This is a genomic window from Streptococcus sp. Marseille-Q5855 (assembly GCF_946901985.1).
In the GTDB taxonomy this organism is placed as follows: domain Bacteria; phylum Bacillota; class Bacilli; order Lactobacillales; family Streptococcaceae; genus Streptococcus.
In genome coordinates this window covers 122672-314467 of the sequence record NZ_CAMPPR010000002.1, presented here as the reverse complement: position 1 = coordinate 314467, position 191796 = coordinate 122672, and the positions used below count along the sequence as shown (strand labels likewise).

Here is a 191796-nt window from a genome sequence, read left to right as displayed (position 1 = left end):
CGAAGATGAATACGATTTTAAAAAACGATGGAAATTAGTGTAAATGATTTTAAGGAAAAATAAGTAAAAACTCAACTATTTACAAGTGATGATAACTATTTGTAAACGTTTTTCACTTATGGTATAATAAGCATTGTATTTATTGTATATGAATCTGGAGAAAAAATCAAAGATATTTTTGACGGATAATATGAGAACAAGGGAGAATATATGACCTTAGAATGGGAAGAATTTCTAGATCCTTACATTCAAGCTGTTGGTGAGTTAAAGATTAAACTTCGTGGTATTCGCAAGCAATATCGTAAGCAAAATAAGCATTCTCCGATTGAGTTTGTGACGGGTCGGGTCAAGCCAATTGAGAGCATCAAAGAAAAAATGGCTCGTCGTGGCATTACTTATGCGACCTTAGAGCACGATTTGCAGGATATTGCTGGCTTACGTGTGATGGTTCAGTTTGTAGATGACGTCAAGGAAGTAGTGGAGATTTTGCATAAGCGTCAGGATATGCGAATCATACAGGAGCGAGATTACATTACTCATCGAAAGGCTTCAGGCTACCGTTCCTATCATGTGGTAGTAGAATATACGGTTGATACCATCAATGGAGCCAAGACCATTTTGGCAGAAATTCAAATTCGTACCTTGGCCATGAATTTCTGGGCAACGATAGAACATTCTCTCAACTACAAGTACCAAGGGGATTTCCCAGATGAGATTAAGAAGCGACTGGAAATTACAGCTAGAATCGCCCATCAGTTGGATGAAGAAATGGGTGAAATTCGTGATGATATCCAGGAAGCCCAGGCTCTTTTTGATCCCTTGAGTAGAAAATTAAATGACGGTGTAGGAAACAGTGACGATACAGATGAAGAATACAGGTAAACGAATTGATCTGATAGCCAATAGAAAACCGCAGAGTCAAAGGGTTTTGTATGAATTGCGAGATCGTTTGAAGAGAAATCAGTTTATACTCAATGATAGCAGTCCGGACATTGTCATTTCCATTGGTGGAGATGGCATGCTCTTGTCGGCCTTTCATAAGTACGAAGACCAACTTGATAAGGTACGCTTTATCGGTCTTCATACAGGACATCTGGGCTTTTATACCGATTATCGTGATTTTGAGTTGGATAAGTTAATGACCAATTTGCAGCTAGATACCGGAGCAAGGGTTTCTTACCCTGTTCTAAATGTGAAGGTTTTTCTTGGAAATGGAGAGGTCAAGATTTTTCGTGCCCTCAATGAAGCCAGCATCCGCAGGTCTGATCGAACCATGGTGGCAGATATTGTCATCAATGGTATTCCCTTTGAACGTTTTCGTGGAGACGGGCTAACAGTTTCAACGCCGACTGGTAGTACGGCTTATAACAAGTCTCTTGGCGGTGCAGTGTTACATCCTACCATTGAAGCTCTTCAGTTGACGGAAATTGCCAGCCTTAACAATCGCGTCTATCGAACGCTGGGGTCGTCCATTATTGTGCCTAAGAAGGATAAGATTGAACTCATTCCAACGAGAAACGATTATCATACTATTTCGGTTGACAATAGTGTCTATTCTTTTCGTAGTATCGAGCGAATCGAGTATCAAATTGATCATCATAAGATTCACTTTGTCGCGACTCCTAGCCATACCAGTTTCTGGAACCGCGTTAAGGATGCCTTTATCGGCGAGGTGGACGAATGAGGTTTGAATTTATCGCAGATGAGCATGTCAAGGTTAAGACCTTCTTAAAAAAGCACGAGGTTTCTAAGGGGCTTCTGGCCAAGATTAAGTTTCGAGGTGGGGCTATTCTGGTCAATGACCAACCACAAAATGCAACCTATCTATTGGATCTTGGGGACCGCGTTACTATCGATATTCCCGCTGAGGAAGGCTTTGAAACTCTGGAAGCTATCGAGCGCCCACTGGATATTCTCTATGAGGATGACCATTTTCTGCTCTTGAATAAACCCTATGGAGTGGCTTCTATTCCTAGTGTCAATCACTCCAATACCATTGCCAATTTTATCAAGGGTTACTACGTCAAGCAAAATTACGAAAATCAGCAAGTTCACATTGTGACCAGGCTTGATAGGGATACTTCTGGCTTGATGCTCTTTGCCAAGCACGGCTATGCCCATGCACGATTGGACAAGCAGTTGCAGAAAAAGTCCATTGAAAAACGCTACTTTGCTTTGGTTAAAGGTGATGGATACTTGGAGCCAGAGGGGGAAATTATTGCTCCGATTGCGCGTGATGAAGACTCTATTATCACCAGACGAGTGGCAAAAGGAGGAAAGTATGCCCATACTTCCTACAAGATTGTAGCTTCTTATGGAAATATTCATTTAGTTGATATTCACCTGCATACTGGTCGAACCCACCAAATCCGAGTCCATTTTTCTCATATTGGTTTTCCTTTGCTGGGAGATGATTTGTATGGTGGTAGTCTGGACGACGGCATCCAACGTCAGGCTCTGCATTGCCATTACCTATCTTTTTATCATCCATTTTTAGAGCAAGATTTGCAGTTAGAAAGTCCCTTGCCGGATGATTTCAGTAACCTTATTAAACAGTTATCAACTAATACTCAATAAAACATATTAGAGTATAATTTATTATTTTAAAGGAGAAAACTCATGGAAGTTTTTGAAAGTCTAAGAGCCAACCTAGTTGGTAAAAATGTTCGCATCGTTCTACCTGAAGGAAAAGAACCTCGTATTCTTCAAGCTACGAAACGCTTGGTAAAAGAAACAGATGTTATTCCAGTCTTGCTTGGTAAACCAGAAAAAATTAAAATTTACCTTGAAATTGAAGGGATTCACGAGGGTTATGAAGTCATCGACCCTGACCACTACGCTAAGTTTGACGAAATGGTTGCTGCGCTCGTTGAACGTCGAAACGGTAAGATATCAGAAGAAGAAGCTGCTAGACTCTTACGTGAAGACGTTAACTACTTTGGTGTGATGCTAGTATATATGGGCTTGGTTGACGGTATGGTTTCAGGTGCACTTCACTCAACTGCTGCAACAGTTCGTCCAGTCCTTCAAATCATTAAAACTCGTCCTAATGTTACTCGTACTTCAGGTGCCTTCCTAATGACTCGTGGTTCAGAACGTTATCTATTTGGTGACTGTGCTATCAATATCAATCCTGATGCAGATGCCTTGGCTGAAATTGCAATTAACTCAGCAATCACTGCGAAAATGTTTGGTATAGAACCAAAAATTGCTATGTTGAGCTATTCAAGTAAAGGTTCTGGTTTTGGTGAGAACGTTGATAAGGTAGTAGTAGCTACACAACGTGCGCACGAACTACGCCCAGACCTTGAAATAGATGGGGAATTGCAATTTGACGCTGCCTTCCACCCTGAAACAGCAGCTTTAAAAGCTCCAGGAAGTAAAGTGGCTGGACAAGCAACTGTATTCATCTTCCCAAGTATCGAAGCTGGAAATATCGGTTACAAGATTGCAGAACGTCTCGGTGGTTTCTCTGCTGTAGGACCTGTTTTACAAGGTTTGAATAAGCCAGTTAATGACCTTTCACGTGGATGTAGTGCAGAAGATGTTTACAATTTAACCCTTATCACAGCAGCTCAAGCTGTTCATCAATAGTGAAAACTATAAAGCGATATACTATGCTATACTGTAGTTATGAAACTATGTACGAAAAGCACTACAATTAACTCCTGAGAACTAAATTACTGATTGGTGTCAAAAAGGACAACTTCCAAGCGATGATATCCTGTCTATATACGACCTATAGAAATCTGTAATATACATGTCCGTAAAACGATAAATTCCCTTTTGGATTTTATACTCAATAAAAATCAAAGAGCAAACTAGCAAAGATAGGCGCAGGCAGTACTTGAGTACGACAAGCCGACGCTGATATGGTTTGAATTTGATTTTTGAAGAGTATTAAATGAGTATGAAAAGAGAATTTTTTCATGAGAAAACGCATAATATTGAGTGTTTTGACACCTGCTATTATGCGTTTTTTATAATTTTTGCACCTTTCTTAGCCTTTGTTATCGACAAGTATTGTTCTAGCTCCTTGTTTTTAGAATGGCAATTTCCCAGCGAAAGCACCTAGTTTTTTCTTGGTAGTTTCATCGATTTGTTCAAGAGCAGAGTTGATGGCTTGAACGGTCATATCAGAAAGAGTTTCAAGGTCCTCTGGGTCAACGACAGCTGGATTAAAGTCAATGCTGATAACTTTCTTATCTCCAGTTAAGGTCGCTTGGACAAGGTCTTGAGCAGATTTGCCAACAAATTGCATGGCAGCAAGTTCGGCCTGTCTTTGTTCCATTTGTTTTTGAAGTTTTTGTGCTTGGCGCATCATGTTTTGCATGTTCATCATAAGATTTCTAAAGTTCCTTTCATCTCAAGGGGATAATCCTTGTTGTTAACAAGTGCCTGATTTTCTCTCCTAATTGTTATTAGTAGCATAGCCATCAAGCCCAAGTATTGATTTTATTATACCATTTTTTTAAGACATAGTCTTTTATTGGTGAGAGTTATTTATGTCAAGGAGTGATTAGAAATAAATTAAAATAATGATTTTTGCTAAGAGGGGCTCTATTCTAGTTTCATGGAAATGATTTTACTAAAGGTTCGTATGCTTTGTTTACCAATATGTTACCTCTATCTATTTTTGGAAAAATAGTTGTTTATTATTTTTATGCTAATAGTAAAATCTAAATGGTAGTCTACGATTTTTTAGAAAGAAAATGGTACAATATTTCTAATAGAAAATACAATGGGAGGTAAAATGAGGTTATTACCTATAAGAAAAATATCACGTCAGTCTAAAAGATTAGCACTTTTTTTGACGTTTTGTGCTGGATATGTGGATGCTTACACTTTTATTGTGCGAGGGAACACTCTTGTAGCTGGACAAACTGGGAATGTTGTCTTTCTTTCGGTAGAGCTAATACAGAATAATGTTTCGGATGTTAGGGATAAGCTTTTAACCTTAATAGCGTTTATGCTGGGAGTTTTTTTACTAACCATTTATAAGGAAAAATTGAGAATTGTGAAAAAGCCAATTCTGTCACTGATTCCTTTGGCAATCTTATCAATAGTTATTGGTTTTGTGCCTCAGACTGTGGATAATATCTATCTAGTACCTCCCTTGGCATTCTGTATGGGACTGGTGACAACTGCTTTTGGAGAAGTGTCGGGTATTGCTTACAATAATGCCTTTATGACAGGGAATATCAAACGGACCATGCTGGCTTTTGGAGATTATTTCCGGACCAAGCACACTCCTTTTTTGCGTGAAGGGTTCATATTTGTTAGTCTGCTTAGTAGTTTTGTCCTTGGCGTTGTCTTTTCAGCCTATTTGACGATTTTCTATCATGAAAAGACTATTCTTGGTGTTCCTATTATGATGAGTATTTTTTACCTCAGTATGCTTTTTGCCTCGTGGCGGAAAAAAGTCAAAGAAAAAGTTTTATTTTAGGTGTTATTACTTGTAAGAAAATAGGAGATATGCTATACTTGAAGAGTTGACTATGCACGATCCTGTGCAACCGCACGAACATCGTTGCTTGATTATTCAAGTTTAAGTGGTTCGTCCCACGATGCTAGGCGAGTCTTCACAAAAAAATCGGGGAAACCCATAAAAATCATAGGAGGTGCATAATGAGCACATACGCAATTATCAAAACTGGCGGAAAACAAGTTAAAGTTGAAGTTGGTCAAGCAGTTTACGTTGAAAAATTGAACGTTGAAGCTGGTCAAGAAGTTACTTTTAACGAAGTTGTTCTTGTTGGTGGTGAAAACACTGTTGTCGGAACTCCACTTGTTGCTGGAGCTACTGTAGTTGGAACTGTTGAAAAACAAGGAAAACAAAAGAAAGTGGTTACTTATAAGTACAAACCTAAAAAAGGTAGCCACCGTAAACAAGGTCACCGTCAACCATATACTAAAGTTGTCATCAACGCAATAAACGCTTAATTTTAAGGAGAACACATGATACAGGCAGTCTTTGAGAGAGCCGAAGATGGCGAGCTGAGGAGTGCGGAAATTACTGGACACGCCGAGAGTGGCGAATACGGCTTAGATGTCGTGTGTGCATCGGTTTCTACGCTTGCCATTAACTTTATCAATTCTATTGAGAAATTTGCAGGCTATGAACCAATCCTAGAATTAAACGAAGATGAAGGTGGCTATCTGATGGTTGAAATTCCAAAAGACCTGCCTTCACACCAAAGAGAAATGACCCAGTTATTCTTTGAATCATTTTTCTTAGGTATGGCAAACTTATCGGAGAACTCTTCTGAGTTCGTCCAAACCAGAGTTATCACAGAAAACTAACACGGAGGAAAACATTATGTTAAAAATGACTCTTAACAACTTGCAACTTTTCGCCCACAAAAAAGGTGGAGGTTCTACATCAAACGGACGTGATTCACAAGCGAAACGTCTTGGAGCTAAAGCAGCTGACGGACAAACTGTAACAGGTGGATCAATCCTTTACCGTCAACGTGGTACACACATCTATCCAGGTGTAAACGTTGGTCGTGGTGGAGACGATACTTTGTTCGCTAAAGTTGAAGGCGTAGTACGCTTTGAACGTAAAGGACGCGATAAAAAACAAGTTTCTGTTTATCCAATCGCTAAATAAAAAGGTTCAGTGAACCTTTTTATCCTGAGCCTTGAAATGTAAAGGCGAGGAAGCTAGAAATAGCATTAAATAAGGCTTTCCGAGTTTTCGGAGAGCCTATTTTTTTGTTTTGGTACCCATACTTTTTAATATGTATAGTGGATTGAATCTGGAATAGAACACTGCTAAAAATTGATTTGAGTTTCCTAATCGATTTCTTCAGATTCTCTATAAGAACTGTTATCTGGTTTCAAATATTGGCTTGTCGTCCCTTCACTTGTCTGAATGGCTTGAGCCGTTCCTTCTGATAAGGGAAAAGATATTCTTTAGCTGAAACTGTCTGAGAATCCAAGCTAACAGATGGAGAGAAAAATAGCGCCAGCCTGAAGCATACTAGATGAGAGTTGTTGGAAAGCAGTCATCTAGTTTTTCTTTACTGCTTTGGCTTTTTTCTTTGTCATCAGGGAAAGTGACTTGCTTCAAATCAGGGAGTTTAGGAAACTCTTCAAACATCTTGCCCAAGTTGTCTTGTTTTGTAAATTTTACAGCCATAGGTGTACCTCGATTCTAAATTCTACCTTTTCAGCACCAACTAGTAATTTAAAGTTCTCAGGAGTTAGTTGCATTGCTTTTTCATACATAAGCATAGTATGACACTTTATGGTTATTGAACAAGTCTAATCACTCCTTTCAAACTTTTGAAGATGTCCTACAAGTTTTTGAGAAGAATATTGCAAAGTTCATAGTTGAGCAACGATAGAATGAAGTGCTTTTTGAAAACAGCTACACTTCAGGTTAAAAAAATGACATTTCAGATTTTCTGTTCCAGAAATAGCTATCGCTATGATATAATTAGTTTATGATTATTACTATTCCTATAAAAAACCAAAAAGATATTGGCACACCATCTGATTCAGTCGTAGTCCTTGGCTATTTTGATGGTATACACAAGGGGCATCAAGAATTATTTCGTGTTGCCAATAAGGCTGCGAGAAAAGATTTATTACCTATCGTCGTTATGACCTTTAATGAATCTCCAAAGATCGCTTTAGAGCCTTATCATCCGGATCTGTTTTTGCATATTTTGAACCCTGCTGAACGTGAAAGAAAATTAAAGCGCGAAGGTGTAGAAGAATTATATCTCCTTGATTTTAGTAGTCAATTTGCTAGTCTTACGGCAGAAGAATTTTTTGCAACTTATATCAAGGCTATGAATGCCAAAATTATTGTTGCAGGTTTTGATTATACATTTGGTTCTGACAAAAAAACAGCAGAAGATTTAAAGGATTACTTTGATGGAGAAGTTATCATTGTTCCACCTGTAGAAGATGAGAAAGGAAAGATTAGTTCAACTCGTATCCGTCAAGCTATTTTAGATGGAAATGTGAAAGAAGCAGGAGAACTTTTGGGGGCACCGCTTCCATCAAGAGGTATGGTGGTTCATGGCAATGCTCGTGGTCGTACGATTGGTTATCCAACAGCTAATTTGGTGCTTTTAGACCGTACTTATATGCCAGCAGATGGCGTTTATGTCGTTGATGTTGAGATTCAAAGACAGAAGTATCGTGCTATGGCTAGTGTCGGGAAAAATGTGACCTTTGATGGAGAAGAAGCACGTTTTGAAGTCAATATTTTTGATTTTAATCAAGATATTTATGGGGAAACCGTCATGGTTTATTGGCTTGATCGCATTCGAGATATGACAAAATTTGATTCTGTTGACCAATTAGTGGATCAGTTAAAGGCTGATGAAGAAGTCGCTCGGAATTGGTCTTAAGAGCATAAGTAAATAAAAAAGAGGTTGTTTGTAACCCAAAAGATAGATGATTTAGTCTAACTTTTGAGGTCACGACATTACCTCTTTTTATTCTTTTTCAAAGGTAAATCCTTCTCCAAGGATTTCGTGAGCTTCTGTAATAGTTATAAAGGCTTGAGGATCAATTCGATGAATCATTTCCTTCATTTTCACAATCTCATTTCTACCGACAATACAGTAAATGATTTTCAAATCTTTTTGACTATAGTAGCCTTGACCTGAGATGAAAGTAACACCTCTTCCTAGGTCATCATTGATCGCCTTAGCAAGTTGGTCAGGACGTTTTGTGATAATCATAAAGCCTTTACCTGCATAGCCACCTTCTCCAATCAAATCAATGACACGAGAAACGATAAAATCAAATAAGAGCGTGTAGGAAACCAATCTCAAGTCCTTGAAGATAAGGAGAATGAGCATGAGAATACAAAAATCTAAGATAAAAAGTAGTTTCCCCATAGATATATGAGTGTATTTATTGAGAATACGAGCTAGAATATCAGTTCCGCCAGTTGTACCTCCAGCATTAAAAATAATTCCAAGGCCAATTCCCAATAGGATTCCTGCTATAAGGGCTGTGATTAGTAAATCACCTTGAAGATCAATATGAAGGGGAATACGCTCAAAAAAGGCTAACCAGGCGGATAAGGCTAAGGTTCCTAGTAAACTAGAGTAGAGGGATTTTGCTCCAAATATTTTCCAAGCTAGGATGAAAAGGGGAATGTTAATCAGCAGGTTCATGAGGGAAACAGGGATTTTAAAAAGATAAAAGGTGATAAGGGTAATACCTGTCGCCCCTCCTTCAAAGAGATGATGAGGAACTACAAAATAAGTCAGCCCAAAAGCATAAATAGCAGCACCTAGTAAAATGGTAAAAATGGGGTAAATTTTTTTAATCATAGGAAACCTCTTTTCTTATAAGTTGATTATATCAAATTTTTACGGAAAATTTGATTGACTCCATTAGGATTTTTAATCTTTTTTTGATATAATTAGAAGTAAGAAAACCAATCTGAATCCTAAAATAGAAAGATTGATACTATGACAAAAATTAAGATTGTAACCGATTCATCTGTTACTATTGAACCTGAACTCGTAAAACAATTAGATATTACAATTGTTCCATTATCTGTAATGATTGATAATGTTGTTTATTCTGATGCTGATTTGAAAGAAGAAGGTAAATTTCTTCAGTTGATGCAAGCAAGTAAGAATCTTCCTAAGACAAGTCAACCGCCTGTAGGTGTCTTCGCTGAAGTTTTTGAAGACCTATGTAAGGATGGTAGCCAGATTCTTGCTATTCATATGTCCCATGCCCTTTCAGGGACTGTAGAAGCAGCTCGCCAGGGTGCTAGTTTATCTACTGCCGATGTGACAGTTATTGATAGTTCCTTCACTGACCAAGCCTTGAAATTCCAAGTTGTTGAAGCTGCGAAGTTAGCACAAGAAGGTAAAGATATGGAGACGATTTTAGCTCATGTAGAAGAGGTTAAAAACCACACAGAACTCTATATTGGCGTTTCAACTTTGGAAAATCTTGTCAAAGGTGGACGAATTGGCCGTGTAACTGGATTGTTGAGCTCCCTTCTAAATATCCGTGTTGTCATGCAAATGAAAGACCATGAATTGCAGCCAATGGTTAAAGGTCGTGGAGCTAAAACTTTTAAAAAATGGTTAGATGAGTTGATAACATCGCTTTCTGAACGTTCTGTAGCAGAGATTGGAATTTCATATTCTGGTAGTGATGATTGGGCAAAAGAGATGAAAGAAAGCTTACAAGCTTATGTTGAAAAGCCAATTTCTGTTTTGGAAACGGGTTCCATTATTCAAACTCACACGGGTGAGAACGCTTGGGCTATTTTGGTACGTTACTACTCCTAAAAAAATAAAGAAAATGGGAAGAAATAGCGTTTTTAACTTGACCTAAAAGGGATTTTAGGATATGATTATATTTGTTAATTAGAAATTATTTGGAGGAATCGTTAACATGGCAAACAAACAAGATTTGATCGCTAAAGTAGCAGAAGCTACAGAATTGACTAAGAAAGACTCAGCAGCAGCAGTTGAAGCTGTATTTGCGGCGGTAGCTGACTATCTTGCAGCTGGTGAAAAAGTTCAATTGATCGGTTTTGGTAACTTTGAAGTTCGTGAGCGTGCAGAACGTAAAGGTCGCAACCCACAAACTGGTAAAGAAATGACAATTGCAGCTTCTAAAGTTCCAGCATTCAAAGCTGGTAAAGCTCTTAAAGACGCTGTTAAATAATCAGCCTTTAAAAAGCCTATCATATCAAGCATTTGAGCTTGTATGACAGGCTTTTCTTTTGGTTTTGGGGCATTTTTGGGGCATAGACTAATACTTTTCCATGACATCTGCTACCGTTGATTTCATTTGTTTTGTGATGTGAGTATATATTTGAGTGGTTGTTTTTGCATCGGAGTGCCCCACACGATCCATAATAGCTTTAAGAGGTACATTGTTTTCAGCAAGTCGACTTACCAGCGTGTGACGGAATATGTGGCTAGTAAGGTTTTTCTGGATTGGTGTTTCAAGTCTTTCATTAGCTTTCTTTAGAGCTAGATTAAAAGAGTTTGTTTGCAAAGGAACTCCATTCTTTGTGGTGAAGATGAAGCCCATGTCTTTATAACGAGGATTGATATTCTTCTCCAGTTCATTCATGAACTCCATCTCTTCTAATATCTCTTTTTCACGGGTGGTCATGACGGTTTCGCGATAGGATGCCAGGGTTTTCGGTGAAGTCTTTTCACCTTTCTGATATCCATTTGTGTGGTCGTAGGTTCCGTGAAGCTGCAGGGTGTTAGATTCATAATCAACATTATGAGGCTCTATCCCCACAGCTTCCCCAATACGACAGCCATTTAGGCTCATGAATTCAGAGAGTAGTCCGATTCGATAGGTGCTTGGCCTACGATACAACTCTTTCAGCAGTAGTTTGATTTCATCTTCTTCAAGATATTTCTGTCCTACCTTTTTCCAATCTTCTAATGTCTTTTGAACTCTTGGAAGCTTAGCTCTCCTAGCTGGATTATCCTTAATAATGCCAAGGTCTATTGCATAATCAAAAGCAAGATTTAGCATGGACTTATTTCGCTCTTTTTTATTCCTTGAGCAATCGAGTTTATCTAGATATGATTGAACATATTTTGGATCAATTTTAGAAACTTTGATACCAATTCCGAAGTCATCTTTTATCTCTTTGATATTTCCGCTTAATGAAGCGATAGAAGAACGTTTAATCTCTTGTTTGTAGAATGACCACCACTGGTCGAAAAGTTCCGTAAAAAGCATTTCTGAGCTTTCTAGTTCACTCAGAATATTTGCTATCTTTATTTCAAGTTGTTTCTGAGCTTCTTTTCGAATACGAGGAGTATCTTTTTCCATGAGAATCGATACTCTGGACCATTTTTCAGTGTATGGATTTTTGTACCTCTCAATAAAATTTACTTTTCCGCTTTTATGTTGTTCCATCCACATTGATTTTCACCTCATTTCTTGATAAAATAGGTATAGTAAAACAGGCTTTTTAATGCCTTTTACTATACATGATTTCCTCACGCTCAGACTCGCCAAAGTTTTGAGAGCGTGGGGCTTTTTTAGTTTTTAAAAAGGGAAGCAACGGTTAAGTTACTTCCCCTGGCACGCTAAGGTGCAAAGTCTAAAATTATGAGGGCTTGCCTCTAAGTAACTTAATTATATCATAGACTCAAACTTATTCCAAGCCGATGCCAACTTTGGCAGTTAATAAGTAAGCACCATCTTCTTGTTTGCTAAATGTCAAAGTAACGCTTCGGAGTTTTGTTCCTGCTGAAGAATATGAAACCGTTCTGCTTTCATGGTCATTGACAGTAGTAGTGTTTATATTGTTTGGCTCTCCATGAACGCTAACAATATCGTCGTAGTTAGTTCCGCCAGCTCCATAATTCATGATGTCGCCCATCTGAAGAGCGTCAAACTGTTCTTTTGTCCAGTTAAATTTAGCATCCTCTTCTTTTTGTGATGATTCGATAGAAGAACTTACTGAGCTGACAGTTTCTTCAACATTTTTAGCAGCGTCGTTCAAAGCACGAGCATACATCAATTGAGTAGCGATAACAATAACCATTGACACAACTGCTAAAACTGTACCAATGATAGCCAACATTTTTGGTCTTTTTCTGTTAATAGCTAGACCTATCAAGCCCAATATAAGCGCTAAGATAGCAATAACAAAAGATAGATTATTAATAATAGGCATCCAAGACCCAAATAGAGCGATTGCTCCGAAAATAATAGCCAAAATACCTAAAACTTTGCGTTCTTCATTCATAATGAAACCTCTCCCAGCTTTTAATGTGGATCAGTTATTGCACATTTTTTATTTCCATTTTTCGCAACTATTTCCAAAATGGAAACAGTTTCTAGATAAAAAGAAAAGTAGCCGTATCAAATACGGCTACCATCACGTTATGGATCTAAAATCCAAATGTAAACTTTATGGAGCTAAACTCCTAATAGCTGTATTGTAATATAATTATTAAAAAATGTCAAGAGATTAGAAAAGGTATAATTCTTTTAACTTTTCGTTAATTTTGTCCAATGTGTTATCAGATACTTTCATTTTTCCGATTGGATCTAATCTATTTTTCTTTAAAATTCTATCTTTGCTGATTGTTTGAAGGTTATTACACTTGGCATAAGAACGCTTAATGTATTTTTTGTAGTATTGAGTTAATTCAATAATGTCAGTTATTTCTGATTGTGTCTGTTTAAGGTTATCATCGTCTATTATCTTAGGTTGAATTATTTCGTTTGAAAATTGTTCTGTATAAGCTTGGTAGACATCCGATAAGGCAGCTTCAGTAATTGCATTATTGGAATCTAAATATTTTAGGTAGGCAAATAATTCTTTGTGTAATTTTTCAATATATTCATCAAGCAAAATAGAAGGATATTCCGCAATGACTTCGTCTATGAGTACAGTATCTATTTGATTTTTAGATGTTAGAGGAATTACTGTAAGTGTTTTTTTATAGGGACTATCTACTTTGTCTAAGACAATAGCCCAATGATTATTTGATAATTCTCCGCCTATATTTACACCGAACTCTACGAATATCAGAGAGCCACGACTGAATTTCCAATATTTTCTTTTTTGAGTCTTAGCTTCAAATAAGAATTGTTCAGATTGTCTTTTAACTGCTGGTGCAAGAAATCTGTATTTAGAAGATGTATGTTTTGCTTTACCAAGTTTATAGAGTTTTTCAACTTCTATGTAGTTTTGTTTGGTTTGTTCAAAATATGGATTTTCTTTGTTCATTTTATTCCCCTCTATACACCCCGACAACTGCATAGATCTTGATGTGTGTGTCTTCGGCTGGTGGGAAGTCTAGGATGATGTCCTCGTACTTGTCATTGAGCGATACGAGGCGTAAGCGTCCGTTTTCGGTATATATCTTCTTAAAGTAAGAACGGTCTCCGTATGCGATAACTGCTAGGTCTCCACTATAGGTAGTCAGTCCTTTGTCTACTAAATAGAGAATGTCTCCGTCTTGGTAGTCAGGTTGCATGGAGTCTCCGCTAACTTTAGTCGCAATATCGTAGCGTGGTGGTCGCTCGTCAACCTCTATAGTCTCTCTGTCTGTATCGTCGTATCCGAATCCATAGTTGAATCCACAAGCTGCTGCCGTCTCAGATACTACCTCAACTTTGTACAAACTGATAACCTCCGATACTTCGTTTATCTTCGTTTCTTCTTCGTTTTTCTGCTCGTTCAGTTGCCTCTCAGCATAGGTTAGGACTTTGCCTTGTCTAGGCGGTTCTAGTTGGTCGTAGATGGATTGGATTGGGGAAGTGGTGGGTGCAGGAGAATTTGATAACCTTGGGTCAATAACTTCAATAGGAACTTCAAAGAAATCAGCAAGTATTTCTGCATTCTTTTTGGAAGGTAATCTTTTTCCTGCAAAATATTGGCTTAGTGTGCTTTGAGATATACCTGAACCCTTAACAATATCTTGCTGATTATATCCTTTTTCTTGTTTTAATTTGTTCAAATTATCAGATATGTCTGTTCTCAGTTTCAACTCTAATGGAGTAAGCGTTCCTCTTCCTACCATAGTAATCCCCTTCCTATATTCTTTTAATGAGATTGTATCACATTTTTAAAGAAAATCAAAATTATTTTAAAAAAAATCAAAAAAATTATTGACAATATCTCATTAATGCGATATAATTAAATCAAGCTTAAGGAAATAACAAAAACAAAGCGGAGGGAAACACAATGAATAAAGGACTTACAACACAAGAACAAATCGCACTAGCAAAAGAAATCTTACAAGTTAAGAACCGCAGAGAACGCTCACTTAAACTAGGAGAAATCCTAGATCGTGAAAAACTATCATCAGATGATATGTACGCATTGTACAACACAATACTAACAGCCATCAGAGTTTACGGCGATGTCATCGGATTCGATGATAAAGACTTTCAAGAAATGGCTCTTACAATCTTAGTTCTTGAAAAGGTTGAAGAGGCTAAACAAGCTAGGGTAGCGTAGAGAGGTGCAATTCCTCTCCTAGCTATTGCTCTAAGAGCAAAATAAAAAAGGAGGTAAGGCAAATGATGGAACACATCATAAAAAGCCTAGCAACCAAGGACACTGCAACCGTCATCTTGGCACTAGGCTTAGTCAGAGAAGCACGTTTGTGGCACAAACAAATTTTAGAACACAAACGTAAGCTTCAAAACAAAAAGTAGAGAAAGGGGCAGAAGCCCCAACCTCTACTTGATAGTGTACCATCATTTGCCGTGAAAAGCAATGGATGAAAATACAGGATTGATAATCCTAGCAGGATTTGTGATTGTATCTTTCACTATTCGTAAGATAGTGGAATACCGATGTGATAAAAAAGATAAGGAGTAGGAAAATGGAAAGTGTTTTTTCAGCGGTTCTCGTATCAGTAATTACTTCATTTTTGGTGACGGTAATGCTATTGCGAGGATATTCGAATAGATTGACCGAAATGCTTGAGAATTTCTTTGACAATGAATTGCAAGCACGAAAAGAGATACAAAAACTTACTTTAGATACAATGGATAGAATTGCTAATAAATACAAATAGAGCAAAAGTTTTTACCAAAAGGTGTCATCGAAACGCTTTGTTTTGTAATATCTAATTCCAAGTTTTTTTCGTGGAGTAATTCTTTATAAAAATCTACCAATTGATTGTGTTCTAAATTGTGATATAAAGAATCATCTGCTAATGGATTGATGCGATCAACAAATATTAAACCTAGGCGTTCTAAATTTGAAATTGAAGATGAGTTATTATCTATAATTTTGATTAACTCATTTGATAAAACATCGTGTTCTGGTAAAAATACATTTGTCTTTAAATCTTTGTAAGAATATGTTCCAGGAGTGTTGCTTGAATACTTAGCTATAGGATATTTTTTATTATCAAAAATAAACCTGAGGTTTTTAGCATCTAGTGGGGATAATTGTTTAATGATCTCAATATACGAATGGTGTAAAATATCATTTTTTGAACTATCAAATGATGCAGCTAATAAAGACGCGAACATTTCTCTGATTTCTTCTTCATCAATATAAAACTTTGAAGCTTCTAGAGCAGGACCGATTATACTAAGCTTTGGTTCTTGTAGTTGTTCATCAGGGATTTTGAAAGCTTTATCTATAAAGGATTGTGCGTATTTCACGTCATTGACTTCACGTTTTAAATTAGCTCTCATCAAGAAGCTATTTACTCCACCAAAAAAATACTTCCACGCTTCATTAAAAGTGTGAGCGGGAGCTTCCGCCCCTTTTGTAGCCATAGTAGTTGCAAAAGAAGTTAATATTGTTGGTAATAAATCATCCATTAGGAATTCCTCGTTTCTTAAAATTACTGCTAATGTAGCAGTTTATATAAAACAACGCATCGGTCTTGAGACTGATTTTTGGAGACAATCATGGAAGACAAAATCATCGAACTTGCTGATTACTTTATCAGTGAAAACACAACGTACAGAGAAGCTAAAATAGCATGTGAGAAGCTATTGAAACAAGTTAGCCATGAGATAGAACTCAGGGCGTTGGAAAGTAAGACGAGGGTATAAAATGAGACCAAGACGATATCCGTATAGTTTCAAACCGAATCTGATGAACATTTTAGATAGTCGCTTCTATACACGGCTAATTGTTGAAACAGAGGATGGAGCAAAAAAAATAGCAGAAGTCACACTAGATGATGTAACTTCTGCTGCAGGATATGTTGTAAGGTTAAGACCAAATTATGACTAGCCTTTGGGTGGGAATGGATCTTTACCGTGGCTGTCACGACTTTGAATTTTCCCATCTTTGCCATGAATGATAAGTTCGGAACCTTGATTTCGTGAAATCTGTCTAGCAATATTTTCAGCTTCACTCTTTGTAGTAGTATGAACAGTTGCTCTTGAATTGCCAGCACCTTTCACGTTCCAACCACCATTTTTGGCAGGGACAACATGCTGATTTTTACCCATGATTAAATCTCCTTTCTTCTGAAATTTTGACTAAAACGGGAGAGGTCTTAGTCAAGATATATTATAACTCAAACATTTTTGTTTGTCAACATATTGTATAAGAGAGGGTGTAATGTGCTTGAAAAACACAACATATGGTATTTTCGATGTGGGATAAAATTGAAAAACAATTAAAAATAAAAGGCTGGTCGATGTATCGTTTAGCTAAAGAATCAAATGTCCATCCATCTAATTTTTCTAACCTAAAGGCTGGTAGGATGAAAGAGATGTCGTGGACGAATATGTGCAAAATCGCTGATGCACTGGAAGTCAGCTTGGATGAATTAAGATAAGGGGGTGAGTGCGTGCAGGAAATGAATCTTAAAAAGTGGATGGTAGTTAAAGATTTAACTGTTGCAGAATTTGCTGAAAAGATTGGGGTGTCACCTCAGACAGTCACAAACTGGCGAAAAGGTCATACGATGCCAAATAGTAAATATATTCCAATTATCGAACAGATTCTCGGAATTAAATATCAAGATATTACATGGACAGAAACGTCTTAATTTTTTCAAAAAAATATCTCAATAATGAGATCGAAGGAAGGCTGAATGAAAATAAGCGAAGAGAAAGGAGAGCGTATGACAGATTTTAAAAACTTGAATGTCCAACTAATCTTTCAGAAATGCAACGGATGATTACACAGCGGTTAAAAATGATTTTCTGAGAGATCCAAAACTTGAACCTGCGACAATTGGGATATTGATGGTTATTCTCAGCAATAAAGAGAATTGGCTTGTATATCCAGAGGAAATAGCCAGACGGTTGAATATTAGCCGCGAAATGGTTTTAAGGCATTTCAAAAAGATTGAAAAAGCTGGATATTTACGGACTGTCAAAAAAAGCCTCGGCAGAGGGAGAGGAGTTCAGACTTTCAGATTCTTCTCAGATACAAAAATAACTGATTTTCAATTTGAAATTATGTTGCAACGTCTTGATGAAGCGATAGCTATGAAGAAGTCTGAGTTATCCACAATTACTTAATACAAAGTTGCATTTTACAACATTGTATTTTACAACATTGTATTTTACAACATTGCATTTTACAACGTTGTAAAATAAGGCACTAATAAATATTAACTAACAACAAGTATTAAATAACAATAAATATTAAAAGACAACAAGTCCTACTTCTCTAAATAAATGAAAGAGAGGGTAGAAAAAATAAATACAAAGGAGAAGGAAATGAGACCAAGACGATATCCATATAGTTTCAAACCAAATCTGATGAACATTTTAGATAGTCGCTTTTATACACGGCTAATTGTTGAAACAGAGGATGGAGCGAAAAAAATAGCAGAAGTCACACTAGATGATGTAACCACTGCTACAGGATATGTTGTAAGGCTAAGACCAAATTATGACTAGCCTTTAGGTGGGAATGGATCTTTACCGTGGCTGTCACGGCTTTGAATTTTCCCATTTTTGCCATGAATGATAAGTTCGGAACCTTGATTTCGTGAAATCTGTCTAGCAATATTTGTAGCTTCACTCTTTGTAGTAGTGTGAACAGTTGCTCTTGAATTGCCAGCGCCTTTCACGTTCCAACCACCATTTTTGGCAGGGACAACATGCTGATTTTTGCCCATGCTTAAATCTCCTTTCTATTGGAATTTTGACTAAAACGGGAGAGGTCTTAGTCAAGAATGATTATAACATAGATAGCAGAAAAGCACAACATGTTGTTAATCATATATGTGTGTTAAACAACATATAGTGTTTTTGGAGGTATAACATGTGGGAACAATTAAACAGAATTATGCAGGAAAGAAATTTGAACGGACATCAATTATCTAAGATGGCTGGAGTCAATCGAAGTTTCTTTTCTGACCTGAAAAGCGGAAAAGTCAAATACCTTTCTTGGCCGAATATATGCAAAGTCGCTGATGCGTTAGGCATCAGCATAGATGAACTAAGATAAAATAAAAAAGCACCTGACGGCAATCAGGCGCATACTTAAATATTCAACATGATTATAACACGAAAGAGAGGAAATTGCATGCCGAAAACAGAAATTACTTATAAGCCAGTTGATGTGGACGAAAAAGCTACGCATGGTGATTACAAACATCTTTGTCAGAGGTGGGAAGGGTTGACTCCAGGGACTGCAAAAGTCTGGGCAGGTGAAATGCGAGAACATCCAGACTTCAAGCAGTTCATCGATAATCCAACTCATAAGATTGTATTTATTGACTACGAAGGATTTCGCATGTTTGTCAAATGGAAAAGTCGTAATCGCTATCGTACGAAGAAAGAAACTTTATCAGAAATGCTTGAGAATATGAAAAAAGAAAAAATGTTAGGAGTATAAAAATGTTTGAACCACCATTAGTTAGCCAATTATTAGGAACTGGCGCAGTGATTTTAGGATTTATCAGCGCAGGAATCCTAGTTCATCAGATGGAGAAACAGGAAGAGGAAGAAAGACGTTTGCAAGAAGAATATGACACGCAAGTGGTTAGAGCTTGTAATGAATTGCTTGAAATGGGTCGTGAAATTGAAAGAGAACAAATCCGCAAGAATATCCGTCGGGAGTTCAAAGGCTTTACCTACGACAATGAACCGCCTGTAGGATTGCGCCCTGAGCCACTAGCCTTGCCAGAACCACGAAGAGCACGCCATGCAAAGTATTTGGGATAGAGCAAAGGAGACGCTGATGACTAGAATTGAACTTGAAAACCGTGTATGGCTTTTGGCCAATCATGAAGAAAAAAACGAATTGCTGGATCTTGGACTAACATCCAAGGCCAGATATGTGAAACGAGTGCTGGAACTTGGAAAGGTGTATGCTCATGTTTGATTATGACAGAGATATAATGCAACCGCCTGAGGAGCAAGAAGAACTTGACCCTAGCCAATACATCTATGTTGGATGTGGGCAGTATCGATATGTGGGTGATGAAGTATGATTGAGGAATTACTTGCAGAAATCGACAACTGGCGAGCTGAGTATATTCATCTTGGCCGAGAGCTGGGGCAAATCATCAACGACCAACAGGACATTATTTTGAAATTGCAAAACGAAAATCGACGCTTAAAGCGTGAAAATTGGAATTTGAAGAAGACGAAAGGAAGAAAATGACAAATAATCAATTAGCAACGCAGACAAAACGTGATATTACTATTGACCCAAGTTTACTGACCGGAGCAGACATCAAAAAGTATTTTGACCCACAAAACCTGTTGACTGAAAAACAAATAGGTCAGGCTCTAGCCTTATGTAAAGGTCGCAATCTTAACCCATTTGCTAACGAGGTCTACATTGTGGCTTACAAAAATCGTAATGGAGGCACAGAGTTCAGTTTGATTGTCTCTAAAGAGGCTTTCTTGAAACGTGCCGCTCAATGTAAAGACTATGAGGGATTTGAGGCTGGAGTAGTGGCGGTAGATAGCGAGGGTGTTATACACGAACGCAAAGGGGCAATCATGCTCCCAGGAGACACATTGATAGGCGGATGGGCAAGAGTGTACCGTAAAAATTTCAAGGTACCGGTGGAGATTTTCGTTAGCCGAGAGGAATATGACAAGAAACAAAGCACCTGGAACTCTATGCCGGCTACCATGATTAGAAAGACGGCTCTGGTAAATGCTCTTAGAGAGGCTTTTCCTGAGGATTTAGGCAATATGTACACAGAGGATGACGGCGGAGAAACATTTGACCGTATCAAAGATGTCACGCCTCAAGAGAGCCGTGAGGATGTCGTGGCACGCAAGATGGCTCAGATTGAGCAATTTAACAAAGAGCAAGAGGCAAATCATGCAAATCCCGAACCTGCTCAAACTGAGGAGACAATCCAGGGCGAGTTGCTAGACGGTGAACTTGAATATTAGGAGGACAACATGCAAGAATTACAGGTTATTGATGATAAGAAAATCAATAAAATTTATGAAATGATTACAACGGATGAGCTTACTAGAGAGTCTTTTGAAAAAGACCTCATAGAGGCTACTGAAAAGTACAAGGACTATATTCCTACAGCTAGTACTCTCAAAGATGACAAGGCAAAGCGAGCTGAATTTAATAAGCTAATTGAGTCTAAAAATCGTATCCGTATCGACACTAAAAACTTGCTATCAGAGACAGCTAACACATGGGATAGTTATGCAAAGTCAATTATTGAACCATTTGCAACCGTAGTTAGTGAATTTGATAAAGGTATCAAGGAAATTGAAGAACATCAAAGACAACTAAAAATAGATACGGTTAAGAGTTACATAGCCAACAAATCAGCTGAGTACATGCTGGACCCTCGCCTATTTGATGAAAAGGCCCTTGAGTATGTCAAGGCTAGCGATTTCATGGCTGACGGCGTGACGCTTAAAAAAGCCACAATGAAATCACTTGACGACATGGTCACATTTGAGTTTCAGAGACAGCAAGAATTTGAAAAGGCTAAGTCAGCTATTTCAGGGTTATGTGCTGAGTATGGCATGACTGACTCACCTTACATTAGACAGCTGAAAGACTTGACTCTTGCTGGGGTCTTTGAACAAATCAAAGCTGACTATGAATTTGAAAAGCAAAAGGAAGAGCTCAGGCAGACTCAAGAACGAGCAGAGCGAGATAATCAGGAGCTTTTAGCAGCTCAACAAACTAAACAGCAGGAACAAGTTCCAAAATCAACGGAGACCCCAAGTTTTGACCCAGAGACAGGCGAAAACTTGGACGGTGAGCAAATCCCCCAAAATGAGCCTAACGCTCTTAGAGGGGCTGAAAACAACCTAAAACGATATACTCAAAAAATGACTTTAGAGGTGTATTTTGTAGACACAGCCGAAAAAGACCGTTTCAAGGCTGGTCTAAGTCAACTCGGATTTGATTTTAAAAAGAACTATCAAGTCAGCGGTTATCAACGTATTGAGCCATTGACTCAGGCTGAACTCAATGAGCAATGTGGGTGGTAAGTATGAGTAAACAAGTAAAAGATATACTAGAAACTCATGACACAGGCTGCCCACATGGTATTACATTCGCTATACATCAAAACAAAGAGGAATGTATTGCGTTATTTGGTCGTTCTGGATGGCCTGGTCTCAAACCTCGATTTATTTGTTGGAATGAAAGTGTTGAAAACCAAACAACATACAAAACTGAGGAATCCTTACTTAATGCCTATGTTTGTGATGTTGAAAAAATATCGGAAGATTTTATTATCATTCAATTATTGCCCTTTTAAGAGGGGAAAAATAATCAAAAACCAACTATTTCCATTTGGGAAACAACTCAAAAACCAACAAGCCGTGCATTCTTGTAAAACTGCGAACTAGAAAATGCGTCAAAAAAACGGTCGTGTGACCTTGGATGAATGGCGCAAAGAATTTCACTCACGCTTGCCTTGCTCACAATTTGGCAGGCGTGGGATTTTGGTAGGAAGTATGGCAGAGAGGAGATTATGAAACTGAATGAGGTGTTTTGATGAACAGACTAAAAGAATTAAGACAAGAAAAAAAGCTAACTCAAAAGGAAATAGCAAAAGAAATGAGCATATCAGAAAAGACTCTATCACGCTGGGAAAACGGAGAAAGCCAAATTAAACCAGAAAAAGCCCAGCAACTAGCTGACTACTTCGAGGTAAGCGTTGGATATCTGTTGGGGTATGAAAGTAACCCATTGGAACGATTGGAAAGCTTAGTTGATGAACTAAAGGAGCACAAGGACTTGTTAGGAATTCTGGATTGGTACACAGCTTTTGATTTAGCTAATGACATTCTTGCAATAGCAAGCGTGGAAAAAGCTAGATGGCTAGGGAGGTTGAATGCAGGAAAGATTGATTCTTAAATTTGAGTTAAACAGAAAGCAGATGATTAACTCAAATGATAGACCGCACTTTCATCAAAAGTCTAAAATCACTAAGTTTTTACGGCAGTTGGCCGAATACGAGGGCAAGAATGTACTGAGAGATTACTTTGGGTTGCCTTACAGCGAGGACAAGCCTTGCAAGGTTAAGGTTCGGATATATCCTCCGACAAATCGGAAGTATGACCCACCGAACTGGTCGCCTACAAGCAAGGCTTTGTTTGACGGTTTGACGGACGCTAATATTTGGACAGATGATAACTACAATGTGATAGTATCGACTGAGTTTATGCACGGTGGCAAGTCTGGAAATAAGAATTATAGGATTGAGCTGGAGATTTACGAATATCACGAGATATTGCAGAGGATAGTGGATGGGATTTGATAGGAGGATAGAAATATGATTGGAGTAACCTATCAGGAAATTCATCTCTTTGTTGAATTTTTGAAAGAGCAGTACGGGCAAGGTCGTCCAGACTATATTGAAGCACTGAACGACTTAGACGGCTTGGCGAAAGTCTCCTACAGAGAAGCTATTGAAAGATTTTTAGAAGATGAAGTACGATAAACAGATTGTGATTGACGGATTGAAACGCACAATCGAGCAAAACGAAGAGAAGATAATCGAGTATTCGAAGCCGTGCGATGAACGGAAAAGACGCATTAGAGAGCTGGAGCGCGATTTGTTGAAGAAAAAGAATAAAGAATTAAGGCAGAAAGTAGAGGAGTTGAAAGATGAATAAGCAGGAATTGATTGAGAAATACGAAGCGGTTGAATGTCTTGTAGGTATTGTTAGCGGAAAAACTATTCTAAAAAGCGTTCTAAGAGACTTGCAACAACTAGACGAACCAGAAAAAGTCAAGGTTCCGCAGTTTGTGGCTGAATGGATTGAGGAAGCTAGAAAAGCTTGTAAAGACGTGGCAGAATTATTCGAATTTGATTTCACGAACGATGAAGTTAGGAAATGGTTTATGCAAGAAAGACCATTTGATTTAGTAGCTAGAGCTTGGCTTAACGGCTACGAGGTCGAGGAAGAGAAGCGGTATAAGGTTGTAATGCCTAATGTTTCTTCGAGCGGAGGTGTTTTGACCTGTATCAAACATGACGATAGCTGGATTTGGATTGATACACTCGGGACCATCGTCGAAGGGCGAACTCACACTCGCAAAGAACTAGAAGAAGCTGGATTCGGCTGGGTTTTCAATTGTGAAGGTATTGAGATTGAGGAGGTGGAGTGATGATTATCAAGAATTATAAATATGATTTTTCGAGTGGCAGAATACGCTACACAATTGATGTTGATGGCTATGAACAAGCCATGGAACACACAAAGACAGAATACGGAAGTGTACAAAGAAATGATATTGATGATTTCTTAAGTATGGTTGAGGAATACGACTTTCAAGAAGCTGAAATGGTTGAAGAATTTGTGGATTTTCAAAGCCATTTGCTTATGTATGGAATTGATTTTGAATTGGAAAATGAGGTGCAGTGATGAAACGACCAAACAGATATCCTTACACACGAAGTCAATGGGTTGAAGAAACCGTTGATCACTATACATATAAAAGCGATATTTGCTATACAAGTCACATTTTAGAAAATAGACTTACTGGAGAAATTAAGGACAAGGAGGTGAAGTGATGGCAGATGAGCAAAATATTTTAGAGACGCAATTGATTTTAGGTAAGCAAGTTTTAGAAATTGTATTGGATTTGCTAAAAGACGATTCAAAAACAGGGGGAGTTCTACCTTTAAACATAAATGACCATGAATTTACGATTACTATAGAAAAGGAGGTCACAGATTGAAACGTTTTATCGCAATCTGGATATTATTATCTGCTGGACTAAACATCTGGCAGATGGACAGGATTCGAGATTTGGAAGAGAAGAAGCCGTTGGTTATCTACAAGGCGGATAACGTAGGCGCTGAGATATTTGGTAAAGTCGTCGAGAAAGGACGACACGGCAAGCTGTACACGATAACCATTCGTGACTACGGTGTGTTCGTGGTTACGAAGGACGTGTATGAGAAAGTGAAAGTTGGGGATGAGGTGTTACTATGACAGAAACTATTAAACTACCAGACTATTATGAGCCTGATTGGAAAAATGCAAGGTACGGGTCGTTGGAAGAACTTAAAGAATTGTTGCTCTTTAAGCGTATTGTGAAATGGGATAAGGACTTTTTGCTGCTTGAAGACGGCACAAAGGTCACTATTGAAATGTCTGAAAGTGATTGCTGTGCCTCAGCAGGTGGGGAGTTCCAAGATGTATTACTTGACGCTGTGATTACTAATGTTGAAATTGGAGAACCGGAAGAAATCCCCGACCATTGGGGAACTGGTTATAAAAACAAAGTAACTATCTTCCATAATCAGAACCCTGTAGCTATTGCCAATTGTGAAGCAGAGCATAACGGCTATTATTACAGCGTAGGCTCTTTAGTGATTGGTGATATTCATTTTCCAGTTGTTAATGCTTAGGAGGATTTAACATGATTCCAAAATTTAGAGCGTGGGATACCACAAATAAAGAGATGTTTAAAGACACTTTCTCAATAACAGAAAGTGGGCAAGTTGTAGTGGTTGAACAGGAGGATGTCATGTGCCCTCCAGATTATGTTTTTGTTGATAATCTAGTCATCATGCAATCAACAGATATGGTTGATAGGGATGGCAATATTATCTTTGATGGCGATATAGTCAAAATGTCTAAGGATGTCTATTCTGAACCGACTTATTACGAGGTTGTAAGGCATTATGGAGGAGCCTATCGTCTTGAATCAAAACAACACGGATGTGAATTGTGGTTACGCCATACTGATTGTGAGGTTGTAGGCAACATCTACGAAAACAAGGAGTTGCTAGATGCCTGACGTAGAATGGATTATGGAGAATTGCCATATGATGCGTGACAATGGTATCTGGGCAGGAGAGAAGCAGATTTCCTACGCTAGTCCAGATGGGCAATATACGTATTACGTAAACAAGCGTAAAGATGGCACTTATTATTTACATGGAGCGTCTAAACATTATGGCAGGACGTAGATGGACAGAAGATGAGGTTGATTATCTGGAGTGGTACGTCTTGTCCAGAGAAGAGCATGATTTAACACAGGCTTGCAAGTTTTTGGATAGAAGTTACCAAGCAGTTCGGTCAAAATTAGCCAAACTCCAGAAATACAATCCTAACTTGCAATTTCAGCCCAAATGGTCAGACGCAGATGATAGCTATATCCTGAAATACTACCAACGCTTTTCGTACAAGACCTTGGCTCGTATCTTAGGACGTAGTGAGAAAGCCATTCGAGACCGTATCCGAAAATTAGGGAAACGAAAAATTTTAGACTTGACTATATTTCACAAAGATGTAGTTTCGCTAGCCAATCAAGGTATAGCTGTAAAAGATATCGCACAAAAATTAGGACTACATTACAATCAGGTATATTACTACTTGAATAAACATCATATTCCTTACAAAAAGCGAGAGTTTAGAAATCAAAGTAACAATTTCGCTTGGAGGAATTTGAATGATATGATTTTTATGAGGAGGACTTAACATGACAGACAACATAAACAAACCAAGCCACTACCAAGGTGCAAACGGTCTTGAGGCTATCGATGTTGTGCATAACTTCGTTGGGAGCCTTTCCGGAACGTCTGCTTTCTTTTGGGGCAACGCAATCAAGTATATGTTACGGTTTCAAAAGAAAAACGGTCTGGAAGACCTGAAGAAAGCCAGAAAGAACCTTGATTGGTTGATTGAGGAGATGGAGCATGAGAATTAAAACATCAATGGGAACAATCATCAATGTTAACAAGATAAAGCGCAGTATCACAGTTGAGGGTATTGAATTGGGCTCAGATTGTCGCGCTTTAGTATCTAAACACAAAGATGGTACAGGTACAATAACACTAGTTTTTGATGGGAAAATAATTTAAAAAAGGAGTAAAAACAATGTTTACACAATACAATCATGAAACAGGAAAAACGACACTTACAAAACTTGCTAAGGGCGGTATCATTACAGTTGCAGCAATTGCTTCACTTGGTATTTTTCGTCTCACGGCCGTGAAGCGTATCTCAGCTAATACAGTTGGAGTTAAAGTTAGCGCAATTGGAGGTGTGCAAGAAAATACCATGCAAACAGGATATCATCTAAAAATGCCATTTATTGACAAAGTCTACACCTTATCTACGTCTGTTCAAACAAAAACAATGGAGAAAATCACGACTCAGACAAAAGACGGTCAATGGTTGAATACGAATATCGATGTGAAATATCGTGTCAATAAGGAAAAAGCTATGACGGTATTCTCTAACTACACTACTTTGGAAACAGTAAATGATAGTGTAGTATCTCCAGCAGTTCAACGTGCTATAGAATCGGTAACAGGTAATTATGATATCTATGATGTGCTGGGTGACAAGCGTACTGAGGTCTATGAGGCAATTGATAAGGCTCTTAAAGAAAAATTTGAGTCTTACGATTTGGAGTTTGTTTCTTTTACAATCACAGACCAAGATGCAGGAGACGAGATTGAAGCAGCAATCAAAAATGAATCGGTCAAACAAAAGGAAATCGATACAGCTAAACAGGAACAAGAAAAAGCAAAAGTTGAAGCTGATACTAAAAAAGTTCAAGCTCAAGCAGAAGCAGACGCAGGTATCATTAAAGCAGAAGGTGAAGCCAAGGCCAACAAAGCTAAGTCAGACTCAATCACAGATAATCTTATCCGGATGAAAGAAGCAGAAGCCAGAGAGAAGCATGGCTGGGTTACTGTTAACGGTGCAGGTAGTGTGATCACGAATAAAGAATAAAATAAAAAAGCCAAGACACCCTCTGTCTCAGCTAATAGTTCTCGCAAAGACTATTATATCACAAAGGAGATAGAGAGTGAACAAGGCTAAAGAGCTATTGAAAGAATTACAAGACCTTGACATGGACATCCAAAGCCGTATAGATGAAATCAAAGAGCTTGAGGCAGGTTTGCTTTCAAGTCCTAAGTGGTCAGGTGTCAAAGTCCAAGGTGGACAGACTAGAAAAGTTGATGATGTCTATACTCAGTTGGTAGTGATGAAAGAGGCTATAGAGCAGGATACTAAAGAGGTTATTAACAGAAAACTTGAATTAGGTCGAATGATCAACAGGCTTAAAAATCCCAAACACAGGGCGGTATTAAGAATGACTTACATCAACAAAGGCACCGCTGATAGCGTTTGTTATGATTTGAAGATGAGTCGTACAACCTATTACAGGTTAAAAAATGAGGCGGTTTTAGCTTTGGGAGAAGTCATCTAACCTCATAGTGATCGTATGGGACTTTTTGGAACAGCACGGTTCTAAAAATCTGTTAGAATGGTAGTGTCAAGAATTGAAAAGAGAGGTACCTGAAACCAGAGTGTCGTAAAGGGCATTGATGGTTCGAGTCCTTCCCTCTATTTCGTTCATTGATGTCTCCTTTATAACTTTTATAATAATTTTGAGGTTTCGGCCTCTCAGACAGTAAGGACAGGTTAGCAGGTTGTTTGGGTCTCCTTAATTTTTTTACCAAGCGTGCGTTTTACTGCTAGACCAGTTGGTTCGATTCCAGCTACTGTCATTTGAGTGTTTGTGTCCCAGAATGGGGTAGGCAGTAGGCTTAGCATTCATATATCACTCATTAACTTAAAAATGGTTGCGGAGCGACTAGACCTTGCATGATTGCGTAGCTACTTATATCCTAGGTAAGTTATAAGCTAGAGGGTTTGATTCCCTCAGAGGTTGTAAAGACTACAAAAAAATAAAAAAAGGAAAACTCTCAAATTGATTACTAATTAACACGCAAGGTTGTAGTCGTCTTGCAAGAAGGTCGCACATCGTGTGGCTTTTTTGATTTACAAAACGGACAAATAGGAGGTAATAGGTTGGGCAGAGCACGAGACCCAAACCGAGATAAAGCTTTTGAGATTTATAAGCAGAATAACGGAAACATCACTAACCGCAAGATTGGTGACATGTTGGGTGTGCCTGAAAAAACTATCTCAGTTTGGAAGTTAAGAGATAAATGGAGTGAATGTAGTACTACAAAAGATGAATGTAGTACTACAAAAAGGAAACGGGGAGCGCCGAAAGGCAATACGAATAGTAAAGGCGGAAGTATAGGTAATCAAAATGCCCTTAAACACGGTCTGTTTGCTAAGAATCTACCTCAAGAGGTATATGAGATAGCGCAAGAGCTTTCAGGAAAACAGCCTATCGACATTCTTTGGGAAAACATCACGTTGACCTATGCTAATCTGCTACATGCTCAGCGCATTCTGTATGTGCAAGATATTGAGGACACTACTAGCCTGCTTATAGCTAGTACAGCGAAAGGCGGAGAAAGCTATGAAGTTCACACTGCTTGGGATAAGCAAAATAAAGCTTTGGTGTCGTTAGCGAGAGCGCAAGGAGAACTTAGAAATATGATTAAAACATATGATGAAATGACTCGCTCAAGCCTCGCTACAGAAGAGCAGAGATTGAGAATTGAGGTAATGAAGTCTAAATTATCTGAAGACGAGCCTGAGAATGTACACGATGATGGCTTTATCAAAGCATTAGAAGGGATAGTCGAAGAAACGTGGCGAGAAGAAAAATAAAGACCAATACATTCGAATTTCAACCTTTTAGCAAAAAGCAGAAGAAAGTGCTAACTTGGTGGCTTTGGAACTCTCCGGATTATGAATCGGAAGGCATTATCGCTGATGGTGCTATCCGTTCTGGTAAGACTGTCTCTATGAGTCTAGCCTTCGTTATCTGGGCGATGACATCATTCAACCATCAGAACTTTGCGATGTGTGGTAAGACAATCGGCTCTTTCAATCGTAACGTCCTGAAACTGTTGTTAGTTATGATACAGTCAAGAGGTTTTAGCTACGTCTATCATCGGACGGATAACTTGATAGAAATCACAAAAGGCGACGTGTCGAATGATTTTTATATCTTTGGTGGTAAGGACGAAAGTTCACAGGATCTTATTCAAGGTTTGACGCTGGCAGGAATCTTTTTCGATGAAGTGGCGCTTATGCCAGAGTCGTTTGTTAACCAGGGCACAGGTCGGTGCTCTGTGACAGGCTCTAAGTGGTGGTTCAACTGCAACCCAGACGGGCCTTATCATTGGTTTAAAGTTAATTGGATAGACAAAGCAGAAACAAAGAATATGCTTTATCTGCATTTTGATATGGACGACAACCTTTCTCTTTCAGAGAACATCAAGAAGCGTTATAGAAGTCAATATCAAGGTGTTTTCTATCAGCGATATATCCAAGGTCTTTGGACGGTTGCAGAAGGTATTGTCTACGATATGTTCAGTAAGGATAAGCATGTTGTATCAACCTTGCCAGAAATGAGTAAGCTGGGCAAATATGTTTCGGTCGATTACGGTACGCAGAATGCGACCGTTTTTCTTTTGTGGGAAAAAGATATCAATGGCAAGTATTACTTGACAAGAGAATATTATTACTCAGGTCGTGACGAGAACGTACAGAAGACCAATGCCGAGTACGCTGATGATCTAACTGCTTGGCTAGGAGATACGAACATCGAACGTATTATTATTGACCCGTCTGCTGCTTCATTCATTGCTGAATTGAAGAAGCGAGGATATAAAATCAAAAAAGCTAGAAATAATGTTCTTGAAGGCATTCGTTTTGTTGGGTCTATGTTAGGCCAAGAGAAAATAGCAGTACATGAGAGTTGTGTGAATACGCTGAAAGAGTTCCACGCTTATGTCTGGGACGAGAAAGCTTCGGCAAACGGCGAGGACAAGCCTATCAAACAATTCGACCACGCAATGGACGCCCTGCGTTATTTCTGCTATACAGTATTATTCAAGTCAGGAGGTATGACTGTTTGGAAATAGAAGTAATTAAAAAAATAATCTCGTCGCAGATGGTTAAGCACGGAAAGTTTGTCTCACAAGCAGCTGAAGCCGAGAAATACTATCGTAACGAGAATGATATTAAACGAAAGCGTAAGCCTGCCGATAAAAAAGGAGCTGAGAACGAAGCGAAAGCAGAAGATAATGCGTTTCGTAATGCTGACAACCGTATTAGTCACAACTGGCACCAGTTATTGCTTGACCAGAAAAAGGCTTATGCGTTGACCTATCCGCCTACCTTCGATGTGGACGATAAAAAGGTAAATGATATGATCGTGGATGTCTTAGGAGACGATTATGAACGTATCAGCAAGCAGCTTTGTGTGAATGCAGGAAACGCTGGCATCGCTTGGCTTCATGTTTGGAAAGACGCTAGTGATAACTCGTTTAGATATGCTTGCGTGGACTCAAAAGAAGTGATACCAATCTACTCAAAGTCTTTGGATAAAAAGTTGATTGGGGTACTGCGAGTATACTCTAGTATTGATGAAACAGATGGTAAGAATTACACTGTTTACGAATACTGGAACGACAAAGAGTGCTCTTTCTATCGTCACGAAGAAAATAAGCCGCTGGAAGAATTAGAGACATTCCAGGCAATCTCTTTGGTTGATACCATGAATGGCGACCGCTCAAGTGACAATAGTTTCAAGCATGATTTTGGCCTTGTTCCTTTTATTCCATTCAAAAACAATGAAATCGAGACCAACGACTTGAAACCAATCAAAGACCTAGTTGATGTTTACGACAAGGTCTTTAGTGGGTTTGTCAATGACACAGACGATGTCCAAGAGGTTATCTTTGTTCTTACAAATTACGGTGGGCAGGACAAGCAAGAGTTTCTTGAAGATTTGAAACGCTACAAGATGATTAAGATGGACAACGATGGTATGGGAGACCAGTCAGGAGTTACAACCATTGCGATTGACATCCCAACAGAAGCTAGAAATCTGATTTTAGAGCGGACTAAGAAACAAATCTTTATCAGCGGCCAAGGGGTTAACCCTGAAACAGATAAACTAGGGAACAGTTCAGGCGTTGCTTTGAAGTTCCTTTACTCTCTTTTAGAGTTAAAAGTTGGGAATATGGAAACTCAGTTCAGAAGTGGATATGCCACGCTTGTCAAGATGATCTTGAAACATCTAGGGTTATCCGATAAACTCAAAATCAAGCAAACATGGACACGGAACTCAATCAATAACGATACAGAAATGGCTCAAGTAGTTTCTACTCTTGCAACTATCACATCAAGAGAGAACGTAGCTAAATCGAATCCAATTGTAGAAGATTGGCAGGATGAACTACGCTTGCAGAAAGCTGAACAAGAGGAACAATCTGAAAAACTCTACGACATGGAAGAGGTAGAGCATGAGTCGGAAACTGAATAAAAAAGAGAAGATTGCTTTCATCGAATCTCTTGATGACCTCAACCGAGAAGAGAAAGACAGATTGCTATATGAGCTGGCTCAGATTGACGACCTCAGCGAGATAATAGACTACATCGATAATTTATACCGCAGAACACTAAAACGCATTGCAGGTCGTTTAGAGTCGTTCGAGAGGGTATCTAAAAATCGTAGCGACTCATTACCATTTTATCTGTTATCCCTGACTAAGACTGACCAAATGAAAACCAAGCAAGAGATTGCTAGCTTTGTTAAGAAACATCCTGATTTAACAGAGTGGTCAAGGTCAATAAAGGTCAAAACAAATGCAGATGCCTTGTTTGCTGGTGTTGAGATGGATATCGCTGAAATGACTGGTAAAATCAATAAGCGAATAGAAACACACCTCAAACAAACCTACCAAGAAACCTACTTAAATCGTGCTTACAACTACCATAGACAGACCAAAAGAGAACCGAATTTCAAGCCTGAGCGCCTAGAAGAAGAGTATCTTCAAAAGGCAATCACCGAAAACTTCAAAGGTAAGCGGTTCTCTGAGCGTGTTTGGGGCAGCAATATGGATGAATTGGTTAGTAGAGTAGAATCGCTTGTAACCAATGATTTAAACCGAGGCTATCCGATAGACCAGTCTAGTAAGCTTCTAGCAATTGAGTTCGAACGTGCTCGTAATCGTGCAGTTACTGTTTTGCAGACGGAAACGAACGGAATTCAGGCTCAGGCAACATTAGATGAATACCAAGACGACAATATCAAGAAGTACAGGTATCTAGCGACCTTAGAGGTTCACACATGCCCTATTTGTGGCGAGTTAGACGGTAAGGTATTTCTTGTTAAGGATGCAGAAAAGGGTGTGAATTATCCTACTATGCACCCTCATTGTCGATGTACAACGGTTCCTGCCTTAGAAAAAGGCGGGAAACGCTATGCAAGAGATATTGAAACAGGAAAAGGCTATGAGGTTGAAAGTGGTCAGACCTTCAAGGATTGGCGAAAGCAACAACTTGATAAGTATGGCCAAACTGCTATCAAGGACAAGCTACAAGCTGAACGATTGGAAAAGGACAGAGTCCGCAGAACCAAGGAACAGTTCATAGCTTATAGGCAGGTTTTAGGCCCTCAAAATATACCCAAAACATTTGCAGGTTTCTATGATTTGAAGTATAATGATGCTGAGGGATATAAGGATCTAAAAGACCGCATCAGATGGGCAAAGTCCAAGTTTCCTACTGAGAAATCTTTAAATGGACATTTCAAAAGTCATGGGAAAGAGTTCGGAGCGGAAAGCCCTGAAGAATATCAACAATTGGCTAGAAATTTATTATCTTCTGTTGTCTCTAAAAATATTATAGGTTATGATACTGGAGAAAGAAGAGTTCGATTTAATCGAGAAACGGGGACAATTGCGATTGGGAAAAGAAATGCCTCAGGAAAAGCGAGAATAACAACTATGTTTAAGCCAGATGATGGAGAGGAATATTACCATGACGACTATAAAAAAGAATATAATAATGATTGACGGATGGGAACATGTGCATTGCCCCGTATGTGGAAATTTAGTAGAAACTTATGATATTTGTGATGTTTGTCATTGGCAAAATACGGGAGCATTTAATATCGATGGCGGTCCTAATAAAATGACACTTGCGGAGGCTAAAGAAGCTTACGCAAAAGGCTTACCGATTAGATAAACAAGCACCTAGAGAAATCTAAGTGCTTTTCTTATGCTTAGAAAGGAGCAAAGATATGGAAGATTGGAAAGAACGCTTTAAAAAAGAATACTACGAATTGAAAGAACGATTCCAGAAGTTAGACATGATGATTGGTCGATACGAAAAAGGGAAACTTGAGTTTGAACCTAGATGTCCTATCGATTTGTTAAAGAGGCAACGTTCGGTTATGTGGGATTACCTTTCAACTCTAGAACAGCGTGCAAAAATTGAAGAAATTAAACTATAAAATCTAACCGCATCGAAATCGAGGCGGTTTTCTTATGCCCTGAACATGGCGTTAAAAGGTTCAACTATTGGACAAGTCCGTAGTCCTAATAAAAGCGGAGCGACTGGTGATGGAGAACACCTAAAAAGCCTAGCGTAGAGGAAAGGATTTTCAAAATGAAAAAAGAACAACTGGCAAACATCGGCTTAACTGAAGACCAAATTTCTCAAGTCTTCGCTTTGTATGGTGCTTCTGTCCAAAAATTAAAGGATGATGTGGCAAGTAAAGAAAGCGAATTAGAGAGCGTGCGTGGACAGCTGACACAACGTGATAAAGACTTGAATGATTTGAAGAAAAAAGGCGCAGATGTTGAAGATATTCAGCAAAAGCTAGAGGACTTACAGGCTAAGTACAAGCAAGATACAGAAGCGCTTGAGACGAAACTAGCAGATGAGAACAAATCTCGCTTAATCGATGCTGAATTGACAAAAGCTGGCGTTCGAGACGCAGAAATTTTTGGAAAAATCTTAAACAAAGACGAAATCTCTGTAAAAGATGGCAAATTGATTGGCTTGACTGAGCAAATCGAAGCTCAGCGTGCTAAGAGTCCATATCTCTTTAACGGGGAGAAACAAGCCCAATATACGCCAAACCAAGGCGATGGGCAAGGTGCTAATTTAGGGGATTGGGACACTGCTATGAGCAATCCTAACTTCAACCTAACTCAATTTTTAGAACAACAAGGAGAAAATAACTAATGGCTAATGAACTTACAAAAATTCTAGACGCGATTACACCTCAACGGTACAATGCATACATGCAACAGTACACGGCTGCTAAATCTGCTTTCGTTCAAAGTGGTATTGCAGTATCAGACGAGCGTGTCTCTGAAAACATTACATCTGGTGGTCTTTTGGTCAACATGCCGTTTTGGAATGACCTTACTGGAGATTCTGAGGTTCTAGGCAATGGCGACAAAGCGCTAGAAACTGGAAAAATCACTGCTGGAGCAGACATCGCCTGCGTTCTTTACCGTGGACGTGGTTGGGCTGCTAACGAATTGACTGGTATTGTAGCCGGTTCTGACCCAGTCCGTGCTATCTTGAACCGTATCGGTGCTTACTGGTTGCGTGAAGACCAAAAAGCCTTGATTGCTACCTTGAATGGTATCTTTGCTACTGGAACTGGTGGAGAGAAAGGTGCGCTTGAAGAAACTCACGTATCAGACCAATCCAAAGCATCTACTGGTATCGATGCAGCTATGGTGCTTGACGCCAAACAATTGCTTGGAGATTCTGCTGATCAAGTTACTGCTATTGCTATGCACTCTGCAGTTTATACTAAACTACAAAAAGACAACTTGATTCAATACATCCAGCCAACAACTGCGACTATCAACATTCCGACTTACCTTGGTTACCGTGTCATTATCGATGATGGTATTGCACCAACAGGAGATATCTATACTTCATATCTTTTCCGCACAGGTTCAATCGGTCTCAATACAGGAAATCCATCAGGATTGACTACATTTGAAACTTCTCGTGAAGCTGCTAAAGGCAACGACATGATTTACACTCGTCGTGCCCTTGTTATGCACCCTTACGGTGTGAAATGGACTGGCGCAGAAGTGGACACTGGAAACATCACTCCATCAAACGCTGACTTGGCTAAATTCAAGAACTGGCAACGTGTTTATGAGCCTAAGAACATCGGTATTATCGCTTTGAAACACAAAATTGGCAAATAGATTGGGTGACAGAATATGATTCAAGAATTGAAACAAGACAACACAATGTACTTGATCTCATGCGTTCGGAAAATGCGTCAGGATAATTATTTCAAAGATATGGAAGTACTCCACTACGCTTTAACCCAAGCAGAAAACGAGATTTTGAATTATATTCACCAAGACAGTGTGCCTGGACGTTTAGAGAACGTATGGATAGACATGACCAACGACTTACTGGACAAGGTCAAGGAGCAAAGCGTGCTTGCTGAAAAAGCTGCTGCAGACGACTTTTCGGTTAAGAGTATCAAAATGGGTGATACGACAATCGAAAAGGTTAGCCCTTACGAAATGATTCAACGAATGAAACAAGTGCCGTCATCACTTGAGCGCTACAAGCGTCAGTTGAATCGTTTTAGGAAGCTACTATGACCGAATATGCTAAGACAGTCTTTGATTCCTTGTATGACTGTAAAATGACGGTTAAAGGTTATACAGAGCAAGAGATAGACGGTTTGACCAGTATGTCAGAAAGCGTGCTATTAGAAGACATTCCTTGTAGGATTTCGCAAATGAGTAATAGTTCAACGAACGGGAGCGACTATCAAGCCAATGGCTACGATATGAAACTCTTTTGCTCAGTTGTTTATGATATCCCAGCAGGTTGCAAGATTGAGGTGACTGATAGAAATGGGCACGTTAAAGTGTTTACACGGTCTAATGTGCCTATTGGTCAGTATTGGTCACATCAAGAAATTGCTATAAAGCTAGAGGGCAAGTCATGAGTGGCAGTTTTGATTATCGCAGTTTTGCTAAGTTTGCTAACAACTTCAACAGGAATGCAAATCAAGCGAAAGTAGACCGATTTATGAGACAGACCTTGAATTATGAAGGTACAGAACTAAATTCCAAAGTGAAAGAGAGAACGCCTGTTGGTGTTTATACGGATCATTGGGTTGAGTTCACTACCAAAGATGGCAAACACGTCAAATTTTGGGCAAGTGCTCATGGTAAACAAGGCGGAACCTTGCAAAAAGGCTGGTCTAAAAGCCATATTGAAGTATCTGGACGGACTTATAAGCAGAAAGTCTATAACAAGGTCTACTATGCCCCACACGTTGAGTACGGGCATAAGACGGTTAATGGTGGCTTTGTTCCAGGGCAATTTTTTCTTCATAAAACGGTTGAAGATACTAAAAGCGATATGGAAAATCGTGTCCGTGATAAGTATGATAGCTTTATGAGAAAGGTAGTGTTAGGAAATGGCAAATAAAGGCTTTCGGTTAGTCGAGGAGTTAGTTAGTCACATCAAGGGGTTATATCCTGACATCAGGATTTATCTGGATGAAGTAGAGCAAGGTTTTAAAGAGCCTTGTTTTTTTATCCATGTGGTTGATACTAAGTACACTCCAGAGGCCAACAAGTATGTGAAAGTACGTTCTAAAGTGGATTTGTCTTATTTTCCTTCTAAGAAAAAGCGTAGCGAGTGTTTAGCAATGCAGGAAGAATTGAGTTATAAACTCTTACACTTACCGACGATTCATTTATTTGACCGTCAGTATGAAGTGGTTGACAACGTTCTGCATTGTATTTTTAACGCAAGTACACGCTTGAAGTTAGAAGAGGAAGATATCAAACAACGTGAATTGAAAGTGAAAGAAGAGGTAAAAGATGGATAATGTAGACGGAATTGTGTTCCCTACTGCGGACATTTTGGAAAGTAGCGCTTTTACCAACGGAGAAAAAGACATTTTGGGGGCTATTTTAGATCCAGAAGAGTCTTATAGCTTGGAAGAAGCAAGAGCAAAACTAGAATACGAACTAGGAAGGAAGATTAAGTAATGGCAGGTGGAATTTGGAAACGCCAAAATAAAGTAAGACCAGGTGCTTACATCAACGTCAAATCAAAAGACATCGCAATGACTCGCCTTGGCGGTGACGGTGTCGTAACAGTACCGTTGGCACTCAGTTTCGGTCAATCAAAGAAATTGATGAAAATTCGACGTGGTGAAGACCTATTTAAGAAGCTAGGTTATGAGCAAGAAAGCCCACAGCTTTTGTTGCTGAATGAAGCATTCAAACGTGTTAGTGAAGTCTTGCTCTATCGTCTGAATACAGGCGAAAAGGCAAACGTAAGCCTTTCAGACAACGTAACGGCTCAAGCTAAATATAGCGGTGTCCGTGGGAATGACATCACAGTAACAGTCAAAACAAACGTAGACGACCCAAGTTCATTTGATGTTGTCACATTCCTTGATACTGTTGTTATGGACTCGCAGACTGTAAAAGTCTTGGCCGATTTGAAAAACAATGATCTAGTTGAATTTTCAGGAATTGGCGAACTGCAAGCGGTGGCTGGTGCTAAACTTACTGGCGGTACTGACGGTGCAGTCTCAACCCAAGACTACTCAGAATACTTCAAGGCGCTTGAAACAGTTGAGTTTAACTATATGGCTTTGCCAGTAGAAGATGCTTCTATCAAGAAGGCAGCTATCAACTTCATCAAACGCATGCGTGAAGACGAAGGGCTTGGTGCTCAATTGGTTGTGGCGGACTCAGATGCAGATAGCGAAGCAGTTATTAACGTTAAAAACGGCGTTATCTTGTCTGACAAGACAGTTATTGATAAGACTAAAGCGACTGTATGGGTTGCAGCAGCAAGCGCAAATGCTGGCGTTGAGAAATCGTTGACTTATGAGAAGTACGAAGACTCTGTTGATGTTGTGGGACGTTTGAGCCATACAGAGACAGAAGATGCGCTCTTGAAAGGGCAATTTGTCTTCACTGCTCGTCGTGGTCGTGCGGTAGTTGAACAAGATATCAACTCACACGTCAGCTTCACGATTGAAAAGAACCAAGACTTCCGTAAGAACCGTATCTTGCGTACCTTGGACGATATCGTGAACGATACTCGTTACGCTTTCTCTGAGTATTTCCTTGGAAAGGTAAGCAACAACGAAGATGGACGTCAAGCGTTTAAAGCGAACCGTATTCGCTACTTCAAAGACCTTGAAGCTCGTGGTGCTATTGAAGACTTCAAAGTAGAAGACATCGAGGTGCTACGTGGTGAGTTGAAAGAGTCTGTAGTGGTTAACGTAAAAGTGAAACCAGTGGACAGCATGGAAAAACTGTACATGACAGTTACAGTAGAGTAGGAAAGGAGATAGTATGGCTTTTTTAAAAGGTCGTGACGTAATCAGCGGTCAGGAAGGTACCGCTTTTATTCACATCGACGGAAGAAACGAGTTCATGTTCTATATCAAGGAACTTGAAGCTACAGTTAAGAAAAACAAAGAAGAAGTCCGCACCCTTAACAAACGTGGTACGCAAGTAAAAGCGACTGGTTTCAAGGGAGAAGGTAAGATGACTATTTACGGTGTAACTTCAACATTCAAGGAAATGATGTTGGACTACATGAAGAATGGTCGGGATACATTCTTTGATATCCAAGTGACCAATGACGATGCGACAAGTTCAATCGGTCGTCAAACAACTATCTTGCGTGAATGTAACCTTGATGAAGTTGTGATGGGTCAACTAAAAGTTGAGGAAGATTTCTTGGAAGAAGAAGTCAACTTTACTTTTGAAGATGTGGATATCTTGGAAAAATTTAATGCGCCTAAATTAGGTTAGAAAGAGGATAGATAAATGGCAATTTCAGACTTTTTACTAGAAAACGTTCAGCAGGAAGAAACAAAGGAAGTACACCTTAAGCGCTTCAAATCTCCTTTTGTCATTCGAAGTATTGACGAAAGTCTAAACGATACGTTGAAGAAACGTGCGACAATCAAGAAGAAAAACCGCCAAGGTGTGGCTATTCCTGAGTTCAACAACGATAAGTACATCGACTCTTTAATGTCTGCCTGCGTTGTTACACCAGACTTGAAAGACGCTCAACTACAAGAGTCTTATCGTACTGTCGGGGATGAAGCGGCAACCTTGAAAGCTATGTTGAAGATTGGGGAATATGCTACCCTAATGCAAGAAATCCAGTCGCTTAACGGATTTGATGAAGACATCAATGATCTTGTCGAAGAAGCAAAAAACGACTAGAGGACGGGGACGCAGAGTTGAGTTATGCTTACTACTGTTTGCATCAATTCAACTGGACTCCGTCCTTTTTGGATAGCTTATCTAAACGTGAAAAAGCCTTGATTTTTGCCTTTATCGATATCCGAGTAGAGGCAGAAGAAAAGGAACACAAAGAAATGGAAAGAAAAAGCAAAGGAAGGAGGAGACGGTAGAAGATGACCACATTAATGCAAACACTAGCGCTTAGAGATAATTTCTCAAGCCCTTTAAACCGAATTAACAGTACGATTAACAGGACTATTGCTAAGTTCGGCGAGTTGGACAGACGTGTTAAGAAAATGACGCAGACTGCAACGATTAAAGTCAAAGCAGATATGCCTAAGAATTTAACTGCACCTAAAACTACTAGCCCTGTAGCGCCTAAAATGGCGACACCTATCGCTCCCAAACTTCCTTCGACTGGGCCTCTTGTTGGTGGCTTAGGCGCTGCTACATCCATGCTTGGTCGAATGACCTCTATTTCTCGTGCTTTAAATTTCATGGTTGCTATTCAAGCCTTGAGGCAAATGGCTAATTTAATGAGCGGTCTGATTAAGTCAGGCGATGATTATATTCAGACCATGGCAAGGCTTAAGACGATAGAAGACGGATCTAAGACAGGCCAAGAACTCCAAGACGGTATCATGGCGGCAGCACAACGCTCAAGGACTGGCTTCGGTATCATGGCAGACTCAGTGGCTAAACTACGCTCACAAGCTGGAGAAGCCTTTAAAAGCAATGATGAAGCTATTGCATTCGCTGAACAGTTGAATAAACTTTATAAAATCGGTGGTGCAAGCTTAGAGCAACAAAAAGCAGGGACGCTTCAAATCACACAGGCACTTGCTTCAGGGGTTCTTCGTGGTGATGAGTTTAACTCTATGATGGAGAACGCTCCGCTTGTTGCCCAAAAACTAGCTAGACACCTTGGTGTCAGCGTTGGTCAATTGAGGGCGATGGCTAAAGATGGCCAACTAACAGGAGATATCCTTAAGAGTGCCTTGCTTGGTTCAGCAGTTGAAACAAACGCTGAGTTTGCGAAAATGCCGATGACCTTTGCCGACATGATGACTCAGGTTGGTAACGTTGCTTCATACGCATTTCAGCCTTTAATTCAAGCATGGCAAGAGTTTATTAATAGTACCGCTGGTCAAAACTTCATGGCAGGTTTAGAAACCGCTATGTTTGCGATTGGCCAGATAGCTTTGTGGCTCTTTAATCTCTTTGTTGCAGGTTGGAACTGGGTTACTGAGAACATCGACTTTGTAATTACTGCTTTAGAATTATTAGCAACGGTTGCAGCATGGGCTGGCTATGTTGCATTTGTCGCATGGGCATTAGCAAATTGGCCCTTGTTGCTCATGATAGGAATTGTATTATTGATTTCTAAAGTGCTGGCAGACATGGGGGGTTCTTTTGCGGATGTTGCTGCAACAATTATCATGATGATTGTGTACATAGCAGAAGCAGCTTATAATAACATACAATTCGTCATCAACCTGTTTGTATTCTTAGGTTCTGTGGTTATCAATGTCTTTACATGGCTTCATAATGCAGGGATCGATGTTTCAGATGCAATTGGAAATACATTTGTAGCAGTAGTTTGGGCGATTAAGAAAGCATTTTATGATTTTGCTAAAGGTGTGTTGAATGGTTTCGCAAAAGTCGCAGATGGCGCAGCTAACGTAGCGAAAGAAATAGGTAACGCCTTTATAGCAGGTGCCAATATGGCTATTAAGGCTATAAACTGGATTATTAAAGCATTGAATAAAATCCCTGGAGTGAACCTTGGAACTGTCGGCGAAATTGGTGCAATGTCATACAATGGAGGACTCGGAAACTCAATTCGAGGTCTAGCTGATGGTTTAGATCCTGGTCCTGTGCCTGTAAAAGCTTCTTTTGGTGGTATAAAAAGAAAAGAATTGGAACTTCATAACCCAACAGAAGGATTGAAGGATCCTATGATTGATTCTGTGGCAGCATACCAAAAAACAAAGAATTTCTTTAATGGCATCGGTGACGCTATGAAGGGTTTTGGAGACAAAATGAAGAAACAAGACGAACTTGCTTCTAAATTTGACCAAATGAACCAAACGCCTGCAGGGGCTGGTGCTCCTTCTGGTGGTGCTGGTGGTCTTGGCGACAAGCTAGGCAAAGGCAAGAACATTGGTAACGTCGGTAAGATTGAAGATGAAGTCAAGCTGAAAGACGAAGATATTAAGATGATGCGTGATGTTGCAGAACGTAAGTACATCATTGATTACCAAGTTTTAACACCTCAAGTTAGTGTTAAATATGAGTCTAAAAATAGCGCTACTGAGCAGGATATCAATGATCTAGTTGGTAAGATTGAAGAAAAGATTATCGGACTGGTCGATAGCGACCTAGGAATTGCGTAGGAGGTACAAAGAAATGGCGATTGGTATTTTCGTGGAGTACAAAGGTCAGGTCACACAACTTCCTGTCAATCCTGAAGAACTGAAAACAAAGAATAGCGCAAATAATGAGTCAACAACGAGTATTGCGCTAGGAGAAATAACCCAGATGAGTTTTCCAAAACTCTCTGAGGTTACTTTCACTTCATTCTTCCCTAGAGACACTTTTCGCTCTTATGTCCTGAATAAATCAGGGACGCCTGAAACCTATGTCCGACTCTTAAAGAAAATCATGGACGGGAAAGAACCTTGTCGCTTGATTATCTCTGGCGTGGGTATCAATATGCTTGCGACAGTTGAAAGTTTTGAGCAACAAAGAAAAGCTGGTATTCATGAGGATGTTTACTACGACATCACTTTCAAAGAGTACAAGATGGCCAAGGCTCGGTTTGTAAAAATCGAGAAGAAGGTATCAGAAGAGAAGAAAGCTAGTCAGCCTCAGAAAGAACAGGCTCCCTCAACTAAGAAAGAAGTGACTATCGGTGCAAAGGTGCTTGTTAATGGGCAACTTCATAGAGATAGCTATGGAGAAGGGCCTGGTCAAACTGAGTCAAACGCAACTAGACTTGTCAATTATATCAATATGAAAGGGTCGCATCCTTATCACGTTACTATGCTTGATGGCGGTTGGCGTGGTTGGGTTACTGCTGATTCGGTGCAAGTCCTATGATGGAATTTCTGATTCAAGATGTGAATGACGGTAAAGTCTTTGATATCACTGAGTTGGTCGGAGGTGTCAAATGGGAAACTAGCATTGATTTTCAGCCGGGGAAACTTGAGTTTGATATGATTATAGACTCGCAGGTCGCTTGTAACTTTGGGGATGTTATCCGCTTCAAGGTAGATGATAAGGGCATTTTTTACGGTAAAGTTTTCAAGAAAAAGCGGAAATCAGCCAAGAAATGGTCTGTTACTGCTTATGACAGAATGAGGTACCTGAAAAACACTGATACAATCGTGTTTGAAGCCTCTAAAAGTCATGAAATCTTTAGTAAGATTTGCGAAATCTCAGAACTTGAGTACAAAGTTGTTGACGAGGGAAACTGGACGTGTCCTGAGAAAATCGAAGATAAGAAAACTTATTTTGCGATGATCCAGAACGCTTTGGACTTAACATTGATTCATGGTGGCATGTGGTACATCATCAGAGATAACTTTGGTACAGTCGAGCATATAGCCTTAAATTCGCTGATTACTGACTTAGTGATTGGTGATGATAGCGTAGCGACAGACTTTGACTATGAAGGCTCTATCGATGACAGTTACAACTATGTGAAGCTGACTAAAGACAACAAGCAGAGTAATAAGCGTGAAGTTTACGTTGTGAAAGACTCTAAAAATGTGGCTCTTTGGGGCAAGTTGCAGTACCACGAAAAAGTGGATGAAAAAATGAATGAGAGTCAGATTCAACAGAAGGCTGAACTCTTATTGAAAGCTAAAAATCATCCTAAAAAGACTTTTAAAGTCCCTTGTTTAGGACATCTTGGAATCAGTGCAGGCAACAGTGTTGTGTTGGATTTTGCTGATTTAGAGTCTGAAGGGATTAAGAAGAACAGTCTTGGCATCATCTCTAAATGTACCCACAAGTGGGACAAGGTGCATACAATGGATTTAGAATTGAGGACACTGGAATAATGGCAGGAGAGTTATTGGCACGCCTTTTGGCGCAAGGAGTAGATGATGGGACAGACAGAACAGATATTGTTTTTGGCTCTGTCACATCTGTTTCTCCTTTAACAATCAAGGTTAATAATAAACTTGAAATCCCTGAGTCTTTTTTAGTTCTAAGTCCGATGGTTAAAGAACTACGCACTGGAGATACTGAAGGGGACAACAAGAGATGGATTGTTTTTCGTGATCTTGAAGCAGGAGACAAAGTCTTAATGATTAAAGCCCAGAACGGGCAATTATACTACGTTTTACAAAGGATGGAGTGAAGATGGTAGATATACGAAACATTGAAGAAGTTGTTTTGCCATCCTACACTTATCAAGTGAAAAATGGCAGAATACACGGATATATTGACGGCTTAGAAGCCATGAGGCAAGCAGTTGAAAAGATTTTGCTTACAGAACGGTTTGAGTGGGTTATTTACTCTTCGAACTACGGAGTAGAATTGGAGCGCTTGATAGGAAAGCCTTATGATTTTGTAAAAGCTGACCTTGAGAGAACAATTTCTCAAGCCTTATTAGTTGATACAAGAATTAAAAGTGTCCAAAATTTCTTCATCGAGCAGCAAACCAAGGACAGCTTGCTTTGTGTCTTTGAAGTCCATACTATATCCGGTTTATTTAAAGTTGAAAAGGAGGTGACGCTGATTAATGATAGGTGATTTCTTAGAAAAATACACGTTTGATTATCTGATGAATGACGCTCTTTCTCGTGTCAATGAAAATATTGATACACGGGAAGGTTCTATCATCTATGACGCATTAGCGCCTGCTTGTTACGAGTTAGCTGGTTTTTATTTGCAGTTGAAAAATCTACTGCTAGATACATTTCCACAGACTGCTATTGGTCAATACCTAGACTACAAGGTTGAGGAGTTCGGTCTACATCGTTATCCGTCCAAGAAAGCGGTACGCTTTGCGGAGTTTAAAAACGAGAGAAAAGAAGGCGTACAAATCGCTTTAGGTTCTCGTTTTGCGACAATTGACGATGCTGCACTCATCTACAAGGTAGTTCGTGCAACTAATGTAGCTGGCAAGTATGAAGTAGAGTGTGAGACGACTGGCGTTGTCGGAAACCGCTACTACGGCAATATCTTACCCTTGGAGAACTACAGGAACCTCGCCACTGCAGTCTTAGGGGAAATCGTTACATCTGGGCAAGATGAAGAAACTGACGATGAATTGCGGAAGCGTTTCTTGATTTACGTCAATGAGAAGCCGTTTGGCGGTAACTTCATCGAGTACGTTCAGCGTGTTCGTGAAATTGACGGTGTTGGCGCAGTTCAGGTCTATCCAGTTTGGAACGGCTCAGGAACGGTTAAAGTGGTTGTTTTAGACAACGACTTAAACTTGGCGTCTACTGAGACAATTAAGAAGGTGCAAAATGTTCTGGATCCACTAGAATATACTGGAAAAGGAGTTGGACTAGCTCCTATCAACCACCGTGTGACGGTTACGACTGCGACACGATTCCCGATTGATATTGAGTTTAAACTTGAGTTGATGACAGGATATCAGCTAAATCAAGTGAAAGAACTGGTAGACAAGACACTAGACCAGTATTTCTTAGACTTGAGAAAGAACTGGGCGCAATACTCAGATGTCAACACCTACAGCATGAAAATCTATCGCTCGCAGTTAATGGCCAAGCTACTGACCATTACAGGTATCGCAAACGTTGATAAGATGAAATTGAATAACCGTGAAGCTGATTTAGCACTTGTTTTTACAGGACAATTACAACAATTGCCGTATAAAGGAACAGTGAGGACAGTTTAATGGTGAAAGAGGTAAACTTATCTGAATACGTTCCAGATTACTACGAGGGCGTCAAGGATATGAAGGAACTTGTTCGAGTTGAAAACGCTCTGTTTAAAGACGGGACTGTCTCGTTAGAGCAGTTCATCAAGAACCAGTTTATTATGCTCTGTGATGTCCCTACCTTAACGAAATTTGAAGAAGTCTACGGTATTGTTGCTCATGCTGACGATACGTTGGAGTGGAGAAGAGAGCGTGTTTTGTTGCGGATCAATATGAGACCACCGTTTTCTTGGTGGTTTTTAATTCGCAAATTGGACGACCTTTTCGGAAAAGGAAAGTACAAGGCTTCAGTAGATTTCGCTAATCAGGTATTACTGATTGAGTCCGGTGCAGAAACGAGCGGACTTTTCAGAGAGTCAGTTATTTTTGTCAATGCAATAAAGCCAGCAAATATGGGATATACGCATATCCCAACAGTAACAGAACGAGTCAAGCTGAAAGAACGGTTATTCAAGACGTCAGTAGACTTTGCTAGAGCAGGTTATGCAGTTGTAGGTGTGACACCTTTTGAATACGAAGGACCGCAAGAGGAGGTTTTATTCAATGATTAAAGAAACGTTACTAAATACAGTTACAGAAACCGTACTAGCTAAAATCAACAAAGCAAGGTTGAATGATAATCAAATTGTGACGATACAGAAACAACGAGAGCAACATTTTGTTTTGATTGATTTCTTGGTACCAGACTCAATCAGAGAAATCAATAAGATTGAGTTGTTAGACGCTTCAAATGTCCCTCAGTCTGTTATTGATGTATACGTTCCGATTGAAACAACGACACGATTCAAATATAGACTGGAGGTGCTAACAGATGGCTAAAATCTGGAGGTCAAGAGATATCATCGGCGCTGAGGATGCGCAACGATGGGAAAACAAAGCCGATTCAAGTCACAGGCACAAGGTTGCAGACATTGACGGTCTGCCTGAAAAGATTGACGAGTTCACCAGAAGTAAGGCTGAGAAGGTTGACCTAACTGGTCACATCAACAACCGCAACAATCCACACAATGTGACAAAGGCTCAGGTAGGCTTGGGGAATGTAGACAACGTAAGACAAGCCAGTTACACAGATCATGAAGCTACAAAAAGAGAAGTCGCCGAGCAAGAACAACGATTGTCATTGCTAGAAGAAATGGTATTACAGAATCGATTCTATGTACCAATCAAAGCGGAAGATAATGATGATGTATTGTTAGGAGACGAAAACAACAATCTAGTCGTAGCTGATTGGAAATACCAAGTAGTAGAAAGGGAGGAATAGATGAATGGTAATTATGAGTAACCAAGTTAGAAAAGCTACTGATTTGCCCACATTATCCAATGTATCAGACGGAGATGTGGTGCTAGTTCATAGTGGAGCAGGTTTAAAGAAAGTTCCTGTTTCCACTTTAAAACGAACATTTGCAACACCACAATCAGCTATATCAGTGGCTACGTCAAACTCAAACGGGATTGTCAGGCCGGATAATCAGACGACAGAAGTGTCAAATGGTGTGATGAAAGCAAAGACTGCCACTAGTGGGCAGGCTGGTGTGGTGCGACCTGACAACTCAACGATTACAGTCGATAGTTCGGGTGTTTTACGAGTAAACAGGTCAGCGCTTGGAATTCCAAGTACACCGTCCGAAGTGATAGCAAATAAATTTGTAAACCAAAACGGAAACCAGCAAATGAAGTATTGGTATGGCTCAAAAGCCCAATATGAAGCAGTCAGAACTAAAGATCCCAACACAATCTATGATGTGTATGAGTAGGTGATTTTATGACTACAAGAGAAGGAATTTATGTCGGAGGACATGAGATTATAGAACGGTATGTTGGTAATCGTTTGGTTTGGGAGAAATGGGTCTATGTTGGATATTTCCAGAATCTAAGAACTCCGTTTGAATCACAAGGCTATTTGGTTTTTGATTCAATAGCTTTAAGTGATTTCAACAATAAATATCGTGACGAGAGCAAAGTAAATGATGTTAAAGTACGGATTAAGCACCAGAACAATACAATTACAACTGTTTATGCGAAGTATGCGCGGTTGTACGATAGGGATACAAGGCCAGATAATTTCAGTAGAGGAAGTGCGCTCTATATCTCATTTAAAGACGATAATCAAAGACAAGTATTCAAAAGTAATGTCACTAGAAACGATTCACTATACTTTTATTTTAAATAATCAGGAGAACATTAAACATGGAATTTGTATTAGTAAATAAATTTTTTAGAGTTGACAAGACGGAAGTCTCTATTCAATGCGACAAGCCGTTTACTTTTTTCACTCGTGAGTTGGAGGGTGACCGTTTGGGTGACACGGACGAAACGCTCATTGAAGCAGTCAAAGAGATTCTACGTACCGAACTTGACCCAACTAGCGCCATTGTCAAAAACCAAGAACAATTGGCTAAAACGCAAGAACAACTGGCTAAGACGACGGAAGCGCTGGAGAGAGCCAACCAGCTCATGGAAGGCATGCAGAAGGTCAATCTCCAGAATGCTCAGGATATTGAGGATATCTTAGCACGATTGGAAGAGCTGGAAGCTCAAGGAGAGTCTGACCGGGAGGAGAAAGAAGAGGCAGAGGAGGACACCCCTCAGGTTACGGACACAGAAAACCAAGCTGATGAACCAGCCCCAGCGCAGCCAACTACTGAACAACCAGTAGCAGAAGCACCTACACAACCAACCCCAGCGGTAGAAGATAACAAAGAAAGCGAGAAAGAAGATGACATTTCTGAAACGACAAACCAAGAGAGCCCTAGTGAAGACAATGGAGGTAGCAACAATGAGTAAGATTACACTAGACCAAGCAAAAATCGACATGTACATCAACCTACTGGAACGTGGAGCAGTTGACTTTTCATGGGTACATAAACGCTGGAAAGACAGTGTGCGCAAGGAATTGAAGCGCCGTGGTTTGAGCCATCTGGCAAACTAGCGAGGTGTTTATGGACGTCTTTGAAAAAATAGAACACTTTTTCACTAGCGTAATGCCAGTGCTAACTCCAACAATCATTGCTTGGATAAGCTATCGGTTACCGAAAAAAGCCAAAGAAGAAACAGATAAAATTGTCTCGGAACTAACCGATGTCAAGAAACAGATTAAAGATGTCCAGACTACCGCTAAAGATAGCAATTCCAAAATCGATGAAGTACAGGAAAAGCTAAAAGTGCACGACGAGGCGCATCTAAATACTATGAAGTTGCGCCTTGACCGTGATATGCGACGGGCTATTCGTAGAGGGTTCACTTCAAAAGACGAATTTTCACTAGTGGAAAGTCTGCACAAAAGCTACAAGGCTTTAGGAGGTAATGGCTACATAGACCGCTTATTCAACGATTTTGGAAAATTGGAGATTAAGGAAGACATCTTGGTTGAAGATGAGAAAGGGGCGCAGAATGGTCTGTAATCTCAATACGACCAATCTCGCACAGATCGATGGCGGTTACCTCATTAAACAGGGTGATGTGGCTTCCACCTTTGGATTTGTCCTCTTAGACGAAGATTATCGAGCCGTCCCCTCTCTGGAGGGGGAGGTGGCGGTCGTTAGTCTGACCATGGGCAAGTACCAGTGGAAGAAGAGCGTAACTGTCACGAACTCAAGCGTGAATTTTAATCTGGACGCTATCTTTCCAATTGGGAAATACCGCTTAGAGATTAGCGCTGGCGGATATGTTTTTCCGAGCGACAAAACGACGCATATCAAGATAGTGGCTTCAGATAAGGAATTGGTCACAGAAGAAGTCCATGCTCTTAAGGAGCTGGATATCGCAGAAGAAGTAAAAAAACAACTTGCAGAAAGGCCTGCAAGCGAAGGTGGAGTATGTCCGGAATTTCCCGATCTACTCTTCTTTTATAATATTGGAAAGGTATGAAAACAATGGACACAACAAAATTAACAGCATTCGCACAAGCAGTAGGAGCAGATATCAAGGAAGTGAAGCAAAACGTCAGCACTAAAGTGGAGACTTCAGCAATGACGCAAGCTATCTCTCAGGCAGTCACTCAAGCTAAATCCGAGGTTAAGGCTGAAATCTTGGGTGAGGGAACGCCTGAAAATCTGGATACGCTGAAAGAAATCGCAGAAAAAATCACGAGCATGGGGCAAGACGAAAACGGCGCACTTCTTGGCAAAGTAACTGAAGTCAGCGGACGTGTAGACCAGATTGCCAATGTTGACTTGGTAGCGACTTACAACGCAGCGAAAGCGTGATAGCTATGAGTAACCTTGAAAATCTAGCAAGAGCAATCGGTGAGGATGTCAAGGCAATCAAAGAAGATTCAGAGTTAAAGGATAGGGAGGTTCAGGGAAGGCTGGACTCTCTTGAGAGTAGACCGAGAGTTAATCCAGAAACCCTCGTTACAAAAGCGGAGCTGGAAGAGAAAGGCTACTTGACCTCCCACCAAGACTTGTCTACTTACGCTCAAAAATGGGAGTTGTACAATGATATCCCCATCAAGGCTAGGATTTCCGCCTTGGAAAATCGCCCGTCATTTGACAATCTGACCTCCAGCCAGAGAGAAAGCTTAAAAGGGGAAAATGGGCATAGTTTGAATGCCAGCGTTCGTATTGAGGGTTCTTATAAGAATGGCTCTACTAGCCAATTGAATCTGTTTGCGGATGTATTCTACGATGGCGAAGCAGTCACGAGCGGCTATACTCTTGATTATTACTACCGTGGTTTTGGGAATAATAGCTGGGGTGTTTTGAGAAATCAAACGCCTGATGCAAATGGTAAATTTGGTCAGTGGAATGCTACTCAGCGCTCTGGTGGCTGGTTCGAAGTCCGCATTGAAGTGAATTACAGAGGTTTAAAAGCCTCTGCTTTCACTCATTTGGATAATATCAACGATGGCGAACGAGGAGCGACGGGAGCTCCTGGTCAGAACATTGTCAATCAGAACGGTTCGCAGGCACTCAACTATTGGGCCGGTACGCAAGAGCAGTACGATGCTATTACTACCAAAGACCCTCACACGATTTACGATATTTTTAAGTAGGTGAAGCTATGAGAGATAGAGTAAGAATCATGTTAGGAAGTAGAGAGATTGTCAAGCGCTATATTGGCGATAGGTTGGTGTGGTCGAGTGGACCGTCATTATTATTGGAAGTGTTAAACACAAGAATGTGGCAGTACTGGGGTGGGTACAATATTGATATTAAAGGTAATGATATTAAGGTTGCTGCTATACGATATGTACAACTCAATAATAGCAGATTAATAAGAATTCAGGCTGATATGTATAACCGAGGAGTCATATATCTAACTGGTACAAACTTAAGGGAGTATATAGGTAGCGTTAATGTTAAGTTTTATAGAGAATAGAAAGGAAACAACACATGACACAATTTAATGAATTTATTATCGCTTTTGCGACAGGCTTTTTAGCAGTAGCAGTAGGCAGTATCGTGAAAATAGTGAAAGACTATCTTTTGCGAAAAGGCGGAGAGAAAGCGGTGATTATCGCTGAAATCCTAGCCAAGAATGCAGTGAATGCCGTGGAGCAGGTGGCTGCTGAGACAGGTTATAAAGGTGATGAAAAGCTAGAGCAAGCTCGTGATAAAGTTAGAGCTGAGCTGACCAAATATAAGATCAGCATGACCGATAAGGACTTGGATACCTTTGTGGAGTCCGCAGTGAAGCAGATGAACGATGCTTGGAGGGAGTAGGTATGGATATCGATACAAGCAGACTACGTACAGGCTTGCCACAAGTAGGCTATGCGCCATATCGACAAGTGCACGCTCACTCTACGGGGAACCGTAATTCTACCGCTCAAAATGAGGCAGACTACCACTACAGAAAGAACCCTGAGCTTGGTTTCTTCTCTCATGTGGTTGGTAACGGTCGTGTCCTGCAGGTCGGTCCTGTAAATAATGGTGCCTGGGACGTTGGGGGCGATTGGAATGCGGAAAGCTATGCGGCAGTTGAATTGATTGAAAGCCATTCAACTAAAGAAGAGTTCATGACAGACTACCGTCTCTATATCGAACTCTTACGCAATCTAGCAGATGAAGCAGGTTTGCCGAAAACGCTTGATACAAGCAGTTTGGAAGGTATCAAAACACATGAATACTGTACCAATAACCAACCAGACAACCATTCAGACCACGTTGACCCGTATCCTTATCTTGCCAAATGGGGCATTAGCCGTGAACAGTTCAAGCAGGATATTGAAAGTGGATTGACAATTGAAGTAGGTTGGAAGAAGAACGATACAGGCTATTGGTATGTACACTCAGACGGCTCTTATCCAAAAGACAAGTTTGAGAAGGTCAACGGCACTTGGTATTACTTCGACGGCTCAGGCTACATGCTTGCAGACCGCTGGAAGAAGCACACAGACGGCAACTGGTACTGGTTTGATAACTCAGGCGAACTGGCGACAGGCTGGAAGAAAATCGCTGAGAAGTGGTATTATTTTGACACAGAGGGCGCTATGAAGACAGGATGGGTCAAGTATAAGGACACCTGGTATTATCTTGATAGTAAAGAAGGTGCCATGGTTTCAAATGCCTTTATCCAGTCCGCAGACGGAACAGGATGGTACTACCTCAATGCAGACGGAACAATGGCAGATAAGCCAGAGTTCGCAGTTGAGCCAGACGGCTTGATTACGACTAAATAAAATGTGATATAATGGTTATGAAATAACGGAGGAATTTATGAATCACGAAAAAATCGGTCAGGTTACCGATGAAGTAAAAGAAATTTTTAATATTGTTCTTGAAGCAAGTGAAATCAAGGTCAACAAAGAAGGTTTGAGAAGCCATATGTTGAAACGCCATCATAATGATGTGATCCATCATATTGAAGACTTGGAACTCATACTAAGAAATCCAGATTTTGTTGGAGTCAATCCGCGAGAGAAAGACGCTAGTTTTGAATATGTGAAAAGATTTGATGATAATGTTCTCGTTGCCATCAAGTTACATAAAAGTGGTGATTTCTTTTATGTTCCGACCATGTATCGCTTGCAAGATTTCAAGTTACAAAATCGTATTAAGTCTGGTAGATTGAGAAAACTTGACAAAAAAAGTAGATAGTGCTAGAATAACATTAACGAAAGACATTTGAGGGCAGAAAGGTTCCTGCCGCACCTTGAAAAAGGTATCTGAGATGCTGGGTACACCGACCAGCCAAGTGTCCGTTATTTCAAAGGAGGGAGCTTAAATGCTCCTTTTTTGTTTAAAAATTTCAAAATAGATTACACCAACCGCAGGCTCAGGCTTGCGGTTTTTTATTTTGCAAAAACAGGCATTTTGAACGATTAGAAACCAAAATCACAATCCTATTGTTCAAAAAAGCGTTTTCTTGAAGAATAGAGGGGTAATATGCCCCAAAAATTTAAAAATTAGATTTGGGGCATTTTTAGGGCATAAGTTTAAAACTTATATATCTTCTCCCCTAGAACTAAACTTATTTTTAAACGTATTTATACTTATTTTTCGAAACTTTCTTCTATTATATAGCTATGAAGTATATCCTTTATAAAAAGACGCTGTTAAATAATCAGCCTTTAAAAAGCCTATCATATCAAGCATTTGAGCTTGTATGACAGGCTTTTTAATTATGAAATCTAGTAATAAATAGAATTAAAAAGTTGAATGCTCCGAAAATATTGTATATATAGTAGTTGAATCTAAAATAGTACGAAACAATTTCTAAAACATTTATAGAAATTAATTTTACTTTCCCAATCGATTTGTTCTCATCTTATTTCAATTTGCTATACGTACGTATATAATGAAAAGAATTAAATAATAGACTTGTGCGATAACTATTTGAAGCAAGATTAGCTGGTTAGAAAATCCAACAAGATAGCGAAGGAATATAACACAAATTTTACATAATTTATTTTATGTTGCATATCCTTCGCTAAAATACTTACCATTATCTTGAATGCCTTAGGGAAACATGCTATACTACTTGTATGATTATTTTACAAGCTAATAAAATTGAACGTTCTTTTGCAGGAGAGGTTCTTTTTGATAATATTAACATACAAGTTGATGAACGTGATCGGATAGCCCTTGTTGGGAAAAATGGTGCAGGAAAGTCTACTCTTTTGAAGATTTTGGTTGGAGAAGAGGAGCCAACTAGTGGAGAAATCAATAAGAAAAAAGATATTTCTCTATCTTACCTAGCCCAAGATAGCCGTTTTGAGTCTGAAAATACCATCTACGATGAGATGCTTCATGTCTTTGATGACTTGCGTCGGACTGAGAAACAACTGCGTCAGATGGAGCTGGAGATGGGTGAAAAGTCTGGTGAGGATTTGAATAAACTGATGTCAGATTACGACCGCTTATCTGAAAATTTTCGTCAGGCAGGTGGCTTTACCTATGAAGCTGATATTCGAGCGATTTTGAATGGATTCAAGTTTGACGAGTCTATGTGGCAGATGAAAATTGCTGAGCTTTCTGGTGGGCAAAATACTCGCTTAGCTCTAGCCAAAATGCTCCTTGAAAAGCCCAATCTCTTGGTCTTGGACGAGCCAACCAACCACTTGGATATTGAAACTATTGCCTGGCTAGAGAATTACTTGGTAAATTATAGCGGCGCGCTCATTATTGTCAGCCACGACCGTTATTTCTTGGACAAGGTTGCGACAATTACGCTAGATTTGACCAAGCATTCCTTGGATCGCTATGTGGGTAATTACTCTCGTTTTGTCGAATTAAAGGAGCAGAAGCTAGCTACTGAAGCAAAAAACTATGAAAAGCAACAAAAGGAAATCGCTGCTCTGGAAGACTTTGTCAATCGCAATCTAGTCCGAGCTTCAACGACCAAACGTGCTCAATCGCGTCGCAAACAACTGGAAAAAATGGAGCGTTTGGACAAGCCTGAAGCTGGTAAGAAATCTGCTAACATGACTTTCCAGTCTGAAAAAACGTCGGGCAATGTTGTCCTGACTGTTGAAAATGTGGCTATTGGTTATGACGAGGAAGTCTTGTCACAACCGATTAACCTAGACCTTCGTAAGATGAATGCTGTTGCCATCGTTGGTCCCAATGGTATCGGAAAATCAACCTTTATCAAATCAATCGTGGAGCAGATTCCTTTTATCAAGGGTGAAAAGCGCTTTGGCGCTAATGTTGAGGTTGGTTACTATGATCAAACCCAAAGCAAGCTGACACCAAGTAATACTGTACTAGATGAACTCTGGAATGATTTCAAATTGACACCGGAAGTTGAAATCCGTAACCGTCTGGGTGCCTTCCTTTTCTCTGGTGATGATGTTAAAAAATCAGTTGGTATGCTGTCTGGTGGCGAGAAAGCTCGTTTGCTTTTGGCTAAATTGTCCATGGAAAACAACAACTTCTTGATTCTGGATGAGCCAACCAACCATTTGGATATTGATAGCAAGGAAGTGTTGGAAAATGCTTTGATTGACTTTGATGGAACTCTTCTATTCGTCAGCCATGACCGTTACTTTATCAATCGTGTGGCAACTCATGTACTGGAATTGTCAGAGAATGGCTCAACTCTCTACCTTGGAGATTACGACTACTATGTTGAAAAGAAAGCAGAAGTAGAAATGAGTCATACTGAGGAAGCTTCAACTAACAATCAAGCAAAGGAAGCAAGTCCAGTCAATGATTACCAGGCTCAGAAAGAAAGTCAAAAAGAAGTTCGCAAACTCATGCGACAAATTGAAAGTCTAGAAGTTGAAATCGAAGAGCTAGAAAGTCAAAGCCAAGTCATTTCTGAACAAATGTTGGAAACAAACGATGCCGACAAACTCATGGAATTGCAGGCTGAGCTGGACAAAATCAGCCACCGTCAGGAAGAAGCTATGCTTGAGTGGGAAGAATTCTCAGAGCAGGTGTAAAGATGGAACATCTTGGAAAAGTATTTCGTGAATTTCGAACAAGTGGAAATTATTCTTTAAAGGAAGCAGCAGGGGAGTCCTGTTCAACTTCCCAGTTATCTCGCTTTGAGCTTGGGGAGTCTGACCTAGCAGTCTCACGTTTTTTTGAGATTTTGGATAACATTCATGTCACAATCGAAAATTTTATGGATAAGGCTAGGGATTTCCATAATCATGAACATGTTGCCATGATGGCACAAATTATTCCGCTTTACTACTCAAATGATATTGTAGGTTTTCAAAAGCTTCAAAGAGAACAACTTGAAAAGGTTAAGAGTTCGACGAATCCCCTTTATTTTGAGCTGAACTGGATTTTGCTACAAGGTCTGATTTGTCAAAGAGATTCGAGTTATGAGATGAAGCAGGATGATTTGGATAAGGTAGCAGATTATCTCTTCAAAACAGAAGAATGGACCATGTATGAGTTGATTCTTTTCGGGAACCTCTATAGTTTCTACGATGTGGACTATGTCACTCGGATTGGTAGAGAAGTTATGGAGAGGGAAGAATTTTACCAAGAGATTGGTCGCCATAAGAGATTAGTGTTGATTTTGGCCCTCAATTGTTACCAGCATTGTTTAGAGCATCTTTCTTTTGGCAATGCAAGCTATTTTGAGACTTATACAGAGAAGATTATTGGTAAAAATATTAGTCTGTATGAACGGAATATTTTACATTACCTCAAAGGCTTTGCCTTATATCAAAAAGGAAAGTGTAAAGAAGGTTGTAGCCAAATGCAAGAGGCCATGCATATTTTTGACGTGCTAGGTCTTCCAGAGCAAGTAGCCTACTATCAGGAACACTACGAAAAATTTGTCAAAGATTAATTTTCCCAAATAAGGGAAAAAATAAAAAGCTCCTTTCAGTTTTGATACAATAGTTTCAAAATTTGAGAGGAGTTTTTATATGAATCGCTATGCCGTACAGTTGATTAGTCGCGGAGCTGTTAACAAGATAGGGAATATGCTCTATGATTATGGAAATAGTGTCTGGTTGGCTTCCATGGGGACTATCGGACAGACAGTTTTAGGAATGTATCAGATTTCTGAACTGGTCACATCTATTCTCGTAAATCCCTTTGGCGGAGTCATTTCAGACCGTTTTTCTCGTCGTAAGATTTTAATGACGACAGACCTTGTTTGTGGTATTCTTTGTCTGGCTATTTCTTTTATAAGAAATGACAGCTGGATGATTGGCGCTTTGATTGTTGCCAATATTGTTCAGGCTATTGCTTTCGCATTTTCTCGTACAGCCAATAAAGCCATTATAACTGAGGTTGTTGAGAAAGATGAGATTGTGATCTATAACTCTCGCTTAGAGCTGGTTTTGCAGGTTGTAGGTGTTAGCTCTCCTGTTCTTTCCTTCCTTGTTTTACAGTTTGCAAGTCTCCATATGACGCTATTGCTAGACTCGCTGACTTTTTTCATTGCTTTTGTTCTAGTGGCTTTCCTTCCAAAAGAGGAAGCAAAAGTTCAAGAGAAAAATGCTTTTACTGGGAGAGATATTTTTGTAGATATCAAGGATGGGTTACACTATATCTGGCATCAGCAAGAAATATTCTTCCTTTTGCTGGTAGCTTCCAGCGTTAATTTCTTTTTTGCCGCTTTTGAATTTCTACTTCCCTTTTCAAATCAGCTCTATGGAATTCAAGGTGCCTATGCTACTATTTTAACAATGGGTGCTATTGGGTCTATTGTTGGGGCTCTTCTATCTAGTAAAATTAAAGCCAGTATGAAAATGCTTCTGTTTTTATTGGCTCTGACTGGACTTGGGGTGATGATAATGGGATTTTCCCTCCCATCCTATCTTACTTTTTCAGGTAATTTCGTTTGTGAATTGTTTATGACGATGTTCAATATTCACTTTTTTACTCAAGTACAAACCAAGGTTGAAGGTGAATATTTGGGTAGAGTTCTCAGTTCGATTTATACCTTAGCTATACTTTTTATGCCTATAGCAACAGGTTTAATGACCTTTCTTCCAAGTGTTCATCTTTATTCTTTCTTGATTATTGGACTTGGAGTTGTAGCCTTATCTTTCTTAGCTCTCGGATATGTTCAAACTCATTTTGAAAAAGAGACATAAGTTTGCTTGGACTTCAAAAATAATTCCAATCTAAGTGTTTTTTCCGCCCTTCTCGTTTGTGAGGAGGGCTTAGTTTATGGTAAAATGGTTTTATGAATAAAAGAATGAATGAGTTAGTCGCCTTGCTCAATCGCTATGCGACTGAGTACTATACCAGCGACAATCCGTCGGTTTCAGACAGTGAGTATGACCGCCTTTACCGTGAGTTGGTCGAGTTGGAGTCTGCCTATCCAGATCAAGTGTTAGCAGACAGTCCGACCCATCGTGTTGGTGGCAAAGTCTTAGATGGTTTTGAAAAATACAGTCATCAGTATCCTCTTTATAGTTTGCAGGATGCTTTTTCACGTGAGGAGCTTGAAGCTTTTGATGCGCGTGTTCGTAAGGAAGTGGCTCATCCAACCTATATTTGTGAGCTGAAAATCGATGGCTTATCTATCTCGCTGACTTATGAAAAGGGGATTTTAGTTGCGGGGGCAACGCGTGGAGATGGTTCTATTGGGGAAAATATCACAGAAAATCTTAAGCGTGTTAAGGATATTCCTTTGACCTTGCCAGAAGAACTAGATATCACAGTTCGTGGAGAATGTTATATGCCACGCGCTTCTTTTGACCAGGTTAACCAAGCTCGCCAAGAAAATGGAGAGTCTGAATTTGCTAATCCTCGTAATGCGGCGGCAGGCACACTACGTCAGCTGGATACAGCAGTAGTAGCCAAGCGCAATCTTGCAACGTTTCTCTATCAAGAAGCCAGCCCGTCAACTCGTGATAGTCAAGAAAAAGTTTTGAAGCACCTAGAACAGCTCGGTTTTGTGGTCAATCCTAAGCGAATTTTGGCTGAAAGCATGGATGAGATTTGGAATTTTATCCAAGAAGTAGGAGAGGAACGGGAGAATCTGCCTTATGATATCGATGGGGTGGTGATCAAGGTCAATGACCTAGCAGGTCAAGAAGAACTTGGCTTTACCGTTAAGGCACCAAAGTGGGCAGTAGCCTACAAGTTTCCTGCTGAGGAAAAAGAAGCTAAACTCTTATCAGTTGATTGGACAGTTGGCCGTACTGGTGTTGTAACCCCAACTGCGAATCTAACACCAGTACAACTAGCTGGTACAACTGTTAGCCGTGCGACCCTACACAATGTGGATTATATTGCTGAAAAAGATATCCGCAAAGACGACACAGTTATCGTATATAAGGCTGGTGACATCATCCCTGCTGTTTTACGAGTGGTAGAGTCCAAGCGGGTTTCTGAAGAAAAACTAGATATCCCTACAAACTGTCCAAGTTGTAACTCTGACTTGTTGCACTTTGAAGATGAAGTGGCTCTCCGTTGTATCAATCCACGTTGCCCTGCCCAAATCATGGAAGGTTTGATTCACTTTGCTTCTCGAGATGCCATGAATATCACAGGCCTTGGGCCATCTATTGTTGAGAAACTATTTGCTGCCAATTTGGTTAAGGATGTGGCAGATATTTATCGTTTGAAAGAGGAAGATTTTCTCCTTTTAGAGGGGGTTAAGGAAAAGTCTGCTTCTAAACTGTATCAAGCCATTCAAGCATCTAAGGAAAACTCTGCCGAGAAGCTCTTGTTTGGTTTGGGAATTCGTCATGTCGGAAGCAAGGCCAGTCAGCTTTTACTTCAACATTTTCACTCGATTGAAAATCTGGCTCAGGCAGATCCAGAGGAAGTGGCGAGTATTGAAAGTTTAGGTGGCGTGATTTCCAAGAGTCTTCAAACTTATTTTGCGACAGAAGGCTCTGAAATTCTCCTAAGAGAATTGAAAGAAGCTGGGGTCAATCTGGACTATAAAGGTCAGACAGTAGTAGCGGATGCAGCATTGTCAGATTTGACCGTGGTATTGACTGGAAAATTGGAACGGCTCAAGCGCTCAGAAGCTAAAAGCAAACTCGAAAGTCTGGGTGCCAAGGTAACAGGCAGTGTTTCTAAAAAGACCGACCTCGTCGTGGCAGGCGCAGATGCTGGAAGTAAACTTCAAAAAGCACAAGAACTTGGTATCGAAGTTCGAGATGAAGCTTGGCTCGAAAGTTTGTAATGATCTTTTAAAAACAGAGTTTGGATAATTTGACTATGTTTGTTAATCTGGACGTGATTGGTCAAGAATTTATTAGTGAAACAGAAACAAATTTAAAAAAGGAAAAAAATAAAAATGTATACCTACCCTATGCGCATTCATTACCATCGCAAGAATGGTGAATATGACACTTGCTCTTTTGTAAAAAGCCAGGATCAACGAATTGATTTACTAACTTACCAAGAAGATTATTTTGGTGCCTTATTTAGCTTTGAACACCCAAGTGTTCATCCCTTAGAAAGCTTGAATTTTGTGGTTCATACCGGCCAAATCAGTAAAGAATATGCTATCCGTTTTAATCACTATCCCCTCTTAACAGAGGTCTGGATTTTGGAAGGCGATGATCGGATTTATTACTCTGAAAATCCTGCTATTGCCAGTCCTTTCTATAAAAATCAAAATCCTTTTGCCTTTGATAAGGCCATTAACAGCGCTAGTTTTGACCATCATTGGGGTTACCAAGGGGAATTGGGTTGCCATGTAGAGGACAATCAGGCTCATTTTTCCCTCTGGTCACCAACAGCGACAGCAGTACAGGTTGTGGTTTATGAATCAGCTACTAATGATGCACCTGTTTGGAAGACTTTTGATATGGAGAGAGGCAATCGCTACTCTTATAACCATAAGGACAATACTATTGGTGTCTGGAGTTTGGATGTTGAGGAAGATTTGACTGGTAAGGCTTATCAGTATCAAGTCCAATTCCCTCATCACGAAACACTGACACGTGATCCTTATACAATAGCGACCAGCCCTGATGGCAAACGTTCTGCTATTCTGAGCCATGCAGAAAAACAAGTCGAAAATTTCGAGGTCAAGCATGGTTCTGATGCTGCTTGGCGTTTGGAAAATCCATGTAAGGCAGTTATTTGTGAAATGCATATTCGTGATTTGACCCAATCACCGACCTCAGGTGTGGATGAACATCTTCGAGGAACGTTCTTGGGTGCTGCTCAGACTGGAACGGTTAACCAGTACGGTCAGTCAACTGCTTTTGATCATATCAAGAAGTTGGGCTACAATTATGTTCAGTTGCAACCAATTGCAGACCGTCACAAAGAATACGATGAGGACGGGAATGTAACCTACAACTGGGGTTATGATCCACAAAACTATAACGCACCAGAAACTAGTTTTTCAACTAATCCAGATGATCCAGCTCAGGTCATTCGTGATTTGAAGACCATGGTTCAAGCTTACCACGATGCGGGTATTGGTGTCATTATGGATGTGGTCTATAACCATACCTTTTCAGTTGTTGATGCACCTTTCCAAACAACTGTCCCTGATTACTATTATCGTATGAATCCAGACGGTACCTTCCAGAATGGAACGGGTGTTGGAAATGAAACAGCCAGTGAACACGAAATGTTTCGCAAGTATATGATTGATTCTCTTCTATACTGGGTGCAGGAATACAATATTGACGGATTCCGTTTTGACTTGATGGGGATTCATGATGTCAAGACCATGCAGATGATTCGTCAGAGTTTGGATGAAATTGACCCTAACATTATCCTCTATGGAGAAGGTTGGGATATGGGAACAGGTCTTGCCCCTTATGATAAGGCTAAGAAAGACAACGCCTACGAAATGCCAAACATTGGTTTCTTTAATGACAATCAGCGTGATGCTGTCAAAGGTGGAGAAGTTTACGGTGCAATTAAATCAGGTTTTGTCAGTGGTGCTGCGACAGAGCCAATTCTAGCTAAAGCAATCCTAGGAAGTCGTGAATTAGGAACCTATACACATCCAAATCAGGTGCTTAACTATGTAGAAGCCCATGACAATTACAATCTTCACGATTTATTGGCAACTCTTCATCCAGACCAAAGTTCAGAACAAATCATGCGCAAGGTTGAGACAGCCACAGCCATGAATCTGCTCATGCAAGGAATGGCCTTTATGGAAATCGGTCAAGAATTTGGTCGTACCAAACTGGTTGCGACTGGTGAGAATGGTGAGTTGACCCATGATGATAGAGAGCGTGCGATGAATAGCTATAATGCTCCTGACAGTGTGAACCAAGTCAACTGGGATTTGATCAATGAGCGTCAAGATAGTATTGAGTTTATCCGTCAAGTCATCCGATTGAAGACAAAAACTGGTGCCTTTTCTTACTCTAGCTATGATGAAATTTACCATCATGTCTTTGTGCATTCTGCGATTGAACATAGCGGCTGCCTTATCTATGAAGTTCATGGGAAAGAACACCTCTTGGTTGTTGTGAATGCTAAATCCGAACCCTATCAGTTTGAGAATGCAGGAAATTTAGCCATGTTGGTAACCAATAGTCGTTCAAAAGAAGATAATGTTTTAGATGATATTAGTCTAGCCGTCTTGAGTGTTTTATAAAGACCATCTATCTCGCTATTCTAACACATTATTGGAAGTGAACGAATAGAAAGAGCTTAGCTAACAACTCACTTGTATAGAAAAGTTGATAAATATTTTCATCAAATGTGTAAAATCAGGAAATTGTTTTCCTGGTTTTATTTTTTTGCTATAAAACAATAATAATCATAGAAAAAATCCGAACTTTTTGGTATTATAGTAGAGAAAAGAAAGGCGTTTTCACATTTTTTTGAAAAAATATTGCTTTACAATTGAACGAGAAAGTGAACTTTTTGTAGATTTTCAAAATAATTTTAAATAAGTATAGTAATTTACTTGAATCTTCTCTAAAAAGGTAGTATAATAAAAACATAGAAAACGCTTACAGAAAAGAGGGGGTATTATGGATAAAAGAGAAGCTTTGCGCACCTTTATGACAGGAGAGAATTTTCACCTTCAGCATTATCTAGGAGCACATAAAGAGCAAGTGAATGGAGAGTATGGCTATACTTTCCGTGTTTGGGCACCTAATGCTCAGGCTGTCCACTTGGTGGGGGATTTTACCAACTGGATTGAGGGTCAGATTCCAATGGTAAGAAATGACTTTGGGGTCTGGGAAGTCTTTACCAATATGGCTCAAGAAGGGCATATTTACAAATATCATGTCACACGTCAAAATGGTCATCAACTGATGAAGATTGACCCTTTTGCTGTCAGATATGAGGCGCGTCCAGGAACAGGGGCAATCGTAACAGAGCTTCCTGAGAAGAAATGGAGGGATGGACTTTGGCTGGCACGAAGAAAACGTTGGGGCTTTGCTGAACGTCCTGTCAATATCTATGAAGTTCACGCTGGCTCATGGAAAAGAAATCCTGATGGTAGTCCTTATAGTTTTGCCCAGCTCAAGGATGAACTCATTCCTTATCTCGTTGAAATGAACTATACTCATATTGAGTTTATGCCCTTGATGTCCCACCCTTTGGGGTTGAGTTGGGGTTATCAGCTTATGGGTTACTTCGCTTTAGAGCATGCTTATGGTAGACCAGAGGAGTTTCAAGATTTTGTCGAGGAGTGTCATATCCATAATATTGGGGTTATCGTAGACTGGGTACCAGGTCACTTTACCATCAATGATGATGCCTTAGCCTATTATGATGGGACACCGACTTTTGAGTACCAAGACCATAATAAGGCTCATAACTATGGTTGGGGCGCTCTCAATTTTGACCTTGGAAAAAATGAAGTCCAGTCCTTCTTGATTTCTTGTATTAAGCATTGGATCGATGTCTATCATTTGGATGGTATTCGTGTGGATGCTGTTAGCAACATGCTTTATTTGGACTATGATGATGCTCCATGGACACCTAACAAAGATGGGGGAAATCTCAACTATGAAGGTTATTATTTCCTTCAACGCTTGAATGACATTATTAAGTTAGAATATCCAGATGTGATGATGATTGCAGAAGAAAGTTCGTCTGCAACCAAGATTACGGGAATGAAAGAGCTTGGTGGTCTAGGATTTGACTACAAATGGAACATGGGCTGGATGAATGATATCCTCCGTTTCTACGAAGAAGATCCGATTTATCGTAAATATGACTTTAATTTGGTGACTTTCAGCTTTATGTATGTTTTCAATGAAAACTATCTCTTGCCATTCTCGCACGATGAAGTGGTTCATGGTAAGAAGAGTATGATGCATAAGATGTGGGGAGATCGTTACAATCAATTCGCAGGCTTGCGCAATCTCTATACGTACCAAATTTGTCACCCTGGTAAGAAATTGCTCTTCATGGGTAGCGAATATGGTCAATTCCTAGAATGGAAATCTGAAGAACAGTTGGAATGGTCTAACCTAGAAGACCCAATGAATGCTAAGATGAAGTATTTCACTTCTCAGCTAAACCAGTTTTACAAAGACAACCGCTGTCTGTGGGAAATTGATACCAGCTATGATGGTATTGAAATCATCGATGCGGATAATCGAGACCAGAGTGTTCTTTCCTTCATCCGTAAGGGTAAAAAGGGAGAAATGCTAGTCTGTATCTTTAACATGGCACCTGTTGAACGGAAAGATTTTATAATCGGGCTACCTGTTGCAGGGATTTACGAAGAAGTCTGGAATACTGAGTTAGAAGAGTGGGGAGGCGTTTGGAAAGAACATAATCAAACTGTGCAAACGCAAGAAGGACTATGGAAAGATTATGAGCAGACCTTAACCTTTACCCTACCGGCTATGGGGGCTAGTGTCTGGAAAATCAAACGTCGCTTGAAATCTGCAAAAACCGTCACAAGTAAAAACCAAAAAGGAGTAGAAAATGAAGAATGAAATGTTAGCTTTGATTCTTGCTGGTGGGCAAGGAACTCGTCTCGGTAAACTCACTCAAAGCATCGCAAAACCAGCTGTGCAATTTGGTGGGCGCTACCGTATCATTGACTTTGCCCTTTCAAACTGTGCCAACTCAGGGATTCACAATGTTGGAGTCATTACACAGTACCAGCCACTTGCTCTCAACAATCATATTGGGAATGGTTCAAGCTGGGGACTAGATGGTATTAATTCTGGTGTTTCTATTCTCCAACCTTATTCTGCCAGTGAAGGAAATCGTTGGTTTGAGGGGACTAGTCACGCTATTTACCAAAATATCGACTATATCGACAGTGTCAATCCTGAGTATGTCTTGATTTTGTCTGGGGATCACATCTACAAAATGGACTATGATGATATGCTCCAGTCTCATAAGGATAATAATGCCAGCTTGACAGTAGCAGTTTTAGACGTCCCTCTTAAAGAAGCAAGCCGTTTTGGTATCATGAATACTGATGCCAACAATCGTATTGTTGAATTTGAAGAAAAACCAGCTCAACCTAAATCTACAAAAGCTTCTATGGGAATCTACATTTTTGATTGGCAACGCCTTCGTAATATGTTAGTCGCTGCTGAAAAGAGCAATGTAGATATGTCAGACTTTGGTAAAAATGTCATTCCAAATTACCTTGAGTCAGGTGAAAGTGTTTATGCTTACGAATTTAGTGGTTATTGGAAAGACGTCGGTACGATTGAGTCACTTTGGGAAGCGAACATGGAGTACATTTCTCCAGAAAATGCCTTGGATAGCCGTAACCGTCAATGGAAGATTTACTCAAGAAACTTGATTTCACCACCAAACTTCCTCGGTGCAAATGCTGATGTGGAAGACTCATTAGTTGTAGACGGATGTTTCGTTGATGGAACTGTTAAACATTCTATCCTTTCAACAGGCGCGCAAGTTCGCGAAGGAGCAGAAGTCCTTGATTCAGTTATCATGAGTGGAGCTATCATTGGTCAAGGAGCTAAGATTAAACGTGCCATTATTGGTGAAGGTGCGATTATTTCTGACGGTGTCGAAATTGATGGAACAGAAGAAGTACAAGTTGTAGGATATGATGAAGTAGTGGGGGTAGCAACAGATGAAGATTGATAAATATTCTGCCATTTTAGGAAATACAGTTGGTTTTCATGATATGTCGACATTGACGGACCACCGTCCAGTAGCAAGTTTGCCATTTGGTGGGAAATATCGTTTGATTGACTTCCCGCTTTCAAGCCTTGCTAATGCAGGTGTTCGTAGTGTCTTTGGTATTTTCCAGCAGGATAATATCAGCTCAGTCTTTGACCATATTCGTTCAGGACGCGAGTGGGGCTTATCAACTCTTCTTAGCCATTACTATCTAGGGATTTACAATACCCGTGTAGAAAGTAGCACAGTTGGAAAAGAATACTACCAACAGCTTCTTACTTATTTGAAACGTTCTGGGTCAAACCAAACAGTTTCACTCAACTGTGATGTTTTGATTAACATTGATTTGAACCAAGTTTTCCACCTACATAGTACAACAAAAGGGCCTATCACTGTAGTTTATAAAAAACTAGCTAAGAAAGATATTTCAGAAGTAAATGCAATCTTAGAAGTGGATGAAACAGACCATGTTCTTTCTCATAAACTCTTTGATAGCAAGTCAACAGCTGAAACGTTCAATATGTCTACAGATATCTTTGTCGTTGATACACCTTGGTTGATTGAACGCTTGGAAGAAGAAGCTAAAAAAGAACACCCAGAGAAGTTGCGCTATGTTTTACGGGATTTGGCTGCAAAAGAGGGAGCTTTCGCCTACGAGTACACAGGTTATCTGGCAAATATTCACTCTGTAGAGTCTTATTACCAAGCTAATAAAGATATGCTTGAATCGCAAAAATTCTATTCTCTTTTCTCACCAAATCAAAAGGTTTATACAAAGGTTAAGAACGAAGAACCCACTTACTACGCTAATACATCTAAGGTAAGTACTTCTCAGTTTGCTTCTGGTAGTATCATTGAAGGTCAAGTGACTAATTCTGTTCTATCACGTAATATTCATGTCCATAAGGATAGCTTGGTTAAAGATAGCCTGCTCTTCCCTCGTGTTGTGATTGGAGAAGGTGCACAGGTCGAATATGCTATCTTGGACAAGGGTGTTGAAGTTGAGCCTGGTGTTGTGATTCGAGGAACTGCAGAACATCCTGTTGTAGTTAAGAAAGGTAGCAAAGTAACAGAGGATATTCATTCATGAAAATTTTATTTGTAGCAGCAGAGGGTGCACCCTTTTCAAAAACAGGTGGTTTGGGAGACGTCATTGGCGCTCTTCCTAAATCACTGGTAAAAGCGGGACATGAAGTTGCAGTGATTTTACCCTACTATGACATGGTAGAGGCTAAATTTGGAAATCAGATTGAAGATGTTCTTCATTTTGAGGTGAGCGTCGGTTGGCGCAGACAGTACTGTGGGATTAAGAAAACCGTCTTAAACGGTGTAACCTTCTACTTTATTGACAGCCAATATTATTTCTTCCGTGGTCATGTTTACGGTGATTTTGATGATGGGGAACGTTTCGCTTTCTTCCAACTGGCTGCCATTGAGGCTATGGAAAGGATTGACTTCATTCCTGACCTTCTCCATGTTCATGACTACCATACAGCTATGATTCCTTTCTTGTTAAAGGGAAAATACCGTTGGATTCAAGCCTATCAAGGAATAAAAACTGTTTTAACCATTCATAATTTGGAATTTCAAGGACAATTTTCAGAAGGAATGTTATGGGATTTGTTTGGAGTCGGCTTTGAACGTTATGCTGATGGTACCCTTCGCTGGAACAACTGTCTGAACTGGATGAAGGCTGGTATTCTTTATGCTGACCGTGTTTCAACCGTTTCACCTAGCTATGCTCATGAAATTATGACCAGTCAGTTCGGATGTAACTTGGATCAGATTCTTCGAATGGAATCTGGCAAGGTGTCTGGTATCGTGAACGGGATTGATGCTGATCTGTATAATCCTCAGACGGATGTCCTTTTAGACTATCATTTTAATCAGGAAGATTTGTCTGGGAAAGCCCAAAACAAGGCAAAATTACAAGAAAGAGTTGGCTTGCCAGTTAGAGCTGACGTTCCACTGGTGGGAATTGTTTCTCGTTTGACACGTCAAAAAGGTTTTGATGTGGTGGTAGAAAGTCTGCACCATATCTTGCAAGAAGATGTCCAGATTGTTCTTTTGGGAACTGGAGATCCAGCCTTTGAAGGAGCTTTCTCATGGTTTGCTCAGATTTACCCAGACAAGCTATCAGCAAATATCACTTTTGATGTCAAACTTGCTCAAGAAATCTATGCTGCTTGTGACCTCTTCCTCATGCCAAGTCGTTTTGAACCATGTGGCTTGTCTCAAATGATGGCTATGCGTTACGGAACCTTGCCATTGGTTCATGAAGTTGGTGGTTTGCGAGATACTGTCCGCGCTTTCAATCCAATCGAAGGAAGCGGTACTGGCTTTAGCTTCGACAATCTATCTCCTTACTGGTTAAATTGGACTTTCCAAACAGCATTGGACTTGTATAGAAACCATCCTGATGTTTGGAGAAACCTACAAAAACAAGCTATGGCGTGTGATTTCTCATGGGATACAGCCTGCAGGTCATACCTTGACTTGTACCATAGTTTAGTTAATTAATAGATAAAATCGTATGATGACTTCATACGATTTTTAGGCTGTTTAGAGAGGAGAACTGATGTCTCAAGTAAAAGGTTTGTGTGTTATGGATGTGGATGGAACCTTAATCCTAGAAGAAGTGATTGATTTATTGGGAAGAGAGGCAGCTTGTGAGGAGGAAATTGCGCAGCTTACAAGTCAGGCAATGCGAGGAGAGTTGGACTTTGAAAGCAGTTTACGAGACAGAGTGTCCTTCTTGGAAGGTCTTCCTGTTTCGGTTTTTGATAAAGTCTTCAACACTATTCATCTATCGCCAAATGCCCAGGAATTCATCTCCATTCTCCAAAAGAATGGTATCCTAGTTGGTCTGGTGTCCGATGGCTTTACACCAATAGTTGAAAGATTGGCAAAATCTCTTGGAATTGCCTATTTCTCTGCCAACCAACTTGAAGTCAAAGGTGGCTTTCTAACAGGGAAATTAGTTGGACAAATTATTAGTCCCGAGGTTAAAAAAGAGACTATGGAACAATGGAGAGAGGAACTAAAACTTTCTAAAGAAAGAACGATTGCAATCGGTGATGGGGCCAATGATTTATTGATGTTGAAGTCAGCGGGACTAGGAATCGCCTTTTGTGCAAAAGAAGTACTCAAAAAAGAAATACCAAATCATGTTGACAAGAGGGATTTTTTAGAAGTTCTACCTTTGATTGACTGTTTAGAATGAGGGAAAATATGAAGATTGTAATTGCACCAGATTCGTTTAAGGAAAGCTTGTCTGCTCAACAGGTGGCTGAAGCTATTAAAAGAGGTTTCCAACAATCGATAGCAGATGTAGAATATCTCCTCTGCCCTGTTGGTGATGGGGGAGAAGGTACTGTAGATGCTATCCGACATTCTCTTGACCTAGAAGAAAAATGGATCCAAGTGACAGGCCCTTTTGGCCAAAAAGAAGCCATGCGCTATTTTCAAAAAGGGAAACTGGCACTATTTGAAGTTGCTGATTTGGTTGGCCTTGGAAAAATTCCGATAGAGAAACGAAATCCACTTCAAATCCAAACTCGTGGTATCGGAGAGTTGATTCGCCATCTCATTGCTCAAGGGATTAAAGAAATCTATATCGGCGTTGGTGGCACGGCTAGTAATGACGGAGGAATTGGGATCGCTGCTGGTTTAGGTTATCGATTTTATGATAAGGATGGAAATGTCTTGCCTGCATGCGGTCAATCCTTACTAAAATTAGCTTCTGTTTCAACAGAAAATCGCTATGAACTTCCTGAAGATGTGCAAATTCATATTTTAGCAGATGTTGTGAGTCCCTTATGTGGTCATCAAGGTGCGACCTACATTTTTGGCAAACAAAAAGGCCTACAACCTACTATGTTTGCAGTCGTAGATCAAGCGATCCAAGATTTTTATGAAAAAGTCTCACCTGCAACATTAGAAATTAAAGGAGCAGGAGCTGGTGGAGGCATTGCTGGCGGTTTGTGTGCCTTTGCTCAGGCAAATATCGTGTCTGGAATTGATACCTGTTTAGATTTGATTGATTTTGATAAGAAAGTTGCATATGCTGACTTGGTTATCGTCGGCGAAGGTAGACTGGACAGTCAAAGCTTTGCTGGGAAAGCGCCGATAGGCGTAGCAAAAAGAACCCCTGTCGGAGTTCCTGTCATTGCTATTTGTGGTAGTCTTGCTGAAGATTTACCTTCCCTACCATTTGAAAATATTCAAGCTGCCTTTTCAATTTTGGAGAAAAGTGAATCTTTAGAAGAGAGTTTGAAAAATGCCAGTCTCTATCTGGAGCGCACGGCTGCCAATATTGGGCACTTATTAAATATGCACAAGATTTAGCCAAACCATTTCTTCCAGAAGGATGTTTTGACTGGTTCTTCCTTTTGAACTTCCCAAAGTTTTGCAAAAGCAAGTCGAAGGTCCTTTTCTTCTACTTGTACTGGTGTATCGGTATGGATAATCAGTCCAAAAGGAGAAGAAGTGTGCTCTTCAGATACTATGGTAGCTTGGCTATCAGTTTCTTTTGCTTCTTTTAAGTAGAAAACTTGTTTGTCAAATTCGATAGTTGGTGAAATCTTCACAAATAGTGGCTCTGCTTTTTCTTGAAGATTTTCTAAAATAGATAAAAAACCTTTTTCTAGCTGAGGGCTATTTGCTGTGTCAATATCTGCATATCCAAGAACTCTTTCCTCAAAGGTACCAAGATAGCGTCTTTGCTCATCCGGATTTAATTTTGGCCCACCATGAGCTTTTTCAAGTAATTGTTTTGATAAATCTGTCATGAAAACAGTATATCATAAAAGTTAGAATAAAACAGACAAAAGAAAGCGATTACTTTATAAAGTTAAGGAAAATTTGCACAAAGATAACGTTTTTTCTTGAAAAAGGTGGGTTTTTAAGGTATTATAGAGGTGTAAAAAATTTAACTCATAAGGAGAGTAAAAAATGTCAATTATTACTGATGTTTACGCTCGCGAAGTCCTAGACTCACGCGGTAACCCAACACTTGAAGTAGAAGTTTACACTGAATCAGGTGCTTTCGGACGTGGTATGGTTCCATCAGGAGCTTCTACTGGTGAACACGAAGCAGTTGAACTTCGCGACGGTGACAAATCTCGTTACGGTGGTCTTGGTACACAAAAAGCTGTTGACAACGTAAACAACATCATTGCTGAAGCTATCATTGGCTACGATGTACGTGATCAACAAGCTATCGACCGTGCTATGATCGCTCTTGACGGTACTCCTAACAAAGGTAAATTGGGTGCAAACGCAATCCTTGGTGTGTCTATCGCTGTAGCTCGTGCTGCTGCTGACTACCTTGAAATCCCACTTTACAGCTACCTTGGTGGATTCAACACTAAAGTGCTTCCAACTCCAATGATGAACATCATCAACGGTGGTTCTCACTCTGACGCTCCAATCGCTTTCCAAGAATTCATGATCGTACCTGCTGGTGCGCCATCATTCAAAGAAGCTCTTCGTTGGGGTGCTGAAATCTTCCATGCTCTTAAGAAAATCCTTAAATCTCGTGGTTTGGAAACAGCCGTAGGTGACGAAGGTGGATTTGCTCCTCGTTTTGAAGGAACTGAAGACGGAGTTGAAACTATCCTTGCTGCTATCGAAGCTGCTGGATATGTTCCTGGTAAAGACGTATTTATCGGATTTGACTGTGCTTCATCAGAATTCTACGATAAAGAACGTAAAGTTTACGACTACACTAAATTTGAAGGTGAAGGAGCAGCTGTACGTACTGCTGCAGAACAAATCGACTACCTTGAAGAATTGGTAAACAAATACCCAATCATCACTATCGAAGATGGTATGGATGAAAATGACTGGGACGGTTGGAAAGCTCTTACTGAACGTCTTGGTGGTAAAGTTCAATTGGTTGGTGACGACTTCTTCGTAACAAACACTTCTTACCTTGAAAAAGGTATTGCAGAAGGTGCTGCTAACTCAATCCTTATCAAAGTTAACCAAATCGGTACTCTTACTGAAACATTCGACGCTATCGAAATGGCGAAAGAAGCTGGTTACACTGCCGTTGTATCACACCGTTCAGGTGAAACTGAAGATTCAACAATCGCTGACATCGCAGTTGCAACTAACGCAGGACAAATCAAGACTGGTTCACTTTCACGTACAGACCGTATCGCTAAATACAACCAATTGCTTCGCATCGAAGACCAACTTGGTGAAGTAGCTGAATACCGTGGATTGAAATCATTCTACAACCTTAAGAAATAAAATAGTTCAGTGAACTATTTTATCCCGAACCATGAAATTCAAAAGTTCGGCCGTTGATTTAACAACGTTTCTAGCCCCTCGGATTTTATCCGAAGGGCTATTTTTGTATTTAGGGGGCAAAAAAGGGGCAAAACTTTTTAAAAAATCTTTTTCATAACTTTATCCAGTACATTGATTGCTTCATCTTTCATGTTCTTCGTGATGTGGGTATAGATGGAATTAGTAACATCAGAATCAGAATGTCCAACCCTATTCATGATTGTTTTTAGCGGAATTTTATTTTCAGCTAAAATGCTGATGGTAGTATGTCTAAAAATGTGAGGCGATAGATGTTTGGGAATTGGTTTCTTTAGGCGTTCATTTGCTCGCTGGAGAGACTTGCTTAGGATGGAGCTATGAACGGGCTTTCCCGTATTTGTAACGAAGATGCGTTCACTTTTCTGCCAATTCTTATCGGTTGTTTCGCTTAGACGATTTAATTCAATCATTTTATCAAGTATTTCAATCTCTCTTTTTGTGAGGTGTGTCGTCCTGAAGCTGGCAAAAGTCTTAGTTCCATCATCATCTGGAATGTATCGATTGAATGTAGTATGGATATCCAATGTCTGCCTATCTTTGTGATATTTATCTAACATAAGACTAGCCAATATCTCCAAACAATTGAGGAGGATAGAAGTTTGATTAGTAGCTGACTAGTCCTTGTGTTATCTTGCTATATCGTGCAGAAATATTTCTATGTACAGGGTTCTAATACCTATATTTTTGACAATAATATAAGAAAATAGTATACTAAATAGACAGTCATTTATTGTAGTGATAACGGTTAGGAGAAAATAGTGTTAAAACGTATTTTAAATATAGCATTAGCTTATGTCGGTGTTGTTATTGGTGCTGGACTATCTTCAGGCCAAGATTTAATGCAATACTTTGTTAGTTTTGGTAAATGGGGTATCATTGGAACGATTGTTCTTGGAATCATAAGTATTATTTTTGGTAAAATTATCATTACCTTAGGAAGCTATTTCCGTTCAAATGATCATTTTGAAGTTCTTTCCCAAATTGCCGGGCCTATTACTAATAAGATTCTTGATTTTGCTTTAATTGTTTCCTGCTTTGTAATTGGTTTTGTTATGATTGCAGGAGCTGGTTCAAATCTTAACCAACAATTTGGTTTGCCATTTTGGTTGGGAGGATTGATTTGTGCTATCTTGGTCATTATTGTCAGTTTTCTTAATTTTGAAAAGATTACCAGCGTTCTTGGGATATTTACTCCTTTGGTCTTTGTCATGATTATCATTATGGCAGTCCATACGTTCGTAGGGAAAAGTTTTGATTTTGAAGAGTTAGAAGCAATCACAGCTACACTTTCTTCTCCGATGCCCAATGTATGGGTTTCTTTACTAAATTATTTCGCACTAACTGTTATGACTGGTGTATCCATGGCATTTGTCTTAGGAGGTTCTGTCATGAGAATTGGTGTTGCAGAAAAAAGTGGTCTCTTAGGTGGACTTGTAGTTAGTTTGATTATTACCGTAGCAACTGGTATTTTATACGCCAATATAAAACTTGTTTCAACTGTTGATATTCCTATGTTAACAATTGCGGAGCAAATTCATCCTCTATTTTCTTTGCTGTATGCTCTAATTATTTTTGGACTCATTTTTAATACAGCTTTCAGTTTATTTTATGCCTTGGCAAAACGTTTCTCTTCAAACCAACCTAAGCGCTTTTACCCTATTCTAATTGCTACGGTCGCTATAGGATATGGTTTATCTTTTATGGGGTTTAAAGAATTAGTCTCCATTATGTATCCTCTTTTAGGTTATGTCGGTTGTCTAATGCTGGTCATTTTAGCAGTGGCATGGATAAAAGAAAGAGGAAACATCAAAGGGGAAAAATCTTTAAGACGAAAGATGATTCGATTGATAACCAAAAAATATGACGATGAACAAGAATATACTATTAGAGATAAAGCGACATTTCACCAACTAGGTGAAGATTCTATTATAGATACTAAAAGTATCAAAAGTGATATCAAGGATTTGGTAAAAGAACAGTTTATTGATGATGATGAAGAGCCATAATGAAAGTGTCTTATCTTAACCGTTAATAAAACTGGCAAAATCTTTAAAATCAGAAAAGTGCATGTTATCAGGTGTCAAAAACACTTGATAATATGCCTTTTATTGTAATACTAGATACTTCAGCTTTTCCTAAAATTAAGTTTTTGCTATGCTTAGCTGAACTGACTTTTGAAGTATTTTCATTTTCAGATTAGTAGACAATGAACATTAACTAATCTATCTGCTAGTAGCTAGTCAGACAAAGACTGACTTATATATGGGGAAAATATTCTTTCAAGTGAGTTTTATCTTTATCCGGAACTAGAAAATAGCAATAATATCTACGAACTATATTCCATCGTGTGGAGGAGAGAGACTAATTTGGATGATTAAGAATAACCTACTATTAAAAAATAGATCATTTTTTAATATGAGATAAAAACCGATATTAAAAGCAATTTATTTCTATTTTTTAACATTTCATTGTATAATAGCAATATACGCAAATATCATGTGTCATCAGGTTAATACTCTTAGAAAATCTTTTTAAACCACGTCAGGCTAATATACAGACTCAAAACAGTGTTGTGAGTAGCCTACAGCTAGTTCCCTAGTTTACGCTTTGATTTTCATCGAGAATAACCTTTCTATTTCAATTTTAAGGAGAAAATGCAGAGTGAAAAAAATAATGCTAATTATCAATCCAACTTCTGGAGGAGAAAAAGCTTTAGATTACAAAGAGAAGCTGGAGAATAAAGCAAGAGAGTATTTTGATGATGTGGAAACTAAAATTACTCAAAAAGCCAAAGATGCTACAAATTTCGCAGAAGAAGCTGCTAGAGAAAGATATGAATCAATTCTAGTTTTTGGTGGAGATGGTACAGTCAATGAAGTTATTTCAGGGATTGCTGAAAGGGACTATATTCCTAAACTGGGAATTATACCAGGTGGTACTGGTAACCTTATTACAAAACTTTTAGAAATCAATCAAGATATTGACGGAGCTATTGAAGATCTGGATTTCAATTTAACTGATAAGATTGATATTGGAAAAGCAAATGGTCACTATTTTGGATATATCTTTAGTATCGGGTCTCTCCCTGAAGCCATTCATAATGTTGAAATTGAAGATAAAACGAAATTTGGTATCTTGGCTTATGCAGTTAATACCATGAAGTCCGTCATGACAGATCAAGTCTTTAACATTAAAGTTGAAACCGAAAATGGAAATTACCTTGGGGAAGCAAGTCATGTTTTAGTACTTCTAACAAATTATTTTGCAGATAAAAAAATCTTTGAAGAAAACAAGGATGGATATGCAAATATTCTAATTTTGAAAGATGCTTCTATATTCTCTAAATTATCTTTGATTCCGGATTTGTTAAAAGGAGATCTTGTAGAGAATGAAAATATTGAATATATAAAGGCACGTACTATTAAAATTTCTTCTGATATCGAATTAGAGTCGGATGTTGATGGCGATAAATCAGATAATCTACCAGTCGACATCAAGGTACTAGGACAACACATTGAAGTGTATTCCGTACCTAAGAAACAATCATAAAACTCAAAGCCTTGTTACCGAGGCTTTTTTCATTATGTGATTTTCAGTAGGCAGATTTATTCTATCTATAATACAAGTAAAATTAAGTATTTAAGATCTAGCAGATTTAGCAGATGATGAATAAAAGAAAGGATGGCCTAAATATTTTAACAGATTTACGAGACTAATCATGGTATAATATAGGGTAATGAAAAATTCCAACGAGGCAGAGATGAAATTACTTTATACTGATATTCGGACTTCTTTGACCGAGGTTCTAACTAGAGAAGCAGAAGAGCTAGTTGCTGCTGGCAAGCGAGTCTTCTATATCGCTCCTAACTCTCTTTCTTTTGAAAAGGAACGCGCCGTGCTGGAATGCTTGTCCCAGCAGGCTTCTTTTGCGATTACCGTCACGCGCTTTACTCAAATGGCTCGTTACCTGATTTTGAATGATTTGCCTGCCAAGATCAGTCTTGATGATATTGGTCTTGGGATGGCCTTTTACAAATGCCTTGCCGAACTTGATCCTAAGGATTTACGTGTTTATGGCGCTATCAAGCAAGATCCTCAATTTATCCAGCAGTTGATTGAGCTTTACCACGAGATGACCAAAGCTCAGATGAGTTTTTTGGACTTGGAGAGTTTGACGGATGAGGAAAAGAGGGTCGATTTACTCTTGATTTTTGAGAAGGTAACGGCCTACCTCAATCAAGGTCAGTTGGCTCAGGGAAGTCAGTTGTCCCACTTGATAGAGGCTATTGAGAATAACAAAGTTAGCAGTAATTTTACTCAAATCGCCTTGGTCATTGATGGATTTACCCGTTTTTCTGCCGAAGAAGAACGAATTGTGGACTTACTTCATGGCAAGGGAGTTGAGATTATTATTGGGGCTTATGCTAGTAAGAAAGCTTATACCAGTCCATTCGCTGAAGGCAATCTCTATCAAGCCAGTGTGGAGTTTCTCCATCATCTAGCCTCTAAATACCAAATTCCTGCTCAAGACCGTTCTCAGACTCATGAGAAGATGGATAGTTTTGATAAGGCCTCTCGTTTGCTGGAGTCTTCTTATAACTTTTCAGAATTAACATTGGATGTCAATGAGAAGGACCGTGACAACTTACAAATCTGGTCTTGCTTGACGCAAAAGGAGGAGTTGGAGCTAGTAGCCCGTAGCATTCGTCAGAAATTACATGAGAACTCAGACCTGAGCTACAAGCATTTTCGTATTCTCTTGGGGGATGTAGCTTCTTACCAATTATCTCTTAAAACCATTTTTGACCAGTATCAGATTCCTTTCTATCTTGGTAGAAGCGAATCCATGGCTCATCATCCCTTGACACAGTTTGTCGAGTCTATTTTAGCTTTGAAACGCTATCGTTTCCGTCAGGAGGATTTGATTAATCTCCTCAGAACAGGTTTGTATACAGATCTTAGTCAAGCTGATATTGATGCTTTTGAGCAATATATACGTTATCTTGGTATCAATAGCTTGCCAGCCTTTCAGCAAACCTTTACCAAATCCCACCATGGAAAATTTAATCTGGAACGTTTAAATGCTCTTCGTCTGCGTATTTTAACACCTCTTGAAACCCTCTTTGCCAGTCGAAAACAAAAGGCTGAAAATCTCTTGCAAAAGTGGAACTCTTTTCTAAAAGAAGGAGCTGTGACCAAGCAGTTACAAGATTTGACAGCCACTATGGAAATTCTTGAACAGGGAAGACAGGACGAAGTTTGGAAGGCATTCTGTCATGTTTTAGAACAATTTGCGACCGTTTTTGCTGGTTCGCAAGTTAATCTAGAGGACTTCCTTGCCTTGCTTCATTCTGGGATGAGCCTATCTCAGTATCGCACCATTCCAGCAACAGTGGACACCGTTCTGGTGCAGAGTTACGATTTGATTGCTCCTCTGACAGCTGACTTTGTTTATGCTATTGGGCTGACTCAGGACCATTTACCAAAAATCGCGCAAAATACTAGCCTTTTGACAGACGAAGAAAGACAAAATTTAAACCAAACGACTGAAGAGGGAGCACAATTGCTGATTGCCAGCAGTGAGAACCTCAAGAAAAATCGCTATACTATGCTTTCCTTGGTCAATTCTGCCCGTAAGCAGTTGGTTTTGTCGGCTCCAAGCCTTTTTAATGAAAGTGAAAGCAAGGAATCAGCCTATCTTCAAGAGCTAGTCCATTTTGGATTTAGTCGGAGAGAGAAGAGGATGAATCACAAAGGGCTGTCTAAGGAAGATATGGGGTCCTATCACAGTCTTTTGTCCAGTCTGGTTGCCTATCACCAGCAGGGCGAGATGAGTGAGACTGAGCAAGATTTGACATTTATTAAGGTTCTGGCGCGTGTCATGGGTAAAAAGTTAGATCAGCAAGGTCTGAAAAATCCTGCCCTTCCAACCAGTCCAAGCAGTAAGCCCTTGGCCAAGGACACCTTGCAAGCTCTCTATCCAACTGATCAGGAGTTTTACCTGTCTACCTCCGGTTTGACGGAGTTTTACCGCAATGAATACAGTTATTTTCTTCGCTACGTGTTAGGCTTGCAGGAGGAATTGCGCCTGCGTCCAGATGCCCGTAGTCACGGGAATTTCTTACACCGTATTTTTGAACGAGCCTTGCAGTTGCCTGACGAAGATTCTTTTGACCAACGTTTAGAACAAGCTATTCAAGAAACCAGTCAAGAACGCGAATTTGAAGCTATTTATCAAGAAAGTTTGGAAGCCCAGTTTACTAAAGAAGTTCTGCTTGATGTGGCGCGGACGACTGGACATATTCTCCGACACAATCCAGCCATCGAAACCATCAAAGAAGAGGCGAACTTCGGGGGTAAAGAGCAGGCCTTTATTCAATTGGATAATGGGCGCAGTGTCTTTGTACGAGGTAAGGTTGACCGGATTGACCGTTTGAAAGCTGATGGAGCGATTGGAGTGGTAGACTACAAGTCGAGTTTAACTCAGTTCCAGTTTCCTCATTTCTTTAATGGGCTCAATTCCCAGTTACCAACCTATCTTGCTGCCCTAAAAAGAGAGGGGGAACAGAACTTTTTCGGTGCCATGTACTTGGAAATGGCTGAGCCTGTCCAATCTCTGATGGCCGTTAAAAGTCTGGCAGGTGCAGTAGTAGAAGCTAGCAAGTCTATGAAATACCAAGGCCTCTTTTTAGAAAAAGAAAGCAGTCATTTGGGCGAATTTTATAACAAAAACAAGGCTAATCAGCTGACGGATGAGGAATTCCAGCTCCTACTGGACTACAATGCCCATCTTTATAAAAAAGCGGCTGAGAAGATTTTAGCAGGCCAGTTCGCCATTAACCCTTATACTGAAAATGACAGAAGTATTGCACCGTATGTTCAGCAACACCAAGCCATCACTGGATTTGAAGCCAATTACCACTTGGGCCAAGCCCGTTTTCTAGAAAAGTTGGACTTAGCTGATGGCAAACGACTGGTCGGAGAAAAACTTAAGCAAGCTTGGTTTGAAAAAATAAGAGAGGAGTTGAATCGATGAAGCCTATTCCCTTTTTAACTGAGGGGGAAATTCAAAAACTGCAAGAAGCAGAAGCGCATTCGAGCAAGGAACAAAAGAAAACTGCCGAACAAATTGAAGCCATCTACACTTCTGGTCAGAATATCCTCGTTTCAGCGTCGGCTGGTTCTGGTAAAACCTTTGTCATGGCAGAGCGCATTCTAGATCAATTGGCGCGTGGTGTCGAAATTTCTCAACTCTTTATCTCAACCTTTACCGTCAAAGCTGCGACCGAACTCAAAGAACGTTTGGAAAAGAAAATTAGCCAACAAATCCAAGAAAGCGATGACGTTGACCTCAAACAACACTTGGGTCGTCAGTTGGCAGACCTACCCAACGCAGCCATCGGAACCATGGACTCTTTCACACAAAAATTCCTTGGCAAACATGGTTATCTGATTGATATTGCGCCTAATTTCCGTATTTTACAAAACCAGAGCGAGCAACTCCTTCTCAAAAACGAAGTCTTTCATGAGGTATTTGAAGCCCATTACCAAGGCAAACAGAAAGGGACCTTTAGTCATTTGCTGAAAAACTTTGCTGGACGTGGCAAGGATGAACGGGGGCTGCGCCAGCAAGTCTATAAAATTTATGACTTCCTCCAATCAACCAGCAACCCTCAAAAGTGGCTGAGTGAATCTTTCCTCAAAGGTTTTGAAGAGGCTGATTTTACCAGTGAAAAAGAAAAACTGACTGAGCAAATCCAGCAAGCCCTTTGGGACTTGGAAAGTTTCTTCCGTTATCATCTGGATAATGATGCCAAGGAGTTTCCTAAGGCTCCCTATTTAGAAAATGTCCAGTTGATTCTGGATGAAATTAGTTCCTTGAATCAAGAGTCCGATAGTCAGGCTTATCAAACGGCGCTTGCGCGTGTTGTCGCAATTTCGAAAGAGAAAAACGGCCGAGCTCTGACTAATGCCAGCCGTAAGGCTGATTTGAAGCCGCTGGTCGATGCCTACAACGAAGAGAGAAAGACCCAGTTTGCTAAACTAGGACAACTGTCAGACCAGATAACCATTCTCGACTATCAAGAACGTTATCATGGAGAGACCTGGGAACTAGCTAAGACTTTCCAAACTTTCATGAGTGATTTTGTGGAAGCTTATCGTCAGCGTAAGCGCCAGGAAAACGCCTTTGAATTCGCTGATATTAGCCATTATACCATTGAGATTTTGGAGAATTTTCCGCAAGTCCGTGAGGCTTATCAGGAGCGCTTCCATGAAGTCATGGTAGACGAGTATCAAGATACCAACCATATTCAAGAACGGATGCTGGAATTACTTTCTAATGGCCACAACCGCTTTATGGTGGGAGATATCAAGCAATCTATCTATCGTTTCCGTCAGGCAGACCCGCAGATTTTCAATGAAAAGTTCCAACGCTATGCGCAAAATCCAAAAGAGGGCAAGCTCATTCTCCTCAAGGAAAATTTCCGTAGTAGTTCCGAAGTGCTATCAGCAACCAATGATGTTTTTGAACGCCTTATGGATCAAGAGGTCGGTGAAATCAACTATGATAACATGCACCAGCTTGTTTTTCCCAATACTAAACTGACTCCCAATCCAGACAACAAGGCAGAATTTCTCCTCTACGACAAGGACGACACAAATGAGGAAGAAGAAAGCCCGGCAGGAACGAAACTAACAGGTGAAATGCGCTTAGTTATCAAGGAGATTCTGAAACTTCATCAGGAGAAAGGTGTTTCCTTTAAAGAAATTGCCCTTTTGACCTCCAGCCGCAGTCGTAATGACCAGATTCTTCTCGCCCTGTCTGAGTACGGGATTCCTGTTAAAACTGACGGAGAGCAAAACAATTATCTCCAATCCCTAGAAGTACAAGTCATGCTAGACACCCTTCGTGTCATTCACAATCCCCTGCAAGACTACGCCTTGGTTGCCCTTATGAAGTCTCCAATGTTTGGTTTTGATGAGGATGAGTTAGCACGTTTGTCCCTTCAGAAAGCAGAGGATAAAATCCAAGAAAATCTCTATGAGAAACTGGTCAATGCTCAAAAAATGGTAACAAGCCAGAAAAAATTGATCCACACAGCTCTAGCTGAGAAACTAAACCAATTCATGGAAATCTTGGCTTCTTGGCGCCTGTATGCCAAAACGCACTCTCTCTATGACTTGATTTGGAAGATTTACAACGACCGTTTTTATTATGATTACGTTGGGGCTTTGCCAAATGGGCCTGCTAGACAAGCTAATCTCTATGCTCTAGCACTGCGAGCTGACCAGTTTGAAAAGAGCAATTTCAAGGGCTTGTCACGTTTTATTAGCATGATTGACAAGGTCCTAGAAGCCCAGCACGATTTGGCAAGCGTGGCAGTCGCACCGCCAAAAGATGCAGTAGAGCTCATGACCATTCACAAGAGTAAAGGGCTGGAGTTTCCTTACGTCTTTATCCTCAATATGGATCAAGACTTTAACAAGCAAGACAGCATGTCAGAAGTCATTCTCAGTCGTAAAAATGGACTAGGTGTCAAATACATTGCCAAAATGGAGACAGGAGCAGTGAAAGCCTACTACCCTAAAACCATCAAACTCTCCATTCCTAGTCTGACCTATAGGCAGAACGAAGAAGAATTACAGCTGGCAAGCTATTCAGAGCAAATGCGTCTGCTGTATGTTGCCATGACGAGGGCTGAGAAAAAGCTCTATCTTGTCGGTAAGGGTTCTCGTGAAAAGCTGGAAGCCAAGGAATACCCAGCAGCCAAAAATGGAAAACTAAATAGCAACACTAGACTGCAAGCCAAGAATTTTCAAGATTGGATCTGGGCTATCAGCAAAGTATTTGCCAAGGATCATCTCAACTTTAGCTATCGTTTTATTGGCGAAGATCAGTTGACCAGAGAAGCTATCGGTCAGTTAGAAAACAAAAGCCCTCTACAAGATAGCTCCCAAGCAGACAATCGCCAGTCTGAAACTATTAAAGAAGCTCTTGAAATGCTGAAAGAGGTGGAAGTTTATAATAGTATTCACCGCGCAGCTATTGAATTGCCAAGTGTTCAAACCCCAAGTCAAATCAAGAAATTCTACGAACCAGTTATGGATATGGAAGGTGTCGAGATTGCAGGTCAAGGCCAGTCAGTAGACAAGAAAATCAGCTTTTCTTTACCAGATTTTTCAAGCAAAGAAAAGATAACTGGAGCTGAGATTGGTAGTGCTATCCACGAACTCATGCAGAGAATGGATCTCAGTCACCGACCAACGCTTGCCAGCCTGACAGAAACTCTCAAACAAGTTCAAACCAGCCCGGCTGTCAGAGACAAGATTAATCTTGCTAAAATTCTAGCTTTCTTTGACACAGCACTCGGTCAGGAAATTCTTGCTAATATTAACCATCTCTATCGTGAGCAACCCTTCTCCATGCTCAAACGAGATCAAAAGAGTCAGGAAGATTTTGTTGTCCGTGGAATCTTGGACGGCTATCTGCTTTATGAGGATAGAATCGTTCTTTTCGACTACAAGACAGACCGCTATGATGAGTCCAGTCAACTCGTAGACCGTTATCGTGGTCAGTTAGCCCTTTATGGAGAAGCTTTATCTCGAGCCTATTCGATTGAAAATATTGAAAAATACTTGATTTTACTAGGTAAAGACGATGTTCAAGTTGTAAAAGTATAATATAGAAAGGAGACCTCATGACACTTCCAGTTAGAAAATCCCTGCATGATGCGGTTTTACAGGCTTCAAAAGCGGATACTTGGGAACAAGCTACCAAGGAATGGAATGAAGTTTCCTTGATTTTTAACGGTATTGGCCGTAGCAATTGTGTCTGTGGAAATGCCATCAAATACGCTTATGAACTCTTTAACGGTGTCACAGGCCAACGCCTCTTTCCAATTGGTAGCGACTGTGTTCGTCATTTTCATCGATTATCCCTTGACCAGCAATTGGAAGAGGAAGAAAAACTGCTAAGAAAGATTGAAAATCTGACCAGAAAAGCCCAGAAAAAGGAGAAAATCAAGGTCAATAAAAGTGACTTTGACGAGCGTCTTCTAAAGTGGCTCTGGGAAAAAGGTGTTTTTAAACCTAATCGTGGCAATCAGTTCTCCCCTGATAGAGACTACCAGCTCTTCCTAGAAGTCTTTCAAGGAGGAAGTTGGACCAAGGCAGAGCCCAAGAAAAAGGCTCGTATGGAAGAAGTTCTTGAAAAATGTATCAAACCCTTCTTACTTGGAAAACCAGATGACCAACTCTACCTTGTCAAGCTAGGTAAGGAGAAAATTGACTACGAACAAGAACTCCGTATTCAGGCAGAGAAAGAGCGCAAGAAGAGGGATAAAATCGCCAAGCAATATGCAGACAATCTGGTTCTAGCCATGGGTCCAGCAGAGCGTGCCTATCAAGATTACTTTGGCTTTACAGAGACACTGACTCAAGAAGAACGCAAGTGGGAGAAAATTCTTTTTGGTAAAAATCGGACAGAACGGGCTATCAAGGCCAAACAATACCAAAAAGAGTTGGAAAAAGACCAACGAATTGCCAGTCAGGATCCAATTGAAAGAAAACAGAAGCAGACCTGGCTCCTCAATTCCTATTTTCGTGAGCTTCCTGAAGAAAAAGCCAGATTTGCTCGACTCTTATTAGAATATCGAAAAAGTGGAGAAGTTCCCTTTTCAACTGAATATCTGTCAGATCATCTGCTCGACTTTTTCTATAAAATGAAAGCTTTTGAGTTTGAAATCGCACCAGAACAAGTCCGAGATTTTCTAAAAGAAAGTCTCCAGTCAGAACATCTATCCTCAGCACAAGAAAGCTGGATAGAAGGAATTCTCCTCAACTGCATCAAACCATTTTTAGAACGATTATTGATATGAGTAACACCTACCGTGGAAGTTTCATGGTAGGTGTTATTTTATCCAAAAAAATATAAAACAAAGTATGAAAACGATACTAAATTTTAAGACTTTTCGGTAAATAAAGAGTATAATTAAGGTATACTGCCTTTTTTATAGATAATACACTAATATAATAAAGGTCTTTGTAACATTTATAAATTGTATTTCAAGGAGGAATCATGGGAAAGTATTTTGGTGAAAAACAAGAACGTTTTTCATTTAGAAAATTATCAGTAGGACTTGTATCTGCAACGATTTCAAGTTTATTTTTTATGTCTGTATTAGCTAGTTCATCTGTGGATGCTCAAGAAACTAAAGGTGTTCACTATAAATATGTAACAGATTCAGAGCTATCATCAGAAGAAAAGAATCAGCTCGTTTATGATATTCCGACATACGTGGAGAATGATGATGAGACTTATTATCTTGTTTATAAGTTAAATTCTCAAAATCAACTGGCGGAATTGCCACATACTGGAAGCAAGAATGAGGTGCAAGCCTTAGTTGCTGGTGCTAGCTTAGCTGCTCTGGGGATTTTAATTTTTGCTGTTTCCAAGAAAAAAGTTAAGAATAAAACAATATTACATTTAGTATTGGTTGCAGGAATAGGAAATGGTGTCTTAGTTTCAGCTCATGCTTTAGAAAATAATCTCTTACTGAATTACAATACGGACTATGAATTGACCTCTGGAGAAAAATTACCTCTTCCTAAAGAGATTTCAGGTTATACTTATATTGGATATATCAAAGAGGGAAACATAACTTCTGAATCTAAAGTAAGCAATCAAGAGAAATCAGTATCTAGTCCAACAACTCAACAAAAGGTGGATTATAATGTTACACCGACTTTTGTAGAACATCCATCAACAGTACAAGCTATTCAGGAACAAACACCTGTTTCTTCAACTAAGCCGACAGAAGTTCAAGTAGTTGAAAAACCTTTCTCTACTGAATTAATCAATCCAAGAAAAGAAGAGAAACAATCTTCAGATTCTCAAGCACAATTAGCAGAACATAAGAATCTAGAAACGAAGAAAGAGGAGAAGAATTCTCCAAAAGAAAAGACTGGGGTAAATACACTAAATCCACAGGATGAAGTTTTATCAGGTCAGTTGAATAAACCTGAACTCTTATATCGTGAGGAAGCTATAGAGACAAAAATAGATTTTCAAGAAGAAATTCAGGAGAATCCTGATTTAGCTGAAGGAACTGTAAGAGTAAAACAAGAAGGTAAATTAGGTAAGAAAGTTGAAATCGTCAGAATATTCTCTGTAAACAAGGAAGAGGTTTCACGAGAAATTGTTTCATCTTCAACGACTGCGCCTGTTCCAAGAATAGTAGAAAAAGGTACTAAAAAAACTCAAGTTATAAAGGAACAACCTGAGACTGGTGTAGAACATAAGGACGTACAGGCGGGAGCTATTGTTGAACCAGCAGTTCAACCAGCTTTGCCAGAAGCTGTAGTAAGTGATAAAGGCGTACCAGAAGTCCAGCCAGCGTTACCAGAAGCTGTTGTAGCCGACAAAGGTGAGCCCGAAGTCCAACCAGAGTTGCCAGAAGCTGTTGTAACAGATAAGGGTGAACCAGAACAGGTAGCCACGCTACCAGAATATACAGGTCTACAAGCTGGAGCTATTGTTGAACCTGAAAAAGTTGAACCGGAATATGCTGGAGTACAAGCTGGGGCTATTGTTGAACCTGAGCAAGTAGCCCCCCTACCAGAATACACAGGAGTCCAGGCTGGAGCGATAGTCGAACCAGAACAAGTAGCCCCCCTACCAGAATACACAGGCCCACAAGCTGGAGCTATTGTTGAACCGGAGCAGGTAACCCCACTGCCAGAATACACAGGAGTACAGGCTGGTGCTATTGTTGAACCGGAACAGGTAGATCCACTTCCTGAATACAAGGGGAATATTGAGCAACTAAAACCTGAAACTCCGGTTGAGAAACCAAAAGAAACTGATTTAGAGAAAACACTTGAATTAAGAAATGTTTCTGATATTGAATTGTATAGCCATCAAACAAACGGAACTTATAAACAGCATGTATCTTTGAATCAGATCCCAAGTAATCCAGATACTTACTTTGTAAAGGTAAAATCTTCTACGTTTAAAGATGTTTATCTCCCAGTAAAATCTATATATGAAGAGTTGAAAGATGGGCGTACATTTTATAAAATTACAGCTGGAGTTGATAAACTCCAGCAAGAGATAGACCATAAATATGTTGACAATTTCAGTTTCTATTTAGCTAAGAAGACTACAGAGGAAACGACAAACTTTACTTCCTTTGCTAATCTAGTTCAGGCCATCAACCAAAATCTTGGTGGAACATATTATCTATCAGCCAGCTTGAATGCTAACGAAGTGGAACTGGATCCTGATGCTAAGTCTTATATTACAGGCACCTTTACTGGTAGGTTGATTGGGAAAAAAGATGGCAAAAATTATGCTATCTATAATTTGAAAAAACCTCTATTTAACAATTTAAGTAATGCTACAGTAGAAAAATTAAGTCTGAAAAATGTTGCTATTTCAGGAAAGAATGATATTGGTTCATTGGCAAATGAAGCTACAAATGGTACAAAGATTAATCAAGTTCATGTTAATGGTATATTAGCAGGGGAACGTGGTATTGGTGGCCTGCTTGCCAAGGCTGAACAATCAAGTATCTCTGATAGCAGTTTCAAGGGAAGGATTATTAATACCTATGAAACAACTACTCCATATAATATCGGTGGTTTGGTTGGACATTTGACAGGAAAAAACGCGTCCATTGCTAAATCTAAAGCTACAATAGCTATTTCATCAAATGCAAATCAATCGGATCAGACTGTCGGTGGTCTTGTGGGACTTGTAGACAATGATGCACATATCCGTAATAGCTATGCTGAGGGAGATATCAATAATGTCAAACAGTTTGGAGAAGTCGCTGGGGTAGCAGGTTACTTGTGGGATAGACGCTCAAATGATGAAAAACATGCTGGTGAATTGACCGATGTTCTCAGCGATGTCAATGTAACCAACGGGAATGCCATCACTGCTTACCACTATAACAATATGAAGGTGACAGCTACATTCAGCAATAAAGCTAATAGAGTTATCAAAGTTGCCTTGGAGAATGATGAAGTTGTCAGCAAGGAATCTTTTGAAGAAAGAGGAATGATGTTAGATGCTTCTCAAGTGGCAAGCAAGAAAGCAGAAATCAATCCTCTAACCCCACCAACAGTGGAGCCTCTTTCAACAAGTGGCAATAAAGAAAGTGATTTTTCTAAGGTGGCAAATTATCAAGATAAACGCGCCTTGGCTTATAAGAATATTGAAAAATTATTACCTTTCTATAATAAGGAAACCATAGTAAAATATGGAAATCTAGTAAATGAGAACAGTTTGTTATTTAAAAAAGAACTTTTATCTGCTGTCATGATGAATGATGACCAAGTAATCACAGATATTATTTCAGATAAATATAATGCAAACAAACTCTTGCTTCACTATAATGATTATTCATCTGAGAAATTTGATCTCAAGTATCAGGATGATTTTGCCAATCTAGCAGAATATAATCTAGCAGATACGGGCCTTCTCTACACTCCAAACCAATTCTTGTATAACCAAACCTCTATCATCAATCAAGTTTTACCTGAATTACAGCAAGTTGCCTACAATTCAGAAGCTATCAGAAAGACACTTGGTATTTCTTCGAAAGTTAAGTTAACCGAGCTATATCTAGAAGACCAGTTTGCTAAAACGAAGGATCATCTAGAAGAAAGTCTAAAAAAACTATTGTCTGCGGATGCTGCTCTAGCGGGAGACAATCAAGTAATGATGGGTTATATTGTAGATAAAATCAAGCGTAACAAGGAAGCCTTGCTACTTAGTATGAGCTACCTAGAACGCTGGTATAACTTTAGTTATGATAAAGTGGATGCAAAAGACCTTGTAATGTACCATCTAGATTTCTTTGGCAAAGGAAATTCTTCTCCGTTAGATACCTTGATTGAGTTAGGTAAATCAGGATTTAATAATCTTCTTGCCAAGAACAACGTTGATACTTATGCTATTAGTTTAGCTAGCCATCATGGAACGAAAGATTTGTTTAGCACGCTTAAAAATTATCGAAAAGTCTTTCTACCAAACACGACTAATAATGACTGGTTTAAATCACAGACAAAAGCCTTAATCGTTGAAGAAAAATCTAATATTCCAGAAGTGAGGGCTAATCAGGAAAAAGTTGGCAGCAAGTACTCTATCGGTGTCTATGATCGAATCACTAGCGACAGTTGGAAATACCGTAACATGGTACTACCTCTACTTACCTTGCCAGAAAAATCAGTATTTGTCATTTCAACTATCTCTAGCCTAGGCTTTGGTGCTTATGATCGCTATCGTAATAAAGAACATCAAGCAAGTGGTGATCTGAATAGCTTTGTTGAAAAGAGTGCTCACGAAACAGCAGAGCGTCAACGAGATCACTATGATTATTGGTATCGTATTCTAGATAAGGAAGGGCGTGAGAAGCTTTACCGAAATATCTTGCTTTATGATGCCTATAAATTCGGAGATGATAATACTGATGGAAAAGCTACAACAGTAGCAGATTTTGATAGTCAAAATCCTGCAATGAAACATTTCTTTGGACCTGTTGGAAATAAGGTTGGACATAATGGACACGGTGCTTATGCTACAGGGGATGCCGTTTATTATATGGGTTATCGTATGTTGGATAAGGATGGAGCTATCACTTATACACATGAAATGACGCATGATTCAGATCAGGACATCTATCTTGGTGGCTATGGTCGAAGAAGTGGCTTGGGACCAGAGTTCTTTGCAAAAGGCTTATTACAAGCACCAGACCATCCAAATGACGCAACCATCACCATCAACTCTATCTTGAAACATTTAAAATCGGATAGTAAAGAAGGAGAACGATTACAAATACTTGATCCAACTACAAGATTTAATAATGCAGATGATTTGAAGCAATATGTCCACAACATGTTTGACGTTGTTTATATGTTGGAATATCTCGAGGGGAATTCAATTCTTAAATTGGATACTTATCAAAAACAACAACTTCTTAGAAAAGTTACAAATGAGTATCATCCAGATCCAGATGGAAATAATGTCTACGCAACAAATGTAGTTAAAGATTTGGCATATGCAGAAGCTGAAAGACTACGTTCATTCAATGATTTGATTGAGAATAATATTATTTCGTCTAGGGAATATGCGTCAGGCAAATACGAAAGAAATGGCTACTTCACTATTAAATTATTTGCGCCGATTTATGCAGCATTAAGTAATGATGACGGAACGCCAGGTGACCTGATGGGACGTCGTATGGCCTATGAACTATTAGCTGCTAAAGGATTTAAAGATGGTATGGTGCCATATATCTCAAATCAATTTGAACCAGATGCTAGGGCAAATAATAAAACGATTACCTCATATGGTAAGATCAAAGGATTAGTGACAGATAAATTGGTACTTCAAAAATTATTTAATGGTCAATACCACACTTGGAGTGATTTTAAAAAGGCTATGTATGCAGAGCGTAAAGACAAGTTCAGCAAATTGAACAAAGTTACCTTTAAGGATACAAGTAAATCGTGGACAAGCTTTGCAACCAAAACCACAAGTAATATAGATGAGTTGCAACGACTAATGAATGAAGCTGTCCGTCAGGATGCAGAAGGTACTCGTTGGGATAACTATAATCCAGAGACTGATAGTGCAGTTCATAAGTTGAAGAGAGCGATCTTTAAAGCTTATCTTGACCAAACTGATGATTTTAGAAGTTCAATTTTTGAAAATAAAAAATAGTGTTTACTATTAGGAAATAAAATTAAAGAAGGTGATTACGCTTGTCATTATTTAAAAAAGAACGATTTTCAATCCGAAAAATCTGTGGGATTGTTGGTTCTGTTTTACTCGGAAGTATCTTGGTTGCACCGTCAATCATTCATGCTTCTACCTATCATTACATTGAAAAAAGCTCTCTTACACAAGAAGAACAAACAAAGATTCAGGCAGGAATTCCTACTGATAATGAGAAAACTTATGCTCTTATTTATCAGCAGGAAACTCTTCCTGCAACAGGTTCATCGACTTCTGTGCTTACAGCTTTAGGTCTATTAGCTATTGGTAGTTTAGTTCTTTTAGTTCATAAAAAGAAAAAAGTTGCTAGTCTGTTCTTAGTTACTACGATTGGACTAATCGGTCTTTCTAGCATGCAAGCACTCGATATAAGCAATCCTTTGAAAGCTCCAAGTAATGAAGGAGTAGTTCAAATTGCTGGATATCGTTATATTGGATACCTACCCCTTAATGATGATGCAATTTCAGAAATTCAACATAAAGCTGAGGGGACAAAAAATGTTCCAGTATCTGAAACTCAGGAAAGTATCCCTAATGAAGCGCCTAAAGCAGAAAAACCTAAAAATCCAGAGTCTGTAAGCACCGTTCCAAACGAGACAACTAAATCAGAGAAGCCAGAGTACACTGCACCGGTAGGCACAGTCCCTGACGAGGCACCTAAAGCTGAGAAGCCAGAACATACAGCACCAGCTAGTGGTAATCTGGTAGAATCTGAAGTTCATGAGCAACCAGAATATACAGCTCCAATTGGCGGTAATTTAGTTGAACCAGAAGTTCATGAAAAACCAGCATACACTAAACCTATAGGTACTGTTCCAGATGAGGCTCCTAAAGTAGAGAAAACTGAGTACACAGCTCCTGTAGGTACAGTTCCAGATGAAGCGCCTAAAACTGAGAAACCAGAATATACTGAACCTGTAGGTGCAACAGGAGTTGATGAAAATGGAAACTTGATTGAACCACCTGTTAGCGAAAAGCCAGAATATACTGAGCCAGTAGGTACAACAGGAGTGGATGAAAAAGGAAACTTGATTGAAGCACCTGTTAGCGAAAAACCAGCATACACGGAACCAGTAGGTGCAACAGGAGTAGATGAAAATGGAAACTTGATTGAGCCACCTGTTATCGACATTCCAGAGTATACTGAACCAATATCTACAGTTTCAGAAGTTGCATCAGAAAGAGAAGAGTTGCCTTCTTTACATACCGATATCCGGACCGAGACTATTTCTAAAACGACTATAGAAGAATCTGATCCTACCAAATTTATAGGCGATGATTCTGTTAAACAAATTGGTGAGGATGGCGAACGTCAAATTATTACTAGCTATGAAGAGTTACATGGCAAAAAAATTAGTGAACCAGTTGAAACAGTAACTATTTTGAAAGAAATGAAGCCTGAAATTCTTGTAAAAGGTACAAAAGAAAAGCCTAAAGAAAAAACGGCTCCTGTTTTGACTTTGGAGAGAACAAATACAAATGTATTAGACCGCTCCGCAAATCTTTCTTATCATTTGGTTAATACAGATGGAGTCACAATCAATAAAATTACTGCGACAATTAAAGATGGAAATGAAATTGTCAAAACAGTAGATTTAACTTCAGAGCAATTAGATAAGCAGGTAGAAGATTTAAAATTCTACAAGGACTATAAGATAGAAACCACTATGACCTATGACCGTGGTAAGGGAGAAGAAACTGCAACATTAGAAGAGAAACCACTTCGCTTGGATTTGAAAAAAGTTGAATTGAAAAACATTACCTCAACAAATCTTGTAAAAGTCGAAGAAGATGGAACAGAAACATTGAAGGACTTCCTGACTGAGACACCAACAGAGACTGAAAAATACTATCTCAAAGTGACGTCTCGGGATAACAAAGTGACTCGTTTAGCAGTTAATCAAATCGAAGAGATTAATCAGGTTGGCCAAATTCTCTACAAAGTAACCGCAAGAGCTGTTGACCTTATTCATCATACTGACCCAAGCAAGATACGTAATGAGTACGTTTATTACATGGAAAAACCACGACCAAAGGTTGGAAATGTATATTACAACTTCAAAGAACTCATTGAAGATATGCAGAAAAAACCTGATGGTGAGTTTAAACTTGGGGCTGACTTAAATGCAACTAATACACCAACCCCGAACAAATCATATGTGACGAATGTTTTCAAAGGAAAATTATTGAGTGATGGAAGCAATCACTTCACTATCCATAATCTGGCACGGCCATTATTTGCAAGAGCTGAAAATGCTCACATTCACGACATTAATCTGGGGAATGTAAACATAAACATGCCTTGGGCAGACCGAACCGCACCACTCGGTGAAAACTTTAAGAATTCAACAATTGAAAATATCAAGGTGACTGGCCAAGTTGTTGGTAACAATGACGTGACGGGTATGGTAAACAAACTTGATGAATCCAGCATGCGCAATGTTGCTTTCATTGGTAAAATTGAAAGTGTGGGTAACAAAGGTTGGTGGGCTGGTGGACTTGTCAGCGAAAGTTGGCGAAGTAATGTTGATAGTTCTTATGTAGATGCGAATATTAAGGCAAACAACGCTAAATTCGGTGGACTGATTGCGAAAATCGACCACGGTGTAAACCCTATGGATGTAAAACAAAAAGGTCACTTGACTAAATCCGTTGTTAAAGGATCCATGACTCTCAAAACAAATAACCAAAGTGGTGGGCTCATTCACGACAACTACAATTGGGGATGGGTTGAAAACAACGTCAGCATGATGAAAGTAAACAATGGTGAAATCATGTACGGTTCTGGTTCAGTGGATTCGGGCGACCCAGACTTTGGATTCCATTACTTTAAGAACAATGTATATGTGAGAGATGTTGCGTCAGGCAATGTTTCATATAAACGTTCAAAACAAATTCAGAGTGTAGACCAAGCTGAAGCTGATAAACGTATTGCCACCTTCAATATCACTGCTGATAAGTATGAAATCACAGACCCACTTGTGAATACACTTAACAACCTAACAACTCGTGATAATGAGTATAAAACAACTCAAGATTATGACGCAACGCGTGAGCAGGCATACCACAACATCGAGAAACTACAACCCTTCTACAATAAGGAATGGATTGTAAACCAAGGTAACAGATTGGCTACAAGTTCAAACCTAATGACTAAAGAAGTGTTATCTGTTACAGGTATGAAGAATGGTCAGTTTGTGACGGACTTATCAGATATTGATAAGATTATGATTCACTATGCGGATGGCACTAAAGAAGAAATGGTAGTTACCGCTAAAGCTGATTCTAAAGTAGCTCAAGTAAAAGAGTATGATGTAGCAGGTCAAAACATTGTCTATACACCAAATATAGTTGTTAAAAATCGGGACAAACTGATTGCGGATGTGAAAGAAAGACTTTCAAGTGTTGACCTAATTTCAGCTGAAGTACGCGCATTAATGGATATACGTAAGAAGTCAGAAGAAAATACAAATGCTCGTAAAGATGGATATATTCGTAATCTATACTTGGAAGAAAGTTTTGCCGAAGTGAAGCAAAATCTAGATAAGTTCGTCAAAGCCTTGGTCGAAAATGAAGACCATCAATTAAACGTTGATGCTGCCGCGATGAAATCGCTACTCAAGAAAGTAGAAGATAATAAAGCTAAGATTATAATGGGACTGACTTATCTTAATCGTTACTATGATATCAAATATGGTGATTTGAGTATCAAGGATATCATGATGTTCAAACCGGACTTCTATGGTAAGACACCAAGTGTACTAGACCGTTTGATTCAAATTGGTTCAAGAGAACATTTCTTGAAAGGTGACCGTACACAAGATGCCTACAAAGAAGTGATTGCTGGTGCAACTGGTAAAGGTGATTTACGTAGCTTCTTAGACTATAATATGCGTTTATTTACAGAAGATAAAGATTTGAATGACTGGTTTATTCATTCTGCGAAAAACGTTTATGTAGCAGAGCCTGAAACAACTACTGAAGCCTTTAAAGATAAGCGACATCGTGTATTTGACGGTTTAAATAATGACGTTCACGGTCGTATGATTTTACCATTGCTCAACTTAAAGAAAGCCCATATCTTTATGATTTCAACCTATAACACGATGGCTTATAGTTCATTTGAGAAATATGGTAAGAACACTGAAGAAGAACGTAAGGAATTGAAGAAACGTATTGATGAAGTCGCTAAAGCACAACAAACTTATCTTGATTTCTGGTCTCGTTTAGCTCTTCCAAGTGTTCGTAATAAACTCTTGAAGAGCGAGTATATGGTACCAACACCTGTTTGGGATAATCAAACTTATGAAGGAATTAAGGATGCAAATCGTCAAGGTTATGGAAAAGGTGGAACCGTGGTATCTCCTATTCGTGAACTATTCGGCCCGACTAACCGTTGGCATCAAGTTAATAGAGCTATGGGAGCTATGGCGAAAATCTACGATAAACCGTGGAAAGATGAGCAAGTATTCTTCATGGTAACCAATATGCTTGACCCGTTTGGTATCTCTGCCTTCACACATGAAACCACACACATTAATGACCGTGTAGCTTACTTTGGAGGACATAACCATCGTCAAGGTACGGATTTGGAAGCTTTTGCTCAAGGAATGTTACAAACTCCTGATAAGTCAACAACAAATGGTGAGTATGGTGCGTTAGGTCTTAACATGGCCTATCATCGTCCAAATGATGGAAACCAGTGGTATAATCCAGACCCTGACAAACTTCAAACACGTGACCAAATCGACCACTACATGAAGAACTACAATGAAGCTATGATGATGCTTGATTATGCTGAAGCTGAAGCTGTTCTTCCTAAGATTAAAGGTGACAATAGTAAGTGGTTCAAGAAAATTGACCGCGAAACACGTCAACCAATGGATAGAAATAAACTAAGTGCTCCTCACCAATGGGACAAAGTGCGTGACTTGACAGACGCTGAGAAAACAACCAAACTGGAAACCATCGATGACTTGGTAAATAATAACTTTATGACCATTCACGGAAATCCAGGCAATAAGGTCTTCCACCCAGAAGATTTTGGTACGGCTTATGTCAATGTCAATATGATGGCGGGTATTTACGGTGGTAATACGAGTCCAGGTGCCCCCGGTTCTCTATCCTTCAAACACAATGCTTTTCGTATGTGGGGTTACTTTGGATATGCAAATGGATTCATTGATTATGTTTCAAGCAAACATCAAGGCGCCGCTAATAAAGACAATAAAGGTCTCTTAGGTGATGATTTCATTATCAAAAAAGTTTCTGGAGACAAGTTCAAGACACTTGAAGAGTGGAAGAGACATTGGTATCACGATGTTAAAGCTAAAGCAGAACAAGGATTTACTGCTATTGAAATTGACGGTAAACAAATTACCAACTATACACAATTGAAGGATATCTTTGTTAAAGCAGTTGAAGAAGATTTGAAGAAACCAGATGACTTCTCTCACACTGTTGCTCTTAAATCTAAGGTCTTTAAAGCCCTACTAAAAAACACAGACGGTTTCTTTAATAAACTGTTTAAAGAAGACATTTAAATGTTTAAAATATAAAGAGGGCAGTTTTTGCTCCCTCTGAAAAGTCATCATTTGATGGCTTTTTTTCTATATAGGGTACTTGAAAAAGGCTATCATCGGACAAAATAAAGAAGGCATGGTATAATATAAAGTAGATTTCTATGTCATAAAACAAGAAGTGTTTGAACATCATTCATTTGAGAACTCTTTATGTTCAAACGATAGTAAAATAAAATAGGGTCTCTAAACCCTTGCTACGAAAGGAAAAAACTCAATGGCGACTATTCAATGGTTTCCTGGTCACATGTCTAAAGCGCGTCGACAGGTACAGGAAAATTTAAAATTTGTTGATTTTGTGACGATTTTGGTGGATGCACGATTACCTTTATCTAGTCAAAATCCTATGTTGACCAAGATTGTTGGTGACAAACCAAAACTCTTGATTTTAAATAAGGCGGATTTGTCCGACCCAGCAATGACCAAGGAATGGCGTCAGTATTTTGAATCACAAGGAATCCAAACTCTGGCTATCAACTCCAAAGAGCAAGTAACTGTAAAAGTTGTAACAGATGCGGCCAAAAAGCTCATGGCTGATAAGATTGCTCGTCAAAAAGAACGTGGTATCCAGATTGAAACCTTGCGTACCATGATTATCGGGATTCCAAACGCTGGTAAATCAACTCTTATGAACCGTTTGGCTGGTAAGAAGATTGCCGTTGTCGGTAACAAACCTGGTGTTACCAAGGGGCAACAATGGCTCAAAACAAATAAAGACTTGGAAATCTTGGATACGCCGGGGATTCTCTGGCCTAAGTTTGAAGATGAAACTGTTGCTCTTAAACTAGCCTTGACTGGAGCTATTAAGGACCAGTTGCTTCCTATGGATGAGGTAACTATTTTTGGCCTCAATTATTTCAAAGAACATTATCCAGAAAAGCTGGTCGAACGCTTCAAGCAAATGAAAATTGAAGAAGAAGCGCCTGTTATTATTATGGACATGACTCGTGCCCTCGGTTTCCGTGATGACTATGACCGCTTTTACAGTCTCTTCGTGAAGGAAGTCCGTGACGGCAAACTCGGTAACTATACCTTAGATACATTGGAAGACCTCGATGGCGACGATTAAAGAAATCAAAGAACTCCTTGAAACGGTCAAGGAGTTAGAAAGCCCTGTTTTTTTAGAGCTTGAAAAGGATAATCGCTCTGGAGTTCAAAAGGAAATCAGCAAGCGTAAAAAAGCTATTCAGGCAGAATTGGATGAGGATCTTCGTTTGGAATCCATGCTTTCCTACGAAAAAGAACTGTATAAGCAAGGATTGACTTTGATAGCAGGTGTTGACGAGGTTGGTCGTGGTCCTCTGGCTGGACCTGTAGTCGCTGCAGCTGTTGTTTTACCTCAAAATTGTAAAATTAAAGGTCTCAACGACAGCAAGAAAATTCCTAAAAAGAAACATCTGGAGATTTTCCAAGCCGTTCAGGAGCAAGCCTTGTCAATCGGTATTGGTATCATGGATAATCAGGTCATTGACCAAGTCAATATCTATGAAGCAACCAAACTAGCCATGCAAGAAGCAATCTCCCAGCTCAGTCCTCAACCTGAGCACCTCCTGATAGATGCCATGAAACTGGAATTGCCCATTTCACAAACCTCCATCATCAAAGGAGATGCCAGCTCCCTCTCGATCGCAGCAGCTTCTATAGTAGCCAAGGTGACACGTGATGAATTGATGAAGGAATATGATCAGCAGTTTCCTGGCTATGATTTCGCTACTAATGCAGGATATGGAACTGCTAAACACCTGGAAGGACTTGACAAACTAGGAGTTACCCCAATTCACCGAACCAGCTTTGAACCCATTAAATCACTGGTTTTAGGTAAAAAAGAAAGTTAATTGAAAGGAAATACCATGGAGGAACAGTCGGAAATAGTCCGTTCTAAGAAAGAATTCGCCTTTGCATCCAGCACTATACTATCCCAAGTTGGTCGAGGAATCATTGTCGGCCTCGTCGTAGGGCTCATCGTCGGATCCTTTCGTTTCTTAATTGAAAAGGGCTTCCACCTGATACAAGGACTTTATCAAGATCAAGGGTACCTATTTGTTAATTTATTTATTATTGCCCTGTTTTATCTAATCATCTGCTGGCTCAGTGCCAAACTGACACGCTCTGAAAAAGACATCAAAGGCTCAGGAATTCCGCAAGTCGAAGCCGAACTGAAAGGTCTCATGACCCTCAACTGGTGGGGCGTTCTTTGGAAAAAATATATTCTAGGAATTCTTGCTATTGCTAGTGGACTTATGTTAGGTCGAGAAGGGCCAAGTATTCAACTTGGAGCTGTTGGTGGTAAAGGTATCGCCAAGTGGCTCAAATCCAGTCCAGTAGAGGAACGTTCCCTGATTGCAAGTGGGGCTGCAGCAGGATTAGCTGCTGCCTTTAATGCTCCAATAGCGGGTCTTCTCTTTGTCGTAGAAGAAGTCTATCATCACTTTTCTCGCTTTTTCTGGGTATCTACTCTAGCAGCTAGTCTCGTAGCAAACTTTGTCTCTCTGCTCATATTTGGTCTAACACCCGTACTGGATATGCCAGATAATATCCCACTCATGACCCTAGATCAGTATTGGATTTACCTCCTCATGGGAATTTTTCTGGGTCTTTCCGGTTTTCTCTATGAGAAAGCTGTACTCAATGTCGGTAGAATTTATGATTGGATTGGTCAAAAAATGCGTTTAGATAGAGCTTATTATCCAATTCTGGCCTTTATTCTCATCATACCAGTCGGAATCTTCTTCCCCCAAATCCTTGGTGGTGGAAATCAGCTGGTTCTTTCCTTAACTGAGCAAGATTTTAGTTTTCAAGTTCTATTAGCTTACTTTTTAATTCGCTTTATCTGGAGCATGATTAGTTATGGAAGTGGTCTTCCAGGAGGAATTTTCCTACCTATTTTGGCTCTCGGTTCCTTACTTGGTGCCCTAGTTGGTGTTATCTGTGTCAATCTTGGACTTGTCAGTCAAGAGCAATTCCCTATATTTGTCATTCTAGGAATGAGTGGCTATTTTGGAGCAATATCTAAGGCTCCCTTAACTGCTATGATACTCGTAACTGAGATGGTAGGAGATATTCGCAACCTCATGCCACTTGGTTTAGTGACCTTGGTAGCCTACATCATCATGGATCTACTCAAGGGTGCGCCAGTCTATGAGGCTATGTTAGAAAAAATGCTGCCTGAAGAAGCGTCAGATGAAGGAGAAGTCACTCTCATTGAAATCCCTGTTTCAGATAAAATAGCAGGAAAACAAGTTCATGAACTCAACTTACCACACAACGTCCTCATCACTACTCAAGTGCATAATGGAAAGAGCCAAACAGTTAACGGCTCAACCAGAATGTATCTGGGTGATATGATTCACCTGGTTATTCCAAAAAGCGAAATTGGGAAAGTCAAAGATTTGTTGTTGTAGTATAATTGTTACATAATTTATGTTATGTAAACATCAACTTAATTTATTTAAATAACCGATTCTCAGCAATGAGATCGGTTATTTTTTACAGATAAGATATTTCTCATACAAATAATTGAACGATAAAGCATAAAGCTAGAAAGGAGTTTACTGTATCAAATCTGTACAGTAAGATTAAAATCATGAAAAAGAAAACGATAGCGATTATACAATGTATTTTGTATCTCATAACTCCTTATTATTTTCCTTATTCTGTTGACTATTTCATTCTGGTTTAGTATTTGGAAACTAGAAAAAACACTAGCTAATGATTCTCAATAGAAACTCCAAAGACTTAGATCTGTTTTACTCAGGTCTAAGTCTTTTTTAAAAATCTCTATAACATCTTTCCGAAAAACTATAATTTTCTTGAGAAATATATAGGTCTATGCTATACTACTAGTAGACTTATTTATGGAGAAAATACATGAAACGTGAGATTTTACTGGAACGAATCGACAAACTAAAACAAATCATGCCCTGGTATGTTCTGGAATACTACCAATCTAAGCTTGCTGTTCCCTACAGTTTTACAACCTTATACGAATATCTGAAGGAATACGATCGATTTTTCAGCTGGGTTTTGGAGTCTGGTATTTCAAATGCTGATAAAATGTCCGATATTCCTTTATCTGTCTTGGAAAATATGTCAAAGAAAGACATGGAATCCTTTATCCTTTACCTACGTGAACGTCCTTTGTTGAATGCTAATACAACCAAGCAAGGAGTTTCTCAGACAACCATCAATCGGACTTTGTCAGCACTTTCTAGTCTTTACAAGTATCTGACCGAGGAGGTTGAAAACGATCAGGGGGAACCTTATTTTTATCGTAATGTAATGAAGAAAGTTTCAACCAAAAAAAAGAAAGAGACCCTTGCTGCCAGAGCTGAAAACATCAAGCAAAAACTCTTTTTAGGTGATGAAACAGAAGGGTTTCTGACTTATATAGACCAAGATTACCCACAACAGCTCTCAAATCGAGCTCTTTCATCATTTAATAAAAATAAAGAACGTGATTTGGCCATTATTGCCCTTCTCTTGGCGTCTGGTGTTCGCTTATCTGAAGCTGTTAATCTGGATCTAAGAGATCTCAATCTCAAGATGATGGTTATTGATGTCACTCGAAAAGGGGGCAAACGTGACTCGGTCAATGTCGCTGCTTTTGCTAAGCCTTATTTAGAGAATTATCTGGTCATTCGAAATCAACGCTATAAGACGGAAAAAACAGATACAGCCCTTTTTTTGACTCTCTACAGAGGAGTTCCTAATCGTATCGATGCTTCCAGCGTTGAGAAAATGGTTGCTAAGTATTCTGAGGACTTCAAAGTCCGTGTAACACCCCATAAACTGCGCCATACGCTAGCAACTAGGCTATATGATGCTACTAAATCACAAGTTTTGGTCAGTCACCAGCTAGGACACGCCAGTACACAAGTCACTGACCTCTATACCCATATCGTTAATGATGAACAAAAGAATGCCTTGGATAGTTTATAATTTTACGTAATATAACTTATGTAAAATATATGTCAAGAAAAGAAGCTGCTAAAAATAAGCAACTTCTTTTTCTTTATATCTGATACCAGTAAAGTAGCGTGGAATATCAATTGTTTCTATATTTTTGCTTGTATGAATTCTAAAAATCAAGCTTTTCTGGATTCAAATCTCTTCATAATCACAGTTAGACGCCAACGGTAGAAAGCCCCGCTCACGATTAGACTAATAATCAAACCGATCCAGTAAGAATAAGCTCCAAAATCTGTTAGGGAATCAAATACCATAGCCACTGGGATTGTTACGCCCCAATAACCAACCAAACCAAGGTAAAAAGGAATAACGGTATCCTTATAACCTCGTAAAATTCCCTGAAGCGGTGCCGCAAAGGTATCTGCTAACTGGAAGAAAAGACTATAAGTCAAAAAACGTGCTGTCAAATCGATAAATTCTGGGTCGTTCCCATAAAGACTGGCCACATTTCCCCTAAAAATGTAAAGGAAAGATAAGGTGAAGGCCGCAAAAATAAGGGCTGTCCCTCTTCCTAGACCAATATAGGTTTTCGCATCATCAAATCGCTTGGCTCCCACTTCATAAGACACGACTATCGCCATAGCCGATGAGATACTCATAGGAAAGGCGTACATGAGACTTGAAAAGTTCATGGCTGACTGGTGACTAGCAATAATTAAGGATGAGAACTTAGCCATAATCAAGCCAACCACGGAAAAGATAGCTACTTCCGCAAAGACAGTTCCCCCAATAGGCAGACCTAAGCGAACTCCTTCCTTGATTTTATCCATATTAAGCGGAATGCGTTTCTCAAAATGCAAGGCTTTGAGCTTCTCCTGTTTAAATAAAACCAGAACAGAAATCCCCAGCAATACCCAGTAAGCCAAGGAAGTTCCTAAACCAGCACCAGCACCTCCCAGTTCTGGAACACCAAAGGCCCCGTAAATCAAGAGGTAGTTAAATCCACTATTGAGAGGAAGTAACAAAAGCATGAGGTACATGGAAAGTTTGGTCAAGCCCAGCGAATCCAGCAAGGAACGAATGACACTAAAGAGCAACAAGGGGATAATTCCGATAGATAAAAACCAAAGATAGCGAACCGCTACTGCTGCTACTGGCGCTTCTAGTCCGATATGATTTAAAACGGGTGGTGCCAGGAAAACTACCAGTCCCAGTAAGAAAACGGATAGGCCCAAGGCCAAATAGATGAACTGGTAAAAATCTGACGCAACTTCTTCCTTTTTGCCTCGACCAAGGTGGTGACCAATGATGGGCACCAGGGCTGATACAATCCCTGTCAGGAATGTAAAGAAAGGATTCCAGATACTGGTTGCCATAGACACACCAGCCAAGTCCATGGTATTGTATTGACCTGTCATAGTCGTATCAACAAAGGATGCAGAATAATTGGCAAATTGATAAATCAGGATTGGGAAGAAAATTTTTAAAAATAATACTAACTTCTCTCGTAAACACTTTGTCTTATACATACTTCTCTTTCTATTCTGATTTATCTAAACCAAAGAGTTTCAGACCATAGTTTTTCAAACTTAGCGGAGGGTTATTAGATTTTGAAGTAGTATGCCAACACGCACATGTACGACAATAATAGCTTCTAACTAAACCTCCATTATCATATTGAACCGCATGGTCAGCTTTTTCTTTAGTTTCATATTGAATTTTAGAACGATTAGATGCGGGACAGTAAATTCCGCTATTAGATTTTGCTTTTCTCTCCCTACGTTTTCGAAAATAATTCATATTCCAACTCCTATCAAGTTTGATAGACGATTTGTCCCTTACAGATGGTATATTTAACCTGCCCTTTTAAGGTTTCACCGATAAAGGGTGAATTAGCTGCTTTCGAAGCAAAATGGGAGTCCACAAGGCGGTCAGCCTTAGCATCAAAAATAGTGATGTCCGCTGGACCATTCTCAGTCAAGTAACCTGCTTCAAAGTTGTAAAGCTTGGCTGGGTTGTATGTCATCTTTTCGAGTAATTCCATCAAGCTTAACTCACCAGCTTCGACCAAATAAGTCAATCCGAGAGACAGAGAGGTTTCTAAGCCAGTCATACCAGATGGCGCTTTGGTAATATCCTCAACATTTTTTTCATCTACATGATGAGGCGCATGGTCAGTCGCAATAACTGTGATGACACCTGACTTGAGACCTTCAATCACGGCACGACGGTCTGATTCCAAACGAAGCGGCGGATTCATCTTGGCATTGCTTCCTTGTGTCAAAAGGAGAGCTTCGGTCTTAGAAAAATGCTGTGGCGCTACTTCTGCTGTGACTTGCGCACCTAGCCCCTGAGCAAACTCCACTACTTTAACACTTTCTTCCTTAGACAAATGCTGAATATGGACATGAGCCTTAGTTGCATAGGCAATCATGACATCACGCGCCATCATAGCATACTCAGCCACCCCAGTCGCACCGCAGATATGGAAATGTTCTTTAGCAATATTTTCGTTAAAGCCAAGAATTCCATTCAAACCTGGATCTTCCTCATGAAGACTAATAAAGGTATTAAGCTTTTTAGCTTCCTCCATGGCTTCCTTGACAACTTTACTGCTTTCAAGTGGGATACCGTCGTCTGAGAAACCAACCGCACCAGCTTCTAAGAGTGCTTTAAAGTCAGTCAAATCTTGCCCATTAAAATTCTTAGTAACGGTCGCAACCGTCTTGACATTAATTTTCTCTTTGGCAGCTGACTGGAGAACTTCTTGCAAAGTCTCTATATCCGAGATAGTTGGACTAGTATTAGCCATCATGACAACCGTTGTAAAACCACCTGCGGCGGCTGCTAGGGCACCAGTATGGATATCCTCCTTGTGGGTCTGACCAGGTTCACGGAAATGCACATGAATATCGACCAAACCAGGAGCAACCACAAGACCACTAGCATCTATGATTTCTGCTCCTTCTTCTTTAATCTCAGGCGCAATTTTGACAATTTTCCCATCTTGAACTAAGACATCACACACTTGATCCAAACCAGACTTGGGATCCATTACACGACCATTTTTGATTAGTAGCATCTGCTTTCTCCTTTATTCATAGAAATCAACTTGGGTATCCAACAATTTATCCCCATCATAAACAAATTTAGCTGAAAAGAAGGGTTTATCCTCTAAAAGCCACTCAACAAAGGTATGGTCACCTTCCCAAGTTGGCTTGCTCAAAACCTCATCATAGGGAACCCATTCTAAGGTTCCTTCATTGCAGTCAATCAAGTCACCCTCGAACTCCGTCACTTTAAAAACATAGGTGTACCAGTCTAAATCTGGCGTAAATTCAGGAAAAGTGATAACACCTTTTAGAACTGGCTTGGCTTTGAGCCCTGTTTCCTCGAGGATTTCACGCGCTGCGCATTCCTGAGGAGTCTCACCTCGCTCTAGCTTACCACCCACACCAATCCATTTCCCTTCATGGACATCATTAGGTTTCTTATTACGGTGGAGCATGAGCAGTTCCTTCCCGTTATCAATGTAACAAATTGTCGCTAACTGAGGCATATTTTCTCCTTATCTAAGCCAATCGATTGGCTCTTGTCCTGTCTCTTTTAAGAATGCATTGGCCTTGGAAAAAGGCTTGGAACCCCAAAATCCTCTATAAACCGACAAAGGACTGGGATGGGCTGATTCGATAATCAAGTGATGAGGATTGGTAACTAAGGCCTTCTTCTTGCGTGCATAAGATCCCCAGAGTACAAAAACGACTGGTCTATCTAGTTGATTGACCACCTGAATCACAGCATCCGTAAAAGGCTCCCATATCTGACCAGCATGACCATTGGCCTGTCCAGCAGGAACTGTCAAACAAGCATTAAGAAGCAAGACTCCTTGCACAGCCCAAGCTGTCAAATCGTGGGACTTCTTGACCCCGATATCATCTGACAATTCTTTCAAGATATTTTGCAAGGATGGTGGAGCTGGGATAGAGTCAGGTACAGAAAAACTTAAACCCTGAGCTTGACCTGGCCCGTGATAGGGGTCTTGCCCTAGAATCACCACCTTAACGTCTTCTAGGGGTGTGGTCAAGAGAGTCTGAAAAACCTTTTCCTTGGGTGGATAAACAGTCCCCTGACCATAGACCTGATTCATAAACTGATTGATTTTACCGAAATAACCCTCAGGTAATTGCGCCTTAATCAAAGCATGCCAAGACGAGTGTTCCATAGCTGACTCCTTCGTTTTTACTGCCTCTATTATAGCAAAAAGTGGCTATCTAAACCACTTTTTACAGTTCATCTAAACAATCCAGCAAGTCTTGGAAGGAATAGACTTCGTAGGTTGGCTGGGCTTGTGTGTGATTTTCGAGGTGATGAGGGTTGTACCAGATAGTATCAATCCCCGCATTATTGCCACCTTGAATGTCGGCGGTTAGGGAATCTCCAATCATCAGCGTCTTTTCTTTGCTAAAACCTGCAATCTGTTGACCGATTTTTTCATAAAAGAGAGCATCAGGCTTTTGTGTTTGCAACTGTTCAGAGATAAAGACCTGATTGAAATAAGGTGCTAGACCAGATTGAGCCAAACGCCCTGTCTGAATGGCAGTAATTCCATTTGTCGCAGCATACAGCTCATAATCTCGCTCAATGAGGCTGTCTAAGAGTTCATGAGCGCCTGAAAAAGTTTGTCCCTGCTGGGCAAGGTAAAATTGGTAACGCTGGGCTAGAAAACTACCGTCTTTTTCCTGTCCAAAATGAGCAAATAAACGAGAAAAGCGCGTGTTAACCAGCTCTTGTTTACTAATTTTCTTTTGCTCCAAGTCCTTCCATAGAGCCTTGTTCATGGGAACGTAAAAATCTTTGTATGCCTGAATATCTGCAACTCCTTCTTCTTTTAGGAGTTGCGTCAAAGCCACATCCTCAGCAGCATCAAAATCAAGAAGAGTGTGGTCAAGGTCGAAAAGTAGAAATTTGTGGGACAATTTGAGAGTTTTCCTTTCTAGGTATTTAATAGATTAGTTTATTTCTTCTTTTTCTTAGTTTTATTCATCAACATACCAACTACAACTGGAGTAACCACACTTCCAACTTGTCCAACAACTTTAAGTATCTTTTTTGCTTCATCTATTTTTTTGTTTCTACACGATTCGCACTTATTGTGCTTATAACTTGATGGTAAATCCCTAGTACATGTCTTGCATTTTTTTATTTCTTTCATTCTAGCACCTCTGTCTCAATAGAATCTGTTTTATTTGGCAATTTCATTATCGAAGTTTCAATTTTTGGCAATTCTTTTGTCCAGTAATTTGTAGGCGAAGGATCAAGTAAATCAAGTCTCTCTACTAATTTCTGAGAACTGAGATAAGTTTCGTTAATAAATTTCCCAAAGTAATCCAAACTTTTTTGAGCAGCTTTTTTCTCGCCCAACTCATTATAAGCTATTGCTGCTGATAGTGAAACGATATTTACAGCTGCTAATCCATCTCTAATCTCATTCATACGAGCTTCAATTTTATCTGGTTTATCCCCTTTTAATAACTTACCCCAAGTAGAATCTGGTTGTTCTTTGATAAAATTTACATTTGATTTTTGACTAAGCATTAAGAGATTTCTACTATCTTCTGCATCTGAAATAACTTGCAGTAACATCATTGTTCTAATGTTTGAATCTGATATCTCTCTAGCTTGCAAGAGTTTCTGTTGACAACTATAGGCTATTGCGAGTCTATCTGACTCCTGTCCTTTTCTGACGTCCTCGATAGCATATTGTACATTCTGAATCTCCTCTGCAATCTGAGCCATTTGAATTTGTGACGAATAATCGGCTAGCGCTTTATTTAATTCTGGTGCCAACTTAACAGATTTCAATGGTACATTTCCAACGACTTTATTAGTATTAGTATCTACTAATACCGCCAAAAGAGAGCCATCTTTCTTGGTCATTAATTTTAACACTCCTTGAGCAATTTGTTCCCGTTGTTCTGGAGAAAGAATTGCCTGAAAAACCTCTTCAGGTATACTAGATTGGACAACATTGATAAAGGCTGGAGCAGAATATAACATTTTTTCTACTTCAGATAAGATTTTATTTGCATTTTTGACTAATGGTTTGGCTATTTCTGGTAACTTATTAAAAAACGATGAGGGTTTTAGTTCATAACCATCAATATCAAGAATATCGAAGTCATCTTCTCCAAAAAATAAAACTTCATCCATAAATTACTACCTCATTATATTTAAATTATTAGAAATATTATACCATATTAAACAAAATTATGATTTTGATTTTTCTTTAATATTATTTATCCAATCATTTTTACTGGAATCTAACATAGAATAACACTATCCTATACAATTGACAGCCCAAATCGTTCAGAATAGAACAATCCTAACTATCGAATAACTCAACTTCATAAATATCTATGCAATCCTATGCCTAGAATTCCTATAAACTAAATGTTTTGGCACTCTTCTAAGCCATTGATTGCCTTAAATTTTAATTTTTGAAGGATTCTAAAGCTAGAATAGTCCTATCACAATCAGTTTTGAATGATGAACAATTTAGAAACACTATAATTCTACTCCTTTTAAACAAAAAGGAACTGCCCAAGCAATCCTTTTCTGATTTTGAAATCATTTACTTATACTCTTCGAAAATCAAATTCAAACCACGTCAGCTTCACCTTGCTGTACTCAAGTACAGCCTGCGGCTAGCTTCCTAGTTTGCTCTTTAATTTTCATTGAGTATTAAACTTTGATAGTTGAGATAATCAATAGCCCACCTATAAAAAGAGTTATAGTAAGATTCCTTATTTATTGATTTCAAGCTCCGACAACTGTGTGTGAATAACTGACAGTTCTGCACCAGCCTGAAGAAGAGCAGCTGCAGTATAGGCACCTTCTACAATTGGAACCCTATTTATCATGATACTTTTATCACTGAAATCAGCCACCATTTCTAAGTTCATTTTAGCAGAACCTAGGTCAAAAAAGGCTAATAAAGTATCTGCTGGATTTTCGGAAACAACCCTATCTACTTGATCAAAACTTGTTCCAATTCCTCCATCTTCGGTTCCTCCTACATAAGTAATCGGGACCTCTTTAGCTACTTCACTAATCAGTTCAACGACACCTTGTGCAATGTTTTTGGAATGTGAAACGATAACAAGACCAATACTTCCCATTAAAACACCCCAGTTTCTAAAAGAGCAGTAAAGAGTAATCCTGATGAGAATGATCCAGGATCAATATGTCCAAGAGAACGTTCTCCTACATAAGATGCCCTTCCTTTAGTTGCAAGTAAATCTTTGGTAGCATTCACTACCTTATCAATAACCTCTTGAGTCAATTGGCCAGCAGACAAGGCAGCAATAACAGGAGCCCAAACATCAACCATTGTCTTTTCTCCAACTTCTGCTTTCCCACGTTTGACAATCATATCCAAACCGCTTTGTAAGATTTCCTCTATTTTCGAATTAGAATCAGCCTTGGCCATGCCCATAAAAGCAGAGCCATACAGAGGACCAGAAGCACCGCCTACCTTACTCAGTAGTTGCATTGAGACAAGTTTAAACACATCACTGCTTGTTTCAAATTGCTTTCCTTCTAAGTTCTCCATAACTGCAGCCATGCCACGCGCCATATTTCCACCGTGGTCTCCATCTCCTATAGGAGTGTCTAACTCACTAAGGTAATCTTTCTGTTCTTGAATCTTTTCATTAAAAAGCTTCATCCATTCAAGAGCTTGTTCAACATTCATGCGACATTTCCTCCTTGAGTTTACCAAGCTGGGGTAGTAACAGGTGCATTTAGAGCATCCAACCACTCATCATCTGCCAATCGAATCAATGTTAATGACAAGCCAGCCATATCAATTGAGGTCATATAGTTTCCAATTTTCTTAAACGCCAACTGAACATCTTTTTCATGAAGTAATTTAGCCACATCATTTGCGAAAACATATTGTTCCATAAGCGGAGTGCTTCCTAAACCATTGATGAGAAGCCCATAGCGTTCACCAGCCTTAAGTTGGAAACCTTCAGATAATTTTTCAACCAATTCTGAGGCCAATAGTGCTGAAGGCTGCATCTTCTCTTTTTTATATCCTGGCTCACCGTGAATACCAACTCCATATTCAAATTCATCATCTTCTAGAACAAATCCTGGTTTCCCAACTTCTGGAACAGTAGCGCCAGATAGAGCTAATCCAATTGTTTTAATTTCTAAGACAAGTTTATCGGCCAAGTCCTTCATTTCAGCCAATGATTTACCAGAACGGGCCGCATCACCTAAAATTTTATGGACTAAAATAGTACCTGCAACACCTCGACGACCTTGGGTATAGAGACTATTTTCAACAGCGATATCATCATCAACCACAACGCTTGCTACATCAACACCTTCCATTTCAGCAAGTTCTTGTGCAATTTCAAAGTTCATAATGTCACCAGAATAGTTTTTGATGACCATGAAAACTCCAGCACCTTCATCAGCCGCCTTAATGGCTTCTAAAATTTGGTCTGGAGTAGGTGAAGTGAAGACTGCTCCACAAATGGCAGCAGACAACATTCCATCTCCTACAAATCCAGCATGACTTGGTTCATGTCCTGAACCTCCACCTGAAATAAGTCCAACTTTTCCTGTCTTTTCTGCCTTTCTAACGATGACATCAAAACCATCTAAGCGTTCTACCAAGTCATCATGCATGAATGACAATCCCTGCAACATTTCATCAACAACTTGTGTCGGTTCATTTATAATTTTTTTCATGAGAAACTCCTTTCGGCATCTACCTTTGTTTTCGTTTTCATTATATATTTTTTATCGCTGGCTGATAAGGGACAGATTCTATTATTTGTCCCCTTTTAAACCCGTTTAAAACATTTTTTTGGTAAAATGAAGTAAGTAAAAGAAAGGTTTCCTATGGCATCATCACTCATTACAAAAAAACGGATTGCCAAGGCATTTAGAGACCTATTAGCTACTAGAGAATTTGACAAAATCTCTATTGTAGATATCATGGAATCAGCTGGCATTCGTAGACAGACCTTTTATAATCACTTTCTTGACAAATATGAACTGCTAGACTGGATATTTGAAACTGACTTAACCGAGTATATTACCAATAACTTGGACTTCATTTCAGGCCAAAAACTATTACAAGAATTATTTTTTTATTTCGAACAAGAGCGTGACTTTTATATTCAACTTTTTGATATTCAAGGGCAAAATAACTTCTATGACCACTTTATCAGCTACTGTCGCTTGCTTGTATCAAAAATTTTAAGAGAATACGGTCAGATTGATATCGATTCATCTGCTTATACTTGTTTTTTGTTAGACTATCATTCACATGCTCTAGCAGAAATCGTGAAGGCTTACGTCAATAAAAAAAGTCCAGTTCCACAACCAGACTTTCTAATCATGACAATTATTGGAAAGAGACCACAATGACATTTATTTCAAATCATAAACAGAAAATTATTTCAAGTTACATTTCAGCAACTGTTAGCAGTCATCCCGAATTAGAAAAACACCCTACTTTACCATTAGTCTATCAAAAAAATCGAAATCCTCATCAGGTTCCAATCTTGTCGGGTGGAGGTTCCGGTCACGAACCTGCGCATATTGGATATGTGGGAGAAGGAATGCTTACTGCTGCTATCTATGGCCAATTATTTACTCCACCTACAAGAACTGAAATCTTAGAGTCCATTCGTTTTTTAAACAATGGTCACGGTGTCTTCATCATTGTAAAAAATTTCGAAGCAGACATCAAAGAATTTAGCTGGGCCATTAACACCGCTAGACAAGAAGGAATTAAAGTCGGCTATAGTCTAGCACACGACGATATTTCTATTGAAGCTCACAATAGATTTCAAATTAGAGGAAGGGGGCTTGCAGGGACTATTTTACTTCATAAAATCCTAGGATATGCAGCTCAAAATGGTGCCGAAATAGAGCAACTAACTGATTTAGGTCATGAACTTGCTCCCGAAATCGCAACAATTGGCTTTGCAACGAAATCGGCTAGTCTCCCTCAAACCACCCTTCCACTATTTAACTTGGAAGAAGGAAATATTTCTTATGGTATTGGGATACATGGCGAAGAAGGCTATCGTATCGTCCCATTCCAATCATCGGAAATCCTTGCAAATGAAATTATAAGTAAATTAAGATTGCACTATCATTGGAAAAAGGGTGATCAATTTATATTGCTTGTAAATAATCTAGGCACTACCAGCAACTTAGAAATGGGCATATTTATCAATGATCTCCTTCAACTCTTAGAAATTGAAGGAGTCACTATTACCTTTATAAAATCAGGAACATTTATGACCAGTCTAGATATGGCAGGTATATCCGTAACTCTTTGCCCCGTAAAAAATAAACAGTGGTTAGAAGCGCTCAATGCTCCAACGACAGCTTTTGCATGGTAATTTGCTTGTATAACTCAAAAGGGCTACATCACTTGATGGCCCTTTGTTTTTATCTTATACTCAATGAAAATCAAAAAGCAAACTAGGAAACTAGCCGCAGGCTGTACTTGAGTACGGCAAGGCGACGTTGACGCAGTTTGAATTTGATTTTCGAAGAGTATTACGTTTAAAAGAACTCATTCTTTCTATTTCAAATAGGCCATCTATCCCTTACAATTCTTCTGGTGAGCTTTGAGTTTTTTCAGAGCCCAATCATAGTGGCTTGACGTGCTACTGACAAAGTAGGAACCTAGACTTGTTCCTCCCGTCCACTTATAGACACCTTTGGTAAAGAGTTCGTCGTTGCTAAAAACTTCTATCAACTCTAAAACCTCTCTATGTGATTGTTCTAGGAGTCTAGTCGCTTCTTCTAAGGACGTTTTCTGGTGCTTCTTCCAAAAAGCGACATTCATTTGTCCATAAGTTTTCCAATTATAAGATTCAGGGAGAAAAGGTCTTTCGTGACCTTTTTGATTAGAATGTACCCAAGTCAACAGTAACTGCTGCCATTCATAAAGATGGATCAAGACATCCTGCAGATTTTTATCCCTTTTCCAGTGAGCTTCCCTTTTCTTTGGGTCTCTTGAAAAATCAAATGGAGTCTGTATCTCATCTTCACTTAGTTGGGAGATGAAACGATTGAGCTTTTCATAGTTTTCCTTAGAGGCCAGCACTAGCTCCTCTTTTGTTTTCGGTCTAGGCACAGAGTTCTCCCTTCATATTGTTAGTTATTATTAGAAATTTTTTATTCTTAAAATCTCTATAACTTATCCTTTAATTTCTCAACAAAGAGATAGGCTGCTGGACAGGTCAAGGTATTCTTAATCGTCAAATGGTTGATTTGATGGATCTTTTTGCGATCTGTGTGGGGGAACTCTCGGCAGGCCTTGGGACGAACATCATAGATGGAACAAAGATTATCTCCTCCTAGAAAGGGACAAGGCATGGATTTAAAAACCTTATCGCCATCTTCATCTACCTGCAGAAACTCCACTTCAAAAGCAGGTAATTTCATCTTAAAATACTTGGCGATTCGTGTAATATCCGCTTCTTTAAAGTCAGGCCCCAATGTCTTGCAACAGTTGGCACAGGCCGTACAATCAATCTCCGCAAAGACTTCCTCGTGAATCTGCTGGGCTATCTTATCTAGATTTTTTGGTGGCTTTTTCTTTAAATTTGCTAAAACTTTTCGATGCTCCTTCTGCTTTTGTAAGGCTAGCTGGTGGTAGTACTCAATATCAATTTCTTTAGACATGGTTTCTCTCTTATTCTATTTACTTCCCCCTATTATACCATGCCTCTGGAGCATTTAAAAGTGTACTTTATAAGACTATACTTTTCCAAAATGCGTCAAAAAAACCTTGCAACTAGGTTACAAGGTTAATGACATTAATCGAAGTTAACGTATTCTTTTTGAAGTTCAAGAACTTCTTCCATTGTTGAACACTCTGTAAGGGCACGGTTAGCGTACTCTTCCATCTTAGCAGTATCCAATTTCTTCATCAAGCTACGTGTACGAAGGACAGATGTTGCTGACATAGAGAATTCATCCAAGCCCATTCCGACAAGAAGTGGAACAGCTTTTTGGTCACCAGCCATCTCACCACACATACCAGCCCATTTACCTTCAGCGTGAGCTGCCTTGATAACGTTGTTGATCAAGCGAAGGATTGATGGGTTATATGGTTGGTAAAGGTATGAAACTTGCTCGTTCATACGGTCTGCTGCCATTGTGTATTGGATCAAGTCGTTTGTACCAATTGAGAAGAAGTCTACTTCTTTAGCAAATTGGTCTGCAAGCATCGCTGCTGCAGGAATTTCAATCATGATACCAACTTGGATGTCATCCGCAACTGCAACACCTTCTGCAAGAAGGTTTGCTTTTTCTTCTTCATAAACTGCTTTAGCTGCACGGAATTCTTTCAAAAGCGCAACCATTGGGAACATGATACGCAATTGACCATGAACAGAAGCACGAAGAAGAGCACGGATTTGCGTGCGGAACATTGCATCTCCAGTTTCAGAAATAGAGATACGAAGAGCACGGAATCCAAGGAATGGGTTCATTTCATGTGGCATATCAAAGTAAGGAAGTTCCTTATCTCCACCAATATCCATTGTACGAACAACTACTGGTTTACCATTCATTCCTTCAAGAACAGCTTTGTATGCTTCATACTGCTCGTCTTCTGTTGGGAAGTCTTGAGAATCCATATACAAGAACTCTGTACGGTAAAGTCCAACAGCTTCTGCACCGTTGTTGTTAACACCTTCAACGTCTTTTGGAGTACCGATATTAGCGGCCAACTCGAAGTGTTTACCGTCAGCAGTCACTGTTTGAGCATCTTTCAAAAGTGCCCATTCAGCTTTTTGTTTAGCATAAGCTTCACCAGCTGCTTTAAATTCTGCCGCTTGTTCATCTGTTGGGTTGATAATCACTTCACCAGTAATTCCGTTAACGGCAAGGATATCACCGTCTTTCACTACTTCAGTGATGTTATTTGTTCCCAATACAGCTGCAATTTCAAGTGTACGTGCCATGATAGCTGAGTGGCTTGTACGTCCACCGATGTTTGTTACAAAAGCTTTTACAAAGTTTTTGTCCAATTGAGCTGTATCAGATGGTGTCAAGTCATGTGCAATCACGATTACTTCTTCATTGATAGAAGCTGGGTTTGGCAATTTCTTACCAAGAAGGTTTGCCAATACACGTTTTGTCACGTCGCGGATATCCGCTGCACGTTCTTGCATGTATGGGTTGTCTTCCATGCCTTCAAAGATAGTGATGAACATGTCAGTCACTTCTTTAAGACCTGCTTCTGCATTGACTTTCTTAGCACGAATTGTTTCTTTAATCTGACCAATCAATTCTGGGTCAGAAAGAACCATCAAATGAGCGTCAAAAACTTGAGCTGCTTCTTCACCAAGCGTACCTACAGCTTTCTCGCGGATAAGAGAAAGCTCGTTTTGAGAAGCTTCAAGAGCAACATCCAAACGAGCCTCTTCTGCGTTTGTATCTTCGACTGAAATAGTCTCGAATGACAAATCCGGTTGAACGAGTAGATATGCTTTTGCAACTGCAACACCGTCAGATGCTGCGATTCCTTTAAGCATTTCTGTCATTTCCCTTATGCCAATCCTTCTTTTTCCATTGTTTCTGAGATTGCAGCGATAGCGTCATCTGCATCTGCACCTTCAGCTGAGATAGTTACATCAGCACCTTGGCCAACACCAAGACTCATAACACCCATAATTGATTTAAGGTTAACTGATTTACCTTTGTACTCAAGAGTGATATCTGAAGCAAATTTGCTAGCAGTTTGTACCAACAATGTTGCTGGACGTGCGTGAATACCTGTTTCTGCCACTACGTGGAAATCTTTAGAAGCCATAGTTTGACTCTCCTTTTGTTCTTTCTTTTTTTGAGTTATATGTGATAACCCTTACAATTTGGTATTATACCATCTTCTAGGATTTTTTTCAAGCATTTTCTGGATTTTCCTTCAATTTCTTTTCAGATAACTTGCTGAAAATCTTCTATCCTAGATAACAAAACACAGGATATAGTTTCTTTAAAAACGATTTATACGATAATCATTGCTGTTTTATAAAACAAACACTACATATTGTGTTTTGTGAGCTTAAGTAGAAAAATTGACCACTATATTTAGTTCAAATCATTGACAAAATTTTATTTTCTGATATACTAAGATAGTATTAAATTTTGAAGAGGAGTTACACAATGGTAACCGTTTATTCTAAAAACAATTGTGTCCAATGTAAAATGACCAAGCGTTTCTTGGACAGTAATAATGTCTCTTATCGTGAAATCAATCTTGATGAGCAACCTGAGTATATCGATCAAGTTAAAGAGCTCGGTTTTAGCGCAGCTCCTGTTATCCAAACACCAACTGAAGTCTTTTCAGGTTTCCAACCAGGAAAACTGAAACAATTAGCATAATCTTAGTACATCATCCAGAAGAAACTGCTTCTAGGGCGAACTTAGAGGCCTTTCTTTTGTAATTAGATAAGGGAAATTTTATGGGATTAAAACATCTTGAGGACGTGACTTACTTCCGTCTCAATAACGAAATCAACCGTCCTGTTAATGGACAAATCATGCTTCATAAAGATAAGGAAGCCTTGGATGCCTTCTTTAACGAAAATGTCGTTCCAAACACTATGGTTTTTGATTCAATTACTGATAAAATCAACTACCTCATTGAACACAACTACATCGAAACAGCTTTTATCAAGAAATACCGTCCAGAGTTCTTGGAAGAATTGGCTCAATTTATCAAAGACCAAAACTTCCAATTCAAGTCATTCATGGCAGCTTATAAATTTTACAATCAATATGCCTTAAAGACTAACGACGGTGAATATTATCTTGAAAGTATGGAAGACCGTGTCTTCTTTAACGCCCTTTATTTCGCTGATGGCAATGAATCTGTTGCAATCGATATTGCCAATGAAATCATCCACCAACGCTACCAACCTGCTACTCCTTCCTTCTTGAATGCTGGACGTGCTCGTCGTGGGGAGTTGGTATCTTGTTTCCTAATCCAAGTGACAGATGATATGAACTCTATCGGACGTTCTATCAACTCAGCTCTTCAACTTTCACGTATTGGTGGTGGTGTGGGAATTACCCTCAGCAACCTTCGTGAAGCTGGAGCTCCTATCAAGGGGTATGAAGGAGCTGCTTCAGGTGTCGTTCCTGTTATGAAGCTTTTCGAAGATAGCTTCTCTTACTCAAACCAATTAGGTCAACGTCAAGGTGCCGGTGTTGTTTACCTCAATGTCTTTCACCCAGATATCATCGCCTTCCTTTCAACTAAGAAAGAAAATGCCGATGAAAAAGTTCGTGTCAAAACCCTATCACTTGGTGTTGTAGTACCAGATAAATTCTACGAATTGGCGCGTAAAAATGAAGAAATGTACCTCTTCAGCCCTTACTCTGTCGAAAAAGAGTATGGTGTACCTTTCAACTACATCGACATTACTGAAAAATACGATGAATTGGTCGCAAATCCAAATATTCGCAAGACAAAAATCAAGGCGCGTGATTTGGAAACTGAAATCTCTAAATTACAGCAAGAGTCTGGCTACCCTTATGTAGTCAATATTGATACGGCTAACCGTGCAAATCCTGTTGATGGAAAGATTATCATGAGTAACTTGTGTTCTGAGATTCTTCAAGTCCAAGAACCAAGCTTGATCAACGATGCTCAAGAATTCCTTCAAATGGGAACGGATGTTTCATGTAACCTTGGTTCAACCAACGTGGTTAACATGATGACTTCACCTGACTTTGGTCGTTCTATCCGTGCTATGGTTCGTGCCCTTACTTTCGTTACAGATAGTTCACACATCGTAGCTGTTCCTACCATCGATCATGGAAATAGCCAAGCCCACACCTTTGGTCTCGGCGCCATGGGACTTCACAGCTACCTTGCCCAACAACTGATTGAATATGGATCGCCTGAGTCTGTTGAATTTACAAGCATCTACTTCATGCTTATGAACTACTGGACCTTGGTAGAATCAAACAATATCGCGCGTGAACGTGGCATCACCTTCCACAACTTTGAAAAATCAGACTATGCTAAGGGAAGCTACTTTAACAAGTATATTACAGGCGAGTTTGTTCCAAAATCAGACCGTGTTAAAGAACTCTTCAAAGATGTCTTTATCCCAAGTGCTACTGACTGGGCTGAACTGCGCGACAAGGTTCAAGCAGATGGTCTTTACCACCAAAACCGCCTTGCTGTAGCGCCAAATGGTTCTATCAGTTACATCAATGACGTTTCTGCTTCTATTCACCCGATTACACAACGTATCGAAGAACGTCAAGAAAAGAAAATCGGTAAAATATACTACCCTGCTGCTGGCTTGTCAACAGAAACCATTCCTTACTACACTTCTGCTTACGACATGGATATGCGTAAAGTGATTGATGTTTACGCTGCTGCGACTGAGCACGTGGACCAAGGACTTTCACTCACACTCTTTATGCGTAGTGACATTCCAAAAGGTCTTTACGAATGGAAGAAAGAAAACAAACAAACGACACGTGACTTGTCTATCCTTCGTAACTATGCCTTTAACAAGGGTATCAAGTCTATCTACTACGTCCGTACTTTCACAGACGATGGTGGAGAAGTCGGTGCTAACCAATGTGAAAGCTGTGTGATTTAATCTTTGCTTGAGGAAACTACATTTTCTCAGATAAGTGATTCATTCACCCTGCTAAACTAAACTAGAATAAGCATCTATACTATGAAATAACAAAAAGTCGGGCTTCCGACTTTTTGTGCGATACTCCTCTAGGATTATGATAAAATAAAGATAATTGTGAGTTCGCAATACTAAACACAGAAAGAGATTTCAAATGGAAACTTACTACAAAGCCATTAACTGGAATGCCATCGAAGATGTCATCGACAAATCAACTTGGGAAAAGCTGACAGAGCAATTCTGGCTCGATACACGTATTCCCTTGTCAAACGACTTGGATGACTGGAGAAAGCTACCAAATGTAGAAAAAGACTTGGTAGGAAAAGTCTTTGGTGGTTTAACCCTTCTCGACACTATGCAATCTGAAACTGGGGTTGAAGCCCTTCGCGCAGATATCCGTACACCACATGAGGAAGCTGTTTTCAATAACATCCAATTTATGGAATCTGTTCACGCTAAATCTTACTCTTCAATCTTTTCTACCTTGAATACTAAGGCTGAGATCGAAGAAATTTTCGAATGGACCAATACCAACCCTTACCTACAAAAGAAGGCTGAGATTGTCAACGAAATTTACCTAAACGGTAGCCCACTTGAAAAGAAAGTGGCTAGCGTCTTCCTTGAAACCTTCCTCTTCTACTCTGGTTTCTTCACACCGCTCTACTACCTTGGTAACAACAAACTTGCCAACGTTGCGGAAATCATCAAATTGATTATTCGTGATGAATCTGTTCACGGAACCTACATTGGTTACAAATTCCAACTTGGTTTCAATGAATTACCTGAAGAAGAGCAAGAAAAGCTAAAAGAATGGATGTACGACTTACTCTATACTCTTTATGAAAATGAAGAAGGCTACACAGAGAGCCTCTATGACGGTGTTGGTTGGACGGAAGAAGTCAAAACCTTCCTTCGCTACAATGCTAACAAGGCTCTCATGAACCTGGGACAAGATCCACTCTTCCCAGATTCAGCAGATGATGTGAACCCAATCGTTATGAACGGTATTTCAACAGGGACATCTAACCACGACTTCTTCTCTCAAGTCGGAAATGGTTACCTCCTTGGTGAAGTTGAAGCCATGCAAGATGATGACTACAACTACGGTTTGGACTAATACTCTTCGAAAATCTCTTCAAACCACGTCAGCTTCGCCTTGCCGTAGATATGCTCACTGACTTCGTCAGTCTTATCTACAACCTCAAAACTGTGTTTTGAGCAACCTACGGCTAGCTTCCTAGTTTGCTCTTTGATTTTCATTGAGTATAATTCTCCACCACTCTTAACTATCAAAAAGTAAACTTGAAACAACAAAATAATAATCTAATAAAATATCGAAGTTTTGAAAACAAACCTCGATATTTTTGTTTTTGTTTTATTTTGTTGTTTTTGTATTTGAATGATGAGCTAGTTTATGGTAAGATAGTAGTAGGAAACGAGGTGATAATATGCTCAAGCAAGAAAAATTAACCAAAATTTTAGAGATAGTAAATAGTAAAGGAACCATAACGGTTAAACAGATTATGGACGAAATAGCCGTTTCAGATATGACTGCAAGACGCTATTTACAGGAATTAGCTGATAAAGATTTACTGATTCGTGTGCATGGTGGAGCTGAAAAACTTCGAACCAACTCCCTTTTGACTAATGAGCGATCAAATATTGAAAAACAAGCCCTCCAAACGGCAGAAAAACAAGAAATAGCCCGTTTTGCAGGCAGTCTAGTAGAAGAAAGAGAAACTATTTTCATTGGACCAGGAACAACATTAGAATTTTTTGCGCGCGAATTGCCTATTGACAATATCCGCGTCGTGACCAACAGTCTACCTGTTTTTCTGATTTTAAGCGAACGAAAATTAACAGATTTGATTTTGATAGGTGGAAATTATCGCGATATTACAGGTGCTTTTGTTGGCACATTGACCCTACAAAATCTCTCTAATCTCCAATTTTCCAAAGCTTTCGTTAGCTGTAATGGTATTCAAAACGGAGCTCTAGCTACTTTTAGCGAGGAAGAGGGAGAGGCTCAACGCATCGCTTTAAATAATTCTAATAAAAAATATTTGCTCGCAGATCATAGTAAGTTCAATAAGTTTGATTTTTATACTTTTTATAATGTATCAAATCTTGATACTATTGTTTCAGATTCTAAACTAAGTGATTCAATCCTTTTTGAGCTATCTAAACTTACTAAAGTCATCAAGCCTTAATAAACTGAAAGATCCTGTGGGAAAAACTCAATTTCAGAAGTAAATCTTCCCACAATAAAACGCATAGTATCAAGGTTTTTCAACACCTGATATTATGCGTTTTTCTACGTTAAAGACTTTTTGCCCAATTGCTTTATCTGCAACCTCAAAGCTATGCATTGAGAAACCTGCGACTCGCTTCCTAGTTTAAAGTTGCTCTTTGATTTTCATTGAGTATAAGCAACGTGATTAGATAAGAGTTTTGCAGCGTACTAAATACGAGATTTAACTTTTTTGGAAATTGGTTACGATTGTTGAAACGGCATAAAATCTGAATCAAAGGAGATATTATCCCATTCTTCAGGATTGATAAAATTTAAAAATAAATTTTTAAATTCTTCCAGCTCATAATCTGAATGACAAATCCATTCTTTACCAGTCGAGACATACCATTTTCCAAGACTTTTCAATTCTTCATTTGTCAAACACGGTATTTGAGAGCATTTTTCAAAGTTGATAATATAAACTTTTTCATAAATAGATTGGATAAAATCTTTGAACATCTTTTTGCCTCACTAAAATTCTATATCTAATGACTCATTCTACTACTCAATCACTTGAGTTTCCGCTACTTTCTTGTACCAGTGGGCTGATTTCTTCGGATAACGTTCTTGAGTTTCAAAATCTACATAGAAGAGACCGTAACGTTTCTCATAACCGTTTGACCATGAGAAGACGTCCATCAATGACCAAATGAAGTAACCTTTTACATTCACTCCATCTGCAATCGCATCAGACAAGACCTCCAAGTGTTGTTTCACATAATCAATACGGCCATCATCATAAACAGTGTTATCGACGAACTCATCTTTATAGCCGAGACCATTTTCAGTGATGTAAATCTTCTTGTAGTTCGGATAATCTTTCTTCACGCGCATGATTTGGTCATACAAACCTTGAGGGTAGATAATCCAATCCCAATCCGTACGTGGTACATAATCAGGAGCTACACGACGACCAACACCTTTGATTTGGTATTTAGAACTTCCTTTCTCACCCTTACCATTATGGATGATTTCAGTTTCTCCATCAAAGGATTCCATCCAGTCACTCATATAGTAGTTAATTCCAAGGAAGTCATTCAAGTCTTTTGCGGCTTCTAATACTTCGAAATCTTCGTCACGCAAGTCAAGCTTTCCACCATTGGCAGCCAAGATAGCCTCTACCCCTGCCAGGGTCTTTTCAGAGTAGTGCCCCAGATAAGTTGCATCCAAGATAAATTTGTTATGGATAATGTCCTCCAACTCTGCCGCAATAACATCTGCTGGATTTTTAGGATCCAAAGGATACTTAGTTGGCAGAGCGTGAACAACACCAATTTCACCTTTATAACCTTCATCTTTATATAGCTTAACTGCACGCGCATGAGACACCATCATATTGTGGTGCGATTGGAAGACTTTGGCAAGGTCATACTGGATACCTGGAGGGAATTTACCAACTAAATATTGACCATCACCGATTGGCCCAATTTCATTAAAGGTTGTCCAATAATTTACTTCTGGAAATTCTTCAAAACAGAAGGCAGCGTAGTCTACAAAGTGTTCGATATTTTCACGGTTTAAGAAGTCGCCATTTGAGTGGAGAGCTTCTGGCGTGTCAAAGTGATGAAGAGTTACAAAGGGCTCAACATGACGTTTGTGACATTCTGCAAATAGATTATGATAATACTCAACACCCTTTTGATTTACTTGACCGTAGCCTGTTGGGAAAATACGTGACCAGGCAATAGAAATTCGAATGCCATTGACACCATACTCTTCTGCTAGCTTTAGGTCAACTGGGTATCGATTGTAAAAATCACTGGCTGGTTCTGCAGTGTACCAGTAGTTATCTTCAAGATATTTATCCCAAGCAACTGGTCCTTTTCCATCAGTATGTGTAGCACCTTCTGCTTGATAGGCAGCTGTTGCGCCACCGAAAATAAAGTCTTTTGGTAATGTTTTTGTCATTTTTTTCACCTATTTCTTGATTTAAAATAAAGTAAAAGTGAGAGGAGAGGAGTCAGTGAGCCATCCTTCTCCATCTCACTTCTTGTACCAAGTCACCGAATTGTGACATGAGGAGGTAAAAACGATACTTTTTTACCGAGGAATTAACAAGGCGATTAGGAAATTCGCCATAGCGATTTCCGTAACGATAGGAGATTATTTCAGAGTCCCTATTATTAATCGAATTGTGACATGAGGAGGTAAAAACGATACTTTTTTACCGAGGAATTAACAAGGCGATTAGGAAATTCGCCATAGCGATTTCCGTAACGATAGGAGACTGTTTTATAGTCCCTATCGTTAATCGAATCGAGCTTGTACGAATGCAAGAGCACCTTTTCCATCACGAGTTAATTTGATGTATTGAGCGCCTTCTGTTTTCGCAAGTTTAATACCGAGTTTATCTGTTTCTGCTTTCATATCTTCAAAGTTTGAAGCAACTTGAGGGGCAAGGATAACTAGATCAAACTCTGGTAACATTTCACGGTGAGCACCATAGCCACCTGCTGCTGCTTTCACAGGAACATTGTACTCTGCTGCTGCCTTATTCAAAGCATTTGCAAGAAGTCCACTTGTCCCTCCACCTGCACAGAGAACGAGGACATTTGTTTCTTTAGTGATTGTATTTTGTGCTGCTTCTACACCAGCTTTTTCAAGAATAGCATCTGCTTTTGCAGTGTTGAAGTTTGCAGCAACTTTTTCTTTCAATTCATCATTAGATTTACCTGAACGCTCTTCTTCAAGAATTTGTTCATCATAAACTTTAAGGAATGGATAGTAAATGACTACGTCAACCACGATTAGAAGGGCAGCAAGAATGAATGATAGAACTTGGAAGTTAGTACCAAGAACTAGACCTAGTGGAGCTGGAGTTGTCCATGGTAGATTAGCAGTAAATGAGTTCATTCCAAGAGTTTCAATGAAGAATTTAAAGATCCAAACGTTTGCGATAGGAGCAAAAATAAATGGAATGAAGAAAATCGGGTTCAATACCAATGGTGCACCAAACAAGATTGGTTCATTTACACCAAAGAAAGTTGGAACTACTGAAGCTCGTCCGATTGCACGGTTACGTTTTGATTTTGTTAACCACATGAACATGAATGGAACAACCAGTGTCGCACCAGTACCACCCATGGTCACGATAAACATTTGAGTTCCCGAAGTAAGAATCTTGTCAGCGTGCATCCCTTGTTGGAGAAGGTTCAAGTTGACTTCAGCATTGGCATAGGTAATAGCTGCGATAGCTGGTTCAACAATAGATGGACCATGGATACCAACAAACCAGAAGAAGGCAAAGGCACCAAAGATAATCGTAATACCAAGATAGCCATCAGCAGCAGAGAAGAGTGGTGCAAAGAATTTACCGATTGATTCAGCTACGCTTGCACCAACAAAATGACGAGCTAGTAAATCAAGAGCATAAAGTGAAATAACTGAGAGAGTGAATGGAATCACATCTTTAAAGACTTGTGAGATATTTGGTGGAACTTCGTCAGGCATACGAATGGTAACGTTGTTCTTAACACAAACCTTATAGATGGCTACGGTAACAAATGCAGCAAGGAAGGCTGAAAGCAAACCTTTTGTCCCCAAAAATCCAGTAGCTAAACCATTTTCGATAGGATCAGCTGCCAACATCAACAAACCAACAATCGCTGCCAACAGTGTTGACATGTAGTTGATTTGATTTGTTTTTTCCATACTACGGTTAACAGAGTCTGTTAACGATTTAGCAGTTGTACCAGCTACCAATACAGCTAAAATCCCCATGGAATAGCTGTAAGGTTTCATAAGAAAAGCAACAGTTTCATCAGACCATTTGAATCCCCATGAGTTTGGTACATAGGCAATCAAGATAAAGATACTTGAGAAGAGAATAACAGGCATACCTGCAATGAAACCATCACGAATAGCACGAAGATAGATATTACGAGATAATTTCTCAAAGAAAGGTTTTCCTTTCTCGATAAATGCAATTAGTTTATTCATTATTTAACTCCTCTCTTGTAGAGTTCGATTAAGTGGTGCATCAAATCTTTTAACAAGATAGTTGTCATCAAGTGATCTTGACCGTGCATCATGGTTACACTGTATGCTAAGTCCTCACCAGAAGCTTCCTTAGTTAATAGACTTGTTTGCGCGTGGTGAGCCTCAGCAATACAGCTACCAGCTTCCTCTACCAGAGCGTCCGCTTTAGCAAAATCACCAGCTTCAGCAGCCTTCAAGGCTTCCAATAGTTTTGAACGAGCATCGCCAGCATAGGCTACGATTTCAAAACCTAACAATGTTACTTCTTCTCTATTCATGATAGAATTCTCCTTATATAATTTTAAATAATTTTTATGATAATAAACGTTGGATATGTAGAACTAGATAAACTCGTTCACTTTTATACAAATCAAGACCCGTATGTTGCGTAATCACATCATAGATCTTGGAACCAATCTCGAACGCTTTTGGATAGGATTGTTTAATATGATCTTCCATATCCAGAAGTGATTGGTTATCATCTCTAGACCTGTCTAAATAATCCAAGAAATAATTCAAATGAATCATAAAGCGATCATAGAAATGGTTATTCTCTTTAGTTCGTTGAATTGCATAGTCCTTTAAAACTTCTTCAACATTCCTGAGAATTTCTTTCCTCTTATCAATCGACTTAACTACTTCTACTTCATTCTCGCCTTCGGCATTGATGAAATGATAAGCAATCCGAATAATTTCGTCTTCAGGAAAATTATCGGTCAGTTTTTGACGATAAATTCCAAAAGCTTCATTTGCGATTTGAAAAGCGACAGGATACTTAGCAGAAATATCTGGCAGATTACTATCCTTGTACCTTCCTTGTGCTAGAGCTTGGTAAGAACAGTAAATATGATCTGTCAAGGTTACATAGAGATACTCTTGAATCGGATAATGATATTTCTTGGAAAGCTTATCAATAATCTCATAGGTCACTGTGATAAAATCAAGCGGAACATCTTTGAGAAGAGCCATAAAGTTTTCTCTTGACTCTTCGGTCTTCATCCGAAAGATTTTCTCAACCTGATTTTCAGCAATCAAATCCCCCTTCTTCTTTCCAAATGCAATCCCCTTACCAATCACAATCACTTCTTCTCCCTTATCATTTCTGACAAGCGAGACATTGTGATTCATTGGATTTAGAATTCGATACATGTCAACCTCCTTTTATATTTTAAAGGTATATGAGTATAAAAAATGACCACAAATGAACTAGAAAATCAGCCGATTTCTAATTCACCTGTGATCATGCCTAATATTACTTAGTAACACTCACCTTGTATTAACTTGTGATTTAAGTATAGCACAAGTAAGTTATTTTGTAAACCTTTACATACAACTTGTATGCGGTAGAATTTTTTAGAACGCCTAAATTCATACAATTTTTAGGAGAACATCACCGAGTTTTAAAAAAAGACTGAACAAATTTCTTGCTCAGTCTTGACATTGATACACTTATCAGGTATCATTAATTAAAGACTGAGTAAGAAGGACGAGTTCTTACTCGGTAAGGCGAGAAGTGTTAGCGCACTTTTCGTCTTTTTTTATTCGATTAATTTAAGTAAATTATAACACATTTTTACATACCGTGCAAGCATTTTATGTTTAATTGTAGCACAAAAAGACCTTCTTTTACAAAGGTTATTGTTATATAACTTTTTATATACTTTGTTATGCACTTCTATTGTTTTCGGAAGTAAGATAATCTTTTACTATCAGGGTAACATTGATATCTAGATGTATTTTCTTTTTCCGTTTTACTCATTCTTTTTTTAATGGTATAAGCAGAAACTTCCTCTAAAGAAATAAATTTTTCATAATCCTCTCTCCAGTTGCCAAAGAATAGTTCCCTCAAGGAATCCTCATAATTCAAAACAATTATCCGACTCATCGTTTCAGCTCCAGCAAGAGTCCAATACATTCCTCTTTTTTTCATTCTATAAGTGACCTTACGATGCTGACTCTCCATTATCCCGATTCCCGCATGACTGAATCCTCTCTGTTCGGCTGGTTTGGTATATTGGAAATTTCTCAATATTTTACTCTTGAACTTCTCAAACAACTCTTGTTCTTCTTCTGTATCAATATAACTTTCGGTCGTATCTAGGACAGTTCTCATTAACTGCTTATCATGTTGCTTAATCGCCTGGAAAGCTCTCTCTAATAGATCTTCAGAGTAAAATTTTAAATAATTCTTCAACTCCTTATTTACATGATACTCATCCCAGAAATGTTCGTGGCGTTTAATTCGCAAAACCTTCGCAATCTCTTTGAAAACATAGGGTGTATATCCATGACCTCCATCAGAGTTCGTAATCAATAAAGTCTGATTCGTAATTTCGTAATTATTGAACAGATAATCGATCACCTGCTCCCTCACTAAGCGGTTGTCAAGGCCAATAAATTCTTTTTTATCCTGAAGTTCAAATCGATTGCTGCCAACTTTCTGGCTTCCCGTATGGACTACAAAATGGGATAAATCATAATGCTTATTATCCTTCTGTGTGTCACGTGCTTTGACCATCACACCATCACCCTCAATATAAATAACCTGGGCTTTTCTTTTGCTAACTTCTTTATTCTCCTCATAATATCGATAGCCTTCTCTTTCCTCCAATAACTTCTCACAAATTTTTACAGCTTTTACTACAATTGGCTTTGTGATAGAGATGTGATAAGTCAATTGGATCACCTGAGTTACTTTATCATATGGCATTAAAGTAGATAATTTAGCCACCTGATACATAAATTCCCAGGAGAAGCGGACGTTCTTCTGAAGTCCTAACTTTTCATCTACTGGAATAACCCAATGATTTCCCTTTTTCCAACGTCTTCTTCTAAAAGTAAACTCTCCAAATGTGAAGGCGACAGTTCGCTCCATAGAATGAATACAGGTATAGCCCTTTGCTTTCATGACTGGAATCATCTCCTCATCATACTTAGAAACAAATTTATAAAATTCTTTTGCATTTTGGAATAGCAACTGATTTTTTAATTCTCTCTCATCAAAGAAAGTCATTCAGAATCCTCCCTTATTAAAATTACGCTTATTTTAATAAATTTTGACCTGAATGTTCAAATAATCCTTTGTTCTGACAAAAAAAGAGCCTATCTTTTCAGATAAACTCTTACTTGTCATACCAGGGTTTCTCTTTTTTACTAAAATAGGATTTGCTCATTTCAATAGTAGCTATCCCCATAGGAATCAAAATAATACTCCATAAAACCGTCACAATTCCATCTGCAATAAAGGAAAAACCACCTGTAAAGTGAAGTCCCAAATACAGTAATAATACAACTGGAAGGAAAGCTGGAGCGAATTTTAAAACGGCCAACCCTAAAACAATTATAAACACCATACTAAGTCCAAATGTTTTATAGAACACATAGATTGCTATAGCTCCGATAAAAATAAAGAACAGCTGAACAAGTCTTTTAATATCAATGAAAATCATCATAGATTCCTCCTACTTCATCAGTAATATTTTAAAATTTCATCTGTTAGGTAAATTCTATTGGGTAGATTGGATCCTTGGCGGACTTCTTCAATTAAACCATGATTCTTTAGCTTCTTTTTCAAAGAAATGACTTTGCTTTCACCTGATTGAAGAGCCTCCATTAGCTCTTCTACAGGGTAACATACAAAAGTATTTCCATTTTCATCATATCCTTTTAATTCAAAGTCAACTGCAGCTCTTAAACGATTTAATAAAAGCATGTAAAGAAAAATTCCACTACTCTTCAAATCATTGAACTGTGGGTTGTCTATTATTGGACGAGGGATGACAATTTGTCCTGAATCTATTGCTGCTGAAGAAAATTCAGGAATATCTGATAGATTTGATAAGTATTTCATTGCTATATTTCCTTTCTTATGGAACGCTATTTTTTCTTTCTCTCCATCCTTTCCCATTCTCTTATAATCAGATTCTCAAGATAAGATGAAGCTGATTTTTCACCATGATACTCTACTAAAGCATCTAACATATCATATCGAACATTATGATGTAAAGAGAATGGATATCTTTGCTTTTTATTATAACTCTCAGGAGACTTTCTAGCCTCCTGATTTTGCTTCCTAGACGAAGGAGTCTTTTCTCTCTTTGGTGTACTTTGGAATGTTTGTTTTACTTGTGCGAATCGATTCTCTGTCATGCTACCTCTCCTTCTAACACACTCAAAATATTCTCATATACGTAGTTTATATTATCATAAAACTTTTGATGTGTCTCTTTTTGGTTAGCTGTCATCTCTTCATGCTGCTCAAAGACACTCTGACTGATCACAAGACTCTTGGCCATGAGCTCTTTCTCCTGGATAGAACCTAGGTAAGCTGAGTCTTCTTCAACAACTTCTAAAAATTGTTTACAGGTGTCTGTTACATTGTTTCCAACGTACTTAATCTTATTTCCAATAAGATAAGGTTCTGCTTTAACATAGCTTTTCTTAGTAATAACTTCAATAGCTTCGCTCTTAATGAAGTCTACAAAATTTTTCAAAGATAACCAGGCACGAAAACCATTAAGAGAGGCATCAGAAACAGCCAAGACAATATCTGACACAGCTATAAAATTTGCTGTAACTAAGCTCTCATCATTGTGCGTATCAATCAGAATGACATCAAATTGTGCTTCTAACTCTTCGTAATGTTCGCTAAACCACATAAACAACTGGAGATATTTGTTGTTTCGACTAGCAAGATCTAACTGCTCATCTGTCAAACGCTCATCACCACAAATCAAACTGAGATTTTCTGATATTGGAACAATCTCATACTCTCCAGACGTAAATATATCATAGACGGTTTTCTCACATTTTACATCAAATGTTCTTGTCAAATTGCATTCCCAAGCTCCATCAATGAGTAGTGTTCTAAGCCCCTTAACACGTGCCAACCAATCCCCTTCATTAAAGGTATCTGTAGTCTTACCACCGCCACCTTTTCCTAAGTTTGTAGTTTGAATCTTCATGATTCCCTCCTTGGATAATTGTATATTTTGTTATATAACTTTTTATATACTTAATTATACCTAAAACTACTTTTCTTGTCAATATAAAAGCACAAAAAGTTATATAACTTTTTGTGCAACTTATTATCCGTATGTACCACCTATATTTCCGCCAACATAGGCTTTTAGCTGGATTTGTTGAACCGTAGTATTGAAATTTCCAACGAAATAGCTGTTCTCTTCTCCATTTTTAGTTAGAACAACTAAAAATTGAATCACGTCATCTGATTCAGTTGGCATCACTTCCAATTGTTTAGGTTGAAAATCATACTGATTCGTCAGAAGAGCCATCGCAAAGGTTTGAACCATCGCATTCTGTGTCATAGATAAATGATTCTCGATTGTTCCCTTGACATTTGGCAGAAAATTCGTCTTTTTTATATCTGCTACTGCTTCTTCAAAGGCTTTTAACACTTCTTTTTTGTCTTCTGAGCTTGCCTCTGCATAGGGGCGTTCTAGTTTTAACTTAGCTGTCCGATAATTCTTCTCGTCTGCTGTTTCCTCTCTGGAAGACGGCTCGTTTTGTGCGGTTCCTGAAGAACTCACCTGGGCAGCTTCTTCTATTTTAGTTTGTTGAGATGGTCTGAAACTCGATACAATCCCTATTCCTGCCAAAACCAATAGAATACCTACTACAATCGATACAACCATATTCTCCTTTATCCAATCAATCATCTTATATCCTCCTTTTAATTTGAACTTAATTTAGCTTCTCTGTCATCTGGATAAGCAAAAGAGATTACCTGTTCTTGTTGTTGTGATTTAGTCCAAATACGATAATTCCATGTATATGGAGTTTTGAACTGATCCCAACCACTCAGAGGTGTATTTTGTTCTACAAATAAGATAGAGCCATTCTCGAAAACATGACATACAATTCCAGTATGACCATATCCTCCGCCTCCTACCTGTGAAGAAAAAATAGCGCCTCTTTTGGGTGTAGTCTTAACCGAATTTCCAAATATTCCAGCCCATGCCGCCGCTTGATCTTTCCCATCTCCCTGTACTGAGCCAGAATGACCCCATAAGTGATTTCCCATGCTAATTGTAAGATTCACACATTGTCCAGCATACTCGTCACTTCCAGGATTATACCATCCTGTAGACTTAGCATAATCCATGCCTAAGCTCTTAGGATCAATAATGAATGGTTTCAAGCTATCTGGTAAGTCTTCTGGTTTATACCCCCACGCAGTCGCATCTGAAGGGACAGTTCCCGTTCCATCGGTACTGCTACCTGACTCACCACATCCACTTCTTTCAGCTGAAGAAGACACCGCACTATCTGAAGAACTGACATCTTGTGTACTGGATCCTTCATAAGGTTTCTCACCATGAGCAGCAATAGCTTCCTTATCAAGCCACTGATACTTCGTACCTAGTTTTTGGTACATATCAGTTAGTTTGCTCTTATAAGTGCCATCTGTGGCCCATCCGCCATCTGCTATAGCGGATAGGCTAGCAATGCCATTTGTATTGTTTATAGCCCCTTTATAAAGTGTCTGGTGAGCCATAAACTCAGCTTTCCCTACGATCCCTGCATCGTAGCTAGAGAACCAAGTATAAGCTCCTCCTGTACCGTCTCCGACATTCGCTCCAGGCTTTGTCCCACTTAAATCAACACTATCTTCACCATACGTCGCAAGAGTAACTGGAAAATTACTTTTGCTAGAGGTTTTAACACCTCCCATATTGTGAGCTTTCCAGAAGGAGGTACCATTAGGATTCGTAAAATTGAAGCCATTCTCTATCATTGTTTGAGTGATAGAGGCTGAAGGTAGGAAACCTCCTGCCTTCCAAGACAGGATATAGGCTTCCTTATGCTTTTTTACAAAGTCATCGATGGAACCATCAGCTGAAGAAACTGTGGAGTCGCCAGTTGAAGATGTTGTTTCTACAGCACCACAATCATTTCTTCCATTATTGGTTACAGCTCCCATTATCCCAACTAACATGGTTATCCCAACATTGATAATTAATAGGAGAGCCACAAAAGGAATGAGGATCTTCAGTTTAAATATTTTTTTCATGGATACCTCACTTATCTACCACAATCCTAATATTGTTCGCAAAATTCCATAAAAAACTAAAAATACAATAAATCCTATTCCAATCTTCTTGAGACCGTTCAAAAACTCCTTATCTCGTTCTTTTTGTGCTTCCAGGCGTTTTGGATCAGATTCTCCCTCTGAAGCGAAATAATCTCTTTCTTGTTGCATGCGATATTTACGAATCAATACGTATTGATCAAATCTCTGCTTAGTCCTGGCAATCATTCCTAGTTTATTTTTGGCCATTCTGGTTTACCTTCCTTTCTTACTCAATACCGCCATAGCGCTCAACTTCAGGGGCTAACAGCTGTTGGTTAAAGACCAGATTTCCTACCCCTGCAATATTCATGAATAACTGTCCTTTCGCCAGACGAGGCAAAGTCTCTAGTTCAGACTGGTTCATTGATCCAGATAAGGCGTTAGCTAGTAGAGGAACACTGGTTTCGTCCGTCTGAGCAAAAACTCTATATTGCATCAGACCAAAAATCCTCTGGACTGCCGTTACGTACGGATCCTTATGAGTGCCAATCCCCGTCTCAAACAGAATCCCTCGCAGTGAATTAACAGACAATACAACACCAGCAAAGTTTTCGCCCATTGTATCAATCATATCAGCCAGAAGGTTGACACTACTTTCATGCTTAGGGTCAATGAGTGTCTGTGCCCCACTAATATTGACAATATAGTGCTGCATATCCATCTCCGTTAAGTCAGGACGTCTCTTCAGTAATTGCTTACAGCGTTTTCCGTTATTGACAATATCAGCTGAGACAAGTGAAAGAACAGAGAATATCTGAACATTTAACAAATGAGGGGCGTTCTTCAACCCTGAGAATTCAAATGTTACAACTTGCTCTGAAGAAATATCTTGAAATTCGGTTGTTCCCTCGAAAATTTCTGCGTTTGTTGTCAATAGTTCGTTAAACGTATTGTAAATGCGCTTAACAGCCTTGTGTTCGGCTTTATCCGCACTAGTTTGTTCCAGTCGACGTTTGTAGGAATCAACAAACAAAATAAAATCAGACAGAATAGGATACTCCTCCTTCACAATATCCGTCGCTTTCAGTTTTTCTGGATTCAACGAAGGATTTCGAGCCCACAACTCTTCTTCAATATAGAACTCATTCAAGAGAGTTCCAAATGTGATTAAATCGTCTCCTGTCACTTCATTATTCAGGAGTTTATAGATACTCTTCAGTTTCTCGATATGAAGATTGTAAGATTTTTTCTTATCAATTTCAGTTCCTGCTTCATTGGTTACTGTTGGAAATACCTGGAAAATATTGATACGGTTAGACTCACCTGATAAATCAAGAATCAATCCATGTTGTTTTCGTGTCTGATCAAGAAACTGGCCAGTAGCATCAAAGTTACGAATATAATGCCCCTTCGCATAGAGACCGTCTGTGTGTTTCATAAGAAAAGATCGCTGTCCCATCTTTGGATTTCCAGATAGGATCATAAAGGAGCGTGTTCTTTTCTCGTCACGTTCTAGAAAATTGAAATTTACCGCTCCATTTGTTGGAGTCCAACCTAGATAAAAACCCTTCTCATCTTCTAGTTTCGTATGATTAAAGAAATATCCACCAGCTATTGAGTGAGCTGGAGTCGGTATTCCTCTTCGATGATTGGGCAAATCAATCTGATATTCAGCTGGAATAAATGGAGCATGGTATTCAAAATCTAATTCTCCAGACAGAATAGTGGATTTGAATTTCGACGTTTTGTCTTTGACCTCTTCAACCTTCTTGAATAATTCTTCTTTGGTTGATGCGAACGTAAAGACACGAATATACATCCCGTACATAGCTATATTTTGCTTATCAATTTCACGGCTTAGTTTATTCAGATTGTCAATTTCATCTAGTTCTTTCCGATTATTGGTTAGTTTACTATTATTTGTAATCCGTGTTGACTTCTCTTCAATAGAGTCCTCAATCTCTTTTTGAAGCTGTCTATTATCCTCCTTGTACAGTGACAGGAAGGAACGTGTACCAGGAATCAACAACAATTCAGAAAGCCAAAAACGATCCATCCCTTCAGTTGGATACTCATAATAGTGTAAGACCGTATGGTGCCCATCTCCACTTATCCAGGAGCGGTCATCCTTTTGAAAATCAATATTTCCTTGCGGTTGAATCTGACTAAGAAAAGCAAGGTCATATCCTTCATTTTTTAGTTGTCTTTGTCTACGTTTTGATAAATCAGGCATGCTATCTCTCCTATACTTTCTCATTCATATTGTTGTATTGCTTTATTATCTGAATTTTCTTCCTGTAGTTGATATCTTGCGGAACAAAATCATTATTTCCATAGGTTTTAGCCTTCCGAACCAATTCGTCCAATTCGGTTGTTGTGGGCGCAAATAGCCACAGAATGAACTCTGTATTATAGACTTCTTGTCGGATACTTTCTTCAACCTTAATTTGGCTTTGAAGCCAAATTTCACGATCCTTGAGTTGTAAAAAACGTCTATCGTTTACTGATAACTTAGACATATCTTGTCGCACTAAATCCAAATGATGGCGCAAGTCAGAAATTTGCGTGTCTGTATTTGTTGGCAAAGTTGTCGTCTCCACTTGGATATTCGGTCCAAATCGAGTCAACCAGGTTTCAAAATTTTCAATGGTTCTCATAACCTCGTTATAAGACATCGATCCTAAATCTTTACCTGGTATCTCCATCAGCTGCAAGTAGCCATAATCAACTAACTGGATATAAGCCTGACTGTTTGGAATGATTGATTTTACATCTAACAACTCAACGCAAGAATGCAAATCAAAATATTCCTGCGTTTGTCTCTTCGTTTCTTGAATACGTCCCAGCGGACGTTTCTCATTTTTTGGAGGTTTAGTTTGTTTAATCGCCATTATGGTTTTCTCCTTCTGATATAATTCAAGCTGATATAACGTTTTCTTCTTCGTCTGAAGAAAAGAAACATGCTGTGCCAATTCTTTTTGCCACCGTTAGCTGGTAACACCAGATACAAACTCAGAACTGGTGTTAAAAAAATGAATGCGAACATCTGTATCCACTGGCTTTTAGGAAAGATTTTTAAGCCAACGCTCAAAGCGATTACTCCAGTAATTCCTACAAAAGCAATATCTAGGATAAGAAGGCCTATAATCTTAATTTTGGCATAGATATCTCTAGGTACACCGTATTTTTCACCGTACATGAATTTCTCCTTTATATTTGTTTTGATACTCACATTATAATGAATAATCGAAAATATCTTTTAAAGGGACAATAGCATTTTTGCCATTGTCTTTCAGGAAAGAATTATACAAAAAGTTATATACTTTTTTGCACAATAAAAGAAGCCTCAATCTTGAGACTTCTTGACTAAATCAAAGAATGATTCCTCTGAAAGGAAAGTGATGGATTGACCGTCTGATATTCGTCTAAGCGCTGCATCATGCTTTTTAGACCTTTTATCTGGATCAAAAAGATTCAACTGCTTGTGTCCTAAAACCAATATATCTGTCCTAGAAGATATATAATTTTGAACGACAGCTCCTTTACTTTCTAAAAATCGTATGGCTTCTTCTCGAGTTAGAGGACGTAGGCTTCCTGTGATAACAATGTTCTTCCCTGTTAGATCCATAGTTCCGCCTATTCTTCTTCGTCGTCACTCTCAGCGCCAGTGATATGACGTCCTCCCTGCATACGCTGTCCTGCTTGTTGCATTTGTTGGTTCATGTAATTCATTTGATTCATGCTCTGTTGAAATTTTTGTTGAGAAGAATCAGGCTGTGCTGGTGGTGTAGATTCTGAAACTGGTGCATCTGCAGGTGGATTTGGATCTTGAATTGGGGACTCCATTCCTTCAGCTGAAGGAGTTGGATCGACAATAGGTGCATCCGTTGTTCCTGGATCAATTGGAGGCTCAGGAATATCAATTGGTCCAGGTTGCTGATCAATTCCAGGAACAGCATCATTTTTCAGAGCGTTATAGGTCGCATTTTGAGCAGAGGCAGCCTTATCATCCAGCTTATCTAATGCGCTACCAACTGCCCCTTTCGTATTTTGCATGGCTTCAAATGCTTTCCATTCTGCCAAATCAACCATATTGCTTACACCACCTTTGGCCGCATTCATAAAGCCTTGGTCTTTTACAGAGTTCAAAGCACCTTGAATACCACCTCCAGTTCTGGCAAGGCTATTTCCTAGAATCTGGCTTCCTTTTGACAAGGCATCTGGAGCTTTTTTAGCCATATCCATACCAAATTGACCAAGTGCCATACCACCATTAAAGAGACCGCCTGCTCCAGCCGCAAAGGCATTCCCCATCATCATAGCTCCGAGCAGTTGTTGAGCTGTTTCACTATGACCTGTTGAAACTCCAAGCCAGCGCTCGATCATGGCTACTCCTTGCATTGCTGCAAAGAATACTCCAACATAAACAAAGGCAGCTGCGAGACACTGCTCCCACATGTTGAGTCCATCAAAGAATCCGCCAGATAGCTTCGTCACTGCTGAGACAGAAAGGATTGGCAAATCTCTGAAGATCTCAAGGGTTACACGCATAATGATAACTTCAAAGAAGATTCCTGCTAAGGCACCGCCAATCGTTCTTAATAGCTCCTTATATTTCTTTGAGTTTGATAGGGAGCTATAACCAAGAATCGGAGAGATCATTGCCTCAATCAAAATATCAAAAACTGATTTGACGAGCTTGATGATCATGCTGACCAAAAGAACAACAAGGATAATATACTGGAGGAACATCCCTATCCAATTGACTTTATAGCGCATATAAACTGATTCAAAAGCACTCAATTGATTGATGACTCGGTGTTCTGTAATGCTTTCAACTCCAGTATTATTGGAATTTAACTTATGTAGGAACAAGCCTTTAATCCCTGCTATTTTGTCGTTTTTCTGTATATCATCTAACATTTTTGGATTTGTCGTACCATAGTTTGCCCCAAAATCAATCTTAGTCGCAAAATCTGCCGTATCCCGTTGGTCAGAATTATCCGTGATATTATTGACAGGGGTAGAACCTTCCTGAACGGGCTTGATATAGCCATAATCATCCATTGGAAACAACTCTGTAGAAAAATCCTTGTAGATCAAAACTTTTAAGTCTACCACATTATTTTTCATGGGTTGCAGAGCCAAGGAGGAAGTTGGCTGACTACCAGATGGCGCTTCACTGGAGACTGTCTGGATAGACATGGCATCCTGTGCCACTGCTGTTGAGATGGTGGTCAAAGCTAGTGGTAATACTGCGGTTACAGCTGTTACCAAAAGGAAATTCGTAATGACCCCTTTGTATTTGACTGGTTTTGTAAAAACTCCTGCGACAGCCGACACAACCAAAATCAGAGTAAACAAGGACGTTCCTAATATCTGAAACCAGTAAAAGAACTGGCCTATAATCGTCTTCTGGTCTCCCAGATAACCGAAGAGACCAAAGAGCTTGAACATATTATTAAAAACATGTTCTAAGCTGGAAGTGATTTGATAAAGGGCCTTGGCAATCCCTCCTGGCAAATAGGCTAGAAATGCCATAAATGCAGGAGTCGGTTCTAAATAGTTTCCCCAGTAGGAATAGAACTCCGCTAGCTTTTTTGCATTCTCGCCTGTGATTTCACCATTGAGATCCTTGACCTCGTTCATCAAATCTGAAAAGGTTTGATAGTCCACTAAAGGTACCTTCTTTCTTTTTAAGATACCCCTATCATATTCGATAATGACAAAATCGTTTTTAAAGGGACAATGAAATTCTGACAATAAAAAAGCCTCAAGTAATTGAGACTTTCTGTAAGTTAATCTGCTGTTCCATTAAAATCATAGAAAGCATTGTCTTCTTTATAGCCACGACGTAGCTCAATGATTCGGATTTTTTTACCCCCCTCGGTCAAGACGACTTGATAATATGCCTCTGCTTCTTCGGGCTTACCTATATCCCTATAATCAACAGCGATTGTAAAGTTGTCCTTTCCTTTCAGTTGACTTTCTAAACTAACAATAGCTCCCCTGAAAGAGGCTGGAATTGATTTTACTTGTTCTTCTGAAAGCACACTGTAGTTAATACTTTCACCGTCGTTATTTGAAATGGTTCGCTTTTCTTTGTCAAATTTTAAGGTAGTTCCTACTCCACCTTTAAAATCAAGACTCTCATAACCATCTTCTTTTGAAAAGCCTGTATAGCTATCTTTCAGCACATTTTTAGCGAGACTTTCAGGTGATTTTTGACCACATGCCCCTAGTAAAATCAAGGCAAATCCTAGTAAAACAATTCTTAAAAAGTGCTTTGCTTTCATCATTTTTTCTCCTAATCATTATTTACCTCATTATAACAAACATCATTTTTTCTTGCAAGTGTTTATATAACTTATTATACATCTTTTTAGATAACTTCATCCGCAAAGAAGTCGTCTCCATCATCATAATAATCATAGTCACCTTGAATAACACTAGCTACAGCTGCCTGAAATAGTTCATCTGTGGAAGTAAATGATTGGGATTGTACCTTTTGTCCTTTACTATGACGGCCTGATAGTTTGGGAGTCTCTCCATTGTTGCTGAGGAGTGGCATGGTCAAACGTTGCCTCCAGTCTATGATATTGTTGAAGGCTGTACCAGCATCAACTGCGATCTCCTGAAGTTCTAGCTCACGGTGTGCACTTTCGACTGGAATATCCGCAAGAGTCATCGATGTATCAAACTCCTCTTGTAAGAACATGTACTTGTAAGGGAAGCTGTTCTTATCATGTGCGAAAATTGGATCCGTTGTGACCTTACGTCCAACATTATCCCGTCCCTTGACCCCACGTAAGATAACCGCTTCTCCTTCCTGAAGCTTGGCCAATTGCGTTGGTGTCAACAACTCTTGTTTTGGATTCTCGACAGCTACATTTGGATTGGCTTCGTCCAGGATATTGCTGGAGCGCCGTCTTCTGGTGATGGTACGTGTACCCAACTCCCCACTAAATCTCTTATTGGTATCTGGAGACGTCGTTTTGACGTAAACTTTCAATGAACAGTTATCCAGAATCGTTTGCGCAACATTTTCACCATAGACATTAACCAATTGTTCCAAGTTTTGAACCCAAAGATAATAGAGAATGTTTTGCCCCAATCCGATAGAAATTTTCGTATCCATGTGAGGAATAGCTGGAATGTTTGTAAACTCATCCAAGATATGGAGAATGCGATTGATACATTTCCGACCATTTGATAAGGCAAGGTCATAGTTGGCATTGTACAACTGATCCAAGAACAAAGAGACAATCCCATTGTACTCTGTTCGGTTTGGTGGGGTTACCAGATAGATGACTCTTGGTTTATCGGAGTAAATCAACTCAATATCTGACTCTTGGAGAAGATTTTGAGTGTCTTCTTTGCTCTTCAGAACCCTTACATCGATATGATCTAAAATTGGCTTTTTGGTATACTCATCGAGTTCTAGCATTTCACCATCTCTTCGATAGACTTTCTCAGCTGAGAATTGGAAGACCCGATCCCGAACTGGAGACTTACCATTTTTCTCATGATTAAAATCAATCGTAACCGTAAACTGATCTGGAAGTTTAGGTTCGATGGCATAAGTCAGATAGCCTTCTCCATCAATAAGAGCTGTCGCTTGCTTCACATAGTCGACTTGCTTTTCAACTTTGCCCCATTTCTTCAAGCCTGTAATGGTTACCTTAGCAGTCTTATGCTTGAACTCATTTTTTAATTGACTGTTGGTGCTTGATCTGAACTTAACAGACAATCGACGTGGGAAGGCAAAAGACTCTAAATCAATCGAGTTTTTGGAAGTGAGCTTCGCCACGTTGTCTTGCAAGAACAGGTTGATTCCTGTCATCATGCTAGAGTAGACATTTCCTTTAGTCTCATCACCACCAAAATCTGAAGCACGAAATTCGATATCCGCCATTTGTCTAAATTTCGAGAATTGTTTTTGATTGACTTGTCTCAAATTATCAAAATAGACTGTGATTTTTGACTTCTTCGATACTTGTTGTTCTCTGCTTGGATTCTCAACGATTTCACCAGCACCATCTACAAAGACTTCTTCAGACCCCATTGTCGCCAAGAATTTCGCAACGTTAGGGATGGTAATGGTATCCCAGGCATCGTCTTCACCATTTTGATAAGTTTCATTAGCCCGATCCATCAAAGCCATTGTAAGAGCATTAAACAAGGATATAGAAGACTTACGAAAATACTCCGCATTTCCCTTCTCACCACCTTTTTGTTTGGGAAAAATGGATTCTGCGACTGCATTGACATAGGTTTGCGTTTTCTCATAGTAACCTTTCTTGGCGGCTGCAATAGCTAGAGCCAAAGGATTGTAGGACATAGACCAATCCATATTTTGGAAAGAAAGCACATCAACTTCATAGCCACGTTGCCTCATCATTTTGTAAGAGGCTTGGTAGTGTTCTCCTTTCGGGTCTGCTAGAACTAGCGATGGCTGCAACTCCGCACGACTGTTGATATCAATCGTTGTCGTGATCTGACCTTCCCCCTTACCTGAACGAGTCATCCCAATCCCTAACAGATTCGTCGGCTTATCTTCAATGTAATAATATCCTGAAGGAAAAGATTGCATGCCCAAAATGCGCTCCGCATTGGTCACGTATCGACTGATTGTCTTATTTTGCCATAACATTTGCGTTCGGAGTGTTTGCCCAGCTAAATCATGAGTCAACTCATGAAGCACAGGAGCCCCACCTTCACCTGGATAAGTGAGGGTTTTATTGGGAATCTTTTTGTATTGGCGACGGATTTCATCAATCGTCACAAAACGGTCATCCCCCTCCTCATTATGGTTGTAGTCACGAAACTGCTCAAAGTTTATCCAAGCAGATTTCCAAGCAAGGACTAGACCCATCAGAAAGAGAGGAAAAGCTAAAATCGGGGCAATCCAAAAGACTTTTACATTCAGTAGACTCTGAAACAAGAGACTATTCAAGTCAAAGTTTACGGCCTTACTAGCATCTTTAAACGACCAAATACTGAAATAGAGAAAGCGGATGGTAGCCCTCAAAACAGTAACCAGGTAATTCGTTAAGATAAAAGCAATAAAGCTAAAACCTAATCCCATATAAACAAAGCTGCGGTAACTTTTAAAATAAAGAATGGGTTTCATTTCTTTATCAAACCGTTTTCGTTCCCGTTTTACAAAGGGAATCATATAAACAATTCGAAAGAGAATATTCCAAAGAATGAGAGAGACAAGCGCAATGATTTTTGGAATCAATAACTTTACCCATTTGAACAGCCCTCTAGCTGATTGCTTCCATACCTGTTCCCAATCAATTGCTTTGCGACCTTTCCAACCTCTTTTAAAAATCTGCTTCAGCCAACTCTTGCTTTTTAGTAACCGATGATACTGCCTTAAAAAGTAAGGTTGAAAGAGTCTGAAGAGGTAATAACCTGCAACTCCTAGAAAAAGGAAGGTATTGAGCCAACTGGCTCGAATCAGTTGGATAAGGGTATAAAATACTACTTCAAATAACTCAAACAAACGACTACCCCCTTACACCTTCCAAGAACCATTCCATTTTTCGAGTATAGAAGCTCGAAAAGAGAAATATGTGAAACTGTAGCCTTGGAGAGGCTTTCTCATAACGGTTAAAGTAATTTTCTAACCATTTCTCCCCATCCAACTGAAGAACATTCAATCGACTAGATCGACTTTGTTCTAAGTAATTGGTCACCTGAAGAGATTCTGCAATCAATTCATCAGACAGATAATTGTATTTTTGTCTTGCCATTGTTGCACTCCTTTCTTATTATCTCTTAATTCCTCTCTATTCTAAAGGATAATATCAAATTCTTTGTTAAAGGGACAAAAGATATTATTGTATAAAAAGTTATACAACTTTTTATACAATAAATAGACAATTAAAAAGCACACAAGTGTTCTTGTATGCTTTCAATCCCTTTAGAATGGGGAATCCGCATCCATTGGTTCAGGATAGGATGTAGGAATAGAACTTGGTGTTGGCGGATAAAAGCCCTGTTGTTCCTGCTTACGTCGATTAGATGCTTCCTTATTTTCAAGGAAAGTGATTCCTCCTTGTTGGTTTGGGGAAATAAACTGATACGTCCGACGTTGACCTTGTTCATCGTTATATGGTCGTTGGATAATTTCTCCTTTTAAGAGAATTGGAGAGCCCTTAGATAGACTCTGAGCCATAAATTCTGCTTGTTTTCCGTATACTTGCACATGGAAGAAACTAGAAATTGGTTTATTTGTATCATCATTCATACTCGAATCACAAACAAACTCAAATTTGAAACTGGCATGACCATTTTTAGTTTGACCTACTGCATCGCTTGGGATGAATGCAACACGTCCAGAAGCGATAAATACTTGCATTTTTTCTCCTTTCAATAAAGACCACAAGAGAGTTATACCCCAGCTTGTGGTCATCCTTTCATTTTAGTTCATCAAGTTAGTTTTCTTTCGACTTACGAAGACCTGCAAGACTCAATAATCCCAAAATCATTCCCACAACTGGAAGCATGCTTGCTGATGTTCCAGTATTTGGAAGTGATGGCTGCGGTTGTGGCTTGCCTGGTTCTTTAGGATCTGGTTTCGGAGGTTCTGGCGTTGTTGTTGTAACTTTTGCCGTCATCTCTTGTCCATTGACAATATTGATAAAAGTATTCTCAACTTCTCCAGCTGCAATACGCTCTACTTCGATGTAGAAGTCCGCATCGAAGCTACCCTTGACTCCTAAAGAGTTTAGGAAGTCCTGGTTGATAACGTAAGACCATTTGCCTGCTTTTTCGTCCCATTTGACGGCCACAATCTTCTTGAGGAAGTCAGGATTTGTATCCTGGTTCACCTCAAACAAGAAGGCATAAGCTGTACCTTTGGCAATCTTGTCTCCTGCCTTAACCACTTTACCGTCAGACAAGACTACATCATAAGGAAGAACCAGGTCTTTTTGAGCAAGGTATTCTGTCCCTCGAATAATACCAGACCAATTACCCGTATATCGATCATGCTTCAAGTCAAGCATATCAATACCATCATATTGGAAGAGGCTATCATGTTTGGTTGGAACGGTTACACCGTCAAGTAGATAGCGGATGTATTGGCCAATCTGTACTTCTTGGCCGTCTAGGATTTTCTTATTATCCTTTTGATCCAAGGCATGTTTCTCTGGCTTCACATCAGGAACCGAGACAGTGACAAGGTTTGATTGATAGCTATTGCCAAAGTCGATTTGCTTAAAGCTATTTTCAACTTTCTCCCCTGCTTTAACCAGGAGTTTAGCTGGGAGATCAACAGTAACATTCTTATTTGGTTTCACGTAGTTTTGATAGAAACTCTTGGAATCTTTTGCTACCCAGAGATAGAATTCACCCCTCGGATTCAAGTTCAATTCCTTCAGGATTTTATTGATTGCATCTGTACGTCCTTTGTCTGAGAGCACGTGATACATATCAAAGAGATCTTTCACATCTTTTCCTGCAGCGGTCATCTTGATCTTGCTGTGGTCAACTGTGAAGGCATTGTCTTGAACATCATCCAGGATAGCAAACTTCTTACCAAGTGCTTGACTTGAAGCAAGTGTTTTGGTGTATGGACTATAATCAGTCATCAATCGGAAGGTCACGGTACGATCAAATGTTGTCGCATTATTGATATCCTTACCAGAGCGATCCAGAACCGATTTTACTGGTTTAGGTGGCTTCGGTGTGTAGTTCGTAACAGTGTTTGAGAAAACTTCGTAGTTATTCACTAACACTTTATAGGTGTTATCATAGAAACCTTTATCATAGATTGGCTTCCAGGTAATCACAGGAGCTTCTAAGCGTTTCCCTTCGTAAGTCGCAGTAAAGGTATACGTATTCTTTACTGCATCATAGATAACGCCCCACCCTGCTTTCTCTGCAGTTGCCTTTGTAACAGCTACATCAGGAACTGCTCCAGCTTCAAGTGGATCAATGATGGTAATCTTGTCCCCTTTTTTCAGGTTCGCATAGATATTGTCATGATTCAAGGTGTAGGTCTGAGTAGCATTTTTAACAACTGTTTGACCGTTTGTGTTGGTCTTATCTGTATCTGCTACAGATTTGCTGACAACTGGCTTATATTGTAACTTGTAGCCGTGATAACTTGCTGATAATTTCTGATTTTTCGTCTCAGAAATAGTTTTAAGCGCTAAAGCTGGTTTTGCTGGATTTTTCGCATTGACCAGGTTAGCACTGATTGAATCAGGTTTGACAGGTTTCACAGTTGTTTTAGTGATAGTTGCAGTAGCTGGAACTTCAACGACTGGCGCTACAACCTTTGTATTCAAAGCAAACCAATAGGTTTGGCCATTTGGACTTTCTGGTCCATCCCATTGAATAAATTCGGTTGTGAAGGCTGTCCCTTCCTTAAAGACTCCAAGAGCAGCACCCTTGTACTGATATGCTGAAGAGGAAGTATCCCAAAGATGACCTACCTCTTCCTCACGGTTATAGTCTTCTGCATAAACATAGCCATAATCCTTGTTTTGAGTAACAGTTGAGCCATTGATTTCAACATGTGTCCCATTGATGGCTTTTGCACCTTCCCACCCGATAGGGTTGTGGTTTAGAGACGAGTAGGTTAAGGCTGCAGGTGTCTTTTCAGAAGCCTTGAAAGCTACTTCTTGGCCTTCCTCATTGTTGTAGTAGTAGGTATCTGTAACCAGGAAGTTCATGTAGTCCGCAGCTCCACCTGTTCCATCGTTTCGAGCTACTACAAAGCCCTCAGTCGGATCATTTAAGACATAGACATCATTTAGGCCCGTTTTACCTTGGTTTACAATTTGAAATTTTCGATGGATACGAGAAATATTGTGTTGTTTCCCATCCTCCGTTGTGACTGTTAAGCCGTTTAACCCAGTATAATCAATTTCTGTTGTCCAACCATTGCCCACATCTTTGTATTTCAAGACTTTGGTTGAGTCTAGAACGCGAGAGTACCCAGATCTGCCACTTGATGAGGCGATATAATCCGTAGTCAGTTCTTCTGCTCCTGAAGCTGTAGACTTCACAGTTGCTTCAGGATTAGCGGTCGAAAGACTTAGAGCTTGTAGTACAACTTCTTTTGTGTATCCTTCAGTGCTTGTTTTAGACTGAAGATCGTTGTACTTCTTCTGCCATTCAGCTTGGGCCTGCTTAGCTTGATTATAAGCCGCCTGGTTTTGTTTGGCAATTTGGTTAGCCTCATCTACTGAGGAAACTTCTTGGGTTTTAGAACTGAGAAGTACACCTGAGTTTTTCAATTCAGCGAACTTACGGTCAGCATCCTGATTGACTTGTTCACTAGCAGATTTTTTCTCTGTATAGGCAGCCATAATAGCTCTGTTAAGTTCCACTTTGCCTTTTGCAGTCGCAATAGCCTGGTCATTTTGTTTCTTCAATGCTTCTACTTCTGCGACTGAAGAGACCGTACGTGTAACGACTTTAACGTCAACCTTTTCTTTCTTCAGCTGTTCAGATGCGCTTTCTACCGCTTTGTTTAGAGCAGTAGCTTGTTCAACAGTAGCATCATACTTAGCTTTTTCACCCAGGTAGGTTGAGACAGCTTGCTGGTTTTCTTCTAAGAGTTTCTTAGCTGTTTTAGTAGCTTGCTTGTTTTTGTCAGCAGTTCCATCCGTGGCAGTCGAACCATCATTCGTCACTGTGACAGTTGTTGTTTGTTCGTGCTTGGCTTTTTCATCAGCTACAAATTGATTGTTAGCGTGAATAGCTTCCTGCGCTTCCTTGAAGGCTGCATTGTTTTCGACTTGTTTTGCAGTTGTAGCTTCAAGCTCCTTGACCTGCTTGTCTTGATCTTGTTTAATTTCAGCCTTAGACTGTTCAAGACTTGATGAGGTAGTACCTGTACCTTTGTCAACACTTGGTGTTTCAGATACAACTACTCCAGCTTTTTTAGCCTTTTCAGTAGCCTTTGTGACTGCTGTATTATCAATCGCTACAGACTGGCTTCCTGTTGTTTTGCCAGCTTGTTTAGCGTATGCGTTGTTGTCGTTTTTAGTTTCAGGCTGTACTGCTTCATCCGCCAATACAGAACCTGCAGAGAAGGCTACAATACCTGCAACTGCAATTCCTGATACTAAGCCTTTAGCCCATTTTTTCTTACGGAAATATCCGTGTCCTTGTGTTTTTTCTGTCATTTAATTGTTTCCCTTTCCATTTCACCTTAAAACATTTTCTTCTTGTAGACGTAGCTGACTGCCGTCAACAACATAGCCCCAATAGCACCCAGAATGCTTTCTGCCGTTCCTGTGTTTGGAAGTGTTTTTAACTTCCCATCTTTATCAGTAACAGAGATAGTCTTATCTTCATTGACAGTACCTCCGACCTCTTCAGGAGCAACCACTGAACCATCTGAAAGAACTACGTTTCCGCCTTGGGTGCTAACAATTGACGCACCTGTATTTGTTTCAACAGGATCTTTTGTCACATCATGAACTACTTGACCTGTTGAGGTTGAAGTGGTTCCAATTTGTGACTTCCCTTGCTGGTTCGCTTGATCAGTAGTTTTTGGCTTTTCATCTGGAACACCATCTAAGCTACCTGCATTATCCTTGTCTTGTGGCTTATCTGAAGGCGCTGGTTTATCAGCTGGCACCCCGTCAAGACTTCCTGCGTTGTCTTTGTCTTGTGGTTTATCTGATGGTGTTGGAACACCATCGAGACTACCTGCATTATCCTTGTCTTGTGGCTTATCTGAAGGTGCTGGTTTATCAGCTGGCACTCCGTCAAGGCTACCTGCGTTATCCTTGTCTGAGGGAGCTGTTGGATCAACTGGAGTAACTGAAGGCTCTGTTGGCTGAACTGCTGGAGCCTCTGTTTCTGTTGAAGCGCTAGGTACTGTTGGCGTAACGACTTCTGTTGTTGGAGCAGAAGAATCAATTGGTGTTACTTCATCAGCTGATACAAATCCAACTTGTGCTAATGCGATTGTTGATAGTGCGAGTGTAGCTAATACTTGTTTCTTGTTCATTGTGATTTTTCCTTTTCTAATTTTTAAGGTAATTTGATTCTTTTGGTTCTGTTTCTACAACAAATCCATATTTTGAAGAATCAGAAGCTTTTACATCAAAAGTTAATCTAACGCTAGATGATTTATCCCCTCTTTTGACAGACAGGATATAGGAAACCGTATATCTTTGAGTTTCTGAATCATAATTCAATTTCTCTAAAATAACGGACTGTAAAATTCCTTCTTTCGGTTTAGTAAATTTTGCATCACCTTCAGAAAGAAAATCTACTAGGTTTTCTTTTTTGCCCGAGTAATAAGAAGGTAAGAAATAACGGCTAAATACATCAACTTCATTTTTCGTTGAAATGATAAGTTGAGTATTTTTTTGTTCCTGATATAAGAAATTTACTTTTTCTGACTGGTTTGACAGTTGAGCGAAAGCAAAAAATACGCAAATGATATTTATTACTGACAACACTCCCAAAACACCTAAGAATAGATAAAATTTCTTCAGAGAAACTGACTGGTTTTGAGATACGGGAGACACAACATCTGTTTGATCCCTTGAATTTGGAACAGCTGGTAGGCGATTGGGTTGTGAAACAGCCATCGTCTCACCTTCAGCTGGGAAAAGAGGAAGAGAAGAATCGGACAATCCCAAACTTTGTTTATATACAGGATAAATCTGGTTCTCAAAATACTCCCTTTTTTCTTGATAGCTGTAATTTGCAAATTCAGAGCGAGTAAGTATCGATTGAATGAGGGGAAGCAAGAGGTTTTCATAGTCTTCAGTAATAAGGAACGGACTAGCATAAACCTCTCCTTCTGTTACCACGCTTTTCCCTTCCAGATGGGCGATGGCAACTTTTTTCAGCTGAAACTGACCATACATCTGTTTCAACTCTCTAAATAACAACTCTGCCTGTTGAAATGTTAGGTAGGGGAAATTTTTTGAAATCCGCTGAGAATAACCTGAACTATGATCCAATACATCGATGATAGCAAGTAACTCACTATCATCCTCTGGACCTCTTCCATCTTCCCAGGTAATTTCTAGAAATAGATCATCTGTAATCGTACAGCGACCTTTATTAAAGAGTGAAAAAGCCATAAATCACCACCCCTTAACTTTTCACGAAATCAAAAATCCATTCAATAATACTTGGTCCTGCTGAAACACCAATAATTGCAATTGCAATAGACACCCAATTTTTTTTCATTGAGGCTTTTAACTCCCGTCCACCAAACGCATAAATGAGCGAAGTGACAACGGCAGCTAGACCAAATAGCGCAACACTGACTAGCTGAACTTTTGTAATTCCTTGTCTTGCCAAGTTATCCGACTTAGCAAATGGATCGTCCGCATAGACTGTAGATCCTGTTAGGAATAGGGAAAGGCTCAATAAAAACATCTGTGATTTTGTTTTTACTTGCTGAAGTTGTCTTGTCAAATAATTTTTCATAGAAATCCTCCTTTGTTTTTTTGACAACGTTAGTATAATAGATAATTGAAAAAAATTTTTTAAAGGGACAATCATTTTTTTAAGGTGAGTTTTAAGAAAATAAAGCTTCACCAAATGACGTTTTTTCAGCTTCGACATCGAATAATATTTTTCTTTTGTCTTCACGGTGATACTCATCTGGTGCATCACCTTCTACCCAAAGATGAAAATGATACTCTTGGTTGGAATCAGATAAGTTCAGAAACTCTTTAGAAATTAAAGGAAGTACTTTATGCTTAATCACTCTTTCAAGTGGCCGTGCACCATCTTTTATATTTGTTCCTACATCCAATAAATAAGTAACCAAACTTTCTTCATAAGAAAGAGTCAACCTTTGATTCTTCATTCTTTCTTCGATTTCTGATAGATGTTTGACAATAATTTCCTTATTCACTTCCTCGTCTAACATGTTGAAAATCAATTTATATTCAATTCGATTGAGAAATTCTGGTCTGAACCTAGTTTCTAACTCCAACGTCATGCTCTTTTCAAATTGAACTTTATCCCTGTCGGTTAGCTTTTTAAAATTCCCTTTCAATTCGTACTGTTTAATAATTTTTTGAGAACCAATATTCGTAGTAATAATAACGATTGTATTCTTAAAACTCACTTGCCTTCCAGTTGAATCAGTCAAACGTCCTGCATCAAGCACCTGCAAAAATAAATCTACAACTTCTGAGTGTGCTTTCTCCACCTCGTCGATCAGAATAACGCTATAAGGTTTTTGTTTAACCTTCTCAGTCAATTGACCTTTCGTTCTAGTTTGTCGATCGCCAATCAGCTTTGTAATATCTCCTTTTTGCTTATACTCAGACATATCAAAACGAATGATTGCCTCCTCATCATCAAACATCCCCTCTGCCAATGCCAGGGCAAGCTCTGTTTTCCCAACTCCTGAAGTGCCTAGAAACATGAAGGAAGATAGGGGCTTTCTTTGATCCTGTAAACCAGCTTGTGCAACAGTTATAGCGTTCACAACAGCATCTACAGCCTCATCTTGGCCTTTAACACGTCGTGATAGCTTTTCTTTTAAACCATCTAGCCTTTCCTTATCACCTTTCAAAATCGTCGTGACAGGAATACCTGTTTTATTTTTCAGCACCTCTGCAATTTCTTGTTTCCCGACATGGGCTAATCCATTTGTAGAACAAATTGTCGCTGCTTCATCTATTAAGTCAAAGGCTTTATCAGGTAAAAATTGATCAGGTATGTAGCGGACGGATAGAAGTACAGCTTGTTTTACAGCATCAGAACTAATAGATACCTGGTGAAAGTTTTCATAAATGGTTTTTGCTTGTTCAAGAATTTCAATCGCTTGAATAGTTGTTGGTTCATCAACCATAATCGGTTGCATTCTTCGCTCTAGCGCTCGATCCGTTTCTACATATTCATGAAATTCATCTAAAGTAGTTGCGCCAATCAATTGTATCTCACCACGTGACAAAACTGGTTTAATAATATTTCCAGCATCCAAAGCGCCCTTATCTGAACCACCAGCACCAACAATCGTATGAATTTCATCAATAAAGAGAAGATTTTCTCCTTTGGTTTTTACCATCTCCTCAATAATTTTTTTAAACTTAACAATAAATCCTCCATCCTCATCTGACATTAAACTAGATAGTTCTAGAGAGCGCACGGTCAAGTTTTTTAATTTTGGAGACACTTGGTTTCTTAAAATGGCCAAAGCAAATCCTTCAACAATGGCTGTTTTTCCAACTCCAGCTTCTCCCACCAAAATAGGATTATTCTTAGTTCGCCTGAGAAGAGTGGTCTGAACAGCTTCTACTTCTTTATCACGGCCGTACACCTGATAATCTTCTGCTTTTTTTGAAACTTTTTCTGTCAAGTTATCTGTATAACGATCTAAATAGGGTGTTTTTTTCTTTTCTTCAGTAGTCACACTTAATCACCTCTTTCTTTTACTTCTTTGATTTGAAGAGTGAGCTTATCTTTTATCGCATCCACAAATTCTCGTGGATTAATTGTCCCTTCTCCTATCTGAGATAGAAACATTTCCCAGCCTCCTGTTGTCTCTGGATCAGAAAACTCATTGTCATAGAGATAATTGATAAGTAGATAGGCTTTGTTGGTAGGCGTTAGTTGACCTGTTTTTTTATCTTTAACAACATAACCCTTACTTTGAATTTTTTTAATGATTTCTCCTCTAGTGGCTTGTGTTCCCAAGCCATATTTAGGAAATATTTGGCCAATCAATTGGCTTTCAGTTAGTCTTTTAGGTGGTTTTGTTTCACCCCCTAAAATATGAACCTGCGTATCAATTTTATCTCCCACTTGATAATCAGGAACTTCAACAGGACCTCGTACCTTTCGTGAACTCCATTCAGCCCATCCCAACTTATGAAGCGTTCTACCCTTTGTTTTAAAAACAAAACCATTATTTTCTACTTCAATTGTTTTGGTTGAATAATAACAATCATCCGCAAACATTAATATTGCCTGCTTCACAACTGCTTCATAAATTAGTCGTTGGTCAGTTTTTAAATTTGAAAGGTTTGGAATTCTTTCAGTCGGAATCAAGGCTGAGTGGCTCGTGCCAGAAACTTTTTCATCATTAACATAATTTTCTCTAGGCTCCAAAAACGCTGGCTGAAAATGACAATTAATAGCCCTTTGATAGGCAGATAGATTTTCTTTTAAATTATCAAATTCAAAACGACTGATGTATTCTGAGTCTGGTCGTGGATAGGAGAGAAAACCTTTCAAATACAGTCCCTCAACAATGCTCTCTGTTTTACTTGAGTCAAATTTCCAGGCGCTTGCTGCAAAACTTTGTAATGCAGACAAGGTAAATAATTGTGGAGCTGATTTCTGATGATTTTCTACCTCAACTGAAGAAATAACAGAGGTGGTTGATAATCCCCTTGAAGAGGCTAAAATAACCTCGCTATCTTTAGTTTTATCTTTGGTCGTAAAGAACACCCCATTTTTCTTATCCTCCAGCTGAAGCTTCCAATATTTTTCTGGAGTAAAGTTGCGGATCTCTAAATCATTCTCACAAACTAGTCTGACCGCTGGTGTTTGAACTCGGCCAACCGATAGATGGCTACCTTTTGTTCGAGGGAGTTGTCCTCTTGCTTGAAGATCAATCGTAGCAAGAGGTGATAAGTTCATACCTACCAACCAATCACTTTGTGCACGTGCTTCAGCTTCCAAATAGTAATTATAGGTTTCTGAAGGTTCCTTCAATTCCTGAAAAGCTTTTTGAAGAGCTTTCTTTGTCATGGAGCTTGCCCAAAGCCGTTTCCAAATTTTATCCTTGCCTCCTGGTATGTGCGATAAAATAGAGTACGCAATCCGCTCCCCTTCTCTATCAGCATCCGTCCCAATAATCACTTGATCCGCTGCTACCACTTCATCATAGATTCTCTTAAATTTTTCTCTCGAATCCTTGTCCTCTTTCAGATGTTGCTTAAATGAAACATTTGTAAGAGGTAATTTATCAAGCGACCAATTGTCTGGTTCACTATATTCAAATAGGTGCCCTTCAGCAGCCACCACATGTACTTCAGCTGGAAAATAGGGTGAATGCCTAATGACATAGACACCTTTCTTTTTACTAAATTGTCCCAAAGCTGTAGCGTAAGCTTCTGCCTGTTTCTCTTTTTCAGCCAGAATAACTATAACCATATCATTCTCCTTCTACTTCATTTTCTGTCATTGTAAGCTATAATTAAAAAATCTTTTGTAAAGGGACATCAACAAAGAATAGAGTGAGTTGGTATCAAAAAACAGCACATAAAGTTATATAACTTTATGCACAAAAAAGAGGCTCTTAAAGAGCGCTCTTTCTAAACTTTAAGCCCCTTCTTTGGGCTTTGGATAAAATTTTGGTTTTGTACCACCTGTCTGTTTAACTGGTAAGGCTTTGTATGTTGTTCAACACTTTTTACAATCTTAGATACTGTTCCATGAATACGTTTCATCGATTGCGCTAGTTGTTGATCGTCAAGAGAGGTCAAATTATCAGTCCAAATTGCCATATAGCGAATGGCTTTCTCAGAGGTATCTAACCCAAAATGTTTAGAAACGAGATAACTTGTCATCTCAGCTTCAAGTTCTCTACGATCTTTTGAGACATCTTCTTTATAAGAGTTAGCAAATTTAGGGTTATGTAGACTAGCATGCGCCAACTCATGAATTGTGGTTGCAATGACTTCTCCAGGAGTATTATCTGGATTCAAAAGTATTTTTTGTTCATCTGGATAAAAAGATCCCTTCGCACTCCTCAACTCTTTTGCATCGTCTTGATAGATTGTTACTCCAATATTCTTAGCATAATCTGAAAGCCCCTCTAGCACCTCTTTCGTACGAATATGATCCATATTAAAGTCATAGTGACGATTTGGCATCGCTTTTGGATAAAATTCAGGCTTCAAGGTTGTTTGAGACAACTCAAACACTTTATACGTAGCGAATTTAGCTAAGCCTGTATTTGAATCTCTTTCCTGGAAGAAGCGAGATTTCAATTTTCCTTCCTTCTTTAAAGCTTTTTCTTCAGGTGTCGCTTCAGAAAGTCTTTTATATTTTGGATTTCCTTTTCCATTTTTTACCTGGTTCCCATTTTCATCCAATACAGGAATCATTTCAACCATCATAGGTCTAAACAAGGTAATATGTGATTTTTCTCCTGTCTTAACCGAAAGATTGTTATGAACAACTTCTCTTGTTCGACCTGTTTTTTTATTAGTATAGGTATTTCTGGTTTCAAATACCTGATCTGAAGTAATCCCAAGAACTTCCCCCATCGATTGCCATTGATTATAGGTTGCGACTGCATTCGCTCCTGGCCACTGTTCGTGAATCAACGCTACATTTCTAGGTGAGAGTTCTGGAAACTTACTCATAAAATTCAGATACTCTTCTAACCGTTCTGGTGTTTCTGTGTACTCTCTCACTTTTTGAAAAGCAACCTCACTCAATTCATGAGGCGTTAAACTAGCATAATCAATACTACTTGAGTTTACTTCAGGAGTCTCCAAATCCGAAATAGGTTCCTCTTTCAGAATCTCCTCTACACGCTGAAGCAAATTAGTTTTAGTTTCTTGCTTAGAAGATTGAAAAGCTACTGTTTCTCTTGTATCAGGAGTTTGACCTTCTTCTTCTCCTGTCAATCGAGCCGATTCATTTGCTTCCTGGGAAATTTCCTTATTCACCTCTCTATTTTCCAGCTGAGAAAGAATTTCTTCATCCATCGATGCTAGTTCAGATTGACCGTTGAGTCGACGATATCCTAATCCTAGCATTTGTGAAATTGGTGTAGTCTCATCTCCAATATCATATCGAATTCCCTCTTTGATCACTTCACCACCTGGAGCATAGACATCAAACTTAATTTTGGTAGGAGGGATATAGCCTTCAGTATTGCCTGCTGTTACTTGTTTCATTCCTTCTTGATGAATTGGATAAAAGTCCTGATTGGCCTTATATAGCTCCCTAGCGAAATCTTGATAAGATATCAGCTCTGTCTCTTTAAATGGCAATATAGGGCCTTCTGGGCGTTCCTCAGACCATTGAAGGCGTACATGGTAGTTTTCCTTATAGATATGATCTTGTATCCATTCTTTATAAAAATCTGAATTTGTATCTAGGAGATGATCTTTCCCAGCGGCTGCAATAATCTGATCAAATTTATCATTGTATTTCTTAGCATAATCAAGATATTGATCCCAGGCTTGATGAAATTTTTCTGGAGTTTTTGAGATGTCATTTGGAACACCTAAATTATAGACAGTATCCAAAACTTGAGTAAAAGTTACTGAATCAAGTGAATTTTTATCTATAGTATTTACTGAAGTTGTTTGTTCAGATTCTTTAGGAACCTCTTCATACTGCTTATTTCTCAAGACGGATAGCATTTCTGCACCTTTGTCTTTAACATATTCCTCATTGATTGAAAGTTGCTCAATGTGTCCATCTCTTTCTCTATAAACACCGAGAATGATCTTTTCATCCAACGATTTAACATTAGTTGCAAGCTCTCCCTTGAGTTTCATAAGAGAGGCTGGAATTTTTTCATCTCCGATATCTTTAAAAAGTAGTAAGAAATCTTCATCTTTTGCTTTAATAGCTTCACTCATATTAAGATTGTGAAGCTTTTCAACACTGCTCAAATCATCTAAAACAAAAGAATGTGGATCTAAAATATCACGCAACATAGGAAGAACCTGCAATTTATCCTTAATTGCATTACTAATCAACATACCGTCATAATGCCCCTGACCATTTGCAATATCATCTAGGAAATTTGCCGCTCCCTTTCCCTCTTCAAAAGGTCTAATCCCTGAAAGATGGATAAAGTTATCCTTTTGAAAAGTCACCTGAAGCACATTCTCCTCTCCATGATCCGCATAAACAAAGCTGATCTTACTGTCAGCCATTTCACTTAAATACCAGGACGCTGTACTTTGAATGGAGGGCGCATATTGGTTCAAACGTCTTAAATCGGCAGGTGTAATTGGGTGATAATTCCCCACTCGCCGTTGCACTTTATCATAATTTGTGCTAAAATGAAGGTACGGATAGGATGATGTCGGGTGACTGGTAACAGTTTGCTCAAAGGTGCTTGTTTCAAGTACAGGTGTGGGACTGCCTTCAGCTTCGAGCTGTAAAGACCCCGTGCCACCACTGGTCCTATCAATCAAGCGCTCCTGACTTTGTTCAGGGGCTTTTTCTATGTACTCCAGTATTTGTGCATCTAAACGATCAATTTCTTTTCTAATAGACGTCGCACTATCCGCAAAATAAGCATCCCTTTCCAATCTAGTACGTTTTGCGAATAACTTGTCTAAATCAGTCGTTATAAATCGTGACATTTCTTTTTCAAATTGCCATGCCTGTAGTTCATGGTTAATGCCTAAATCTTCCCGAATTTTTTCTGCTAATTCATCTTCCCATTTTCCATGTAATTCCCAAACTAGCTCTAATGGATTATTAAAAGATTTTTCATTTTCTACCGATACAGCTGATAAATCAACTAATGACTGTTGATTCTGGGTTCTCAAGGCATCATTCCAGTCTGTCTTTTCCTGACTTTGTTCAGGGGCTTTTTCTATGTACTCCAGTATTTGTGCATCTAAACGATCAATTTCTTTTCTGATAGACGTCGCACTATCCGCAAAATAAGCATCCCTTTCCAATCTAGTACGTTTTGCGAATAACTTGTCTAAATCAGTCGTTATAAATCGTGACATTTCTTTTTCAAATTGCCATGCCTGCAGTTCATGGTTAATGCCTAAATCTTCCCGAATTTTTTCTGCTAATTCCTCTTCCCATTTTCTATGTAATTCCCAAACTAGCTCTATAGATTCTTGATTATCTGGAGTTTGTTTTTCTTCAACCGTCTTATCTATACTAGTCGGATCAATGACGACTGTTTTTTTATTTTCTATCGAAAATGTGAGATTGTCCCAATTTTTTTCTAACCACCCTGCTTCGTCTTGATTTTTTTCAATAGGCTCTGGTTGTGGTGAGATTGATTTTTCCTGATTCGAGGGCGTTAATCCTACATTTTCTTGCCTTTGTTTGGCAAGTAATTCATCCACCTTCAGTCTTTCCTCATCTGTTTTCGGATGATACTTGATTTGTGAAGATAATTGAAACTCTCCTTCTTCAGTCAACTCCAGGGCAACTCTTCGTAACCCTTTTACAAAATACGTATTTGGTTGTTTTTGCCACTGGTTCACTAGCCCCTCATCAATTAAGGCCTGTGCTGCTGGTTGAATGCTCGTTTTACCCATTTGTTCAGATATAGCCTCAAGTCTAGTCAACTCTTTTTGATAGCGTTTGAGAGTAGCTTTGGTAAAGAACGACTCTCCACGCTTAGCTTTTTCTAACTCTTCACGGATTCTAGGTATATTTTGAACACTCATCTCCAGACCACTTCCCTGACGATTCAACCCCATTTCTTTCAAATGTTGTTGGTGCTCCAGGCGCTCTACTCGCTCTTCCTGTTGCCTAATCTCATCCATCTTTGAGAAGACTTGACCTTCTATTTGTTCTTGCTTACGCATAAAGCTAGCACCGCCTCGCTTATCATTCACGGGTTGCCCATTTGTTAGTGCTTGGTGGGAATAAGCTCTTGAAATAGCCTCGTCTTGTTCACCCCTTAGTCTTTCCAATTTTCGACGTGCCTGGGCAAGACGACTGTTATCAGGCTTTTCTTCCTGTTGATTCTTTAGAACATCATTCCAGTCCGTTTTATCTTGTCCTGGTTTTAGTTCTGGTAGATCTGAATTGATGACAGCTCCTTTTGCCTCCAATTCTTGAATGAATGCTCTACCTGCTTTATCATTATCTAAAGCTAGAGTAATCAAATCCGCATTTTTCCCATCTTCAAAAAAGTGATGATCAATAGCTACTTGAAGTCCGTCCGCTAATTGTTCAGGTGTCCATCTTAGTGGTTTTCCTGAAATTTCAGCTTGAATTTGAGATAGATGACGGCCAATAGTCGATTCCTTCAAACCATCCATAGAAACTAATCTGACGTCCTGCAAGCTATCCTTATGCAATTCATAGTAGGACATTAAATCTATTGGGCTCTCAGTGAAAATCAATCGTTTTGAACTACCAATATCAACATGAATACCTGTCATAGGATCGGAGTTTTTCATAATCACTTTAGCATATCCATGTTTTGGCCACTTCTCCCAATTCTCCTGTATTCCTTGTAAAGAGGCTCCAACAACTTCACCTGAAGAAGAAAGGGACTTGAAGACAATAACTGGCTCAATCGCATTTGTTGTAACTCCATCATTGCCTTCCGCAAAGTAGTCAAGTTTGGCGTTAGCTTGGGCTAAAACACCCTGTTCCAAAAAATAATCAATCGTTTCGTCTGATAGTCCACGTTGATTCCGTAGATAATCTCTTCCAGCTGAAAACGGCTGCTCGTATTTCTCAAGATAGTATTTAAAATCTTCTTGAGGCCTTTCAACCATTTGAAACTCTCTAAAGTTTCCATCATTTAAAAAATCTACAGATTGGTTAAAACTTACTTCCTTTATCGTCTCAACCAAAGAAATCGCATCTCCACCTGTATTTCTAGAGAACCATTTCCATAAATTTTTATCAGGTGAAATAACTAGGCTATCATGTTCTTTCCATCGATAGTCTCGTCCGGAGCGAACCAGCTCCATCTGAAGCTCATTTGCAACATCCAAAATATCTCTAGAACGTGCAAATTCAACACGTTCTCTACGAGTTTTCCCACGTCTTGATTCTTGTTCTGTCATATAAAATCTCCTTAAAATCCTTCATACTGTGGTTTATACGGCTCTTTCTCTGCTTGTAGAAACGTTTCTGGATCTAAGTGAACCAATTCCCCTACTGAAAAAGATTCAAATAGCTCAGAATTTTCCTTAAAATCTAGAACCATTTCTAAATCAGAATTTCTTCCTTGGCCCTCAAAATGCACTTGCTTGTTATCAGCATTCATTGCCGTAATTAACCATTCGGCTGAGAAATCAAAGTCTTCAACTGCGACATCTGGAAATAATAACTTCATTTTTCTTCTCCTTTCTCTTTTTATCCTTCTATTCTATGTAATAATCGAAAAATCACAGTTAAAGGGACAATATAATTTCAAAAATGAGGCATATCTATAAGCAAACAATTTAAACAAAAGAGGGTTCGACTTGAACAAATTTTCAGTTTGAAACTAGTTTCAGAAATAAAAAAAGCAATTATTTCTATAAAAATACTTGACGAACGTAAAGTATTATGATATACTATAACCAAGATAAAGAAAGGGAGAACAAAGTTCTCACGGTAAAACAAAATGATGCGTTATTATATCGAAGAAGCAGATAAACCGCTTTTAGAATTAAAAGTTATAGGGACAGAAGGGAAGGAATGGCCTGAAGGTTTCAGAGAACCGACACTTCTGGAAAAATATGAGTTAGTAGAGAACTCATATTTTTGGGATGACTTTGAAAGCAGTTTTTACGAGGGCATCCTCGAAGAACTAGACATCGAATTTGACTTCACTGATGAAGATGCGAATTGGGATGCCACATGGGATGAAGTCACTAAAGCTATCGAAGATTTAAAGAAAGCACAAGAAAGCAAATAAAAAAGAAAGAGAGAGCAAAAAACTCTCATGGTAAAACAAAATGAAAAAACTTTATGTAGAAATCAACGAAGCAAAAACAGGAGCTATTCTAGTCGAAAATAAGTACTATGAATCGGTGGATACTTACGAAATGGCTTACAGCATTATTTCTAATCAACTGATAGCTGATGGAAAAAATGTTCTATATTATGAAGATATGTATCTTGAACAAAATTTCAATGAACAGTACAAAGAAGCTGAAGAAAAGGACACTCTGGAGAAATTTTTCGATAAAATGTTTAACGGTATTCTCAAAGAAGAGGATTACAAAAAACTCCTTGAAATGCTAGATAACATTCCAGATGAATTTGACCCAGAGGAAGAACTTGCAAACTGTATTGCAAATAAAAATCGTAAATCTGATTTTTATGGTGATGGATTGAGAGATATTGCTGAATACCTTGAGAGCATTTCTCACGAAGATGCACTCGCAGTAGTTACTTATTACTATTTCTATTTCGGTTTTGGTTATGAAGATCAACTTATCTCAGATATCAAGTCTGATAAGGAAGATGAAACAAAATTTGAATACGTTGAACGTGCAGCAGTAATTTAATTCACAAGGAGAAAGAAAATGAAAATAACAGCAAATGAAATCGAAAAAACACACAAAAGTATTAGGTTAGTTCAACAAAAGAACGAAAGCTGGAAAGAATTTAAGGCACGTATTCAATCGGTCATTGATAAGCAAGGCGACAACTACTTAACCCAAACTCAACCAGTTCGAGAAATCAAAAATAAAGGTACTAGAAATTTTCGCAGAATCTACGTGAATATCCTGCTTAAAGAGGTGATTTAATGAGAATTAACACATCACAAGTTGAGGCGGTCTTAATGAATAAGGCTGTCTCAGCCTATCGTTTAGCAAAAGAAATAGGCATACAAGAGAGTTCTATCTCTCTCTTGAGAAATGGTAAAAAAGACTTTAACAAGCTAAGTCTTGAAGTAGCCATGAGAGTCCAGTCTTGGATAGACGCAGGCAATTACCGTTTCAGTTACGATTATAGCGAACTGATAGAAGAACTAGAGGCAGACATAGAGGAAGGATCGGCAGACAAATATCTCTATATTGTGAGAGGAGACTATATTGAATTGCTAGAAAAATGCCCTATCATTGACTACTACTATACTGCTGAGGAGATTGAGCAGGGAGATCTCGCAGAAAAAGTCTTGACTACTTCGGCTTTGGCAGAAATGAAAGCAGATAATGAATTGTAAAAAACCGTGATTTTTCACGGTTTTTATTTAGCTCCAAACACCTCCATTTATATACTGTGTCCCTTCTCCTCAAGTTCTTGCCTCTCATCGCTTCTCTCACGTTCCATGAGGGCTTTTTTATTTGCACGTTGAGCCCTTTGAAGAGAATTGGTCAGATTTCTCATAAAATCTGTATTGATGATTGCTTTACCTTGGGATTGTTGGATATTTTTTCTTTGTAGGACCTTTCTTTCTTGCATTTTCTGTGAAACAGCTTGAGCTAACTGACTTTTCTGATTACTTTCCTCCTCTGGCAACAATTTCTGATAGAGTGATTTGAGCTCAGAAAATCCTTTCGCATTCTCCTGTTTTAATTTTTGAATAGTAGTTTGATCAGTCGTTTGTGAAATTTCCTTGTTTCGACTATAAATCTGATGTTTCAACTGAAAAATAGAGATATGTGTCTGTAACTCTTCTACGTAGCTATCTTTCGTAACAGGATAGCCCTTTAGAATGGTCAAAACTCCTTCATCTTGAAGAGGTTGAATTGTAGCCAATTCCTCCTTTAAACGTTTAATAGGAGCTTGAATTGTTAATGAATCGGCTTTCTCTACTGAAAATGAAACACTATCTTCAAACTGGTTAGCAAGAGATTGTCTCAGAGATTGGTCTGCTTCACCCAGTTTATAATTTGGAGTCAGTTGCAATTCAGTCAGCTTCAGTCTTTGTTGAATTTCTTTCTTTTTCAATTCAACAAATGGCTTATCCGATTCAAGTGGTTGGATTTGATCAAAAAGAGTTTTACGAACTAATAAACTACTTTGTTTTTCTTCCAATAAACTCAATTTTAAAGCATAGCGGAATGTTCCTAACTCCTGGCGTTCTTTTAAAGTACGATCAGATTTATTCTTGGCTGCATCCACAAGAGCTCTCAATTCATCTGAAGAAAATAAGGATAAATCCTTTAGTGTTAGCTGTTTTGCTAGTAAATTCTCTTTCATCTGGCTGACATCATAAACTAGGTCACTAACAAAGTCAGGAACCCCTATCCCTCTCCCCTGCTTATCATAAGCAGAGTAGGTTGGTTTCACAATTTTAAGGGGTTTTGCTCCATCTCTCAACTCATAACCCAATCTTTTCCACGCTTGCAACGATTTGACAACACTTGCGTTAGGATCCTGAGCTAAAATTAATTTTTGATTGTTTTCTGAGAAATTGGTCAAATTTTTTTCCAGACGAACGTCAGCTATTTCAGGAGCATTCTCACGAAATAGGTGCAAAATTTTATTTGCTAGTCGTTCTCTCAACTCCTTCTCTCGATTCACTATTAATTGCTGCAGATGATAGCCTGCAGCTTCCTGTTGTGTTTTCTCAAAACGACCATCAACTTTCCGAATCTTTTCGTAGGTTGATTTTTTTTCAGCTGAATAAGCTCCTCTATAGGTTTCTAGGAAGTCCTTCGTTTCTTTCAGAAATTCTTGATAGAGCTCTTTCCCATCATTTTCTAAATAGGAGTCCAGATAGCGGTCAAGGAAGAATTTACTGACTGCAAAATCTCTTGCATTTGATCCATAGCGCCATTTTTTATCCATAGGCAAATGATTATAAGCCTGCTCCAAAAAATTTTTTTCAGCTGAAGAACGCACCATCTGATCTCTAAATACAGAATTGATCAACTCACTTCTGATATTGGCCAAAATTTGTTCTCTTCTAACAATCATTCCTCTAGTCTGTTCATTTAACAGGCCATGAAAAACATCACTTTTAAAACGCTCAATGGTTTTTTGGGAGAAGTTACCTCTGTACTCCATTCGTCCCCGAGGTCGATAGAAAATTTTTTCTCTTGCAGACTCGACTTCTGATAAACCAAAATGCACATGAATATTATCCGTGTTCAGGTGAATGTTAGCCCACCAAAATGATGAGTCGGATAATCCTTCTTTTTCAATCAACCTTGGCAGTGCTTCACGTATGACCGACTTAATAGCTTGCTGATCGACTTTCCCAGTTTCCAGATCATATAATCCCTCTTTGGCCAAAAAATCATTATCAAAAGAGATAACACCCTGCCATAGAAGAGAGCCATTTTGATAAGCCTGTTCTAACTTACTTTTCAATTCAGTTACTTTGCTACGCTGCAAGTAATTGGCTTCTTTTGTAAAAATAGCTGTCATCTCTTCATTTTGATTTTCAGTAGCATAAGAGCGATTCATATAATTGATGTATTCCTGGAAATTAAGTTTTGTTTCTGGAACCTCAGCTTGGATTTTTTGTAGTTCATCTTCAGTTAGAGATTCAATATTTTGTCTGTGTGTTTCTAAATTTAATTCATTATCAACCTCAACAGCTTCGTCTCTATTGGTGTAGTCTACAAAGCCACTATTTGCTTCAGTGTATTGCAGCATGAAAGTAATACTTGGACTAGAAGATACGTTCATTATTTTCCTCTCTTTGAATTAAAATAATCCATTTTTCCTTAAAAGAGCGTAGTCTTTTAATAACGGTTGTAATTCTTCAGGTTCAACTTGAAAATCATTAATCCACCGTCCTGATTGAGAAATATGTAATTCTTTTTGCTCTTCAACAAATTGCATGGGTATCAATAAAATATTTGGTTTTTCTAACTCTGAACCACTTTCTCGTTCTAAAAAGGCGACAATAAAATCTTGATTCCCTTTTGTCCTAAATTGCCAGTGATGAGAGTTCCCGTTTTTCCTTTTATGCAATGAGCTGTATTTTACATCAATCGTTAGACCATCTAGCCAAAAATCATATACTGGATTATTTTTCTTGAAATACTTATTCGCATCCGTTGCATCTGGAACATACTTTTGAAAAAGCTCTTCGGCCATTCCCCCGAGCTTAGCTGTCCTAGAACCATACTGAATTTTATCTTGAATTTTAAGGCAGCCACTCTTTATTAATTTCAAATGAGCTATATGAGTAGGCAGCCCTGACTGTTTCACCGCTTCATGAAAATCTCCTGTTTCTAAATAGATTTCAACAATATCTACCATTTACTGTACCTCAATGAGAATGTTTGATAGTTTGACCACGTGCAATATCTTCTTGAATGACATCGTTGATTCTTGCCATCAATTCATGCTGTGTAGGATCCAATCGTGAATGAATAGATTCCAAATCTTGAACATCAAAATCATCTTTCGTAATAGCATGAAAGTTGGTTAGCGTTAGATAGAGAATTTGATCAAGTTGACGATGAATTGCCTTGTTATCATTTCCAGAATCAAAGGCATCCCCCAAATTTTTTTCCAGCTGAGTCAATCGCTCATAGAAATTTTTTCCTTCTCCTAATTCAATAAAAAGTTTATAAAAAACTTCAATCAAAGTGACAAGCGTTGCTGAATTATTTCGATACTGTTTCTGCAAAGCAGACGATTCTTTCAAGTAGGATTTTATTTCCTTAAATTTTTCATGTGTTTCTTCGCTAAAATATAAGCTAAGTCTTGGATTCATTTTTCCCTCCTCAATTTTTCTGAGATGATCCTGTCAAATAATTGATTTTATATCCTGGTTGAATATTAAAGATATATACATCAAATGAAATCTCATCATCTTCAATACTCTGTGCTTCCATACGAACTCCTCTAGTAACTAATTCCACATTTCTAAATATAGGAGTTACTCGATAGCGAACATGGTGGTTCGTATTTTTTATGTAGTTAGCAATTTTATTTTCATAGTAAACCATTGATGATTGTTCATCTTCAAAATTTGCATTTAAAGCACGTGTACCTGTAAATAAATTTTTAGCATTCGCATTCTCTCCACTTAATTGAAAACCGATTAAGTGAGAACGATTATATAAATAATCTTCTTTCCCGTTGAAAATTATTTTTTTATTTTTCCATCCTGTTGGTGTGATAGACGAAATAGATTCTCTATCTTCAGTTGGCATCAAATCTTTTCCCAACATCGCTTCAGCAATTCCTACACGATTTAAAAAATCTAGATCAGAATATTTTTCCCAGCTGCCATTTTCTAAACTCAATTCGCTCTTTGTAAATTGTGATTTTTCATTGACGACAATCACCTGATTTTTTCCATCATACTCCTTCGATTTCAAATCATCATTTTTCAGAGTAGAATTCAAATTTGAGTCGGAATTTTTTTCTTCAGCTGAATCGGCTATGTTCAATTGATTCGGGATATCATTTTGTGTTAAGCCAGATTTGATAGCATTAAAATTGTTAGGTTGTACGATAAAGATTGCAAGAAAAATGAGAATGATGAACAGAGATTTATTCTTCTTCATTTTTAAACACCACCTGACCGTCGTTCAGCTTCAAGTGCAGATACAACATCCATAAAATGTAACCAATTTGTAGTTAGATCATTTACAATATCTTGTTTAACATTTAAAGCTGAAAGAGAAATTTCATTCTTCAACATCAATTCTAAAATCTGACTTTGTTGTTCTTTGATGACAGATAATGTTTCCGCAAATTGGTTATTGTACAAATTCAATCCGTCATTCATTACGATATTTTGAACTTGCGATAACATAAACTCATTAAAGCTTGGATAGTTATATTTTTTGGAAATATCTCGAAGTTGTTCAAACATATCATCAGGTATATTTCTGATTTTGATTTCTTTAGTCATCACTTTCCACCTCTCCTTCATACTCTAACCAACGTGAAATATGATCGCCATAACGATTCATTTTTTCTTCAAATTCAGATAGTATCCTGGTCTGTTTTTTCATTTGTTTCAGAACATGGTCAGAAGCTAATTTCATATTTTCCAAATGAGCAACATACAAATCTTGAGCACGATTAAATTTTCCGTACTCAATTTTTTCACGACAGATTGAGAGCAGAAAATCATTAAATGACTTAGCTTTATTTTTTTCTGCGAGTGCTTTTAGATAATTAATTTCATCATCAGTAAGCCCTCTAATCTCAATTCGATTTTGTTTTATATTTGCCATTATTTCAAATTTTCCTTTCTAAAAAACAGCGCCCTTCTTTTTTCTTTTGTCGAAGCAAAAGCAAAAAGAAGCAAAAAAGAAAACTTCAACCTCGCAACATCACGAACCGACACGGTTCTATTTTTGCGGTTTTTCAACACACTAACACACACAGAGGGACTAAGGTCCTTTTTAGGTGTGTTGTGTTAGAAAAGAGCATAAGGGAAACTGTCCCCACGAAGCGTGTGGAGTTGATAGTATCAACGTTTCCGGTACCGGTAATTTTCTCGGTTTCACCTACTTACACACACATGCTATACTTACCTTTACACACTTTATAGGTGTTATACTTACACTGTTTTTCTTATTTACATACTTTTACTTACACTGTTTTTGACTTCATTTAGAAGTTCAAAACTCAAAAATTAAGACTGATTTTCAGCTGGAAAGCTTCCTTCTTCACGATTTTTCTTCGCTGCTAAACGTTGTTCTTTTTCATCTTCTTTGATGAGGTTTAATTCCATTTTTAACTCTTCAAAAATTGATTCATACGACTGATTTTTATTTTTCTTCAGTTGAATTTGAACATAAATTTTACCAATTTGTTTTTGAAGATTCTCTTCTGCTTCTTTACGTTCCTGTTCCAAAAGGGCAACTCTTTTCTTTGCCTCTTCTAGTTGATTATCAATTTTTTTTAAATCATTTTTAGCCATGATTACTTCTCCTTTTTTCTAATTTCGTATTTCTTAATTCCTTAATTTATTTCCTGCAAAGCTGGTAATTTTTTCTTTTATAATTTGGAAGTTGCTCCACAAATCGCCATCTAATTTCTTCAAGTCAATCACATAAACTTCATGATCATTTTTCTTGATGGTTAGTGTGAAAGAACGTTCATCAATTTTAATTTCCTTTAGAACGAGGTACATTGAAGAAAACATTTCTCCTTTATACCCTGGATTACTATGATAGGTTATTCCATATTCATCAATATCCAGCACAACCCATTTCTGTTTTCTAATCAAACCTTTTGTACTTGTGAATACAGCACGATGCTTTCTAACTGGCTGATTTTCCTTTGGTGCTAATTTAAGTTGTTCTTTCATTTTTCTGCCTTTCTTTTTTTGATTGATTCTATTATAAGAGATAACTGAAAAAAATTTTTTAAAGGGACAATCATAAAAAATAAATCCCCTTAATTCAAAAATTAAGGAGATTTTTGACTACTATTTGTTGGTAAACACGAACTCGGCTTTCATAGAAAATGCATCCTTTTTACTTACATCAAATTGAATCAGCCAGAAAGAAAAATCATGTTTTTTCCCAAACGGGAAGACATAAAATACTGGATGATACAATTCTTCAATATCTACAAATTCTCTTTCAAGAGGAGCTTCAGAACCATTCCATGCTTTTCTATAATAGGAAATACCTGTCCGTTTTTCTCTATTCAAAAAACTTAATTCTACAATATCTTGATAATCCTTTTTCACTGCTCGCTGATTAATCGTAATCATTCGTTGGTTTGCATCACCTTCATCAGCATCTATAAAAAGATTGATTTTAGGAGGTAACTTATCTTTTAATTTTCGGATTCCAAGGTAGTCCTTATTTAAGATATTTTTGAACAGATAACGCTGAAAAAGTTTTGCTTGAAACCACTTCATGAAATAATAAATACCGATACTAAAGATTAGGGCTAAAAGCCAGAACGATGATTCGTTTTCTTGTATTGGTTTTTCTAATGCAGCTGTAAAAATGATGGCAAGTACAATATTTCTTATAAACATCTTTATAATCTGCATTTCAGCCCCTAAACGTAACTTCGTAAAAGGCGCACATAAAATAATCAAACACATCATTGATCCAAAAATCTTTGGATCAACCTCAAGTATTACGGAAACTTCTTTTATAAGAACAGCGCCTGTAACCATTACAAAAAATAAATATTGCCATTTAAAGGCTTGTCTAATAAGCCAATTCACTCCACAAATTGCAGATAATTTATATCCCAATTTATCAGTTTCTTTTACCATTTTAATTAAATTTTTCATTTTATTTTACCTCACTTTAATTCATTTCTACAGTTTCAATAGAGTTTGAAAATTCAAATGTTCCATCTTTAACAGTTTCTTTTTTCTTGTCCAAAGACTCCAATTTAGCCTTCAGCTTTTCAATATTCTTTCTCCTTTTTCTAATTTCGTATTTCTTAATCCCTTAATTTATTTCCTGCAAAGCTGGTAATTTTTTTCTTACTCATAGCTAAACACCCACAAATAAATCAAAAAAACTCCATTTTGTTATAAGCATAGTAAGAAGTAGTATAACTAAAAGCGAAGCAAACACTAAACCTACACAAAATGCAGACTCTTCTTCTGAACTAATAACTTCAGTTTTTAAAACTTTCTGCGCCAACAAACTACCAACAGCTTTTTTCTCCACATTTTTCTTTTTCTTTGATTTCATTTTATTTCTCTTTCCTTTAATTCATTTCTACAGTTTCAATAGGGTTTGAAAATTCAAATGTTCCATCTTTAACAGCTTCTTTTTTCTTGTCCAAAGACTCCAATTTAGCCTTCAACTTTTCAATGTTTTTATAGGCTGTTTCGATGGTTCTGTTCTTCGTTTCGATGTTTGTATCCAGCGTAGCAATATTCTTTTGATTGGCTTCGAGATCATCACCTGTTAGATATTTCGCTTCTGCTTGAAGACTCGCTTTTCGTGAGTTATCATCTTCAATAGATTCCTTCAATTGAGAAATTGATGTTGTCAATTTTTGAGACTGTTCATTCTGGAAATTGATTTCTTTTTCGATTTCCTGAAGAGTAAATTCTTCTCTGGAGACAACTTCAATAGCTTTGATTTCAAGTTGAGGATTTTGAGGAGTTACAAAGAATTGTACAGTGTCCTCTTCTCCAGATTTCTTCTGAGAAACCTTTTTAGAATCACTGGATGGCGATGAAATATTCACATCAATTGAGCTAGAAGAGACTGTCTGATTCGTCACATCGATCGCAAATGCACCAAAATTTTTCGGAACTCCTTTAATAATAACTGATACTTTATTATCAATGATTGGTACAACATCCATCTCTATTTTTGAGTCTTTATGTTGCGCATAGAGTTTCCATTTCAATCGTTTGGCATCGATGCCCCGATCTATCGAAGTCGTAGCATCTTTTGTCTCAAATTGTAAAACGATAATTCCAGTATCTGGTGAATATTCCTGACTGACCAGTTTCATCTCACCGCTGCCATTCGCAAAAACCTGCTTTGTTTTGAGTTGTTCTGAAGTATAGGTTTGTCTTTGTGGTGAGAAAATCGCTCCCATTAAAAGACTTAACCAGGTCACAAACAACATTGAAAAAATGACCAGTTTTCTCTTAATAATATTCTCTTGAAACCAAACTTTAGTCTTAATAAATGGCTGCAAAATTGGGCTGGATTTTATCTTTTCAATCCAGCGTTTAGAAATTTCAATTAAAGTAGACATTTTATTTCTCCTTCCTGATTTTTCCATAATACTGATTTGTTAAAGAGGTTATATCCGTCTTTTTTTCAGTACGCCACGTTCCATATAACGATAAAGAAAGAACTATAATAGCTACACAAATAGTTACGAATATATCTCTCATCAACTCGACATTACCCAAATAAAAAGATTCAAAGACTGTCATAAAAGAAACGTCTTTCACTCCAACTAATTGAAAAAAATTTGAATTCATATGAACTAAATTTACTGCTACATATGCAATAAAGCCCAAAAAGAGATTGATTGGCACTAAAGCTAGCAAAATAAAAACAGATATTCCTCCTAAAATTGCAAAAACTCGATACCTCACATTTGTTGCAAACAACATATCAAAAGTTGACACACAACCGAACTCTTTTGGTTCATTCGATAATGTATAATTTTTTATACCTCTCAAATGTTTGTTAGCTCTTTTCTGCTTCAAACTAGATGATTTAGTTCTTCTCATGCTTCTTATATCCTTTCCAAATAAATGAAACCTTACTTTTTGGCCAAACACTTTTTAGTAACATTAAGAACGCTAATGGCAGCCTTTTCGTTTTGATTTCATTTCCAAAGTTATCACATATAGTTATCCTGAAGAGCGGTACGAACCAGATCGCAATCAAGACAGTTCCAACCACGCCATGCGCAATAGCATTTAAAAATTGATACATACTACCTCCTTAAACATATTTCAATCTTTGAAAAGCTGTCTCGGCCCACTTACTCAGCTTTATTCTTTTAGTCATTTAGGGCCTCCTGGATTGCTTTCTCATCTGCTACAATCTTTTCCTCTGAATCCCTCGAAGCATATAGATATTTCTTTATTTTTCCCTTACGAATTTTGATGATAGTTGCAGCTTTTTCAACCTGGTATTTTTCTACCAACTTTTGACCTTCTTCTGTCTGAATGTCAATGTAAAATGTAGGATAAGAACCTTTATTGGCTGCATCTACAACTACACTTTTTCCAACCTGACAGTAAGGACAATCTTTTCTATAAAATACTAGATTTACATTTTGATCAAGTACAGTATTCTGGTATTCTTTCTGAGTAAGATGAGGATCATAATCTAAGATAAAATGATCTTTATACATCCTATATCCTCCTAAAACTGCGAGACTTACAAATAAAATAACGAGAATAGCCCCTAAAGCTAACTTGATGTATCTAAAAAGCTCTCTCATCCTATTTCCTCCTCATCCATAAAATCAAATATGGATCCTTGAACATAATCAATCTTGGCCAATTCTTTTATTTCTGATTTCAAGTTAGTGAACGTTGTCATCACTTCTTGAAAAAGCAAAGGATCAAATTCCTCGGAATCCAATACACGGACAAGTGGTAACATTGGATAATGATCTCTCAATTCCTCCTGCAGATAATCTGAAATCATTTTATCATTCGAGATAACACTATCTACTCTAATAATCGCTGGAATACTAGAAATACTCTCCTCATTTTGATAAAAAGTTAAAGCTACATCTCCTGCAGAAACAGACTCAAATTTTAAGTTATCCGATGAAAGTTTAAAATAATAAGCCAATGGTTCCTGACCAACCCCTGTTAGGTAGTATCCTCTAATAATTTTGAATAACTCTGACATCGACTTTCCTCCTTCCTAACAAACTTTTAGAAGTCTAAACGGAGCTTGATACACATCTGGATAGTGAATCAATCTCTTTTTTCTCTGTTCAGGAAGTGGTTTACGATAATGTTTTTGAAGATACTGAAAAGCTAGTCCCAAAGTATCAAAAACTAAAACTTTATTCTCCCCATTACAAATATAGTCACCTAATTCAAAACTGAAAATTACGTACTTCATTCTTCTTCTCACTTTCTATTTTGGCCAATCATTGCCAGCTGATCTGTCTCTAACTCATCATCATATCCGTTTTCAAAACGAACTTGTTGACGAATCCCTATAAGTGAGAGAATTAATAAAACTCCTCCAATAAATATAAGGCTAAATAATCCAACTATAACTAAAATCATATCATTCCTCCATAGGTTATTTTATGTACATGTATATCCTCGTAATAATCGTAGATATAAATGTAAGGCAGTTGACGGGTTTTTTTGATTATCCAATATCAAGTTCAAATAGAGATAGTTGTTGTGTTTGTTTAAAGCCATCTTTAACCCTTTCTATCACTCTCTGAGTAAACTCTATACTTTCTTCAAAGAAAGCAGCAATATTGGCCATATAAGCCTCCTGACGTTCTTTCTTCACCTTGATAAGGGAAAGGAAGATTGCTTTGATAGAGGCTAATCTGATGCCTCCTCCACGGCCGTGTTTGACTGTGAAGAAGATCTTTTGTTCTGTTTTGAGAACCTTCAATACTTTGTCTAATGAACGCTCAGGAATATTCAACTTCTCTCGTATCTCTTTTTTTGTCGTCTGGATAAATGGATCCTCAGATTGATAGAAGCCTTCTAAATAGGCCATTACGTCTGTTTTCCATTCATGAAGATGACTATTCTTTCTGTCAGCACGTTTCTTCTTAAACTTGTACCAACGTTGCTTCACAAAGAGATCTGAAGCCTTGAGTTCCTGATTGACCCATGCTTTACATAAAGTCATTACATAGTCACGACTAGCAGCTTCATATTTTCCTGAGTAGGCGCTTGTAATAATCTTATGATATTCAGCTGAAGAGAGTGGTTCGTCTAGATTTGCATTAAAACTAGAAAGAACCTCCTCACATTCTTCCTGATCGATTCCTGAAGAGAAGTTGGCTAAAGCTAGCGTGAAAAGAACATTATTTCTTCCCATCAAGGCTTTTCCACCTTTGATATTCCCCTCTCTCATCAGCAATTGATACCAAGGTTCATCAATCTGTTTCACCCCTTCAGAACCTGAAATAACCGTCAAATTGGGCTTTTTACTTGGGAAGGGAAAATCTGATTGCTTCATCGACCAATCTAACCACTCCTGGAACGAATAGGTATAATCAGCATCAAAGAATTCTACATTATCAGTTCGAGGAATCCGAGCAATCCCAAAATGGTTACAAGTCAAGTCTACTGGTAAAGTTTGAGCAAAGTAATTTCTCAAATTTTGAGAAATCGCTTTGGCCACCTTTACCACTCGAAATTGAGAATGAGCTGTAACATAGGCTGATTCTGAGAGAACAAAATAGGCTTGAAATCCTTTATCAGATTTTAGAATCAACGTCGGCATAAAACCTAGCTCCAGGGAAGCAGTTAAAATATCTCCTGTTGTCATTTCTTCAGCTGCAGAGGTAATATCGAAGTCAATGTAGAATGTGTTAATCTGTCTAAGATTATCCTCAGAGTGGCCACGTGTAATCCGTCGACCAGCATCACTATAGCTTCCGTAGCAATATACGTTAGGAGTCCAGTGTGTAAATTGATCCTGGTTCTCCAGCAATGATTCGACAGAGGTTAAAACAACACCACGTGCCTTCACCATATTCGCTTTTGAACGATAAGCAAATACAGAGCCTCGTCTTCCTTCTTCAGCTGAAGAGATGAGCTGTAGATGGCTATTCTTAAATTTTTGTGTTCTTAATCCGTCTTTTGTAATGATGGATAAGCATTTTAGTAAATCAATCTTTTTCATATTTAATTTCTCATTATTTAAACAATGATAGTGGAGATAGCAATAATCTAAAAAGAAAATAAATCAATAAATTTTTGACAAAAATCAATTATGAGATTTAATAATTTCAAAAGTAGTTCAGCATTGAAAATATATAGAAGAGCAACGACCAGTATCATTGCTAACAAGATCATTAAACTATACCTTAAAAAATTTACGGATTCTTTTTTACTGTCTGGTAAATTTGCAACCCTTTTTCTTTCTTATCCTGTAATTCTTTGCCAAATAATTCATAAGAGTACCTTGCCATTATCCAAAGAGATAAAGCCCCACTTCCCAACACTGAGATAATGAGTAAAACGACTGTATCGATGACTATGACAAGTAAAAATCCCAATAACATGAACTGCATTATTTTATTCTCAATTAATCCAGAACTTATTAACGACATTGAAATCCAGTTGCCGAGATATATTAGAAGATAAGAATAAGAAAAAGGGACAGCTATAAGCGAGATAAAGCAAAGAACTATATTACCCAGCACTTTCCGCAAACTCTTAGAATAAAGAATGTTTTCCCTTATGGATTTCAATCTATCCTTTGCTATGAAAAAATAATAATACAATACTGTCATACTATGCCTCCTATTTTAGCTCAAATGAATTTATAAGATACGGTAACAAATCAGCAGACGATAGGTATATCATTCCCCCTCCTACAATAATTAAAAAGATACTCACCATCCATTCCCAAGTAGTTAGATTTGGAAAGAAATCTTTCTTACCACTCCAGCTAAGTGTGATGTCTGTATTTTTAGCTATGATAAATACTCCATTGAACGAAATGCACACTCCTACAACAAACAATACAATAAAACCAAAAATCATATAATTTCCTCCTTGCTTATTTCTAGGCTTTTAAAATAAATAAACTAACAAATAAAATGGTGATAGAAACTATCTACCGTAGTGAAGTTCACCTTCACTGTCCTCGTATTCGAGCCAGTGGTCCATAACATCCGGACCTTCTTGTAACTCACGTCCAGTAGGAGAACACCACTCCTCATTTCCATTAGATGTTTCAAACACCTTTTGAAAAACACCATTTCGGTCAACGTCCACAAAGCGTGGATATGTAACAGTAATTTCAGGCGGTTTTGGGAAACTCATCCAATAAATAACATTACTACAAGTATTTTCAAAACCAATGCCATCGTTAAAATCAACCCAGATATCTGTATACACTTCTTCGCTTTCACTTGTGTAAACAAGAACCTCTTCGTCTAATTCAGGGGTTTTCCCGTCCCACATGAATTCAACTTCATCTCCGTATTCCTTTTTTTCTTCGCTAGTAAGGGGTCTTTGTGTAATTTTTTTCCAGTCTGTATTTTTCATATTTCTTTCCTCTTATGTTCTTCCTCATTTATTCAACAATTCTTCTGATAGCAACTATTCTATAAGTATTTCCAATTCCTTTGCGATAGCAGCAATGACATTGACTGTCACGCTATTTCCTGCTTGCTTGTATAATTGACTGTTGCTATTCACTTCTTGCGCCTTATCAAAAGCCCAATCTGGAAATCCTTGTAATCTCCAACACTCACGAGGTGTCAACTTTCTGATCCTAAATCCATCTGATAAATAATTATTTTCCTGATAGCTATTCCTAGTTAAAGTAGGAGCAATGTCATGTTCTCCACCTTGGTTATAACCATGACCACGTTGGATTATTTTAGGTTCTTGCCCACCACCTTGCATTGTGGATAGAGTGGGAGCTAGTCCATTTGTATCATATACTCTTGAGTTTTGGTCATGATTTCCAGGCAATTTCCCTGCGATTAGAATTCCATGCTTATCTTGCGTAGTCAAAGTAAACACAGGTTCTTCGTTAGACTTACACCTGCGCCCATTTTGTCGTTTATCCGTACAATCAGGTGTTAAAACAGGTATGGCTATCTTTTGCCCCTCTCCCTTGTTGGTTGTGAGCGTGGGAGCCAATCCAGCTGATTCATAAACCTCTCCATTCATCCCATTTCCTGAAGGATGGATGTTTCCGATAGACCTCACTTTCTGCGATTTACTTTCAACAATGTACGCTCCTGCTCCCTGTGAGTTGCCATATCTGGTTGTAATGGTATTGCTGTACTGCTTTTTGATTGAATTAGCTTGCTGGCAACTTTTTGAGAGAGGAAAAACTCTTCTGGTACATTCTCCTCTAAGATGTCCGATAACGAACACCCGTTCTCTGTTTTGGGGTACTCCAAAATCCTTGCTGTTAAGGATTTGCCATTCCACATTGTACCCCAATTCATCCAAGGCTCCGAGGATGGTTTCAAATGTAGCTCCTCCGTCATGGTTGAGGAGTCCTTTGACGTTCTCAAGCAATAGATATTTAGGTCTGAGAATAGATGCGAACCGTGCAATCTCAAAAAACAAAGTTCCTCGTGTATCTTCAAAACCTCGTCTGTTTCCTGCAATGCTGAAAGCCTGGCACGGAAATCCTCCACAGATAATGTCCACACGTCCGATTCTTCGAATAGACTCATCTGATACTGCTGTGATGTCATGTAGTTCTATTTCTCCTTTCGTATCGTGTATAGCTTTGTAGCTAGCTCTTGCAAATTTATCTATTTCGCAAAATCCTATACATTCATGGCCAGCTGACTCCATTCCAAGACGAAATCCGCCGATGCCTGCGAACAGATCTAGAAATTTCATATGATTTTTAATTTCTTTCATCATTAACCCCCAAAAAACAGTGGCTACAAATAGTCTCATCTCGATCCATCCACCAACAACTACCCCATTTTTCATCAAAACAAGGGGTAGTCCAAGTGCATCCGCATTTTTGACAAATACCTTTCTTTAATGCTGCTTCTTTCATGATAATTACTCCTCATTGATTCTCATACTTTTAGGTAGCTTTTTACTTGATAAACAGTAACCTTCGGATAAGTCCCTTTTGCTATAAAATTCAGGACTATTTGTCATGATGTGATCACTTCTTTTCCATCCTCGACGAAGTTGTTTGTAAGATAAAGAAACACGCTTCTCAATCTCTTTAAAACTAAATCCCAATTTCAAATAGGTTGTTACAATAGTTGTAGCATGTTCTTTGGACTCTTCGCTTCTTGTTCTTCGCTGAAAGTTAATCTGCTTATCTTCTTCATTTAATGCAATCTGATAATCAATAAACAACTTCCGCATTTCCATAATTTTATGTTGCCAAGCCAAGCTGTAAGGTTGGCCTGAATATCGATTCACTAGATTCTTTACGGGTTGTTTAAATTTCAGCTGAAGAGGATCAAATTCGCCAAGGTCAGAAAATGGATCAATGAAACCTAATGGTTCGCTTTGAATTAATTCATTGTATAGCGCTTCTCTGTCCATCCTAATTTATCTCCTTCTGTCAAATGCACGTCATTGAGTCAAATAAGCTTAATTGGATGGTTTTAGGCGCTTGTTCGCTGTTTCCATTCTTATCATGATCGATAACGTCAAAGATTTCTAACGTACCTAAATTCATTACAATCTCTAATCCTACCATCGTTGAACTCCTCTCAAATAGAATTTTAAGCGAACAAAAAAGAGAACAGATTTCTCTGTTCTCCTAAAAATATTGAATTATTTGATTTTCTAAAAACTCTTACCACTTACTTTTTATATTTCCTTAGAGTGTGTTTGTGTTTTGAGTCCGCTCCACTGAAATTAGCACGCCTCCATTCTACAGTAAAGAAATCAACTCTTTTATAGGGGATTTCCGCCCTCATTTTTGTCTTTTGTGCTAAAATAGACTTATAAATTGAAAATAAGGAATGTTTATGAAATCAGGTAATGGTTTTTGGAAAGGCTGTCTCTATTTTTGGGGCTTCTTGTTCTTACTGGGCCTTTTGGTTCAATATGCTCTTCCGCTTGCGGCTTGTGTCCTGCTAGGCTATGGTAGTTATCGTCTCTATAAACGTTGGCGCTATCCTCTTTTGCAGGATCGTTCCCTCGACGATAGGATTGAGCTTTTAAAAGCTCGTATTCGTCAAGCAGACAAAGATATTCAGCAGTTAGAGGGAGTCTTGGTAGAGAAAGGCTCAGATTCCTATAAGAGTTTGGCCAATCAAGTATTAATCGAACTGCGGGAAATTCATCAGGAGGCGGATCATCTCAAGTCCTATATCGATGATGATGTCTATAACCGTATTGACAAAAAGGTTCGTACAGTAAGGGCAAACATCGATGTTCAGCTAGAACGTTTGGATAGAGAAAGTCAGGTAGATCTTGAAAATGCGGAGCCAGAGGAATTAGCTCCAGAATTGTCCCAGACCTTGGCCAATATTGCCGTTGATCATCAGGCCATTTTAGACAAGATTGCTACCTCTGCTGAGGGAGATAAGGAAGAATTGACTGTCATTCATAGTTTGAAGATGGAGAAATTCCAAACGATTTTAGAAGGCTATTTAAAGATTAAGGACAATCCGAAGAACTATAATCGGGCAGAAGAACGTTTGCAACAAGCTAAAGCAGCCATCGAACAATTTGACCTTGAGCTGGACCAAGTCCTGAGAGAACTCAATGAAACAGATATGCGTGATTTTGATATTAGTTTGCGCATCCTAGAAAAAGATCGTAAAGAATAGGTTAGAAACAAAGGAGTAACCATGACAGAATTTAATTTTGATATTGACCAGATTGCCAATAATACGGTAGCTAAGGTGGATAAAACAACCCAAATCATCGAGACAAATACTGGCTCAGACAAGACCTTGACCTTCCTTGAGAAGCTGAGCCCTGAACAGCAAGAAGGAATCAAGGCGCACGTGCCCCAGTTAGTAGACCAGTTTGTCACAAATCAAAATGCTCTTTTGGATTTTGGACAATCTGCTGTCGAAGGTGTGAACAATACGGTCAATCGTATCTTGTCAGAACAAAAGAAACTGCAGATTCCCCAAGTGGATGATCTTCTCAAGAATACCAACCGTGAGTTGCAAGGCTTTGTCGTCAAATACAAGAACGCTGAAATTGCTGAGTTAGAAGAAAAGCCAAACTTTTTGCAACGATTGTTTAACAAGAGTAAAAATACGCTACAGGAATTTTACTTTGATTCAAAAACAGTGGAGCAAAAGCTCGATGGCATGGCTGCCGCAGTGGTCAAGCAAGAAGATGTGCTAGCTCGAAATATTGTCTCTGCTGAGATGCTGATTGAGGACAATACCAAATCCATTGAAAATCTAGTGGGAGTGATTTCCTTTATCGAAGCCAGCCAGACAGAAGCTGGCAAACGCGCTGCCGAATTGAAAGCTCAAGCTGACCAACTCGATACAAGTACGGTAGAATACCAAACCAAGTCACAAGAATTGGCCCGCATGGCTGAAGTGGTCAATACCCTTGAACAACAGCACACTGAGTATGTCAGCCGTCTCTATGTTGCCTGGGCAACAACACCTCAGATGCGCAATCTTGTGAAGGTGTCATCTGATATGCGCCAAAAATTGGGCATGCTTCGTCGCAATACGATTCCAACAATGAAGCTTTCCATTGCCCAACTGGGTATTTTGCAACAATCCATGAAATCAGGTGTCGTGGCAGATGCCATTGTCAATGCCAACAATGCTGCTCTTCAGATGCTAGCTGAGACCAGCAAGGAAGTGATTCCGCAGATGGAACGAATTGCCCAAAGCCCGACAGTCGCTGTTGAGTCTGTTACCAAACTGGCTGAAAGTCTGGTCGCTCAAAACCAGGGTATCGTCGCTGCCATTGAATTGGGACGCCAGAAACGTGCCCAACTAGAAACAACCATCGTCAAGTCCGCAGAAATGATCAACGATTCTGTCAAACTACGCGATGAGAAAATCGTCCAAGCCCTTCTAGACCAAGGAAAGGCCGCCCAGAAAGAAGTACAAGAATAATACACAAGTCCCTTGTAATGTAGATTTGCAGGGGATTTTGCTTGTTTTAGTAGAAGTTTGAAGGTCAGGGAATTCTTGCCAGATTTAGAGATAAAACCCTAGAAAACCTTTTCACTACTAGTCTTTTATGATACAATAGAAGGAAGTAAAGGCGTTGTTTTTTCGATGTTACAACGACTTGGATGAATGAAAAGGAAGAGTCCCTATGGTTTTCAGATTTAAGCAAATAACTAGCTTGCATATATATATATATATATATATATAAACTCGCGTTTTCATACCCATTTTCAAAACCTGCCAATCTTTTTGGTAGGCTTTTTGCGTTGTAGAAATGGGGTATGAACATGGCTTACACTTTATCAAAAGAATTAGAGCAAGAACTCATCGTTTCAGCCCCTGAGTTACAGCCTAGTTATACTGCCATCGTAGAATACCTAGAGGCTATCAACCAGAAAGAAGCATCTGGAAGCAATTCTCAGGAACTCCAGAACCAGCTTGCTATTCAGCTGAAACGTTTAGAAGATTTAGTGCAGGGCTATATCCAAATAAAGAAGAATCCGCATCACTACCTAGATGCAGATAAAGATCTGACGGCAGGCTATCAAGCCATAAAAGGGACGGAGCAAGATCTTCTCAAAAAATTGCAACATCTCAATCAAGCAGCCTTGCAGGATTTCCATATCAGTCAGAGACTCTCTCCCAAAGACGAGACTGCTATTCCTGTGGCAGGTAAAGTCAAAACCAAACAGGAATTGGCTATCGAGCGGGATTTGATTAACCAGCTGACAAAGGGAGAAAGTCAATGGGTGTATCGACCTGAGTTAAATACAGAAGACCTCCTATGGGGAAACTTTTTTGCCAAGCTGGAAGCCAATAATGTCCGCATTTTGCAAGACCATCCCCTTACAAATTCAGAGAAAAATCAAATCAAAAACCAGCTCAATTTCGTTAACTTCTACGAAGCAGCCAAGTGGATAGCAGGGGAAAACGGCATTGCCAAGGTGCAGGTTCAACGTGAAGACGCCAGTCTAGGCACCATTCGCTTGGAAGTCTTGTGGAGAAACAATGTCGCTGGTGGCAAATCCAGTTATGAGGTTGTCAACCAAGTCATCACAGGCGGAGAAGGGATTCGCCAGCGTCGTGGAGATGTGACTTTGCTAATCAATGGTCTGCCTATGATTCAGATTGAACTGAAAAGTCGTTCTCATCCTTATATGGATGCCTTCCGTCAGATTAAAAAATACGACCAAGAAGGACAGTTCAGAGGTATTTTTTCAAGTCTTCAGATGTTTGTCGTCTCTAATGTCACAGACACTCGCTACATCGCAGCTGCCAAAGCCAACAAGCTAAATGAGCGCTTCTTGACCAAGTGGGTGGATAGTGAAAATAGACCTCAACCTCAACTATTTGACTTTGCAGAGTCTGTCTTGTCGATACCGAGAGCCCACGAGATGGTCATGCAGTATTCTGTCATTGATGATGACAAGAAGGCCTTGATTTTATTGCGTCCCTATCAGGTACATGCCATTGAGGCTATCCGTGAAGCCAGTCGCCAGCGCCAGTCAGGCTATATTTGGCATACGACCGGTTCAGGAAAGACCCTGACCTCTTATAAGGTTTCGCGCAATCTGCTCCAGATTCCATCTATCGAAAAGACAATCTTTGTGATTGATAGGACAGACCTTGACCAGCAGACGACCAGTTCTTTTCAGTCTTACTCAGAGAATGACATGATCGATATCGACGAGACCGATGATACACAGGAATTGGTTAAAAATCTGGCTTCTGATGACCGTCGTGTCGTTGTGACGACCATCCAGAAAATCAATGCCATGATTCGTCAGTTTGATGAAGGCCGTCACCAAAAGGTCTACAATCGTATCAAACAACTCAAACTAGCCTTTGTCGTCGATGAATGCCATCGTGCAGTGACTCCTGAACGCCAGCGCCACCTAGAGCATTTCTTTACAAATTCTCTCTGGTATGGTTTTACAGGAACTCCTATCTTTACAGAAAATAAACGTGAACAAAAGGGAGACCTTGCTCAGACGACCGAAGAGCAGTACGGTGACTGCCTCCACCAATATACCGTCAAAGAAGCCATTCATGACAAGGCGGTTCTTGGCTTTAATGTGGAGTATCAGACAACCATGCCTGGTTGGGCAGAAGATGAGATTGACGAGGAGAGTTATGATGACGAAGGCCATATGCTTGCCGTTTTAGATGCCATTCTCAATCGCTCAAGACGCAAACTCGGCTTCCAAAATGGGGTAGGAAAAACCTACGAAGCCATTTTGACCGTCAAAAGCATTGCCCGTGCGCAGGCCTATTATAACCTGATTAAGCAAGTCAAAAATGGAGAGAAGTCTCTAAGCATCTCGGAAAATGTTAAAAAGGTCTTACCTGACTTTCCTAAGGTTGCTATTACTTACTCTGTGACAGAGAATGAAGCAGACTCCTATGTCAACCAAGCCTACATGGAGGAGAGTTTAGAAGACTACAATGCCATGTTTGGTACCCACTTTAGCCTAGCGACCATTGCTTCCTACAATAGTGACCTCAACGACCGTTTGGCCCGTAAGAAAGAACGCTTTGCTTTTCGTGAGGAACAGTTGGACTTGGTTATCGTTGTGGACCGCTTGTTGACTGGCTTTGATGCCCCTTGTCTATCGACCCTTTTCATGGATCGTCAGCCCATGAAACCCCAGCATATCATTCAGGCCTTTTCACGAACCAATCGCCTCTTTGATGAAGGCAAGAAATTCGGCCAAATCGTTACCTTCCAAACGCCTGACCGCTTTAAAGAAAAAGTGGATGAAGCTCTGAGCCTTTACTCAAATGGTGGCGAAACCAGTGTCTTAGCCCCAGAATGGCAGGAGGAGAAGGCCAAGTTTATGGAGAAGGTTCATCAACTATTAGCCATCGCTCCAAGTCCAGAGCAGGTGCCTGATTTGGATACAGCGACAGATGCAGAATTAAAACGCTTTGCTAAAACCTTCCAAGAATTTGACAAGCTCCTATCCTCTATACAAGTCTATTCGGACTATGATGAGAAAGTCATCCTCAGAGAGATTGGACTCAGCCTAGAAGACATCGAGAACTTTGCCGGCCAATATCAAAATGTCATCGAAGAACTCCGCAGACGTAGAAAAGAAGACCAAGAAGATGAAGGCGTTCTGCTGGATATCGAGTATGAGCTTGAATCCATCCGCACCGACGAGATAAACTATCACTATATCCTCTCTCTCATCCAAGCCCTGATCGAAAATCGGGAAAACCTCATTGGAAAAAAGGAGAAGAGTCTGGTAGATAACTATATCGAAGATTTGAACAAATCCAATCCTAAGTTATCCAACCTCATCTCCAAACTCTGGCAGAATGTCCAAGCAGATGCCAAGAGCTATCAGGGTCAGTCTATCATCCATAAGTTGGATGAGATGATTGAGCTAACAACCCAGAAAAAGATTCGTGAAACGGCAGATTATTGGCAGATAGGAGAGGATGAACTCCAGTTCGTAGTGGACAACTACCGCATTGGACGAGACAAGCAAAATGGCGAAAAAGCCATCACAGAATCTCAGGACTATCTAGCCTATAAGGAAGCCCATGGAGACAAGGCATTACCAAAACTCAAATACAAAAAAGCCCTCAAAGAGGACTATATGCGCATGATTTCAGAGGATATCTTACCGTTAAGGGGGAGATAGGCTTAAAAATGGTCAGAAAGATAATGTTGGGAAGGTTTTCGACTAATTAGGGTCAAAATCCCTCTCTCTTCAAGATGCAAGAAAGCATCCTTGACCTTTTTCTTAGAGTAATGATGATTGGCCAGTTGGATGATGCTTCTATCTTCTATGCCATCTCTCTTATCATCGACAAAGAGCTTGGACTGAGCGAGGAGAAACAAGATGTATTTCTCGACTTCTTCCAGCCCTTCTGTTTGCTCTATCTTAACTTTATAGCGATGCAGTTGCTCTTGTTTTTCAAGGAGGGTTTGGATAATATTTTCCTGTCCTTCCTTGATAAAAGTCAACAAGGTTTCAACGAAGAAGGTAGCATCGGCACGGTTGAGATGATCGCCAGTATTCCTAAAAGACTTATAATAGTCTTGTTTATGATGATTGATTTGTTGGGACAAAACCAGACCCGAGAATTTATCCAGCTTTCTAGACAAGTACTTGGCAAGGATATAGCGGCCTGTCCGACCGTTACCGTCATAGAATGGATGAATATTTTCAAAAAAATAGTGTCCAGCACAAGCCTTGATAAGGTTTGGGATAGAATGGTCGTTGATAAAACGAATCCACTCTGTCAGCATAACCTGAATCTGTTCCTCCTTTTGAGGCGGGATATAGATGACTTTGCCAGTCTTATCGTCTTGAATAAAGACCGATTTCTGCCTAAAAAGCTCTCCATCAAGTTGATCTTCTGGCGAGATTTCTCCTTGTGTTAATTGGTCATAAATCCTTCTGATATCTTCAAGTGATTGGATTTGGAGAAATTCATCCTTAAGGATTTGTTGGTACATTCGCAGGGTGGAAAGATGTTTGATTTGTTCGGTCTTATAAGGGTCTTCCTCTAGGAGTTTTTCCACATCGACCAACTCTTTACGAGTAGTATGGATACCCTCGATTTCATTTGTGGAAATAATCGATTGGTAGAGCTGTTCTTTATAAAACTGATCGTGGGCAATCTTAGGGAGGGTATCAGCTATTTCACTAATTCGTTGAGACTGCTGTGAGATAGTTTCCATCAGTTGGGAAATTCCAAGATGCAGGGTAACAAATAGAGGGTATTGACTTGTTTTGACAGTATCGCGTTGCATTAAATGAGGATAAAGAGATGTCCTAATGGAGCTGTATCCCTGTAAGCGTAGTTGATACTCTTCCTCATATTGGTTACGATGACTGTAGTAGATTTTTCTAAGTTCTCTATAGTTCATATGTAGTCATCCTCGCATTTCAACGTTTTTTAACATTATATCACAAAATAAGCCTATCTATTGTTTCAAAATAGGAAAAATTGAAGAATAGGATAGCATAGTTGCCTATATAAAGTGCAAAAATGGCCAAAATTGAACAATAGAAATAATAAATGGACGTCCTAAAGTGCAAAAATAGGCAAAATTGAAGAATAGACATCAAAAAAAGAAAATCTAAAGTGTAGAAATAAGAAAATGGAGTAATAGAAAGGGGGATAGAGTGGAGAAATTATTTATTATTGGAAATGGTTTTGATATAGCACATGATTTGAAGACGAATTACTTATATTTCAAAAAGTTTGTTTATCAACAGGCTTATGGGAAAGATGATTTGTTAGAGTCGTTGCAAAATTTTGATTCTATCAAAGATTTTCTAAAAGACAGTGATAACAGAATATATAAGAGTGAAATATATGCTGAAGAAGTGATGGAAATATTGAATGGTACTGATAGTCAGGAAAAGTTGAAATTACTTTATCAAATTCTTTTACATATTACAGATATAGAAAGGTTCTGGGGGGATTTTGAAGAAAAACTAGTCTGCTTCCCTTTTATGAACGCTAGCACTCCTCCCCATGTAACGAACGATGGCAAAGAGGATACTGAGTCTAGAAAAGAACATGCTGAAAAGGTAGCGGATAAACTCAGTCAATATGTTCATTATCAATTGAACAAGTTATTTAAACAATGGATTAAAGAAACCTATGAACAATGGGAAAGTCAATTAAGCATGAGAAAGTTTACCTCTCATTTCCCGATTGTAAAAGAAACGATTTTAACTAATAGAGATGCAAGATTTTTGAATTTCAATTATACTTGTACTCTAGAGGATTTTTATGGCATTCCATCTTCTAACATCATTCCCATTCATGGTGATTTGAATGATGGAGTTATCATATTTGGTCATGGAGAAGATTCGATAGTCATACCAGAAGGAGCGGACGTTTTATCTCAGGCTATGTACAGATTGTCTGCTGCTAATAGAAAACCAGTACGTCAGCAACTTAGAAAGCACGAATCCTTTTTCAAAAATTTAAGCTCTATCAAAGAAATCTATTTCATTGGTTTTGGTATTCGGGATGAGAATGGAGTAGACGCTCCGTACTTTAAGGAAATTTTTAAACAGGCACCGGATGTGAGCATTTATGTAGACAGGTTTGATAAGAAGAATGAATATACTATTAAGAAAATACTTAAGGCATGGGGTGCTCATAAAGCTTATCAATTGCAATTTATAGATACAAATAAAGATGAAATAGTTGGAGGAGCAATATGACAAAACAACCAAGTTATCGCTTTTCGGGATATGCCGAACCTTGGGCTGAGAAGAAGTTAGGGGATATTGGATCAGTTGAAATGTGTAGGAGAATTTTCAAAGAGGAAACTTCTGCGGAGTTTGAAATTCCTTTTTTCAAAATTGGTACTTTTGGAGGGGAAGCCGATACTTATATAACTAGAGAAAAATTTGAAGAATATAAAGCAAAATTTGCTTACCCTCAAAGAGGAGATTTATTGTTATCTGCTTCAGGAAGTATTGGCCGTGTTGTTGAGTACGATGGAGATGAAGCTTACTACCAAGATTCAAATATTGTTTGGTTGAATCACCATGGTAAAATTAATAACAAGTTTCTGAAAGCATTTTATGAGATTGTATCTTGGTCAGGAATTGAAGGAACTACAATAAAAAGATTATACAATAAGAATATTTTAGAGACAGATATTTCCTCCCCTCCCTCCCCGAACAAACTGCCATCGGTTCTTTCTTCCAAGATATTGACCAGCTCATTAGCCTTCAACAGCGTAAGTTAGAGGTACTCAAAGAGCAGAAGAAAACCTACCTCAAACTCCTCTTCCCAACCAAAGGACAAACCAAACCCGCCCTTCGCTTCGCAGGATTTGAAGATGACTGGAAGGAAGTGAAGTTGGGGGAAGTAACGGAAAGAATTACAAGGAAAAATAAGCATTTAGAATCAACATTACCTTTAACCATTTCAGCTCAGTATGGACTTATTGATCAAGAAACTTTCTTTAACAAAAAGGTTGCCAGCAAGGATGTCAGCGGATATTATTTATTAAAAAGAGGAGAATTTGCTTATAATAAATCTTATTCCTCAGAGTATCCGTGGGGCGCTGTTAAAAGATTGGATAATTATGAAAAGGGAGTACTGTCTCCGTTGTATATAGTTTTTAAACCTAAGTTTATAGATTCTGATTTTTTGGCTGTATACTATGCTAGCTCCAATTGGCATAAGGAGGTGTCAATGAGAGCGTCAGAGGGAGCTAGAAATCATGGTCTTTTAAATATTTCACCTCAAGATTTTTTTGATACAGAGTTAATTGTTCCTATTAGTAGTGCTGAACAAGAAGCCATCGGTTCTTTCTTCCAAGACCTAGATAAGGCTATTTCCAAGCAAGAGGAAAAAGTCAACCAGCTCAAAGAAAGCAAACAAACCCTACTCAGAAAAATGTTTATCTAAGATACCAAGACCGTAAAAAGCCCAGTAAAAATAGGAAACTGGCGCAGTCTTCGATGAAGACCAGACAGTTTATCTTTTTTACCCAGTTTTTAGGTCGTGTTCAATTCATAAGATACCAAGACCTCAAAAAGCTACACTAAACGAATGAAAGTAGAAATTGATAGGAGACCCTATGTCACAAACAGATTTATCAAGAGAACTCTACCAATCCCTCTGGAATGCGGCAGATATCCTGCGTGGCCAGATGGAAGCCAATGAATACAAGTCCTACCTCTTGGGCTTGATTTTCTACAAATATCTATCCGACAACATCCTCCAAGCCGTCTGCGATAACTTGGACGAGACCTTTGAGTCCTTCCAGCAAGCGCAGCTTCTCTATGAGGAAAACTTTGCGGATGCAGATGTCCGTGAAGACCTCATCGAGGTTCTAAATGACGAGTTGGGCTATGTGATTGAGCCTTCTCTAACCTTTACCAAGCTGGTTCAGTCTATCCATGAAGGCACCTTCCAGCTAGAATCTCTAGCCCAAAGTTTCCGTGATATCGAGCAGGCCAATGAAAAATTTGAAAATCTTTTCGAAGATATTGACCTCTATGCGAAAAAGCTAGGAAACACCCCACAAAAGCAAAACAAGACTATCTCTGAGGTTATGAAACAGCTCAACGACCTCAATGTCTCTGGTCATGCTGGTGATATTTTGGGTGATGCTTATGAGTACTTGATAGGCCAATTTGCCAGTGATTCTGGGAAAAAATCTGGTGAGTTCTATACACCTCAAGCAGTCTCTCACCTCATGACTCAGATTGTCTTTGCAGGGCGGGAGCATCAAAAGGGCATGTCGGTTTACGACCCGACCATGGGTTCTGGTTCCCTCTTGCTTAATGCCAAGCGCTATAGTAAGGAAGCTTCGACGATTTCTTACTACGGTCAAGAATTGATTACTTCGACCTTCAACCTTGCTCGTATGAATATGATGCTTCATGGAGTTGCGATTGAGAACTATCACCTCAGCAATCACGACACCCTAGACGAAGATTGGCCGACTACCGAGCCGACAGACTTTGATGGAGTTTTGATGAACCCACCCTACTCGCTGAAGTGGTCAGCAGATAGTGGATTCTTGCAAGATCCTCGCTTTTCAAGTTATGGAGTTCTGGCACCTAAGTCCAAAGCAGATTTTGCCTTCCTCCTTCACGGTTTTTACCATCTCAAGCATAATGGTGTCATGGCTATTGTCCTTCCTCACGGAGTCCTCTTCCGAGGAGCAGCCGAGCAAAAGATTCGCCAGCACCTGCTAGAAGAAGGCGCTATTGATACAGTTATCGGCTTGCCGGCAAACATCTTCTACAACACCTCTATCCCGACAACCATTATTATCCTTAAAAAGAATCGCACCAATAAGGATGTCTTCTTTATCGACGCCTCAAAAGAGTTTGAAAAAGGGAAAAATCAAAACAATATGACCGAAGACCATATTGCCAAGATTTTGGAGACCTATCAAAAACGCGAGAATGTCGAGAAGTTTGCCCATCTAGCCAGCTTTGAAGAGATTGTAGAAAATGACTACAACCTCAACATTCCACGCTATGTCGATACCTTTGAGGAAGAACCCGTTGTTCCCCTAGCCGACCTCGCAGACCAGCTCGCAGAGATTGATAAAGAGATTGGAGAGGTAGAAGCCAGACTCGCACACATGCGCAGCCAGCTAGTAGGGACAACACCAGAAGCCCAAGCAGAATTAACCGCCTATCTTGAAAAGTTGAAAGAGATTTAGAGACTTGTGAGAATACTCTGCTAAAAATTTAGAAAAATAAAATGACAGTAGAAAATCTATTGTCATTTTTGTTATTGATTATTTAAGTAAAAATCGAATTAAAACTAAACTAAAAGGATTCAGTCCTATCAAATACAGAATTTAATCCTTAACATAAAGATAATGACTAACTTTTTGAGAAGTGATGTTATTTTACTAAAACAAAATAAGTAAAGTGTGTATTATTTTCGTGAAGTAAAAATGGGATTTGCTTCACCTAATCTTTTTTTAATGAAGTAAATCCCATTTTTACTTCACGAAAGAAAGTAGAAGTGAAGCAAAATGAAGATGAACTTCAATATAAAATTATTGAACTATTCTTAGCAGGTGTGGACAAAAGTAAGTACGATTTCTTTGAGCAGAGTCTGTTGAAAGAAATTCTTCATCAATTAATTTATTTAATAATGTATATACCGTACGTTCAGAGATACTGAGGTGTTTGCTGACTTGTTTTGCTTTAAAAATTGGAGAAGAGAAAATGAAATCAAGAAGTTGAATACCAGAGACAGAATTCAATTTTGGTATTATTTCTTCTTTCATCTTATTATAAAGATTTAAGATATCCTGTGCCTTTTTTGTACTCTCTTCTGCTGAGAAAATTACTCCTTCCAAATAGTATTTAAACCAATCTTTCCAGTTATTATTTTTAGAGATGTTTGATAAATGAGAGATATATAGTGATCGATCACTTTCAAAATATGAACTCATGTAAAATGTAGGATAAGATAGCAATTCTTGGTAGTAAAGAAACAGTGGGATTAACAATCTTCCTATTCGACCATTACCATCTTCGAATGGATGAATCATTTCAAATTGAGCATGTACAATAGCTGATTGAACTAATAAGTCTAAATCATCATGATGCATATATTGTTCTAAATTGGACATATACTCCGTAGTTTGTTCTGGCGGAACTGGTGTGTAAGAGATAGTTGCTCTACTTCCAATGTAATTTTGAGTTCTTTTAAAATTTCCTGGATTCTTGCTGCTTCCTCTAACGTTATCCAATAGAATTTTATGCATCTCTTTTATTATTCTATTAGATAATGGTAATCCTCTAGAGCTATTGTCATTAATTGTAGTAATATTTTCGAGAGCGTAAAAAAGTGCTTTTCGATAATTAATAATTTCATGTAGTTCATCACGTTCTATATCGACCTTATTACCTGCTTCGTAATTTAGTAGGTCTTCTAGAGTTGCATGAGTACCTTCAAGTTTTGAGGAAAGGACGGCTTCTTGGCTGAGCAATGGTGAAATTAGTAGCATTGGATTGATAATAGATGCTAAAAATCCTTCATAGGTTCCAATAGCTATACCTGCTTTAGAAACTAATCTAATTATTTGTGGATCTGTATATATTGAAGTATAGTCAAATGGAAGTTTTTCTGGTAAATAGGGTTTAGGTATGTTTTTAAATGTATTATTCATGTTTATAATTCCTATTAAAATTTTTTCTCAATATTTTTATTATAGAAAGTCAATGTAGTGAGTGACTATAACCTGTACTTGAATTATATTTCTAAGGTATATTGACAAGTATATGAAAATCAAGTAAAAAAGTAAACTGGATTGTCAATTTAAATCTTTGATTTTATGATATTTTTTAAAATAGTAATGTAAATATTTTTAGAGTTTAAGTTTGATTAAAAGTGTGTATCTTCATTAAGTATAGATTGAAAGGATTAATGTTGAACAATTTTAATGAGATGCTAAAAACGGAATGTAAATGTTTGTTTTATTTCATTATAGCACATAGATAAGAAAAAATAGATAGTGAGACGAGTTTAAATAGGATTACTCGTTATGAAATGTTAATTACTTTTGATGGCTTAACAAATATTATCAATAATGTAGTCATTCGAATGATTCTCATTGCAATGTACTGAAATTAACAAAAAGAAAAAACGCTTGAATCAGCGTTTTTCTTCTGTATTGATTCGTATTGAATGCTTACTTAACTTCGGTAAACACAACGTGTTTGCGAAGTTTTGGTGAGTATTTCTTCAATTGAAGACGGTCTGGAGTGTTACGTTTGTTTTTAGAAGTAAGGTACAAGCGTTCACCAGATTCTTTGTGTTCAAGTGTAATATTTACGCGCATGGTATCTCCCTTCTATTATTCAGCTGATGCAGCTTTAGCGATTTTACGTCCTTTGTAGTATCCTTTAAGTGATACACGGTGAGAACGTGAGTAATCTCCAGTAGTTTCGTCAAAGTTTACAGATGGAGCTGTTACTTTGTAGTGTGTACGACGTTTGTTTTTCTTCGCTTTTGAAGTGCGACGTGCAGGTACTGCCATTTTGATTTCTCCTTTAGGTATTTATATTCGATTCAATCTACTGATTTTCATCAACCATACTAGGATAACACATTTTTTTTGTAAAGTAAAGTTACTTGACAAAAAAAGATGAAAAAATTCTCCTGTCAGTCCTAGCAGACAGGAGAAAATGTTAAATATCAATCTCAAATGGTTCGTCAATGGTTTCTGATACGTATTTTCCGTCTTTCTTCCGTTGTTTGACACATTCTGTGAGGAGATATTCGATTTGCCCATTGACTGAACGAAAGTCGTCTTCTGCCCATGATGCGAGTGCAGCGTATAACTTTGTTGAGAGTCGAAGGGGGATCTGCTTTTTTTAGCTTCAGCCATCTTTAGTAAAGACTTCCTGTGTTGACAATTGGTTGTGCATCATGATTGCCACAGAGAACGACTAGGAGATTTGAAACCATGGCAGCTTTTCGTTCTTCGTCAAGCTCTACCAATTCCCCTTCATTGAGCCGTTCTAGTGCCATTTCAACCATTCCTATTAATTGATATCTAAATGATATCGCTTTAATTTATAACGTGAAAAAAAGTAGAAAAATAATTACTAAAAACTTTCAGCCCAATAATTTCTTTTAAAAGGTGAGATTATATTGTGCTCAAATACTCTTTTATTCTTATAACTTTTACACTATAATTGTAGTTAGAAAGGAAGAGAAATGTTTGATTATAGAGCACTAGTTATTTTGATGACTTTGATGGATCATTGTGAGCTATCGTTATATGAGTTATCTGTTAAGGTGAGCTTACCTATAAAGGAAGTCAAAGAAGGAATAGATTATTTAGTGCCTTATCTAGCTAATAAAGGGATAGTGCTGGATAAAAAGCAAGGTCGCTATAGTTTATCAAATCGTACGAAGCAATCTTTGACAGATATTATTAAGTCGGATGAATTGGTTTTACCAAAGTCGACTCGCTTAGCTTTAATCTATCTTTACACTTTTTGCCGATTAGATTTTATATCAAATAATCATTACCAAGACTTTTTGAAAGTAAGTAAGAATACAACCTTATCTGATATTCAATCATTAAGAAAGATTATGTTAGATAATGATTTGGAGCTAGGGTACAGTAGAGCAAAAGGTTATACTTTACACGGTTCAGAGTGGAATAAGCACCGCTTAGCTTTTCAAATGGTTAGTGAGTTGCTGGAATCCTCCATAGGGATTTGGGGTTTGGATTATGTTTTATCCAGTTGGGGGTATTCATTAACTTATGATTTGATAAATCAGGTAGTTAAAGATTATTATGAGAAGCTACAGCTAGTACCTATTGTAAATCAATTAAAAGTTTGCCTTTTCGGTTTAGTATTCATTCTGTGTAGGTATCAAAGGGATGTTGAAAGAGTATGTCTTTCAGAGACATTAGTATCTCCTGTTATTCAAGATATAACCACTATTTTATTGGATACAGTGGTTGATTTGGGGATTATAGATACGGTGTTTTCTGAGGATGATTATCGCTATATCACCGTTTTATTATCAAGTTGCTTTGAAGGTGAAGTAGATGTTGCTCCGGTTTACTTTAATCAACTAACAGAGGCTATTATAAGTAGAATGGAAGATATTTCTTTGTTACATTTTAAACAAAGGGAAGGATTGAGAGAAAATCTTCGCCGCCACCTTATACCGGCTTACTATAGATTAAAGTTCGGCCTACCTAGTTCAAATGAATATGTATTGCATGTTAAAGAACATTATCCTGATTTATTTGAACTAGTAAAAGATTCTTTGACTCCCTTGATGGACGCTATTGACAAACCCATACCTGATAGTGAAACAGCATATTTTGTTATCCATTTCGGAGGTTATTTAAAGAAAGCAGATACTTTGCCTCAAAAATGGTATAAAGCAGCAATCATTTGTCCTAATGGTGTTAGTTCTTCATTGATGTTAAAAGAAAATCTATTAGCATTATTTCCTCAAATTGAGTTTATAGGAACCTCAAAGATTGATGATTTACAGGTGAAAGCTAGTAGTGACTATGATATGGTTTTTTCTACCATAAAGGTGGAGACAGAAAAGCCAAATTATCTAGTTTCGGTTATGATGACTGAAGAGCAAGCAATACAACTAGTAGAACTAGTGTTAAAAGATTTTCCGAATTTAGAGTATGGGGATTTTGAGATTGAACAAATCCTGAATATTGTCAAAAGATATGGAATTATTACACAAGAATTGGAATTAAGATTGGCGTTAAAGAATTATCTTTATCAAAAAAATGATAGAAAGGAAATTGTACCAGTGCTAGAACAACTTATTACCAAAGAAACCTATCAGGTTAGTTCGCAAAAATTAGGATGGAAGGAGGCGATTCGTTTAGCAGCTAAACCGCTTTTGGATCAAGATAAGATAACTGAGAACTACCCTGAGGCAATGATTCAAAAAGTAGAAGAGTTTGGGCCTTTTATTAATTTAGGGAAGGGAGTAGCAATTCCTCACGCTCGGCCAGATGAAGGTGTGAATGAAATAGGAATGTCAATGTTAGTTTTGGAAGAACCGATTTATTTATTGGATAATCCAGAACAGGAGGTAAGATTGTTAATTTGTATTGCAGCCATTGATAATGAGAGTCATTTAAAGGCTTTGTCACATTTAACAACAATTTTAAGAGATAAAAATCATGTTCAAGCTTTAATTTCATCAAAAAACTATGATGACATTAAAATGATAATTAAACAGGAGGATTAGATAATGTTAAAAATTGGTACAGCTTGTGGTTCAGGATTAGGTTCAAGTTTTATGGTACAGATGAATATTGAATCTGTATTGAGTGATTTGAATGTTTCGGATGTAGAAGTTGAACACTATGATTTAGGTGGAGCAGATCCAAATGCAGCGGATATTTGGATTGTTGGTCGTGATCTAGCTGATTCAGCTAGTCATCTTGGAGATGTTCGTATCTTAAATAGTATTATTGATATGGATGAACTACGAGAATTAATTACGAAACTTTGTGAAGAAAAAGGACTTATATAGGAGGCTAGCGTCATGATGAAGTTCATATTGGATATTGTTAGTACACCAGCTATTTTAGTAGCTTTAATTGCAATCTTAGGATTAGTTCTTCAGAAGAAGAAATTACCTGATATTATTAAAGGTGGAATTAAGACCTTTGTTGGTTTCTTAGTTGTATCTGGTGGTGCAGGAATCGTACAAAATTCTTTAAATCCATTTGGTACCATGTTTGAGCATGCTTTTCATTTATCTGGCGTTGTGCCGAATAATGAAGCAATTGTAGCTGTAGCTTTAACAACATATGGATCAGCTACTGCAATGATTATGTTTGCAGGCATGGTGTTCAATATCTTAATTGCTCGTTTTACTCGATTTAAATATATCTTTTTAACAGGGCACCACACTCTATATATGGCGTGTATGATTGCGGTCATTTTATCAGTTGCTGGCTTTACTAGCTTGCCTCTCATCTTACTAGGAGGATTAGCACTCGGTATTATTATGAGTATTTCCCCAGCATTTGTGCAAAAATATATGGTTCAATTAACTGGAAATGACAAGGTGGCTTTAGGTCATTTCAGTTCTTTGGGATATTGGTTGAGTGGTTTTACTGGTAGCCTTATCGGTGACAAATCAAAATCAACAGAGGACATTAAATTTCCAAAGAGTTTAGCTTTTTTACGTGATAGTACTGTTAGTATCACTTTATCTATGGCAGTTATTTACATTATTGTAGCTATCTTTGCAGGGTCAGAATATATAGAAAAAGAAATTAGTAGTGGTACAAGTGGTCTAGTTTATGCTTTACAATTAGCAGGTCAATTTGCAGCAGGGGTATTTGTTATTTTAGCAGGTGTTCGCCTTATTTTGGGTGAAATTGTTCCAGCCTTTAAAGGTATTTCAGAGCGTCTTGTACCTAATTCAAAACCTGCTTTGGATTGTCCGATTGTTTATACTTATGCACCCAATGCAGTTCTAATTGGATTTATCTCTAGTTTTATTGGTGGTTTAGTAAGTATGGCAATTATGATTGCTTCAGGAACGGTTGTTATCTTACCAGGTGTTGTGCCTCATTTCTTCTGTGGAGCGACTGCAGGTGTTATTGGGAATGCATCTGGTGGTGTTCGTGGAGCTACTATTGGAGCATTTTTACAAGGTATTTTAATTAGTTTTCTTCCAGTCTTTTTAATGCCAGTTTTGGGAGGACTTGGTTTCCAAGGATCAACTTTCTCAGATGCAGATTTTGGTCTATCAGGAATTGTTTTAGGAATGTTAAATCAATTTGGCTCACAAGCAGGCATTGTGATT

Annotated in this window: 214 protein-coding genes, 2 pseudogenes and 1 other annotated feature (1 of these 217 running past the window's edge); of the genes and pseudogenes, 126 read left to right on the top strand and 90 right to left on the bottom strand. The window is 38.7% G+C overall.

Features of this window, described 5'->3' with window-relative positions:
* Positions 1 to 210: 210 nt before the first annotated feature.
* From OC529_RS04145 to pta, 4 genes are read left to right on the top strand one after another with little or no spacing between them, the layout of a single operon-like run.
* Positions 211 to 882: a GTP pyrophosphokinase family protein gene (locus OC529_RS04145; protein WP_000171681.1), complete on the top strand. Its 672-nt coding sequence runs from the start codon at positions 211 to 213 to the stop codon at positions 880 to 882.
* Complete coding sequence (locus OC529_RS04140) at positions 866 to 1684, top strand: NAD kinase (RefSeq protein WP_262081545.1); 819 nt, start codon at positions 866 to 868, stop codon at positions 1682 to 1684. Before OC529_RS04145 ends, OC529_RS04140 begins: the two co-directional genes overlap by 17 nt.
* Entirely contained in the window at positions 1681 to 2577 is an 897-nt protein-coding gene (locus OC529_RS04135) for an RluA family pseudouridine synthase (RefSeq protein ID WP_262081544.1), read from the top strand. Before OC529_RS04140 ends, OC529_RS04135 begins: the two co-directional genes overlap by 4 nt.
* Positions 2578 to 2619: 42 nt before the next feature.
* Positions 2620 to 3594 carry a phosphate acetyltransferase gene (pta, locus tag OC529_RS04130; protein WP_262081543.1) on the top strand — a complete coding sequence of 325 codons (975 nt, stop codon included), beginning with the start codon at positions 2620 to 2622 and terminating at the stop codon, positions 3592 to 3594.
* Positions 3595 to 4042: 448 nt separating this feature from the next.
* Here the strand turns inward: pta and OC529_RS04125 are convergent, their stop codons facing one another.
* The gene (locus tag OC529_RS04125) at positions 4043 to 4342 is read right to left on the bottom strand and encodes a YbaB/EbfC family nucleoid-associated protein (RefSeq protein ID WP_262081542.1); all 300 of its coding nucleotides are present in this window, start codon (positions 4340 to 4342) and stop codon (positions 4043 to 4045) included.
* A gap of 399 nt (positions 4343 to 4741) precedes the next feature.
* Between OC529_RS04125 and OC529_RS04120 the strand changes: the two genes are divergently transcribed.
* The 4 genes from OC529_RS04120 to rpmA all read left to right on the top strand — a co-directional run bounded on the left by OC529_RS04120 (position 4742) and on the right by rpmA (position 6613).
* A complete protein-coding gene (locus OC529_RS04120) occupies positions 4742 to 5446 on the top strand; it encodes a YoaK family protein (protein ID WP_262081541.1) in 705 nt (234 codons plus the stop codon).
* 58 nt (positions 5447 to 5504) lie between these two features.
* Positions 5505 to 5592: a sequence feature (ribosomal protein L21 leader region), on the top strand.
* A gap of 36 nt (positions 5593 to 5628) precedes the next feature.
* Positions 5629 to 5943, top strand: a complete 315-nt coding sequence (gene rplU, locus OC529_RS04115) for a 50S ribosomal protein L21 (RefSeq protein ID WP_000109141.1) — start codon at positions 5629 to 5631, stop codon at positions 5941 to 5943.
* A 15-nt stretch (positions 5944 to 5958) separates the two neighbouring features.
* The gene (locus OC529_RS04110; protein WP_000613699.1) at positions 5959 to 6303 is read left to right on the top strand and encodes a ribosomal-processing cysteine protease Prp; all 345 of its coding nucleotides are present in this window, start codon (positions 5959 to 5961) and stop codon (positions 6301 to 6303) included.
* 16 nt (positions 6304 to 6319) lie between these two features.
* Positions 6320 to 6613, top strand: coding sequence for a 50S ribosomal protein L27 (gene rpmA, locus OC529_RS04105; RefSeq protein WP_000916509.1), 294 nt, complete (start codon positions 6320 to 6322; stop codon positions 6611 to 6613).
* A 209-nt stretch (positions 6614 to 6822) separates the two neighbouring features.
* On the opposite strand, the pseudogene OC529_RS04100 reads toward rpmA, so the two are convergent.
* Together OC529_RS04100 and OC529_RS04095 are read right to left on the bottom strand one after the other, a co-directional pair.
* Positions 6823 to 6956 (bottom strand): annotated as a pseudogene (locus OC529_RS04100) (TIGR03943 family protein); the annotation flags it as partial.
* Positions 6957 to 6985: 29 nt separating this feature from the next.
* The gene (locus OC529_RS04095) at positions 6986 to 7144 is read right to left on the bottom strand and encodes an SPJ_0845 family protein (protein ID WP_173282886.1); all 159 of its coding nucleotides are present in this window, start codon (positions 7142 to 7144) and stop codon (positions 6986 to 6988) included.
* 307 nt (positions 7145 to 7451) lie between these two features.
* Here OC529_RS04095 and OC529_RS04090 point away from each other — a divergent pair, with 307 nt between their 5' ends.
* Positions 7452 to 8369, top strand: a complete 918-nt coding sequence (locus OC529_RS04090) for a bifunctional riboflavin kinase/FAD synthetase (protein WP_000587437.1) — start codon at positions 7452 to 7454, stop codon at positions 8367 to 8369.
* Positions 8370 to 8456: 87 nt separating this feature from the next.
* Here the strand turns inward: OC529_RS04090 and OC529_RS04085 are convergent, their stop codons facing one another.
* Entirely contained in the window at positions 8457 to 9305 is an 849-nt protein-coding gene (locus OC529_RS04085) for a YitT family protein (protein WP_023942678.1), read from the bottom strand.
* A gap of 141 nt (positions 9306 to 9446) precedes the next feature.
* Between OC529_RS04085 and OC529_RS04080 the strand changes: the two genes are divergently transcribed.
* Both OC529_RS04080 and OC529_RS04075 read left to right on the top strand, forming a co-directional pair.
* A complete protein-coding gene (locus OC529_RS04080; protein ID WP_262081540.1) occupies positions 9447 to 10286 on the top strand; it encodes a DegV family protein in 840 nt (279 codons plus the stop codon).
* Between the two features lie 106 nt (positions 10287 to 10392).
* Positions 10393 to 10668 (top strand): HU family DNA-binding protein, encoded by a 276-nt coding sequence (locus OC529_RS04075; protein WP_001284639.1) that lies wholly within the window; start codon positions 10393 to 10395, stop codon positions 10666 to 10668.
* An 87-nt stretch (positions 10669 to 10755) separates the two neighbouring features.
* On the opposite strand, the gene OC529_RS04070 is transcribed toward OC529_RS04075, so the two are convergent.
* The 4 genes from OC529_RS04070 to OC529_RS04055 form a co-directional block, all read right to left on the bottom strand.
* Positions 10756 to 11898, bottom strand: a complete 1143-nt coding sequence (locus OC529_RS04070) for a tyrosine-type recombinase/integrase (protein WP_262081539.1) — start codon at positions 11896 to 11898, stop codon at positions 10756 to 10758.
* A 235-nt stretch (positions 11899 to 12133) separates the two neighbouring features.
* Positions 12134 to 12730 (bottom strand): CD20-like domain-containing protein, encoded by a 597-nt coding sequence (locus OC529_RS04065; protein ID WP_261062120.1) that lies wholly within the window; start codon positions 12728 to 12730, stop codon positions 12134 to 12136.
* A 225-nt stretch (positions 12731 to 12955) separates the two neighbouring features.
* On the bottom strand, positions 12956 to 13720 hold the full coding sequence (locus tag OC529_RS04060; protein WP_262081538.1) for a type II toxin-antitoxin system PemK/MazF family toxin: 765 nt from the start codon (positions 13718 to 13720) through the stop codon (positions 12956 to 12958).
* 1 nt (position 13721) lies between these two features.
* Positions 13722 to 14516: a helix-turn-helix transcriptional regulator gene (locus OC529_RS04055; protein WP_164226326.1), complete on the bottom strand. Its 795-nt coding sequence runs from the start codon at positions 14514 to 14516 to the stop codon at positions 13722 to 13724.
* A 164-nt stretch (positions 14517 to 14680) separates the two neighbouring features.
* On the opposite strand from OC529_RS04055, the gene OC529_RS04050 reads away from it, so the two are divergent.
* From OC529_RS04050 to OC529_RS04040, 3 genes are all read left to right on the top strand, one after another.
* On the top strand, positions 14681 to 14956 hold the full coding sequence (locus OC529_RS04050) for a hypothetical protein (RefSeq protein ID WP_023947981.1): 276 nt from the start codon (positions 14681 to 14683) through the stop codon (positions 14954 to 14956).
* Between the two features lie 62 nt (positions 14957 to 15018).
* The gene (locus OC529_RS04045; protein ID WP_153192915.1) at positions 15019 to 15156 is read left to right on the top strand and encodes a hypothetical protein; all 138 of its coding nucleotides are present in this window, start codon (positions 15019 to 15021) and stop codon (positions 15154 to 15156) included.
* Positions 15157 to 15326: 170 nt separating this feature from the next.
* Positions 15327 to 15521 carry a hypothetical protein gene (locus tag OC529_RS04040; RefSeq protein ID WP_262081537.1) on the top strand — a complete coding sequence of 65 codons (195 nt, stop codon included), beginning with the start codon at positions 15327 to 15329 and terminating at the stop codon, positions 15519 to 15521.
* On the opposite strand, the gene OC529_RS04035 is transcribed toward OC529_RS04040, so the two are convergent.
* Positions 15505 to 16281 carry a DUF4393 domain-containing protein gene (locus OC529_RS04035; protein WP_050390781.1) on the bottom strand — a complete coding sequence of 259 codons (777 nt, stop codon included), beginning with the start codon at positions 16279 to 16281 and terminating at the stop codon, positions 15505 to 15507. The two genes, OC529_RS04040 and OC529_RS04035, sit on opposite strands and share 17 nt — an antisense overlap.
* Before the next feature lie 90 nt (positions 16282 to 16371).
* Between OC529_RS04035 and OC529_RS04030 the strand changes: the two genes are divergently transcribed.
* Both OC529_RS04030 and OC529_RS04025 read left to right on the top strand, forming a co-directional pair.
* Positions 16372 to 16518: a hypothetical protein gene (locus OC529_RS04030; RefSeq protein WP_000389581.1), complete on the top strand. Its 147-nt coding sequence runs from the start codon at positions 16372 to 16374 to the stop codon at positions 16516 to 16518.
* A gap of 1 nt (position 16519) precedes the next feature.
* Positions 16520 to 16702, top strand: a complete 183-nt coding sequence (locus OC529_RS04025; protein WP_164226327.1) for a hypothetical protein — start codon at positions 16520 to 16522, stop codon at positions 16700 to 16702.
* On the opposite strand, the gene OC529_RS04020 is transcribed toward OC529_RS04025, so the two are convergent.
* Positions 16699 to 16923, bottom strand: coding sequence for a DUF2188 domain-containing protein (locus OC529_RS04020; RefSeq protein WP_164226328.1), 225 nt, complete (start codon positions 16921 to 16923; stop codon positions 16699 to 16701). The genes OC529_RS04025 and OC529_RS04020 overlap by 4 nt on opposite strands.
* A gap of 146 nt (positions 16924 to 17069) precedes the next feature.
* Between OC529_RS04020 and OC529_RS04015 the strand changes: the two genes are divergently transcribed.
* From OC529_RS04015 to OC529_RS04000, 4 genes are all read left to right on the top strand, one after another.
* Complete coding sequence (locus OC529_RS04015; RefSeq protein ID WP_262081536.1) at positions 17070 to 17255, top strand: helix-turn-helix domain-containing protein; 186 nt, start codon at positions 17070 to 17072, stop codon at positions 17253 to 17255.
* A gap of 21 nt (positions 17256 to 17276) precedes the next feature.
* Positions 17277 to 17468, top strand: a complete 192-nt coding sequence (locus OC529_RS04010) for a helix-turn-helix domain-containing protein (RefSeq protein WP_239499797.1) — start codon at positions 17277 to 17279, stop codon at positions 17466 to 17468.
* A 199-nt stretch (positions 17469 to 17667) separates the two neighbouring features.
* Positions 17668 to 17946, top strand: a complete 279-nt coding sequence (locus OC529_RS04005; RefSeq protein WP_410096176.1) for a transcriptional regulator — start codon at positions 17668 to 17670, stop codon at positions 17944 to 17946.
* A 201-nt stretch (positions 17947 to 18147) separates the two neighbouring features.
* Positions 18148 to 18330, top strand: a complete 183-nt coding sequence (locus OC529_RS04000; protein ID WP_023947987.1) for a hypothetical protein — start codon at positions 18148 to 18150, stop codon at positions 18328 to 18330.
* Here the strand turns inward: OC529_RS04000 and OC529_RS03995 are convergent.
* Complete coding sequence (locus tag OC529_RS03995; RefSeq protein ID WP_262081535.1) at positions 18327 to 18551, bottom strand: DUF2188 domain-containing protein; 225 nt, start codon at positions 18549 to 18551, stop codon at positions 18327 to 18329. The genes OC529_RS04000 and OC529_RS03995 overlap by 4 nt on opposite strands.
* Before the next feature lie 146 nt (positions 18552 to 18697).
* On the opposite strand from OC529_RS03995, the gene OC529_RS03990 reads away from it, so the two are divergent.
* The 74 genes and pseudogenes from OC529_RS03990 to OC529_RS03625 all read left to right on the top strand — a co-directional run bounded on the left by OC529_RS03990 (position 18698) and on the right by OC529_RS03625 (position 69962).
* Positions 18698 to 18883 (top strand): helix-turn-helix domain-containing protein, encoded by a 186-nt coding sequence (locus tag OC529_RS03990; protein WP_049492603.1) that lies wholly within the window; start codon positions 18698 to 18700, stop codon positions 18881 to 18883.
* A gap of 78 nt (positions 18884 to 18961) precedes the next feature.
* Complete coding sequence (locus OC529_RS03985; protein ID WP_061759964.1) at positions 18962 to 19273, top strand: hypothetical protein; 312 nt, start codon at positions 18962 to 18964, stop codon at positions 19271 to 19273.
* Positions 19274 to 19275: 2 nt separating this feature from the next.
* A complete protein-coding gene (locus OC529_RS03980; RefSeq protein WP_262081412.1) occupies positions 19276 to 19602 on the top strand; it encodes a hypothetical protein in 327 nt (108 codons plus the stop codon).
* Between the two features lie 16 nt (positions 19603 to 19618).
* The gene (locus OC529_RS03975; protein ID WP_000196747.1) at positions 19619 to 19762 is read left to right on the top strand and encodes a hypothetical protein; all 144 of its coding nucleotides are present in this window, start codon (positions 19619 to 19621) and stop codon (positions 19760 to 19762) included.
* A gap of 105 nt (positions 19763 to 19867) precedes the next feature.
* Entirely contained in the window at positions 19868 to 20044 is a 177-nt protein-coding gene (locus tag OC529_RS03970; RefSeq protein ID WP_262081411.1) for a hypothetical protein, read from the top strand.
* Positions 20041 to 20793: a phage recombination protein Bet gene (bet, locus tag OC529_RS03965; RefSeq protein WP_262081410.1), complete on the top strand. Its 753-nt coding sequence runs from the start codon at positions 20041 to 20043 to the stop codon at positions 20791 to 20793. Before OC529_RS03970 ends, bet begins: the two co-directional genes overlap by 4 nt.
* Before the next feature lie 9 nt (positions 20794 to 20802).
* Entirely contained in the window at positions 20803 to 21867 is a 1065-nt protein-coding gene (locus tag OC529_RS03960; RefSeq protein ID WP_262081409.1) for a DUF1351 domain-containing protein, read from the top strand.
* Positions 21868 to 21869: 2 nt separating this feature from the next.
* The gene (locus OC529_RS03955) at positions 21870 to 22139 is read left to right on the top strand and encodes a hypothetical protein (protein WP_262081408.1); all 270 of its coding nucleotides are present in this window, start codon (positions 21870 to 21872) and stop codon (positions 22137 to 22139) included.
* A gap of 94 nt (positions 22140 to 22233) precedes the next feature.
* The gene (locus OC529_RS03950; protein ID WP_262081407.1) at positions 22234 to 22359 is read left to right on the top strand and encodes a hypothetical protein; all 126 of its coding nucleotides are present in this window, start codon (positions 22234 to 22236) and stop codon (positions 22357 to 22359) included.
* Between the two features lie 19 nt (positions 22360 to 22378).
* Positions 22379 to 22570: pseudogene (locus tag OC529_RS03945) on the top strand (helix-turn-helix domain-containing protein); the annotation flags it as partial.
* Between the two features lie 148 nt (positions 22571 to 22718).
* Complete coding sequence (locus tag OC529_RS03940) at positions 22719 to 23144, top strand: hypothetical protein (protein WP_262081406.1); 426 nt, start codon at positions 22719 to 22721, stop codon at positions 23142 to 23144.
* A gap of 15 nt (positions 23145 to 23159) precedes the next feature.
* Positions 23160 to 23327 carry a hypothetical protein gene (locus OC529_RS03935; RefSeq protein ID WP_262081405.1) on the top strand — a complete coding sequence of 56 codons (168 nt, stop codon included), beginning with the start codon at positions 23160 to 23162 and terminating at the stop codon, positions 23325 to 23327.
* Positions 23314 to 23502, top strand: coding sequence for a hypothetical protein (locus tag OC529_RS03930; protein WP_262081404.1), 189 nt, complete (start codon positions 23314 to 23316; stop codon positions 23500 to 23502). The genes OC529_RS03935 and OC529_RS03930 overlap by 14 nt, the downstream gene beginning before the upstream one ends.
* Positions 23495 to 23998, top strand: a complete 504-nt coding sequence (locus tag OC529_RS03925; RefSeq protein WP_262081534.1) for a DUF1642 domain-containing protein — start codon at positions 23495 to 23497, stop codon at positions 23996 to 23998. Before OC529_RS03930 ends, OC529_RS03925 begins: the two co-directional genes overlap by 8 nt.
* Positions 23998 to 24255 carry a hypothetical protein gene (locus OC529_RS03920; RefSeq protein ID WP_262081533.1) on the top strand — a complete coding sequence of 86 codons (258 nt, stop codon included), beginning with the start codon at positions 23998 to 24000 and terminating at the stop codon, positions 24253 to 24255. The genes OC529_RS03925 and OC529_RS03920 overlap by 1 nt, the downstream gene beginning before the upstream one ends.
* Positions 24256 to 24403: 148 nt before the next feature.
* Positions 24404 to 24571: a hypothetical protein gene (locus tag OC529_RS03915; RefSeq protein WP_262081532.1), complete on the top strand. Its 168-nt coding sequence runs from the start codon at positions 24404 to 24406 to the stop codon at positions 24569 to 24571.
* Complete coding sequence (locus OC529_RS03910; RefSeq protein ID WP_262081401.1) at positions 24568 to 24828, top strand: DUF1372 family protein; 261 nt, start codon at positions 24568 to 24570, stop codon at positions 24826 to 24828. The genes OC529_RS03915 and OC529_RS03910 overlap by 4 nt, the downstream gene beginning before the upstream one ends.
* Positions 24825 to 25247, top strand: coding sequence for a hypothetical protein (locus OC529_RS03905; RefSeq protein WP_262081400.1), 423 nt, complete (start codon positions 24825 to 24827; stop codon positions 25245 to 25247). Before OC529_RS03910 ends, OC529_RS03905 begins: the two co-directional genes overlap by 4 nt.
* A gap of 11 nt (positions 25248 to 25258) precedes the next feature.
* Positions 25259 to 25639 carry a YopX family protein gene (locus OC529_RS03900; RefSeq protein WP_262081531.1) on the top strand — a complete coding sequence of 127 codons (381 nt, stop codon included), beginning with the start codon at positions 25259 to 25261 and terminating at the stop codon, positions 25637 to 25639.
* Positions 25632 to 25811: a hypothetical protein gene (locus OC529_RS03895; RefSeq protein ID WP_112444006.1), complete on the top strand. Its 180-nt coding sequence runs from the start codon at positions 25632 to 25634 to the stop codon at positions 25809 to 25811. The genes OC529_RS03900 and OC529_RS03895 overlap by 8 nt, the downstream gene beginning before the upstream one ends.
* Complete coding sequence (locus tag OC529_RS03890) at positions 25762 to 26322, top strand: Lrp/AsnC family transcriptional regulator (RefSeq protein WP_262081530.1); 561 nt, start codon at positions 25762 to 25764, stop codon at positions 26320 to 26322. Before OC529_RS03895 ends, OC529_RS03890 begins: the two co-directional genes overlap by 50 nt.
* A 1-nt stretch (position 26323) precedes the next feature.
* Positions 26324 to 26551, top strand: a complete 228-nt coding sequence (locus OC529_RS03885; RefSeq protein WP_262081529.1) for a DUF3310 domain-containing protein — start codon at positions 26324 to 26326, stop codon at positions 26549 to 26551.
* Positions 26541 to 26705 (top strand): hypothetical protein, encoded by a 165-nt coding sequence (locus OC529_RS03880; protein ID WP_262081528.1) that lies wholly within the window; start codon positions 26541 to 26543, stop codon positions 26703 to 26705. Before OC529_RS03885 ends, OC529_RS03880 begins: the two co-directional genes overlap by 11 nt.
* 16 nt (positions 26706 to 26721) lie before the next feature.
* The gene (locus OC529_RS03875) at positions 26722 to 27585 is read left to right on the top strand and encodes an SPFH domain-containing protein (RefSeq protein WP_262081527.1); all 864 of its coding nucleotides are present in this window, start codon (positions 26722 to 26724) and stop codon (positions 27583 to 27585) included.
* Between the two features lie 76 nt (positions 27586 to 27661).
* Positions 27662 to 28066, top strand: a complete 405-nt coding sequence (locus OC529_RS03870) for a DUF1492 domain-containing protein (protein WP_173278716.1) — start codon at positions 27662 to 27664, stop codon at positions 28064 to 28066.
* A gap of 605 nt (positions 28067 to 28671) precedes the next feature.
* Complete coding sequence (gene terS / locus OC529_RS03865) at positions 28672 to 29388, top strand: phage terminase small subunit (protein ID WP_262081526.1); 717 nt, start codon at positions 28672 to 28674, stop codon at positions 29386 to 29388.
* A complete protein-coding gene (locus tag OC529_RS03860) occupies positions 29385 to 30650 on the top strand; it encodes a PBSX family phage terminase large subunit (RefSeq protein WP_262081549.1) in 1266 nt (421 codons plus the stop codon). The genes terS and OC529_RS03860 overlap by 4 nt, the downstream gene beginning before the upstream one ends.
* A complete protein-coding gene (locus tag OC529_RS03855) occupies positions 30641 to 32056 on the top strand; it encodes a phage portal protein (RefSeq protein WP_262081525.1) in 1416 nt (471 codons plus the stop codon). Before OC529_RS03860 ends, OC529_RS03855 begins: the two co-directional genes overlap by 10 nt.
* Positions 32037 to 33590 (top strand): minor capsid protein, encoded by a 1554-nt coding sequence (locus OC529_RS03850; RefSeq protein WP_262081524.1) that lies wholly within the window; start codon positions 32037 to 32039, stop codon positions 33588 to 33590. The genes OC529_RS03855 and OC529_RS03850 overlap by 20 nt, the downstream gene beginning before the upstream one ends.
* Positions 33583 to 33762: a CPCC family cysteine-rich protein gene (locus tag OC529_RS03845; protein ID WP_223335869.1), complete on the top strand. Its 180-nt coding sequence runs from the start codon at positions 33583 to 33585 to the stop codon at positions 33760 to 33762. Before OC529_RS03850 ends, OC529_RS03845 begins: the two co-directional genes overlap by 8 nt.
* 55 nt (positions 33763 to 33817) lie before the next feature.
* Positions 33818 to 34030 carry a crAss001_48 related protein gene (locus tag OC529_RS03840; RefSeq protein WP_262081523.1) on the top strand — a complete coding sequence of 71 codons (213 nt, stop codon included), beginning with the start codon at positions 33818 to 33820 and terminating at the stop codon, positions 34028 to 34030.
* 155 nt (positions 34031 to 34185) lie between these two features.
* Positions 34186 to 34767: a phage scaffolding protein gene (locus OC529_RS03835; protein ID WP_262081522.1), complete on the top strand. Its 582-nt coding sequence runs from the start codon at positions 34186 to 34188 to the stop codon at positions 34765 to 34767.
* A complete protein-coding gene (locus OC529_RS03830) occupies positions 34767 to 35759 on the top strand; it encodes a major capsid protein (protein ID WP_262081521.1) in 993 nt (330 codons plus the stop codon). Before OC529_RS03835 ends, OC529_RS03830 begins: the two co-directional genes overlap by 1 nt.
* 15 nt (positions 35760 to 35774) lie before the next feature.
* Positions 35775 to 36170 (top strand): hypothetical protein, encoded by a 396-nt coding sequence (locus OC529_RS03825; protein WP_262081520.1) that lies wholly within the window; start codon positions 35775 to 35777, stop codon positions 36168 to 36170.
* Positions 36167 to 36523, top strand: a complete 357-nt coding sequence (locus OC529_RS03820) for a hypothetical protein (protein WP_173283159.1) — start codon at positions 36167 to 36169, stop codon at positions 36521 to 36523. Before OC529_RS03825 ends, OC529_RS03820 begins: the two co-directional genes overlap by 4 nt.
* The gene (locus OC529_RS03815) at positions 36520 to 37011 is read left to right on the top strand and encodes an HK97 gp10 family phage protein (protein WP_262081519.1); all 492 of its coding nucleotides are present in this window, start codon (positions 36520 to 36522) and stop codon (positions 37009 to 37011) included. The genes OC529_RS03820 and OC529_RS03815 overlap by 4 nt, the downstream gene beginning before the upstream one ends.
* A complete protein-coding gene (locus OC529_RS03810) occupies positions 37001 to 37417 on the top strand; it encodes a DUF6838 family protein (RefSeq protein WP_262081518.1) in 417 nt (138 codons plus the stop codon). Before OC529_RS03815 ends, OC529_RS03810 begins: the two co-directional genes overlap by 11 nt.
* Positions 37410 to 37580: a hypothetical protein gene (locus OC529_RS03805; protein ID WP_015973664.1), complete on the top strand. Its 171-nt coding sequence runs from the start codon at positions 37410 to 37412 to the stop codon at positions 37578 to 37580. Before OC529_RS03810 ends, OC529_RS03805 begins: the two co-directional genes overlap by 8 nt.
* The gene (locus OC529_RS03800; protein WP_262081517.1) at positions 37580 to 38893 is read left to right on the top strand and encodes a phage tail sheath family protein; all 1314 of its coding nucleotides are present in this window, start codon (positions 37580 to 37582) and stop codon (positions 38891 to 38893) included. The genes OC529_RS03805 and OC529_RS03800 overlap by 1 nt, the downstream gene beginning before the upstream one ends.
* Positions 38894 to 38906: 13 nt before the next feature.
* Positions 38907 to 39371 carry a phage tail tube protein gene (locus OC529_RS03795; RefSeq protein WP_173229699.1) on the top strand — a complete coding sequence of 155 codons (465 nt, stop codon included), beginning with the start codon at positions 38907 to 38909 and terminating at the stop codon, positions 39369 to 39371.
* A 15-nt stretch (positions 39372 to 39386) separates the two neighbouring features.
* The gene (locus OC529_RS03790) at positions 39387 to 39791 is read left to right on the top strand and encodes a phage tail assembly chaperone (protein ID WP_023948071.1); all 405 of its coding nucleotides are present in this window, start codon (positions 39387 to 39389) and stop codon (positions 39789 to 39791) included.
* Between the two features lie 17 nt (positions 39792 to 39808).
* Positions 39809 to 39982 (top strand): hypothetical protein, encoded by a 174-nt coding sequence (locus tag OC529_RS03785; protein WP_182910613.1) that lies wholly within the window; start codon positions 39809 to 39811, stop codon positions 39980 to 39982.
* A gap of 3 nt (positions 39983 to 39985) precedes the next feature.
* Positions 39986 to 42208, top strand: coding sequence for a tape measure protein (locus OC529_RS03780; RefSeq protein WP_262081516.1), 2223 nt, complete (start codon positions 39986 to 39988; stop codon positions 42206 to 42208).
* Positions 42209 to 42221: 13 nt separating this feature from the next.
* On the top strand, positions 42222 to 42914 hold the full coding sequence (locus tag OC529_RS03775) for a phage baseplate protein (RefSeq protein WP_061759919.1): 693 nt from the start codon (positions 42222 to 42224) through the stop codon (positions 42912 to 42914).
* On the top strand, positions 42911 to 43879 hold the full coding sequence (locus OC529_RS03770; RefSeq protein WP_112445273.1) for a hypothetical protein: 969 nt from the start codon (positions 42911 to 42913) through the stop codon (positions 43877 to 43879). Before OC529_RS03775 ends, OC529_RS03770 begins: the two co-directional genes overlap by 4 nt.
* Positions 43879 to 44181 (top strand): DUF2577 domain-containing protein, encoded by a 303-nt coding sequence (locus OC529_RS03765; protein ID WP_015973671.1) that lies wholly within the window; start codon positions 43879 to 43881, stop codon positions 44179 to 44181. Before OC529_RS03770 ends, OC529_RS03765 begins: the two co-directional genes overlap by 1 nt.
* A gap of 2 nt (positions 44182 to 44183) precedes the next feature.
* Complete coding sequence (locus OC529_RS03760; RefSeq protein WP_023948079.1) at positions 44184 to 44576, top strand: DUF2634 domain-containing protein; 393 nt, start codon at positions 44184 to 44186, stop codon at positions 44574 to 44576.
* Positions 44566 to 45693 (top strand): baseplate J/gp47 family protein, encoded by a 1128-nt coding sequence (locus tag OC529_RS03755; protein ID WP_112445269.1) that lies wholly within the window; start codon positions 44566 to 44568, stop codon positions 45691 to 45693. Before OC529_RS03760 ends, OC529_RS03755 begins: the two co-directional genes overlap by 11 nt.
* Positions 45693 to 46286 (top strand): putative phage tail protein, encoded by a 594-nt coding sequence (locus tag OC529_RS03750; protein WP_173279047.1) that lies wholly within the window; start codon positions 45693 to 45695, stop codon positions 46284 to 46286. The genes OC529_RS03755 and OC529_RS03750 overlap by 1 nt, the downstream gene beginning before the upstream one ends.
* The gene (locus tag OC529_RS03745) at positions 46279 to 46554 is read left to right on the top strand and encodes a hypothetical protein (protein WP_173279048.1); all 276 of its coding nucleotides are present in this window, start codon (positions 46279 to 46281) and stop codon (positions 46552 to 46554) included. The genes OC529_RS03750 and OC529_RS03745 overlap by 8 nt, the downstream gene beginning before the upstream one ends.
* Positions 46547 to 46996, top strand: a complete 450-nt coding sequence (locus tag OC529_RS03740; protein ID WP_173279049.1) for a hypothetical protein — start codon at positions 46547 to 46549, stop codon at positions 46994 to 46996. The genes OC529_RS03745 and OC529_RS03740 overlap by 8 nt, the downstream gene beginning before the upstream one ends.
* A gap of 4 nt (positions 46997 to 47000) precedes the next feature.
* Complete coding sequence (locus tag OC529_RS03735; protein WP_173279050.1) at positions 47001 to 47489, top strand: hypothetical protein; 489 nt, start codon at positions 47001 to 47003, stop codon at positions 47487 to 47489.
* Positions 47490 to 47497: 8 nt separating this feature from the next.
* Positions 47498 to 47905 carry a hypothetical protein gene (locus OC529_RS03730; protein WP_173279051.1) on the top strand — a complete coding sequence of 136 codons (408 nt, stop codon included), beginning with the start codon at positions 47498 to 47500 and terminating at the stop codon, positions 47903 to 47905.
* A gap of 17 nt (positions 47906 to 47922) precedes the next feature.
* A complete protein-coding gene (locus OC529_RS03725; protein WP_262081383.1) occupies positions 47923 to 48519 on the top strand; it encodes a hypothetical protein in 597 nt (198 codons plus the stop codon).
* Entirely contained in the window at positions 48512 to 48664 is a 153-nt protein-coding gene (locus OC529_RS03720; protein ID WP_173279053.1) for a hypothetical protein, read from the top strand. Before OC529_RS03725 ends, OC529_RS03720 begins: the two co-directional genes overlap by 8 nt.
* 10 nt (positions 48665 to 48674) lie before the next feature.
* Entirely contained in the window at positions 48675 to 49136 is a 462-nt protein-coding gene (locus tag OC529_RS03715) for a hypothetical protein (RefSeq protein WP_262081515.1), read from the top strand.
* A complete protein-coding gene (locus OC529_RS03710) occupies positions 49126 to 49602 on the top strand; it encodes a hypothetical protein (protein ID WP_173279055.1) in 477 nt (158 codons plus the stop codon). Before OC529_RS03715 ends, OC529_RS03710 begins: the two co-directional genes overlap by 11 nt.
* Before the next feature lie 5 nt (positions 49603 to 49607).
* Positions 49608 to 49940: a hypothetical protein gene (locus OC529_RS03705; protein WP_173279056.1), complete on the top strand. Its 333-nt coding sequence runs from the start codon at positions 49608 to 49610 to the stop codon at positions 49938 to 49940.
* Positions 49941 to 49945: 5 nt separating this feature from the next.
* Positions 49946 to 50728, top strand: a complete 783-nt coding sequence (locus tag OC529_RS03700) for a hypothetical protein (protein WP_262081514.1) — start codon at positions 49946 to 49948, stop codon at positions 50726 to 50728.
* Between the two features lie 8 nt (positions 50729 to 50736).
* On the top strand, positions 50737 to 51054 hold the full coding sequence (locus OC529_RS03695; protein WP_054392826.1) for a hypothetical protein: 318 nt from the start codon (positions 50737 to 50739) through the stop codon (positions 51052 to 51054).
* A 14-nt stretch (positions 51055 to 51068) separates the two neighbouring features.
* Positions 51069 to 51398, top strand: a complete 330-nt coding sequence (locus tag OC529_RS03690) for a phage holin (protein ID WP_262081513.1) — start codon at positions 51069 to 51071, stop codon at positions 51396 to 51398.
* 2 nt (positions 51399 to 51400) lie between these two features.
* Entirely contained in the window at positions 51401 to 52357 is a 957-nt protein-coding gene (locus tag OC529_RS03685) for an N-acetylmuramoyl-L-alanine amidase (RefSeq protein WP_262081512.1), read from the top strand.
* A gap of 37 nt (positions 52358 to 52394) precedes the next feature.
* On the top strand, positions 52395 to 52775 hold the full coding sequence (locus tag OC529_RS03680) for a PBECR2 nuclease fold domain-containing protein (protein WP_175879892.1): 381 nt from the start codon (positions 52395 to 52397) through the stop codon (positions 52773 to 52775).
* Between the two features lie 887 nt (positions 52776 to 53662).
* On the top strand, positions 53663 to 55564 hold the full coding sequence (locus tag OC529_RS03675; protein ID WP_262081511.1) for an ABC-F family ATP-binding cassette domain-containing protein: 1902 nt from the start codon (positions 53663 to 53665) through the stop codon (positions 55562 to 55564).
* A gap of 2 nt (positions 55565 to 55566) precedes the next feature.
* The gene (locus OC529_RS03670) at positions 55567 to 56430 is read left to right on the top strand and encodes a MutR family transcriptional regulator (RefSeq protein WP_262081510.1); all 864 of its coding nucleotides are present in this window, start codon (positions 55567 to 55569) and stop codon (positions 56428 to 56430) included.
* Between the two features lie 79 nt (positions 56431 to 56509).
* Entirely contained in the window at positions 56510 to 57688 is a 1179-nt protein-coding gene (locus OC529_RS03665) for an MFS transporter (RefSeq protein WP_262081509.1), read from the top strand.
* 92 nt (positions 57689 to 57780) lie between these two features.
* Positions 57781 to 59739, top strand: coding sequence for an NAD-dependent DNA ligase LigA (ligA, locus tag OC529_RS03660; RefSeq protein WP_262081508.1), 1959 nt, complete (start codon positions 57781 to 57783; stop codon positions 59737 to 59739).
* A gap of 114 nt (positions 59740 to 59853) precedes the next feature.
* Positions 59854 to 62133 (top strand): type I pullulanase, encoded by a 2280-nt coding sequence (pulA, locus tag OC529_RS03655; RefSeq protein ID WP_050971579.1) that lies wholly within the window; start codon positions 59854 to 59856, stop codon positions 62131 to 62133.
* 382 nt (positions 62134 to 62515) lie between these two features.
* The gene (gene glgB / locus OC529_RS03650; RefSeq protein WP_262081507.1) at positions 62516 to 64444 is read left to right on the top strand and encodes a 1,4-alpha-glucan branching protein GlgB; all 1929 of its coding nucleotides are present in this window, start codon (positions 62516 to 62518) and stop codon (positions 64442 to 64444) included.
* Positions 64434 to 65576 carry a glucose-1-phosphate adenylyltransferase gene (locus OC529_RS03645; protein WP_112443684.1) on the top strand — a complete coding sequence of 381 codons (1143 nt, stop codon included), beginning with the start codon at positions 64434 to 64436 and terminating at the stop codon, positions 65574 to 65576. The genes glgB and OC529_RS03645 overlap by 11 nt, the downstream gene beginning before the upstream one ends.
* Complete coding sequence (gene glgD / locus OC529_RS03640) at positions 65566 to 66705, top strand: glucose-1-phosphate adenylyltransferase subunit GlgD (RefSeq protein ID WP_173254321.1); 1140 nt, start codon at positions 65566 to 65568, stop codon at positions 66703 to 66705. The genes OC529_RS03645 and glgD overlap by 11 nt, the downstream gene beginning before the upstream one ends.
* Entirely contained in the window at positions 66702 to 68135 is a 1434-nt protein-coding gene (gene glgA / locus OC529_RS03635) for a glycogen synthase GlgA (RefSeq protein WP_262081506.1), read from the top strand. Before glgD ends, glgA begins: the two co-directional genes overlap by 4 nt.
* Before the next feature lie 58 nt (positions 68136 to 68193).
* Positions 68194 to 68838 carry a phosphoserine phosphatase SerB gene (gene serB / locus OC529_RS03630; RefSeq protein ID WP_262081505.1) on the top strand — a complete coding sequence of 215 codons (645 nt, stop codon included), beginning with the start codon at positions 68194 to 68196 and terminating at the stop codon, positions 68836 to 68838.
* An 8-nt stretch (positions 68839 to 68846) separates the two neighbouring features.
* Entirely contained in the window at positions 68847 to 69962 is a 1116-nt protein-coding gene (locus tag OC529_RS03625; RefSeq protein WP_262081504.1) for a glycerate kinase, read from the top strand.
* Here OC529_RS03625 and OC529_RS03620 read toward each other — a convergent pair.
* Positions 69959 to 70405 (bottom strand): YueI family protein, encoded by a 447-nt coding sequence (locus OC529_RS03620; protein ID WP_173217858.1) that lies wholly within the window; start codon positions 70403 to 70405, stop codon positions 69959 to 69961. The two genes, OC529_RS03625 and OC529_RS03620, sit on opposite strands and share 4 nt — an antisense overlap.
* Before the next feature lie 163 nt (positions 70406 to 70568).
* Here OC529_RS03620 and eno point away from each other — a divergent pair, with 163 nt between their 5' ends.
* Entirely contained in the window at positions 70569 to 71873 is a 1305-nt protein-coding gene (eno, locus tag OC529_RS03615) for a surface-displayed alpha-enolase (protein ID WP_000022821.1), read from the top strand.
* A 137-nt stretch (positions 71874 to 72010) separates the two neighbouring features.
* Here eno and OC529_RS03610 read toward each other — a convergent pair whose 3' ends face one another.
* Entirely contained in the window at positions 72011 to 72508 is a 498-nt protein-coding gene (locus OC529_RS03610; protein ID WP_262081503.1) for a tyrosine-type recombinase/integrase, read from the bottom strand.
* Between the two features lie 201 nt (positions 72509 to 72709).
* Between OC529_RS03610 and OC529_RS03605 the strand changes: the two genes are divergently transcribed.
* From OC529_RS03605 to xerS, 11 genes are all read left to right on the top strand, one after another.
* A complete protein-coding gene (locus OC529_RS03605; protein ID WP_262081502.1) occupies positions 72710 to 73957 on the top strand; it encodes a hypothetical protein in 1248 nt (415 codons plus the stop codon).
* A gap of 655 nt (positions 73958 to 74612) precedes the next feature.
* The gene (locus OC529_RS03600) at positions 74613 to 75500 is read left to right on the top strand and encodes a diacylglycerol/lipid kinase family protein (protein WP_057487685.1); all 888 of its coding nucleotides are present in this window, start codon (positions 74613 to 74615) and stop codon (positions 75498 to 75500) included.
* Between the two features lie 211 nt (positions 75501 to 75711).
* A complete protein-coding gene (gene rexB, locus OC529_RS03595) occupies positions 75712 to 78987 on the top strand; it encodes an ATP-dependent nuclease subunit B (RefSeq protein ID WP_262081501.1) in 3276 nt (1091 codons plus the stop codon).
* The gene (gene addA, locus OC529_RS03590) at positions 78984 to 82634 is read left to right on the top strand and encodes a helicase-exonuclease AddAB subunit AddA (protein WP_262081500.1); all 3651 of its coding nucleotides are present in this window, start codon (positions 78984 to 78986) and stop codon (positions 82632 to 82634) included. Before rexB ends, addA begins: the two co-directional genes overlap by 4 nt.
* Before the next feature lie 17 nt (positions 82635 to 82651).
* Positions 82652 to 83830 carry a hypothetical protein gene (locus OC529_RS03585; RefSeq protein WP_262081499.1) on the top strand — a complete coding sequence of 393 codons (1179 nt, stop codon included), beginning with the start codon at positions 82652 to 82654 and terminating at the stop codon, positions 83828 to 83830.
* A gap of 200 nt (positions 83831 to 84030) precedes the next feature.
* Positions 84031 to 89682, top strand: coding sequence for a ZmpA/ZmpB/ZmpC family metallo-endopeptidase (locus OC529_RS03580; RefSeq protein WP_262081498.1), 5652 nt, complete (start codon positions 84031 to 84033; stop codon positions 89680 to 89682).
* A 41-nt stretch (positions 89683 to 89723) separates the two neighbouring features.
* Positions 89724 to 95279, top strand: coding sequence for an SIALI-17 repeat-containing surface protein (locus OC529_RS03575; RefSeq protein WP_262081497.1), 5556 nt, complete (start codon positions 89724 to 89726; stop codon positions 95277 to 95279).
* Between the two features lie 253 nt (positions 95280 to 95532).
* Entirely contained in the window at positions 95533 to 96384 is an 852-nt protein-coding gene (gene ylqF, locus OC529_RS03570; protein ID WP_262081496.1) for a ribosome biogenesis GTPase YlqF, read from the top strand.
* Complete coding sequence (locus tag OC529_RS03565; protein WP_262081495.1) at positions 96371 to 97150, top strand: ribonuclease HII; 780 nt, start codon at positions 96371 to 96373, stop codon at positions 97148 to 97150. The genes ylqF and OC529_RS03565 overlap by 14 nt, the downstream gene beginning before the upstream one ends.
* A 15-nt stretch (positions 97151 to 97165) precedes the next feature.
* A complete protein-coding gene (locus tag OC529_RS03560; protein WP_262081494.1) occupies positions 97166 to 98716 on the top strand; it encodes a ClC family H(+)/Cl(-) exchange transporter in 1551 nt (516 codons plus the stop codon).
* Between the two features lie 466 nt (positions 98717 to 99182).
* On the top strand, positions 99183 to 100253 hold the full coding sequence (gene xerS / locus OC529_RS03555; RefSeq protein WP_262081493.1) for a tyrosine recombinase XerS: 1071 nt from the start codon (positions 99183 to 99185) through the stop codon (positions 100251 to 100253).
* A 146-nt stretch (positions 100254 to 100399) separates the two neighbouring features.
* Here xerS and pdrM read toward each other — a convergent pair whose 3' ends face one another.
* The 11 genes from pdrM to dhaK form a co-directional block, all read right to left on the bottom strand.
* Positions 100400 to 101752 carry a sodium-coupled multidrug efflux MATE transporter PdrM gene (pdrM, locus tag OC529_RS03550; RefSeq protein WP_176139189.1) on the bottom strand — a complete coding sequence of 451 codons (1353 nt, stop codon included), beginning with the start codon at positions 101750 to 101752 and terminating at the stop codon, positions 100400 to 100402.
* Between the two features lie 10 nt (positions 101753 to 101762).
* Positions 101763 to 102023 (bottom strand): hypothetical protein, encoded by a 261-nt coding sequence (locus OC529_RS03545; RefSeq protein WP_001105920.1) that lies wholly within the window; start codon positions 102021 to 102023, stop codon positions 101763 to 101765.
* Between the two features lie 13 nt (positions 102024 to 102036).
* Positions 102037 to 103305, bottom strand: a complete 1269-nt coding sequence (locus OC529_RS03540; protein WP_262081492.1) for a dihydroorotase — start codon at positions 103303 to 103305, stop codon at positions 102037 to 102039.
* 12 nt (positions 103306 to 103317) lie between these two features.
* Positions 103318 to 103782 (bottom strand): NUDIX hydrolase, encoded by a 465-nt coding sequence (locus OC529_RS03535; RefSeq protein ID WP_001135768.1) that lies wholly within the window; start codon positions 103780 to 103782, stop codon positions 103318 to 103320.
* 9 nt (positions 103783 to 103791) lie between these two features.
* Entirely contained in the window at positions 103792 to 104445 is a 654-nt protein-coding gene (locus tag OC529_RS03530; protein WP_262081491.1) for a uracil-DNA glycosylase, read from the bottom strand.
* Positions 104446 to 104506: 61 nt separating this feature from the next.
* The gene (locus OC529_RS03525) at positions 104507 to 105199 is read right to left on the bottom strand and encodes a YjjG family noncanonical pyrimidine nucleotidase (protein ID WP_262081490.1); all 693 of its coding nucleotides are present in this window, start codon (positions 105197 to 105199) and stop codon (positions 104507 to 104509) included.
* Between the two features lie 38 nt (positions 105200 to 105237).
* The gene (locus OC529_RS03520; RefSeq protein ID WP_000658758.1) at positions 105238 to 105435 is read right to left on the bottom strand and encodes a hypothetical protein; all 198 of its coding nucleotides are present in this window, start codon (positions 105433 to 105435) and stop codon (positions 105238 to 105240) included.
* Positions 105432 to 106433 carry a hypothetical protein gene (locus tag OC529_RS03515; protein WP_173249760.1) on the bottom strand — a complete coding sequence of 334 codons (1002 nt, stop codon included), beginning with the start codon at positions 106431 to 106433 and terminating at the stop codon, positions 105432 to 105434. Before OC529_RS03515 ends, OC529_RS03520 begins: the two co-directional genes overlap by 4 nt.
* Before the next feature lie 593 nt (positions 106434 to 107026).
* Entirely contained in the window at positions 107027 to 107401 is a 375-nt protein-coding gene (dhaM, locus tag OC529_RS03510; protein WP_000534745.1) for a dihydroxyacetone kinase phosphoryl donor subunit DhaM, read from the bottom strand.
* Positions 107401 to 107976, bottom strand: coding sequence for a dihydroxyacetone kinase subunit DhaL (gene dhaL / locus OC529_RS03505; protein WP_001100265.1), 576 nt, complete (start codon positions 107974 to 107976; stop codon positions 107401 to 107403). Before dhaL ends, dhaM begins: the two co-directional genes overlap by 1 nt.
* A gap of 20 nt (positions 107977 to 107996) precedes the next feature.
* Complete coding sequence (gene dhaK, locus OC529_RS03500) at positions 107997 to 108986, bottom strand: dihydroxyacetone kinase subunit DhaK (protein WP_262078568.1); 990 nt, start codon at positions 108984 to 108986, stop codon at positions 107997 to 107999.
* Positions 108987 to 109139: 153 nt separating this feature from the next.
* Between dhaK and dhaS the strand changes: the two genes are divergently transcribed.
* Entirely contained in the window at positions 109140 to 109670 is a 531-nt protein-coding gene (gene dhaS / locus OC529_RS03495; protein WP_000168609.1) for a dihydroxyacetone kinase transcriptional activator DhaS, read from the top strand.
* Complete coding sequence (dhaQ, locus tag OC529_RS03490; protein WP_262081489.1) at positions 109667 to 110656, top strand: DhaKLM operon coactivator DhaQ; 990 nt, start codon at positions 109667 to 109669, stop codon at positions 110654 to 110656. The genes dhaS and dhaQ overlap by 4 nt, the downstream gene beginning before the upstream one ends.
* Positions 110657 to 110859: 203 nt before the next feature.
* Here the strand turns inward: dhaQ and OC529_RS03485 are convergent, their stop codons facing one another.
* The 4 genes from OC529_RS03485 to OC529_RS03470 all read right to left on the bottom strand — a co-directional run bounded on the left by OC529_RS03485 (position 110860) and on the right by OC529_RS03470 (position 114087).
* Positions 110860 to 111399 (bottom strand): ClbS/DfsB family four-helix bundle protein, encoded by a 540-nt coding sequence (locus OC529_RS03485; RefSeq protein ID WP_262081488.1) that lies wholly within the window; start codon positions 111397 to 111399, stop codon positions 110860 to 110862.
* A 56-nt stretch (positions 111400 to 111455) separates the two neighbouring features.
* Complete coding sequence (locus tag OC529_RS03480) at positions 111456 to 111950, bottom strand: YkgJ family cysteine cluster protein (RefSeq protein WP_262081487.1); 495 nt, start codon at positions 111948 to 111950, stop codon at positions 111456 to 111458.
* Positions 111951 to 112084: 134 nt separating this feature from the next.
* Complete coding sequence (gene ptsP, locus OC529_RS03475) at positions 112085 to 113818, bottom strand: phosphoenolpyruvate--protein phosphotransferase (protein WP_261083646.1); 1734 nt, start codon at positions 113816 to 113818, stop codon at positions 112085 to 112087.
* Between the two features lie 5 nt (positions 113819 to 113823).
* On the bottom strand, positions 113824 to 114087 hold the full coding sequence (locus OC529_RS03470) for a phosphocarrier protein HPr (RefSeq protein WP_000146947.1): 264 nt from the start codon (positions 114085 to 114087) through the stop codon (positions 113824 to 113826).
* A 350-nt stretch (positions 114088 to 114437) separates the two neighbouring features.
* On the opposite strand from OC529_RS03470, the gene nrdH reads away from it, so the two are divergent.
* From nrdH to nrdF, 3 genes are all read left to right on the top strand, one after another.
* Positions 114438 to 114656, top strand: a complete 219-nt coding sequence (gene nrdH / locus OC529_RS03465; protein WP_000259247.1) for a glutaredoxin-like protein NrdH — start codon at positions 114438 to 114440, stop codon at positions 114654 to 114656.
* Between the two features lie 80 nt (positions 114657 to 114736).
* Complete coding sequence (gene nrdE, locus OC529_RS03460) at positions 114737 to 116896, top strand: class 1b ribonucleoside-diphosphate reductase subunit alpha (protein WP_164226195.1); 2160 nt, start codon at positions 114737 to 114739, stop codon at positions 116894 to 116896.
* A 193-nt stretch (positions 116897 to 117089) separates the two neighbouring features.
* Entirely contained in the window at positions 117090 to 118052 is a 963-nt protein-coding gene (gene nrdF, locus OC529_RS03455; RefSeq protein WP_164226196.1) for a class 1b ribonucleoside-diphosphate reductase subunit beta, read from the top strand.
* Here nrdF and OC529_RS03450 read toward each other — a convergent pair.
* Complete coding sequence (locus tag OC529_RS03450; RefSeq protein WP_023933379.1) at positions 118049 to 118195, bottom strand: hypothetical protein; 147 nt, start codon at positions 118193 to 118195, stop codon at positions 118049 to 118051. The two genes, nrdF and OC529_RS03450, sit on opposite strands and share 4 nt — an antisense overlap.
* A 188-nt stretch (positions 118196 to 118383) precedes the next feature.
* On the opposite strand from OC529_RS03450, the gene OC529_RS03445 reads away from it, so the two are divergent.
* Positions 118384 to 119145 carry a DeoR/GlpR family DNA-binding transcription regulator gene (locus OC529_RS03445; RefSeq protein ID WP_000917603.1) on the top strand — a complete coding sequence of 254 codons (762 nt, stop codon included), beginning with the start codon at positions 118384 to 118386 and terminating at the stop codon, positions 119143 to 119145.
* A gap of 284 nt (positions 119146 to 119429) precedes the next feature.
* Here the strand turns inward: OC529_RS03445 and OC529_RS03440 are convergent, their stop codons facing one another.
* The 30 genes from OC529_RS03440 to OC529_RS03295 form a co-directional block, all read right to left on the bottom strand.
* Positions 119430 to 119687 (bottom strand): DUF3884 family protein, encoded by a 258-nt coding sequence (locus OC529_RS03440; RefSeq protein WP_262081486.1) that lies wholly within the window; start codon positions 119685 to 119687, stop codon positions 119430 to 119432.
* Positions 119688 to 119729: 42 nt separating this feature from the next.
* Positions 119730 to 121136, bottom strand: a complete 1407-nt coding sequence (lacG, locus tag OC529_RS03435; protein ID WP_262081485.1) for a 6-phospho-beta-galactosidase — start codon at positions 121134 to 121136, stop codon at positions 119730 to 119732.
* Positions 121137 to 121475: 339 nt separating this feature from the next.
* Positions 121476 to 123167: a lactose-specific PTS transporter subunit EIIC gene (locus OC529_RS03430; protein WP_262081484.1), complete on the bottom strand. Its 1692-nt coding sequence runs from the start codon at positions 123165 to 123167 to the stop codon at positions 121476 to 121478.
* Complete coding sequence (locus OC529_RS03425; RefSeq protein ID WP_039704004.1) at positions 123167 to 123484, bottom strand: PTS lactose/cellobiose transporter subunit IIA; 318 nt, start codon at positions 123482 to 123484, stop codon at positions 123167 to 123169. Before OC529_RS03425 ends, OC529_RS03430 begins: the two co-directional genes overlap by 1 nt.
* Positions 123485 to 123518: 34 nt before the next feature.
* Positions 123519 to 124355 carry a transcription antiterminator gene (locus tag OC529_RS03420; protein ID WP_262081483.1) on the bottom strand — a complete coding sequence of 279 codons (837 nt, stop codon included), beginning with the start codon at positions 124353 to 124355 and terminating at the stop codon, positions 123519 to 123521.
* A gap of 526 nt (positions 124356 to 124881) precedes the next feature.
* Complete coding sequence (locus tag OC529_RS03415) at positions 124882 to 126219, bottom strand: ISLre2 family transposase (RefSeq protein ID WP_262081482.1); 1338 nt, start codon at positions 126217 to 126219, stop codon at positions 124882 to 124884.
* Positions 126220 to 126328: 109 nt separating this feature from the next.
* The gene (locus OC529_RS03410) at positions 126329 to 126658 is read right to left on the bottom strand and encodes a hypothetical protein (protein WP_000972579.1); all 330 of its coding nucleotides are present in this window, start codon (positions 126656 to 126658) and stop codon (positions 126329 to 126331) included.
* A 17-nt stretch (positions 126659 to 126675) separates the two neighbouring features.
* Positions 126676 to 127056, bottom strand: a complete 381-nt coding sequence (locus OC529_RS03405) for a replication initiator protein A (RefSeq protein WP_125457493.1) — start codon at positions 127054 to 127056, stop codon at positions 126676 to 126678.
* Positions 127057 to 127082: 26 nt separating this feature from the next.
* Entirely contained in the window at positions 127083 to 127355 is a 273-nt protein-coding gene (locus OC529_RS03400; RefSeq protein ID WP_262081481.1) for a hypothetical protein, read from the bottom strand.
* Entirely contained in the window at positions 127352 to 128170 is an 819-nt protein-coding gene (locus OC529_RS03395) for a ParA family protein (protein ID WP_262081480.1), read from the bottom strand. Before OC529_RS03395 ends, OC529_RS03400 begins: the two co-directional genes overlap by 4 nt.
* 123 nt (positions 128171 to 128293) lie before the next feature.
* Complete coding sequence (locus OC529_RS03390; RefSeq protein ID WP_262081479.1) at positions 128294 to 128884, bottom strand: hypothetical protein; 591 nt, start codon at positions 128882 to 128884, stop codon at positions 128294 to 128296.
* Between the two features lie 14 nt (positions 128885 to 128898).
* Positions 128899 to 130239 (bottom strand): CHAP domain-containing protein, encoded by a 1341-nt coding sequence (locus tag OC529_RS03385; RefSeq protein WP_049510585.1) that lies wholly within the window; start codon positions 130237 to 130239, stop codon positions 128899 to 128901.
* Between the two features lie 15 nt (positions 130240 to 130254).
* On the bottom strand, positions 130255 to 130506 hold the full coding sequence (locus tag OC529_RS03380) for a hypothetical protein (protein WP_001107251.1): 252 nt from the start codon (positions 130504 to 130506) through the stop codon (positions 130255 to 130257).
* 19 nt (positions 130507 to 130525) lie between these two features.
* Complete coding sequence (locus OC529_RS03375; RefSeq protein ID WP_262081478.1) at positions 130526 to 132472, bottom strand: virulence factor; 1947 nt, start codon at positions 132470 to 132472, stop codon at positions 130526 to 130528.
* 10 nt (positions 132473 to 132482) lie between these two features.
* Complete coding sequence (locus OC529_RS03370) at positions 132483 to 133130, bottom strand: hypothetical protein (protein ID WP_262081477.1); 648 nt, start codon at positions 133128 to 133130, stop codon at positions 132483 to 132485.
* Entirely contained in the window at positions 133130 to 133438 is a 309-nt protein-coding gene (locus OC529_RS03365; RefSeq protein WP_000274176.1) for a DUF5592 family protein, read from the bottom strand. Before OC529_RS03365 ends, OC529_RS03370 begins: the two co-directional genes overlap by 1 nt.
* 147 nt (positions 133439 to 133585) lie before the next feature.
* The gene (locus tag OC529_RS03360) at positions 133586 to 133867 is read right to left on the bottom strand and encodes a BRCT domain-containing protein (protein ID WP_049505120.1); all 282 of its coding nucleotides are present in this window, start codon (positions 133865 to 133867) and stop codon (positions 133586 to 133588) included.
* An 8-nt stretch (positions 133868 to 133875) separates the two neighbouring features.
* The gene (locus tag OC529_RS03355) at positions 133876 to 135915 is read right to left on the bottom strand and encodes a pLS20_p028 family conjugation system transmembrane protein (protein WP_125848999.1); all 2040 of its coding nucleotides are present in this window, start codon (positions 135913 to 135915) and stop codon (positions 133876 to 133878) included.
* A gap of 122 nt (positions 135916 to 136037) precedes the next feature.
* Complete coding sequence (locus tag OC529_RS03350) at positions 136038 to 136538, bottom strand: hypothetical protein (protein WP_262081476.1); 501 nt, start codon at positions 136536 to 136538, stop codon at positions 136038 to 136040.
* A gap of 83 nt (positions 136539 to 136621) precedes the next feature.
* A complete protein-coding gene (locus tag OC529_RS03345) occupies positions 136622 to 139750 on the bottom strand; it encodes a VirD4-like conjugal transfer protein, CD1115 family (RefSeq protein ID WP_262081475.1) in 3129 nt (1042 codons plus the stop codon).
* 4 nt (positions 139751 to 139754) lie between these two features.
* On the bottom strand, positions 139755 to 140000 hold the full coding sequence (locus tag OC529_RS03340) for a hypothetical protein (RefSeq protein ID WP_000113750.1): 246 nt from the start codon (positions 139998 to 140000) through the stop codon (positions 139755 to 139757).
* A 170-nt stretch (positions 140001 to 140170) separates the two neighbouring features.
* The gene (locus tag OC529_RS03335; RefSeq protein ID WP_262081474.1) at positions 140171 to 140608 is read right to left on the bottom strand and encodes a single-stranded DNA-binding protein; all 438 of its coding nucleotides are present in this window, start codon (positions 140606 to 140608) and stop codon (positions 140171 to 140173) included.
* A 76-nt stretch (positions 140609 to 140684) separates the two neighbouring features.
* A complete protein-coding gene (locus tag OC529_RS03330; RefSeq protein WP_262081473.1) occupies positions 140685 to 144392 on the bottom strand; it encodes an SspB-related isopeptide-forming adhesin in 3708 nt (1235 codons plus the stop codon).
* A 26-nt stretch (positions 144393 to 144418) separates the two neighbouring features.
* The gene (locus OC529_RS03325) at positions 144419 to 145225 is read right to left on the bottom strand and encodes an LPXTG cell wall anchor domain-containing protein (protein WP_262081472.1); all 807 of its coding nucleotides are present in this window, start codon (positions 145223 to 145225) and stop codon (positions 144419 to 144421) included.
* A gap of 16 nt (positions 145226 to 145241) precedes the next feature.
* Positions 145242 to 146315, bottom strand: coding sequence for a hypothetical protein (locus OC529_RS03320; RefSeq protein ID WP_262081471.1), 1074 nt, complete (start codon positions 146313 to 146315; stop codon positions 145242 to 145244).
* A gap of 13 nt (positions 146316 to 146328) precedes the next feature.
* Positions 146329 to 146667 (bottom strand): hypothetical protein, encoded by a 339-nt coding sequence (locus OC529_RS03315; protein WP_000800858.1) that lies wholly within the window; start codon positions 146665 to 146667, stop codon positions 146329 to 146331.
* 91 nt (positions 146668 to 146758) lie between these two features.
* Entirely contained in the window at positions 146759 to 148609 is a 1851-nt protein-coding gene (locus tag OC529_RS03310) for an AAA family ATPase (RefSeq protein ID WP_254733761.1), read from the bottom strand.
* Positions 148610 to 148611: 2 nt separating this feature from the next.
* On the bottom strand, positions 148612 to 150357 hold the full coding sequence (locus OC529_RS03305; protein WP_262081470.1) for a type IA DNA topoisomerase: 1746 nt from the start codon (positions 150355 to 150357) through the stop codon (positions 148612 to 148614).
* Positions 150358 to 150518: 161 nt separating this feature from the next.
* Positions 150519 to 155957, bottom strand: coding sequence for a PBECR4 domain-containing protein (locus tag OC529_RS03300; protein ID WP_262081469.1), 5439 nt, complete (start codon positions 155955 to 155957; stop codon positions 150519 to 150521).
* An 11-nt stretch (positions 155958 to 155968) separates the two neighbouring features.
* Positions 155969 to 156229: a hypothetical protein gene (locus OC529_RS03295; RefSeq protein WP_006155102.1), complete on the bottom strand. Its 261-nt coding sequence runs from the start codon at positions 156227 to 156229 to the stop codon at positions 155969 to 155971.
* Positions 156230 to 156502: 273 nt separating this feature from the next.
* Between OC529_RS03295 and OC529_RS03290 the strand changes: the two genes are divergently transcribed.
* The 4 genes from OC529_RS03290 to OC529_RS03275 are packed head-to-tail and all read left to right on the top strand — an operon-like array spanning position 156503 to position 158053.
* Positions 156503 to 156796: a hypothetical protein gene (locus tag OC529_RS03290; RefSeq protein ID WP_262081468.1), complete on the top strand. Its 294-nt coding sequence runs from the start codon at positions 156503 to 156505 to the stop codon at positions 156794 to 156796.
* Between the two features lie 40 nt (positions 156797 to 156836).
* On the top strand, positions 156837 to 157391 hold the full coding sequence (locus tag OC529_RS03285) for a hypothetical protein (RefSeq protein WP_262081467.1): 555 nt from the start codon (positions 156837 to 156839) through the stop codon (positions 157389 to 157391).
* Between the two features lie 18 nt (positions 157392 to 157409).
* Complete coding sequence (locus OC529_RS03280) at positions 157410 to 157634, top strand: hypothetical protein (protein WP_262081466.1); 225 nt, start codon at positions 157410 to 157412, stop codon at positions 157632 to 157634.
* Positions 157634 to 158053: a hypothetical protein gene (locus OC529_RS03275; protein WP_262081465.1), complete on the top strand. Its 420-nt coding sequence runs from the start codon at positions 157634 to 157636 to the stop codon at positions 158051 to 158053. Before OC529_RS03280 ends, OC529_RS03275 begins: the two co-directional genes overlap by 1 nt.
* A 47-nt stretch (positions 158054 to 158100) precedes the next feature.
* Here the strand turns inward: OC529_RS03275 and mobP2 are convergent, their stop codons facing one another.
* From mobP2 to OC529_RS03150, 25 genes are all read right to left on the bottom strand, one after another.
* Positions 158101 to 160470: a MobP2 family relaxase gene (gene mobP2, locus OC529_RS03270; RefSeq protein WP_262081464.1), complete on the bottom strand. Its 2370-nt coding sequence runs from the start codon at positions 160468 to 160470 to the stop codon at positions 158101 to 158103.
* Between the two features lie 18 nt (positions 160471 to 160488).
* Positions 160489 to 161049, bottom strand: a complete 561-nt coding sequence (locus OC529_RS03265) for a hypothetical protein (RefSeq protein WP_262081463.1) — start codon at positions 161047 to 161049, stop codon at positions 160489 to 160491.
* Between the two features lie 10 nt (positions 161050 to 161059).
* Complete coding sequence (locus OC529_RS03260; RefSeq protein WP_262081462.1) at positions 161060 to 161509, bottom strand: hypothetical protein; 450 nt, start codon at positions 161507 to 161509, stop codon at positions 161060 to 161062.
* 10 nt (positions 161510 to 161519) lie between these two features.
* Positions 161520 to 162308: a DNA/RNA non-specific endonuclease gene (locus tag OC529_RS03255; protein ID WP_262081461.1), complete on the bottom strand. Its 789-nt coding sequence runs from the start codon at positions 162306 to 162308 to the stop codon at positions 161520 to 161522.
* A 2-nt stretch (positions 162309 to 162310) separates the two neighbouring features.
* Positions 162311 to 162658 (bottom strand): hypothetical protein, encoded by a 348-nt coding sequence (locus OC529_RS03250; RefSeq protein ID WP_049493994.1) that lies wholly within the window; start codon positions 162656 to 162658, stop codon positions 162311 to 162313.
* Entirely contained in the window at positions 162651 to 162986 is a 336-nt protein-coding gene (locus OC529_RS03245; protein ID WP_084943751.1) for a hypothetical protein, read from the bottom strand. Before OC529_RS03245 ends, OC529_RS03250 begins: the two co-directional genes overlap by 8 nt.
* A gap of 404 nt (positions 162987 to 163390) precedes the next feature.
* Positions 163391 to 163678 (bottom strand): hypothetical protein, encoded by a 288-nt coding sequence (locus OC529_RS03240; RefSeq protein ID WP_049510605.1) that lies wholly within the window; start codon positions 163676 to 163678, stop codon positions 163391 to 163393.
* A 33-nt stretch (positions 163679 to 163711) separates the two neighbouring features.
* Positions 163712 to 164068 carry a hypothetical protein gene (locus tag OC529_RS03235; RefSeq protein WP_049510606.1) on the bottom strand — a complete coding sequence of 119 codons (357 nt, stop codon included), beginning with the start codon at positions 164066 to 164068 and terminating at the stop codon, positions 163712 to 163714.
* A gap of 120 nt (positions 164069 to 164188) precedes the next feature.
* A complete protein-coding gene (locus tag OC529_RS03230; RefSeq protein ID WP_049510607.1) occupies positions 164189 to 165016 on the bottom strand; it encodes a hypothetical protein in 828 nt (275 codons plus the stop codon).
* Positions 165017 to 165224: 208 nt separating this feature from the next.
* The gene (locus tag OC529_RS03225; RefSeq protein ID WP_049510608.1) at positions 165225 to 165428 is read right to left on the bottom strand and encodes a hypothetical protein; all 204 of its coding nucleotides are present in this window, start codon (positions 165426 to 165428) and stop codon (positions 165225 to 165227) included.
* Between the two features lie 16 nt (positions 165429 to 165444).
* Positions 165445 to 166455 carry a hypothetical protein gene (locus OC529_RS03220; RefSeq protein WP_049510609.1) on the bottom strand — a complete coding sequence of 337 codons (1011 nt, stop codon included), beginning with the start codon at positions 166453 to 166455 and terminating at the stop codon, positions 165445 to 165447.
* A gap of 1 nt (position 166456) precedes the next feature.
* Entirely contained in the window at positions 166457 to 166942 is a 486-nt protein-coding gene (locus OC529_RS03215; RefSeq protein WP_049510610.1) for a hypothetical protein, read from the bottom strand.
* The gene (locus OC529_RS03210) at positions 166929 to 167150 is read right to left on the bottom strand and encodes a hypothetical protein (protein ID WP_049494004.1); all 222 of its coding nucleotides are present in this window, start codon (positions 167148 to 167150) and stop codon (positions 166929 to 166931) included. The genes OC529_RS03215 and OC529_RS03210 overlap by 14 nt, the downstream gene beginning before the upstream one ends.
* 67 nt (positions 167151 to 167217) lie before the next feature.
* On the bottom strand, positions 167218 to 167664 hold the full coding sequence (locus tag OC529_RS03205; protein ID WP_125457439.1) for a thioredoxin domain-containing protein: 447 nt from the start codon (positions 167662 to 167664) through the stop codon (positions 167218 to 167220).
* Positions 167661 to 168083 (bottom strand): hypothetical protein, encoded by a 423-nt coding sequence (locus OC529_RS03200; RefSeq protein ID WP_049510612.1) that lies wholly within the window; start codon positions 168081 to 168083, stop codon positions 167661 to 167663. The genes OC529_RS03205 and OC529_RS03200 overlap by 4 nt, the downstream gene beginning before the upstream one ends.
* 15 nt (positions 168084 to 168098) lie before the next feature.
* The gene (locus OC529_RS03195; RefSeq protein ID WP_000878299.1) at positions 168099 to 168302 is read right to left on the bottom strand and encodes a hypothetical protein; all 204 of its coding nucleotides are present in this window, start codon (positions 168300 to 168302) and stop codon (positions 168099 to 168101) included.
* A gap of 8 nt (positions 168303 to 168310) precedes the next feature.
* Entirely contained in the window at positions 168311 to 168472 is a 162-nt protein-coding gene (locus OC529_RS03190; protein ID WP_185758518.1) for a hypothetical protein, read from the bottom strand.
* Between the two features lie 88 nt (positions 168473 to 168560).
* A complete protein-coding gene (locus OC529_RS03185; RefSeq protein ID WP_262081459.1) occupies positions 168561 to 170063 on the bottom strand; it encodes a primase C-terminal domain-containing protein in 1503 nt (500 codons plus the stop codon).
* 193 nt (positions 170064 to 170256) lie between these two features.
* A complete protein-coding gene (locus tag OC529_RS03180) occupies positions 170257 to 170676 on the bottom strand; it encodes a hypothetical protein (RefSeq protein WP_262081458.1) in 420 nt (139 codons plus the stop codon).
* A 10-nt stretch (positions 170677 to 170686) separates the two neighbouring features.
* Entirely contained in the window at positions 170687 to 170929 is a 243-nt protein-coding gene (locus OC529_RS03175) for a hypothetical protein (protein ID WP_049510615.1), read from the bottom strand.
* A 69-nt stretch (positions 170930 to 170998) separates the two neighbouring features.
* Positions 170999 to 171436, bottom strand: a complete 438-nt coding sequence (locus tag OC529_RS03170; RefSeq protein ID WP_049510616.1) for a hypothetical protein — start codon at positions 171434 to 171436, stop codon at positions 170999 to 171001.
* 54 nt (positions 171437 to 171490) lie between these two features.
* Positions 171491 to 172759 carry a DNA cytosine methyltransferase gene (locus OC529_RS03165; protein ID WP_262081548.1) on the bottom strand — a complete coding sequence of 423 codons (1269 nt, stop codon included), beginning with the start codon at positions 172757 to 172759 and terminating at the stop codon, positions 171491 to 171493.
* Between the two features lie 7 nt (positions 172760 to 172766).
* Entirely contained in the window at positions 172767 to 172925 is a 159-nt protein-coding gene (locus OC529_RS03160) for a hypothetical protein (protein ID WP_185756778.1), read from the bottom strand.
* Positions 172926 to 172930: 5 nt separating this feature from the next.
* On the bottom strand, positions 172931 to 173431 hold the full coding sequence (locus OC529_RS03155; protein ID WP_125447581.1) for a modification methylase Sau96I: 501 nt from the start codon (positions 173429 to 173431) through the stop codon (positions 172931 to 172933).
* Between the two features lie 19 nt (positions 173432 to 173450).
* Positions 173451 to 173588, bottom strand: coding sequence for a hypothetical protein (locus OC529_RS03150; RefSeq protein WP_185756779.1), 138 nt, complete (start codon positions 173586 to 173588; stop codon positions 173451 to 173453).
* A 274-nt stretch (positions 173589 to 173862) separates the two neighbouring features.
* Between OC529_RS03150 and OC529_RS03145 the strand changes: the two genes are divergently transcribed.
* The 3 genes from OC529_RS03145 to OC529_RS03135 all read left to right on the top strand — a co-directional run bounded on the left by OC529_RS03145 (position 173863) and on the right by OC529_RS03135 (position 179645).
* A complete protein-coding gene (locus tag OC529_RS03145; protein WP_262081457.1) occupies positions 173863 to 174669 on the top strand; it encodes a hypothetical protein in 807 nt (268 codons plus the stop codon).
* Positions 174670 to 174690: 21 nt separating this feature from the next.
* Positions 174691 to 175938 (top strand): toxic anion resistance protein, encoded by a 1248-nt coding sequence (locus OC529_RS03140; protein WP_000134328.1) that lies wholly within the window; start codon positions 174691 to 174693, stop codon positions 175936 to 175938.
* 338 nt (positions 175939 to 176276) lie between these two features.
* Entirely contained in the window at positions 176277 to 179645 is a 3369-nt protein-coding gene (locus OC529_RS03135) for a type I restriction endonuclease subunit R (protein WP_262081456.1), read from the top strand.
* A 2-nt stretch (positions 179646 to 179647) separates the two neighbouring features.
* Here the strand turns inward: OC529_RS03135 and OC529_RS03130 are convergent, their stop codons facing one another.
* Complete coding sequence (locus tag OC529_RS03130) at positions 179648 to 180880, bottom strand: Fic family protein (protein WP_262081455.1); 1233 nt, start codon at positions 180878 to 180880, stop codon at positions 179648 to 179650.
* Positions 180881 to 181139: 259 nt separating this feature from the next.
* Between OC529_RS03130 and OC529_RS03125 the strand changes: the two genes are divergently transcribed.
* From OC529_RS03125 to OC529_RS03110, 4 genes are all read left to right on the top strand, one after another.
* A complete protein-coding gene (locus tag OC529_RS03125) occupies positions 181140 to 182195 on the top strand; it encodes a bacteriophage abortive infection AbiH family protein (protein WP_262081454.1) in 1056 nt (351 codons plus the stop codon).
* The gene (locus tag OC529_RS03120; RefSeq protein ID WP_262081453.1) at positions 182192 to 182728 is read left to right on the top strand and encodes a restriction endonuclease subunit S; all 537 of its coding nucleotides are present in this window, start codon (positions 182192 to 182194) and stop codon (positions 182726 to 182728) included. Before OC529_RS03125 ends, OC529_RS03120 begins: the two co-directional genes overlap by 4 nt.
* Before the next feature lie 107 nt (positions 182729 to 182835).
* Positions 182836 to 183396 (top strand): restriction endonuclease subunit S, encoded by a 561-nt coding sequence (locus tag OC529_RS03115; protein WP_410096026.1) that lies wholly within the window; start codon positions 182836 to 182838, stop codon positions 183394 to 183396.
* A 172-nt stretch (positions 183397 to 183568) separates the two neighbouring features.
* Positions 183569 to 185170: a type I restriction-modification system subunit M gene (locus tag OC529_RS03110; protein WP_262081452.1), complete on the top strand. Its 1602-nt coding sequence runs from the start codon at positions 183569 to 183571 to the stop codon at positions 185168 to 185170.
* A gap of 345 nt (positions 185171 to 185515) precedes the next feature.
* Here the strand turns inward: OC529_RS03110 and OC529_RS03105 are convergent, their stop codons facing one another.
* The 5 genes from OC529_RS03105 to OC529_RS03085 all read right to left on the bottom strand — a co-directional run bounded on the left by OC529_RS03105 (position 185516) and on the right by OC529_RS03085 (position 188001).
* A complete protein-coding gene (locus tag OC529_RS03105) occupies positions 185516 to 186637 on the bottom strand; it encodes a Fic family protein (protein WP_262081451.1) in 1122 nt (373 codons plus the stop codon).
* Positions 186638 to 187159: 522 nt separating this feature from the next.
* Positions 187160 to 187309: a 50S ribosomal protein L33 gene (gene rpmG, locus OC529_RS03100; RefSeq protein WP_001265622.1), complete on the bottom strand. Its 150-nt coding sequence runs from the start codon at positions 187307 to 187309 to the stop codon at positions 187160 to 187162.
* 15 nt (positions 187310 to 187324) lie between these two features.
* On the bottom strand, positions 187325 to 187507 hold the full coding sequence (gene rpmF / locus OC529_RS03095) for a 50S ribosomal protein L32 (RefSeq protein WP_000290417.1): 183 nt from the start codon (positions 187505 to 187507) through the stop codon (positions 187325 to 187327).
* A 151-nt stretch (positions 187508 to 187658) separates the two neighbouring features.
* Positions 187659 to 187835, bottom strand: a complete 177-nt coding sequence (locus tag OC529_RS03090; RefSeq protein WP_033608448.1) for a PTS ascorbate transporter subunit IIC — start codon at positions 187833 to 187835, stop codon at positions 187659 to 187661.
* A 25-nt stretch (positions 187836 to 187860) separates the two neighbouring features.
* On the bottom strand, positions 187861 to 188001 hold the full coding sequence (locus tag OC529_RS03085) for a hypothetical protein (protein ID WP_173277652.1): 141 nt from the start codon (positions 187999 to 188001) through the stop codon (positions 187861 to 187863).
* Between the two features lie 189 nt (positions 188002 to 188190).
* Between OC529_RS03085 and OC529_RS03080 the strand changes: the two genes are divergently transcribed.
* The 3 genes in view from OC529_RS03080 to OC529_RS03070 are tightly spaced (at most 12 nt apart) and all read left to right on the top strand, a layout consistent with a single transcriptional unit that may run on beyond the window.
* On the top strand, positions 188191 to 190221 hold the full coding sequence (locus OC529_RS03080; RefSeq protein ID WP_061761055.1) for a BglG family transcription antiterminator: 2031 nt from the start codon (positions 188191 to 188193) through the stop codon (positions 190219 to 190221).
* 3 nt (positions 190222 to 190224) lie between these two features.
* On the top strand, positions 190225 to 190509 hold the full coding sequence (locus tag OC529_RS03075) for a PTS sugar transporter subunit IIB (protein ID WP_000912476.1): 285 nt from the start codon (positions 190225 to 190227) through the stop codon (positions 190507 to 190509).
* Positions 190510 to 190521: 12 nt separating this feature from the next.
* On the top strand, positions 190522 to 191796 hold the 5' portion of the coding sequence (locus OC529_RS03070) for a PTS ascorbate transporter subunit IIC (protein WP_262081450.1). 72 nt of this gene lie beyond the right edge of the window; the window shows 1275 of its 1347 coding nt (coding positions 1–1275); its start codon is at positions 190522 to 190524; the stop codon falls past the right edge of the window.

Excerpts from the sequence above, each read along its gene's own strand:
- OC529_RS04145 (WP_000171681.1), top strand. The coding sequence starts at position 211 with ATGACCTTAGAATGGGAAGAATTTCTAGATCCTTACATTCAAGCTGTT.
- OC529_RS04140 (WP_262081545.1), top strand. The coding sequence starts at position 866 with ATGAAGAATACAGGTAAACGAATTGATCTGATAGCCAATAGAAAACCG.
- OC529_RS04135 (WP_262081544.1), top strand. The coding sequence starts at position 1,681 with ATGAGGTTTGAATTTATCGCAGATGAGCATGTCAAGGTTAAGACCTTC.
- pta (WP_262081543.1), top strand. The coding sequence starts at position 2,620 with ATGGAAGTTTTTGAAAGTCTAAGAGCCAACCTAGTTGGTAAAAATGTT.
- OC529_RS04125 (WP_262081542.1), bottom strand. The coding sequence starts at position 4,342 with ATGATGAACATGCAAAACATGATGCGCCAAGCACAAAAACTTCAAAAA.
- OC529_RS04120 (WP_262081541.1), top strand. The coding sequence starts at position 4,742 with ATGGGAGGTAAAATGAGGTTATTACCTATAAGAAAAATATCACGTCAG.
- rplU (WP_000109141.1), top strand. The coding sequence starts at position 5,629 with ATGAGCACATACGCAATTATCAAAACTGGCGGAAAACAAGTTAAAGTT.
- OC529_RS04110 (WP_000613699.1), top strand. The coding sequence starts at position 5,959 with ATGATACAGGCAGTCTTTGAGAGAGCCGAAGATGGCGAGCTGAGGAGT.
- rpmA (WP_000916509.1), top strand. The coding sequence starts at position 6,320 with ATGTTAAAAATGACTCTTAACAACTTGCAACTTTTCGCCCACAAAAAA.
- OC529_RS04095 (WP_173282886.1), bottom strand. The coding sequence starts at position 7,144 with ATGGCTGTAAAATTTACAAAACAAGACAACTTGGGCAAGATGTTTGAA.
- OC529_RS04090 (WP_000587437.1), top strand. The coding sequence starts at position 7,452 with ATGATTATTACTATTCCTATAAAAAACCAAAAAGATATTGGCACACCA.
- OC529_RS04085 (WP_023942678.1), bottom strand. The coding sequence starts at position 9,305 with ATGATTAAAAAAATTTACCCCATTTTTACCATTTTACTAGGTGCTGCT.
- OC529_RS04080 (WP_262081540.1), top strand. The coding sequence starts at position 9,447 with ATGACAAAAATTAAGATTGTAACCGATTCATCTGTTACTATTGAACCT.
- OC529_RS04075 (WP_001284639.1), top strand. The coding sequence starts at position 10,393 with ATGGCAAACAAACAAGATTTGATCGCTAAAGTAGCAGAAGCTACAGAA.
- OC529_RS04070 (WP_262081539.1), bottom strand. The coding sequence starts at position 11,898 with ATGTGGATGGAACAACATAAAAGCGGAAAAGTAAATTTTATTGAGAGG.
- OC529_RS04065 (WP_261062120.1), bottom strand. The coding sequence starts at position 12,730 with ATGAATGAAGAACGCAAAGTTTTAGGTATTTTGGCTATTATTTTCGGA.
- OC529_RS04060 (WP_262081538.1), bottom strand. The coding sequence starts at position 13,720 with ATGAACAAAGAAAATCCATATTTTGAACAAACCAAACAAAACTACATA.
- OC529_RS04055 (WP_164226326.1), bottom strand. The coding sequence starts at position 14,516 with ATGGTAGGAAGAGGAACGCTTACTCCATTAGAGTTGAAACTGAGAACA.
- OC529_RS04050 (WP_023947981.1), top strand. The coding sequence starts at position 14,681 with ATGAATAAAGGACTTACAACACAAGAACAAATCGCACTAGCAAAAGAA.
- OC529_RS04045 (WP_153192915.1), top strand. The coding sequence starts at position 15,019 with ATGATGGAACACATCATAAAAAGCCTAGCAACCAAGGACACTGCAACC.
- OC529_RS04040 (WP_262081537.1), top strand. The coding sequence starts at position 15,327 with ATGGAAAGTGTTTTTTCAGCGGTTCTCGTATCAGTAATTACTTCATTT.
- OC529_RS04035 (WP_050390781.1), bottom strand. The coding sequence starts at position 16,281 with ATGGATGATTTATTACCAACAATATTAACTTCTTTTGCAACTACTATG.
- OC529_RS04030 (WP_000389581.1), top strand. The coding sequence starts at position 16,372 with ATGGAAGACAAAATCATCGAACTTGCTGATTACTTTATCAGTGAAAAC.
- OC529_RS04025 (WP_164226327.1), top strand. The coding sequence starts at position 16,520 with ATGAGACCAAGACGATATCCGTATAGTTTCAAACCGAATCTGATGAAC.
- OC529_RS04020 (WP_164226328.1), bottom strand. The coding sequence starts at position 16,923 with ATGGGTAAAAATCAGCATGTTGTCCCTGCCAAAAATGGTGGTTGGAAC.
- OC529_RS04015 (WP_262081536.1), top strand. The coding sequence starts at position 17,070 with ATGTGGGATAAAATTGAAAAACAATTAAAAATAAAAGGCTGGTCGATG.
- OC529_RS04010 (WP_239499797.1), top strand. The coding sequence starts at position 17,277 with ATGAATCTTAAAAAGTGGATGGTAGTTAAAGATTTAACTGTTGCAGAA.
- OC529_RS04005 (WP_410096176.1), top strand. The coding sequence starts at position 17,668 with ATGGTTATTCTCAGCAATAAAGAGAATTGGCTTGTATATCCAGAGGAA.
- OC529_RS04000 (WP_023947987.1), top strand. The coding sequence starts at position 18,148 with ATGAGACCAAGACGATATCCATATAGTTTCAAACCAAATCTGATGAAC.
- OC529_RS03995 (WP_262081535.1), bottom strand. The coding sequence starts at position 18,551 with ATGGGCAAAAATCAGCATGTTGTCCCTGCCAAAAATGGTGGTTGGAAC.
- OC529_RS03990 (WP_049492603.1), top strand. The coding sequence starts at position 18,698 with ATGTGGGAACAATTAAACAGAATTATGCAGGAAAGAAATTTGAACGGA.
- OC529_RS03985 (WP_061759964.1), top strand. The coding sequence starts at position 18,962 with ATGCCGAAAACAGAAATTACTTATAAGCCAGTTGATGTGGACGAAAAA.
- OC529_RS03980 (WP_262081412.1), top strand. The coding sequence starts at position 19,276 with ATGTTTGAACCACCATTAGTTAGCCAATTATTAGGAACTGGCGCAGTG.
- OC529_RS03975 (WP_000196747.1), top strand. The coding sequence starts at position 19,619 with ATGACTAGAATTGAACTTGAAAACCGTGTATGGCTTTTGGCCAATCAT.
- OC529_RS03970 (WP_262081411.1), top strand. The coding sequence starts at position 19,868 with ATGATTGAGGAATTACTTGCAGAAATCGACAACTGGCGAGCTGAGTAT.
- bet (WP_262081410.1), top strand. The coding sequence starts at position 20,041 with ATGACAAATAATCAATTAGCAACGCAGACAAAACGTGATATTACTATT.
- OC529_RS03960 (WP_262081409.1), top strand. The coding sequence starts at position 20,803 with ATGCAAGAATTACAGGTTATTGATGATAAGAAAATCAATAAAATTTAT.
- OC529_RS03955 (WP_262081408.1), top strand. The coding sequence starts at position 21,870 with ATGAGTAAACAAGTAAAAGATATACTAGAAACTCATGACACAGGCTGC.
- OC529_RS03950 (WP_262081407.1), top strand. The coding sequence starts at position 22,234 with ATGCGTCAAAAAAACGGTCGTGTGACCTTGGATGAATGGCGCAAAGAA.
- OC529_RS03940 (WP_262081406.1), top strand. The coding sequence starts at position 22,719 with ATGCAGGAAAGATTGATTCTTAAATTTGAGTTAAACAGAAAGCAGATG.
- OC529_RS03935 (WP_262081405.1), top strand. The coding sequence starts at position 23,160 with ATGATTGGAGTAACCTATCAGGAAATTCATCTCTTTGTTGAATTTTTG.
- OC529_RS03930 (WP_262081404.1), top strand. The coding sequence starts at position 23,314 with ATGAAGTACGATAAACAGATTGTGATTGACGGATTGAAACGCACAATC.
- OC529_RS03925 (WP_262081534.1), top strand. The coding sequence starts at position 23,495 with ATGAATAAGCAGGAATTGATTGAGAAATACGAAGCGGTTGAATGTCTT.
- OC529_RS03920 (WP_262081533.1), top strand. The coding sequence starts at position 23,998 with ATGATTATCAAGAATTATAAATATGATTTTTCGAGTGGCAGAATACGC.
- OC529_RS03915 (WP_262081532.1), top strand. The coding sequence starts at position 24,404 with ATGGCAGATGAGCAAAATATTTTAGAGACGCAATTGATTTTAGGTAAG.
- OC529_RS03905 (WP_262081400.1), top strand. The coding sequence starts at position 24,825 with ATGACAGAAACTATTAAACTACCAGACTATTATGAGCCTGATTGGAAA.
- OC529_RS03900 (WP_262081531.1), top strand. The coding sequence starts at position 25,259 with ATGATTCCAAAATTTAGAGCGTGGGATACCACAAATAAAGAGATGTTT.
- OC529_RS03895 (WP_112444006.1), top strand. The coding sequence starts at position 25,632 with ATGCCTGACGTAGAATGGATTATGGAGAATTGCCATATGATGCGTGAC.
- OC529_RS03890 (WP_262081530.1), top strand. The coding sequence starts at position 25,762 with ATGGCACTTATTATTTACATGGAGCGTCTAAACATTATGGCAGGACGT.
- OC529_RS03885 (WP_262081529.1), top strand. The coding sequence starts at position 26,324 with ATGACAGACAACATAAACAAACCAAGCCACTACCAAGGTGCAAACGGT.
- OC529_RS03880 (WP_262081528.1), top strand. The coding sequence starts at position 26,541 with ATGAGAATTAAAACATCAATGGGAACAATCATCAATGTTAACAAGATA.
- OC529_RS03875 (WP_262081527.1), top strand. The coding sequence starts at position 26,722 with ATGTTTACACAATACAATCATGAAACAGGAAAAACGACACTTACAAAA.
- OC529_RS03850 (WP_262081524.1), top strand. The coding sequence starts at position 32,037 with ATGAGTCGGAAACTGAATAAAAAAGAGAAGATTGCTTTCATCGAATCT.
- OC529_RS03845 (WP_223335869.1), top strand. The coding sequence starts at position 33,583 with ATGATTGACGGATGGGAACATGTGCATTGCCCCGTATGTGGAAATTTA.
- OC529_RS03840 (WP_262081523.1), top strand. The coding sequence starts at position 33,818 with ATGGAAGATTGGAAAGAACGCTTTAAAAAAGAATACTACGAATTGAAA.
- OC529_RS03835 (WP_262081522.1), top strand. The coding sequence starts at position 34,186 with ATGAAAAAAGAACAACTGGCAAACATCGGCTTAACTGAAGACCAAATT.
- OC529_RS03830 (WP_262081521.1), top strand. The coding sequence starts at position 34,767 with ATGGCTAATGAACTTACAAAAATTCTAGACGCGATTACACCTCAACGG.
- OC529_RS03825 (WP_262081520.1), top strand. The coding sequence starts at position 35,775 with ATGATTCAAGAATTGAAACAAGACAACACAATGTACTTGATCTCATGC.
- OC529_RS03820 (WP_173283159.1), top strand. The coding sequence starts at position 36,167 with ATGACCGAATATGCTAAGACAGTCTTTGATTCCTTGTATGACTGTAAA.
- OC529_RS03815 (WP_262081519.1), top strand. The coding sequence starts at position 36,520 with ATGAGTGGCAGTTTTGATTATCGCAGTTTTGCTAAGTTTGCTAACAAC.
- OC529_RS03810 (WP_262081518.1), top strand. The coding sequence starts at position 37,001 with ATGGCAAATAAAGGCTTTCGGTTAGTCGAGGAGTTAGTTAGTCACATC.
- OC529_RS03805 (WP_015973664.1), top strand. The coding sequence starts at position 37,410 with ATGGATAATGTAGACGGAATTGTGTTCCCTACTGCGGACATTTTGGAA.
- OC529_RS03800 (WP_262081517.1), top strand. The coding sequence starts at position 37,580 with ATGGCAGGTGGAATTTGGAAACGCCAAAATAAAGTAAGACCAGGTGCT.
- OC529_RS03795 (WP_173229699.1), top strand. The coding sequence starts at position 38,907 with ATGGCTTTTTTAAAAGGTCGTGACGTAATCAGCGGTCAGGAAGGTACC.
- OC529_RS03790 (WP_023948071.1), top strand. The coding sequence starts at position 39,387 with ATGGCAATTTCAGACTTTTTACTAGAAAACGTTCAGCAGGAAGAAACA.
- OC529_RS03780 (WP_262081516.1), top strand. The coding sequence starts at position 39,986 with ATGACCACATTAATGCAAACACTAGCGCTTAGAGATAATTTCTCAAGC.
- OC529_RS03775 (WP_061759919.1), top strand. The coding sequence starts at position 42,222 with ATGGCGATTGGTATTTTCGTGGAGTACAAAGGTCAGGTCACACAACTT.
- OC529_RS03770 (WP_112445273.1), top strand. The coding sequence starts at position 42,911 with ATGATGGAATTTCTGATTCAAGATGTGAATGACGGTAAAGTCTTTGAT.
- OC529_RS03765 (WP_015973671.1), top strand. The coding sequence starts at position 43,879 with ATGGCAGGAGAGTTATTGGCACGCCTTTTGGCGCAAGGAGTAGATGAT.
- OC529_RS03760 (WP_023948079.1), top strand. The coding sequence starts at position 44,184 with ATGGTAGATATACGAAACATTGAAGAAGTTGTTTTGCCATCCTACACT.
- OC529_RS03755 (WP_112445269.1), top strand. The coding sequence starts at position 44,566 with ATGATAGGTGATTTCTTAGAAAAATACACGTTTGATTATCTGATGAAT.
- OC529_RS03750 (WP_173279047.1), top strand. The coding sequence starts at position 45,693 with ATGGTGAAAGAGGTAAACTTATCTGAATACGTTCCAGATTACTACGAG.
- OC529_RS03745 (WP_173279048.1), top strand. The coding sequence starts at position 46,279 with ATGATTAAAGAAACGTTACTAAATACAGTTACAGAAACCGTACTAGCT.
- OC529_RS03740 (WP_173279049.1), top strand. The coding sequence starts at position 46,547 with ATGGCTAAAATCTGGAGGTCAAGAGATATCATCGGCGCTGAGGATGCG.
- OC529_RS03735 (WP_173279050.1), top strand. The coding sequence starts at position 47,001 with ATGGTAATTATGAGTAACCAAGTTAGAAAAGCTACTGATTTGCCCACA.
- OC529_RS03730 (WP_173279051.1), top strand. The coding sequence starts at position 47,498 with ATGACTACAAGAGAAGGAATTTATGTCGGAGGACATGAGATTATAGAA.
- OC529_RS03725 (WP_262081383.1), top strand. The coding sequence starts at position 47,923 with ATGGAATTTGTATTAGTAAATAAATTTTTTAGAGTTGACAAGACGGAA.
- OC529_RS03720 (WP_173279053.1), top strand. The coding sequence starts at position 48,512 with ATGAGTAAGATTACACTAGACCAAGCAAAAATCGACATGTACATCAAC.
- OC529_RS03715 (WP_262081515.1), top strand. The coding sequence starts at position 48,675 with ATGGACGTCTTTGAAAAAATAGAACACTTTTTCACTAGCGTAATGCCA.
- OC529_RS03710 (WP_173279055.1), top strand. The coding sequence starts at position 49,126 with ATGGTCTGTAATCTCAATACGACCAATCTCGCACAGATCGATGGCGGT.
- OC529_RS03705 (WP_173279056.1), top strand. The coding sequence starts at position 49,608 with ATGGACACAACAAAATTAACAGCATTCGCACAAGCAGTAGGAGCAGAT.
- OC529_RS03700 (WP_262081514.1), top strand. The coding sequence starts at position 49,946 with ATGAGTAACCTTGAAAATCTAGCAAGAGCAATCGGTGAGGATGTCAAG.
- OC529_RS03695 (WP_054392826.1), top strand. The coding sequence starts at position 50,737 with ATGAGAGATAGAGTAAGAATCATGTTAGGAAGTAGAGAGATTGTCAAG.
- OC529_RS03690 (WP_262081513.1), top strand. The coding sequence starts at position 51,069 with ATGACACAATTTAATGAATTTATTATCGCTTTTGCGACAGGCTTTTTA.
- OC529_RS03685 (WP_262081512.1), top strand. The coding sequence starts at position 51,401 with ATGGATATCGATACAAGCAGACTACGTACAGGCTTGCCACAAGTAGGC.
- OC529_RS03680 (WP_175879892.1), top strand. The coding sequence starts at position 52,395 with ATGAATCACGAAAAAATCGGTCAGGTTACCGATGAAGTAAAAGAAATT.
- OC529_RS03675 (WP_262081511.1), top strand. The coding sequence starts at position 53,663 with ATGATTATTTTACAAGCTAATAAAATTGAACGTTCTTTTGCAGGAGAG.
- OC529_RS03670 (WP_262081510.1), top strand. The coding sequence starts at position 55,567 with ATGGAACATCTTGGAAAAGTATTTCGTGAATTTCGAACAAGTGGAAAT.
- OC529_RS03665 (WP_262081509.1), top strand. The coding sequence starts at position 56,510 with ATGAATCGCTATGCCGTACAGTTGATTAGTCGCGGAGCTGTTAACAAG.
- ligA (WP_262081508.1), top strand. The coding sequence starts at position 57,781 with ATGAATAAAAGAATGAATGAGTTAGTCGCCTTGCTCAATCGCTATGCG.
- pulA (WP_050971579.1), top strand. The coding sequence starts at position 59,854 with ATGTATACCTACCCTATGCGCATTCATTACCATCGCAAGAATGGTGAA.
- glgB (WP_262081507.1), top strand. The coding sequence starts at position 62,516 with ATGGATAAAAGAGAAGCTTTGCGCACCTTTATGACAGGAGAGAATTTT.
- OC529_RS03645 (WP_112443684.1), top strand. The coding sequence starts at position 64,434 with ATGAAGAATGAAATGTTAGCTTTGATTCTTGCTGGTGGGCAAGGAACT.
- glgD (WP_173254321.1), top strand. The coding sequence starts at position 65,566 with ATGAAGATTGATAAATATTCTGCCATTTTAGGAAATACAGTTGGTTTT.
- glgA (WP_262081506.1), top strand. The coding sequence starts at position 66,702 with ATGAAAATTTTATTTGTAGCAGCAGAGGGTGCACCCTTTTCAAAAACA.
- serB (WP_262081505.1), top strand. The coding sequence starts at position 68,194 with ATGTCTCAAGTAAAAGGTTTGTGTGTTATGGATGTGGATGGAACCTTA.
- OC529_RS03625 (WP_262081504.1), top strand. The coding sequence starts at position 68,847 with ATGAAGATTGTAATTGCACCAGATTCGTTTAAGGAAAGCTTGTCTGCT.
- OC529_RS03620 (WP_173217858.1), bottom strand. The coding sequence starts at position 70,405 with ATGACAGATTTATCAAAACAATTACTTGAAAAAGCTCATGGTGGGCCA.
- eno (WP_000022821.1), top strand. The coding sequence starts at position 70,569 with ATGTCAATTATTACTGATGTTTACGCTCGCGAAGTCCTAGACTCACGC.
- OC529_RS03610 (WP_262081503.1), bottom strand. The coding sequence starts at position 72,508 with ATGTTAGATAAATATCACAAAGATAGGCAGACATTGGATATCCATACT.
- rexB (WP_262081501.1), top strand. The coding sequence starts at position 75,712 with ATGAAATTACTTTATACTGATATTCGGACTTCTTTGACCGAGGTTCTA.
- addA (WP_262081500.1), top strand. The coding sequence starts at position 78,984 with ATGAAGCCTATTCCCTTTTTAACTGAGGGGGAAATTCAAAAACTGCAA.
- OC529_RS03585 (WP_262081499.1), top strand. The coding sequence starts at position 82,652 with ATGACACTTCCAGTTAGAAAATCCCTGCATGATGCGGTTTTACAGGCT.
- OC529_RS03580 (WP_262081498.1), top strand. The coding sequence starts at position 84,031 with ATGGGAAAGTATTTTGGTGAAAAACAAGAACGTTTTTCATTTAGAAAA.
- ylqF (WP_262081496.1), top strand. The coding sequence starts at position 95,533 with ATGGCGACTATTCAATGGTTTCCTGGTCACATGTCTAAAGCGCGTCGA.
- OC529_RS03565 (WP_262081495.1), top strand. The coding sequence starts at position 96,371 with ATGGCGACGATTAAAGAAATCAAAGAACTCCTTGAAACGGTCAAGGAG.
- OC529_RS03560 (WP_262081494.1), top strand. The coding sequence starts at position 97,166 with ATGGAGGAACAGTCGGAAATAGTCCGTTCTAAGAAAGAATTCGCCTTT.
- xerS (WP_262081493.1), top strand. The coding sequence starts at position 99,183 with ATGAAACGTGAGATTTTACTGGAACGAATCGACAAACTAAAACAAATC.
- pdrM (WP_176139189.1), bottom strand. The coding sequence starts at position 101,752 with ATGTATAAGACAAAGTGTTTACGAGAGAAGTTAGTATTATTTTTAAAA.
- OC529_RS03545 (WP_001105920.1), bottom strand. The coding sequence starts at position 102,023 with ATGAATTATTTTCGAAAACGTAGGGAGAGAAAAGCAAAATCTAATAGC.
- OC529_RS03540 (WP_262081492.1), bottom strand. The coding sequence starts at position 103,305 with ATGCTACTAATCAAAAATGGTCGTGTAATGGATCCCAAGTCTGGTTTG.
- OC529_RS03535 (WP_001135768.1), bottom strand. The coding sequence starts at position 103,782 with ATGCCTCAGTTAGCGACAATTTGTTACATTGATAACGGGAAGGAACTG.
- OC529_RS03530 (WP_262081491.1), bottom strand. The coding sequence starts at position 104,445 with ATGGAACACTCGTCTTGGCATGCTTTGATTAAGGCGCAATTACCTGAG.
- OC529_RS03520 (WP_000658758.1), bottom strand. The coding sequence starts at position 105,435 with ATGAAAGAAATAAAAAAATGCAAGACATGTACTAGGGATTTACCATCA.
- OC529_RS03515 (WP_173249760.1), bottom strand. The coding sequence starts at position 106,433 with ATGGATGAAGTTTTATTTTTTGGAGAAGATGACTTCGATATTCTTGAT.
- dhaM (WP_000534745.1), bottom strand. The coding sequence starts at position 107,401 with ATGGGAAGTATTGGTCTTGTTATCGTTTCACATTCCAAAAACATTGCA.
- dhaL (WP_001100265.1), bottom strand. The coding sequence starts at position 107,976 with ATGAATGTTGAACAAGCTCTTGAATGGATGAAGCTTTTTAATGAAAAG.
- dhaK (WP_262078568.1), bottom strand. The coding sequence starts at position 108,986 with ATGAAAAAAATTATAAATGAACCGACACAAGTTGTTGATGAAATGTTG.
- dhaS (WP_000168609.1), top strand. The coding sequence starts at position 109,140 with ATGGCATCATCACTCATTACAAAAAAACGGATTGCCAAGGCATTTAGA.
- dhaQ (WP_262081489.1), top strand. The coding sequence starts at position 109,667 with ATGACATTTATTTCAAATCATAAACAGAAAATTATTTCAAGTTACATT.
- OC529_RS03480 (WP_262081487.1), bottom strand. The coding sequence starts at position 111,950 with ATGTCTAAAGAAATTGATATTGAGTACTACCACCAGCTAGCCTTACAA.
- ptsP (WP_261083646.1), bottom strand. The coding sequence starts at position 113,818 with ATGACAGAAATGCTTAAAGGAATCGCAGCATCTGACGGTGTTGCAGTT.
- OC529_RS03470 (WP_000146947.1), bottom strand. The coding sequence starts at position 114,087 with ATGGCTTCTAAAGATTTCCACGTAGTGGCAGAAACAGGTATTCACGCA.
- nrdH (WP_000259247.1), top strand. The coding sequence starts at position 114,438 with ATGGTAACCGTTTATTCTAAAAACAATTGTGTCCAATGTAAAATGACC.
- nrdE (WP_164226195.1), top strand. The coding sequence starts at position 114,737 with ATGGGATTAAAACATCTTGAGGACGTGACTTACTTCCGTCTCAATAAC.
- nrdF (WP_164226196.1), top strand. The coding sequence starts at position 117,090 with ATGGAAACTTACTACAAAGCCATTAACTGGAATGCCATCGAAGATGTC.
- OC529_RS03450 (WP_023933379.1), bottom strand. The coding sequence starts at position 118,195 with ATGAAAATCAAAGAGCAAACTAGGAAGCTAGCCGTAGGTTGCTCAAAA.
- OC529_RS03445 (WP_000917603.1), top strand. The coding sequence starts at position 118,384 with ATGCTCAAGCAAGAAAAATTAACCAAAATTTTAGAGATAGTAAATAGT.
- OC529_RS03440 (WP_262081486.1), bottom strand. The coding sequence starts at position 119,687 with ATGTTCAAAGATTTTATCCAATCTATTTATGAAAAAGTTTATATTATC.
- lacG (WP_262081485.1), bottom strand. The coding sequence starts at position 121,136 with ATGACAAAAACATTACCAAAAGACTTTATTTTCGGTGGCGCAACAGCT.
- OC529_RS03430 (WP_262081484.1), bottom strand. The coding sequence starts at position 123,167 with ATGAATAAACTAATTGCATTTATCGAGAAAGGAAAACCTTTCTTTGAG.
- OC529_RS03425 (WP_039704004.1), bottom strand. The coding sequence starts at position 123,484 with ATGAATAGAGAAGAAGTAACATTGTTAGGTTTTGAAATCGTAGCCTAT.
- OC529_RS03420 (WP_262081483.1), bottom strand. The coding sequence starts at position 124,355 with ATGTATCGAATTCTAAATCCAATGAATCACAATGTCTCGCTTGTCAGA.
- OC529_RS03415 (WP_262081482.1), bottom strand. The coding sequence starts at position 126,219 with ATGACTTTCTTTGATGAGAGAGAATTAAAAAATCAGTTGCTATTCCAA.
- OC529_RS03410 (WP_000972579.1), bottom strand. The coding sequence starts at position 126,658 with ATGATGATTTTCATTGATATTAAAAGACTTGTTCAGCTGTTCTTTATT.
- OC529_RS03405 (WP_125457493.1), bottom strand. The coding sequence starts at position 127,056 with ATGAAATACTTATCAAATCTATCAGATATTCCTGAATTTTCTTCAGCA.
- OC529_RS03400 (WP_262081481.1), bottom strand. The coding sequence starts at position 127,355 with ATGACAGAGAATCGATTCGCACAAGTAAAACAAACATTCCAAAGTACA.
- OC529_RS03395 (WP_262081480.1), bottom strand. The coding sequence starts at position 128,170 with ATGAAGATTCAAACTACAAACTTAGGAAAAGGTGGCGGTGGTAAGACT.
- OC529_RS03390 (WP_262081479.1), bottom strand. The coding sequence starts at position 128,884 with ATGATTGATTGGATAAAGGAGAATATGGTTGTATCGATTGTAGTAGGT.
- OC529_RS03385 (WP_049510585.1), bottom strand. The coding sequence starts at position 130,239 with ATGAAAAAAATATTTAAACTGAAGATCCTCATTCCTTTTGTGGCTCTC.
- OC529_RS03380 (WP_001107251.1), bottom strand. The coding sequence starts at position 130,506 with ATGGCCAAAAATAAACTAGGAATGATTGCCAGGACTAAGCAGAGATTT.
- OC529_RS03375 (WP_262081478.1), bottom strand. The coding sequence starts at position 132,472 with ATGCCTGATTTATCAAAACGTAGACAAAGACAACTAAAAAATGAAGGA.
- OC529_RS03370 (WP_262081477.1), bottom strand. The coding sequence starts at position 133,130 with ATGGCGATTAAACAAACTAAACCTCCAAAAAATGAGAAACGTCCGCTG.
- OC529_RS03365 (WP_000274176.1), bottom strand. The coding sequence starts at position 133,438 with ATGTACGGTGAAAAATACGGTGTACCTAGAGATATCTATGCCAAAATT.
- OC529_RS03360 (WP_049505120.1), bottom strand. The coding sequence starts at position 133,867 with ATGGATCTAACAGGGAAGAACATTGTTATCACAGGAAGCCTACGTCCT.
- OC529_RS03350 (WP_262081476.1), bottom strand. The coding sequence starts at position 136,538 with ATGATGAAAGCAAAGCACTTTTTAAGAATTGTTTTACTAGGATTTGCC.
- OC529_RS03340 (WP_000113750.1), bottom strand. The coding sequence starts at position 140,000 with ATGGCAAGACAAAAATACAATTATCTGTCTGATGAATTGATTGCAGAA.
- OC529_RS03335 (WP_262081474.1), bottom strand. The coding sequence starts at position 140,608 with ATGCAAGTATTTATCGCTTCTGGACGTGTTGCATTCATCCCAAGCGAT.
- OC529_RS03330 (WP_262081473.1), bottom strand. The coding sequence starts at position 144,392 with ATGACAGAAAAAACACAAGGACACGGATATTTCCGTAAGAAAAAATGG.
- OC529_RS03325 (WP_262081472.1), bottom strand. The coding sequence starts at position 145,225 with ATGAACAAGAAACAAGTATTAGCTACACTCGCACTATCAACAATCGCA.
- OC529_RS03320 (WP_262081471.1), bottom strand. The coding sequence starts at position 146,315 with ATGGCTTTTTCACTCTTTAATAAAGGTCGCTGTACGATTACAGATGAT.
- OC529_RS03315 (WP_000800858.1), bottom strand. The coding sequence starts at position 146,667 with ATGAAAAATTATTTGACAAGACAACTTCAGCAAGTAAAAACAAAATCA.
- OC529_RS03305 (WP_262081470.1), bottom strand. The coding sequence starts at position 150,357 with ATGGTTATAGTTATTCTGGCTGAAAAAGAGAAACAGGCAGAAGCTTAC.
- OC529_RS03300 (WP_262081469.1), bottom strand. The coding sequence starts at position 155,957 with ATGACAGAACAAGAATCAAGACGTGGGAAAACTCGTAGAGAACGTGTT.
- OC529_RS03295 (WP_006155102.1), bottom strand. The coding sequence starts at position 156,229 with ATGAAGTTATTATTTCCAGATGTCGCAGTTGAAGACTTTGATTTCTCA.
- OC529_RS03290 (WP_262081468.1), top strand. The coding sequence starts at position 156,503 with ATGATGCGTTATTATATCGAAGAAGCAGATAAACCGCTTTTAGAATTA.
- OC529_RS03285 (WP_262081467.1), top strand. The coding sequence starts at position 156,837 with ATGAAAAAACTTTATGTAGAAATCAACGAAGCAAAAACAGGAGCTATT.
- OC529_RS03280 (WP_262081466.1), top strand. The coding sequence starts at position 157,410 with ATGAAAATAACAGCAAATGAAATCGAAAAAACACACAAAAGTATTAGG.
- OC529_RS03275 (WP_262081465.1), top strand. The coding sequence starts at position 157,634 with ATGAGAATTAACACATCACAAGTTGAGGCGGTCTTAATGAATAAGGCT.
- mobP2 (WP_262081464.1), bottom strand. The coding sequence starts at position 160,470 with ATGAACGTATCTTCTAGTCCAAGTATTACTTTCATGCTGCAATACACT.
- OC529_RS03265 (WP_262081463.1), bottom strand. The coding sequence starts at position 161,049 with ATGGTAGATATTGTTGAAATCTATTTAGAAACAGGAGATTTTCATGAA.
- OC529_RS03260 (WP_262081462.1), bottom strand. The coding sequence starts at position 161,509 with ATGAATCCAAGACTTAGCTTATATTTTAGCGAAGAAACACATGAAAAA.
- OC529_RS03255 (WP_262081461.1), bottom strand. The coding sequence starts at position 162,308 with ATGAAGAAGAATAAATCTCTGTTCATCATTCTCATTTTTCTTGCAATC.
- OC529_RS03250 (WP_049493994.1), bottom strand. The coding sequence starts at position 162,658 with ATGACTAAAGAAATCAAAATCAGAAATATACCTGATGATATGTTTGAA.
- OC529_RS03245 (WP_084943751.1), bottom strand. The coding sequence starts at position 162,986 with ATGGCAAATATAAAACAAAATCGAATTGAGATTAGAGGGCTTACTGAT.
- OC529_RS03240 (WP_049510605.1), bottom strand. The coding sequence starts at position 163,678 with ATGGCTAAAAATGATTTAAAAAAAATTGATAATCAACTAGAAGAGGCA.
- OC529_RS03235 (WP_049510606.1), bottom strand. The coding sequence starts at position 164,068 with ATGAAAGAACAACTTAAATTAGCACCAAAGGAAAATCAGCCAGTTAGA.
- OC529_RS03230 (WP_049510607.1), bottom strand. The coding sequence starts at position 165,016 with ATGAAAAATTTAATTAAAATGGTAAAAGAAACTGATAAATTGGGATAT.
- OC529_RS03225 (WP_049510608.1), bottom strand. The coding sequence starts at position 165,428 with ATGAAATCAAAGAAAAAGAAAAATGTGGAGAAAAAAGCTGTTGGTAGT.
- OC529_RS03220 (WP_049510609.1), bottom strand. The coding sequence starts at position 166,455 with ATGTCTACTTTAATTGAAATTTCTAAACGCTGGATTGAAAAGATAAAA.
- OC529_RS03215 (WP_049510610.1), bottom strand. The coding sequence starts at position 166,942 with ATGAGAAGAACTAAATCATCTAGTTTGAAGCAGAAAAGAGCTAACAAA.
- OC529_RS03210 (WP_049494004.1), bottom strand. The coding sequence starts at position 167,150 with ATGTATCAATTTTTAAATGCTATTGCGCATGGCGTGGTTGGAACTGTC.
- OC529_RS03205 (WP_125457439.1), bottom strand. The coding sequence starts at position 167,664 with ATGAGAGAGCTTTTTAGATACATCAAGTTAGCTTTAGGGGCTATTCTC.
- OC529_RS03200 (WP_049510612.1), bottom strand. The coding sequence starts at position 168,083 with ATGTCAGAGTTATTCAAAATTATTAGAGGATACTACCTAACAGGGGTT.
- OC529_RS03195 (WP_000878299.1), bottom strand. The coding sequence starts at position 168,302 with ATGAAGTACGTAATTTTCAGTTTTGAATTAGGTGACTATATTTGTAAT.
- OC529_RS03190 (WP_185758518.1), bottom strand. The coding sequence starts at position 168,472 with ATGATTTTAGTTATAGTTGGATTATTTAGCCTTATATTTATTGGAGGA.
- OC529_RS03185 (WP_262081459.1), bottom strand. The coding sequence starts at position 170,063 with ATGAAAAAGATTGATTTACTAAAATGCTTATCCATCATTACAAAAGAC.
- OC529_RS03180 (WP_262081458.1), bottom strand. The coding sequence starts at position 170,676 with ATGACAGTATTGTATTATTATTTTTTCATAGCAAAGGATAGATTGAAA.
- OC529_RS03175 (WP_049510615.1), bottom strand. The coding sequence starts at position 170,929 with ATGATTTTTGGTTTTATTGTATTGTTTGTTGTAGGAGTGTGCATTTCG.
- OC529_RS03170 (WP_049510616.1), bottom strand. The coding sequence starts at position 171,436 with ATGAAAAATACAGACTGGAAAAAAATTACACAAAGACCCCTTACTAGC.
- OC529_RS03165 (WP_262081548.1), bottom strand. The coding sequence starts at position 172,759 with ATGAAATTTCTAGATCTGTTCGCAGGCATCGGCGGATTTCGTCTTGGA.
- OC529_RS03160 (WP_185756778.1), bottom strand. The coding sequence starts at position 172,925 with ATGAAAGAAGCAGCATTAAAGAAAGGTATTTGTCAAAAATGCGGATGC.
- OC529_RS03155 (WP_125447581.1), bottom strand. The coding sequence starts at position 173,431 with ATGGACAGAGAAGCGCTATACAATGAATTAATTCAAAGCGAACCATTA.
- OC529_RS03150 (WP_185756779.1), bottom strand. The coding sequence starts at position 173,588 with ATGGTAGGATTAGAGATTGTAATGAATTTAGGTACGTTAGAAATCTTT.
- OC529_RS03145 (WP_262081457.1), top strand. The coding sequence starts at position 173,863 with ATGAAATCAGGTAATGGTTTTTGGAAAGGCTGTCTCTATTTTTGGGGC.
- OC529_RS03140 (WP_000134328.1), top strand. The coding sequence starts at position 174,691 with ATGACAGAATTTAATTTTGATATTGACCAGATTGCCAATAATACGGTA.
- OC529_RS03135 (WP_262081456.1), top strand. The coding sequence starts at position 176,277 with ATGAACATGGCTTACACTTTATCAAAAGAATTAGAGCAAGAACTCATC.
- OC529_RS03130 (WP_262081455.1), bottom strand. The coding sequence starts at position 180,880 with ATGAACTATAGAGAACTTAGAAAAATCTACTACAGTCATCGTAACCAA.
- OC529_RS03120 (WP_262081453.1), top strand. The coding sequence starts at position 182,192 with ATGACAAAACAACCAAGTTATCGCTTTTCGGGATATGCCGAACCTTGG.
- OC529_RS03110 (WP_262081452.1), top strand. The coding sequence starts at position 183,569 with ATGTCACAAACAGATTTATCAAGAGAACTCTACCAATCCCTCTGGAAT.
- OC529_RS03105 (WP_262081451.1), bottom strand. The coding sequence starts at position 186,637 with ATGAATAATACATTTAAAAACATACCTAAACCCTATTTACCAGAAAAA.
- rpmG (WP_001265622.1), bottom strand. The coding sequence starts at position 187,309 with ATGCGCGTAAATATTACACTTGAACACAAAGAATCTGGTGAACGCTTG.
- rpmF (WP_000290417.1), bottom strand. The coding sequence starts at position 187,507 with ATGGCAGTACCTGCACGTCGCACTTCAAAAGCGAAGAAAAACAAACGT.
- OC529_RS03085 (WP_173277652.1), bottom strand. The coding sequence starts at position 188,001 with ATGGCACTAGAACGGCTCAATGAAGGGGAATTGGTAGAGCTTGACGAA.
- OC529_RS03080 (WP_061761055.1), top strand. The coding sequence starts at position 188,191 with ATGTTTGATTATAGAGCACTAGTTATTTTGATGACTTTGATGGATCAT.
- OC529_RS03075 (WP_000912476.1), top strand. The coding sequence starts at position 190,225 with ATGTTAAAAATTGGTACAGCTTGTGGTTCAGGATTAGGTTCAAGTTTT.